The sequence below is a fragment of the Microbacterium sp. BDGP8 genome (assembly GCF_029991045.1).
Taxonomy (GTDB): domain Bacteria; phylum Actinomycetota; class Actinomycetes; order Actinomycetales; family Microbacteriaceae; genus Microbacterium; species Microbacterium plantarum.
The window spans coordinates 3,064,998-3,290,187 of sequence record NZ_CP120712.1 but is presented as its reverse complement, the minus strand read 5'-3'; the positions used below and the strand labels follow the sequence as shown (position 1 = coordinate 3,290,187).

Annotated in this window: 226 protein-coding genes and 1 tRNA gene (2 of these 227 only partly in view); 133 read left to right on the top strand and 94 right to left on the bottom strand. The window is 70.5% G+C overall.

Features of this window, described 5'->3' with window-relative positions; genetic code table 11:
* The 4 genes from rsmG to P6897_RS15855 all read left to right on the top strand — a co-directional run.
* Positions 1-94: the end of a 16S rRNA (guanine(527)-N(7))-methyltransferase RsmG gene (rsmG, locus tag P6897_RS15870; protein WP_274179200.1), read on the top strand. It extends 554 nt beyond the left edge of the window; 94 of the gene's 648 nt are visible here — the last part of the coding sequence; its start codon lies off the left edge, out of view; the stop codon is at positions 92-94.
* Positions 95-225: 131 nt separating this feature from the next.
* A complete protein-coding gene (locus tag P6897_RS15865) occupies positions 226-1,155 on the top strand; it encodes a ParA family protein (protein WP_282501748.1) in 930 nt (309 codons plus the stop codon).
* A complete protein-coding gene (locus P6897_RS15860) occupies positions 1,155-2,138 on the top strand; it encodes a ParB/RepB/Spo0J family partition protein (RefSeq protein ID WP_274179127.1) in 984 nt (327 codons plus the stop codon). Before P6897_RS15865 ends, P6897_RS15860 begins: the two co-directional genes overlap by 1 nt.
* A 34-nt stretch (positions 2,139-2,172) precedes the next feature.
* Positions 2,173-2,511 carry a tryptophan synthase subunit alpha gene (locus P6897_RS15855; protein ID WP_269268412.1) on the top strand — a complete coding sequence of 113 codons (339 nt, stop codon included), beginning with the start codon at positions 2,173-2,175 and terminating at the stop codon, positions 2,509-2,511.
* Positions 2,512-2,591: 80 nt separating this feature from the next.
* Here the strand turns inward: P6897_RS15855 and trxA are convergent, their stop codons facing one another.
* The 4 genes from trxA to P6897_RS15835 all read right to left on the bottom strand — a co-directional run bounded on the left by trxA (position 2,592) and on the right by P6897_RS15835 (position 7,853).
* Positions 2,592-2,915, bottom strand: a complete 324-nt coding sequence (gene trxA, locus P6897_RS15850; protein ID WP_023953450.1) for a thioredoxin — start codon at positions 2,913-2,915, stop codon at positions 2,592-2,594.
* 71 nt (positions 2,916-2,986) lie between these two features.
* Complete coding sequence (gene trxB / locus P6897_RS15845; protein WP_274179128.1) at positions 2,987-4,018, bottom strand: thioredoxin-disulfide reductase; 1,032 nt, start codon at positions 4,016-4,018, stop codon at positions 2,987-2,989.
* A gap of 104 nt (positions 4,019-4,122) precedes the next feature.
* Complete coding sequence (gene murJ / locus P6897_RS15840) at positions 4,123-5,718, bottom strand: murein biosynthesis integral membrane protein MurJ (protein WP_282501747.1); 1,596 nt, start codon at positions 5,716-5,718, stop codon at positions 4,123-4,125.
* A complete protein-coding gene (locus P6897_RS15835) occupies positions 5,715-7,853 on the bottom strand; it encodes a DUF6049 family protein (RefSeq protein ID WP_282501746.1) in 2,139 nt (712 codons plus the stop codon). The genes murJ and P6897_RS15835 overlap by 4 nt, the downstream gene beginning before the upstream one ends.
* A 126-nt stretch (positions 7,854-7,979) precedes the next feature.
* On the opposite strand from P6897_RS15835, the gene P6897_RS15830 reads away from it, so the two are divergent.
* From P6897_RS15830 to P6897_RS15800, 7 genes are all read left to right on the top strand, one after another.
* Positions 7,980-9,497, top strand: coding sequence for a methyltransferase (locus tag P6897_RS15830; RefSeq protein WP_282501745.1), 1,518 nt, complete (start codon positions 7,980-7,982; stop codon positions 9,495-9,497).
* A gap of 45 nt (positions 9,498-9,542) precedes the next feature.
* Positions 9,543-10,976, top strand: coding sequence for a CCA tRNA nucleotidyltransferase (locus P6897_RS15825; protein ID WP_282501744.1), 1,434 nt, complete (start codon positions 9,543-9,545; stop codon positions 10,974-10,976).
* A 79-nt stretch (positions 10,977-11,055) separates the two neighbouring features.
* Positions 11,056-12,384, top strand: a complete 1,329-nt coding sequence (locus tag P6897_RS15820; RefSeq protein ID WP_282501743.1) for a GAF domain-containing protein — start codon at positions 11,056-11,058, stop codon at positions 12,382-12,384.
* Between the two features lie 74 nt (positions 12,385-12,458).
* Complete coding sequence (locus tag P6897_RS15815; RefSeq protein ID WP_282501742.1) at positions 12,459-12,995, top strand: putative glycolipid-binding domain-containing protein; 537 nt, start codon at positions 12,459-12,461, stop codon at positions 12,993-12,995.
* A 25-nt stretch (positions 12,996-13,020) separates the two neighbouring features.
* Positions 13,021-15,174 (top strand): 4-alpha-glucanotransferase, encoded by a 2,154-nt coding sequence (gene malQ, locus P6897_RS15810; RefSeq protein WP_282501741.1) that lies wholly within the window; start codon positions 13,021-13,023, stop codon positions 15,172-15,174.
* 85 nt (positions 15,175-15,259) lie between these two features.
* Entirely contained in the window at positions 15,260-15,769 is a 510-nt protein-coding gene (locus tag P6897_RS15805) for a DUF2231 domain-containing protein (protein ID WP_282501740.1), read from the top strand.
* A gap of 13 nt (positions 15,770-15,782) precedes the next feature.
* Positions 15,783-16,298, top strand: a complete 516-nt coding sequence (locus P6897_RS15800) for a DUF2231 domain-containing protein (RefSeq protein ID WP_114587537.1) — start codon at positions 15,783-15,785, stop codon at positions 16,296-16,298.
* Between the two features lie 68 nt (positions 16,299-16,366).
* Here P6897_RS15800 and P6897_RS15795 read toward each other — a convergent pair whose 3' ends face one another.
* Entirely contained in the window at positions 16,367-20,056 is a 3,690-nt protein-coding gene (locus P6897_RS15795; protein ID WP_282501739.1) for a family 43 glycosylhydrolase, read from the bottom strand.
* Positions 20,057-20,248: 192 nt separating this feature from the next.
* Between P6897_RS15795 and P6897_RS15790 the strand changes: the two genes are divergently transcribed.
* A complete protein-coding gene (locus P6897_RS15790) occupies positions 20,249-21,796 on the top strand; it encodes an aldehyde dehydrogenase family protein (RefSeq protein ID WP_112615445.1) in 1,548 nt (515 codons plus the stop codon).
* Positions 21,797-21,815: 19 nt separating this feature from the next.
* A complete protein-coding gene (locus P6897_RS15785; RefSeq protein WP_274179137.1) occupies positions 21,816-22,280 on the top strand; it encodes a DUF779 domain-containing protein in 465 nt (154 codons plus the stop codon).
* Here P6897_RS15785 and P6897_RS16395 read toward each other — a convergent pair.
* The gene (locus P6897_RS16395; protein WP_323987789.1) at positions 22,240-22,737 is read right to left on the bottom strand and encodes a putative immunity protein; all 498 of its coding nucleotides are present in this window, start codon (positions 22,735-22,737) and stop codon (positions 22,240-22,242) included. The genes P6897_RS15785 and P6897_RS16395 overlap by 41 nt on opposite strands.
* A 111-nt stretch (positions 22,738-22,848) precedes the next feature.
* Between P6897_RS16395 and P6897_RS15780 the strand changes: the two genes are divergently transcribed.
* From P6897_RS15780 to P6897_RS15730, 11 genes are all read left to right on the top strand, one after another.
* Positions 22,849-23,481, top strand: a complete 633-nt coding sequence (locus P6897_RS15780; protein ID WP_282501738.1) for a TMEM175 family protein — start codon at positions 22,849-22,851, stop codon at positions 23,479-23,481.
* Positions 23,482-23,611: 130 nt separating this feature from the next.
* Positions 23,612-24,661 (top strand): LacI family DNA-binding transcriptional regulator, encoded by a 1,050-nt coding sequence (locus P6897_RS15775; protein ID WP_112615439.1) that lies wholly within the window; start codon positions 23,612-23,614, stop codon positions 24,659-24,661.
* The gene (locus P6897_RS15770) at positions 24,658-25,602 is read left to right on the top strand and encodes a sugar ABC transporter permease (RefSeq protein ID WP_112615437.1); all 945 of its coding nucleotides are present in this window, start codon (positions 24,658-24,660) and stop codon (positions 25,600-25,602) included. Before P6897_RS15775 ends, P6897_RS15770 begins: the two co-directional genes overlap by 4 nt.
* Positions 25,599-26,438, top strand: coding sequence for a carbohydrate ABC transporter permease (locus tag P6897_RS15765; protein WP_220118278.1), 840 nt, complete (start codon positions 25,599-25,601; stop codon positions 26,436-26,438). Before P6897_RS15770 ends, P6897_RS15765 begins: the two co-directional genes overlap by 4 nt.
* 43 nt (positions 26,439-26,481) lie before the next feature.
* Entirely contained in the window at positions 26,482-27,771 is a 1,290-nt protein-coding gene (locus P6897_RS15760) for a sugar ABC transporter substrate-binding protein (RefSeq protein ID WP_282501737.1), read from the top strand.
* 88 nt (positions 27,772-27,859) lie between these two features.
* Positions 27,860-29,008: an ADP-ribosylglycohydrolase family protein gene (locus tag P6897_RS15755; protein ID WP_282501736.1), complete on the top strand. Its 1,149-nt coding sequence runs from the start codon at positions 27,860-27,862 to the stop codon at positions 29,006-29,008.
* Positions 29,005-30,372, top strand: a complete 1,368-nt coding sequence (locus tag P6897_RS15750; RefSeq protein WP_282501735.1) for an ADP-ribosylglycohydrolase family protein — start codon at positions 29,005-29,007, stop codon at positions 30,370-30,372. Before P6897_RS15755 ends, P6897_RS15750 begins: the two co-directional genes overlap by 4 nt.
* Positions 30,369-31,304, top strand: a complete 936-nt coding sequence (locus tag P6897_RS15745) for a ribokinase (protein WP_282501734.1) — start codon at positions 30,369-30,371, stop codon at positions 31,302-31,304. The genes P6897_RS15750 and P6897_RS15745 overlap by 4 nt, the downstream gene beginning before the upstream one ends.
* Positions 31,301-33,256, top strand: coding sequence for an SUMF1/EgtB/PvdO family nonheme iron enzyme (locus P6897_RS15740; RefSeq protein WP_282501733.1), 1,956 nt, complete (start codon positions 31,301-31,303; stop codon positions 33,254-33,256). The genes P6897_RS15745 and P6897_RS15740 overlap by 4 nt, the downstream gene beginning before the upstream one ends.
* The gene (locus P6897_RS15735; RefSeq protein ID WP_282501732.1) at positions 33,253-34,440 is read left to right on the top strand and encodes a CoA transferase; all 1,188 of its coding nucleotides are present in this window, start codon (positions 33,253-33,255) and stop codon (positions 34,438-34,440) included. The genes P6897_RS15740 and P6897_RS15735 overlap by 4 nt, the downstream gene beginning before the upstream one ends.
* Positions 34,437-35,279 (top strand): aldolase/citrate lyase family protein, encoded by an 843-nt coding sequence (locus P6897_RS15730; RefSeq protein WP_282501731.1) that lies wholly within the window; start codon positions 34,437-34,439, stop codon positions 35,277-35,279. The genes P6897_RS15735 and P6897_RS15730 overlap by 4 nt, the downstream gene beginning before the upstream one ends.
* A gap of 104 nt (positions 35,280-35,383) precedes the next feature.
* On the opposite strand, the gene P6897_RS15725 is transcribed toward P6897_RS15730, so the two are convergent.
* Entirely contained in the window at positions 35,384-36,376 is a 993-nt protein-coding gene (locus tag P6897_RS15725; RefSeq protein ID WP_282501730.1) for a LacI family DNA-binding transcriptional regulator, read from the bottom strand.
* Between the two features lie 191 nt (positions 36,377-36,567).
* Between P6897_RS15725 and P6897_RS15720 the strand changes: the two genes are divergently transcribed.
* From P6897_RS15720 to P6897_RS15685, 8 genes are all read left to right on the top strand, one after another.
* Positions 36,568-38,394, top strand: a complete 1,827-nt coding sequence (locus P6897_RS15720; protein WP_282501729.1) for a sugar-binding domain-containing protein — start codon at positions 36,568-36,570, stop codon at positions 38,392-38,394.
* 83 nt (positions 38,395-38,477) lie between these two features.
* Positions 38,478-39,788 (top strand): extracellular solute-binding protein, encoded by a 1,311-nt coding sequence (locus P6897_RS15715; RefSeq protein WP_282501728.1) that lies wholly within the window; start codon positions 38,478-38,480, stop codon positions 39,786-39,788.
* Positions 39,789-39,849: 61 nt separating this feature from the next.
* Entirely contained in the window at positions 39,850-40,791 is a 942-nt protein-coding gene (locus tag P6897_RS15710) for a sugar ABC transporter permease (protein ID WP_274179147.1), read from the top strand.
* Positions 40,788-41,711, top strand: a complete 924-nt coding sequence (locus tag P6897_RS15705; protein WP_282501727.1) for a carbohydrate ABC transporter permease — start codon at positions 40,788-40,790, stop codon at positions 41,709-41,711. The genes P6897_RS15710 and P6897_RS15705 overlap by 4 nt, the downstream gene beginning before the upstream one ends.
* A complete protein-coding gene (locus tag P6897_RS15700; RefSeq protein WP_274179149.1) occupies positions 41,708-42,331 on the top strand; it encodes a hypothetical protein in 624 nt (207 codons plus the stop codon). The genes P6897_RS15705 and P6897_RS15700 overlap by 4 nt, the downstream gene beginning before the upstream one ends.
* Before the next feature lie 27 nt (positions 42,332-42,358).
* Positions 42,359-43,153 carry an SDR family NAD(P)-dependent oxidoreductase gene (locus P6897_RS15695; protein WP_282501726.1) on the top strand — a complete coding sequence of 265 codons (795 nt, stop codon included), beginning with the start codon at positions 42,359-42,361 and terminating at the stop codon, positions 43,151-43,153.
* Entirely contained in the window at positions 43,150-43,896 is a 747-nt protein-coding gene (locus P6897_RS15690) for an SDR family NAD(P)-dependent oxidoreductase (RefSeq protein WP_282501725.1), read from the top strand. The genes P6897_RS15695 and P6897_RS15690 overlap by 4 nt, the downstream gene beginning before the upstream one ends.
* Before the next feature lie 100 nt (positions 43,897-43,996).
* Entirely contained in the window at positions 43,997-44,680 is a 684-nt protein-coding gene (locus P6897_RS15685; protein ID WP_282501724.1) for a helix-turn-helix domain-containing protein, read from the top strand.
* On the opposite strand, the gene P6897_RS15680 is transcribed toward P6897_RS15685, so the two are convergent.
* The 3 genes from P6897_RS15680 to P6897_RS15670 all read right to left on the bottom strand — a co-directional run bounded on the left by P6897_RS15680 (position 44,656) and on the right by P6897_RS15670 (position 47,347).
* Positions 44,656-45,054, bottom strand: a complete 399-nt coding sequence (locus tag P6897_RS15680; RefSeq protein WP_282501723.1) for a VOC family protein — start codon at positions 45,052-45,054, stop codon at positions 44,656-44,658. The genes P6897_RS15685 and P6897_RS15680 overlap by 25 nt on opposite strands.
* A gap of 86 nt (positions 45,055-45,140) precedes the next feature.
* A complete protein-coding gene (locus P6897_RS15675) occupies positions 45,141-46,364 on the bottom strand; it encodes a hypothetical protein (RefSeq protein ID WP_282501722.1) in 1,224 nt (407 codons plus the stop codon).
* Positions 46,361-47,347 carry a hypothetical protein gene (locus P6897_RS15670; RefSeq protein WP_282501721.1) on the bottom strand — a complete coding sequence of 329 codons (987 nt, stop codon included), beginning with the start codon at positions 47,345-47,347 and terminating at the stop codon, positions 46,361-46,363. The genes P6897_RS15675 and P6897_RS15670 overlap by 4 nt, the downstream gene beginning before the upstream one ends.
* Positions 47,348-47,522: 175 nt before the next feature.
* Between P6897_RS15670 and rpsF the strand changes: the two genes are divergently transcribed.
* From rpsF to rplI, 4 genes are read left to right on the top strand one after another with little or no spacing between them, the layout of a single operon-like run.
* On the top strand, positions 47,523-47,879 hold the full coding sequence (gene rpsF, locus P6897_RS15665) for a 30S ribosomal protein S6 (RefSeq protein WP_036305492.1): 357 nt from the start codon (positions 47,523-47,525) through the stop codon (positions 47,877-47,879).
* A 5-nt stretch (positions 47,880-47,884) separates the two neighbouring features.
* Positions 47,885-48,415 (top strand): single-stranded DNA-binding protein, encoded by a 531-nt coding sequence (locus P6897_RS15660; protein ID WP_023953543.1) that lies wholly within the window; start codon positions 47,885-47,887, stop codon positions 48,413-48,415.
* Between the two features lie 59 nt (positions 48,416-48,474).
* A complete protein-coding gene (gene rpsR, locus P6897_RS15655) occupies positions 48,475-48,729 on the top strand; it encodes a 30S ribosomal protein S18 (RefSeq protein ID WP_023953545.1) in 255 nt (84 codons plus the stop codon).
* Between the two features lie 11 nt (positions 48,730-48,740).
* Entirely contained in the window at positions 48,741-49,193 is a 453-nt protein-coding gene (rplI, locus tag P6897_RS15650; protein ID WP_023953547.1) for a 50S ribosomal protein L9, read from the top strand.
* Positions 49,194-49,456: 263 nt separating this feature from the next.
* On the opposite strand, the gene P6897_RS15645 is transcribed toward rplI, so the two are convergent.
* Both P6897_RS15645 and P6897_RS15640 read right to left on the bottom strand, forming a co-directional pair.
* Positions 49,457-51,037: a chaplin family protein gene (locus P6897_RS15645; protein ID WP_282501720.1), complete on the bottom strand. Its 1,581-nt coding sequence runs from the start codon at positions 51,035-51,037 to the stop codon at positions 49,457-49,459.
* A gap of 80 nt (positions 51,038-51,117) precedes the next feature.
* On the bottom strand, positions 51,118-52,236 hold the full coding sequence (locus P6897_RS15640; protein WP_282501719.1) for a hypothetical protein: 1,119 nt from the start codon (positions 52,234-52,236) through the stop codon (positions 51,118-51,120).
* Between the two features lie 463 nt (positions 52,237-52,699).
* Between P6897_RS15640 and dnaB the strand changes: the two genes are divergently transcribed.
* The 5 genes from dnaB (at position 52,700) to P6897_RS15615 (ending at position 57,255) form a co-directional block, all read left to right on the top strand.
* Positions 52,700-54,070, top strand: a complete 1,371-nt coding sequence (gene dnaB / locus P6897_RS15635; protein WP_036304736.1) for a replicative DNA helicase — start codon at positions 52,700-52,702, stop codon at positions 54,068-54,070.
* A gap of 73 nt (positions 54,071-54,143) precedes the next feature.
* The gene (locus tag P6897_RS15630; protein ID WP_274179158.1) at positions 54,144-54,491 is read left to right on the top strand and encodes a hypothetical protein; all 348 of its coding nucleotides are present in this window, start codon (positions 54,144-54,146) and stop codon (positions 54,489-54,491) included.
* Positions 54,488-55,390, top strand: coding sequence for an ATP-grasp fold amidoligase family protein (locus tag P6897_RS15625; protein WP_274179159.1), 903 nt, complete (start codon positions 54,488-54,490; stop codon positions 55,388-55,390). The genes P6897_RS15630 and P6897_RS15625 overlap by 4 nt, the downstream gene beginning before the upstream one ends.
* A gap of 93 nt (positions 55,391-55,483) precedes the next feature.
* Entirely contained in the window at positions 55,484-55,750 is a 267-nt protein-coding gene (locus P6897_RS15620) for a hypothetical protein (protein WP_274179160.1), read from the top strand.
* Between the two features lie 182 nt (positions 55,751-55,932).
* The gene (locus P6897_RS15615; protein WP_274179161.1) at positions 55,933-57,255 is read left to right on the top strand and encodes an APC family permease; all 1,323 of its coding nucleotides are present in this window, start codon (positions 55,933-55,935) and stop codon (positions 57,253-57,255) included.
* Between the two features lie 31 nt (positions 57,256-57,286).
* On the opposite strand, the gene P6897_RS15610 is transcribed toward P6897_RS15615, so the two are convergent.
* The 4 genes from P6897_RS15610 to P6897_RS15595 form a co-directional block, all read right to left on the bottom strand.
* Positions 57,287-58,699, bottom strand: a complete 1,413-nt coding sequence (locus P6897_RS15610) for an FAD-dependent oxidoreductase (protein WP_274179162.1) — start codon at positions 58,697-58,699, stop codon at positions 57,287-57,289.
* Entirely contained in the window at positions 58,696-59,586 is an 891-nt protein-coding gene (locus P6897_RS15605) for a UbiA family prenyltransferase (RefSeq protein ID WP_274179163.1), read from the bottom strand. The genes P6897_RS15610 and P6897_RS15605 overlap by 4 nt, the downstream gene beginning before the upstream one ends.
* Before the next feature lie 4 nt (positions 59,587-59,590).
* Positions 59,591-61,153 carry a cryptochrome/photolyase family protein gene (locus P6897_RS15600; RefSeq protein WP_274179164.1) on the bottom strand — a complete coding sequence of 521 codons (1,563 nt, stop codon included), beginning with the start codon at positions 61,151-61,153 and terminating at the stop codon, positions 59,591-59,593.
* 61 nt (positions 61,154-61,214) lie between these two features.
* Positions 61,215-62,165, bottom strand: a complete 951-nt coding sequence (locus P6897_RS15595) for an alpha-L-glutamate ligase (RefSeq protein WP_282501718.1) — start codon at positions 62,163-62,165, stop codon at positions 61,215-61,217.
* Between the two features lie 64 nt (positions 62,166-62,229).
* On the opposite strand from P6897_RS15595, the gene P6897_RS15590 reads away from it, so the two are divergent.
* From P6897_RS15590 to P6897_RS15575, 4 genes are all read left to right on the top strand, one after another.
* Positions 62,230-62,949, top strand: coding sequence for a peptidase E (locus P6897_RS15590; protein ID WP_282501717.1), 720 nt, complete (start codon positions 62,230-62,232; stop codon positions 62,947-62,949).
* A gap of 62 nt (positions 62,950-63,011) precedes the next feature.
* The gene (locus tag P6897_RS15585) at positions 63,012-63,401 is read left to right on the top strand and encodes a DUF2256 and DUF3253 domain-containing protein (RefSeq protein ID WP_282501716.1); all 390 of its coding nucleotides are present in this window, start codon (positions 63,012-63,014) and stop codon (positions 63,399-63,401) included.
* Positions 63,402-63,461: 60 nt separating this feature from the next.
* Positions 63,462-63,854, top strand: a complete 393-nt coding sequence (locus P6897_RS15580; protein ID WP_114587591.1) for a metalloregulator ArsR/SmtB family transcription factor — start codon at positions 63,462-63,464, stop codon at positions 63,852-63,854.
* Complete coding sequence (locus tag P6897_RS15575) at positions 63,854-64,798, top strand: cation diffusion facilitator family transporter (protein ID WP_282501715.1); 945 nt, start codon at positions 63,854-63,856, stop codon at positions 64,796-64,798. The genes P6897_RS15580 and P6897_RS15575 overlap by 1 nt, the downstream gene beginning before the upstream one ends.
* A gap of 17 nt (positions 64,799-64,815) precedes the next feature.
* Here the strand turns inward: P6897_RS15575 and P6897_RS15570 are convergent, their stop codons facing one another.
* Positions 64,816-65,562, bottom strand: coding sequence for an EI24 domain-containing protein (locus tag P6897_RS15570; RefSeq protein ID WP_282501714.1), 747 nt, complete (start codon positions 65,560-65,562; stop codon positions 64,816-64,818).
* Positions 65,563-65,673: 111 nt separating this feature from the next.
* Here P6897_RS15570 and P6897_RS15565 point away from each other — a divergent pair, with 111 nt between their 5' ends.
* The gene (locus P6897_RS15565; protein WP_112615305.1) at positions 65,674-67,020 is read left to right on the top strand and encodes an APC family permease; all 1,347 of its coding nucleotides are present in this window, start codon (positions 65,674-65,676) and stop codon (positions 67,018-67,020) included.
* On the opposite strand, the gene P6897_RS15560 is transcribed toward P6897_RS15565, so the two are convergent.
* Positions 67,005-67,775: an IclR family transcriptional regulator gene (locus tag P6897_RS15560; protein ID WP_274179191.1), complete on the bottom strand. Its 771-nt coding sequence runs from the start codon at positions 67,773-67,775 to the stop codon at positions 67,005-67,007. The two genes, P6897_RS15565 and P6897_RS15560, sit on opposite strands and share 16 nt — an antisense overlap.
* 162 nt (positions 67,776-67,937) lie before the next feature.
* Between P6897_RS15560 and P6897_RS15555 the strand changes: the two genes are divergently transcribed.
* From P6897_RS15555 to P6897_RS15535, 5 genes are all read left to right on the top strand, one after another.
* Positions 67,938-68,873: a sugar ABC transporter permease gene (locus P6897_RS15555; protein ID WP_023953611.1), complete on the top strand. Its 936-nt coding sequence runs from the start codon at positions 67,938-67,940 to the stop codon at positions 68,871-68,873.
* Entirely contained in the window at positions 68,870-69,778 is a 909-nt protein-coding gene (locus P6897_RS15550; protein WP_269268368.1) for a carbohydrate ABC transporter permease, read from the top strand. The genes P6897_RS15555 and P6897_RS15550 overlap by 4 nt, the downstream gene beginning before the upstream one ends.
* 28 nt (positions 69,779-69,806) lie before the next feature.
* Positions 69,807-71,093: an extracellular solute-binding protein gene (locus P6897_RS15545; RefSeq protein WP_282501713.1), complete on the top strand. Its 1,287-nt coding sequence runs from the start codon at positions 69,807-69,809 to the stop codon at positions 71,091-71,093.
* Between the two features lie 90 nt (positions 71,094-71,183).
* Positions 71,184-73,439, top strand: coding sequence for an FAD-dependent oxidoreductase (locus P6897_RS15540; protein ID WP_282501712.1), 2,256 nt, complete (start codon positions 71,184-71,186; stop codon positions 73,437-73,439).
* A gap of 29 nt (positions 73,440-73,468) precedes the next feature.
* Positions 73,469-75,508, top strand: coding sequence for an alginate lyase family protein (locus P6897_RS15535; RefSeq protein ID WP_282501711.1), 2,040 nt, complete (start codon positions 73,469-73,471; stop codon positions 75,506-75,508).
* A gap of 105 nt (positions 75,509-75,613) precedes the next feature.
* On the opposite strand, the gene P6897_RS15530 is transcribed toward P6897_RS15535, so the two are convergent.
* Positions 75,614-76,636 carry a zinc-dependent alcohol dehydrogenase family protein gene (locus P6897_RS15530; RefSeq protein WP_282501710.1) on the bottom strand — a complete coding sequence of 341 codons (1,023 nt, stop codon included), beginning with the start codon at positions 76,634-76,636 and terminating at the stop codon, positions 75,614-75,616.
* Between the two features lie 87 nt (positions 76,637-76,723).
* Between P6897_RS15530 and P6897_RS15525 the strand changes: the two genes are divergently transcribed.
* Entirely contained in the window at positions 76,724-77,713 is a 990-nt protein-coding gene (locus tag P6897_RS15525; protein WP_274179196.1) for a bile acid:sodium symporter, read from the top strand.
* On the opposite strand, the gene P6897_RS15520 is transcribed toward P6897_RS15525, so the two are convergent.
* Both P6897_RS15520 and P6897_RS15515 read right to left on the bottom strand, forming a co-directional pair.
* Positions 77,696-78,670: an intradiol ring-cleavage dioxygenase gene (locus P6897_RS15520; protein ID WP_269268360.1), complete on the bottom strand. Its 975-nt coding sequence runs from the start codon at positions 78,668-78,670 to the stop codon at positions 77,696-77,698. The two genes, P6897_RS15525 and P6897_RS15520, sit on opposite strands and share 18 nt — an antisense overlap.
* A gap of 107 nt (positions 78,671-78,777) precedes the next feature.
* Entirely contained in the window at positions 78,778-80,163 is a 1,386-nt protein-coding gene (locus P6897_RS15515; RefSeq protein ID WP_282501709.1) for an HNH endonuclease signature motif containing protein, read from the bottom strand.
* A 197-nt stretch (positions 80,164-80,360) separates the two neighbouring features.
* Here P6897_RS15515 and P6897_RS15510 point away from each other — a divergent pair, with 197 nt between their 5' ends.
* Both P6897_RS15510 and P6897_RS15505 read left to right on the top strand, forming a co-directional pair.
* Positions 80,361-80,693, top strand: a complete 333-nt coding sequence (locus P6897_RS15510; protein WP_269268357.1) for a DUF3140 domain-containing protein — start codon at positions 80,361-80,363, stop codon at positions 80,691-80,693.
* A gap of 44 nt (positions 80,694-80,737) precedes the next feature.
* Complete coding sequence (locus P6897_RS15505) at positions 80,738-81,544, top strand: alpha/beta fold hydrolase (RefSeq protein ID WP_269268355.1); 807 nt, start codon at positions 80,738-80,740, stop codon at positions 81,542-81,544.
* 19 nt (positions 81,545-81,563) lie between these two features.
* On the opposite strand, the gene P6897_RS15500 is transcribed toward P6897_RS15505, so the two are convergent.
* Both P6897_RS15500 and P6897_RS15495 read right to left on the bottom strand, forming a co-directional pair.
* Positions 81,564-81,956, bottom strand: a complete 393-nt coding sequence (locus P6897_RS15500) for a GIY-YIG nuclease family protein (protein WP_274179518.1) — start codon at positions 81,954-81,956, stop codon at positions 81,564-81,566.
* Between the two features lie 95 nt (positions 81,957-82,051).
* Positions 82,052-82,975: an NADP-dependent oxidoreductase gene (locus tag P6897_RS15495; protein ID WP_282501708.1), complete on the bottom strand. Its 924-nt coding sequence runs from the start codon at positions 82,973-82,975 to the stop codon at positions 82,052-82,054.
* A 119-nt stretch (positions 82,976-83,094) separates the two neighbouring features.
* Between P6897_RS15495 and P6897_RS15490 the strand changes: the two genes are divergently transcribed.
* Together P6897_RS15490 and P6897_RS15485 are read left to right on the top strand one after the other, a co-directional pair.
* Positions 83,095-83,745, top strand: coding sequence for an acyl-CoA synthetase (locus tag P6897_RS15490; protein ID WP_282501707.1), 651 nt, complete (start codon positions 83,095-83,097; stop codon positions 83,743-83,745).
* Positions 83,742-84,071, top strand: coding sequence for an amino acid transporter (locus P6897_RS15485; protein ID WP_112615279.1), 330 nt, complete (start codon positions 83,742-83,744; stop codon positions 84,069-84,071). The genes P6897_RS15490 and P6897_RS15485 overlap by 4 nt, the downstream gene beginning before the upstream one ends.
* An 80-nt stretch (positions 84,072-84,151) precedes the next feature.
* Here the strand turns inward: P6897_RS15485 and purB are convergent, their stop codons facing one another.
* Both purB and P6897_RS15475 read right to left on the bottom strand, forming a co-directional pair.
* A complete protein-coding gene (gene purB, locus P6897_RS15480) occupies positions 84,152-85,534 on the bottom strand; it encodes an adenylosuccinate lyase (RefSeq protein WP_274179515.1) in 1,383 nt (460 codons plus the stop codon).
* Between the two features lie 27 nt (positions 85,535-85,561).
* Complete coding sequence (locus P6897_RS15475; protein ID WP_112616901.1) at positions 85,562-86,038, bottom strand: low molecular weight protein-tyrosine-phosphatase; 477 nt, start codon at positions 86,036-86,038, stop codon at positions 85,562-85,564.
* Between the two features lie 143 nt (positions 86,039-86,181).
* Between P6897_RS15475 and P6897_RS15470 the strand changes: the two genes are divergently transcribed.
* The gene (locus P6897_RS15470) at positions 86,182-86,481 is read left to right on the top strand and encodes a hypothetical protein (protein WP_274179514.1); all 300 of its coding nucleotides are present in this window, start codon (positions 86,182-86,184) and stop codon (positions 86,479-86,481) included.
* Positions 86,478-87,782 carry a hypothetical protein gene (locus P6897_RS15465; protein ID WP_282501706.1) on the top strand — a complete coding sequence of 435 codons (1,305 nt, stop codon included), beginning with the start codon at positions 86,478-86,480 and terminating at the stop codon, positions 87,780-87,782. Before P6897_RS15470 ends, P6897_RS15465 begins: the two co-directional genes overlap by 4 nt.
* 27 nt (positions 87,783-87,809) lie before the next feature.
* Here P6897_RS15465 and P6897_RS15460 read toward each other — a convergent pair whose 3' ends face one another.
* Positions 87,810-88,217, bottom strand: a complete 408-nt coding sequence (locus P6897_RS15460) for a phage holin family protein (RefSeq protein ID WP_274179512.1) — start codon at positions 88,215-88,217, stop codon at positions 87,810-87,812.
* Between the two features lie 72 nt (positions 88,218-88,289).
* On the opposite strand from P6897_RS15460, the gene P6897_RS15455 reads away from it, so the two are divergent.
* Positions 88,290-89,345, top strand: coding sequence for a histidinol-phosphate transaminase (locus tag P6897_RS15455; protein WP_282501705.1), 1,056 nt, complete (start codon positions 88,290-88,292; stop codon positions 89,343-89,345).
* On the opposite strand, the gene P6897_RS15450 is transcribed toward P6897_RS15455, so the two are convergent.
* The 5 genes from P6897_RS15450 to P6897_RS15430 all read right to left on the bottom strand — a co-directional run bounded on the left by P6897_RS15450 (position 89,342) and on the right by P6897_RS15430 (position 93,491).
* Positions 89,342-89,836 (bottom strand): DUF1990 domain-containing protein, encoded by a 495-nt coding sequence (locus P6897_RS15450; RefSeq protein WP_112615267.1) that lies wholly within the window; start codon positions 89,834-89,836, stop codon positions 89,342-89,344. The two genes, P6897_RS15455 and P6897_RS15450, sit on opposite strands and share 4 nt — an antisense overlap.
* 152 nt (positions 89,837-89,988) lie before the next feature.
* Entirely contained in the window at positions 89,989-90,435 is a 447-nt protein-coding gene (locus P6897_RS15445; RefSeq protein WP_274179510.1) for an SRPBCC family protein, read from the bottom strand.
* Positions 90,436-90,574: 139 nt separating this feature from the next.
* A complete protein-coding gene (locus P6897_RS15440) occupies positions 90,575-91,363 on the bottom strand; it encodes a hypothetical protein (protein WP_282501704.1) in 789 nt (262 codons plus the stop codon).
* Positions 91,364-91,470: 107 nt separating this feature from the next.
* Positions 91,471-92,811: a HAMP domain-containing sensor histidine kinase gene (locus P6897_RS15435; protein WP_282501703.1), complete on the bottom strand. Its 1,341-nt coding sequence runs from the start codon at positions 92,809-92,811 to the stop codon at positions 91,471-91,473.
* A 2-nt stretch (positions 92,812-92,813) separates the two neighbouring features.
* Positions 92,814-93,491 (bottom strand): response regulator transcription factor, encoded by a 678-nt coding sequence (locus P6897_RS15430; protein WP_274179506.1) that lies wholly within the window; start codon positions 93,489-93,491, stop codon positions 92,814-92,816.
* 208 nt (positions 93,492-93,699) lie between these two features.
* Here P6897_RS15430 and P6897_RS15425 point away from each other — a divergent pair, with 208 nt between their 5' ends.
* From P6897_RS15425 to P6897_RS15410, 4 genes are read left to right on the top strand one after another with little or no spacing between them, the layout of a single operon-like run.
* Positions 93,700-94,833 (top strand): thiamine pyrophosphate-dependent dehydrogenase E1 component subunit alpha, encoded by a 1,134-nt coding sequence (locus tag P6897_RS15425; RefSeq protein WP_282501702.1) that lies wholly within the window; start codon positions 93,700-93,702, stop codon positions 94,831-94,833.
* Positions 94,830-95,810, top strand: a complete 981-nt coding sequence (locus P6897_RS15420; RefSeq protein ID WP_282501701.1) for an alpha-ketoacid dehydrogenase subunit beta — start codon at positions 94,830-94,832, stop codon at positions 95,808-95,810. Before P6897_RS15425 ends, P6897_RS15420 begins: the two co-directional genes overlap by 4 nt.
* A 31-nt stretch (positions 95,811-95,841) precedes the next feature.
* Positions 95,842-97,182, top strand: coding sequence for a dihydrolipoamide acetyltransferase family protein (locus P6897_RS15415; protein ID WP_282501700.1), 1,341 nt, complete (start codon positions 95,842-95,844; stop codon positions 97,180-97,182).
* A 59-nt stretch (positions 97,183-97,241) separates the two neighbouring features.
* Positions 97,242-97,451, top strand: coding sequence for a DUF4287 domain-containing protein (locus P6897_RS15410; RefSeq protein ID WP_282501699.1), 210 nt, complete (start codon positions 97,242-97,244; stop codon positions 97,449-97,451).
* A 106-nt stretch (positions 97,452-97,557) separates the two neighbouring features.
* Here the strand turns inward: P6897_RS15410 and P6897_RS15405 are convergent, their stop codons facing one another.
* The 9 genes from P6897_RS15405 to P6897_RS15365 form a co-directional block, all read right to left on the bottom strand.
* Positions 97,558-98,124, bottom strand: coding sequence for a manganese efflux pump MntP family protein (locus tag P6897_RS15405; RefSeq protein WP_269268339.1), 567 nt, complete (start codon positions 98,122-98,124; stop codon positions 97,558-97,560).
* 184 nt (positions 98,125-98,308) lie between these two features.
* Complete coding sequence (locus tag P6897_RS15400; RefSeq protein ID WP_282501698.1) at positions 98,309-100,261, bottom strand: SDR family NAD(P)-dependent oxidoreductase; 1,953 nt, start codon at positions 100,259-100,261, stop codon at positions 98,309-98,311.
* Positions 100,258-101,748, bottom strand: a complete 1,491-nt coding sequence (locus tag P6897_RS15395; RefSeq protein WP_282501697.1) for an FGGY-family carbohydrate kinase — start codon at positions 101,746-101,748, stop codon at positions 100,258-100,260. Before P6897_RS15395 ends, P6897_RS15400 begins: the two co-directional genes overlap by 4 nt.
* Positions 101,749-101,765: 17 nt before the next feature.
* Entirely contained in the window at positions 101,766-103,418 is a 1,653-nt protein-coding gene (locus P6897_RS15390) for a glycerol-3-phosphate dehydrogenase/oxidase (RefSeq protein ID WP_282501696.1), read from the bottom strand.
* A 47-nt stretch (positions 103,419-103,465) separates the two neighbouring features.
* Positions 103,466-104,338, bottom strand: a complete 873-nt coding sequence (gene lsrF, locus P6897_RS15385) for a 3-hydroxy-5-phosphonooxypentane-2,4-dione thiolase (RefSeq protein WP_282501695.1) — start codon at positions 104,336-104,338, stop codon at positions 103,466-103,468.
* Positions 104,331-105,401 (bottom strand): ABC transporter permease, encoded by a 1,071-nt coding sequence (locus P6897_RS15380; protein ID WP_282501694.1) that lies wholly within the window; start codon positions 105,399-105,401, stop codon positions 104,331-104,333. Before P6897_RS15380 ends, lsrF begins: the two co-directional genes overlap by 8 nt.
* The gene (locus P6897_RS15375) at positions 105,398-106,369 is read right to left on the bottom strand and encodes an ABC transporter permease (RefSeq protein ID WP_282501693.1); all 972 of its coding nucleotides are present in this window, start codon (positions 106,367-106,369) and stop codon (positions 105,398-105,400) included. Before P6897_RS15375 ends, P6897_RS15380 begins: the two co-directional genes overlap by 4 nt.
* On the bottom strand, positions 106,366-107,859 hold the full coding sequence (locus tag P6897_RS15370) for a sugar ABC transporter ATP-binding protein (protein WP_282501692.1): 1,494 nt from the start codon (positions 107,857-107,859) through the stop codon (positions 106,366-106,368). Before P6897_RS15370 ends, P6897_RS15375 begins: the two co-directional genes overlap by 4 nt.
* A 44-nt stretch (positions 107,860-107,903) precedes the next feature.
* Positions 107,904-108,986, bottom strand: coding sequence for a substrate-binding domain-containing protein (locus P6897_RS15365; protein WP_282501691.1), 1,083 nt, complete (start codon positions 108,984-108,986; stop codon positions 107,904-107,906).
* A gap of 182 nt (positions 108,987-109,168) precedes the next feature.
* Between P6897_RS15365 and P6897_RS15360 the strand changes: the two genes are divergently transcribed.
* Positions 109,169-109,909 carry a GntR family transcriptional regulator gene (locus tag P6897_RS15360; RefSeq protein WP_282501690.1) on the top strand — a complete coding sequence of 247 codons (741 nt, stop codon included), beginning with the start codon at positions 109,169-109,171 and terminating at the stop codon, positions 109,907-109,909.
* A gap of 53 nt (positions 109,910-109,962) precedes the next feature.
* Complete coding sequence (locus P6897_RS15355; RefSeq protein ID WP_274179500.1) at positions 109,963-110,985, top strand: zinc ABC transporter substrate-binding protein; 1,023 nt, start codon at positions 109,963-109,965, stop codon at positions 110,983-110,985.
* 19 nt (positions 110,986-111,004) lie between these two features.
* On the opposite strand, the gene csrA is transcribed toward P6897_RS15355, so the two are convergent.
* From csrA to P6897_RS15295, 12 genes are all read right to left on the bottom strand, one after another.
* Complete coding sequence (csrA, locus tag P6897_RS15350; protein ID WP_323986845.1) at positions 111,005-111,253, bottom strand: carbon storage regulator CsrA; 249 nt, start codon at positions 111,251-111,253, stop codon at positions 111,005-111,007.
* Between the two features lie 60 nt (positions 111,254-111,313).
* Positions 111,314-113,365, bottom strand: coding sequence for a flagellar biosynthesis protein FlhA (locus P6897_RS15345; RefSeq protein ID WP_282501688.1), 2,052 nt, complete (start codon positions 113,363-113,365; stop codon positions 111,314-111,316).
* Positions 113,362-114,453 (bottom strand): EscU/YscU/HrcU family type III secretion system export apparatus switch protein, encoded by a 1,092-nt coding sequence (locus tag P6897_RS15340; RefSeq protein WP_269268335.1) that lies wholly within the window; start codon positions 114,451-114,453, stop codon positions 113,362-113,364. The genes P6897_RS15345 and P6897_RS15340 overlap by 4 nt, the downstream gene beginning before the upstream one ends.
* Positions 114,454-114,466: 13 nt before the next feature.
* The gene (locus P6897_RS15335) at positions 114,467-115,228 is read right to left on the bottom strand and encodes a flagellar biosynthetic protein FliR (RefSeq protein WP_112615241.1); all 762 of its coding nucleotides are present in this window, start codon (positions 115,226-115,228) and stop codon (positions 114,467-114,469) included.
* 1 nt (position 115,229) lies between these two features.
* Complete coding sequence (fliQ, locus tag P6897_RS15330; protein WP_023953659.1) at positions 115,230-115,505, bottom strand: flagellar biosynthesis protein FliQ; 276 nt, start codon at positions 115,503-115,505, stop codon at positions 115,230-115,232.
* A gap of 12 nt (positions 115,506-115,517) precedes the next feature.
* Positions 115,518-116,222: a flagellar type III secretion system pore protein FliP gene (gene fliP, locus P6897_RS15325; RefSeq protein WP_240309773.1), complete on the bottom strand. Its 705-nt coding sequence runs from the start codon at positions 116,220-116,222 to the stop codon at positions 115,518-115,520.
* Positions 116,223-116,248: 26 nt separating this feature from the next.
* Positions 116,249-116,713 carry a flagellar biosynthetic protein FliO gene (locus tag P6897_RS15320; protein ID WP_282501687.1) on the bottom strand — a complete coding sequence of 155 codons (465 nt, stop codon included), beginning with the start codon at positions 116,711-116,713 and terminating at the stop codon, positions 116,249-116,251.
* Between the two features lie 49 nt (positions 116,714-116,762).
* A complete protein-coding gene (fliN, locus tag P6897_RS15315) occupies positions 116,763-117,413 on the bottom strand; it encodes a flagellar motor switch protein FliN (RefSeq protein ID WP_269268333.1) in 651 nt (216 codons plus the stop codon).
* Entirely contained in the window at positions 117,410-118,339 is a 930-nt protein-coding gene (locus P6897_RS15310; protein WP_282501686.1) for a flagellar motor switch protein FliM, read from the bottom strand. The genes fliN and P6897_RS15310 overlap by 4 nt, the downstream gene beginning before the upstream one ends.
* A gap of 305 nt (positions 118,340-118,644) precedes the next feature.
* Positions 118,645-119,454 (bottom strand): flagellar motor protein MotB, encoded by an 810-nt coding sequence (locus tag P6897_RS15305; RefSeq protein WP_274179498.1) that lies wholly within the window; start codon positions 119,452-119,454, stop codon positions 118,645-118,647.
* Positions 119,451-120,254 carry a MotA/TolQ/ExbB proton channel family protein gene (locus P6897_RS15300; protein ID WP_274179497.1) on the bottom strand — a complete coding sequence of 268 codons (804 nt, stop codon included), beginning with the start codon at positions 120,252-120,254 and terminating at the stop codon, positions 119,451-119,453. The genes P6897_RS15305 and P6897_RS15300 overlap by 4 nt, the downstream gene beginning before the upstream one ends.
* Positions 120,254-120,520: a flagellar FlbD family protein gene (locus P6897_RS15295; RefSeq protein WP_282501685.1), complete on the bottom strand. Its 267-nt coding sequence runs from the start codon at positions 120,518-120,520 to the stop codon at positions 120,254-120,256. Before P6897_RS15295 ends, P6897_RS15300 begins: the two co-directional genes overlap by 1 nt.
* Before the next feature lie 104 nt (positions 120,521-120,624).
* Between P6897_RS15295 and P6897_RS15290 the strand changes: the two genes are divergently transcribed.
* Positions 120,625-121,254, top strand: coding sequence for a hypothetical protein (locus P6897_RS15290; protein ID WP_282501684.1), 630 nt, complete (start codon positions 120,625-120,627; stop codon positions 121,252-121,254).
* A 103-nt stretch (positions 121,255-121,357) separates the two neighbouring features.
* Here the strand turns inward: P6897_RS15290 and P6897_RS15285 are convergent, their stop codons facing one another.
* From P6897_RS15285 to P6897_RS15215, 15 genes are all read right to left on the bottom strand, one after another.
* Complete coding sequence (locus P6897_RS15285) at positions 121,358-122,518, bottom strand: flagellar hook protein FlgE (RefSeq protein ID WP_269268330.1); 1,161 nt, start codon at positions 122,516-122,518, stop codon at positions 121,358-121,360.
* A 57-nt stretch (positions 122,519-122,575) separates the two neighbouring features.
* Positions 122,576-123,028, bottom strand: coding sequence for a flagellar hook capping FlgD N-terminal domain-containing protein (locus P6897_RS15280; protein WP_274179494.1), 453 nt, complete (start codon positions 123,026-123,028; stop codon positions 122,576-122,578).
* 14 nt (positions 123,029-123,042) lie between these two features.
* Positions 123,043-124,473, bottom strand: coding sequence for a flagellar hook-length control protein FliK (locus P6897_RS15275; protein ID WP_282501683.1), 1,431 nt, complete (start codon positions 124,471-124,473; stop codon positions 123,043-123,045).
* Positions 124,470-124,928 (bottom strand): hypothetical protein, encoded by a 459-nt coding sequence (locus P6897_RS15270; protein ID WP_269268327.1) that lies wholly within the window; start codon positions 124,926-124,928, stop codon positions 124,470-124,472. The genes P6897_RS15275 and P6897_RS15270 overlap by 4 nt, the downstream gene beginning before the upstream one ends.
* Positions 124,925-126,244 (bottom strand): FliI/YscN family ATPase, encoded by a 1,320-nt coding sequence (locus tag P6897_RS15265; protein WP_282501682.1) that lies wholly within the window; start codon positions 126,242-126,244, stop codon positions 124,925-124,927. Before P6897_RS15265 ends, P6897_RS15270 begins: the two co-directional genes overlap by 4 nt.
* Positions 126,241-126,876, bottom strand: a complete 636-nt coding sequence (locus P6897_RS15260) for a FliH/SctL family protein (protein ID WP_282501681.1) — start codon at positions 126,874-126,876, stop codon at positions 126,241-126,243. The genes P6897_RS15265 and P6897_RS15260 overlap by 4 nt, the downstream gene beginning before the upstream one ends.
* On the bottom strand, positions 126,866-127,867 hold the full coding sequence (gene fliG / locus P6897_RS15255) for a flagellar motor switch protein FliG (RefSeq protein ID WP_274179490.1): 1,002 nt from the start codon (positions 127,865-127,867) through the stop codon (positions 126,866-126,868). Before fliG ends, P6897_RS15260 begins: the two co-directional genes overlap by 11 nt.
* Positions 127,864-129,489 carry a flagellar basal-body MS-ring/collar protein FliF gene (gene fliF, locus P6897_RS15250; RefSeq protein ID WP_282501680.1) on the bottom strand — a complete coding sequence of 542 codons (1,626 nt, stop codon included), beginning with the start codon at positions 129,487-129,489 and terminating at the stop codon, positions 127,864-127,866. Before fliF ends, fliG begins: the two co-directional genes overlap by 4 nt.
* A complete protein-coding gene (gene fliE / locus P6897_RS15245; protein WP_269268323.1) occupies positions 129,489-129,794 on the bottom strand; it encodes a flagellar hook-basal body complex protein FliE in 306 nt (101 codons plus the stop codon). Before fliE ends, fliF begins: the two co-directional genes overlap by 1 nt.
* Positions 129,794-130,186, bottom strand: a complete 393-nt coding sequence (locus P6897_RS15240; protein ID WP_023953675.1) for a flagellar basal body rod C-terminal domain-containing protein — start codon at positions 130,184-130,186, stop codon at positions 129,794-129,796. Before P6897_RS15240 ends, fliE begins: the two co-directional genes overlap by 1 nt.
* Positions 130,183-130,524 (bottom strand): flagellar basal body protein, encoded by a 342-nt coding sequence (locus P6897_RS15235; protein WP_023953676.1) that lies wholly within the window; start codon positions 130,522-130,524, stop codon positions 130,183-130,185. Before P6897_RS15235 ends, P6897_RS15240 begins: the two co-directional genes overlap by 4 nt.
* Positions 130,525-130,650: 126 nt before the next feature.
* Positions 130,651-130,911 (bottom strand): hypothetical protein, encoded by a 261-nt coding sequence (locus P6897_RS15230; RefSeq protein WP_282501679.1) that lies wholly within the window; start codon positions 130,909-130,911, stop codon positions 130,651-130,653.
* The gene (gene fliS / locus P6897_RS15225) at positions 130,908-131,285 is read right to left on the bottom strand and encodes a flagellar export chaperone FliS (protein ID WP_112615207.1); all 378 of its coding nucleotides are present in this window, start codon (positions 131,283-131,285) and stop codon (positions 130,908-130,910) included. The genes P6897_RS15230 and fliS overlap by 4 nt, the downstream gene beginning before the upstream one ends.
* A complete protein-coding gene (fliD, locus tag P6897_RS15220; protein ID WP_282501678.1) occupies positions 131,282-132,661 on the bottom strand; it encodes a flagellar filament capping protein FliD in 1,380 nt (459 codons plus the stop codon). Before fliD ends, fliS begins: the two co-directional genes overlap by 4 nt.
* A 93-nt stretch (positions 132,662-132,754) precedes the next feature.
* Positions 132,755-133,561: a sigma-70 family RNA polymerase sigma factor gene (locus P6897_RS15215; RefSeq protein WP_274179485.1), complete on the bottom strand. Its 807-nt coding sequence runs from the start codon at positions 133,559-133,561 to the stop codon at positions 132,755-132,757.
* 234 nt (positions 133,562-133,795) lie between these two features.
* Between P6897_RS15215 and flgN the strand changes: the two genes are divergently transcribed.
* Genes flgN through P6897_RS15195 form a run of 4 tightly spaced genes read left to right on the top strand, consistent with a single transcriptional unit; the run spans position 133,796 to position 136,950 of the window.
* Positions 133,796-134,278: a flagellar export chaperone FlgN gene (gene flgN / locus P6897_RS15210; protein WP_036304750.1), complete on the top strand. Its 483-nt coding sequence runs from the start codon at positions 133,796-133,798 to the stop codon at positions 134,276-134,278.
* A gap of 8 nt (positions 134,279-134,286) precedes the next feature.
* Positions 134,287-135,690: a flagellar hook-associated protein FlgK gene (gene flgK / locus P6897_RS15205; protein WP_282501677.1), complete on the top strand. Its 1,404-nt coding sequence runs from the start codon at positions 134,287-134,289 to the stop codon at positions 135,688-135,690.
* A 13-nt stretch (positions 135,691-135,703) separates the two neighbouring features.
* Entirely contained in the window at positions 135,704-136,585 is an 882-nt protein-coding gene (locus P6897_RS15200; protein ID WP_112615201.1) for a flagellin, read from the top strand.
* Positions 136,582-136,950: a flagellar assembly protein FliW gene (locus tag P6897_RS15195; protein ID WP_112615199.1), complete on the top strand. Its 369-nt coding sequence runs from the start codon at positions 136,582-136,584 to the stop codon at positions 136,948-136,950. Before P6897_RS15200 ends, P6897_RS15195 begins: the two co-directional genes overlap by 4 nt.
* A 17-nt stretch (positions 136,951-136,967) precedes the next feature.
* Here P6897_RS15195 and P6897_RS15190 read toward each other — a convergent pair whose 3' ends face one another.
* Complete coding sequence (locus tag P6897_RS15190) at positions 136,968-138,044, bottom strand: sugar-transfer associated ATP-grasp domain-containing protein (protein WP_282501676.1); 1,077 nt, start codon at positions 138,042-138,044, stop codon at positions 136,968-136,970.
* A gap of 96 nt (positions 138,045-138,140) precedes the next feature.
* Positions 138,141-139,061, bottom strand: a complete 921-nt coding sequence (locus tag P6897_RS15185) for a flagellin (protein ID WP_282501675.1) — start codon at positions 139,059-139,061, stop codon at positions 138,141-138,143.
* A 72-nt stretch (positions 139,062-139,133) separates the two neighbouring features.
* On the opposite strand from P6897_RS15185, the gene P6897_RS15180 reads away from it, so the two are divergent.
* From P6897_RS15180 to P6897_RS15150, 7 genes are read left to right on the top strand one after another with little or no spacing between them, the layout of a single operon-like run.
* Positions 139,134-139,988 (top strand): metal ABC transporter ATP-binding protein, encoded by an 855-nt coding sequence (locus tag P6897_RS15180; RefSeq protein WP_114588855.1) that lies wholly within the window; start codon positions 139,134-139,136, stop codon positions 139,986-139,988.
* Positions 139,985-140,866, top strand: a complete 882-nt coding sequence (locus P6897_RS15175; protein WP_112615193.1) for a metal ABC transporter permease — start codon at positions 139,985-139,987, stop codon at positions 140,864-140,866. The genes P6897_RS15180 and P6897_RS15175 overlap by 4 nt, the downstream gene beginning before the upstream one ends.
* A 10-nt stretch (positions 140,867-140,876) precedes the next feature.
* Entirely contained in the window at positions 140,877-141,293 is a 417-nt protein-coding gene (locus tag P6897_RS15170) for a transcriptional repressor (RefSeq protein ID WP_112615191.1), read from the top strand.
* Positions 141,271-142,290 (top strand): permease, encoded by a 1,020-nt coding sequence (locus tag P6897_RS15165; RefSeq protein WP_112615189.1) that lies wholly within the window; start codon positions 141,271-141,273, stop codon positions 142,288-142,290. The genes P6897_RS15170 and P6897_RS15165 overlap by 23 nt, the downstream gene beginning before the upstream one ends.
* On the top strand, positions 142,283-143,200 hold the full coding sequence (locus tag P6897_RS15160; protein ID WP_282501674.1) for a DUF1980 domain-containing protein: 918 nt from the start codon (positions 142,283-142,285) through the stop codon (positions 143,198-143,200). Before P6897_RS15165 ends, P6897_RS15160 begins: the two co-directional genes overlap by 8 nt.
* On the top strand, positions 143,190-144,620 hold the full coding sequence (locus tag P6897_RS15155) for a hypothetical protein (RefSeq protein ID WP_282501673.1): 1,431 nt from the start codon (positions 143,190-143,192) through the stop codon (positions 144,618-144,620). Before P6897_RS15160 ends, P6897_RS15155 begins: the two co-directional genes overlap by 11 nt.
* Positions 144,596-145,306, top strand: a complete 711-nt coding sequence (locus P6897_RS15150; protein WP_274179478.1) for a DNA-3-methyladenine glycosylase — start codon at positions 144,596-144,598, stop codon at positions 145,304-145,306. The genes P6897_RS15155 and P6897_RS15150 overlap by 25 nt, the downstream gene beginning before the upstream one ends.
* 207 nt (positions 145,307-145,513) lie before the next feature.
* On the opposite strand, the gene P6897_RS15145 is transcribed toward P6897_RS15150, so the two are convergent.
* Complete coding sequence (locus P6897_RS15145; RefSeq protein WP_274179477.1) at positions 145,514-147,040, bottom strand: HNH endonuclease signature motif containing protein; 1,527 nt, start codon at positions 147,038-147,040, stop codon at positions 145,514-145,516.
* 151 nt (positions 147,041-147,191) lie between these two features.
* Positions 147,192-150,200, bottom strand: a complete 3,009-nt coding sequence (locus P6897_RS15140) for a DEAD/DEAH box helicase family protein (protein ID WP_282501672.1) — start codon at positions 150,198-150,200, stop codon at positions 147,192-147,194.
* A 233-nt stretch (positions 150,201-150,433) separates the two neighbouring features.
* Here P6897_RS15140 and rpmB point away from each other — a divergent pair, with 233 nt between their 5' ends.
* From rpmB to P6897_RS15105, 7 genes are all read left to right on the top strand, one after another.
* Positions 150,434-150,670: a 50S ribosomal protein L28 gene (gene rpmB, locus P6897_RS15135; RefSeq protein WP_005051771.1), complete on the top strand. Its 237-nt coding sequence runs from the start codon at positions 150,434-150,436 to the stop codon at positions 150,668-150,670.
* Complete coding sequence (gene rpmG, locus P6897_RS15130) at positions 150,670-150,840, top strand: 50S ribosomal protein L33 (RefSeq protein ID WP_005051772.1); 171 nt, start codon at positions 150,670-150,672, stop codon at positions 150,838-150,840. Before rpmB ends, rpmG begins: the two co-directional genes overlap by 1 nt.
* 4 nt (positions 150,841-150,844) lie before the next feature.
* Positions 150,845-151,150, top strand: coding sequence for a 30S ribosomal protein S14 (rpsN, locus tag P6897_RS15125; protein WP_112617610.1), 306 nt, complete (start codon positions 150,845-150,847; stop codon positions 151,148-151,150).
* A gap of 171 nt (positions 151,151-151,321) precedes the next feature.
* Entirely contained in the window at positions 151,322-151,450 is a 129-nt protein-coding gene (locus P6897_RS15120) for a hypothetical protein (RefSeq protein WP_258524735.1), read from the top strand.
* 2 nt (positions 151,451-151,452) lie between these two features.
* Entirely contained in the window at positions 151,453-152,571 is a 1,119-nt protein-coding gene (locus tag P6897_RS15115; RefSeq protein WP_282501671.1) for an alpha/beta hydrolase, read from the top strand.
* 211 nt (positions 152,572-152,782) lie between these two features.
* Positions 152,783-153,070: an HU family DNA-binding protein gene (locus P6897_RS15110; RefSeq protein WP_036304753.1), complete on the top strand. Its 288-nt coding sequence runs from the start codon at positions 152,783-152,785 to the stop codon at positions 153,068-153,070.
* 121 nt (positions 153,071-153,191) lie between these two features.
* Positions 153,192-155,168, top strand: a complete 1,977-nt coding sequence (locus tag P6897_RS15105) for a cytochrome c oxidase assembly protein (RefSeq protein ID WP_112617617.1) — start codon at positions 153,192-153,194, stop codon at positions 155,166-155,168.
* A 6-nt stretch (positions 155,169-155,174) separates the two neighbouring features.
* Here P6897_RS15105 and P6897_RS15100 read toward each other — a convergent pair whose 3' ends face one another.
* Positions 155,175-156,302, bottom strand: a complete 1,128-nt coding sequence (locus P6897_RS15100) for a hypothetical protein (protein ID WP_282501670.1) — start codon at positions 156,300-156,302, stop codon at positions 155,175-155,177.
* 42 nt (positions 156,303-156,344) lie between these two features.
* Between P6897_RS15100 and P6897_RS15095 the strand changes: the two genes are divergently transcribed.
* Positions 156,345-157,724 carry an AAA family ATPase gene (locus P6897_RS15095; protein WP_112617618.1) on the top strand — a complete coding sequence of 460 codons (1,380 nt, stop codon included), beginning with the start codon at positions 156,345-156,347 and terminating at the stop codon, positions 157,722-157,724.
* Positions 157,725-157,733: 9 nt separating this feature from the next.
* Here the strand turns inward: P6897_RS15095 and P6897_RS15090 are convergent, their stop codons facing one another.
* Positions 157,734-158,411, bottom strand: coding sequence for a biliverdin-producing heme oxygenase (locus tag P6897_RS15090; RefSeq protein ID WP_112617619.1), 678 nt, complete (start codon positions 158,409-158,411; stop codon positions 157,734-157,736).
* Positions 158,412-158,482: 71 nt separating this feature from the next.
* Positions 158,483-158,791, bottom strand: a complete 309-nt coding sequence (locus tag P6897_RS15085; protein ID WP_282501669.1) for a DUF2470 domain-containing protein — start codon at positions 158,789-158,791, stop codon at positions 158,483-158,485.
* A gap of 180 nt (positions 158,792-158,971) precedes the next feature.
* On the opposite strand from P6897_RS15085, the gene P6897_RS15080 reads away from it, so the two are divergent.
* The 17 genes from P6897_RS15080 (at position 158,972) to P6897_RS15000 (ending at position 179,523) form a co-directional block, all read left to right on the top strand.
* Entirely contained in the window at positions 158,972-160,117 is a 1,146-nt protein-coding gene (locus P6897_RS15080) for a serine hydrolase domain-containing protein (RefSeq protein ID WP_282501668.1), read from the top strand.
* Between the two features lie 297 nt (positions 160,118-160,414).
* Positions 160,415-162,112: an ABC transporter substrate-binding protein gene (locus P6897_RS15075; protein WP_269268297.1), complete on the top strand. Its 1,698-nt coding sequence runs from the start codon at positions 160,415-160,417 to the stop codon at positions 162,110-162,112.
* A 1-nt stretch (position 162,113) separates the two neighbouring features.
* Positions 162,114-163,088 carry an ABC transporter permease gene (locus P6897_RS15070; protein WP_274179472.1) on the top strand — a complete coding sequence of 325 codons (975 nt, stop codon included), beginning with the start codon at positions 162,114-162,116 and terminating at the stop codon, positions 163,086-163,088.
* Entirely contained in the window at positions 163,085-164,083 is a 999-nt protein-coding gene (locus P6897_RS15065) for an ABC transporter permease (RefSeq protein WP_282501667.1), read from the top strand. Before P6897_RS15070 ends, P6897_RS15065 begins: the two co-directional genes overlap by 4 nt.
* A gap of 17 nt (positions 164,084-164,100) precedes the next feature.
* Positions 164,101-164,964, top strand: a complete 864-nt coding sequence (locus P6897_RS15060) for an ABC transporter ATP-binding protein (RefSeq protein WP_282501666.1) — start codon at positions 164,101-164,103, stop codon at positions 164,962-164,964.
* Positions 164,961-165,851: an ATP-binding cassette domain-containing protein gene (locus tag P6897_RS15055; RefSeq protein WP_112617626.1), complete on the top strand. Its 891-nt coding sequence runs from the start codon at positions 164,961-164,963 to the stop codon at positions 165,849-165,851. Before P6897_RS15060 ends, P6897_RS15055 begins: the two co-directional genes overlap by 4 nt.
* Positions 165,848-167,137, top strand: coding sequence for an alpha/beta fold hydrolase (locus P6897_RS15050; RefSeq protein ID WP_274179469.1), 1,290 nt, complete (start codon positions 165,848-165,850; stop codon positions 167,135-167,137). Before P6897_RS15055 ends, P6897_RS15050 begins: the two co-directional genes overlap by 4 nt.
* Positions 167,134-168,576 carry an aminopeptidase P family protein gene (locus P6897_RS15045; protein WP_282501665.1) on the top strand — a complete coding sequence of 481 codons (1,443 nt, stop codon included), beginning with the start codon at positions 167,134-167,136 and terminating at the stop codon, positions 168,574-168,576. The genes P6897_RS15050 and P6897_RS15045 overlap by 4 nt, the downstream gene beginning before the upstream one ends.
* Positions 168,543-171,326, top strand: coding sequence for a beta-L-arabinofuranosidase domain-containing protein (locus tag P6897_RS15040; protein WP_282501664.1), 2,784 nt, complete (start codon positions 168,543-168,545; stop codon positions 171,324-171,326). Before P6897_RS15045 ends, P6897_RS15040 begins: the two co-directional genes overlap by 34 nt.
* Entirely contained in the window at positions 171,323-172,225 is a 903-nt protein-coding gene (locus P6897_RS15035) for a dihydrodipicolinate synthase family protein (protein ID WP_112617629.1), read from the top strand. The genes P6897_RS15040 and P6897_RS15035 overlap by 4 nt, the downstream gene beginning before the upstream one ends.
* A 53-nt stretch (positions 172,226-172,278) precedes the next feature.
* Positions 172,279-173,280 carry a proline racemase family protein gene (locus tag P6897_RS15030; protein WP_274179465.1) on the top strand — a complete coding sequence of 334 codons (1,002 nt, stop codon included), beginning with the start codon at positions 172,279-172,281 and terminating at the stop codon, positions 173,278-173,280.
* The gene (locus P6897_RS15025) at positions 173,277-174,254 is read left to right on the top strand and encodes an ornithine cyclodeaminase family protein (protein WP_282501663.1); all 978 of its coding nucleotides are present in this window, start codon (positions 173,277-173,279) and stop codon (positions 174,252-174,254) included. Before P6897_RS15030 ends, P6897_RS15025 begins: the two co-directional genes overlap by 4 nt.
* Positions 174,251-174,961 carry a GntR family transcriptional regulator gene (locus P6897_RS15020; RefSeq protein ID WP_112617632.1) on the top strand — a complete coding sequence of 237 codons (711 nt, stop codon included), beginning with the start codon at positions 174,251-174,253 and terminating at the stop codon, positions 174,959-174,961. The genes P6897_RS15025 and P6897_RS15020 overlap by 4 nt, the downstream gene beginning before the upstream one ends.
* A complete protein-coding gene (locus P6897_RS15015; RefSeq protein WP_282501662.1) occupies positions 174,958-176,124 on the top strand; it encodes an FAD-dependent oxidoreductase in 1,167 nt (388 codons plus the stop codon). Before P6897_RS15020 ends, P6897_RS15015 begins: the two co-directional genes overlap by 4 nt.
* The gene (locus P6897_RS15010) at positions 176,121-176,429 is read left to right on the top strand and encodes a (2Fe-2S)-binding protein (RefSeq protein WP_282501661.1); all 309 of its coding nucleotides are present in this window, start codon (positions 176,121-176,123) and stop codon (positions 176,427-176,429) included. Before P6897_RS15015 ends, P6897_RS15010 begins: the two co-directional genes overlap by 4 nt.
* The gene (locus P6897_RS15005; RefSeq protein WP_282501660.1) at positions 176,426-178,033 is read left to right on the top strand and encodes an FAD-dependent oxidoreductase; all 1,608 of its coding nucleotides are present in this window, start codon (positions 176,426-176,428) and stop codon (positions 178,031-178,033) included. The genes P6897_RS15010 and P6897_RS15005 overlap by 4 nt, the downstream gene beginning before the upstream one ends.
* Complete coding sequence (locus tag P6897_RS15000; RefSeq protein ID WP_282501659.1) at positions 178,030-179,523, top strand: aldehyde dehydrogenase (NADP(+)); 1,494 nt, start codon at positions 178,030-178,032, stop codon at positions 179,521-179,523. Before P6897_RS15005 ends, P6897_RS15000 begins: the two co-directional genes overlap by 4 nt.
* Before the next feature lie 96 nt (positions 179,524-179,619).
* Here the strand turns inward: P6897_RS15000 and P6897_RS14995 are convergent, their stop codons facing one another.
* Entirely contained in the window at positions 179,620-180,489 is an 870-nt protein-coding gene (locus tag P6897_RS14995) for a MurR/RpiR family transcriptional regulator (protein ID WP_274179459.1), read from the bottom strand.
* A 126-nt stretch (positions 180,490-180,615) separates the two neighbouring features.
* On the opposite strand from P6897_RS14995, the gene murQ reads away from it, so the two are divergent.
* From murQ to P6897_RS14975, 4 genes are all read left to right on the top strand, one after another.
* Positions 180,616-181,521 (top strand): N-acetylmuramic acid 6-phosphate etherase, encoded by a 906-nt coding sequence (murQ, locus tag P6897_RS14990; RefSeq protein WP_274179458.1) that lies wholly within the window; start codon positions 180,616-180,618, stop codon positions 181,519-181,521.
* Positions 181,522-181,590: 69 nt separating this feature from the next.
* The gene (locus tag P6897_RS14985) at positions 181,591-183,126 is read left to right on the top strand and encodes a PTS transporter subunit EIIC (RefSeq protein WP_274179457.1); all 1,536 of its coding nucleotides are present in this window, start codon (positions 181,591-181,593) and stop codon (positions 183,124-183,126) included.
* A gap of 15 nt (positions 183,127-183,141) precedes the next feature.
* A complete protein-coding gene (locus P6897_RS14980) occupies positions 183,142-184,224 on the top strand; it encodes a MupG family TIM beta-alpha barrel fold protein (RefSeq protein WP_282501658.1) in 1,083 nt (360 codons plus the stop codon).
* Between the two features lie 103 nt (positions 184,225-184,327).
* Positions 184,328-185,344, top strand: coding sequence for a LacI family DNA-binding transcriptional regulator (locus tag P6897_RS14975; protein ID WP_282501657.1), 1,017 nt, complete (start codon positions 184,328-184,330; stop codon positions 185,342-185,344).
* 68 nt (positions 185,345-185,412) lie between these two features.
* Here the strand turns inward: P6897_RS14975 and P6897_RS14970 are convergent, their stop codons facing one another.
* The gene (locus P6897_RS14970) at positions 185,413-186,567 is read right to left on the bottom strand and encodes a DUF4232 domain-containing protein (protein ID WP_282501656.1); all 1,155 of its coding nucleotides are present in this window, start codon (positions 186,565-186,567) and stop codon (positions 185,413-185,415) included.
* A complete protein-coding gene (locus P6897_RS14965; protein ID WP_282501655.1) occupies positions 186,564-188,078 on the bottom strand; it encodes an alanine/glycine:cation symporter family protein in 1,515 nt (504 codons plus the stop codon). The genes P6897_RS14970 and P6897_RS14965 overlap by 4 nt, the downstream gene beginning before the upstream one ends.
* A 270-nt stretch (positions 188,079-188,348) precedes the next feature.
* Between P6897_RS14965 and mbhE the strand changes: the two genes are divergently transcribed.
* From mbhE to P6897_RS14930, 7 genes are all read left to right on the top strand, one after another.
* Positions 188,349-191,126 (top strand): hydrogen gas-evolving membrane-bound hydrogenase subunit E, encoded by a 2,778-nt coding sequence (mbhE, locus tag P6897_RS14960; RefSeq protein ID WP_282501654.1) that lies wholly within the window; start codon positions 188,349-188,351, stop codon positions 191,124-191,126.
* Positions 191,123-191,506, top strand: coding sequence for a cation:proton antiporter subunit C (locus P6897_RS14955; RefSeq protein WP_282501653.1), 384 nt, complete (start codon positions 191,123-191,125; stop codon positions 191,504-191,506). The genes mbhE and P6897_RS14955 overlap by 4 nt, the downstream gene beginning before the upstream one ends.
* Positions 191,503-193,023, top strand: coding sequence for a monovalent cation/H+ antiporter subunit D family protein (locus P6897_RS14950; RefSeq protein WP_282501652.1), 1,521 nt, complete (start codon positions 191,503-191,505; stop codon positions 193,021-193,023). Before P6897_RS14955 ends, P6897_RS14950 begins: the two co-directional genes overlap by 4 nt.
* Complete coding sequence (locus P6897_RS14945; RefSeq protein ID WP_282501651.1) at positions 193,020-193,382, top strand: Na+/H+ antiporter subunit E; 363 nt, start codon at positions 193,020-193,022, stop codon at positions 193,380-193,382. The genes P6897_RS14950 and P6897_RS14945 overlap by 4 nt, the downstream gene beginning before the upstream one ends.
* A complete protein-coding gene (locus P6897_RS14940) occupies positions 193,379-193,636 on the top strand; it encodes a monovalent cation/H+ antiporter complex subunit F (protein WP_023953776.1) in 258 nt (85 codons plus the stop codon). The genes P6897_RS14945 and P6897_RS14940 overlap by 4 nt, the downstream gene beginning before the upstream one ends.
* On the top strand, positions 193,633-193,962 hold the full coding sequence (locus tag P6897_RS14935; RefSeq protein ID WP_282501650.1) for a monovalent cation/H(+) antiporter subunit G: 330 nt from the start codon (positions 193,633-193,635) through the stop codon (positions 193,960-193,962). Before P6897_RS14940 ends, P6897_RS14935 begins: the two co-directional genes overlap by 4 nt.
* A gap of 127 nt (positions 193,963-194,089) precedes the next feature.
* Positions 194,090-194,581, top strand: coding sequence for a hypothetical protein (locus P6897_RS14930; RefSeq protein ID WP_282501649.1), 492 nt, complete (start codon positions 194,090-194,092; stop codon positions 194,579-194,581).
* A 92-nt stretch (positions 194,582-194,673) separates the two neighbouring features.
* Here P6897_RS14930 and P6897_RS14925 read toward each other — a convergent pair whose 3' ends face one another.
* Positions 194,674-195,081: a GNAT family N-acetyltransferase gene (locus P6897_RS14925; RefSeq protein WP_282501648.1), complete on the bottom strand. Its 408-nt coding sequence runs from the start codon at positions 195,079-195,081 to the stop codon at positions 194,674-194,676.
* Positions 195,078-195,641: a pyridoxamine 5'-phosphate oxidase family protein gene (locus P6897_RS14920; RefSeq protein WP_282501647.1), complete on the bottom strand. Its 564-nt coding sequence runs from the start codon at positions 195,639-195,641 to the stop codon at positions 195,078-195,080. Before P6897_RS14920 ends, P6897_RS14925 begins: the two co-directional genes overlap by 4 nt.
* A 152-nt stretch (positions 195,642-195,793) precedes the next feature.
* Between P6897_RS14920 and P6897_RS14915 the strand changes: the two genes are divergently transcribed.
* Complete coding sequence (locus P6897_RS14915) at positions 195,794-196,195, top strand: arsenate reductase ArsC (RefSeq protein WP_274179451.1); 402 nt, start codon at positions 195,794-195,796, stop codon at positions 196,193-196,195.
* A gap of 96 nt (positions 196,196-196,291) precedes the next feature.
* Here the strand turns inward: P6897_RS14915 and P6897_RS14910 are convergent, their stop codons facing one another.
* Positions 196,292-196,807, bottom strand: coding sequence for a septum formation family protein (locus P6897_RS14910; RefSeq protein ID WP_282501646.1), 516 nt, complete (start codon positions 196,805-196,807; stop codon positions 196,292-196,294).
* A gap of 86 nt (positions 196,808-196,893) precedes the next feature.
* On the bottom strand, positions 196,894-197,127 hold the full coding sequence (locus P6897_RS14905; protein WP_282501645.1) for a hypothetical protein: 234 nt from the start codon (positions 197,125-197,127) through the stop codon (positions 196,894-196,896).
* A 75-nt stretch (positions 197,128-197,202) separates the two neighbouring features.
* On the opposite strand from P6897_RS14905, the gene P6897_RS14900 reads away from it, so the two are divergent.
* The 3 genes from P6897_RS14900 (at position 197,203) to P6897_RS14890 (ending at position 199,545) form a co-directional block, all read left to right on the top strand.
* On the top strand, positions 197,203-197,946 hold the full coding sequence (locus P6897_RS14900; RefSeq protein ID WP_282502605.1) for a DeoR/GlpR family DNA-binding transcription regulator: 744 nt from the start codon (positions 197,203-197,205) through the stop codon (positions 197,944-197,946).
* Between the two features lie 116 nt (positions 197,947-198,062).
* Positions 198,063-198,947 (top strand): SDR family oxidoreductase, encoded by an 885-nt coding sequence (locus P6897_RS14895; protein ID WP_274179449.1) that lies wholly within the window; start codon positions 198,063-198,065, stop codon positions 198,945-198,947.
* A gap of 103 nt (positions 198,948-199,050) precedes the next feature.
* Positions 199,051-199,545, top strand: a complete 495-nt coding sequence (locus P6897_RS14890) for a DUF1269 domain-containing protein (RefSeq protein WP_282501644.1) — start codon at positions 199,051-199,053, stop codon at positions 199,543-199,545.
* Positions 199,546-199,597: 52 nt separating this feature from the next.
* Here the strand turns inward: P6897_RS14890 and P6897_RS14885 are convergent, their stop codons facing one another.
* Genes P6897_RS14885 through P6897_RS14870 form a run of 4 tightly spaced genes read right to left on the bottom strand, consistent with a single transcriptional unit; the run spans position 199,598 to position 201,850 of the window.
* On the bottom strand, positions 199,598-199,828 hold the full coding sequence (locus tag P6897_RS14885; RefSeq protein ID WP_274179447.1) for a helix-turn-helix transcriptional regulator: 231 nt from the start codon (positions 199,826-199,828) through the stop codon (positions 199,598-199,600).
* Entirely contained in the window at positions 199,825-200,439 is a 615-nt protein-coding gene (locus P6897_RS14880) for a hypothetical protein (RefSeq protein WP_282501643.1), read from the bottom strand. Before P6897_RS14880 ends, P6897_RS14885 begins: the two co-directional genes overlap by 4 nt.
* A complete protein-coding gene (locus P6897_RS14875) occupies positions 200,439-201,089 on the bottom strand; it encodes a hypothetical protein (RefSeq protein ID WP_274179445.1) in 651 nt (216 codons plus the stop codon). Before P6897_RS14875 ends, P6897_RS14880 begins: the two co-directional genes overlap by 1 nt.
* On the bottom strand, positions 201,089-201,850 hold the full coding sequence (locus P6897_RS14870; RefSeq protein WP_282501642.1) for a hypothetical protein: 762 nt from the start codon (positions 201,848-201,850) through the stop codon (positions 201,089-201,091). Before P6897_RS14870 ends, P6897_RS14875 begins: the two co-directional genes overlap by 1 nt.
* Before the next feature lie 174 nt (positions 201,851-202,024).
* Between P6897_RS14870 and P6897_RS14865 the strand changes: the two genes are divergently transcribed.
* Together P6897_RS14865 and P6897_RS14860 are read left to right on the top strand one after the other, a co-directional pair.
* Positions 202,025-204,550 (top strand): ATP-dependent Clp protease ATP-binding subunit, encoded by a 2,526-nt coding sequence (locus P6897_RS14865; protein WP_112617660.1) that lies wholly within the window; start codon positions 202,025-202,027, stop codon positions 204,548-204,550.
* A gap of 168 nt (positions 204,551-204,718) precedes the next feature.
* Positions 204,719-205,468, top strand: coding sequence for a gamma-glutamyl-gamma-aminobutyrate hydrolase family protein (locus P6897_RS14860; RefSeq protein ID WP_282501641.1), 750 nt, complete (start codon positions 204,719-204,721; stop codon positions 205,466-205,468).
* A 149-nt stretch (positions 205,469-205,617) separates the two neighbouring features.
* Here the strand turns inward: P6897_RS14860 and P6897_RS14855 are convergent, their stop codons facing one another.
* Both P6897_RS14855 and P6897_RS14850 read right to left on the bottom strand, forming a co-directional pair.
* On the bottom strand, positions 205,618-206,502 hold the full coding sequence (locus P6897_RS14855) for a transglutaminase family protein (protein ID WP_282501640.1): 885 nt from the start codon (positions 206,500-206,502) through the stop codon (positions 205,618-205,620).
* Positions 206,499-209,018, bottom strand: a complete 2,520-nt coding sequence (locus P6897_RS14850) for a circularly permuted type 2 ATP-grasp protein (RefSeq protein ID WP_282501639.1) — start codon at positions 209,016-209,018, stop codon at positions 206,499-206,501. Before P6897_RS14850 ends, P6897_RS14855 begins: the two co-directional genes overlap by 4 nt.
* Before the next feature lie 137 nt (positions 209,019-209,155).
* Here P6897_RS14850 and P6897_RS14845 point away from each other — a divergent pair, with 137 nt between their 5' ends.
* The 3 genes from P6897_RS14845 (at position 209,156) to P6897_RS14835 (ending at position 210,956) form a co-directional block, all read left to right on the top strand.
* A complete protein-coding gene (locus P6897_RS14845) occupies positions 209,156-209,599 on the top strand; it encodes an amino-acid N-acetyltransferase (RefSeq protein ID WP_282502604.1) in 444 nt (147 codons plus the stop codon).
* A gap of 45 nt (positions 209,600-209,644) precedes the next feature.
* Entirely contained in the window at positions 209,645-210,313 is a 669-nt protein-coding gene (locus P6897_RS14840) for a hypothetical protein (protein WP_282501638.1), read from the top strand.
* A gap of 235 nt (positions 210,314-210,548) precedes the next feature.
* Complete coding sequence (locus P6897_RS14835; protein WP_282501637.1) at positions 210,549-210,956, top strand: dehydrogenase; 408 nt, start codon at positions 210,549-210,551, stop codon at positions 210,954-210,956.
* Between the two features lie 206 nt (positions 210,957-211,162).
* Here P6897_RS14835 and radA read toward each other — a convergent pair whose 3' ends face one another.
* The 3 genes from radA to P6897_RS14820 all read right to left on the bottom strand — a co-directional run bounded on the left by radA (position 211,163) and on the right by P6897_RS14820 (position 214,458).
* Positions 211,163-212,527 (bottom strand): DNA repair protein RadA, encoded by a 1,365-nt coding sequence (gene radA / locus P6897_RS14830; RefSeq protein WP_282501636.1) that lies wholly within the window; start codon positions 212,525-212,527, stop codon positions 211,163-211,165.
* Positions 212,528-212,689: 162 nt separating this feature from the next.
* Positions 212,690-213,646: an L-lactate dehydrogenase gene (locus P6897_RS14825; protein ID WP_114588768.1), complete on the bottom strand. Its 957-nt coding sequence runs from the start codon at positions 213,644-213,646 to the stop codon at positions 212,690-212,692.
* Between the two features lie 32 nt (positions 213,647-213,678).
* A complete protein-coding gene (locus P6897_RS14820) occupies positions 213,679-214,458 on the bottom strand; it encodes an SDR family NAD(P)-dependent oxidoreductase (RefSeq protein WP_282501635.1) in 780 nt (259 codons plus the stop codon).
* 100 nt (positions 214,459-214,558) lie between these two features.
* On the opposite strand from P6897_RS14820, the gene P6897_RS14815 reads away from it, so the two are divergent.
* Entirely contained in the window at positions 214,559-215,410 is an 852-nt protein-coding gene (locus tag P6897_RS14815; RefSeq protein ID WP_282501633.1) for a helix-turn-helix transcriptional regulator, read from the top strand.
* A 3-nt stretch (positions 215,411-215,413) separates the two neighbouring features.
* Here the strand turns inward: P6897_RS14815 and P6897_RS14810 are convergent, their stop codons facing one another.
* Positions 215,414-216,802: an MFS transporter gene (locus tag P6897_RS14810; protein ID WP_282501631.1), complete on the bottom strand. Its 1,389-nt coding sequence runs from the start codon at positions 216,800-216,802 to the stop codon at positions 215,414-215,416.
* 71 nt (positions 216,803-216,873) lie between these two features.
* On the opposite strand from P6897_RS14810, the gene P6897_RS14805 reads away from it, so the two are divergent.
* Positions 216,874-216,964, top strand: a tRNA-Ser gene (locus P6897_RS14805).
* Between the two features lie 82 nt (positions 216,965-217,046).
* Here P6897_RS14805 and P6897_RS14800 read toward each other — a convergent pair.
* Positions 217,047-217,247, bottom strand: a complete 201-nt coding sequence (locus P6897_RS14800) for a hypothetical protein (RefSeq protein WP_282501630.1) — start codon at positions 217,245-217,247, stop codon at positions 217,047-217,049.
* 713 nt (positions 217,248-217,960) lie between these two features.
* On the opposite strand from P6897_RS14800, the gene P6897_RS14795 reads away from it, so the two are divergent.
* The 9 genes from P6897_RS14795 (at position 217,961) to P6897_RS14755 (ending at position 223,553) form a co-directional block, all read left to right on the top strand.
* Positions 217,961-218,230, top strand: coding sequence for a hypothetical protein (locus tag P6897_RS14795; RefSeq protein WP_282501629.1), 270 nt, complete (start codon positions 217,961-217,963; stop codon positions 218,228-218,230).
* A gap of 41 nt (positions 218,231-218,271) precedes the next feature.
* Positions 218,272-219,978, top strand: coding sequence for a hypothetical protein (locus P6897_RS14790; protein ID WP_282501628.1), 1,707 nt, complete (start codon positions 218,272-218,274; stop codon positions 219,976-219,978).
* A gap of 77 nt (positions 219,979-220,055) precedes the next feature.
* Positions 220,056-220,436 carry a hypothetical protein gene (locus P6897_RS14785; protein WP_274179305.1) on the top strand — a complete coding sequence of 127 codons (381 nt, stop codon included), beginning with the start codon at positions 220,056-220,058 and terminating at the stop codon, positions 220,434-220,436.
* 38 nt (positions 220,437-220,474) lie between these two features.
* A complete protein-coding gene (locus tag P6897_RS14780; RefSeq protein WP_282501627.1) occupies positions 220,475-220,939 on the top strand; it encodes a hypothetical protein in 465 nt (154 codons plus the stop codon).
* 122 nt (positions 220,940-221,061) lie between these two features.
* The gene (locus tag P6897_RS14775; RefSeq protein ID WP_274179303.1) at positions 221,062-221,541 is read left to right on the top strand and encodes a hypothetical protein; all 480 of its coding nucleotides are present in this window, start codon (positions 221,062-221,064) and stop codon (positions 221,539-221,541) included.
* 176 nt (positions 221,542-221,717) lie between these two features.
* Positions 221,718-222,062 (top strand): hypothetical protein, encoded by a 345-nt coding sequence (locus P6897_RS14770; protein ID WP_282501625.1) that lies wholly within the window; start codon positions 221,718-221,720, stop codon positions 222,060-222,062.
* Positions 222,063-222,124: 62 nt separating this feature from the next.
* On the top strand, positions 222,125-222,538 hold the full coding sequence (locus P6897_RS14765) for a hypothetical protein (RefSeq protein ID WP_282501624.1): 414 nt from the start codon (positions 222,125-222,127) through the stop codon (positions 222,536-222,538).
* Between the two features lie 29 nt (positions 222,539-222,567).
* Positions 222,568-223,032 carry a hypothetical protein gene (locus P6897_RS14760; protein ID WP_282501622.1) on the top strand — a complete coding sequence of 155 codons (465 nt, stop codon included), beginning with the start codon at positions 222,568-222,570 and terminating at the stop codon, positions 223,030-223,032.
* On the top strand, positions 223,029-223,553 hold the full coding sequence (locus tag P6897_RS14755) for a hypothetical protein (RefSeq protein WP_274179299.1): 525 nt from the start codon (positions 223,029-223,031) through the stop codon (positions 223,551-223,553). Before P6897_RS14760 ends, P6897_RS14755 begins: the two co-directional genes overlap by 4 nt.
* 43 nt (positions 223,554-223,596) lie before the next feature.
* Here the strand turns inward: P6897_RS14755 and P6897_RS14750 are convergent, their stop codons facing one another.
* Both P6897_RS14750 and P6897_RS14745 read right to left on the bottom strand, forming a co-directional pair.
* The gene (locus P6897_RS14750) at positions 223,597-224,523 is read right to left on the bottom strand and encodes an SDR family oxidoreductase (protein ID WP_274179298.1); all 927 of its coding nucleotides are present in this window, start codon (positions 224,521-224,523) and stop codon (positions 223,597-223,599) included.
* A gap of 94 nt (positions 224,524-224,617) precedes the next feature.
* A protein-coding gene (locus P6897_RS14745) for a helix-turn-helix transcriptional regulator (RefSeq protein ID WP_282501619.1) crosses the window boundary here: on the bottom strand, positions 224,618-225,190 show its 3' portion. 270 nt of this gene lie beyond the right edge of the window; the window shows 573 of its 843 coding nt (coding positions 271-843); its start codon lies off the right edge, out of view; its stop codon occupies positions 224,618-224,620.

Here is a 225,190-nt window from a genome sequence, read left to right as displayed (position 1 = left end):
CCGCCGTTTCAAGCTGCGTGATGTGCGCGTGGAGATGGTCGGAGAGTCTGTCCTCGCTGAGCCCACGCGCGTCCTGCGTGCAACGGTGCGGTGATGTTTCACGTGAAACAGCGGGTCCAGCATGTTGCCACCTCATGTTTCACGTGAAACATCGTCGGCGGCCGTTTCACGTGAAACACCAGAGGCCGTCCGTAAAGTGAGAACACGAACCGAGGAGTTGAACGAATGGCAGAACCCGAATCGGGCCGCGTGTCCTTGACGTTCGATTCTCCGCTCGCGCGCGAACTGGCGGATCTTTCGTCCCGCCGCCGGGCCCTGGACGCCGTTTCGGTCGACTTTTCCGGCGATACACGAGTCATCACCGTCTCTAATCAGAAGGGTGGCGTCGGGAAGACGACCACCGCGGTGAACCTCGCTGCTGCATTGGCTTCGCTGGGCGCCCGCGTGCTGGTGATCGACCTCGACCCGCAAGGCAACGCCTCGACCGCCCTGGGCGTGCCGCACAGTGCTGACATCCCGAGCGTGTACGACGTGCTGATCGACCAGTTCCCCCTCTCGGACATCGTGCAGGTGAGTCCCGAGTCTCCGAATCTGCTCTGCGCGCCCAGCACGATCCACTTGGCAGGCGCAGAGATCGAGCTGGTCTCGCAGGTCGCGCGGGAGCACCGGCTGCGTACGGCGGTCGAGGACTACCTCGCTTCTGTGGTTGACCGCATCGACTTCGTCGTGATCGACTGCCCGCCGTCGCTCGGGCTCCTGACGATCAACGCTTTCACGGCCGCGCACGAGCTGCTGATCCCCATCCAGTGCGAGTACTACGCGCTCGAAGGTCTGAGCCAGCTCCTCGGCAGCGTCTCCATGATCCAGAAGCACCTGAACAGCCGTCTTCACCTGTCGACCATCCTGTTGACGATGTACGACGGACGTACCCGTCTGGCCCAGCAGGTGGCCGAGGAAGTGCGGTCGCACTTCCCGAATGAGGTCCTCCGCACGGTGATTCCGCGCTCGGTTCGCGTCTCGGAAGCACCGAGCTTCGGTCAAACGGTCATCGCCTACGATGGGCAATCGGCTGGCGCGGTGGCGTACCGCGAGGCAGCCGTCGAGATCGCGCAGCGTGCATCTGCGGCGGTACAAGGAAACAAGGGAGAAGCCTGATGGCCAAGCGCACCGGATTGGGCCGAGGAATCGGCGCACTCATCCCCACGTCCGAGGCAACCGAGGCCCGGCCCGTCGATGTCTTCTTCCCCGGGGGTAAGACGACGACAGCTGCCACGGAGGTGCCGGCGCCCGCAGAAGTGAAGGCAGAGGAGGGTCCCGAGCTCGTCTCGATTCCCGGAACCGCACTGATCCAGGTCGATCCGAACGAGATCGTGCCCAACCCGCGGCAGCCCCGTACCCACTTCGACAGCGAAGACCTCGCCGAACTGGTGCACAGCGTTCGCGAGTTCGGCGTGCTCCAGCCGGTCGTCGTCCGCACGAACGAGGACGGCAAGTACGAGCTGATCATGGGTGAGCGCCGCACCCGCGCCGCTCGCGAGGCCGGCCTGACGGCGATCCCGGCCGTGCTGCGCGACACGTCGGACGAGAATCTCCTCCGGGACGCGCTCCTCGAGAACCTGCACCGCTCTCAGCTGAATCCGCTCGAGGAGGCATCCGCCTATCAGCAGCTGCTCGAGGACTTCGGGATCACCCAGGAGGAGCTCGCGACCCGTATCGGACGCTCACGCCCGCAGATCAGCAACACCATCCGCCTTCTGCGCCTGCCGGTTCCGGTCCAGCAGCGTGTTGCGGCCGGCGTGCTCAGTGCCGGCCACGCGCGCGCGATCCTCTCTGTCGACGGTGCGGACGGTATGCAGCGCCTCGCCGACAAGATCGTGAACGAAGATCTCTCGGTACGTGCTGCCGAAGCAGCGGCGAAGACGATCGAGGCGGCGGGGACTCGACGCCCCGCGCCGAAGGCCGGGGGAGTCCGCGCGCACCTGGACGAGGTCGCCGGGCGTCTCGGCGACCGCCTCGACACCAAGGTGAAGATCTCGCTCGGCGCGCGCAAGGGGCAGATCGTCGTGGACTTCGCGACCATTCAGGATCTGAACCGCATCCTCGCCGAGCTGGGCGAGGACGCGTACGGCGCACGCTGACCCCCATGTCGGTGGCGCGACGTAGGCTTGTTCGGTGACAGACGAGCGGAATCCCAGGCGTGCCAGCGTCGAGCTGCTGCGGGCTGAAGCAGCAGATGAACTTTCCGTCCTCGTCGAGGAGCGGCTCCGCGCTGGCGAAGACCCATGGGAGTTCATGGAGGAGCTGCCCTCCGTCGACGAGCTCGTCGTTCTCATGCTGCGCGCCGAGAACATCGCCGCTTACGGCGGGGGTCGCCCCAGCTCGTCCCGCAACTATCGCGTCCTTCGTCAGATCGCGATGGATCACCCCGAACTGACCCGAGCCGTATGGCGCCTGCTGGGCAGTGAGCCGCACCGTCGGTGGGACGCAGCGACGCGCGCCGACGCCTCCTGACGAACCGCGACAGCAGCGGACCGAAACGAAAAAGCCCCGGTCAGATCAGTGATCCGACCGGGGCTTCCGTGTGTCTGGGGTCAGCCGATGTAAGAGGCGAGGTCCTGCTCGAGTGCGAACTTCGGCTTCGCGCCGATGATCGTCTTCTCGACCTCGCCCTTGTTGAAGACCTTCATCGCGGGGATGGAGGTGATCTGGTACTGCATGGCGAGGTTGGGGTTCTCATCGACGTTCAGCTTGAGCACCGTGATCTTCTCGGGGTGCTCGGTGGCGATCTCGTCGAGGATGGGTCCGACCATGCGGCACGGACCGCACCAGGCGGCCCAGAAGTCGACGAGGACGGGTCCATCGGCGTCGAGGACGTCCTGCTGCCAGGTGCTCTCGGTCGTGGCCTTGGCGGTCATGGTGATCTCCTTCGAAAGGGTGTCGCCTACGTCAACGACGTGGGCGGGTGAATTGTTCCGCGGTGCGGCCGTCAGGCCGCGTCGCTCTCGTCGTTCGTCTCGGTCTCGGCGACGAGTGACTCGAGGCCCTCGTCAGGGCGACCGCGGAGCGGGGAGCTGTCGGCCGCGGGCTCGGACGCTTCGCCCAGGGCGGCGAGGTAGTGCTCGACATCGAGTGCAGCGACGGTTCCGCTGCCCGCGGCGGTGACCGCCTGGCGGTACGTCGGGTCGATGACGTCGCCGGCCGCGAAGACGCCGGGGACGGAGGTGCGCGAGGAGCGACCGTCGACCCAGACGGTGCCGTGCTCCGTGAGGTCGAGAGATCCGTGCACGAGGTGCGTGCGGGGGTCGTATCCGATCGCCACGAAGATGCCGTCGAGCGCGAGCTCACGCGTCGAGCCGTCGACCGTGTCGCGGAGGACGACACCCGTGACGGCATCCTCGCCCAGGATGTCGGCGACCTCGCTGTTCCAGATGAACTCGATCTTGTCGTTGTTCATGGCGCGGTTCTGCATGATCTTCGAGGCGCGCAGCTCGTCGCGACGGTGGATCACGTAGACCTTCGACGCGAACTTCGTCAGGAACGTCGCCTCCTCCATGGCCGAGTCGCCGCCGCCGACGACGGCGATCGTGCGCTCGCGGAAGAAGAAGCCGTCGCAGGTGGCGCAGTACGACACGCCACGGCCCGACAGGCGGCTCTCGCCCTCGATGCCGATCTTGCGCGGGGCCGAGCCGGTCGCGAAGACCAGGCTGTCAGCCTCGTGGCTGGCGCCACTGCCGAGGGTGACCTTCTTGACCGGTCCGTCGATGTCGAGCTCGACGACATCGTCGTAGAGGACCTCGGTGCCGAACTTCTCGGCCTGCTCCTGCATCTTGGTCATGAGGTCGGGCCCCATGATGCCCTCGGGGAAGCCGGGGAAGTTCTCGACCTCGGTGGTGTTCATCAGCTCGCCGCCCGCTTCGACCGAGCTCGCGATCAGCAGCGGCTTCAGGTTCGCGCGCGCCGCGTAGATCGCGGCCGTGTAACCGGCGGGGCCGGATCCGATGATGATGACCTGTCGCACGTCGACATCCCTTTCTGGGGTCTGGAATCCGCGTCGCGGATACCCCGACACGTCCAACCCATGGTAGCCGCGAGGCATTCCCCGGCGGCCGTGGGGGAGGGGTGTCAGCGGCCGAGGATGCGGCGCACCGTGCGCACGGCTGTGCCGAGCTCCGGGGCACGGAGGAGTGCGAGGAGGATGACGTAGACGACGAGGGTCGCCAGGCCGATGACGGCTCCGCCGAACAGGGCTCCGAGGTAGCCGCCGGCGACCCAGCCCGCGCTGCCGCCGAGAAGAGCGAAGACGAGCCAGCCGACGGCGGCGGCGGGGATGCCGGCGACGACGAAGCGGACGACGGCGCGGACGGCTCCGCCGAGGCCGAGCGGACCGATCTTGCGTCGCAGCAGGATGACGGCGAGAGCGAGCTGGACGACGTTCGCGAGCGACTGCCCGAGGGCGATGCCGACAGCGAGGTGCTCGAGGGGCAGGATCGCGGCAGCGATGAGGGCGGTGACGACCACCAGCACCGCTTGTGCGAGAGTGAAGAAGAAGGGAGTGCGAGTGTCCTGGTGGGCGTAGAACGTCCGCTGCAGCACGAACTGGAACGACAGCGGCAGGAGAGCCACCAGGTACGCCGCGAGGACCCAGGCGAAGGCCTGGGCGGCATCCGGGGTCTTCGTGAAGACGCGGGAGATCGGAACGATCGCCGCCACGATCGCCGCGAGGGCTCCGACCATGAAGATCCCGATGGTGCGGGTCGCCGAATTCAGATCGGCCCGCAGTGCGTCGGGCCGGTTCGCGGAGACGTGTTCGCTGAGGCGCGTGAAGTACGGCGTGCCGATCGACAGCACGATCACCGAGAAGGGGAGCATGAAGACGAGCCAGGCGTATGACAGGACGGCGATCGACGGGCCGCTCGATGACGCCGAGCCGACGATGTTGGTCTGGATGAGCCCGGCGATCTGACCGACGACGACCATGAGGAACGTCCACCCGGCCAGTCGTCCGATGTGGCGGAGCCCGATGCCGCGCCAATGGAAGTCGGGGCGGACGCGCAGCCCGGCACGGCGCCAGAAGAGCAGCAGGACGAGGGCCTGGAACACGATGCCGAGCGTCGCTGTGCCGCCCATGATCGCGACCATCGTCGGGGTCCAGCCCGCGGCATCCTCACGGACGCCGAACATCCAGATGAACACCAGGAAGCCGGCGATCGAGACGACGTTGTTGATGATCGGCGACCACGCGAACGGCCCGAAGACCCGGCGGGCGTTCAGGATCTCGCCGAGCAGCGCGTACAGGCCGTAGAAGAGCAGCTGGGGGAGGCACCAGTATGCGAAAGCCAGCGCCAGCGCCTGCGTCTCGGGCGCGAGTTTGTCGCCGTATGCGATCACGAGCAACGGGGCGGCGATGACGGCCAGCGCCGTCGTCACCGCCAGGGCGATCACCCCGAGGGTCAGCAGCTTGGACACGAAAGCGCTGCCGCCGTCGCGGTGCTTGGCCGCCTGGATGATCTGGGGGACGATCACGCCGGCCAGGAGGCCGGAGGAGATGATCGCGTAGATGTTGTTGGGCAGCTGCGTGGCGAGCGTGAAGGCGTCCGCCGCACCGGCGCCCACGGTCCCCAGCGCCGCGGCGAGCACGATGTTGCGCACGAGGCCCGTGACCCGGGAGACGAGTGTTCCCGCGGCGACGACCGCTCCTGCCCGGCCGATTCCGCTCACTCGGTGTTCTCCTGCTGTTCGGGGATGTCGTTCTGTCCGGAGGGGGTCTCGCTCCGCCGACGTCGCAGCTTCAGAATCGTCCGGATCACGCCGCCTGCGATGAGGACGACGACGACGATGACGATGGCGGTGATGCCGACCGACTCCCACTCGGCGCGCACGGTGAGGCCGATGCGCTCCGACGCGCCGATCGGCACGGCGGCCGTGCTCCGCAGCTGCAGGCTCAGGGTGGTCTCGCCGCTTCCGACGCGTGCCTCGACCGGCACGTCGACGCGGGTGTTCTGCTGCGCGCCCGCTTCGACGATCGTCGTCTTCTGCACGATCAGGCGGGGGTCGCCGGTCTCGGCGAAGAGCACGAGCGAGACCGGCCAGGGCAGGTCGTTACGCACGGTGACAGGGATCGGGGCACTCGTCGCGAGGAAGTTGATCGTGCCGGGGTTGGCGATGCCGACCGCGTCCAGCGTGCTCTCGGTGTTCTCCTCGTGCTGCGCCACGGCCGCTGCCCAGCCGATCGGCTCGGCCAGCCAGGCGTCGCCGATCAGCTGGAGGATGGCGGTGCGTTCCCGCGCTGTCAGCTGCGCGGGTTCGACCAAGGCCGTGGCGAAGGTCGCGAGCCGTTCCTCGTCGGCGAGGAAGCGCTGCAGGGCTGCGACGCGATCGTCATCGGCGGGGATATCGGCAACGGTGACCTGGGCACGGTCGGCGGCGCGGAGATCCTGGAGTGAGGTCGGCGTCGCTCCCGGGCTGCCGGTGACCGCTGTGATGGCCGCTCGGACGCTCGCGCGTGAGGTCGTCGCGGGACGGTCGATCGTCGCCACGATCGGGCGGTCGCCGCTCAGGGCGACCTGCGCGTTCGCCGCAGCGAGCTCGGCGTTGCGAACCGGTGCGTCGTCGGATGCCGCGGCGACGCGCGCCAGCTCGGCCGAGACCACCTGGTCGTACACGAGCAGGTCGGCGTCACCGATAGCGGCGCGAACCCCGCCATCGCCCCCGGAGACGGTGTCGGACGGCACGAGAATCAGCGCGTCGGCATCCGCTCCGGCCTGAGCGTCGACGGTCGTGACGACGTTCGCGCCGGCGGTGCCGCTGGCGGGCCAGAAGACGTCGCGAACAGTGTTCGCCGCGGTTCCGACCGCGAGGAGCTGACGCGTGTCGGGCACGCTGGCGGGAGCGGTGGAACCCGCTGCGGCGCTGAAGTTCGCCGGGTCCGCGTACGGCTCGAGCGTCGTGGGTTCGAGCGGGGCTGTCAGGCCGGCGTGCACCTGGGTCGCGAGGTCGGCGTCGCCGAACTGCAGGGCGAAGCGTTCGTTGGGAAGCGCCATGAGGCTCGTGAGCCAGCCCACGGCATCTGCCGGCGCACCCGAGCCCAGCACGCGGATCGACGCCACGATCGCGGGATCGATCGCGAGAACCGCAGTCGTCCCGGTGACGGCGTCGAGAACCGCGCTGAGCGCCCCGTCTTCGGCGGTGAGCTCCGTGAGCTCGGTCGCCGTGAGCAGGCCTGTGGTGCGGGCCCCTGCGGTGATGGGGACGATGACGGTCGCCGTGCGTGCCGGGGCGTCGGGACGGGGCACGGTGATGACCGTGCGCGCCGAGCCGCCGGGGCCCGACACGGCGATCGGGTACACGCCGGGGGCGAGACCGACGAGGTTCTTCTCGGTCGCCGGGATCGATACGTCGGTGGCGCGCTCGTCACCCGCGGGGAGCTCGGCGACGTCGGCGCGCGCGACCTCTTCGAAGGCCGGCAGGGCTTCGTCAGCGTCAGCGTCGGGCCGCAGCCAGTCGACGACCGCCTGTGGGGAGGTCAGGGCCGAGCGTGACAAGGTCACCGACAGCGCGCCGGCGGGCAGCGCGCGCGGCGATCCGTTGCGCTGGTCGACCGAGATGACGGCGTCCGCGCCGGTTGCGACGATGCCGCCGCTCGCGGGAGCGGCGATGAGCGAGGCGATGCCGGGGGATCCGGGCGTCGCACTGGCCGTCGGGGTCGGCGCCGGGCTCGGCGGGGAATCGGCGAGAGCGGCTGCCGGAGAGGCGAGAGGGGCCAGCGCGATCGCGGCAGCGGCGAGCCAGCCGAGCACGCGGGCACCGCGACGGCCGCGACGGGCGCGTGTGGTGGCAGGGGAAATGTCGGTCATGGCGGCTCTCGACCCGCTGCGATACCCGACCGCAGGGTCGCACAGAGTCTAGGGCGGCCCTGCTGTGCGTCATCCGAGGCGGGCCGGGCCTGCGGCTTTTCGCGCGTCGCAGGGTTGAATGGTCGAGTGACCCTGTACCCCGAGGCCGGCCGCTGCGCGGCTCTCCGTACCGACCTGGATGCCGCGGGATACCGCGCCGACGCCGTGCGAGCCCTCTGGGGAGGGATGGTCGACACCGCGGTGGGTCACGGACTCGTCGAGCCCGCCCGTCGCGTGCTCACGGGGCGCTCCGATGCCCTGGCAGTGCTGGCGGGGCTGCTCTTCCTGGGCGGGCCGGCATCGCGCGCTGCGGTGGATGCCGCACTGCCGTCTCTGGGAGCCACCGGGCTCGCAGAGCTCGGACTCGCGCACCTCGAGGGTGATCTCGTGGTTCCCGACGCCCTGGTGCGCCCGCAGGACATCGCGGATGCCGCGGGCGAGGGCCACTGGTGGATCGCGAGCGATCTCGACGAGGCGGCAGTGGGCGGCCCGCTGCCCACGGGTCATGTTCTCGGCGTCGGCGGTGCGTCATTGACACTCGCGGGACTGCAGCTGACGTCACGGGTCGGGCGCGTGCTCGACATCGGCACGGGGTGCGGCATCCAGGCTCTTCGCGCGCGGCGCGCGGGTGACAGGGTCGTGGCCACGGACGTCTCTGAGCGCGCTCTCGCCTTCACGCGCTTGAACGCACTCCTCAACGACGTCGACGGGATCGAGACGCGGGCCGGCAGCCTGTTCGAGCCGGTCGCCGGCGAGCAGTTCGAGCGGGTCGTCTCCAATCCGCCGTTCGTGATCACGCCGCGCGTGGAGGGCGTCCCCGCGTACGAGTACCGCGATGGCGGGATGTCGGGCGACGACCTCGTGGCGGCTTTCGTGCGCGGCGTCGGTCCGGTGCTCGCTCCTGGCGGTGTCGCGCAGCTGCTCGGCAACTGGGAGTACCGCGCCGGCGAGGACGGCCTCGATCGCGTGCGCTCCTGGGTGTCGGAGTCGCCGGTGGCCCTGGATGCCTGGGTCGTCGAGCGTGAACAGCTCGACCCGCTCGCCTACGCCGAACTCTGGGTCCGCGACGGCGGCACCGCTCCGGGGTCACCGGCGTATGCGCCGCTCGTGCAGGCGTGGCTCGACGATTTCGCCGCGCGGGGGGTCATCGCCGTGGGGTTCGGCTACATCACGCTGCACCGCCCGACCGTCATCCCCACGCTCGCCCGATACGAGCGCATCGCAGGCAACATCCCCGGCGCCCTCGGCCCGCATATCGGAGAGTCGCTCAGCGCGTGGCAGCGACTCTCGAGCATGACGGACGCCGATCTGGATGCGGCGGTGCTGCGGGTCGCGCCAGATGTGACCGAGGCCCGCCATCACGTTCCCGGAGCCGAGGACCCTCAGGTCATCGAACTGCGTCAGGGAGCGGGCTTCGGCCGGGTGCTCGACGTCGATCCCGCGCTCGCCGCCCTCGTCGGGGCCAGCGACGGTGATCTGCCGGTCGGTGTGCTCGTCGCGGCGATCGCCGACCTGCTCGACGTGGACGCCGTCGCCCTGCGTGCCGACCTGTTGCCGCGCGTGCGCGAGCTGCTGTTCACGGGTTTCCTGCGTTTCGCCGATTGATCGCGGACTCGGGAGCTCCGGGGGAGGGCCGGTAGGCTCGGAGGCATGCTGAACATGGCCGAGGGTGTCGCGCGCCTGGGTGCCCTGGCAGCGTCTCCCGTCGTCTCGGCGCTCGCCGACGCGTTCGAGCGCGCGGGCTTCGAGCTGGCCATCGTCGGGGGGCCCGTGCGCGATGCGCTGCTGGGACGCGCGACCAACGATCTCGACTTCACCACGAACGCCCGACCCGACGACATCCTTCGGGTCGTCGAGCCTCTCGCCACCGCGACGTGGGACATCGGACGCGCCTTCGGCACGATCGGTGCGAAGGTGCGCGGCGAGCAGATCGAGATCACGACCTACCGCGCCGACAGCTACGACGGACTGACCCGGAAGCCCACGGTGGAGTTCGGCGACACCCTCGAGCAAGATCTCGCGCGCCGCGATTTCACCGTCAATGCGATGGCCCTGCGCGTTCCGGGACCATCCCTGGTCGACCCGACGGGCGGAGTCGAGGACCTCGTCGCGACGACGCTGCGCACGCCGAGTGATCCCGCGGTGAGCTTCGGCGACGACCCGCTCCGGATGCTGCGCGCCGCGCGCTTCGCCTCCCAGCTCGGCTTCTCGCTCGATCCCGCCACCGAGCAGGCGATGACCGAGCTGCGCGAGACGCTCTCGATCGTGAGCCCCGAGCGGGTGCAGGGCGAGCTGGTGAAGCTGCTCCGCACCGACGACCCCGCGCGCGGCATCCGACTGCTCGTCGACACCGGCCTCATGCAGCTCGTGCTGCCCGAGGTGCCGGCGCTGCGCCTCGAGATCGACGAGCACCATCACCACAAGGACGTCTACGAGCACTCGCTGACGGTGCTGCGCCAGGCGATCGAGCTCGAGCACGAACGGCATCCCGGCGCGGAGCCCGACGTGGTGCTGCGCCTCGCGGCGCTCCTCCACGACATCGGCAAGCCCGCGACGCGCAAGCTCGAGCCCGGTGGGGGAGTGAGTTTCCACCACCACGACCTCAAGGGCGCACGCATGGCACGCAAGCGCCTGCAGGCCCTCCGCTTCGACTCCGACACGATCTCGTCGGTGAGCCGTCTGGTCGAACTGCACCTGCGCTTCTTCGGGTACTCCGAGGGCGCGTGGACCGACTCGGCCGTGCGGCGGTACGTCCGTGACGCGGGCGACGAGCTGGAGCGACTCCACATCCTCACGCGCGCCGATGTCACGACGCGGAACAAGCGGAAGGCCGCCCGCCTGAAGTCGGCGTACGACGACATCGAGCGCCGCATCGACGAGCTGGCCGCGGCCGAGGAGCTCGGCGCCATGCGCCCGGAGCTCGACGGCAACCGCATCCAGGAGATCCTCGGGATCCGTCCGGGGCGTGAGGTGGGTGAGGCGTACCGGTTCCTCCTCGACATCCGCCTCGACGAGGGGATGATCGGCGAGGATGCGGCGGAGCAGCGTCTGCGCGAGTGGTGGGCCGCACGCTCGGACGGCTGACGACCGCGGTCAGCCCTACCGCGACGGGTTCGTCCGGCTTAGGCTGAGGGCGCTCCTTCACCGCCGATCGGAGTCGTCCGTGTCCTCGTCGTGGTCCGCGAAATGGGATGTCGCTCCCGAGTCGTCCCGTCTGCTGATCGAACGCGCGCGCGACGAGCTGCTGGCCGGGGCTGACGCCGAGCGTCGACTGAACGACGTCCGGTCGCTCGTCCGCGAATCGTGGCGCCGTTCGATGGCGAACCTCGTCCGCGCCGAGGCACTGCCACCGCTCGAGTTCGACGAACGAGCGCTGGCCGCATACCGTAGCGCCCACCCGCTCGCCGGGGTCATGGACATGGTCCGTGCGCTGCTCGTGCCGAGCACTGATTCCGGAGTGGTCGTCGCCGTGGGGGATGCCGCCGGCCGTCTGCTGTGGGTCGAAGGCGACACCAGCGTGCGGACCCTCACCGGCGACATGGGCTTCGTGGCGGGGGCGAACTGGTCGGAATCCGCCGTCGGCACCTCGGCGCCCGGGACGGCGCTTCAGCTCGACCGGTCGGTGCAGATCCGCGGGGCGGAGCACTTCAACCGCCTCGTGCAGCCCTGGTCATGCACGGCTGCACCGGTGCACGACCCCGAGACCCGCCGACTTATCGGCGTCATCGACGTGACCGGTCGGGCGGAGGCGGCCACGCCGCAGGCGCGACTCCTCGTCGACGCGACGGCGCGGGCGATCGAGAGTGAACTCCTGGTGGCGCGACTGCGTTCCCGGGCCGACCCGCCACGCGGCTTCGCCCGGCAGCGTCGACGGGATGCCGCAGCACCGACCGCCTCGACCCTGCGTGTGCTCGGTCGCGATCGCGCTCTCCTGGAGACTACTGATGCCTCCGGAGAGCGGATCGTCGAGGTGTCGGCTCGGCACGCCGACATCCTGCTGATGCTCGCCACCTACCGTCAGGGGCTTTCGGCGGAGCGACTCGCCGAGCTCGTCTACGGTCCCGACGCGACGGACACTCTTCGACCCGAGATGGTTCGGCTACGGCGGGTGCTCGAGCAGGCCGCCCCGCACCTCGTGCCGTTGTCGCGGCCCTACCGCCTTCCGGCCGAGCTCGAGACCGACGCGCAACAGGTGGCGTCCCTGCTCGACCGCGGCGCTCACCGCGTCGCCCTCGCGGCGTACGCGGGCCCGGTTCTGCCGGACTCGAGCGCTCCCGGGACGGAGGAGGTTCGTGATCGGCTTCGCGCCTCTCTGCGTGAGGCTCTCCTGGCGGAGGCATCGGTGGACGTGCTGCTGGAGTACGCCGACACAGACGATGGCGCGGACGACGTCGATGTCCTGCGTCTCTGCCTGCAGCTGCTTCCGGCACGGTCGCCGAAACGGGCGGGCATCGTCGCACGACTGACCTCCCTCGGCAACCCCGCGGACTGACCGTTTCGTCGTGGCGCAGCCGCTGGGAGGATGGCCGGACGATGTTGCACGTGAAACATCGGAGGAGGCGACCGATGAGGACGACACGAATCTCATGGACGAGCATCGGATCCGTCGAGACGCTCGACCGGTGTACCGCGGAGTATTCCGATGACGGCATCCGCATCGTCGGAGAGGTCGATGGCGGAGACGGACCCTGTCGTTATGCGGTGCGAATCGATGAGCACGGCCTGTTCCATCACGCGGCGATCGAGTCGGGCGGGCGGACACTTCACGTCGAACTCGTGGACGGCGTGTGGTCGGTCGACGGTGAGGAGCGTCCCGATCTCGCCGGTGCGACCGACATCGACATCACGGCCACGCCGGCCACCAACGCTCTTCCGATCCGACGGCTTCGGCTCGCCGTGGGCGGCCGAGCCGACGTCGAGGTTGCGTGGGTGCAGGTGCCGTCGCTGGATGTCGCTCTGGGGCGCCAGCGCTACACGCGCGTCGGGCCGCGCGCTTACTGCTTCGAGTCGCGGGATCGCGACTTCCGGCGCACGCTCACCGTCGATGATGACGGCTTCGTCCTGAGCTACCCGGGAGTCTTCGAGCGGGTGACGGGATCGTGACCGACGTGGCGAAGAGGAGAAGACGATGACCGATGCGACCCCCGACGACGCCCCGACGCCGGCTCTCGTCTCGCTCGCCCGGGCATACGGCATAGCCACCGAATACTCGTCCTTCTCGGGCGAGCATGTCGATGTGCCCGCCACCACCCTCCGTGCGGTGCTGGCGGCCATGGGTGTGGTCGCGGATGACGACGCGGCAGCCGAGCAGGCGCTCGCCGAGTCGATAGCCGAACCCTGGCGGCGGCTCGTACCCGCCTCGACCGTCGTGCGCCGGGGTGGTGGGACGATCGAGCTGCATGTCGCCGACGGCAATGACGTCGAGGTGGCCATCGTGCTGGAAGACGGCTCGGTGCGTCCCCTTTCGATACCCGCTCAGCAGCCGGTCGCGCGCACGGTCGACGGCCGGACGCGCTGGCGGGTGCGCGTGCCGGTGCCCGAGGATGTCCCGCTGGGATGGCACACGGTCCAGGTGCGCCAGTACGGCGGGGAAGGCGATGTGCACGACAGTGGGGCGCTGATCGTCACGCCGGAACGCCTCACACCGCCACCCGCCGAACCGGGCCAGCGCTCGTGGGGACTCATGGCGCAGCTGTACTCGGTGCGGTCGCGGCGATCGTGGGGGATGGGCGATTTCGCCGACCTCGCCGACCTCGCTGCGATCGCGGGGGAGTCGGGCGCCGACTATCTGCTGATCAACCCGGTGCACGCCGCGGAGGTCACGACGCCTGTCGAGCCGTCGCCCTACCTGCCGTCGTCGCGCCGATTCCTCGCGCCGCTGTACGTCCGCCCGGAGCTCATTCGGGAAGCGGCATACCTCTCCGAGTCCGGTCTCGATCGCTTCCACCGGCTGCAGCGGGACGCAGCCGCCGCCAACACGGACGCGGAGCGCATCGATCGGGATGCGGTCTGGAGCGCGAAACGAGAGGCGCTCGCGCTCGTTCATGACGTCGAGCTCTCTCCCGCCCGACGCGCGCAGCGTGACGCCTTCGCGCGGCGGGAGGGGTCGGCACTCGCCGACTTCGCCCTGTGGTGCGCGCTGCGCGAGCACGAAACGGAAACGGGCGACCGGCTCCCGGACGGAATCGCAATCGATGACCCCGCGGTGGGTGCGCTGCGGGAACAGCTGGCTGAGCGCATCGCGTTCCACGTGTGGCTGCAGTGGATCGTCGACGAGCAGCTCGGCGACGCGGCTGCCGCCGCGGCTGCCGCCGGAATGCGGATCGGCATCATGCACGACCTTGCCGTCGGCGTCTCGACGACCGGGTCGGACGCGTGGTCGCTCCGTGATCTGTACGCGCCGGGCGTCGTGGTGGGCGCACCTCCCGACATGTACAACCAGCAGGGCCAGAACTGGAATCAGCCACCGTGGCTGCCGCGTGCCCTCGCCGAGCATGCCTACGCGCCGCTGCGTGACATGCTCCGGTCGCTGCTGCGGCACGCGGGCGCCCTGCGGATCGATCACATCCTCGGATTCTTCCGCTTGTGGTGGATTCCAGAGGGGCTCGGGCCGGGCGAAGGCACGTACGTTCGCTATGACCACGAGGCCATGATCGGCGTGCTGGCTCTCGAAGCCCAGCGAGCCCGTGCGGTGATCATCGGCGAAGACCTCGGCCTCGTGGAGCCGTGGGTGCGCGATTATCTCGCCGAGCGCGGCATCCTCGGCACCTCGGTCCTGTGGTTCGAGAGCGACGACGACGGGGGACCGCTGCCTCCCGAGCGTTACCGTACCGACCTGCTCGCGACCGTCAACACGCACGACCTGCCGCCGACGGCCGGCTACCTCGACGGCGAGCACGTCGCCCTGCGCGCCCGGCTCGGCCTGCTGACCAGGTCGGTCGACGACGAGCTCGCCGATTTCGAGCGCGAGCGCGACCGGATGCTGGCGGAGCTGCGCTCTCGCGGGCTGATCTCCGACGGCGCGAGCCAGCAGGAGGTCGTCGAGGCTCTGCACGTCTTCCTCGCCGCATCGCCATCGCGCTTGCTGGGCGTCTCGCTCGTCGATGCCGTCGGCGAGAAGCGCGTGCAGAATCAGCCCGGCACCGACGACGAGTACCCGAACTGGCAGGTTCCGCTGGCGGATGCCGACGGCAGAACCGTGCTGCTCGATGATCTCGCCTCGTCACCGAGGTACCGCTCGCTGCTGGATGCTGTCGAGCGGGCCCTGCGCGGCCGCCCGTAGAGGTCGCGCGCCGGGCTTGTCAACCCGGTACGTGTCGTACCCCGGGGAACCCGTACGGTCGGGGCGTCGGACGAGAGGAGACGCCATGGTCGACACCGCACCCCTGACGCGTGCGAAGTATCCGCGGTCGCTGATCGCGGGGCCCTACGGGCACCCCTTCCACGCGATCGCGATCATCCTGCCGATCGGCGCCTGGGTGTCGGCATCCGTCTTCGACGTCATCGCCGTCATGAGTCCGGATGCCGCCGTCTTCGCCCTCGGCGCCCGCATCCTCATCGCGATCGGTCTTCTGGGCGCCGTCGTCGCGTCGGTGCTGGGGCTGATCGACTGGAGCAGCATCCCGAAGGGCACCCCTGCGCGGGCGACGGGGCTGACCCACATGATCCTCAACCTCATCGCGATGTCGGTGTTCGCAGGAAGCCTCGCGCTTCGCGTCGACGAGGAGACCGTGCCGACCCTGGCGATGATCGCGAGTTTCGGTGGACTCGCCCTTCTTTCGGTGTCGGGGTGGCTGGGCGGGAAGCTCGCCCACACCTACGGCGTCCGCGTCGCGACCGAGACGACCCAGGCCGAGGGCCTGGAACCGCTGCCCTGACCGAGGAGAGATCATGACCGACCTGGACACCCGTCCCGACAAGCGGCCCGCGAACCCCCTCGCCGGCCCCTACGGACACCCGTTCCACCCGATCGCCGTCACGATCCCGATCGGGGCGTGGATCGCGAGTTTCGTCTTCGACATCATCGGCCTGATCGTCGCCGACCCGACGCCGTATGCCGTGGGTTCGCGCGTCCTGATCGGGATCGGGCTGGTTGGCAGTGTCGTGGCTATCGTGCTGGGCATCTTCGACTACCTCCGCATCCCCGATCGGACGCGCTCGTCGAGCACCGCCACGATCCACATGGGGCTGAACTTCGTGGTGTGCGGCGCGTACCTGTTCCAGCTCTTCCTGCGGACGTCGACCGACGACATCCCCATCGCGGGCGTCATCTTCAGCGCCGTGAGCCTGCTGACCCTCAGCGCGTCGGGATGGCTCGGGGGCAAGCTCGCCTATCGCTACGGCGTCCGGGTGGCCCACGAATCGAAGCAGGCCGAGGGATTCGTCACGCGACGCAACCGGCACTGAGCGCGATCGAAACGGGCGGCGACCTTCTGGAGAAGGCCGCCGCCCGTTGGCGTCGGTGGGCGCCGGTGTCAGGCGGCGCTTGCCCGGCGTGCGGGCCGAACCGACCACAGCACGCCTCCCGCGACGAGCAGGAGCGCAGCCAGCAGCGCGCCACCGAGCGGCGCCTGAGCGCCGGTGACGGCGAGCTGCCCGGAGGCGACCACGGTGATCGCCGCACTGTCGATCACCTGACCGTCGGCACCGAAGACCACGATCGTGTGGGCGCCCGTGTCCAGATCGGCGGGGATGCGGACGTCGAACGCGACGCGCCCGTTCGCATCGGCGGCCGGGATGCCCGACACCCGGATCGGGTCGCTCCGCAGCTCGGCGGTGACCTGCTCGCGGGCCTCGAGACCGGTGACCGTCACCCGCACGGCCTGTCCGCGCTCGACCGTCGTGGCCGAGACCGACACGATCGGGGCCGCGGTGCCGGGCTCGGTCGGGTTCGGCTCGGTCGGGTTGGGCTCCGTCGGGTTGGGCTCGGTCGTGCCGGGCACCTCGCGCGGGTCGACGCTCGCGAGCGTCGGCGTCACGGTCTGGAACAGCCCGTCCTCACCGATCTCGAGGCGATCGATCGTCGTCTCGCGGTTGGTGCCGTTGCCGCCGGGGATGGCGAACCGGTGGTAGGCGATGTACCACTCGTCCGTTCCCGGGACGTTGATGATCGAGCTGTGGCCGGTGCCGAGGATCCCCTGCGACGGGTCCTTCTGCAACAGGAGGCCCCGGTAGGTCCACGGTCCGTCGATGCTGGTCGACGTCGCGTAACCGACGCGGTAGTTCTCCGAACCGGTGTCGTCGATCGAGTACGTCAGGTGGTACGTCCCGTCGCGGTAGTTCAGGAAGAGTCCCTCACGGAAGTCGACCAGTCCGTCGATCGGTGTGATCGTCCCGTCCTCGACGCTCAGCATGTCGTCTGACAGCTCGCCGTAGACGGGGCGTCCGTTGCCCCAGAAGAGGTACGACTTGCCGGTCCCCGGGTCGGTGAACGCGGCCGGGTCGATCGCCTGACCACTGTTGACGGCCTCGTCGTTGGTGATCATCGGCTCCGCCTGCGCGGTGAACGGTCCTTCGGGACTGTCGGCGACGGCGACGCCGATCATCTTGCGGTTCGCGTTCGGCTCGTGACCGCTGAAGTAGAAGTAGTACTTTCCGCCCTTCTCGATGATCGTCGGAGCCCACGCATTCCCGGTGGCCCACGGAACGTTCCCGTTCGCGCCGTCGAGCGTCAGGATGGGCTCGTCCGACCGTGTCCAGTCGATCAGGTTCTTCGACGTCCAGACGTAGAACGTGTTGCCGCCCCAGCCGGGGGTGCCGTCGGTGGTCGCGTAGATGTAATAGGTGTCACCGAACACGGCGATGTTCGGATCGGCGTACAGCCCCGGCAGCACCGGGCTCTTCATCTCCACGGCCTCGAGCGTCCAGACGACGTCGGGCTGTCCGGGGGTCGTGAGCGTGACGGTGGCGGGCTTGCTCAGGTCGAGGACCGTGCCCGACGGGGGCGTGGCCGTCGTGCCGGATGCCGTGGTGAACACCGGGCGCAGCTGCGTCAGATCCGTGCCGCGGTTCACCGGGAACAGGACCGTGCGGGCGTCGGTGTCGACGATCGGCGCGACTTTGAGTGCATCGGCATCCTGCAGGCTGACGGCACCGAGCGCGCCGGAGTTGCCGGAGTTCTGCACAATCTCTTCGGGGGTCAACGCGCGGTTGTACAGCGCGAACTCGCGCATCTGACCGCGGAACAGGTTGTCGGCGTTGTAGACCGACTTGCCCAGGTAGTTCGCCAGCGTGCTGCCGCCGCCGATGTCACCGGGGCGCACCGTCACGTTCGTGTTCTCGGCGACCTGCTGACCGTCGAGGTACAGCCGTGCCGTGTTCCCGCTCAGGGTGTAGGTGAGGTGCACCCAGCGGTCGCGGGGAAGCGCCGCACCCGAGGTGACGTTCTGCTCGCCGCTCCAGTTGCCGGTGGTCAGTGCCGCGCGGTACTGGTCGCCGGTCGAGAACAGGTAGCCGTTGCCGGCACCGTCAGCGCCGGTGTTGCCGAAACCGTAGAGGAAGTACGGGGTGCGCTGGGCCGGGTCGATCCGCAGCTCGGCCTCGACCGTGATGTCGTCGACGCCGACGAGGACGTTGTCGGGCAGGTCGACGTAGTCGTCGGTGCCGTCGAAGGTGAGCGCGCCGTCGGTGAACGTCGCACCGCCGCGTACCTGGGCGTCACGCCCGGCGCCGGAACGGTCGTGAAGCACCGCGCCCGCGGCATCCGTGAAGTCGTAGCGCAGCAGCTCGCCCTTCTCGTTCGCCGCGAGGGGCTGCGGCAGGTTGGCGCGCAGCGCTTCGAGTTCGGCCGCGGTCACCGGCATCACTGTGCCATGGCGCGGGCTCGCGGGCAGGCGGTAGCTCGCGGGCACCTGCCAGTCCGGCGCGTCGAGGTCATCCGTTCCCAGGGGGATGTAGCCGCGTCCGCCGTATTCGTCGACGAAGAGGTAGTAGTTCGACCCGGAGGTGTCGCCGGGGTTGGCCGCGAAGATGGTGGGGCCTTCGACGGCGCCGAGTCCGGCATCGCGACCGATGCAGCTGTCGATCAGCTTCCAGGCGGGGTCGGCTGCGTTCCAGCTGGGATCGCTTCGGTCATCGACGGCGGTCAGGCTGGTCGAGGACTCCTGGATGATGTCGCGGCATCCGGTCGTGCTGGCTTCATCCTTCGTGAATCGGTAGTAGGTGCCGTTGTCCTTGAGGACCGTGGAGTCGATGCGCGATGCTCCGAAGTCCTGCCAGACCTTCGGCTCGCTGAACGTCGTGAAGTCGCGGGTCGTCGCGTACATCATGGTCTGGTAGAAGCTGCCCGTATGGTTCGGGTCGTCCTCGCCGAAGAGCGACGATGCCCAGAACACCACGTACTCGCCGAGTGCCTCGTCGTAATAGGCCTCGGGCGCCCATGTGTTGCCCGCGTTGTCGGGGGCGACGCGGACGTGGCGCTGCTCGCTCCAGGTGACGAGGTCATGCGACTCCCACACCTCGAGGTACTTCGAACCCTGCGTCTGTGCTCGACCCCAGTCGCCGTTGCGGCCGATGGAGAGGTCGGTGGCGATGAGGTAGAACGTGTCGCCCTCGGGCGAGCGGATGAGGAACGGGTCGCGCAGACCCCTCTCGCCTTCCGTGGAGGTGAGCGTCGGCTCGCCGCCGTTGAGCTCGGTCCACGACAGTGCGTCGTTGCCGTTGCTGGCGGCGAAGTAGATGTTCTCGCCCGCGACGGAGTTTCCCGTGAAGTAGGCGAACGTGTAGCCCTCGAAGGCTCCGATGTTCGCGGCCTTGCGCACTGCGGCCGGAAAGGAGCGGGTGAGCGTCGTCGCGCCCTTCGTGACGGATGCCGTGAGCGCGACGGTGGTGTCTTCCTCGGAACGCGTGACGATGCCGTCAGCGGTGATGACACTCGTGTCGGCCGACGACCAGGTCACGTCGAGTCCCTGCGAGGTCGTCGGCAGCGTGAGGTTGCCGCGCACGTCGTCGATGTTCGTGACGGTTAGCGCGTCGAGCGCCGCCTGCGCGGCCTGACCGTCGGGGGTGTCGACGAACGCGACCTGCCCGGAATGCTGGAGTGGGCCAACTGCCTGAGCTGCGGCGGGGACGATGAGCGGCGCGGCGACGAGTGCGGCGACGATCGGGACGGCGAGCGTCCAGGGATGGTGTCGGCGCCAGGGCGCCGGGCGAGCGGATGCGGGCACGGGGGAACCTCTCGTATGCGTCGTTGCATGGCCGTCAGCACTGACGACGCTCGAATGTTAGCGCTCACAATTCGCGTAGCGCTAGTGCGCGGCATCCTCCCCGCCGAGCCGTGCAACGCGTTGCAACGTAGCGGGGCGTAGCGTGCCCGGCACCACCGCAGCATCGGCGCTGCGGGGAGTCGAGGAGATGACATGACCATCGTCGAAGAGGGCGTCTCGAGCGTCTACGCCGCTCCCGGTCAGCGCGGAGCCGTTGCAGAGTACCGCGCCCGCTACGGGCACTACATCGGCGGCGAGTTCGTCGAACCCGTCAAGGGGCAGTACTTCGAGAACATCACGCCCGTCACCGGAAAGCCGTTCTGCGAGGTGGGTCGAGGCACCGTCGAAGACATCGACCGCGCCGTCGACGTCGCCTGGCAGGCGTTCGCGTCGTGGAAGAAGACCACGCCGGCCGAGCGCGCTGTGATCCTCAACAGAATCGCCGACCGCATGGAACAGCACCTCGAGAAGATCGCGGTGGCCGAGACGTGGGAGAACGGCAAGCCCGTGCGCGAGACGCTCGCCGCCGACATCCCGCTCGCGATCGACCACTTCCGCTACTTCGCCGGCGTCCTGCGCGCCCAGGAGGGCTCGCTCAGCCAGATCGACGAAGACACCGTCGCGTACCACTTCCACGAGCCGCTCGGTGTCGTCGGGCAGATCATCCCGTGGAACTTCCCGATCCTCATGGCGACGTGGAAGCTCGCGCCCGCGCTCGCCGCCGGCAACTGCGTCGTGCTGAAGCCCGCCGAGCAGACACCCGCGTCGATCCTGTTTCTGTTCGAGCTGATCGGCGACCTGCTGCCCGCCGGCGTCGTGAACATCGTCAACGGATTCGGTATCGAGGCGGGCGCGCCGCTCGCGCAGCACCGCCGCATCCGCAAGGTCGCGTTCACGGGCGAGACGACGACGGGGCGCCTGATCATGCAGTACGCCTCGCAGAACCTCATCCCCGTCACGCTCGAGCTGGGTGGCAAGAGCGCCAACGTGTTCTTCGAGGATGTCGCGCGCGAGCGCGACGACTACTACGACAAGGCCCTCGAGGGCTTCACGTTCTTCGCCCTCAACCAGGGCGAGGTGTGCACGTGCCCGTCGCGGGCGCTCATCCAGCGGTCGGTGTACGACTCGTTCCTCGGCGACGGCCTCGACCGCGTCGGCAAGATCGTCCAGGGCAACCCGCTCGATCCGGCGACGATGATCGGTGCGCAGGCATCCAACGACCAGCTCGAGAAGATCCTGTCGTACATCGACATCGGCAAGGCCGGGGGAGCGAAGCTGCTCGCCGGTGGCGAGCGGGTCGACCTCGGCGGCGAACTGAGCGGCGGGTACTACGTGGCCCCTACGGTCTTCGAGGGCACGAACGACATGCGCATCTTCCAGGAGGAGATCTTCGGGCCGGTCGTCTCGGTGACGAGCTTCGACGACTTCGACGACGCGATCGGCATCGCGAACGACACCCTGTACGGACTCGGCGCCGGCGTCTGGAGCCGCTCGGGTGACACCGCCTACCGGGCCGGCCGTGCGATCGAGGCCGGGCGCGTGTGGACGAACACGTATCACCAGTACCCCGCGCACGCCGCTTTCGGCGGATACAAGCAGTCGGGCATCGGTCGCGAGAACCACCTCAAGATGCTCGACCACTACCAGCAGACGAAGAACCTCCTCGTGTCGTACGCCGAAGGCGCGATGGGCTTCTTCTGAGCCGCATCCACTCATCACCATGTCGAACGACACGTACAGCAGGGTCGCGGTGACCGACGCCGCCGCGGCCCTGCTGCGCGACCTCACCGCCCAGCACGGGCCGTTGATGTTCCACCAGTCGGGCGGATGCTGCGACGGCTCCGCCCCCATGTGCTACCCGGTCGGGATGTTTCTGACCGGCCCCGCCGACGTGAAGCTCGGGGATCTCGACGTCGGCCTCGACGACGCGATCGAGGTGTTCATCTCGCTCGCGCAGTTCGAGTACTGGAAGTACACGCACATCACGATCGACGCCGTGCCGGGTCGCGGCGCCGGCTTCAGCGTCGAGGGACCGACCGGGATGCGGTTCATCATCCGGTCGCGCATGCTCGACGACGCCGAGCTGGCGGCGTTCGGGCTGGTGCCGGTCACCGCAGTTGATGACATCGTTGCGGCACCCCGGACTAGTCCCGCGCTCGGATCGCCGAGTCCAGATCAATCATGAGCTGCGAGATCCGGGAGGTGCCCGGAGACGCGACCGGATACCGACGAAGTATCTCGGGCAGGGGCGGATTCGCCCGATGGGCGAGAACGCGAACCGTGGCGCCGTCCGCAGTTCCTGTTCTCAGCTCGGTGACCAGCGCGACGCATGCGGCCGCGCGGAGGATGTGACCGACTTGCGAGGCCTTGGCGATCGGGTGAAGGTAGGCGGCCGCGGCAGCGTCGCCGCATGCGAGCGCCGCAAGTCGAGCGGTCTCCTCCGAGGCGTCCTTGGCTGCGCGATGCGAGGCGAACGCGGCCGTTCGTTGCAGGTTCGACCGTGGCGCGCCATCCGTGAACATGCGCGCCGCACGGATCGCTTCGCGCGGCCGTGAATCCTGGGGGTTGACCGCTTCGAACTCGGGAAGCAGATCCTGTGCGCAATCGGAGGCGAATCGGACGACCGCCCGTAGCTCACCCATCGTCAGTTCGAAGTCTCCCGCTCCCATGCGCCCATTGTTTCGCGTGGCCGTAGGTGCTCTCGACGACCAGGGATCGCTGAACCACGGAACCCGGGCGCTAGCATCCTCGGCATGAGCGATGACGTCGCGCCGGAGCCCGGCATCCGGGGACTCAGCGCCGAGCGCACGAAGGCGTTCGTCGATGCGGTCGTCGCGATCGCGATGACGTTGCTGATCCTGCCGCTCATGGAGAGCGTCGGCGAGAGCGCGGGGCACGACCACACGACGTGGGAGTGGCTCGTCGATCAGCGCGATCAGCTGCAGAGCTTCCTCATCAGCTTCGTGCTCATCGCGATGTTCTGGATGCTGCACCACCGGCTCTTCGTGTCGGTGCACCGCATCACCCCGGGGCTCATGTGGATCACGGTCGCGTGGATGCTCACGATCGTCTGGATGCCGGTCGTCACCGCCCTCACCGACCAGGTCGCCGACGACGCGCTGCAGAAGGTGCTCTACATCGGAACGCTCGTCGTCACGAGCGGGATGCTGCTCGTGACGCGGATCTACCTGGTGCGGCATCCGGACCTGCACAGCGCGTCACGGGATGATCTGCGCCTGGGGATGTCGATCGATCTCTCGATGATCCTGCTGTTCCTGGTGGCGCTGGCGATCGCGCTCGTCTTCCCGGCTGTCGGCTACCTCGGGCTGTTCATCATGTTCCTCACCGGCACGGTGCAGAAGCTGATGGCCCGCACTCTGCGCTGACCCAGCCTCCCGGTCGCGGCGCGAGGTGAACGGGCGAAGCGGAGAACTGGGGTTGACAGGGGCGGGGGCGGGGTGAGAACGTTTACAACGTCCAGCGTTGGAAACGTTTACAACCGCTCGAGGGAGAGCCATGGTCCGCGTCACGATCACGCAGGTCGCCGCCCGCGCCGGCGTCTCCGTCGCGAGCGCGTCTCGAGCGCTGAACGGACTCGTCGCGAGTCCGGAGACCGCGGCGAAGGTGCGCGATGCGGCGCGCGAGCTCGGCTACGTGGCCGATGCCACGGCGCAATCGCTCAAGCGGGGCCGCACGTTGCAGCTGGGCTTCGCCGTCGCCGACATCGGCAACCCGGTATACGTCGAGATGATGGCGGCGGTCGAACAGGTGGTCTCGGCATCCGGATACCGCCTGCTGCTGTCGTCGACCGGCACATCGTCGTCTTCCGTGGATGTCGTCCGCGACCTCGGTCGGGGCTATGTCGACGGGCTGATCCTGTCGCCGCTGCGCGTCACCGACGAGCTGCTCACCGCGCTCGCCGCGGCTCCGATCCCGTTCGTCGTCCTCGGTCGGCTGCCCGCTTCGGCCGACTTCGACACCGTGCGCGCCGACTCTCCGACGGCGATGCGGCTCGTCGTCGACCACCTCGTCGACGAGGGACGCCGCGACATCGCGTTCATCAACGGCCCGACCGACACCACCCCCGGTGTCATGCGACGTGACGGTTTCATCGCGGCGGTGGGCCAGTACGACGACCTGCGGACGCGGCACGTCGACGCCGCCGACTTCACGATCGCCGCGGGCTACGACGCGGCGCTCCCGCTTCTCGAGCGGTCCGACCGGCCGGCGGCGGTGGTCGCGGCGAACGACCTGATCGGCGTCGGTGTCTTGCGTGCCGCCGAAGACCTCGGTCTGCGGGTCCCCGCCGACCTCGCTGTGACCGGCCTCGACAACACCGAGCTCGCCGAGGTCGTCCGCCCCGGGCTCACGAGCGTCGACCTCGGAGCGAAGGAGCGCGGTCGCGCCGCCGCCGAGATGCTCCTCGCCCGGATCGCCGACGACACGCGGCCGGCCCGCACCGTCACGGTTCCTCCCGCGCTGGTCGTGCGCGGCTCGACGTCGGCATCCGTCCCCGCGGCCCTCCGCCGCCCCGAGCCCATCGACGAAGAGAAGGCACACGGATGACCACGCTCGCTGAGACGAAGACGTCCTCGCGCCCACCCCGCGTCCGGCAGATCGGGCCGCGCGCCCGCGCTCAGCGCAAAGAGGCGATCGCCCTTGTCGCCCCCGCGCTTCTGCCGATCATCATCTTCTCTGTCATCCCGCTCGTCAGCGGCGTGCTCCTCGGATTCACGGATGCCACCCTCGCGCGCAACGCGGAGATCTCGTTCATCGGGCTCGACAACTTCATCGAGCTCGCCGGTGATCGCCGGTTCTGGCAGTCGTTCGGGATCGGCATCGTCTGGGCGGGGTCGGTCGCCCTCCTCACCCTGGTGAGCGCGATGGGTCTTGCTCTGCTGCTCAACAGCAACCTGCGGCTGAAGGGCCTGACCCGCGTTCTCGCACTCATCCCCTGGGCGATGCCGCCGGTGGTCATCGCGATCGTCTGGCGCATGATCTACAACCCCAACTCGGGCCCGCTCAACGGCGTGCTCGGCTGGCTCGGCATCCCGGGTGTGAACTGGCTCGGCGACTTCTCGACCGCGCTGCCCGCCGTCATCGTCGTCGGCGTCTGGGCCGGTATTCCGCAGACGACCGTGCTGCTTCTCGCGGGCATGCAGTCGATCGCCCCCGAGCAGCACGAGGCCGCGGCCGTCGATGGCGCGGGAGCCGCCCGCCGGTTCTGGCACGTCACGCTGCCCGCCCTGCGGCCCGTGATCATCGCGGTCACCGCGCTCGACTTCATCTGGCAGTTCAACTCGTTCGGCCTCATCTACGTGCTGACCGAGGGCGGCCCGGGCGGCCGCACGATGATCCCGCCGCTGTTCACCTACCTCGAGGCGTTCCGCAACCGCGAGATCGGGTACGCGTCGGCGATGGGCAACGTCCTCGTCGTGGCGATCCTGGTGATCCTTTCGCTGTACCTGATCAACCAGTTCCGGCAGAACAAGGGGGCCCGCAAGTGACCACCAAGCGCCCCCTGTACGCGACCGTCCTGATGTACCTGGCGCTCGCGGGCTACCTGATCTTCCTGGGCTTTCCGCTGCTCTGGCTGCTGTCGGCGTCGTTCAAGTCGACCCGAGAGCTCAACTCGCTCGCTGTGAACCTCATCCCGCAGCAGTGGGACTTCGGCAACTACATCGCCGCACTCGAGCGGCAGAATCTGATCACCGCGGCCGGCAACTCGGTGCTCGTCTCGATCGTCACGATGATCGTCGCGGTGCTGCTGTCGATGCCGATGGCCTACGCCCTCGCCCGGCTGAAGGGCCGGCTGCGCGCGGCCGGCACGGTGTGGATCCTCGTCAGCCAGGTGTTCCCGACGATCCTCATCATCATCCCGCTGTTCCTCGTGCTGCGGAGCCTGCAGCTGAACGACACCCTGTTCGGCCTCATCCTCGTCTACGTCACCTTCACGATGCCGTTCACGCTCTGGATGCTGCAGGGGTACGTCGCGGCGATCCCGCCGGAGCTCGAGGAAGCCGCCGAGATGGACGGTGCCGGCCGGTTCACCATCCTCCGCACCGTGATCCTGCCGCTGCTGGTGCCGGGACTGGTCGCCACGGCGATGTTCACCTTCGTCTCGGCCTGGAACGAGTTCTTCCTCGCGCTCGTGCTCATCCAGAGCCCGGAGCTGTACACGCTGCCCATCGCGTTGCGCTCGTTCCTCGGTGCCGAGGGGCAGACCCAGCTGGGGCCGCTGGCCGCCGGCGCCATCCTCGCCACGATCCCGTCGCTCATCATCTTCGGGATCCTGCAGAAGAAGCTCACCGGCGGCATGCTCGCCGGTGCCGTCAAGGGCTGACCTCCCCGTGACGACGAAACCCGAAAACCAGAAAGGCCACACCATGAGAAGAATCCGCGGCATCGGCGCCGTCGCATTCGTGGGCATCGCAGCCATCACGCTCGCAGGATGCCAGCAGGGCAGCGCGAACAGCAGCGGGGGAGACGGCGACGTCGTGACCCTCCAGTTCCAGTCGCTGTCGGACCAGCCCGCGACCCAGGCAGCCATCAGCGAGATCGTCGACGCCTGGAACGCCGAGCACGACGACGTCCAGGTCAAGACCATCCAGGCCGGCTGGGATGGCACCTACGACAAGCTGATCACCCAGTTCTCGGGCGGCACCGCGCCCGACATCGTCCACTTCGAGGCGAGCTCGATCGTGTCGTTCGCGGCAGACGGCTACCTCGCCGACCTGACCGACCTCATCGACCCCGAGCTGAAGTCGGACATCTCCGACGGCATCTGGGAGTCGGTGACCCACGACGGGCAGATCGTCGCGTACCCCTCGACCCTCCAGTCGTACATGGCGTTCGCGAACGCCGACCTGCTGGCCGAAGCGGGCGTCGAGGTGCCCACGGGCGACACGATGACGTGGGATCAGCTCCAGGAGATCGCGAGAGCGACGACCACGGCAGACCACTACGGCCTCGGCTGGGGTCTCGGTTCGCCCACCGCGACGATGATGAGCCTGTCGATGGGCTTCGACGGCGGCTACTTCGACGGTGAGGGCGACGATGTGACGATCGAGGTGGGCGACGACGAGCTCGCCGTGCCCGAGCGCATCCACGAGATGGCCTACACCGACCGGTCGATCGACCCGACCTCGCTCACGCAGTCGGGCTCGGACGTGCTGCCGTCGTTCTACGGCGGCAAGGTCGCGCTGACGGTGCAGGGCTCGTTCCAGGCGACGAACATCGCCGCGGATGCTCCCGAGGGCCTCAACTGGGTCGCGCTTCCGCCGCTCGAAGGATCGGCTGGCGCCATTCAGGCCGCGAACCCGCAGACGTACTCGGTGAACATCGACTCGGAGCACGTGGAGGAGTCGGCGGAGTTCCTGAACTTCTTCATGGACGGCGAGAACCTCGCGAAGATCGCCTACGCCGACGCGCTCATCCCCTCGTCGGGTGCCGCCCGCACGCAGGTCGCCGAGCTCGCCGGCGACGACGCCGCGTGGAAGCAGGTGCTCGCGTCGGGCGAGGGCCTGGAAGGTCCGCCGTTCCTGAAGGTGTCGAAGTACACCGAGTGGAAGGACACGATCGCGACGCCGGCGTTCCAGCAGTACCTGGCGAACCAGATCGACCGCGACCAGCTCGCCGCGCAGCTCAGCGACGGCTGGGCCGACGTCGCCGGATGACGATCCGCGGGGGCGGGTCGATCCGATCCGCCCCCGCCTCACACGCTCGAACGAAGAGAGGGACGTAATGGACGTGTTGCACGATCGGGTGGCAGCAGTACTGGCGGGAGCCGCCGTGGGCGATGCGCTCGGCGGTGCGACGGAGGGCTGGACCCCTGAGCAGATCGAGGAGCGCCACGGCGGACGTGTCGACGGGATCGTCGGTCCCTTCCTGCCCGACTGGCGCACGGCTCGCCCCATCGCGCCGTACCACAAGGGCGACGGGCACGTCACGGACGACACCCTCATGACCCACGCGCTCATCGAGGTGTACGCCAAGCAGCGTCGGCACCTCGACGCCTACGACGTCGCGAGCGACCTCGTGCCGCTCATGATGGGTGAGCGCCGCTGGATCCCCGAGCTCGAAGACGAAGCGCTCATCCTGCAGCGCGTCTTCCTCGCCGAGAAGTGGCTCGTCATGAAGCTGCACTACGGCCACGCCGACCCCCGTGAGGCGGGCGTCGGAAACGTCGTCAACTGCGGCGCGACGATGTACATGGCGCCCGTCGGCCTCGTGCACATCGGCGACCCGCGCGGCGCCTACGCCGAAGCAATCGACATCGCCGGCGCCCACCAGTGGTCGTACGGTCGCGAGGCCGCCGGCGTGTTCGCCGCCGCGGTCGCGGCATCCGCCACTCCCGGAGCGACGGTCGACGACGTTCGACGGGCGGTGCTGGATGTCGCGCACGACGGCACCGCCGCCGCCATCCGCGCCGTGTTCGAGGCCGTCGATGCCTTCCGTGCCGCTGGCGGGTCGGACGATCCGCGCGAGCTCGGTCGCGTCGTCCGCGAAGCGGTGCGGCCCTTCGACACCGTGGGCGAGGCCTACCGGTCGCCGGCCATGGACGCGCGTCTTCCCTCGCGGACGAAGGCCATCGAAGAGCTTCCCGTCGCGCTCGGCTTCGTCGTCGCTCACGACGGCGACCTGCGTGCTGCCGTGCTGGACGCGGTGAACTACGGCCGAGACGCCGACTCGATCGCCACGATGGCGGGCGCGATCTGCGGTGGGCTCCACGGCAGCGCCGCCGTTCCCGAGGAGTGGCTCCACGAGGTCGTGACCGCGAGCCGCCTCGACCTCGATGGCGTCGTCACGACGATGGTCGAGGTCGTGCGCGACGTCGCCCGCGCCGATGCCGAGCGCGCCGCCGCCCGCGCGGAATCGCTGTCGTCGCTGCTGTCGGTGGGGGCCGGGGCGTGAGACTGACCTGGGCTCAGCCCGAAGACCTCGTCCCCGCCGAGCTCGTCGCCCTGCGCGAGCAGGGGGCGCCCGACGACGAACTGTCGGCGATCGAACGGGTGTGGACGCAGGCAGGCGGAGCGACGGTCCTGGCGCCTTCCGGGGCCAGCGCGACGCCGGCTTCGCCCGAACTGCGCGCGGAGGCGCGTCGCGTGCTCGATGAGCTGCAGGGGCTGCAGCGCCCGAGCGCGGACGAGCCCGACGAGTGGGATGCGATCGCGGCGCTGCTTCCCGCGCAGCCCGAGCCGAGCGTCGGCGACGCAGCTTTCGACCGCGTGCACGGCGCGTGGCTGGGGCGGTCGGCCGGGTGCCTGCTCGGCAAGCCGGTCGAGAAGATCCCGCGCGAAGGCATCGAGCAGATCGCCCGCGCCACCGGAAACTGGCCGATCCGCGGCTACTTCACCGCGCGCGGTCTGCCCACGGACGTGGCCGAGCGCTGGCCGTGGAACCGCCGCTCCGCGCCGACCTCGCTCGTGGAGAACATCGCCGGGATGCCGGAGGACGACGACCTGAACTTCCCGATCCTCGCCCTCGATCTGCTCGAGCAGCACGGCTTCGAGCTGACGACCGACCACGTCGCCGAGGCCTGGCTCGCGGCCCTGCCGGCGGGTCGGGTGTTCACCGCGGAACGCGCCGCGTACCGCAACATCCTCGACGCGCGGCCGGTGCCCGAGACCGCGACCCACCGCAACCCGTTCCGCGAGTGGATCGGTGCCCTCATCCGCGCCGACGTGCACGGGTGGGCGAACCCCGGCGATGTCCGGGCCGCGGCGCACTCGGCGTGGATCGACGCGCGGCTCAGCCACACCCGCAACGGCCTGTACGGCGCCATGTGGGCGGCCGCCCTCTGCGCGGCATCCCTCGTCGCCGACTCGATGGATGCCGTGCTGGATGCCGCCGACACCGTCGTGCCGCCCGTATCCCGCCTGGCCGCGGCCGTGCGGTTCGGCCGTGAGACCGGTCGGGCGCTTGCCGCGGGCGAGCTCACGACGGCGGGTGCGCTCGACGCCCTGCACGCTGAGTTCGCCGGGATGCACTGGGTGCACACGCTGAACAACGCCGCGCTCACCGCGTGCGCGCTGCAGGCCCACGGTCGCGACTTCGGCGCCGCCGTCGCGCTCGCCGTCGCCGGTGGCTGGGACACCGACTCGGTCGGTGCCACGGTCGGCTCGGTGGTCGGCGGCCTCGTCGGTGCCGACGGCATCGGGTCCGCGTGGACCGCGCCCCTGAACGACCGCATCGCGACCTCGATGCCCGGCGGTCCGCAGCGGTCGATCCGCGAGCTCGCCGAGCGGACGGTCGCCCTCGCGGAGGGAAGCTCGTGAGCGTCGTCGTCGTCGTCGGCAGCATCAACCAGGACGTCGTCGCCCGGGTCGCCCGCATCCCCGCTCCCGGCGAGACGCTGCTCGCGTCGTCGCTCGTCCGCACCGGCGGGGGGAAGGGGGCCAATCAGGCCGTTGCCGCCCGGCGTGCCGGGGGAGCGGAGGTCGCCTTCGTGGGCGCGGTGGGAACGGATGCCGCGGGCGCGGCGTTGCGCGCGGCGCTCGAGGCCGACGGCATCGACGTCTCGGGTGTGGTGCAGGTCGACGAGGTGACCGGAACAGCGCTCATCTCGGTCGACGCGTCGGGTGAGAACGCGATCGTCGTCGCCGCCGGGGCCAATGCCGCGCGCGACTCCCTCACTGACGCGCAGCGGGCGGTGGTCGCATCGGCGTCGGTTCTGCTCACTCAGCTCGAGATCCCCGTGGCCCTGGTGCGGGACGCCGCCGCGGCCCGGGGTGAGGGCGCGTGGCACGTGCTGAACGCGGCGCCGTCCGCACCCTTCGCCTCCGCCCGCGACGCGCTGCTCGCGGCGACCGACGTGCTGATCGTGAACGAGCACGAGGCACTCGAAGCGGCGGGCGTCGAAGCCCTCGACGAGGCCGTCGCCGAGCTCGCCCGTACGGTGCGCGGACTCGTCGTCACACTCGGTTCTCGCGGATGCCTGGTCGTCTGCGGTGACGAGCGCACCGAGGTGCCCGCCCATGTCGTGACGCCGGTCGACACGACGGGCGCCGGCGATACCTTCTGCGGTGTGCTGGCCGCGGCGCTCGCCGCCTCCGGACGCCGCCCCGACGCCGTCGGTCTCGATCTGCTCGCGGATGCCGCGCGCGCCGGTGCTGCGGCATCCGCTCTTGCCGTCACGCGCCCCGGTGCGCAGGACGCGGTGCCCACGAGCGATGAGGTCGCCGCCTTCCGGAAGGAGAACCGACCGTGAGCGGTGGATTCGATCCCCTGGTCCCGCGCGAGATCGATCGCCCGACGCCGGTGCCGCTCGACGCCGACGTGCGCTCGGGCGACGCCGCGACGGTGCTCGATGACGCGAAGATCTTCGTCGCGCCGACGGATCCGGCCGACCTCGGTGCGTGGCGTGCCCAGCTGGCGGCGTGGCGCGAGGGCGCGCGCGAACGGCACGGCGTGCCGACCCGGTACGACCAGCCGGAGTCGGCGTGGGCGAGCCGATGTTTCACCGTCGCCCAGGTCTGGCTCTGGGACGAGCTGTTCTTCGACTTCGACGAGCAGCGCTTCACGCCGGAACGCTTCATCGCCGACGCGCAGCGACGGTTCGGCGGCCTCGACGGGCTCGTGCTGTGGCACGCCTACCCCGTCATCGGCATCGACGACCGCAACCAGTGGGACTTCTACGCGGTTCCGGGGCTCGTCGAAGCCGCCGAAGCGCTGAGTGCCGCCGGTGTCGCCGTGTTCGTCGACTACAACCCGTGGGATGTCGGCACGCGGCGCTCGGGAGACGACGCCGACGAGCTCGCCGCCACGGTGCGGCGCCTCGGTGCAGACGGCGTGTTCCTCGACACGCTGCGGAAGGCCGATCCCGATCTCGTCGCGGCCCTGGATGCCGCACGCCCGGGCATCGGACTCGAGGGCGAGTCGAAGCTCGCGACCGAGCGCATCGCCGACCACACCCTGTCGTGGGCCCAGTGGTTCGCCGACTCGGAGGTGCCCGGCGTGCTGCGCGCCCGGTGGTTCGAGCGCCGACACATGCAGCACCACATCCGCCGGTGGCACCGCGACCACGCAGAAGAGCTGCGCTCGGCATGGCTCAACGGCGTCGGGGTGATGGTGTGGGAGGTCGTCTTCGGCGTCTGGGTCGGCTGGAACGACCGCGACGCCGCGACCCTGCGGCGGATGCTGCCCGTGCAGCGCGGCATGCACCGCTGGCTGGTCGAGGGGGAGTGGACGCCTCTCGCCGTGCACGACGCACCGGTCTTCGGGTCGGCGTTCGAACTCGACGGCGTGACCCTGCTGTGCCTCGTCAACACGTCGGGGTCCGATGTCGAGTTCGAGCTCGAGTCCGGCGGTCGGTACGTTCCGCTGCATGAGCCCGGCGATGAGGTGTCGTCGGTGACGGTGCCGGCCGGTGGGGTCGCCGCCGTCGTGCGGCTCACCGCGGATGCCGCGGGTACCCCTGTGCCGCCGGTCGTCGCCGAGGTGAAAGCCGCGCTGCGCGATGAGCCGCCGGTGGCGGACGTGTCGTTCCCGCACCGCCGAGCGCGGCGCCTCACCGCTCCGGCATGGACCGGGCCCGTGCGAGACGCTGCGGCGGATGAGGAGGAACCGACCGTCGCGGTGCCGCCCGGCACACATGCGCTGACCGTGCGCTTCCGCGCCCGCGAGACCGGGATGTACGAGGGCGCACCCTACGTCGACGAGTGGAAGCCGCTGCCGCCTCGCCTGCACGACCAGCGCACACTCGAACGCGTCGTCGAGGTGCGGCATCCGGTGCGCGTCGGCGCGGCCGAGGTGACCGAGGCCGAGTACGCGCGGTTCCTCGATGCGATCGGTGAAGACGCGGATGCCCGTGACCCCGAGCGCCCGGCGACCGATGTGACCTTCGCGCGGGCTCGGGAGTACGCCGCGTGGGTGGGCGGGCGGCTCCCCACCGAGGACGAGTGGCAGCTCGCGGCATCCCTTCCGTCGTTCCGCCGACGCGCGCCGGAGGTGTGGAACTGGACGGAGTCGGAGCACTCCGACGGCCGCACCCGGTTCGTGATGCTGAAGGGCGGCAGCGCCCACCGCAGCGAGGGGTCGGACTGGTACTTCGACGGCGGTGTGCGGTCGCCGGAGTTCACGGCCAAACTGCTGCTGCCGGGGCTCGGACAGGACGCGTCGCCCTCGATCGGATTCCGCGTCTGCTGGGAGGAGCGCTCGTGACCCCGCTCGACGGACTGCGCGTCATCGACGCCTCGACGCTGTTCGCCGGTCCCATGGCCGCGATGCACCTCGGCGACATGGGAGCCGAGGTCGTCAAGGTCGAGCACCCGACCCGGCCCGACCCCGCGCGCGGCCACGGTCCGAGCAAGGACGGGCAGAACCTGTGGTGGAAGACGCTCGGCCGCAACAAGCGAACCGTGGCGATCGACCTGCACACCGCCGACGGGCGCGAGGCGTTCCTGCGCCTCGCCCGTACCGCGGATGTCGTCGTCGAGAACTTCCGCCCCGGAACCCTCGAGCGCTGGGGACTCGGGTACGACGAGCTGTCTGCGGAGAACCCCGGTCTCGTTCTCGCCCGCGTGACCGGATTCGGTCAGATCGGTCCGTACCGCAGTCGCCCCGGCTTCGGCACGCTCGCCGAGGCGATGAGCGGGTTCGCGGCCGCGACGGGCGAGCCCGACGGTCCGCCGACCCTTCCCCCGTTCGGCCTCGCCGATGGCATCGCCTCGCTCGCCACCGCCTACGCGATCATGACTGCGCTGCACGCCCGCGCGCGCGACGGGCGCGGGCAGGTGGTGGATGTCGCGATCATCGAGCCGATCCTCGCGATGCTCGGCCCGCAGATCACGCGCTGGGATCAGCTTGCGACCGTGCAGCCCCGCACCGGAAATCGATCGGCGAACAACGCGCCGCGCAACACCTATCGCACGGCCGACGGTTCGTGGGTCGCCGTGTCGACGAGCGCTCAGTCGATCGCCGAGCGGGTGATGGCTCTCGTCGGCCGCCCCGACCTCGCGGCCGAGCCGTGGTTCGCGAGCGGATCGAGCCGGGCGCAGCACGCCGACGAGCTCGACGAGGCCGTCGGCAGCTGGATCGCGCAGCGCACGCGCGAAGAGGTGATCGAGGCGTTCGAAGCCGCGCAGGCCGCGGTCGCCCCGGTGTACGACCCCTCTGACATCGTCGCGGACCCGCAGTTCCAGGCGCTGGGCACGGTCCACCGCATCCACGACCCCGATCTCGGCGAGATGGCGATGCAGGGACCGCTGTTCCGGATGTCGCGCGACGAGTCGACGATCGCCTTCACCGGGCGGGCTCACGGCGCCGACACCGCAGAGGTGCTGGCCTCTCTCGGCTACGCCGACGACGACATCGCTCGCATGCGTGCGGAGGGATCGGTCGCATGACCCGCCCGATCCTGGTCGCGCTGTACGCGCCCGCCGACCGCCCCGAGCGCTTCGAGAAGGCGCTGGATGCGGGAGCGGATGCCGTCATCGTCGACCTCGAGGACGCCGTGGCACTCTCGCGCAAGGCGCAGGCGCGGGCGGCGCTCGCCGAGTTCGCCGCGGTTCGGGCGTCGCGAGGGGCTGCCGCACCGGCGGTGCAGGTCCGGGTGAACGCGCGCGGGGCGGACGCGCACGCCGCGGATATCGCCGCTGTCGCGGATCTGCCCGCCGCCTTCGGCATCCGGCTTCCCAAGACGCGGTCGGCGGATGACGTCGCGGCGGTCCGCGCCGCCGCGCCCGGGCGCGAGGTGCATGCCCTGCTCGAGTCGGCGCTGGCGATCGAGCGCGCGTTCGAGATCGCGCAGGCCGGGGTCGCGTCGATCGCGGTGGGCGAGGCCGACCTGCGCGCGGAGATCGGCGTGCCCGCGGGGCGTGCCGGGGAACCCGGGCTCGCATGGTCGCGCGCGCGGGTCGTGAACGCGGCGGCTGCGGCCGGGCTGCCCCTGCCGCTCATGGCGGTCTGGGCCGATGTCGCCGACCTCGAGGGCCTGGAGCAGAGCTGCCGGGCCGGGCGCGCGCTCGGCTATGCAGGCCGCACCGCCATTCATCCGCGGCAGATCGAGGTGATCCGGCGGGCCTTCACCCCCGGCCCGGAAGAGGTCGAGCGAGCGCAGCGCATCGTCGAGCGGGTGCGCACCGCGGCGGCGGACGGGACGGGCGCGTTCGTGCTCGATGACGGCACCTTCATCGACATCGCGATGGTCAAGGCCGCCGAGCGCATCCTCGCCGCCGCGCCCTGACCCCGCTGCATCCACCGGGCCCGCTGCATCCGTCGCATGCGAGGTCCCGGTTGAGCCGGTTACCGAGCCGGGATTCCCGGCCGAAGTGGGACCTCGGTGGGGGATCAGCGGGTGATGAGGCGGTACGGCACCTGGTGGTGCACGCCGGTCTGCCTCGTCGCGTCGCTCAGGATGTCGAGGATCGACGCCGCCGCCTTCTCGACACCGTGGTCGACGGTCGAGAACGCGGGGATGTGGAAGCGTCCCTCTTCGATGTCGTCGAAGCCCATGACCTGCACGCGGTCCGGCACGGAGATGCCGTGCGTGCCGAGGGTGTACAGCGCGCCGAGGGCGAGGCTGTCGCTGAAGCAGAACAGGGCATCGAAGTCGGTTCCGCTCGCGATGAGACGCGCGACGGCGGTCGATCCTTCGGCGCGGTTGAACTGGTCGACCGAGGCGTAGAGCGCGGGGTCGTCGGCGATCCCGGCCGCGGCTAGCGCTCGCCGGTATCCGTCGAACCGCAGTCGCGAGGTGGCGGTAGGCCCGGATTCCTGAACCCCCACCGCAGCGATGCGCCGCCGACCCTGCTGGATGAGATGCGTGGTGGCGGCCGCAGCCGCTGAGATGTTGTCGATCCCGACGTGGTGCACGGACGGAGTGAGGAGCTCTTCGGCCTGCTCGCCGATCAGCACGAGCGGGGGGCCGTTCGGCCGGTCCCGTACGTCGTCGAGAGTAAGGGCGAGCGGGCTCATCACGATCCCGTCGAGCGCGGGGAAGCCCTCGCCGGCCATCATCGCCAGTTCCGCGGGACGGGCGCCGCCCGTCTGCGCAATGAGAACGGTCAGCGCGCGGGTCTGCGCGCTGGTGACGAACTGCGAGGCGAATTCGGCGAAGTAGGGCTCGCGCAGGTCGGGGAGCACGAGCGCGATCAGTCCGCTGCGACCGTTGCGCAGCTGTCGCGCGGCGAGATTGGGCCGGTACCCCAGCTCATCGATCGCCTCGAGGATGCGTCGCCGCATCTCGTCTCCGACCCATCCCGTCCCGTTCACAACGTTGGAGACGGATTTCGCGCTCACGCCGACGCGGGCGGCGACGTCGGCGAGTGTGACGCGGGTCATGGGTCTCCTGTCGAGCGGGTCTCGGGTTCGATGTTGACTCTAGTTCAGCGTGGAACTATCGTGTAGTTCAACGTGGAACGGAAAGCGGTTTCCATGTTCGCCTGCGGGCGGGACAGATGACGAGGTCGGCATCGAAGCCGACAGAGGGAGCTATTGCAGTGGAGCAGGATGCCGGTCGAGAGCCCGACGCGATGCGTGCGAGCGCGCTGGAACCGGCGCGGCCGCGCCCGCAGCTCGTGCGGGACTCGTTCCTTCTCCTCGACGGCGAATGGGGGTTCGCCTACGACGACGACGATCGCGGTGTCGCCGCACGGTGGTTCGACGGTCGCGAGCTGGGCAGCAGCATCCTCGTGCCGTTCCCGCCGGAGTCGCCGGCCTCGGGCATCGGCGAGACGGGGTTCCACCCGATCGTCTGGTACCGCCGGACGCTGACCGACGCAGATCTCGCCGCCGCCGGACATGGGGCGGAGAAGCGCGCGATCGTGCGCTTCGGTGCCGTCGACTACCGGGCCACCGTCTGGGTGGACGGGCAGATGGTCGGCAGCCACGAGGGCGGCCACACCCCCTTCGCCGTCGACATCACCGACGCGCTCGACGGTGAAGCTCGCGAGCATGTCATCGTCGTGCGCGCCGAGGACGACCCGCACGACCTCGCGCAGCCTCGGGGGAAGCAGGACTGGGAGGAACAGCCTCACTCGATCTGGTACCACCGCACGACGGGGATCTGGCAGTCGGTGTGGCTCGAGTCCATCGCGCCGCAGCACATCACCGCGCTCAACTGGACCAGCGACCTCACCGACGGCACGGTGACCCTCGAGCTCCGACTGAGCCGGCCCGGCCGCGCACGCGCGAGCATCCGGATCGCGCACGAGGGGCGGGAGCTCGCCGCTGCGACGATGCGCACGAGCGGCACGCGAGCGACGTTGACGATCGCCCTGGACGGACAGCGAAACGGTCAGAACTACGAACGTCTGCTCTGGAGCCCCGACCGGCCCACGCTGCTCGACGCCTGGATCGAACTGACGGATGACGATGGCCGAACGGATGCCGTTGCGAGCTACCTCGGTCTGCGCAGCGTCTCATGGAGCGACGGCGCGCTGCTGCTCAACGACCGGCCGGTGACGCTGCGGTCGGTTCTCAGCCAGGGGTACTGGCCCGAGTCCCACCTCGCGGCCCCCTCGCCCGACGCGCTGCGACGCGAGGCCGAATTGATCGCCGAACTCGGCTTCAACTCGGTGCGCGTGCACCAGAAGGTCGAGGACGACCGGTTCCTGTATTGGGCGGATCGGCTCGGGCTCCTGGTGTGGGGCGAGATGGCCGCGACGTACACCTTCGACGAGCGAGCCGTGCAGCGCACGACCGCGGAGTGGACCGAAGCCGTGCTTCGCGACCGGGCGCATCCCAGCATCATCACGTGGGTGCCGCTCAACGAGAGCTGGGGCGTGCAGCACATCGCCTCGCGCTCGGATCAGCGAGCCTTCGCGGAAGCGTTGTTCCACCTGACCAAAGCCCTCGACCCCACCCGGCCGGTCATCTCCAACGACGGATGGGAGCTCGGGACCTCCGACCTGTGGACCCTGCATGACTACGAGGCCGACGGCGACGTCCTCGCCCGGCGCTACGACGTCGACGCGGTCGAGCTGGGCACGCTCGTCTCCGGCATCGGCCCGGCCGGTCGCCGCGTGCGTCTGCCCGGAACGGCGGACGGTGGACAGCCGGTCATGCTCACCGAGTTCGGCGGAGTGAAGTGGGCAGTCGACGCGAGCCCGGACGATTCGTGGGGCTACTCCGAAGCGGGCGGCGCAGAGGAGTACGGCCGGATGGTCGAGGCGATCCTCCGGGCCGTGCAGTCGGGCACGAGAGGCTTCCACGGGCGACCCGACGGGCTCGCCGGCTGGTGCTGGACGCAGCTCACCGACACCATGCAGGAGCGGAACGGCCTGCTCACCGAAGGCCGGGAACCCAAGCTGCCCATCGAGACCATCCGGTCTCTCGTCCGAGGAACCGGCACCGACTGAACCTCCGCCGGTTCTCGGCCGGCCACCGCCATCGCCACCGCCATCGACACCCCGGGCTCATGCCCGCTCAATGAGGAGAAATCATGATGAAGAGACTGCCCGCATCGCTCGCCCTCGTCGGAGCCGCAGCACTTCTGCTCGCGGGTTGCGGCGCTGGAGGAGGATCCGATGCCGCTCCCGAGGAGATCACGTTCGACGAGGACACATCGGCCAAGATCAGCTTCTCGTGGTGGGGAAACGAAGACCGCGCCGCTCGCTTCGAAGAGGTCGTGGCGCTCTTCAACGAGCAGTACCCGAACGTCGAGGTGGTGCGGAACTTCAACGCCTGGGGCGACTACTGGACCGCCCGCAACACCGAGGCAGCGGGCAAGTCGCTTCCCGACGTGGTGATGATGGATGCCGGCTACCTCGGCGAGTACGCCAGCAAGGGTCTGCTCGCCGATCTCTCGCCCTACCGCGACTCACTGCTGCCGCTCGACGGCGTCGACGACCAGGTGCTCGGATCTGGAACGGTCGATGACGAACTCGTCGGCGTCCCGCTGGGCACGAACGCCTGGTCGATGATGTACAACAAGGACATCCTCGACTCGTTCGGTATCGACTATCCGACCGACGACATGACCTGGGACGAGTTCAACGGCTTCGTCCTCGAGGTCAACGCGGCCGGGGCGTCATCCGAACCCCGGATCTACGGGGCGGAGGACTACACGGGCGGCCTTCCGAACTTCATCTACCACCTCATGCAGGACGGCAGTCCGGTCTTCGAGGAGAACGGTGCGCCCGCGTTCGACGAGAACGATGTGATCGAGTACCTCGACGGTGCCGCCGATCTCCGCGAGGACGGCGACTTCTACCCTGTCGAGCGCAGCGTCGCGCTTTCGCCTAGCGGGGGCTTCCTCGCCGGTGAGACGGCGATCTGGTTCAACTTCTCGACGACGGTGCTGCAGGGCATGACGGATGCCGGCACCGAGAACATCGGCATGGTGCAGCCGCCGCTCGAGAAGGGCCAGGACGAGCACGTGCTCGCACCCAAGCCGAGCATGCTCCTGAGCGTGGCGAAGAACTCCGACCAGCAGCAGGCCGCGGCCGCCTTCGTGAACTTCCTCACCACCTCGCCCGAGGTCGCGAAGATCTTCGGCACCTCGCTCGGCACCCCGCCCACGGAAGCCGGACGCGACGCGATCGATCAGACCGCCGCCGACACCGTCAACCTCGACTATCTCGCGTCCATCGACGACGAGCTGACCGCGAGCTACCCGATCCTGCCCGCGGGCTACGGCACCATCGAGGCCAAATGGGGCGAGCTGCACGAGCAGCTGCGGTACGGCGATCTGACGACGAAGCAGTTCGCACAGGAGTTGTTCTCCGAGATCTCCCTGGTGCTGGCCTCCTGACCGCTCCGCACGACCCTGCCGCACGGCTGAGCCGCCGGACCGCAGGAGAAAGGAACATCCCATGACTGCTCCTGCAGCCGTCGTCCCGGTTCGTGCGCGCTCGACCGTGCGGGCCCGGCGCGAGACGCGTGCCGGCTACCTCTTCCTGAGCCCGTGGCTCATCGGGTTCTTCGCCCTGACCGCAGGTCCGATGGTCGCTTCGCTGGTGCTGTCGTTCACCGACTACAACCTGTTCAACGATCCCGAGTTCATCGGGGTGGACAACTACACGCGCATGTTCGCCGACCCCAACTTCCTGCAGGCGGTCAAAGTCACCGGCATCTATGTCCTGGTCGGAACGCCGTTGAAGCTCGCTGCGGCGCTCGGGGTCGCGCTGCTGCTGAACGCGCCACGCCGGGGCCAGGGGTTCTACCGGTCCGCGTTCTACCTGCCCTCGTTGATCGGCGGCAGCGTCTCGATCGCGATCGTGTGGAAGGCGATGTTCATCGACGACGGCATCGTCGCGCAGATCGGCTCGTTCTTCGGGGGGCCGCCGGCCTCGGAGGGCGGATGGGTGGGAGACCCGGCGCGCACGCTGCCGCTGCTCATCCTGTTGACCGTGTGGCAGTTCGGAGCACCGATGGTGATCTTCCTCGCGGGACTGAAGCAGGTGCCGCCGGAGCTGTACGAGGCGGCATCCGTCGACGGCGCGGGTCCGGTGCGACGGTTCCTCTCGATCACGATCCCGATGCTGTCGCCGGTGCTGTTCTTCAACCTGCTGCTCGAGACGATCCACGCCTTCCAGGTGTTCAACTCGGCCTACATCATCTCCAACGGCAGCGGCGGACCCGCGGGTTCGACGCTTTTCTACACGCTCTACCTCTATCTGCGCGGATTCCGTGACTTCCAGATGGGTTACGCCTCGGCGATGGCCTGGGTGCTGGTGGTCGCCGTCGGCTTGGTCACGCTCATGCTGTTCCGCACATCGCGGGCGTGGGTTCACTATGCGGGGGACGAACGATGACCAACACGATCACTCAGACGGAGCTCATCACGACCGACCCGTCGTCGCGGCGACGCGGTCGCGGCGACGCGGGAGGGCGGGGTTGGCGCACGCGAGGGAGCGCAACGGTCTTCCACGTGCTCGCGATCGCCGTGCTCGTCGTCATCCTCTACCCGGCGGCGTGGATGGTGATGTCGTCGTTCAAGCCGGGCAACGAGATCATCGGCTCGGTGAGTCTCGTGCCGGAGACCTTCTCGCTCGACAACTACGCCACGGCGTTCGCCGGGATCGGGGGAGTCTCGTTCTGGACGTTCGTCGTGAACTCGCTCATCCTCGCGGTCGCCTCGGTCGTCGGGGTGGTGCTCTCCTGTTCAGTCACGGCGTACGCGTTCGCCCGCATCCGTTTCCGCGGCAGCAAGGTGTTCTTCCTGTGCATGATCGCGACGATGCTCCTGCCGTTCCACGTCGTGATCATTCCGCAGTACATCGTGTTCAACCAGCTCGACATGATCAACACCTACTGGCCGCTGCTGCTGGGGAAGTTCCTCGCGGCCGACGCCTTCTTCGTGTTCCTCATGATCCAGTTCATCCGCGGTCTGCCCCGCGATCTGGACGAGGCCGCGCGCATCGACGGCGCCGGCCATGCGCGCACCTTCACCGCCGTCATCCTGCCCCTCATGCGACCCGCGCTCGTCACGAGCTCGATCTTCGCGTTCATCTGGTCGTGGAACGACTTCTTCGGGCCGCTGCTGTACCTGAAGGATCCGGGCATGTACACGATGCCGCTGGCCCTGCGCCTCTACGTCGACCAGACGTCGACGAGCGACTACGGCGCGCAGATGGCCATGGCGATCCTCGCCCTGGTGCCCGTGGTCCTCTTCTTCCTCGCCTTCCAGCGATACCTGGTGGCGGGCGTCGCGACGGAGGGGCTCAAGGGATGACCTCGGCGCGCAAGGCGGACGGATCGCCCGAGAGCCGCGCGGTCTTCGGCGGCTCGGGCGTCGCCGGGTTCGGCGAGATGTTCGTGGTCGGCATCGGGGTCGCTCTGCTTTCGCTGCCGCTCGTGACACTCGCCCCGGCGTTCGGTGCGGGGGTGCGGCACTTCCGCGCGCACCTCGACGACGAGCCCGACTCGATCGGTCTTCTCGCCACCCGGGGGCTCCAGGCGGTGCGTTCGGGCTGGTGGTTCGGCACGGCAAGCGTCGTGGTCATCGCGCTCCTCGTCCTGAACGCGATCGGGGCGGCCCAGGGGGTGCTTCCCGGCGGGGCGGTCTTCGCGATCATCAGCGGCGGCCTGGCGGTGGTCGTGGCCGTCGCGATGCTGCGGACCGCGGCGCTCTGGACGCCGGGCGCACGGTGGATAGACCTCTGGCGAGAGGGACGCGCGGTCGTGATCGACGACCCGATCGGAACGTCGCTGGTGCTGGTCGGGCTCGGGGTGAGCGCGACCGTCGTGTGGATGCTGCCGCCCCTCATCGTGATCGCGCCCGGGCTCGTCGTCGTGTCGCTCGTCGCTGCCGAACGCCGCCGCGCTGCGACATCATCGAGGAGGGCCGCGTAGGCGCGGCCCCGATCGGAGGAGAGCACGATGCAGTGGGATCTCGACGGCAAGGTCGTCGTCGTCACCGGAGCGGGCCGCGGCATCGGCCGCGCCATCGCCGAGACGTTCATGCGCGAGCGCGCCATCGTCGTCGCGACGGACATCGCCGAAGATGCGGTGGCTTGGGCCGACGACGCACGCCGCGACGCGGAACTCGACGGCGCCTCACTGGCGTGCGACGTGCGTTCGTCCGCTTCGGTGCAGCAGGCCGTGGATGCCGCGCTGAGCCGGTTCGGACGCATCGACGTGCTGGTCAACAACGCCGGCATCCTGGGCGACGGTCTCATCGAGGACGCCGATGCCGAGACCTGGAATCGCGTCTTCGACGTCAACGTCACCGGCACCTTCCGCACCTGCCAGGCGGTCATCCCCGCGATGAAGCGGCAGGGTGGAGGCCGCATCGTCAACGCGGCCTCGTTCGCGGCCATCATCCCCAGCGTCGGCGGGGCGGCCTATGCGGCATCCAAGGCCGCTGTCGTCCAGTTCACCAGAACACTCGCGGGAGAACTGGGTCCCTGGGGGATCACCGCGAACGCGTACGCTCCGGGGATGATCCCCACCGACATGAACGGCTTCGCCGACAAGCCGCACGATGAGCAGCGTCGCCTGCTCGACACGCTCACGCTACGGCGGTGGGGTGACCCGCGCGAAGTGGCGGACGCTGTCTGCTTCCTCGCGAGCGATGCCTCGCGCTACGTCACGGGCACCCTGCTCGATGTGAGCGGCGGCAAGTTCGCGACCCAGTTCCCGCAGCGGGCGTACGAGATGGCGGCCCGGGCATGACCGGGGCCCCTGCCTCCAGCGCCGCCGAGCGGCGCGTCACGTGGATCACCGGCGCCGGCAGCGGAATGGGCCGGGCGGCCGCGCTGGCCCTGGCCCCCGACCGGCGTCTCGCGCTCAGCGGACGGCGTCAGGACGTGCTCGCGCAGACGGCGCGCGATGTGTCCGACGCCGGCGGCGAGGCCATCGTCCTGCCGTTCGACGCCCGTGACGCAGGTGCGGTGAGCGCGGCGCGCGACGAACTCCTCGGCCGCTGGGGGCGTATCGACGAGCTCGTCCTTGCCGCGGGCCTGAACTCGCCACGGCGGACGTGGGCGACGCAGTCGGTCGACGAGGTCGACCAGGTCATCGGTACGAACCTCCACGGGGTCATCCACGTGCTCGACGCAGCTTTGCCGGCGCTCCGTGCCTCCGGCTCGGCCTGTGTGGTCGTGGTGTCGTCGATCGCGGCCTGGCGCTTCTCGCCCGTCGCCGGTGTCGCGTACAGCGCCAGCAAGCGCGCGCTCGCGGCTGTCTGCGAGACCCTGAACGCGCAGGAGTCCGCCGCCGGCATCCGGGTGTGCCACCTGTGCCCGGGCGACGTCGACACGGAGTTCCTGAGCCTGCGTCCTGAGGTGCCCGACGACGAAGCCCGCAAGCGGATGCTGACTCCCGACGACATCGGCCGCACGGTGCGCTTCGTGGTCGATGCGCCCCCGCACGTGCGCATCGACGAGCTGGTGATCAGCCCGGTCACGCGCGGTTGAGGGTGCGCGGCTGAGCCGAGGTCCCAGTTCGGCCGGGTATCCAGGGCGGATTCTGGGCCCAAGTGGGACTTCGACCGGTTCGAGGCGCGAGACTGAGCCCATGTACTCGGAGGTGCGGTTGTCGGGCGCGGCGGCGCTGTGGCGTTCGGACCACAGCGCCGGGCATGCCGTCATCCCCGCGGACGGATGCGTCGACCTCATCCTCCGCGACGGCCGGGTCGACGTCGCGGGACCCTCGACACGCTGGCTCGAGACCGCGCCCGACGGCGCGGATGGGTCGACTGGTCTCCGGCTGGCGCCGGGCCACGCCGCCGGTGTGCTGCGGATCGACCTCGCCACGGTCGCAGATCAGCTCGTCCCGCTCCAAGATCTCGCCACCGCCGGGCAGGCGCGCCATCTGCGCGAGACGATGCTGCGAGCGGCGAGTCGGTCGAGGCGACAGGACGCGGTCTCGCGGATCGCCGCTCTCGGCGACGAGATCGCACCCTGGATCGACGGCGCTCGCCGCTTCGCCTTCCATGCCGTCCCGGCCCGGGATGCCGCCGCGTCGCTCGGGATGTCGGAACGCACGTTCCGCCGGCGGATGCTTGCGACTTTCGGCTACGGCTACGGCACCCTGGTGCGCCTCGAGCGGGCCCGCCGCGCACAACGGATGCTGCGGTCCGGCTCTTCGATCGCGGATGCTGCAGCCGTGGCCGGCTTCGCCGACCAGCCGCACCTCTCACGCGAGTTCCAGCGCCTGGTCGGTCGCAGCCCCGCTCAGTTCGCGCTCAGCGCGGCGTAGAGGTCGACGGAGTTTCCGTCGGGATCGAGCAGGGTCGCGTAGCGCTGGCCCCAGACGGCATCCCACGGCGCCACGTGCCCAGCGAATCCAGAGGTGATCATCGTCGCGTACGCTGCGTCGACCTCGGCTGGCGTGCCCTTATCGAAGGCGAGCGCGATGCGGTGACCGCCCGACGCGGGCGTGTAGGCCGGATCGAACGAGCGGATCGTGTCGATGGTGTCCCACGCCAGCGCCGTTCCGTCGTCGAGCGTGGCGTCGACGTGAGGGCGGTCGTCCTGGCCCGCATCGATGTGAACGCCGAGGGCTCGATAGAAGGCCAGGGACGCCGCCATGTCCTTGGTCACAATTCCGATGAATCCGAGTGCGAGTGTCATGGGCCTCACCGTAGGGCCGGCCGGGCAGCCTCGTCGTGAACAAAACGGCCACCCTGTGCTCAGCCTGTTCGCGTCACGCCGGCCGGTCAGCGCATGGCGGCGAAGAGTCCGCCGATGAAGGCGATGACCGGACCGATGGCGCCGACCGTGACGATCAGCAGGACTACGACCACCGCCATCCACGGCACGCTCTTCTTCAAGCGCTGGCCGGACGCGGCGACACCGGGCGGCGGGCGCAGCAGTCCCGGCGGCGGCGTGACGGGCAGCGCGGATGCGGCGCCGGCGGCCGCACCCGGTCCCGCCGTAGCCGGCCCCGCGGGACTCGGTTGCGCCGGTACGGCCGGCACCGCCCCCACACCGGACGCCGCGGGCGGCGCGAGCCGGTCGTCGCGCCAGCGCTCCCATTGCGCGAACTTGTCGATCATGGCGCCGACCGCACCGAACAGCCACGACCAGGTCGCAGGGTCGAGCGTCGAGAAGTCGCGCTTGCCGTAGAAGAAGAGCCAGTCGTCGACGATCTCGACATCCAGTGCCGCGGCGTTGTCGACGAAGCGCGCCATGATGTCGGGCGTGAACAGGTACAGCGCGTCGCGCTCGTATCCGCGCGGGCAGTAGAGGCGGAAGTACCGGTCGAAGTCGCCCTCGAGGCTCAGGTGCTGGTCGCGGTCGAACGCGACGGGGAGGTTCGAGCCGAACAGTCCGTTGTTGCCGAGGGCGTCGAGCACGATGTGCGGCAGCGGCGTCGACAGGTGCACCGCGACGTAGCCCCACGTGTGCGTCTGCTGGTTCTTGCCCGACCCGGTCGTGTAACGGTAGTTCGCGAACTCGACGAAGCGCGGCTGGTCGCCGCGGACGAGATTGGATGCCATCCGCCCCGACCCCTGCGAGAAGATCATCCCCGGCAGCGGGGGCTGGGGCCGCTGCGGCTCGAAGCTCATGCCGTTGGCCCGCGCGAACCGGTCGAGCCGGTACCAGACCGCGGCTTGCGCAGCGCGCTGCCGGCGGACGAAGAACGGGATGAGCGCCGCGAGGGCGATGATGATGACGAGGGGGATGACGGGCGCCAGCGAGACCACCGCACCGGAACCCGACTGCGTCCCGACGGCGAACACCAGGCCGCCGATGATGGCGGACAGGACGCCGCCGAACACGAGCACCACGAAGACGATGACGACGATGGCGATGATCACACCGGCGGTGCCCGACCCGCCGGGGAGCCGGCCGCTGGCGGCCAGGTGCTTCCGGAATGCACGCGCGGTGGCGGGCGACACCGGCTCGAGGAGGGGTCGGGGATCGAACGGAACGCTCATCGATTGACCTCGTCTGCGCCCCAGGACAGGGATGCGTCTGCCGGAAGGGGCAGGGCTTCGAGCTCAGGGGACCGGCAGATCGCGTTCACGAGCTCCCGCGAGCCCCCGACGATCGTCGAGTCGAAGTCGACTTCCGAGACCATGACCCAGGCGCGGTCCGCGGGCCAGAGCAGGCTCGGGCTCTGCGACGTCGGCACGGCTCCCATCGCCTCGGCGGCGAGGTCGCGCCACGGCGGCCTCAGCTCCCAGTCGTCGTCGGCGAACTCGTCGACAGCGCCGCGGAACAGGACGAAGGCCCGCTCCGGCAGCCTCAGCCGTGGTCCTTCCGAGATCTCGCGCGAGAGGATGCCCTCCTGCCACGTGGGCTTGCGGAAGACGCTGTTGAAGCGGTCGCCGATCGACGACCCGAGCATGCGGTTGTGGCGGGCGAGGGTCGCGTCGTCGGGGTCGCCGGGCTGGAAGACCGTGCGCGACGGCGCGCGTCCGAGGTGCCCGAGCAGGCCGCCCCGGCCTTCCCAGAGGCCCGCGGTCACGTCATCCGGTGTCGACGTGTGCCTGATCAGCTCACGCGCGAGAACCGCCATGCGGTGCGGGTCGAGCTCGCCTATTCCGGGTGCGGCGAACCAGCGGCCGTCGGGCGCGCTGCGCTGGTTCGAGCCGAACTCGGGCGAGCGCACGATCGAATCCCACTGCGCCAGCGGATGCAGCGTCGTCCCGAAGGCGGCGGCGGTCTCGGCCCACGTGGCGGGATCGGTCACGAGGTCTGCCGTCACCTGCTGCGACTGCTGCCACGGCATCTCGACCCACGCGTCGAACGGGGGGAGGCGTTCGCCGCTCTCGCGTGACTGGACGGATGCCGGATGCAGGATGCGCGCGTACGCCTCGAAGCCCCGCGGCACGACGTCGTGGAACGTCCCCCGCCACGGATCGTCGACGCGTTCGCGCAGCCATTCGCCGGTCGAGACGTCCGCGGTCCACTCCATGCGCCCACGCTACCGGTGACCGGTCGGCGGGATCACGCGCGATCAGGTAAGCTGTTGTGGTTGTCCGACCTCGGTCGGGCACGTGCTACACACCCTCCTGCTTCCGGGAAACGCCCGGGAGCCGTTCTAGTCCGAAGGAGGTGGGTCAGTGACGCACACGTACCAGTACGAGCTCATGGTGATTCTCCAGCCCGAGATCGATGAGCGTCAGGTTGCTCCCAACCTTGACAAGTTCCTCAAGGTCATCACGAATGACGGCGGAACCATCGAGAACATCGACATCTGGGGCCGTCGCCGCCTGGCGTACGAGATCCAGAAGAAGAACGAGGGCATCTACGCCGTCGTCAACTTCACCGCGACGAGCGAGACCACGCAGGAGCTCGACCGCCAGCTGAAGCTGAGCGAGTCGATCATGCGCACCAAGGTCCTGCGCGCCGAGGAGGCCATCGCACAGGTCGCCGCCGAGAAGGCGCGCTCCGAGGCGAAGGCCGCTCGCAAGGCTGCCGCCCCCGCTAAGGCTGCGAAGGCGTAAGGCTCATGGCCGGCGAGACCGTCATCACCGTCGTGGGCAACCTCACGGCAGACCCCGAGCTGCGTTACACGCAGAACGGCCTGCCGGTGGCGAACTTCACGATCGCCTCGACTCCTCGCACCTTCGACCGTCAGGCGAACGAGTGGAAGGACGGCGAAGCGCTGTTCCTCCGCGCGTCCGTGTGGCGTGACTTCGCCGAGCACGTGGCGGGTTCGCTGACCAAGGGCATGCGGGTCGTCGCGACCGGCCGCCTGCGTCAGCGCTCCTACCAGGACCGTGAGGGCCAGAACCGCACCGCGATCGAGCTGGAGGTCGACGAGATCGGCCCCTCGCTGCGCTACGCGACCGCACAGGTCACGCGCGCCGCATCCGGCTCCGGTGGTGGTGGCGGCGGAAGCTTCGGCGGCGGTCAGCAGTCGCGCCCGCAGCAGCAGGTGCAGGAGGAGCCGTGGGCGACCCCGGGTTCTTCGGCTCCCGACGCGTGGAGCGCACCGGGTACCAGCGGCGCCTCCTACGGCGACGACACCCCGTTCTGAATCGGATTCCGGGTGCTGCGTGCAGCGGCATCCGATCATCACTCTCGTAAGGAAAAACAATGGCTGGAAAGGCAACCGGCGACCGCCGCAAGCCGCGGAAGGGCGCGAAGAACGCGGCCCCCGCGAAGGCGATCCGCGTCGGCGTCATCGACTACAAGGACGTTTCGACGCTCCGCAAGTTCATCTCGGAGCGTGGGAAGATCCGCGCCCGTCGTATCACCGGTGTCTCGGTGCAGGAGCAGCGTCTGATCGCCAAGGCGATCAAGAACGCGCGCGAAATGGCGCTCCTGCCTTACGCCGGCGCTGGCCGGTAAGGAGCACCGACATGGCAAAGCTGATTCTCACGAACGAGGTCGCCGGGCTCGGAAGCGCCGGTGACGTCATCGAGGTCAAGAACGGGTACGCCCGCAACTACCTCATCCCCCAGGGCTTCGCTGTGGCCTGGACCCGCGGTGGCGAGAAGCAGGTGGCGTCGATTCGCGCCGCTCGCGACGCCCGCGCGATCCACGACCACGAAGAGGCCGTGGCTCTCAAGAACAACCTCGAGTCGAACAAGGTCAAGCTGTCGGTCAAGGCCGGCGCCGAAGGCCGTCTGTTCGGTGCGGTCAAGCCCGCCGACGTGGCTGACGCCGTCAAGACCGCTGGTCTGGGCGACCTCGACAAGCGCAAGATCCACATCACCTCGCCGATCAAGGCCGTGGGCGAGCACGAGGCGACCATTCGCCTGCGTGACGATCTCACCGCCGTGATCACCCTGCAGGTGGTCGCCGCCAAGTAATCCCTGGCGCACCGTACGGATGCCGCGGACCTTCGGGTTCGCGGCATCCGTCGTTTTCGGGCGCGTGCCGCGGGCCGGGATGCAAGGTTTCCGGGCCGACACCCCGCGAGCGGATGCCGAGCCCCGGGGTGTCGGTGCAGATCCCTTGCATCCCGGTGCGGTGGCGTGCGCGTCGGCGAGGTGCCCCGCGGGCAGGCCGGAGCGGATGCCGCAGGCCGAGGGCCCGCGGCATCCGCTTTGTCCGAGACTGACTCCTGTCGGGATCAGACCGTGGCGCGACGGCGCAGAGCGACGAGGACGAGCCCCATCAGCGTCAGCGCCAGGGCGCCGATGCCGAGAGCCACCGGGGTCTCACCGCCCGTCTTGGCGAGCATCAGCGGGCGAGCCGACGCTGCCGAAGCCGACGTGCCGACCACAGCGGTGTCCGTCATGCTCGACGTGGTCGGAACCGCGGGGGCTTCGCCGTTGCCATCCGTGCCGGGCGTGGTGCCGGGGTCGGTTCCGGGGTCGGTTCCCGGGTCGGTTCCGGGGTCCGTGCCGGGGTCGGTTCCGGGGTCCGTGCCGGGGTCGGTGCCCGGGTCAGTGCCGGGGTCGGTGCCGGGGTCGGTTCCCGGGCCGGCCGGGGTGACGACCTCGGTGGTCGAGTCGCCGATCACCGAGATCGCGTTTCCGGTCAGCGAGATCGGGGCAGTGATCGGGAGCACCAGCTGGGTGCCGCCGAGGATGCTGTCCGAGCCGCTGGTCGACGCGCTGGGCGTGGTGCCCGTCGTGCCGCCGTTGCTGCCGGTGGTGGCGTCTCCGATGACGGAGATGGCGGTGCCGGTCAGGTCGATCGGTGCCGTCACGGGTGCGACGACCTGGGTGCCGCCGAGGATTCCGTCGGTGCCGTCGGTGGTTGCCTCGGGCGTGGTGCCCGTGGTGCCGCCGCCGTTGCCAGCGGTGTTGCTGCCGGTGGTGGTGTCGGTGGTGGCGTCTCCGATGACGGAGATGGCGGTGCCGGTGAGGTCGATCGGTGCCGTCACGGGTGCGACGACCTGGGTGCCGCCGAGGATGCCGTCGGTGCCGTCGGTGGTTGCCTCGGGCGTGGTGCCCGTGGTGCCGCCGCCGTTGCCAGCGGTGTTGTTGCCGGTGGTGGTGTCGGTGGTGGCGTCTCCGATGACGGAGATGGCGGTGCCGGTCAGGTCGATCGGTGCCGTGACCGGTGCGAGCACCTGGGTGCCGCCGAGGACGCTGTCCGAGCCGCCGGTCGACGCGTCAGCCGTCGAACCGCCGTTGCCGGCCGTGTTGCTGCCGGTGGTGGTGTCGCTGGTGGCGTCTCCGATGACCGAGACGGCGGTGCCGCTGACCTCGATCGGCGCCGTCACCGGAGCGACGACCTGGGTGCCGGAGGCGACGCCATCCGACCCGTCCGTCTCGGCAGCGGGTGCCGGAGCGGGCTGCGCCGGAGCAGGAGCCGGCTCGGCGGGTGCGCTGCCGCTGTCCGTCGACGACGTGCTGTCGCCGACGACGGCGACGGAGGTGCCCTCGACGGTCACGGGCACGGAGACGCTGATGAGCGCCTGCGACCCCGAGCCGACGCCGTCCGAGCCGCTCGTCGAGCCGCTGGGCGCCGGTGCCGACTCCGGTGCGCTCGAGCCTGACGTCGAGCTGTCCGCGTCACCGAGGACGGCGACGGACGTCCCGCTGACCGTGATCGGAGCGTCGACTGAGACGATGCCTTGGGTGCCCGAAAGCAACCCGTCCTCTCCCGTGGTGTCGGCCGCGTGGGCGACCGATGCGCCGAGGATCGTGATCCCCCCGGCGACGAGCGTGCCCCAGATGGCACGCGAGACGATGGTGTTCATGATTGTTCTCTCCTTGAGAATGACGAATGGATGGCGCTGCGCGCCGATGGTCGTGCCGCTCGAGCGCGGCCGGCCGTTCGTCAGTCAGGAGAGACGTCGGTGGGGTAGACGGGCGAGATCGGGCCCGTCGAGTTCGTGAGGCGTCCGCGGCGTCCGGGGAGCAGGAACGCTGCTCCGGCGAATGCGAACAGGGCTGCGGCGATACCGCCTCCGGCAGCGGCGGCGCCGGCCGAGGCCGCGCCCGGAGCGCTGACGGCGAGGCCACCCGACGCCGGTGCGCCCAGAGCGAGCGCATGACCCGCGACGGCGGGTGCCGCGCTGGCCGCCGCGGCGAACAGTTCGGATGAGGGCGCGAGAACCTCGGCCGACGTCGCCAGGACGCCGAAAATGCCGAATGGGCCGTCGGTCGACGTGGACGTAGCCAGGTCGCGTGCCAGACCGAGCGCGACGGCGGAGAGCGCGTCCAGCGGCGAGCTGGTGGCGATTCCGGGCTCCGGCGTCTCGCCGGGAAGCAGGGGAACGAGCGGCTGCGAGCCGCCGGGTACAACGGCATCCGTGATCGGGACGATGACGGGAGTCAGCGCGTCCGTGACGGGCGCGAGGGCATCGGTCACCGGAGTGAGCACCGCCACGACGGGTGCCAGGGCGCCGTCGAGGATGCCGAGCACGGGAGTCACGGGGGCGCCGACGGCATCGGTCACCGGAGACAGTGAGCCGACGATCGGTGCGACGACAGGCGCGAGGTTCTCCGTGACGGGCGCCGCGACATCCGAAACGGGCTCGATGACGGGAGCCACGGTGTCGGCGACCGGCTCGACCACGTCTGCGACCGGCTGCACAGCCGGTGCGACGACGTTCTGCGCGACGGGCTCGACCACCTCGCGGACGACCGGTTCGACGACCGGCGCGACGGCGGGAGGGGCCGACTGCACGACGGGGGCGACAGCCTGCACGACGGGATCTGCGACGCGGGCCACAGGCTGGACGACAGTGTCGAGCACCGGAGCGACGACGTCTTCGACGGCACGGTCGACCGGGTCGGTGACGGCGGAGACGATGCCCTGGAGGGGCCCAGTCTCTTCGTCGGCCGCGTAGCTCGCGGGCGCGAGTGCGAGGGAGAGCGCCGTCCAGGCGAAGGCGAGACCGACGCCGGTGCCGAGGATCGGCACCCAGCGAGGCGCACGGCGGTGCTGGGCCATGACGAGCGATCACCTCCCCCGAGAGCGTCGACATCGTTCGCACGGGAGACCCCGTGCCGTCGGGTACTGCTTGGCGAAGAAAGATACTCCTGTCTCGGGCAACTGTCTAGGGTTCCGCTGAGTTCGTCATGAGCCCGTCCTGAGGATGCCGCGCCGGGGGCGCCGAGTCGACTTGACAAGGCGGGCGTTTTACACAAGTGAGTCCCCAGATGAACAACCTTCAAGTGAGACTTCAACCACGATCTTCATCCACAGGTTGGGGAAACTTAAACCCCTGATCAACGGCTAATTACTCGTAGACTTTCCACGTATCCCCGGGCGTTTTCCACAGGACTTCTTCACAACCGTCGCGGCGTTTCCCGCATCCTCTCCACAGAGTTATCCACAGGCCGGTTTGCGGGTGTCGGATGCCCTCCATACCGTGTACTCCGGCTCGGTCACAGGCCAGGATGCGGGGGTGCGGATGTCGATCGCGGACATCTCTGACGACAGGCTCGGCGGACGGCGCGAACCCGATCGCACCCCGCCGCACGACATGCTCGCCGAGCAGAGCACGCTTGGCGGAATGCTGCTGTCGAAGGATGCCGTCGCCGACGTCATCGAGACGCTCCGGGGCACCGACTTCTACGTGCCGAAGCACGAGCTCATCTACGAGGCGCTGCTCTCGCTGTACTCCCATGGTGAGCCGACCGATGTTGTGGCCGTCACCGACGAGCTCATCAAGAACGGCGAGCTGCAGCGCGCTGGCGGGGCCGACTACCTGCACACGCTCACCTCGATCGTGCCGACCGCGGCGAACGCCGGCTACTACGCGACGATCGTCAACGAGCGCGCCCTGCTGCGCCGCCTCGTCGAGGCCGGAACCCGCATCGTCCAGATGGGCTACAACGGCCAGGGCGACGCGGTCGACCTCGTCAACAACGCACAGGCCGAGATCTACTCGGTCACCGGTGCCGAGAAGGCCGAGGACTACGTCCCCCTCGAGGTCGCCGTCACCGCTGCCATCGACGACATCGAAGCCGCACGTGGTCGCGATGGCCAGATGACCGGCATCCCGACCGGCTTCTCCGGGCTCGACCAGCTGACCAACGGCTTGCATCCCGGTCAGATGATCGTCGTCGCGGCGCGTCCCGCCATGGGTAAGTCGACGCTCGCGCTCGACTTCGCCCGCGCCGCCGCGATCAAGAACAACTCGCCCACGATCTTCTTCTCGCTCGAGATGGGGCGCAGCGAGATCGCGATGCGCCTCATGAGCGCCGAGGGCGCCGTGCCGCTGCAGTCGATGCGCAAGGGAACCCTCGACTCACGCGACTGGACCACCGTCGCCGCGACGCGTGGCCGCATCAACGACGCTCCGCTCTACATCGACGACAGCCCCAATATGACGCTCGTCGAGATCCGCGCGAAGTGCCGCCGCCTCAAGCAGCGCGTGGGCCTCAAGATGGTCGTGATCGACTACCTGCAGCTGATGACCAGCGGTAAGCGCGTCGAGTCGCGTCAGCAGGAGGTCTCGGAGTTCTCGCGTGCGCTCAAGCTGCTCGCGAAGGAGCTGCAGGTTCCCGTCATCGCGCTGTCGCAGCTGAACCGTGGTGCCGAGCAGCGTGCCGACAAGAAGCCGGCGATCAGCGACCTGCGTGAGTCGGGCTCGATCGAGCAGGATGCCGACATCGTCATCCTGCTGCACCGCGAGGCGGCCTACGAGAAGGACAGCCCCCGTGCCGGCGAGGCCGACCTCATCGTCGCGAAGCACCGCAACGGTCCGACCGACACGGTGACGGTGGCGTTCCAGGGTCACTTCTCGCGGTTCACCGACATGGCCGTGGGGATGGACTGAACGGTCAGCCGACGACCGTTATAGTCCAGTGCGCGGAATCACGCGCATCCGCCCTCGGCCCGTTGGGAGCCTGATGCCGTTCCGCAGTAAAGAGACGCTCGAGCGCTGGCTCGGCGAGTTCCACGAGCAGCGGGGAGCGGGTGAGCTCATCCGCGTCCTCGTGCAGGACGGTTCGGAGGGATCGGACACGGGGCTCGTCGTCGTGCCCCTCGCGAACTCCTCCGTGTCGGTGTTCATGGAGCCCATCGAGATCGGCGATGCCCGCTGGCGGATCACCATCGAACCGCAGCCCGACTTCACCATTCTCAGCAGCTTCCAGATGCACTCGCTCGCGGCCGAGTTCACCGTCGCCGCCGAGCTCTGCACGTTCCTCGAGGCGAAGTCGATCGGTCACGACGAAGGCGACCTCGACGAGTCGTGACACCTCGCCATCATGGCGTCCGCTGGCGCGAGCGCAGCCGGCTGGTTCGGATGCTGCGCCTGTGGCGCACCCGCAATCCGATGACGTTCCGTGAGAAGGTGCGGTACAAGATGCTGCGCGACCGCCGCAGCCTCATCGTCACCTTCGCGGACAAGGCCGCTGTGCGCGACCACGTCGCCGCGGTCATCGGCGAGCAGTACCTGCCCCGCGCCTACGCGATCATCGAAGATCCGCAGAGCCTGCTGGACCTCGACTGGCCCGATGCCTACGTCGTGAAGCCGACGCACGGGAGCGGCGCTGCGATCGTCGTGTCCGCCGCCGCCTCCGCGGATGCCCGGCTTCCGGAAGCGCGCTGGGGCTGGGTCTATCGGCACGTGCGTCCGGAGTTCGCGAACCCGCACGACCTCGCGGCGATCGCCGCGGGCTGGCTCGCCAAGCTCTACGGTCAGGGCCCGAATCGCGAGTGGGTCTACGGACAGGTGCCGCGCCGAGTCATCGTCGAGGAGTTCCTGGTCGGTGCCGACGGCGGCATCCCGGACGACTACAAGTTCTTCGTCTTCCATGGGCGATGCCACTTCATCCAGGTCGACGGCGGACGCTTCGGCGGTCGCACGCAGGACTTCTTCCGACCCGACTGGAGCCGCATCCCGATGAGTGGCGGCCCGCCCTGGGCTGATCCCGAGCGCTCGCGGCCGGCGCATCTCGACGAGATGATCAGCATCGCCGAGCGGCTCGGCGAGGGCACCGACTTCGTGCGCGTCGATCTGTACGACGTCGACGGTCGCGTGGTCTTCGGCGAGCTCACGAGCTTCCCCGCCGGCGGCGACAGCCCGTTCGATCCGGAGTCGTACAACACCGAGTTCGGCCGCCCCTGGACAGTGCCGCGGCGCTACCGCTGACGTCGTGCCTCACCCGTGCGCCGGATGCTCGCGCGCGAGGGTTCCGCCGTACGGCGGAGGCGCGGCCCACTCAGCCCGCATAGCGTCGTATCCATGAGCACTGCCCTCGCCAACCAGCCCGCCGACCGTGCGACGCGAGAGGCGTCCCGCCTGCAAACGGCGAGGACCTGGCTGCCGGTCGGATCGGCCATCGCGCTGCTGGCTCTCATCGCCTGGGCCATCGTGGCCGGCATGAGCGGGTCGCCCGCCGGGATCATCGCGTCGACGTCGGGTGCCGTGGCCGTCACGGTCGCGTGGAGCACGGGCCTCGTCGGCATCACCGCGCGCCTGCGTCAACTCGACGAAGCGCGGGCTTCGTAGCCGACGAGTGAGAGCAGGCTGCGCAGCCCGGCCTCCGTTTCCGACGCTCGTGTGCGTCTGGGCACGGAGGTGAGGCTACCGCCTCGCCCGCGGTCGGCCGCGCGGTCGGGGTCTGGGCTCATCCGCGGGTCTGCTGTCAACCCGCTACGGGTTTCGGGATTCCGCGATCTAACGTTCGCGGAATGAGCAAGACCGATACCCCCGTGCCCACTCGCCTTCGGCGAGGAATCGGCGGACCGCTGCTGTTCGCTTTCATTCTCGGTGACGTTCTGGGTGCAGGTGTCTATGCACTGATGGGGGTGCTGGCCGAGCGTGTCGGCGGAATGCTGTGGGCGCCCCTCCTCGCCGCCCTCGTGCTCGCGCTGCTTACCGCCGGGTCGTACGCCGAGCTGGTGACGAAGTACCCGCGGGCCGGCGGCGCGGCCGTCTTCGCCGAGCGCGCGTTCAAGAACAGGCTCGTGTCGTTCCTCGTCGGCTTCTGCATGCTGGCCGCGGGTGTCGTGAGCGCGGCGGGGCTGTCGATCGCCTTCGCCGGTCAGTACTTGCAGACGTTCGTCGAGGTTCCCGTGGTGCCGGTCGCCATCGTGTTCCTCGCCGTGCTCGCGGCTCTCAATGCCCGCGGCATCCGGGAGTCGATGGGCGCGAACTTCGTCATGACCGCCATCGAGGTCTCCGGGCTGGTGATCGTCGTGGTCGTGGTCGGGTTCCTCCTCGCCGGCGGTGGCGGGGATGTGTCGCGCGTCACGCAGGTGCCCGAGGGCACCGGCGTCGCGTCGGCCGTGCTCGCCGGAGCGATCATCGCGTATTACTCCTTCGTGGGCTTCGAGACGTCGGCGAACATGATCGAAGAGGTCAAGGAACCCTCGAAGATGTACCCGCGAGCGCTGTTCGCCGCTCTCGGTGCAGCCGGGCTGGTCTACGTGCTGGTCGGCCTCGCGAGCAGCATCGCTCTGCCGCCCGAAGAATTGTCGAGCTCGAGCGGCCCCCTCCTCGCGGTCGTCGAGGCGAGCGGCGTCGCCATCCCCTCGTGGCTGTTCAGCCTCATCGCGCTCATCGCCGTCGCCAACGGTGCGCTGCTGACGATGATCATGGCGAGCCGTCTCACGTACGGCATGGCAGAGCAGGGGCTGCTGCCGCGCGCTCTGTCGCGGGTGCTGCCCGGGCGGCAGACGCCGTGGGTGGCGATCCTCGCCACGACGCTCGTCGCGATGCTGCTGACGCTCGTGGGCGACCTGGCGCTGCTCGCCGAGACGGTCGTCCTGCTGCTGCTCTTCGTCTTCCTGAGCGCGAACATCTCGGTGCTCGTCCTGCGCCGCGACCGCGTCGATCACGATCACTTCCGCGTCTGGACGTTCGTTCCCGTGCTCGGCGTCGCGTCGTGCCTGTTGCTGCTGAGCCAGCAGACCCTCCGGGTATGGATCTTCGGCGCCATCCTCATCGTGGTCGGCGTCGGGCTGTACTTCCTGGCCCGGTGGGCGCGTGGTCGCGGGGAGCTTCCGTCGTGACCGCAGCAGATCTCCTCGGCTGTAAGCCGGCTCAGGCCGGATGCCGCTTGAGCAGCTTCGCCGCGACGATCATCGCGCCGCCGAGCACGGCGGGGATGCCGCCGCCCGGGTGGACCGAGGCGCCGACCCGCCAGAGCCAGGGTGCGCGGAGGTCGTGCTGCGCGGGCTGGTGCAGCGGGCCGCTCATCCACAGCGGTCGCGATGCGCCGTAGAGGGCGCCGTGGGGCTCGCCGAACGAGCCGAAGTAGCGGGGGTCGAGCACGGTCGTCTCGGTCATCGCATCGGTGAGGAGTCCGTCGAGGCCCATGGCGCCCGAGATGCGCTCGATCTCGCGCGTCACGAACGGGTGGTCGAGCGAGTAGCCCTGGCCATCGGCGGGGCTGGTCAGCAGGACGGCGAGGGTGCTGCGCTCGTTCGGGTAGATCTCGCCGGCACGGTAGTGGTTGACGAACGCCATCGTGTCGGCGGGCTCGTCGCCCGCGGCGAGACTGCGGTGCAGGGCAGCGGGCTTCGTGGGCAGGATGACGCTGTGCGCGGCGATCCGCTCGGGGAGAGGCTTCTCGAGCACACCGTAGACCGCGACGGCCGAGCACGACAGCGACGGCGAACCGGGAATGAGGCGCCGCCGCCCCAGCAGCCCGTCGAGTCGTGACGCGTCGAGACCGCTGACGACGACATCCGCCTCGTGCACATCGCGCTCGGTCGTGACCCGCCCGCGTTCGATGCGCGTGACGCGCTCGCCGGTGCGGATCTCGACGCCCGCGGCATCCGCCAGCCGCTGCAGGGCGACGACGATCTCGAACACCCCGCCACGGGGCACCCAGACCCCGTCGGCGGCCATGACGGCGGGCATGCTCGCGTACAACGCCGGGGTGCGGGAGGGGGAGACGCCGGCGTTGAGGGTGTGGATCGCGATGATCTCGCGCAGTCCCTCGGGCATCCAGGTGAGGCTGTCGAGGTAGGCGCGGGTGCTGAGGCGTCGACCGTACACGGCGAGCAACCGCTGCAGCGCGGGCAGCGACGCGCGATCGAGCGGGTCGGCGACGAGCAGCGCGGCGACGTCGCCCGCGAGGGGTGCGTGCTCGTCGCTGAATCGCTTCCATGCCGGGTACCAGGGGTGCCCTTCCGGCACGGGCAGCGACACCTCTTCGCCCCGGTAGTAGTAGCGGCCGACCTCATCGAGACGGACGAGGTCGAGCCCACCGGCATCCGTGCCCGTTCGCGGCCCGGCGCCCAACCGGCGCAGCAGCTCATCCCAGACGGACGGGAAGGTGACGAGGGATGGTCCCGTGTCGATGCGCTCGCCGTCGAGCTCGATGCGCCGGCTCTTGCCGCCGACGGTCTCGGCCGCTTCGAGCAGCGTCACGCGGTGGCCGGCGTGGGCGAGCAGGGCGGATGCCGCGAGCCCGCCGAGGCCCGCGCCGACGACGACGATGCGGCTCATGGATAGATTCCCAGGAACATGGCGGCGAGCAGCAGCCCGCTCGCGACCGATCCCGCGATGTACGGGAAGGCGACGGACAGCGGATACAGCCTGCGGCCGGTCGCGGGTGTCGGGCGCAGCAGCATCCAGGCGACGAGGGTCCCGGCGAGGGAGAGGTTGACGAGCGCGACGGGCACGCTGACGAGCGCGAAGAGCACGGTCGAGATGAGCCACCAGGCGCCACTCCACAGGGCGGTGCCGCGCGGGCCGAGCAGTACCGCGGTGGTGGTGATGCCCGCCTCGCGGTCTTCCTCGATGTCCTGCACGGCGTCGTAGGCGTGCTTCGCGACGCTCCAGGCGAGCAGCCCCCCGACGGCGGGCCAGACCGGCGGTGCCTCGAGGGCGACCGGCAGGATCAGCAGCGGCAGGCCGTAGGCGGCGTTGCTCAGCGAATCGAGGAACGGTCGCGCCTTGAACCGCAGCGGTGGGGCGGAGTAGAAGACGAACACGCCCGCGTAGAGCAGGATCAGCCCGACGGCGGCGAGCGGAAGCGCGATGACGAAATAGATCAGGAACGGAATGTTGGTGACCGCCACCGCCCATGCGATGAGCTTCACCTCGCGCGGCTCGATGCGCGCGCCCTCGATCGAACCCTTGCGCGGGTTCAGCGCATCCGTGTCCTGGTCGAAGATGTCGTTCACGCCGTAGATCAGCAGGTTGAACGGCAGCGTCAGCCAGATCAGCAGCGGGATCGCGGCGACGTCGATGAGCTGACCGGTCAGCCACATGCCGAGCGCGCCGGTGCCGATCGTGTTGATCCACAGAACGGGCCGTGAGATGTGGACGAGGCGCGCGAGCGTCGATGTCGGACGGGTGATGGCGTCGCTCCTGGGTTCGGGTGTCGTCACTATCTCACCATCGGCCGGATGGTCGTGAATCGGTGACGTCGCCGCGCCGGATGGCGTCGGCGCGGGCGCGGATCGCGGTGATCTCGTCGTCGTCGAGGCGGCCCAGGTTCTTCACCTGCAGCGCCATGCGGTGGTTCTCGGCGAGGGGCGCCTCGTGCCGGATGAGGTAGTCCCAGTAGAGAGTGGTGAAGGGGCAGGCATCCTCGCCGATCCGCTTCGCGGGGTCGAACGGGCACGTCTTGCAGTACGGGCTCATGCGATCGATGTACTTGCCGGTCGCGGCGTACGGCTTGCTGCCCATGAGCCCGCCGTCGGCGTACTGGCTCATCCCGAGCGTGTTCGGAAGCTCGGCCCACTCGACCGCATCGACGTACACCGCGAGGTACCAAGCGTGCACCTCGCGCGGGTCGACGCCGAGCAGCATCGCGTAGAGCCCGGTGACCATGAGGCGCTGGATATGGTGCGCGTACCCGTTCTCGAGCGTCGTGCCGATGGCATCCCTCAGGCAGGCCATGGGTGTGTCGCCCGTCCAGTACCAGTCAGGCAGCGGTTCGAACGCCTCGAAAGCGTTCCGCTGGATGTAGCCGGGCATCTGCGTCCAGTAGATCCCGCGCACATACTCGCGCCACCCGAGGATCTGCCGGATGAATCCCTCGACCGCCGCAAGAGGCGCACGCTGCGACCGGTACGCCTCCTCGGCGGCCGCGACCACCTCGCGCGGATGCAGCAGCTTCAGGTTCATCGACGATGACAGGTGCGCGTGCCAGAGCCAGGGCTCGCCCGGCCACATCGCGTCCTGAGCGTCACCGAAGCCCGGGAGCCGCTCGTCGATGAACAGGTCGAGCGCTTCGAGCGCCTGCGGGCGAGTGACCGGCCACGCGAACGTGTCGAGCGAACCGGGGTGCTCGGCGAACTCCGTGTCGACGAGCGCGATCACCTCGCGCGTGATCTCATCGGGCGCGAAGGTCGCGCGGGGCGGCACGAGACCGGGACCCTGCTTCGGGAACGCCTTGCGGTTGTCGGCGTCGTAGTTCCATTCGCCGCCGACGGGCTGCCCGCGCCCGGTCATGAGGATGCCGTGCCGCTTGCGCATCTCGCGGTAGAAGTACTCCATCCGCAGGGTCGCCCGGCCCTCGGCGTGCTCGGCGAACTCGGCGATGGTCGAGAAGAAGTGCCGGTCGATGCGGATGTCGAGCGGGATGCCGGCGGCATCCGCCGTCTGCTGCAGCGCTTCGCGCACGCGCCACTCGCCGGGCTCGGTCATCACGAGCGCCTCGGGCTTCAGCTTCTCCAGGTCGGCGGCGAGCTGGCCGGCGAATGTGCCTGAGTTCCCCCGTGCGTCGAGCTCCGCGTAGTGCAGGGTGTGCCCGGCGTCGCGCTGGTCCTCGGCGAAGTGGCGCATCGCGGCGAGGAACACCGCGGTGCGCGGCTTCGAGCTCCAGACGTGGGTGGACTCTTCGGCGACCTCCGCCATCCAGACGGCATCCTGCGCCGGGTCGAAGTCGTCGAAGGCGCTCGCGTCGGGGTCGAGCTGGTCGCCCAGGACGATCACGAGGTTTCGGAGCACGGTGTCAGCGTAGGAAGAGCCTCGGATGCGGCCTATCGGTTGTGCGTGAGGCGGGGCTGCGCTAGTTGCGTGCTTCGCCGAGCAGTCCGCCGAGGAATCGGGCGATCTCGCCCGGCCCGGATGCGTGAGCCGAGGCCTCGACGTCGGGGTTGTAGTTCGTGTTCGTGTTGAGGTCGTAGGTGACGAGTCGCCCCTCGATCGTCTCGACGAACTCGATTCCGGCGATGCGGATGTCGACGGCGCGGAGGAAGTCGCGGTGCTGCACGACCAGGGGATGGTCGGCGGTGATCTCGTCGCGCAGCGCGAAGGGCGGATAGGCCGGCGTGGCGCCCGTGCCCGCGGCGGGGTCGACGACGCACGCATCGGCGGGGCAGAGCTCGAAGCTGCCGGCGCTCGTGTCGACGCGCACGGCGTAGACGAACTCGCCGCCGACGTACTCGGCGCGGGTGACGAACGGCTCACGGGCGAACAGGAACTCCTGGATGAGTGTGATGCCGTCGGGGGATGCCTCGAACTCGGGGCCGTCGACCCAGGCGTCGAACTCGTCGTGGGAGTCCCAGCGGCGGACGCCGAGACCCTTGCCGCCCTGGTTGTGCTTGCTGATGAACGGCACCGGGAACTCGCGTGCGCGCTCCTTCAGGTCACCGGTGCCGAAGACGGCGACGGTGTGCGGGACGTCGATGCCGCTCGTCCGCAGGGCGGCATGCTGGGCGACCTTGCTGACCTCGAACTCGAGGACGTGGCTGCCGCCGATCACCGTGCGGCCCCACGACTCGAGCCAGCGGAGCACCGCGCGGCCGTACTCCTTCGACTGCGCGTGATCGCGCGTGTGCGCCGATGCCGACAGCCGCGACCAGAAGACCCCCTGCGGCGGCTTGGCGGACAGATCGATGGATCCGTCGGTGAGCAGCCACTGCTCGGCGGGGACGTCCTCGGCGGCGAACGCGGCCGCGAAGGGCGCCCACCACTCGGGGTTCTCGTGGATCACGTACACCTTCGGCGAAGTCGACATCCCGCCAGGCTAAGACGATCACCACGCGTGTGCGAGCCTGGAACGCACCGGAGGTGATGCTCTCATGAGCAAGAGTCGGACGATCCTGGCCACGTGCGGCGGGTGGAGCCCCGCGCAGTGGGGCGATGTCGAGTTCAGCCCGCTGCAGCGGTACGCCCTCGACCTGACCGGTGTGACGGGACGGCGGCCCCGGGTCGCGTTCGTGAACACCGCCGCGGGGGACCAGCGCGTCGACGAGGGCCGCGAGCTGGCGGCCGCGCAGCAGCTCGGAGTGGACGCCGTCCACATCCGGTTGTTCGGGCGGAACCAGCCGGACCTCCGCGAGGCCGTGCTGGCGAGCGATCTCGTCTGGGTCGCCGGTGGTAGCGTCGCGAACCTCCTCGCCGTGTGGCGGGTGCACGGATTGCCCGAGGTGCTCGCCGAGGCGGCGGATCAGGGGACCGTGCTGGCGGGCACCTCGGCCGGCGCGATCTGCTGGCACGTCGGCGGCCCCACCACGACGTTCGGGCCGGTCGCCGTGATCGACGACGCGCTCGGTTTCGTCGACCGATCGGTCGGGGTGCATTACGACTCGCAGCCCGACCGGCGCCCCGCTCTGCAACGCGCGATCGCCGACGGGACACTGCCGAACGGGTTCGGCCTCGACGAGGGTGCCGCCGTGCTCTATGTCGACGGCGAGCCGGTCGAGATGCTCACCGAGTCGCGGGACGGCGCGGTGTGGGGCGTCGAACGCGACGGCGACGGTGTCGCCGAGACTCGCTGCGAGACGCGCCTGCTCACCTGAACGTGTCCGGGGCGCTTGTCAACGGCCCGACCCGAGGCCCGGAACGCGCGCAGACTGGACGCATGCCCCGAGCCGCCGCCGCCGCGACCCCGCCGCCGAAGACGTGTGCGTCGTGCGGGCGCGAGATGCAGTGGCGTGCGAAGTGGGCGAAGAGCTGGGACGAGGTCCGCTACTGCTCGGATGCCTGCCGCCGTCGCGGCATCCGTCCCGTCGACGCGCAGCTGAGCGAGACGATCCTCGAGCTGCTGAGCGCTCGCGCCGCAGGGGCGACGATCTGCCCCTCCGAGGCGGCGCGCGCCGTCGGCGGCGAGGAGTGGCGCGACCTGATGGAACCCGCGCGCCGTGCCGCGCGGCGGCTCGTCGCCGACGGCGAGGTCGAGATCACGCAGCGCGGTGCCGTCGTCGACCCGTCGACGGCGAAGGGGCCGATCCGCATCCGCCGCGCCCGCTGACGCCGCCGCGCCGAACCCCTTTCTCATATCGGTTCTGCGCGATATCATCGCTTCGTGGCGATGAATGGATCTCTCGATGCTGGTGTCCCGGTGGAGCTGGACGCGCGCGCGACCGAGGTCTACGCACATCTCTTCCAGGCGCTCGCCGACCCGACCCGGCTCGCCGTGCTGCAGCATCTGTCGTACGGCGAGCACCGTGTTCGCGATCTCGTCGAGCATGTCGGGCTCGCGCAGTCGACCGTGAGCAAGCATGTCGCCTTCCTGCTCGAGTGCGGGCTCGTCTCGGTGCGACCCGACGGGCGATCGTCCTGGTACGCCCTCGCCGAGCCGGAGGCGACCGCGCGACTCATCAATGCGGCCGAGGCGTTGCTGGGCGCGACGGGGACGAGCGCGACGCTGTGCGGGCACCTCCGGCGGCCCCGCGCGATCGCCGGCGAGGCCGAGGCCAGCTGATGGGCGCCGGACACGACCATGGCCCCGTGAACGCGGCGCAGGCGGGACAGCCCGCCGACTTCCGGGTGAGGCTTTGGATCGCCTTCGGGATCACTGCGGCGATCGTCGCGACCCAGGCGGTGGGTTCGATCGTCACAGGCAGCCTCGCGCTGCTCACCGACACCGCCCATGCCCTCACCGATGCCTCGGGTCTGCTCGTCGCGCTCGTGGCCGCGAACCTCATGATGCGGCCGGCCAACGCCCGCCGGACGTGGGGCTTCCGCCGGATCGAGGTGATCGCCGCTTTCGCCCAGGCAGCGCTGCTGCTCGTGGTGGGCGTGTACGCCGCGATCGAGGGCATCCGTCGCCTGTTCGAGCCGCCCGAGGTTCCCGCCCTGGAGCTGCTGGTGTTCGGCGTCGTCGGCCTCGTCGCGAACATCGTCGCGATCGCGGTGCTGTCCTCGAGTCGCGGCGCGAACTTCAACATGCGCGCGGCGTTCCTCGAGGTGCTCAACGACGCGCTCGGGTCCGTCGGCGTCATCGTCGCGGCGATCGTCATCGCGACGACCGGATTCGCGCAGGCGGATGCGGTCGCCGGGCTGTTCATCGCCGCCCTCATCGTGCCCCGCGCCGTGAAGCTCATGCGCGAGACGGCGTCGGTGCTGATGGAGTTCACGCCGCAGGGGCTCGATCTCGACGACGTCCGCGCGCACATCCTGCGCCTGGACCACGTAACCGACGTGCATGATCTGCATGCGTCCACGGTCGCGTCGGGGCTTCCGACCATCACGGCGCACGTCGTCGTCGAGGACCGGTGCTTCACCGACGGCCATGCGGCCGAGGTGCTGCAGGAGGTGCGCTCGTGCGTCGCGGAGCATTTCGAGGTATCGGTGCTGCACTCGACGTTCCAGATCGAGAACGAGCGCATCCGCGACGAGGAGCCCGATTCGGTCCGGCACGACTGACGTCGGGCGTGGGGACCTCAGTCGTGCGCGTCCAGCACCGTCCGCGCCAGCCGGGTCGAGCCGGCGACGGCGGCCGGCATCGCGACGACGGCCCCGAGCGGAACGAGGAAGCACAGCTGCGTAGCCACGCCGAAGCCCAGGAACCGGGCGCGGTGCGTACGGCGGAGACGGCGCCGGTCGGCGGCCAGGATGCCGCGTGCGGACAGGGCGCGCGAGGTCAGCTCATCCGCGAGCAGCCAGCCGGTGAGCGACACCGCCGTGACCGACCCCAGCACGCCGCCGACGACGGGGATGAGGCCCACGAGGGCTGCGATGACCGCCGCGAGCAGACCGCGGGCGATGAGTCCGACCGCGTCGCCGACCGAGCGCCAGAATCCGCTCTCGCTGTCGGGAACGGGACCGCCGAGGTCGGCTTCGGCGGCTCGCCAGATGCGGTCGTAGAACGGCTCACCCACCATGAGGGCGAGCGCCGTGAACGACACCGCGACGAGCACGATCGCGCCGCCGAGCACCGCGGTGCCCGCGGCGACGCGCACGAGCGTCGCCCACAGCTCGGGCCACGCGTCGGCGAACGGGGTGAGGGCGTCGACGATCTGAGGCAGAAAGGCGCCGAGCGCGATGAGGCCGCCGAGCAGCACGAGCCCGACGATCGCGGCGGGGATCAGGCCGAGCGCCATGACCCCCGGCCGGCGCGACCAGAAGCCGAAGCCGCGCGCGAGGTCGGCGGCGCCGCGGAGGAACGAGCGAGCGGGGGCATCGGACATGTCTCACATCCTGCCTGTATCGGGCGCCGCCCCGTGGCAGGTGGACAATCACAGATCACGCGCCGACGCCAGGGGTTGTCGGAATTCGGGGTGAGGCGCTGAAGTGATGCGATGACCAACGACACCAGTGCGCCGATCGCCGACGATCGGCCTGGACTGAAGCGGGCCATCGGAACCCCCCTCCTGTTCGCCTTCATCGTGGGCGACACCCTCGGCGCCGGCATCTACACGCTCGTCGGAACGATGGCGACGGACGTCGGCGGTGTGATCTGGCTGCCGCTGCTGATCGCGCTCGTCGTCGCGCTGCTCACCGCCGGCACCTACGCGGAGCTGATCACGAAATACCCGCACGCGGGCGGCGCCGCCCGTTACGTCGACAAGGCGTTCGGCATCCCGTTCCTGTCGTTCCTCGTGGGCTTCCTCATGATGGCGTCGGGCATCACGACGGCGGCGGCGCTCGCGAACGCGTTCGCGGGCGACTACTTCGCCGCGCTCTTCGACATCCCGCCGATCCCCGTGGCGATCGCCTTCATCGCGGTACTCACCCTCATCAATCTGCGGGGGGTGCGCGAGTCGCTCGCCACGAACTTCGTGGCGTCGATCATCGAGGTCTCGGGCCTGGTCATCGTCATCTTCGTCGCGGCGATGGTCTTCGCCGGGGGCGGTGGCGAGCCGGCGCGCATCTTCGAGTTCGCCCCGGATGTGCCTCCGCTGCAGGGGGCGTTCGCGGCATCCATCGTCGCCTTCTTCTCGTTCCTCGGCTTCGAGGCGGCGGCCAATATGGCGGAAGAGGTGAAGAACCCGTCGAAGTCGTACCCGCGAGCCCTCTTCGGCGCCATCATCACCGCGGCGGTCGTCTACCTGCTCATCGCGATCGGCGCCGTCATCGTCGTGCCGCCGGCCGAGCTCGCCGAGTCGACCGGCCCGTTGTTGGATGTCGTGACCGCGAGCGGCGTCGCCATCCCGCCGTGGCTGTTCAGCCTCATCGCCCTTGTGGCCATCGCCAACGGTGCCCTGCTGTTCATGGTCATGGCCAGCCGCGTGGGCTACGGTCTCGCCGAGTCGGGTCTGCTGCCGCACGCCTTCGGCCGCGTGCTGTCGAAGCGCCGCACGCCGTGGGTCTCGATCCTCGTCGTCGCCGGCGCCACGATGCTGCTCACGGTCCTCGGCGACATCGGAACGCTCGCCGAGACGACGGTGCTGCTGCTCCTGCTGGTCTTCCTGTCGGCGAACATCAGCGTCCTGGTGCTGAAGAAGGACAAGGTCGAGCACAAGCACTTCTCGGTGCCCCGGGTCGTGCCCGTGCTCGCGATCATCGCCAGCGTCGTGCTGCTCACCCAGCAGACGGGGCCGGTGTGGCTGGGCACCGCCGGTTACATCGTGGTCGGGACGATCCTGTTCTTCATCGCGCGGGCGGGGCGTCGCCGCTCGGACCGCAAGGCTCAGGCCGGGCCCTGATAGCCGAGGCCCGAGCTGATGCGGTCGGCGGTTTCGACGACCGTGCGGCCCAGCTCCGCGCCGCGGGCCTCGAGATCGATCGCTGTTAGCGGACCAGAGACGGATACGGCCGCGACGATCTTCCCGCTGCGGTCCAGGATCGGCGCGGCGGTCGAGGCCCGTCCGAGCACGAACTCCTCGACCTCGATCGCGTAGCCGCGTCTCGCGGTCAACGCGACCTCGCGGTCGAGCGCTTCGTGCGTCGTGATGGTCGCCTCGGTGAAGCCGGGCAGCTCCGGCAGCAGTCGCAGGCGCTTCTCGCGATTCGTGCCGATGAGCGTGGCCTTGCCGATGCTGGTCGCATGCAGCGGCACGCGCTGCCCCATCAGCGTGTGCGACTTCGGTGACAGCGGCCCTTCGAAGTTGCAGAGGTAGACCAGCTCCGCGCCGCGGAGGAGGGCGATGTTGACGCCGAGACCGATCTCTCCGGCGAGGCTCTGCGCGATCTGACGGCCGACTCGGTGCACCCGGTTCTGATTGATCGCGATGCCCGCGAGGGTCATGAGCTCGGCGCCGAGGAAGTACAGCGACGTCTGCGGATCGCGCTCGACCAGCCCGCCGGCCTCGAGAGTCGCGAGCAGGCGGGACGCGGTCGACTGACCGATCCCGGCTTCGCGCGCGACATCGCTCACGCGCATGGGTTCACCCCCCGAGAAGGTCTCGAGAACCGTGATCGCCTTCTCGACGCTCTGATTGGCGCCCTTCTCCGCAGCCATGCTTCCTCGCTTTCGCCGCCGATGTCCGTCACCCCATTATGCACATAGTGCATGACAGTTGCGCACTATGCGCACGTCGTGCACTCTGAGTTCGGCGACGCGGATAGTCGCCACCCCCGGGAGTCGCAGACGACGGCCCGGACGACGAAACGAAGGACGACGATGACCTCTTCGAGCGTGACCGCTCACGAGAGCCCCGGGCGGGGCCGACTCGGCTCGCGGCTGAGCGAGCGCACCTTCCTGGTCTTCCTGCTGCTGCCCGGGTTCGTGCTGCTCTGCGCGATCGTGCTCTACCCGCTGCTGCGGTCGCTCGTCTCGGCGTTCTTCGACGAGAATCTGCTCTATCCGGGCATGGAGTTCGTCGGGCTCGAGAACCTGTCCGCCGTCCTCGCAGATGACTTCGGTCGGCTCGTCTGGCAGACCCTCATCTTCACCGTGGGCGCGACCATCGCGCCGTTCCTGATCGGGCTCGCGCTCGCGCTCGTGCTGAACCAGCGCTTCCCGGGCCAGCGCATCCTGCGGGGCGCCTTCCTCATCCCGTGGCTGATTCCCGGGGTCGTCGTCTCGTTCCTCTGGATGTGGATCTTCGACGCCAACTACGGTGTGCTCAACGGCATCCTCATGAGCCTCGGCGCCATCGACAGTCCGGTCGCCTGGCTCTTCCAGACCGACACTGCTCGTGGCGCGCTCATCATCGCGAAGACGTGGAACACCTTCCCCTGGGTGATGGTCATGCTGCTGGCCGCACTGCAGACGGTCCCCGGCGAACTGCACGAGGCGGCCTCGATGGACGGAGCCGGAGTCGTCCGCCGATTTTTCGCCGTGACGTGGCCGCACATCCGCGGCGTCGCCGCTCTGGTCGTGCTGCTCGAGTTCATCTGGAACTTCCAGCACTTCGACACGATCTTCGTGCTGACCGGCGGCGGTCCCGCGGGCACCACCAGCACTTTCGCCACCGAAGTGTACGACACCGCTTTCCGCGGTTACGACCTGGGTCACGCCGGCGCGCTCGGCATCGTCTGGATGGCGCTGCTGACGGTGCTCGTCGTGGTGTACGTCTGGCTCTCCGAGCGCGGCGAGAAGGAAGGCTCACGATGAGCACCATCACCCCCGTTCCCACGCCCGCACCCGCGGCATCTCACTCGGCCGCCCCGGCGCAGCCGGCTCCGACCCGCCGCCGACGCGGTCGCATCCGCTGGGGCATGTGGACCGCGCTCGCGGTGATCGTCCTCTTCGGCTTCGCCCCCGTGTACTGGCTCCTCGTGACTTCGCTCACCCCGAGCGACCGCGTGTTCGCCTTCCCGCCGTCCCTCTTCCCCACACAGGTGACGTTCGAGCACTACGCGACGGTCTTCGGCAACGAGCAGATCTTCGGCTACCTCCGCAACAGCGTGATCGTGTCGGTCGTGACCGCCGTGCTGTCGGTCGTGGTGTCGATGTACATGGGATACGCCTTTTCGAAGTATCGCTTCGCGGGCCGCAAGTCGCTGATGTACTTCGTGCTGTCGAGTCAGATGTTCCCGCAGGCGCTGCTGCTCGTCACGCTCTACCTCGTCTTCGCGCAGTTCGGTCTCCTGAACACCTACCTCGCGCTCATCCTGTCGTTCACGACCTTCACCCTGCCGCTGTGCGTCTGGATGCTGAAGGGCTTCTTCGACGCGCTTCCCGACGACCTCATCGAGGCGGCGCGCATCGACGGCGCCGGTCCGTGGCGCATCTTCCACTCGGTCGTGTTCCCGCTGGCGGCGCCGGGGTTGGTCGCGGCCGGCCTGTTCGCCTTCGTCCGCGGGTGGAACGACTTCATCTTCGCGCTCACCCTCGCCGGGCCCGATCGGCAGACGCTGCCGCCCGGCCTCGTGAACACCTTCATCTCCGAGGCCAGCACCTCGTGGCCCGCGCTCATGGCGGCATCCCTCGTGGTGTCGGTGCCCGTGTGCGTCGCGTTCATCCTGCTCCAGCGCTTCCTCGTCGGCGGCATCACCGCCGGCGCGGTCAAGGGCTGATCCACCCACCCGATTCGAAGGAGAATTCATGGTCCAGGACATCTCGCGGCGCACGCTGCTGCGGTACTCGGTGTTCGGCATCGGCGGCGCCGCCGTGCTCGGGCTCGCCGGCTGCGCCCCGGGAGATTCCGGTGCGCCTGCCGCGACACCCGGCGGCGGCACCGCCACCGACTTCACATTCTCGTCGTGGAGCCTGTCGGAGGAAGCGGCGAAGCCGGCGATCGAATCCGCCCTGTCGAGCTTCCGACAGGCGGAGGGCATCGAGATCGACACGGTCGCCTATCCGTACAACGATTACCTCAATCAGCTGACGCTGCAGGTGCGAGGCGGTCAGTTCGCCGGTGCCGCGCAGCTCGACGTCGCCTGGCTGTCGGCGCTCGCCGCACTCGGGAAGCTCACCGACCTGTCCGCGTTCACGCAGGGCAAGGGGTACACCGACGCCGCACTGGGGGCGGGCAAGTCGGACGGCAAGCAGCTCGGACTGCCCTGGACGATCGGCGCCGTCGGCCTCATCGGCAACGCCGAGCTGTTCGACCGTGCCGGGGCGTCGCTCACCCCCGCCACGATCGAGGAGTTCGAGGAGGGCCTGCGTGCGCTCAAGGGGATCGGGGTGATCCCCTACGCGGCGAGCACGAAGGCCGCGCAGCTCAAGGACATCGTCGTGTGGATGCAGACCTTCGGATCGCCGATCGTCGACGGCGACGAGTCTGCGATCGGAGACGAGGCGTCGATCAAGGCCGTCGAGTGGTATAAGAAGCTCTACGACGAGGGGCTCATCGCCCCCGACGTCGACCGTGCCGCGGCGCGAACCCTCTTCGCCCAGGGATCTACCGCGATTTACGACGATGCCCCCGTGGGCAAATCCGCCGTGCTCTCGCAGTCGCCCGATGCTTCGCTCGGCGACAAGATGACCCCGATCGCCCGGCCGGTGCTGAAGGCGGGCCAGACTCCGCAGCACGTCCTCTGGGGCCACCTGGTGGTCGTCGTCGACGGTGACGGATCGCAGACCGCCGCCGACTTCGCGTCGTGGCTCACCAGCGACACCGCGCAGAGCGAGACGTACTTCACGGCGCTCGGTCTGCCGCCGACGACGGATGCCGCTCTTTCGTCGGACGCGGTCACCTCGAACGCCTTCGTCGAGGCGTTCACGTCATCGATCACCGCGACGGCGAAGCCCAGCCCGCTGTGGAAGTACCCGGCGTACGGACAGATGGAGACCGCGATCGCCGAACAGGTGCAGGCGGTCCTCATCGGCCAGGCCCAGCCTGGGGCGGCGATGAAGAGCGCGGGGGAGGCGATCTCCCGCCTGCTCTGAGTCCGTCCGTCCCACCGCTCGACCAGACCGTCATCCGACCGGCGGGAGCCGTCTCGCTCCCGCCGGTGATCCCCCTGCCCTGAAGGAACCATGCGCACTCAGAACATCGAATCCGACATCACCGTCGTCGGCGGCGGCCTCGCCGGCGTCTGCGCGGCGATCAGCGCCGCGCGGCTGGGGAAGCGGGTGGCGCTCATCGGCAACCGGCCGGTGCTGGGCGGCAACTCGTCGTCGGAGGTGCGGGTCTGGGTCGTCGGCGCGACGTCGCACGGCATTCAGCGGTTCGCCCGCGAGAGCGGCGTGATCGGCGAGCTCTACGTCGAGAACCAGTACCGCAACCCGGAGGGGAACCCCATCATCTGGGACGAGGTCGTGCTCGACGCGGTGCGGGCCGAGCCCAACATCCGGTTGTTCCTCAACACGGATGTGCGCGAGATCGACATCGACGACGTCGACGGCGAGCGGGTCGTGACGGCTGTGCACGGGTGGACGATGGGCTCGGAGATCGCCACGACGTTCCGGAGCCCGTACGTCCTCGACTGCACCGGCGACGGTCTCATCGGGTACCTGGCCGGCGCCGACTTCCGGATCGGTCGCGAGGCCCGCGGCGAGTTCGGCGAGGCGTGGGCGCCCGAGACGGCCGATGACGAGCTCCTCGGCTCGACGATCCTCTTCTACACGAAGGATGTGGGACGACCGGTCGACTTCGTCGCGCCGGACTCGGCGAAGGACATCACGGCCACCCCGATCCCGACGTCGCGGATCCTGCGGTCCGGCGACTCGGGCGCGCACTACTGGTGGATCGAGTGGGGCGGCCACCTCGACACCGTGCACGACAACGAGGCGATCCGCGACGAACTGCGCTCCGTCATCTTCGGCATCTGGGACTACATCAAGAACTCGGGCCGCTTCGACGCCGACACCCTCGATCTCGAATGGGTCGGCACGATCCCGGGCAAGCGCGAGTACCGCCGATTCCTGGGGGACCATGTGCTGACCCAGAACGACATCCTCGATCAGGTCGACCACCACGACGCGGTCGCGTTCGGCGGCTGGTCGATCGACCTGCACCCGGTCGAGGGCATGTACGCCACCGAGGCCGGGGCTCACCAGCGGTACTCGAACGGCATCTACGGCATCCCGTTCCGCAGCTACTACTCGCGCAACGTCGCGAACTTGCTGGTGGCGGGGCGCGACATCTCGGCGAGCCATGTCGCGTTCGGCTCGACCCGTGTCATGGCCACATGCGGCGCGGGCGGCGAGGCGGCGGGAACCGGAGCCGCGCTCGCGCTCGACCTCGGGGTGCGTCCGCGCGCGCTGGCTGCCGACCACGCCGACGAGCTGCGTCAGGTGCTCCTGCGCCAGGATGCCTCGGTGTTCGGCGTGCGCAACACCGATCCGGCCGACCTGGCGCGGCAGGCCCGCGTATCGGCGTCATCGGTGGCGACCACGCTCGACCCCGTCGAACTCGTGCCGGATGCCGCTGTCGCCGAGCACCCGCTCGACTCCGACCTCGGCGTGCTCGTCCCGGTGGACCCGCAGCTCGACGGCGTCGACGTTCTGCTGAAGGTGGCCCGCGCTGCCACCCTCACCGCCGGGCTGTGGACCACCGGGCGGCGGCAGAACGCGGTTCCCATCGACGAACGGATGCGGGTCTCGGTCGACGTGAGGGCAGCCGCCGACCCGCAGTGGGTGCGGTTGCCGCTCGTGTGGACTCCGGATGAGCCCGAGAACGTCGTCGTGGTCCTGGGCGCCGATCCCGATGTGAGCGTCGTCCTCGCCGAGGCGCAGGTGCCGGGAGTGCTGACCCTGCCGCACCGACCTCAGGCCGACGGTGATCAGAACGTCGCCGTCGACGAGTCCGAGAGCGTCATCGCGTGGCCGGCGATCCCGATGCGAGGACGCACGCCGCGCGTGCGCCTGCATCCCCAGACGTCGGCCTTCGCGGCCCAGCAGGCGGTCGGCGGCTATCAGCGGTTCTTCGGCGGTCCGAACCTGTGGATGTCGCGTCCCGACGACGCGGCGCCGCACCTCGCCCTCGCCTGGGATGACGAGCAGTCGATCACGGCCGTGCGACTGGTGTTCGATGACGACACCGACGTCGAGCTCAACACGCTGCATCACCACCGCACGCCCGACCGCGTGTTCCCCGAGCTGGTTCGCGACTACGTCGTGGAGACCTGCGGCGCCGACGGCGTCTGGGTCGAACGGGTCAGCGTGACGGCGAACCGCCGACGACAGCGTGTTCACGACGTCGAGGTCGACGGGGTCAGGGGCCTGCGGGTGCGGGTGACGGCCACGAACGGTGCCGCGCAGGCGCGGATCGTGTCGCTGCGCGTGATGTGAACACCGAAGACCCCGACGAAAGGTACGACATGAAGAATCGATGGAGATTCTCGCTCGCTGTGATCGGAGTCGTCGCGCTCGCGATACCGGCTCTGCCCGCGGTCGCCGCTGCGGCCCCGTCCGCGACGATCGAGGACGGGTTCGACGAGCTGACTCCCGACTGGCTGCCCGCAGCCGGAACATGGGAGGCGGCGGACGGCGTCGCCAGAGTCGTGCAGCCGGGGGCGTCACGCGGGTCGATCCTGGCGCTGAGCGGCCGCGGCCTCGACGGGGAGGCGACGGCGACGGTGACCTTCGCCTCTGCGGGCGGGGGAGCCAGCGCGTGGGCGGGCTTCACGGTGCGGCGCACCGGCACGGCCGATGACTACACGCAGTCCGGTTACACCGTTTTCGTCCGCAACAGCGGCGAGCTGGCGGTCATCCGCGCCGCCGGCGACGGGCAGGTCGCCGTGCTCGGCACAGCGCAGACCGATGCCCGCCCCGGGTCCGGCCCGGTCACGGTCACGGCGTCGCTCGACGGCGAGCGGATTCGGGTCGGCCTCGGCGACGTCGGCGAGGCGACGACGCTGATCGATGTCACTGACGCCGCCTTCTCGGGCAGCGGGTTCGCGCTCGCGGCGCATCGCGACGTCCGGATGTCGGTCGACTCCGTGCAGCTGTCGGGCGTCATCGACCGCGCTGAGCCAGTGCCGACCGACTGCGTCGGCTGGTCGGGTGCACCGGCGACGGATGCGGGTCGCGGCGAGGTGCTCGTCAGCGACGCACGCATCGAGGCGGTGTCGGCGCGCATCGCGGCGGGGGAGCAGCCGCAGACGTCTGCGTACGCGCGTCTGCTCACGGCCGCCGACGCGGGTCTCGAGCGAGCACCTGCTCCTCCGACGACCTTCTTCGTGCCGTTCTTCTACAACGATCCGACCGCGCACCGTGCGGCGCGGGACGGGCTGCAGAACGACGCGAACACCGCCTACGAGCTCGCATTGGCGTATCGCCTGTCGGGTGATGCCCGCTACGGCGCGCACGCCGCGCAGTTCATCGATTCCTGGACCACGACGGTCGAATGCGTTCGCACCCGTGAGGACTCCGCGCTCGCCTTCAGCTACCACTTCCCGGCCTTCGTTCACGCCGCGGAGCTGCTGCGCGGCACGTCGGTGTGGAGCGCGGCGTCCGAGGCCGTGTTCGCCGGCTTCCTGCGTGAGACGGCGACGCCGGTCGCGGCGTCGATCCTGCATCGGACGAACAACTGGGGCAGCTGGGCCCTCGAGACGACGACCGCCGTCGCGGCCTACCTTGACGACGAGGCGGAGCTCGCCGCTGCGAACGCGCGCGCCGTCGAGCTGCTCGAGCACCAGATCGACGAGAACGGGCACCTTCCGGAGGAGGTCGACCGGAACAACGGCGTCGGCGATTACGGCATCTGGTACACGCACTTCTCCCTGCTGCCGCTCTTCCTCGTCGCCGAGACGCTGTCGGCGCACGGTCTGGACGTGCTCGATCACGTCAATGCGAACGGGCGCGGGCTCGCGGATGCCGCGGACGCCGCGACGGGATGGGTCGCCGACCCGGCATCCTTCCCCTACTACACGGGCGACCCAGCGAAGCTCGCGAACGTGCGCACGATCGATTACCTGCGTGACGCGGGGTTCACGGCGCACAGCATGAGCTACTTCGAGCTCGCGCAGAACCACTTCCCGACCGACGAGCGCGCAGCGCTGCTGGCCGAGGAGGGGCCCATGACGACGATCCACTCGGCGCCGTACCTGAGCCTCACCCACGGTGGACTCGCCGACGTCACGGCGGCTCCCGGCGAGGGTGAGCCGGGTGCGGGAGAACCAGGAGGGGGAACCCCCGGCGACACGGGTTCGCCGGGAGGCTCGTCGGGAGGGTCGTCGGGCACCGGTCCGGCCGGGGCGCCGGGCGGTAGCTCGGATGCCCGGGCGGCCGGCTCGCTCGCGGCATCCGGTGGTGAGGTCTCGCCCGCGCCGCTGGCGCTCGCGGCAGGGCTGAGCCTCGTCGGCCTGCTCCTCATCGTCGCCCGGGTGCGCCGGCGAGCGGTCACGACGCGGCGCTGAGCCAGGTCTGCCGCGGTCCCGCATGCAACGGATCGCGGCAGACGCGCCGTGCCAGCGGCATCCTCGACGGCGTGTCGGATCGGATGCCGTGCATCCCGGTACCGGTCAGAGCGTGAGCAGCACCTTCGTCGCGCGGCGCTCGTCCATGGCCCGGTAGCCTTCGGCGGCGTCGTCGAGGGGCAGGGTCAGGTCGAACACGGCACCCGGGTCGATCGTCCCCGACATGATGAGGTCGATCAGTTCGGGCAGGTACTGCCGCACCGGGGCGGGGCCGCCGTGCAGGTGCACGCCCGATCCGAAGAGCTCGGCGCCGGGCAGCTCGACGTCGTGCGAGACGCCGACGTAGCCGACGTGACCGCCGGCGCGGGTGGAGCGGATCGCCTGCATCATCGATTCCTGGGTGCCGACCGCCTCGATGACGGAGTGCGCGCCGAGGCCGTCGGTGAGCTCCTTGACTCGCGCGACGCCGTCGGCGCCCCGCTCTTCGACGATGTCGGTGGCGCCGAAGCGGCGGGCGAGGGCCTGGCGGTCGGCGTGACGCGACATCGCGATGATGCGCTCGGCCCCGAGCTGCTTGGCCGACAGGATGCCGAGAAGTCCGACGGCGCCATCGCCGACGACCGCGACGGTCTTGCCGGGGCCGGCCTGAGCGGCGACGGCGGCGAACCAGCCGGTGCCGAGCACGTCGGATGCCGCCAGCAGCCCGCGGATCTGGTCGTCGGTGGGCTCGCCCGGGACGACGACGAGGGTGCCGTCGGCGAGGGGCACGCGCAGGCGCTCGGCCTGCGAGCCGAGGCGGCCCATGGGAACGCGGTCGACGCAGTGCGACTGGTAGCCGTCGCGGCAGATCTCGCACGTGTTGTCCGAGGCGATGAACGAGCCGACGACGAAGTCGCCGACCGAGAGCCCGCTGACGTCGTCCCCGATCTGCTCGACGACGCCGACGTACTCGTGCCCCATCGGGATGGGACGCTCGATGGGGTCCTCGCCGCGATAGGGCCACAGGTCGGAGCCGCAGATGCAGGCCGCGGCCACCCGGATGACGGCATCCGTGGGCTTCTCGATCGTCGGGTCGTCGCGTTCCTCGACGCGGACGTCGCCGGGGGCGTGCATGATGACTCCGCGCATGGTGGCTGTCCTTCCGTAGCGGTTCTCCCATTCCACCTCATGCGACGGCTGCCGGGGTGCTTCTGGCCTCCGGTGCGGCATGCTGGCATGATGCGGGCGCTCGCGGTGATCGAACGGCACCAAGCGGCGATGTTCCTGGTGGCGCTAGTCGTGGGCGGGGTCGTGGGGCTCGCGATGCCGCGCTTCGCTGAGGCGATCGAACCGGCGCTCACCCCCGTGCTGGGCGTCCTGCTGTTCCTCACGTTCCTCTCGATCCCGCTCGTCGGGCTGCGGGAGGCCGTCCGTGACGCACGGTTCATCGGGGCCGTGATGGTCGCGAACTTCGTCGCGGTCCCGGTGGTCGTGTGGCTGCTGTCGCGGTTCGTCGCCCATGACGCGGCGCTTCTGCTGGGCGTGCTGCTGGTGCTGTTGACACCCTGCGTGGACTACGTCGTCGTCTTCGCGGGCCTCGCTGGAGGATCGCGTGAGCGGCTGCTGGCGGCGACGCCGCTGCTCATGATCACGCAGCTGCTGCTTCTGCCCGCGTACGTGTGGGCGATGGCCGGGGGCGAGGCTGTCGCAGTCATCGATCCGCGCCCGTTCGCCGAAGCGTTCGTTCTGCTCATCGTCGTTCCGCTTGCGCTCGCCGCCGTCGCGCAGGCGGCAACGCGCCGTTCGCCGCGCGTCGGGTCGGTGTCGTCCGGGCTGCTGCGTGCCATGGTGCCGGTGATGATGCTGACGCTATTCGTCGCGGTCGCCTCGCAGACGGCCGCGGTCGGGGATGCGATGGTGTCGCTGGCGCCCGTCGTGCCGATCTTCGTCGCGTTCGTGCCGTGCGCAGTGATGGTGGGGATTGTCGCGGGCCGTCTGGCCGGACTCGATGTCTCGCGCCGGCGGGCGGTGGTCTTCAGCACTGTGACGCGCAACTCTCTCGTCGTCCTGCCGCTCGCACTCGCCCTGCCTGCGTCATTCGCGTTGACTCCGCTCGTAGTGGTCACGCAGACGCTCGTCGAGCTCGTCGCGATGGTCGTGCTGGTCGCGGTCGTGCCCCGGCTCATGCGCGGCCGCGGCGCGCAACGGTCAGGGTCGGCGGGGTGAGACCCCGCCCGGAGCGGCGCCCGCCGCGGGGGTCGTCGTCGTGTCGACTCGAGCGGTGAGCGAGACGACGTATCCGGATGTCGTGTCGCCGGTGACGGTGGCCAGCTGGAGGGCGCCTGCATCGTCGCCGAACACGTTGTCGGAGGCGAGCGAGACCTGCGCAAGATTGCGCGCGGAACCGCTGTAGGCGGGGAGCGCGTAGACGGTGCTGCAGACGTCCCCGGGGAGGGCGACCTGTGACGTCGCGATGGCATTCGCGGCGTCGGTCATCGCCGCCGCGTCCGGGTAGACCTCGAAGTGGATGTGCGGCCACCGGCCCGTGTAGCAGGCGGGAATGATCGAGGTGAAGGTGACGACGCCGGACGCGTCGGAGACCTGCACCCCTCGCAGGTAGGTCTCGTTCTCGATCCCGTTCGAGTACATCGAGTACCCGCCGTCGGCGTCGCAATGCCACACGTAGACGGCGGCCCCGGCGAACGGCACATCACCTCGGGCGGTGTCGAGGATCGTGAGCCGGAGGGTCATCGGCACGCCGTCCGCGGTCGCGCCGCCCTCCAGGGACGATCGGATGTCGCTGCGGACGATGCCGGAGCGCTCGAGGACGTCAGGCCCGTTCGAGCCGTCGCCGGGGTAGGGGCCGGCGGTCTCGTCAGGGATCTCGCCGGCGGGCAGGCCCGAGTTCGCGACGGCTGTCGCGGACGGTGTTGCGGTGGGTGTCGCGGTCGGTGTCGCCGTGGGTGATGCGGCGGGCGAGGCCGTCGCCGTGGGAGTGCAGGCCGCGAGAGCCGCGGCGCCCAAGCCGAGGCCGGCGAGGCTCAGCATGGAACGCCGGGTCATCAGCGTGCGGATGTCGAACGGGGCGCCCTGATCGACGACCTCGTCGTCGGCGCGGTCGAGCAGGCGGCCCTCGTAGGCCGGTCCCGCAGGCGTGTGATCGGGTTCGGGGATGCGGCTCACGTCTGACTCCTCGGTCGGTTGTGCACCGAGCATCGCCCGCCAGCCCATCCGTATCGTTGGATAGACCTATGCGCCGGATATGAGACCCACGCGAGACGGCCGCGCTGTCAGAAGGGTGGTCTCTCCGGTGGTCCACCCGTGTCGATGGTGAAGCAGACGGCCGGTATGGGAACGTCTTCGCGATACACCCGGCCGAGGGGTGAGGTCCATTCGAGAACGCCTCCGCCGAGCTGTCGGACTTCCCATTTCGTGAATTGCTTCATGGAGTGGTGTCGTTGGCAGAGGTGGGCGAGGTTGAAGATGTGGGTGTGCCCACCCAGGGCGTAGTCGATCGTGTGGTCGAGCTCGCAGCGGATCGCGGCCCGGCGGCATCCCGGGAACCGGCAGTGCTGATCCCGCGCCATCAGGAGCTTCTTCATCGCCGCGGTGGGTCGGTAGGTGTCGATCTCGACCGGGGTGCGGGTGACCGGGTCGATGAACAACCGGTCCCACTCGCTGACCTGCCCGGCGAGCTCGCGCGCCGTATCAGCATCGATCAGCGCACCCCCGACGGCTTCGGCGGGGTTCTCGTCCTTGCCTATCAACGTCTCCGCGGTGACGGCGACCTGCACACGTGCTCGGATCGCGCCGAGCCCACCAGCTCGGTCGGCCCCGTAGGTCGGGTCGACCACCGGCGCCCCGCCGAGCACGAGGTCGCCCAGGATGTCGGCCCGCAGCTGATCCATGGTCCGCGTATCGGCAGGCTCGCCGGCCCCCGCGGCATCCGCCGCCGAGCTCTCCGCGGCATCCGCCCCGCCCGCCCCGGCGCCCTCCGCCCCGGCGCCCTCAACCCGCGCGTCCTTCACCGACTGTCCCATCTGCGTGAGCCGGTCGAGCATCCCCGCGGCGATGACGGTCGGAAGGTTGGCGACGAGGTTCGACATCCCGTCTGTTCCGTGGAACACCCGCACGCACCGTTCCGCGACCGCGGTCTTGTGTCGCTCGGTGAAGTTCTGCGGGTGCAGCCGGGCCGCCAAAGCCTCCAACGCACCCCGTACCCGCGACGGCACATCCCGCTCACAAACCGCGATCGCCGCTTCCGCGAACGAATCCCGCACCTCATCCGGAAGCCTCGCGCCGACGCGCACGACGACATCGACGTGTCCGCGTTCGATCCGCCGCTGGGCCCACGCCTCGAACACGGCCGGGTAGTCGTCGATGACCGTCATCGCGTGGTCGATCTCACCCTGCAACCTGCGGTCGGTGAGTCGCGCCATCCCGGCGGCCTCGGCCGCGACCGACCGCAGCTCCATGTCCGACGCCATCCCACGAACTCCGTCACGGTGCGCCTCACGCAACGCCGACCGGCCCAGCTCCGCCAACGCACGAACCCGCGAAACATCAGCCGCATGGAACTGGTCGAGCGCTTCCGCGAACACGGAGAACGCCTCGGCGTGCGGCGACGCAACTGCGGTGCCATCACCCGCGAGCCCCCGACCGCCGTTCGATGTCATGTTCCCATGATGTCAGCACCTTCCGACATCCTCGATGAACATTTGTTCGATTGTGGATAAGTCGCTGAGGACGCGGACTGTGCAGGAAACGCCCAACCTGCCGACGACAAAAACCACGAAAAGGCGGCATAAACGCGCTGACTCATCGTGCTGTCAAGAGGATGCGGCCGGGCAGACGCCGCGGGCACCATCGCACCATGAGCGACGACGACGACCAGACGCGGCACGACTTCCGCGACGCCGTGAACATGAGCCCCGCCGAGCTCGAGAAATGGCTCGACACCGACGAGTCGAAGGAGGTCGGTCAGAAGGACGGCGGCGGTGAATCGACGGGCCACCAGTCGGGCCGGCGCATCGTCGACCTCCTGCGCACCAAAAAGGACGACCTCACCGAATCTGACCTGAAGCACATGCGCAAAGTCGTCGGCTACGTCAACCGACACCTCGCACAGCGCCCCTCGGGCGACATCACCGAGACCGCCTGGCGCTACTCGCTCATGAACTGGGGCCACGACCCCGCGAAGAAGTGACCGCCTCCGCCGAGCAGGCCTCCGCTGAGCAGGAGAATGGAACCGTGAGCATCCCCGCGTCCTCCGGTCTGACCGAGCTGCCCGAACCGCGATTCGTCCTCGTGGGCGAGGACGGCCACCGCATCGCCACCTACTCGTGGGGAGAGGACGACCTTCCGACGGTGGTCGTCGTGCACGGCTTCGCGTCGAACACGAAGGACAACTGGGTCTCGACCGGTTGGGTGCGCGACTTGCAGCGCGCCGGCTTCCGCGTCCTCGGCCTCGATCAGCGAGGACACGGTGCAAGCGACAAGCCGCATCGTGCCGCCGACTACGACCTGCACCAGCTCGCCTCCGACGTCGAGGCGGTGCTCGACACCTACCTCGTCGACACGGCGATGTACGTCGGGTACTCCCTGGGAGCGCGCGTGGGCTGGGAGGTGCTGCAGGACTTCTCCGCGCGCATCACCCGCGGCGTGCTGGGCGGCGTGCCCGACGGCATCCCGCTCGCCCGCCTCGACATCGATCAGGTGCGAGCGCTCGTCGAGAACGGTACCGAGGTGACCGATCCGGTCACGCAGAACTACGTGCGGCTCACCGAGCGCGTTCCCGGCAACGACCTGCGCGCGCTGCTCGCGATCGCCGGCGGGATGCGCGCCTCGGGCACGGTGGACCCCGACCCCGCCAACGCGCCGGAGCAGCCCGTGCTGTTCGCCACAGGTTCTCGTGACGCGATCATCGAGGGATCGAAGGCCCTCGCCGCCGCCACCCCGCAGGGACGCTTCGTCGAGATCCCCGATCGGCATCACTTCAATGCGCCCGGCTCGCGGGTGTTCCGTCAGACCGCGATCGAGTTCCTCACCGGAGGATGACGCGGCGGCGGACGTCGCCTCACGACGACGCCCGTCGGTAGGCGTCGCCGAGCCAGCGGTCGTAGGCCAGCCACGGCTCGGATGCCGCTGCCCGCAGCGTCTCGATGTGCGCGGTCAACGGACCGGTGAGCGTGAACCACTCGCCGCCCTCTCGCAGTGCCGCGAACTCGCGGTGTCGCTGCTGTTCGAGGGGCCGACCGCCGCGCTCGAATGCGAGGAGCTCGTCATGTCGGATGGCGGCGAGCCGCTGCCGTGGCCGCTCGCTCGTACCGATCTTCACGCGGGCGCCGAATCGCAGGTAGTAGACGACGGCCACGACCGGGCGGGGCAGGTCGGCATCGAAAGCGTCGCCGAGTCGCCACCCGCAGCGCCCGCAGATCCAGTGGTCCGTCGCGGTGCTGATCTCGCCCACGCGCCCGCCGCAGACGCGGCACGGAAACGGCATCTCGGATATCGAGGAGGCGGGCACGACTCCAGGATCGCGCCCGCCTCCGACATCCACGCCCGTCAGACCGTGACGACGATCTTGCCGCGGGTGTGCCCCTCTTCCAGACGCGCGTACGCCGCCGCGGCGTCGTCGAGCGGGAAGGTCTCGGCGACCTCGACCCGCAGCGAGCCGTCGGCCGCAAGACGCGCGAGCTCGGCGAGCTGGGAGGCATCCGGGCGCACCCAGATGTAGTTGCCGCCGAACTCGGATGCCGCGCGCGGGTCGGCGATCGAGGTGACGACGCCGCCCTCGCGCAGCAGGTCGTTCGTGGAGTCGAGCGAGCTTCCGCCGGCGAAATCGAGCACGACGTCGACGCCCTCGGGAGCGATCTCGCGCACCCGGTCGGCGAGGCCGTCGCCGTAGACCACGGGCTCGGCGCCGAGCTCGCGGAGGTAGTCGTGGTTGCGCTCCGACGCGGTGCCGATCACGCGCGCGCCGCGCAGGCGCGCGAGCTGCACGCCGAACGAGCCCACGCCGCCGGCCGCGCCGTGGATGAGCACGGTCGACCCCTCGCCGACGGCCGACCGCTCGATCGCCTGCAGCGCGGTCAGGCCGGTGAGGGGGATCGCGGCGGCCGCGGTGAACTCGAGACCCTCCGGCTTGCGCGTGGCGGTGCGCACGGGAACAGCCATGTATTCGGCGACCGATCCGCCGCTCACGACATCGGCGCGCGCGTAGGCCAGCACCGGGTCGCCGACCTGGAACTCGGGAGTGTCCAGTCCCACCTTCTCCACGACGCCCGCGACATCCCAGCCCGGCACCGCCGGCAGCTGAACGTCGAGCAGGCCCTGGAGGTATCCCTCACGCACCTTGTAGTCGACGGGGTTCAGGCCCGCGGCCACCACGCGCACCACGAGGGTGTCGGGTCCGATGTGGGGCATCTCCCGATCGGTGATCTCGAAGCGGTCGTTGCCGCCGAACTCGTTGTACGTCAGTGCCTTCATGCGCAGGACAAACGCCGGGGCGGCCGGCAGGATTCCCGACGGGATGCCGCTGACGGGCGCTCTCTCGGGGCGGACGCGTAGAATCGGGGGCATCCCGTTCTGAAACGCGAGAGTCCGCCGTGTCTGCAGCATCCGCCGCCCGCACCTTCGAGGTGCGGCATGTCCAGCTCGCGCGCGCCCTTTTCGCGGCCGTCGCCGCCGTCATGATCACGTTCTCGCCCGATCACTCCGCCGCCGTGGGCATGTCGGTGTTCGGCGGGTTCGCCACCGCGACGGCGATCGTCTTCTTCGTCGGAGCGTGGCTGACGCGCCACGCGGGCCGCCGTGCGCTGCCGATCGCCCTCGGGGCGGTCACCCTCGTCGCCGCGATCGTCGCCGGCATCCCGCCGTTGCGGACGACGACCGGCTTCTTCGTCATCGTCATCTCGTGGGCCGCGATCACGGGGGCCATAGAGCTGATCGGCGGCATCCGCGGTCGCCGCTCCGGAGCTCCGGCCGCGCGCGACGAGGTGCTCATCGGCGCGATCACCCTCCTGCTGGTGGTCGGCCTGCTGCTGGTCAACCCGGCCTACCGCCTCGATTACGTCATCGAGGAGGCCGGCGCCTTCACGCTCACCGGCATCACCATCGGCGTCGGGCTGTTCGGCGGCTACGCCGCGATCGTGGCGGTCTTCCTCGGAATCGCCGGCTTCTCGCCGCGGCGCGAGGAGCTCGCGCCCGCGGCATCCGTCCCGTCATCCCCCTCGTCCGATCCGGAGGTCGCATCGTGAGCGGCGAACACCCCACCCGCCGCGAGATCATGCGTCCGGTCCAGCTGCTGGGCCTCGCGTTCGTCGCGGCGATCTTCTCGGGTGTCATCACCCTCGTGTCGATGGGCGCGTTCCAGGCGCTCCCGCGCGAGTCCGTCGAGCGTGCCGTGGTCGTCGCCCTGATCGTGGCGGGGATCGCCTTCATCGCGACGCTCGTGATCATCGCGCTGCTGATGCTCGCCGTCGATCCTGCTCAGGTGAGCAAGCGCGTCGACCGCCCCGTGCTGTACCCCGACGAGTCGGAGACCCCCGACGACTCGGCGTCCGGCTCGTCGCCCCGGCGCTGATTCAGCCGCCGAGCGCGTACCGTTCACACGAAAACGCACCGCCCCCCGAGCGTTCTCGGCGGGGCGGTGCGTTTTCGGCGTCAACCGAGGCGTGAGACCAGGTCGTCGGCGAGGCCGGCGTAGCCGGCGGGGGTCAGGGCGAGCAGGCGCTCCTTGGCGGCATCGCCGATGTCGAGGCCGCGCACGAACTCGGCGAGCTCCGGTCCGCCGACGCGGCGACCGCGGGTCAGGTCCTTGAGGAGCGCGTACGGGTCGGTGATCCGCGAGCGACCGGCGGCGATCTCGGCGCGGACGACGGTCTGGATCGCCTCGGCCAGCACCTCCCAGTTGGCGTCGAGATCGGCGAGCAGCACGTCGCGCGACAGCGAGATCTCGGTGAGCCCGCGCTGCAGGTTGTCGAGGGCGAGCAGCGAGTGGCCGAAGGCGACGCCGATGTTGCGCTGCGTCGTCGAGTCGGTCAGGTCGCGCTGCATCCGGCTCGTGACGAGCGTCTGCGCGAGCGTCGAGAACAGACCGCCGGAGATCTCGAGGTTCGCCTCGGCGTTCTCGAACCGGATGGGGTTGATCTTGTGCGGCATCGTCGACGACCCGGTCGCGCCGGCGACGGGGATCTGCGCGAAGAAGCCGAGCGAGATGTAGGTCCAGACGTCCGTGGCGAGGTTGTGCAGGATGCCGCCGGCGTGCCGCACCCGGTCGTAGAGCTCGACCTGCCAGTCGTGCGACTCGATCTGGGTGGTCAGGACGTTGAAGTCGATGCCCAGTCCCTCGATGAACGAGCGCGAGAGCTCGGGCCAGTCGACGTCGGGCTCGGCCGCGAGGTGCGCGGACCAGGTGCCGGTCGCGCCCGAGAACTTCGCGAGGTACTCGCCGCCCTCGATCTGCTTCGCGACGCGGGCGAGGCGCCACGCGAACACGGCGATCTCCTTGCCCATCGTCGAGGGGGTGGCGGGCTGGCCGTGCGTACGCGAGAGCATCGGGGCGTCGCGGTGCTCGCGGGCGAGGTCGCCCAGTGCGTCGATGACGGCATGCAGCTTCGGCAGCCAGACGTTCTCGACGGCGCGCTTGACGGTGAGGGCGTAGGAGGCCGAGTTGATGTCCTCGCTCGTGCACGCGAAGTGCGTCAGCTCGGCGATCGCGTCGAGGCCGAGCGTCGACAGCCGGTCGCGGACGAGGTACTCGACGGCCTTCACGTCATGGCGGGTGACGGCCTCCTTGGCGGCGAGCCAGTCGATCTCGGCCTGACCGAAGTCGCGGTAGAGCCCACGGAGCTGGGTTTTCTGCTCATCAGAGAGCGGTGAGCTGCCGAACAGGCTCCGGTCGGTGAGGGCGATGATCCACTCGACCTCCACCTCGACGCGGGCGCGGTTGAGACCGGCTTCCGAGAGGTAGTCGGCGAGGGATCCGACGGCGGCGGCATACCGGCCGTCGAGCGGGCTCAGGGGCTGCGGGGGCAGAGAGGTCACGAGGCTCCATTCAGTGTGAACGGGCGCTCAGGACGTGGTGCGGATCGCGGGTTCGAGCTGCCGGAAGAGCGCCCGGCTCGCGCTCTCGATCATAGCGAGCACCTCGTCGAACATTCCGGCGTCGCCGTAGTAGGGGTCGGGGACGTCCAGATCGCCTCCCGCTTGCGCGTCGAACGACATCAGCAACCCGAGCTTGTCGGTGTCGGCCGTCGTGCGCGCCCAGTTCGACAGCACGCGCTCGTGCGACCGGTCGAGCGCGACGATCAGGTCGGAGCGATCGAAATCCGTCAGCGTGAAGCGACGGGCCCGATGCCCCCGCCCGTCGTAGCCGCGGCGTTCGAGCGCCTCGAGCGTGCGTCCGTCGGCGGGCTCGCCGACGTGCCAGTCGCCCGTTCCCGAGCTCGCCGACACGACGCGGTCGCCGAGCCCGGACTGGTCGATGAACCAGCGGAAGACCACGTCGGCCATGGGGGAGCGGCAGATGTTCCCCGTGCAGACGAACATGACGCGGAAGGGCTCGGCGCGTCGGGTCACCGTCCCATTCTGGAGGATCGAGCCTTTCCTGCACAGACGTATCGGCGCACGCGCTCGTCCCCGGTGGCGTCGAATGAGGATGCCGCGTCCGCGCGGGCGGGCATCGTGGCGGGATGACCTCGCCTCTCGTCCTCTCCTCCGGTCTCGGACGCGAGTCCGCCGCAGCGCGGACCCTCGAGATGATCGCGTCGTTGCGGGCACGGCTTCCCGCTCTGCGCGACGAGCTCGACGTGATCCGTCGCGGCGCGGCGGATCTCGACCACGACACCGCCTGGCGCGCCCGCGCGGCCCGCGGCTACCGTGACCGCCTCGCCGACTGGCGCGCGCGAACGGATGACGCCTCCGCTCGAATCGAACGCCTCGACGACGAACTGCGCCATGTGCAGGCTCGCCTCGTGATGGGTGGCCCGTGAGCGATGACTCCCTCGACATCCGCGATGGCGGGGTCATCGCGGTCGACACGGAGCGGCTCCGGATGGCGGCCGCCGTGCTCGTGAGTCTGTCGACGGGCTGCGGTGGACTGTGCCGCGCCTTCGAGTCCACGACACGCGAGCTCACCGCGCACGAGGCGACCGCGTGGCCCGCGGCGGCGCTCGGCGCCGACCTCGCACGACTCCTCGACGAGCTCTCGGCCGAGGCATCCGCCCTCGCCGGAAAACTGCGGGATGCCGCAGACGTCTATGACATCGTCGAGCTCGAGGCGGCGCGTCGGGCCGCTGCCGGCGGTGACCGGCGGGTGACGGATTCGCTCGACCGGCGCATCGACGAGGCGCGCGAGCGTTCGTCCGGGGCGGCCGCACGCGCCGACCTGCTACTGGCGACGTGGCCGCTGCTGCGGCACGGTGAGCTCCAGCGCCAGATCGGCGGCGCTGTCGTGCCGCTCGGGCTGCTGGGCGGGGCCGCCGTCGCGGGCAGCGGCCTCGCGTTGACGGCGCTCGGCGCCCTGGGCCTGGGGCGTGCGACGCCCGACCGGGGCGGGAACGCGTCGCCGCCGCTCGTCGAGGTCACGCGATCAGCGGCGCCCGTGGCGGGGGCGGCTCCGACCACGCTCGCTGCTCTCGCTGCTCGCATGCCCCGAGAAGGCGACCAGATCCGTGTCGAGCGCTACGGAGGTGACGGAAGTGAGCGCCGCTTCGCCGTCTACGTCGCGGGGACCCGATCGCCGCTCGGGTTCGGCGGCCGCGAGCCCTTCGACATGTCATCGAACGTGCAGCTCTACGCGGGCCGCAGCTCGGCGTCGTATGAATCGGTCGTCAGCGCCCTCCGCGCAGCCGGCGCACGGCCGGGAGACGCCGTGCTCGCCGTCGGGTACTCGCAGGGCGGCGCGATCACGTCACGGCTCAGCGTCGGCGGACCTTTCCGCGTCGTCGGCAACGTGACCTTCGGCTCTCCCGTGCAGGCGGATCCCGGCGACGCCACGCTGCAGGTCACGGTGCGGCACACCGACGATCTCGTCCCGGCCCTGCAGTCGGGCGGCCACCCCGATCGTGCCGGCGCGGCGGGCAGCATCGTCGTCGAACGGGTCGCCGATCCGCCGCCCGGCATGGCGGACGTCGCGCTCGGCGCTCACTCGATCGACGCCTACGGCGACACCGCCGCCCTCGCCGACGCCTCGGGCGATCCCCGCGTCGATGACGTCCAGGAGCGCATCGCGGCCTTCGGGGGCGACGAGTCCGCCGAGGTCACGACCTACCGCGTGCGGAGGCCCGACTGATGGCGCGTGCGTGCGCTCGTGCGGGCGTCAGCGGCGGTCGCGGTCGCGGTCGCGACGAGGACGGAACAGGATGCCGGCGACCCAGTTGATCAGCGCGATGACGATGGCCGCGAGCACCGCGAGCCAGAAGCCGCCGATGCGCAGGCCCCAGTCCCAGCCCGAGGTGACCCAGCCGGTGAGCCACAGCAGGAAGCCGTTGATGATGAACGAGATCAACCCGAGGGTGAGGATGTACAGCGGGAACGCCAGCACCTTCAACACGGTGCCGACGATCGCGTTGACGAGTCCGAAGATGAGCGCGATCAGCAGCAGCGTGAGGACGAGCTGCAGGTCGCCGCCCGGCGGGAACGCCACGACCGACACCTCCAGCGCCGGGATCAGCGTCACGATCCAGACCGCGAAGGCGTTGACGATCAGGCGGATGATGAGGCTCATAGTGCCGACAGTCTCCCACGGGGCCTCCGATCCGTCATCCGGCGGAGGTGGCGGCATCCGTAGACTCGCATCGTGACCGACCTGCCCGTGCGCATCCGACCCGAGATCGCGGCGCTGCCCGCATACCGCCAGGGCCGTCAGGCCTCCGCCGACGCCTTCAAGCTGTCGAGCAACGAGAACCCGTTCGACCCGCTGCCCGGCGTCGTCGAGGCCGTGCGCGCGGCGACGACCTTCAACCGCTACCCCGACGCCTCGGCGGGCCGGTTGCGCGCGCGGCTCGCGGATCGCTACGCGGTCGCGCCCGACGGCGTGCACGTCGCCGCCGGTTCGGTGTCGATCCTCTACCAGCTCGCTTCGGCGACGAGCGGCCCGGGCGACGAGATCATGTTCGCCTGGCGATCGTTCGAGGCCTATCCCGGGCTCGCCGCCGTCGCCGGGGCAACCGCCGTCGCGGTGCCGCTGACCGCCGACGCCGGGCACGATCTCGACGCGATGGCGGATGCCGTCACCGACCGCACGCGGATGATCATCGTCTGCAGCCCCAACAACCCCACCGGTCCCGTCGTGAGCCAGGCGGCGTTCGATGCGTTCGTGGCGCGCGTCCGCTCCGACGTCCTCATCGTCCTCGACGAGGCCTACGCCGAGTTCGTGACCGATCCGGATGCCGTGACCGGCGCTGCCGTGCTCGCCGCGGGCCACGCCAACGTGGTGGTCCTGCGCACGTTCTCGAAGGCATACGGTCTTGCCGGACTGCGCGTCGGGTACGCCATCGGCGACCACCGCATCCTCGATGCGGCGCGCAGCACCGGCATCCCGCTCTCGGTCACGGCCCAGGCTGAGGAAGCCGCGCTCGCGAGCCTCGACGCCGAGGACGAGCTGCTCGAGCGGGTGCGCCACATCGCCGTGCGACGCGATGCGCTCGCCGACCGGTTGCGCGAGGCGGGGTGGGACATCCCGGTCGCGCAGGGCAACTTCGTGTGGCTGCCCGTGGGCGAGCGAGCCCTCGAGATCGCCGAGGCTTTCGATGCGGCCGGACTGATCGTGCGAGCGTTCGCCGGCGACGGAGTGCGCATCTCGATCGGCGAGGAGGAGTCGATCGAGCGGATCGTCGCGGCCGCGGCTCGCTAACGCCCGGTACGGCCGCCTCGGCTCAAGGCGCTGAGGTAGCGCGTTCGCACGATCACCTGCACGACGCGGACCGCCGGATAAGCGAGCCGCCAGAACCAGGTCGGCGCCGGCCGCGAGAGTGATCGCAGCGTGAAGAGCACCTCGTCGCCGCGCCGGGTGATGAGGAACGTCTCCTCGCCTTCGAGCGGGTGGCCGGGCAGCGCGAGGTAGACGTACCCGACTCGATCCGGCTCGTCGACGAATGCGACGACCTCGACCGGCTCGCGGAGTGTGAGAGGCCCGTATCCGACCTCGAGCCAGTGCCGCCCGCCGACCACGGCAGGAACGTCGGGCACCACCCGGAATCCGCTGCGGGTCTTGACGCGCCAAGCCAGGAGGTCGGCCCGGGCCTGCCGCCACGCGGCATCCCCCGATCCCACGCGCACGGTTCTCTCGAATCGACGGAAGCCTCGCGGGCCGGCGTTCCACTCATCGCGGTGCGACAGGCTCATGCGACCAGCATCCCACCCCACGCCCCCGGCGCCTGTGCGCGGATGCAAGACCCCGCCGGCGACACCCGGATCCGGATGCCGTGGCGGCGGGGTGTCGGTCAGGATCCCTTGCGACGGGGCACGCGCGCGACGCGGGTGCGCAGAGCCCCGGGTCAGCCGGACAGCGTCGTCGCGAGATGCTCGGCCCGCCGGGTGAGGAGCCGGCGCAGATAGGGCACCAGCACGAGGCGTTCGGCGAGTCGGCCGAGGACGGGCGACGCGAGGGTGACCCGGTCGGTCATGACCGTCATCCCGTCGCGCTCGACGTAGAGGTGCTCGTGCCGGAAGAGGCGGAACGGGCCGGCGATCTGCTCGTCGACGAAGCGGTGCGGACGGTCGAGCGCGGTGACCCGCGACGTCATCCGGAACGGGATGCCGAAGTGCCACGCGCGCCACGTCACCGTCTCGCCCAGGCCGATCAGGCCGCTCGTCACCCCATCGACCGCGCGCTCGCCGGTGCCGCGCATCGAGGCGACGTGGGCCCCGATGTCACGCGATGCGTCGAACAGCGCCTCCGCGGGCACCGCGGCGCGGGTCACGATCTCGAACGACGACGTCATCCGCCGATCCTCCCACCCGTGCCCGGATGCTCTGAATCTGGCGTGACACCCCGGTGCGGATGCCGCCGCCTCGAGGTGTCGTTCACGATCCCTTGCATCCCGGCACGGCAGTCGGACCGAGCGGAGACGGCGTCCGGGGTCAGTCGTCGAGCTCGGTGCGGAGGACCGAGCCGTCGGTGCCGACGGTGACGTCGACGACGCCGCGGTCGGCGGTGAGCACCGAGACGTCGAAGGGTGAGCGGGGGTCGTCGTCCGCGTCGACGTCGATGATGCGGCCGTCGGCCTCGCTCAGTGCCGCTTCGATCACGGTGCGCAGCGTCGCGACGTCGAGGACGTTCTCCGCCGCGGTGTCGTCGGCCTCGGCTGACTCGGTCGCCGTGACCGTCACGATGCCGTCGACGTCGACGCGGACGTCCGTTTCGGAGCCGTCTGCTGCGACGAGCTGCACGTCCCACGTGCCGTCGCGGTCCGCATCGAGTGACACGACGTCGCCGTCGGCGGCCGCGCGCGCCGCGTCGGCGATGGCGGTGAGCTCGTCCGCGGATGCCGCACCGTAGGCCTCGGTCGAGATGGACCCGGCCTCGCCGCCCGTCGGCGCGTCGTCGCGGTCACCGTCCGCGCGAGCGCCGGCGAGGCCGTCCGACGATGACAGGCTGGCCGCTCGGTCCTCGTCGTCATCGTCGTCGGCGATCGCCGCCCCCACGGCCGCACCGCCTCCGACGAGCAGCGCTGCCGCGACGACGGCTCCGCCGGCGAGCAGCGCTGTGCGGCGACCGCGCCGACGCGGCTCGGCAGGCACCGCGGCAGGCCCAGCGGCAGGCGCAGCGGAGGGCGCGTCAGCGGGCGCGGCGTCGGACGGCGAGAGGGGGAGGGTCGGTGCGTCGGCGGGGATCGGCTGGTCCTGGGGGGTGCGCTCGTTGTCGTTCATGCCTCGATGGTGTCGGCCGACCGCTGAAGCACGGCTGAAGCGACCTGAAGCCGCGTTCAGGGAACCTCGTGCTCCGCGCTCCGCGCTCCGCGCTCCTCGCTCCGCGCTCAGTCGCCCGCGCGCAGGATCACAGTGAACCGCGCGCCTCCGAGCGGTGATGCGGAGACCGTTACGGAACCGCCCGAGGCCTCCGCGATGCCGCGGACGATCGCGAGCCCGAGGCCGCTGCCGCCGGCATCCCGCGCGCGGGCCTCGTCCAGACGGACGAAGCGTTCGAACACCCGCTCGCGTTCCTCCGGCGCGATACCGGCGCCGTCGTCGTCGACGTGCAGCACGGCGTGACCGGCGTCGACATCGACGACCGTGGTCAGCGCGATCCGCGAGCGTGCGTGTCGCACGGCGTTGTCGGCGAGATTGCGCACCAGGCGCGCCAGCAGGCGGGGGTCGCCCATCGCGCGCGCTGCGCCGATCCCCGACGTGTCGACCGAGATCGCGTCCGCCCGGTCCCTCGCGGATGCCGCGCGGAGGCGCGCAGCCTCCGACAGGGCGAGGTCGTCGAGGTCGATGCCCTCGCGACGGGTCGGTGCGTGCTCGTCCAACCTCGCGAGCAGCAGCAGGCCGTCGACGAGATCCTGCATGCGGAGGCCTTCGGCCGAGACGACTTCCGCGAGATCGTCGAGTGACGTGGCCGCGGGGTGCGCTCGCGCGAGTTCGGCATGCTGGCGCATCGTCGCGAGTGGTGACCTGAGCTCGTGCGAGGCGTCGGAGACGAAGCGACGCTGCGCGGCAGCCGCGTCGTCGAGGCGCGCCAGCATCCGGTTCATCGTGCCCGCCAGGGCCGCGATCTCGTCGCCCGATGCCGGCTCGGCGATGCGCCGGTCGAGCCGGTCGGCGGTGATCTCGTCGACCTCGGCGCGGATGCGCGCGACGGGACGGAGCGCCCGACCGACGACCCACCACGTGACGCCGGCGACCAGGGCGATGACGAGGACGGTCGACGCCGCTAGCAGCGCGGCGACCGTCGCGAGGGTCTCGGCCGCGTCATCCGCGGGAACCGCCAACACGAGCCGGCGTCCGTCGTCGAGCTCCTCGGTCGCGATCAGCACCCGGTCGCCGTCGTACCTCGCTTCCTCCCCGTCGCGGTCTGCGGCGGGGAGCGGCCCGTCGTCGGCGTCGCTCGAGGCTACGACGACGCCCTCGGCATCCTGCAGCTGCACGATCTCGTCGTCGAGGGAGCGGACGGCTGCGGGTCCCTCGGCCTCGACACGTGCGGCAATCTCCTCGACGCGCACCTCCGCCGCACGATCCGCGGCGGCGTGGATGCTGGCGTTCAGCACGGCGTGGAAGGCGATCGAGCCGAGCACCATCACGAGCGCGACCGTCGCCGTCGCGAGCAGTGTGATGCGTCCCCGCAGTCCGCGAGGCCGGCGCCGCCCTGCGTCGGACACCGTCAGCCCCCGTCCGCCGCGAGTCGGTAGCCGGCGCCGCGGACGGTCTCGATCGCCTCGCGCCCGAACGGTCGGTCGAGTTTGCGCCGCAGGTGTGCGACGTAGACCTCGACGATGTTGGGGTCGCCCGCGAAGTCGTCATCCCACACACCCGCGATCAGGTCGCGCTTGGAGATCACCTGACCGCGGTGCCGGATGAGGTGATGCAGCACGGCGAACTCGCGAGAAGTCAACTCGACCTCCGTCTCTCCCCTCCAGACGCGGCGCGACGCGGGGTCGAGGCGCAGGTCGCCCGCCTCGAGTGCCACAGGCCGCGCTACCCCGCCCCGGCGGATGAGGGCACGCAGCCGGGCGACCAGCACGGGATACGAGAACGGCTTCGTGACGTAGTCGTCGGCGCCGGCCTCGAGCGCCTCGACCTGATCCCACTCGCCGTCCTTCGCGGTGAGCATGAGCACGGGCGTCCAGTTCTCCTCGGCCCGCAGCGTCTCGCACACCTTCCAACCGCTCATCCCCGGCATCATCAGGTCGAGGACGACCGCGTCGTACCGCGTCTCTCGCGCGCGCCAGAGTCCATCGACCCCGTTATGGGCGACGTCGACGGCGAAGCCCTCGGCCTCGAGACCCCGACGGATCCCGTCGGCGAGGCGGACTTCGTCATCGACCACCAGCACGCGCATCGCTCCCAGTGTGCCGCGTCTCTGCTGAAGCGGGCCTGAAGCGAGCTCGAAGCGGGATCGAAGCGGGATGAAACGGTTTCGAAGCCGACCGGCAGCGCCGCGACGTCCCTGATGGGCCGCCTGGCTTGTGCCGCGCCCACCGCGAATCGCGGCATCCGTTGTCGACCGCATGCAGATGGGGCCATACCGGGGGCGTTAGCGTGGGAGGGTGACCGACGCAGAACTCGATCCCGCTCTCGTCCGCGTCCTCGCGGCCGACGGCTCACTCGACCCGTCGCCCGAAGCCGAACGCTACCTGCCGGTGATCGAGGCGCTCTCCGAGGCCGAGCTCGAGACGTTCTACCGCGACATGGTGACGGTGCGGGCCTTCGACCGCCAGGCGACGAACCTGCAGCGCCAGGGGCAGCTCGCCCTCTGGCCGCCGTCCTTCGGGCAGGAGGCCGCTCAGGTCGGCTCCGCGCGTGCGGCCCGACCCCAGGACCACCTCTTCCCGTCGTACCGCGAGCACGTCGTGTGCACGATCCGCGGCGTCGATCCGATCGACATCATCCGGCTCATGCGCGGCCTCACGCACGGCGGGTGGGACCCGACAGACCCCAAGAACGGCAACACCCACATCTACACGCTGGTGCTCGGCTCGCAGACGCTGCACGCATCCGGCTACGGCATGGGCATGGTCTTCGACGGACGCACCGGCACGGGCGACCCCGAGCGCGACGAAGCGGTCATCGTCTACTACGGCGACGGCGCGTCGAGCCAGGGCGACGTGCACGAGGCGATGGTCTTCGCCACGAGCTACAACACCCCGCAGGTCTTCTTCCTGCAGAACAACCACTGGGCGATCTCGGTGCCCGTCTCGACGCAGTCCAAGGTCCCGCTGGTGCGGCGCGGCGCCGGATACGGGATGCCGTCGATCCGCGTCGATGGCAACGACGTGCTCGCCAGCTACGCCGTCACCAAGCTCGCCCTCGACGAGGCCCGCTCCGGCGAGGGGCCGCGCGCGATCGAAGCGCTGACCTATCGCATGGGCGCGCACACGACGAGCGACGACCCGACGAAGTACCGCACGAGCGACGAAGAGGCCTTCTGGGCGCAGCGCGACCCCATCGCCCGCATGCGCGCCTATCTCGAGGGCCGCGGCGCGTCGGCATCCTTCTTCGACGACGTGGATGCCGCGGCCGCGGCCTACGCCGACGATGTCCGGGTCCGCACGAACCAGCTCACCGCTCCCGAGGCCGACAGCATGTTCGCGCACGTCTACAGCGAGCAGCATCCGCTCGTCGACCGGCAGCGGAAGTGGCTCGCCGACTACGAGGCATCCTTCGAGGAGGGACGCGCATGAGCGTCGAGACGCTGCCGTTCAGCAAGGCGCTCAATGCGGGCATGCGCGCCGCGATGCAGCAGGACGACCACGTCCTCATGATGGGCGAGGACATCGGCCGCCTCGGCGGCGTGTTCCGCGTCACGGAGGGGCTGCAGGCCGAGTTCGGCGACCGCCGCGTGCTCGACACGCCCCTCGCCGAGTCGGGCATCGTCGGCACCGCGATCGGCCTCGCGATGGCCGGCTTCCGCCCGGTGTGCGAGATCCAGTTCGACGGGTTCGTCTTCCCCGCGTTCGACCAGATCACGACGCAGCTCGCGAAGCTCACCAACCGGCACGACGGACGGATGTCGTTCCCCGTCGTCATCCGCATTCCCTACGGCGGTCACATCGGCGCCGTCGAGCACCATCAGGAGAGCCCGGAGGCGTACTTCACGCACACCGCGGGCCTGCGGGTCGTGTCGCCGTCGACGCCGAACGATGCCTACTGGATGATCCAGGACGCCATCGCCTCGAACGACCCGATCGTGTTCCTCGAGCCCAAGTCGCGCTACTGGTCCAAGGGCGAGGTCGACCTCACCGCACGCGCAGTGCCGCTGCACGCCTCGCGCGTGGTCCGGCGGGGCACCGACGTCACGCTCGTCGGGCACGGCGCGATGGTGAACGTGCTGCTGCAGGCCGCCGCGCTCGCCGAGGGCGAGGGCGTGTCGTGCGAGGTCGTCGACCTGCGGTCGCTGTCGCCGGTCGACTACGGCCCGATCGTCGAGTCGGTGCGCCGCACGGGGCGGATGGTCTACGGGCAGGAGGCCCCCGGCTTCACCTCGCTGGGGTCCGAGATCGCCGCGACCGTCACGGAGCAGGCGTTCTTCTCGCTCGAGGCTCCCGTGCTGCGGGTGTCGGGCTTCGACGTCCCGTTCCCGGCGGCGAAACTCGAGGGCGCCTACCTGCCCGATGCCGACCGCATCCTCGAGGCCGTCGACCGCGCCCTCGCCTACTGACCATCCGACGCGCCTGCGAGAGGATTCCCTCATGAGCACCCAGACCTTCCACCTGCCGGACGTCGGCGAAGGCCTCACCGAGGCCGAGATCGTGCAGTGGCGCGTGGCCCCGGGCGACGAGGTCGCGGTCAACGACGTCCTCGTCGAGATCGAGACCGCGAAGTCGCTCGTCGAGCTGCCGTCGCCGTTCTCGGGAACCGTCGGCGAGCTGCTCGTCGACGAGGGGACGACCGTCGAGGTCGGGGCCGCGATCATCACGATCGCCCCGGGGGGTGGGTCTGGAGGAGCGGATGCCGCGAGCAGCCCGGCCGTCCCTGCCGAGAAGCCTGCGGCAGCCGGCGACGCCTCGGAGGAGAACGGGTCGGTGCTCGTCGGATACGGCGGAGCCGGACAGGTGCAGTCGCGCCGCCGCAAGCCCGCCGAGCCCCCCGTGCGCGCGGCCGTGGGCGTCGTGGCGAAGCCCCCGATCCGCAAGCTGGCACGCGACCTCGGCGTCGATCTCGCCTCGGTCACGCCGTCGGGTGCCGCGGGCGAGGTGACGCGCGAGGACGTCGTGAACCACGCGTCGCAGGCATCCGTCTTCCGGAACCTCCAGACGCCCGCCCGACCCGAGGTGCGCGAGCAGACGATCCCCGTCCCGCCGGCCGTCATCTCGGCCGAGCCGGCCGACGACCGCGAGGAGACGATCCCCGTCAAGGGTGTCCGGAAGGTCACGGCCAAGCACATGGTCGACTCCGCGCACACCGCACCGCACGTGTCGGTGTGGACCGACGTCGACGCGACCCGCACGATGGAGGTCGTCAAGCGGATGAAGGCGTCGCCCGACTTCGCCGACATCAAGGTCTCGCCGCTGCTGATCATGGCGCGCGCGGTCGTGTGGGCGGTGCGCCGGACGCCGATGGTGAACGCCGCGTGGGTCGAGACCGAGAACGGCGCCGAGATCCGGGTACGCCACTACGTCAACCTAGGCATCGCCGCCGCGACCCCGCGCGGCCTTCTCGTGCCGAACATCAAGGACGCGCAGGACCTCAACATGCGCGGCCTGGCCCGCGCTCTCGAGAAGCTGACCCTCACTGCCCGTGAGGGCAAGACCGCGCCCGCCGAGCAGCAGGGCGGCACGATCACGATCACGAACATCGGCGTGTTCGGCATGGATGCCGGTACCCCGATCATCAACCCCGGCGAGTCGGGCATCGTCGCGATGGGCACGATCCGGCAGAAGCCGTGGGTCGTTGACGGCGAGGTGCGTCCCCGCTACGTGACGACCGTGTCGGGCTCGTTCGACCACCGCGTCGTGGACGGCGACGGCATGAGCCGGTTCATCGCCGACGTGGCATCCGTCCTGGAGGAGCCCGCGCTGCTGCTCGACTGAGCTGGATGCGCTCGAGAACGGTATGTTCTCGGCGGTGGGCGGGGGAGTAGCCTCGGCGCATGAGTGAGAAGGGGCCGGCGTCGTACTTCCCGAGCATCGAGAAGAACTACGGACTGCCGATTCAGCACTGGCTCGACATCGCGGCCGACCAGCTCTCGGCGGGGACGCCGCACATGCAGGTCGTCAAGTCGCTCAAGACCGAGCACGGACTCGGCCACGGACACGCGAACGCGGTCGTCGCGTACGCGAAGGCGAAGCTCGCCGGCTGAGCCGCGGCATCCCTCCTTCGGAGAATGTCGCGAAGCTCGGACTGCTCGCGCGTACGGATCCGAGGTACGCGCGATTCTCCGAGGCCCGCGAGCGCGAGCCGCGAGACTAGCCGGCGACCAGGTGCTCGATGAGGATCTGGGTGCCGATGCCGATGAGGACGATGCCGCCGATGATCTCGGCGGGCTTGCGCCACCGCGTGCCGATGCGGTGGCCGATCAGCACGGCGACGAACGACAGGGCGAACGTGACGAGGCCGATCGAGACGACCGCGATCCACAGCGGCACGTCGAGGAAGGCGAAGGACAGCCCGACGGCGAGGGCGTCGATGCTCGTCGCGAGAGCGAGCAGGATGATCTCGCGCGCCGACAGGCCGGATGCCGCGTCCGCGTCGTCATCGTCGGGGCGGAACGCCTCCCACAGCATCTTCGCGCCGATGGCGGCGAGCAGGACGAAGGCGATCCAGTGGTCGAACGGGGCGATGGCCTCCGCGAAGGTGCTGCCGAGCAGCCAGCCGATCAGCGGCATCACCGCCTGCGCGAGGCCGAAGGCGCCGGCGATGAGGAGTGCGCCGCGCACGACGTGAGCCCGCAGCTGCAGGCCTTTCCCGAGAGCCACGGCGAAGGCGTCGGCCGAGACGCCGACGGCCAGGATGAAGAGCGCCCAGGGCGACATGGCTCCTCCTCGAAGCGGGATGACGGGATGGCGGGCGATCGTCCCGGGCACCGTCGAACGGAGATCGGCCGCTCTCGAGCTTGCCAGCCGCAGGCCGTCGAAAATGACGAAAAGCCCTGATTGACAGCATTTCGGGCGAGCGAATCCTTCGGTCGCCCGAAATCACGCGCGCCTCCTCCGGCCGTCAGATCACCCGGTCGTTGCCTCCGTCGACGCTCAGGTGCGCGCCGGTCGTCGCCGGCAGCCGCTCGCAGAAGACGGCGACGGCCCCGGCCACCATGGCGCTCGTGACCTCGACGCGCAGGAGGTTCCGCGTGCGGTACTCCTCGACGGTCAGCCCGTAGCTGGCGGCGCGTTCCGCGAGCAGCTCGGGCGTCCAGATCGCCGTGTCGAAGACCGCATCCGGCTCGACCTGGTTCACGCGGATGCCGTCGGCGGCCCACTCGAGGGCGGCGACCCGGGCGAGCTGTGCCGCCGCCGTCTTGCTCGCCGAATACGAGGCGACGCCCGGCCCGGGCGCCGCGACGTTCTTCGTCGACACGAGGACGACTCGGCCGCCCCGCGGCGAAACCGCGAGGTGGGGATGGGCCGCCCGCATCAGGCGCAGCGGCGCGGTGGCGTTGACGCGCAGGGCGCGCTCCCACGTCGCGTCGTCGACGTCGGCGATGGCCTCACTGCGCGGGAAGATCCCCGCGGCGACGACGAGCATGTCGACACCGCCGTAGGTGCGGACCGCCTCGTCGAGGATGCGCTCGATGACCGCCGGGTCGGCGACGTCGCCGACGACACCGCGCCAGGCGTCACCGGCGAAGGTGCGCCGCACGCCCGGGTCGAGGTCGACCCCGACGACGGCGGCGCCGTCGGCGAGCAGTCGTTCGGCGGTGGCCCGGCCGATGCCCGAGGCGGCGCCCGTGACGATGGCGACCTCGCCCGCGAGCGGCGCACGCCGGCGGCCCGCGAGCTTGGCCTGCTCGAGCGACCAGTACTCGATGTCGAACGTCTGCGCCTCGTCCAGCGACCGGTAGCCGCCCATCGCGTCGGCCGCTTCGATGACGGCCATCGTGTGCTCCGCGATATCGGCCGCGATCCCGACATCCCGCACGGTGTCGCCCGCCGTCAGCATCCCGAGCCCCGGGTCGAGCACGACGCGGGGAGCGGGGTCGAGGGGAGTCACCGGCCCGTCCTGGCGGTGACGGTTGCGCTCGACGTAGGCCCGGTAGGCGCTCGCGTAGGCGGCGACATCGCGCCCGACGAGCGGATGACGCTTGGTGTAGATGACGTGCTCGGGGGTCGCGGTTCCACGAGTCGTCACTGCCTCGAGGTCGGGGCGCGCAGCGAACGCTGCGGCGCGCTGCGATCGGCTCTGCCGCAGCAGCATGGGCCGGCCGGCGGCCCGCGCGATATCGGCGCGCAGGCCCGCGATGGTCGTGAGGGCGCCCCGAAGCGGGATGCCGCCCTCGCCGGCATCCGGTTGCTCGGCATCCGCCCGGCCGGGGGCGACGATCCTCGAGAGCTCGACCGCCCGGGCGACGAGCCCCCGGTGGCGGGCGAGCACGGCGTCGGCGTCGTCGCCGAAGGTGAACAGGCCGTGGTTGCGCAGGACGAGCGCATCCGCGTCGCCCAGGTCGGTGTCGGCCACGAGGCGCGCCAGCGGGAACCCGGGCATGACGTAGGGCAGCACGGCGACCCGCGGGCCGAGCGCCGCGGCGATCTCGTCGTCGGGCACGTCGCGATCGGTCACGGCGACGATCGCGTCGGCGTGAGAGTGGAGCGCGACGCGACCGGGGAGGTGCGCGTGCAGCAACGCCTCGATCGAGGCCGTCGGAGCCGATGCGTCGAGGGAGGCCTGGCGCAGCTCGTTCACCATCGTCGGGTCGTCGAGGTGCGGCAGGCGCAGCAGGCGCTCGAGCCGGTCGCGACGCAGTGGCGCGAATCCCGCGGGCTCGATCGTGGCGAGGTCCCACCCGCTGCCCTTGACGAGGACGAGGTCGACGGGCTCGCCCGTGACGTCCTCGCCCCGCGCGGTGATCGACGTGTTCCCGCCGCCGTGGAGGACGAAGGAGGGATCGCCGCCGAGCGCCCGGCTGACGCGCACGATGTCGTCGAGCGCAGCCGACGCCTCCGCTGACGGGGTCATGCGTAGGCCTCCCAGACGCTCGTCATCGACGAGACGACGCGGTCGAAGCGGGCGGCCTGCTGCTGGTACGCCGTGCGGCAGATGCCCGGCTGAACGACCAGCGCGGGGTCGGGCTCGACGCCCCACGGGGTCATGTCGATCCCGACGCCCCGTGCCGCGAGCGAGGCCACGCCGCGGGCGCCCAGCTCGGTGCCGAGCTGCCGGCGCATCGCGTGCCCGATGACGTCGGCGAACATCTGGGCCCACTGCGGGTTCTTCGCCCCTCCGCCGGCGAGGGTCCACGGCGCGTCGGTGACGACAGCGCCCGTCGCGACGACCTTCTCGAGCTGCACGCGGTGGTACTGCGTGATGCCTTCGGCGACCGCGCGGGCGACGTGCGGGTAGCCGTGGCTGCCCTTGATCCCGACGAACGTTCCGGAGGCGCCAAGGTGCTCGGGTGCGCCGTGGATGAACGGCAGGAAGAGCAGCCCGTCCGCCAGCGGCGGTGCGCCGTGCGCGGCCTCGAGCAGATCGCGCGGTGTCAGCGGAAGAGTGGCGCGCGCGCCGAGCAGTCCCGACGCCCACTCGATGCTCGCCGCGGACGTCGGTGCGACCTCCATGGCCAGCATGAGGCGGGGATCGGGGAGCAGCGCGTTGATCGTGACGCGCGGGGGGACGGCATCCGTCGGCACCACCACCGCGTTGATCGCCCACGTGCCCACGATCACCGTGACATCGCCGAGGTCGGTGGAGCCTGCCCCGAGCGGGCTCGCGACGCAGTCCATGCACCCGGCGACGACGGGCGTGCCTTCGGCCAGGCCGGAGCGTGCGGCGGCGTCGGCGCTGATCGTCCCGACGACCTCGTCGCTCGCGTGCAGCGGCGGCAGGATGCGCTGGAGGTCGCGCGGCAGACCGAGCATGTCGAAGACCTCGGGCTCGTACTCCCGCTCGCGAAGGTTGACCAGGCCGCACCCCGACGAGTCCGACGTGTCGGCGCTCGCGACGCTGGTCAGGCACGCGGTGATCCAGTCTTTGCAGGTCAGCGCCCAGCGGGCCCGGCCGAGCGATTCCGGTTCGTTGTCGAGCAGCCACCGCAGCAGCACGCCCGGCTGCGCTGCCCACGGGAGCGATCCGGTGAGCAGCCGCATGCGCTCGACCGCCGCGGGGTCGAGCGCGGCGACGACGTGCTCGGCCCGGCTGTCGGTCGAGGCGATGGCGGGCCGCACCGGCCGCAGCTGCTCGTCGACGAGGTACAGGCCGTTGCCGTGACCCGTCGCGCCGACGGCCGAGACGGTCCATCCGTCGGCCGCGAGCCACGCGGTCAGGTCGCCCAGGACGTCGGCCACGACGTCCCACAGCGTGTCCATCGCGATCTCCTGCCGCTCGCGCGAGACCGCGACGCGGGGGTTCGGCGCCGAGACCGTGCGGATCTCCCGCCCGGCGTCGTCGAACGCCGCTGCTTTGGCAGACGTGAGGCCCACGTCGATGCCGATGACGCAGATCTTCATCGATCCTCGTTTCTCGCTCAGGCGGCCGTCGGCTGAGCTGATGCCGGGCGCAGGGTTCGGGGTGCGAAGCGCCGAGCGGCTTCACGGTATCGCGCCAGCTCGGCTTCCGCGCGCTCGGCGCTCCAGTCGCCGTGCGCGACGAGCACGTCCGCCGCACGGGGCGCGCAGCCGAGGCCGACGTCGCTGTTCAGCGCGATCGCGGTGCGGCGGATGAGGACGTCCTCGAGCGTGTGGGCGCCTTCCTCGCGGACGGCGTACACGACTTCCGCCGCGATCGCGCCGCTGTCGTCGTCGATGACCTCCGCCAGCGACGGATCGGATGCTGCGAGCATCTCGATCGGGCGGCTGAGGGTGCCGTACAGGTCGGCGAGACGGCGGGCGCTGCGCTCGGGGAGGGCGCTGCGGGCGACGGTGTCGGCGATGAAGCGTCCGTGATCGCCGGCCGGCGCGCCGGGGAACCGGGCGGTGCGGGTCGCGGAGCGCCGGTGACCTAGCCCGAGCGCGGTCTCGATCCGGCGCAGCGCCTGCTCGCCTAGGGCGCGGTGGGTCGTGTACTTCCCGCCGATGACGGTGAGGAGCCCCGCGGTCTCGCCCGTGTGCACGACGATCTCGCTGTCGCGGCTGACCGAGGCGGGGTCGCTGAGATCGGCGACGTAGGGGAGGGGACGCACCCCCGAGAACGACCAGAGCACGGCGTCGCGGCGCAGCCCGGCTGCGGGGATGAGGCCGTTGACGGCCCGGAGCAGATAGTCGACCTCGTCGTCGTCGACGACGATCTCGTCGATCGACCCGTCGTAGGGCAGGTCGGTGGTGCCGATCATGTACTTGCCGTCCCACCAGGGCAGCACGAACATGGGCCGACCGTCGTCGGGCGACTCGAAGAAGATGCACGTGTCGGGTGCGCCGGGGAACGCGTCGACGACGAGGTGGCTTCCCTTCGTCGGCCCGATGCGGCGGGGGTGCTCGCCCTGCAGGTCGAGCACCGCATCGACCCAGGGGCCGGCGCAGTTGACGACGACCGGGGCGCGGAGCGCCCGCTCGCGCCCGTCCTCGCGGTCGAGGTAGCGGACGCCCGCGATGCGTCCGTTCTCGCGGACCAGGTCGGTGACAGGGGTGTGGGTGAGCACCGTGGCGCCGTGGTTCGCCGCATCGATGGCGAGCTCGATGCCGAAGCGCTCGGTCACCGGAACGTGCGCGTCCTGGAAGAGCCCGCCCCACTTCACGCCGCCCGCGGCCACCGACGGCCACTCGCGAGACAGGCGGCCCGAGAAGACGATGCGGTTGCGGGGCAGCTTCTTGCCGAACGAGAGGATGTCGTGCAGCAGCAGGCCGCAGGAGAGTAGCCATCCCGGCCGCGAGGCGCCCCTCGAGAAGGGGATGAGCATGGGGTAGGGGCGCACGAGATGCGGGGCCGCGCGCAGCAGGATGTTGCGCTCACGGATCGACTCGAGCACGAGCGGGATCTCCACACGCTCGAGGTACTTCAGACCGCCGTGGATCAGGCGAGTCGAGATCGCCGACGTGCGCGCGGCGATGTCGTCCCGGTCGATGACGACGACGTGGAGGCCGCGGCTGGCAGCCTCACGGGCGATGGCGAGGCCGTTGATCCCGGCGCCGATGACGACGACGTCGGCCGAGGTCGGCTCGGCATGGGTACGAAGCGAGGGCATGCTGCATCCTTCTGGTCTCGGGGCGCCCGGGGGCGCCCCGAGAGGGTTCAGTGGGAGAGGGTCTGGAAGAGGTCGAAGGCGTCGTCCGCGCTGAGGCCGTCGTGGACGACCCCGCGGACGGCCGCGAGCATGGCGGCCGGGTGCTCCGACTGGAAGACGTTGCGTCCCATGTCGACGCCCGCCGCGCCTTCCGCCATGGCGCGTGACGCCACGCGCAGGGCTTCGCGCTCCTCGACCTTCTTGCCACCGGCGATGACGATCGGGACGGGGCATGCGCTCGTGATCGTCTCGAAGCCCTCCTCGACGTAGTAGGTCTTCACGAATGCGGCGCCGAGCTCGGCGCTGATGCGGGTGGCGAGCCGGAAGTAGCGGGCGTCGCGCACCATGTCGCGGCCGACCGCGGTGACGGCCAGGACCGGGATGCCGGTGGCCTGGCCCGCGTCGACGAGGGTGGTCATGTTGCGAACGGACTTCGTCTCGTTGTCGCCGCCGATGAAGACCTGCACCGCGAGGGCGGCGGCATCCAGTCGCACGGCGTCGTCGATCGAGACGGCGACCTCCTCGTTGGAGAGCTCCTTGAGCACGCTCGGTCCGCCCGAGGCGCGCAGGACGATGCCCTTCGCGGAGTGCGGCGGGATGGTCGTGCGCAGGGCGCCGCGCGTGCACATCAGTGCATCGGCCTGGGGGACCAGCGGGAGGATCGAGCGATCAAGCCGCTCGAGACCCGAGGTCGGCCCCTGGAAGTAGCCGTGATCGAACGCGAGCATCACGGTCTTGCCGTCGCGGGGGTCGAACACGCGCGACATCCGCGCGCGCATCCCCCAGTCCTGGCCTGCTTGGCCCTTGATGGGGTAGCCGGTGCCGGCCGCCGCGGGGCCGGAGTAGTCGGTTCCCTCACGCAGGTCGTCGAGGTCAGCCATGGATGTTCTCCTTGTTCTTCGGGGTGGGGTCGGTGTCGGCTCGTCGGGCCGAGGGAGCGGGGGCGGGGCGCTGCAGGCTCGCCCGGAGCCGGTGCAGAGAGCTGCGGCCGGTTCCGGTGGCGGCCGATGCGATCACGACGACGAGGACGACGAGCACACCCTTGAGGACGTTCTGGGCGCCGACCGACCACCCCACGAGGTTGAGCAGTCCCGACAGCAGCACGAAGAAGAGGGCGCCGGTCCAGGCGCCGGCCGGTACGGGGCGGCCGCCCGAGATGAGGGTGCCGCCGATCACGACGACGGCGATCGAGTCGAGCATGTACGAGCTGCCGAGCACGGTGCTGGGAGAGATGAAGGCGGCGAGCAGGCCGCCGACGAGTCCCGCGAGTCCCGCCGACACGAGGTAGGCGGTGACGGTCACGCCCGCCACCGGAAGGCCCGCCCGCTCGGCCGCGCGAGCGCTCTGACCGACGGCGATGACGGCCACGCCGACACGGGTCCGCGTGAGGGCGAGCCACACGATCACGGTCATGGCCGCGACGACGAGCGCGATGACGGGGATGCCGAACGCCTTGGCCGTGACGAAGGCTCGCAGGCCCGCGTCGGCGCCACCGCGCGCGGCATCCGCCAGCAGGAGCGTCGCGGAGGTGACGATGAGGCTCGTCGCCAGCGTCGCGATGATTGGCGGCACCCGCAGGAGGAGGATCGCGGCGACGCTGACCGCGCCGGCGGCGAGCCCGGAGCCGACGCCGGCCGCGAGCCCGATCACCGGCCCCGCCGTCGCGCCCACGCCGACCGAGACGTACGAGGCCATCGAGATGACGGTGCCGACCGAGACGTCGATGTTGCCGGGGCCGAGGGTGATGACGAGCATCTGCCCGAGGGCGACCAGCACGAGGAACGGAGCGAGCGAGAGCGCCTGGGCCATCGGGTCGAGGGGTGATCCGGGCCGCACGGCGATGATGACGGCCCACACGGCGAGTACGCCGAGGAGCGACCAGCCCCAGGCCGGCCAGGCGGGGCCGCGGCGGACGGCGGGGAGCGGGATGGAGGCGGAGGTCATCGCGCGATCCTCTCGGTGATCATGCGGCCCGCGAGCACGGCGATGACGATGACGCCTTGTGCGGCCGATTGCAGGGCGGACGGGAGGTTGATGAGGCTGAGCAGGACGGTGATGAGGCCGAGGGTGATCGCGCCGAGCGTCGTCCCGATCGGCAGCGCCCGGCCACCCGAGAACGTGCCGCCGCCGAGGATCACCGCGGCGATCGTCATGAGGGTGTACTCGCCGGCGGCGTTGATGTCGCCCGACCAGGTCTGCGAAGCGAGCAGCAGGCCCGAGACGACGAGCAGCGCGGCTGCGGCGACGTACGCGGTCGCGCGGGTCGCCACGAGCGAGGCGCCCGTCTTCTCGAGGGTCGCGGCCTGCGAGCCCAGCGCCCGCATGCGGGCGCCGGCGAGCGAGCGCCGTGTGATCCACCAGCCCAGCGCCGTCGCCGCGGCGATGAAGATGAGCGGTGCCGGGAACCACGTCGGCCGCCAGGTCGACAGCGCCGAGAGCCAGTCGGGGGTCTGTCCGCCGGGGGTCGGCCGGATCTGCAGGCCGATCCCCAGCCACACGAACGACATGCCCAGCGTCAGGATGATCGAGGGCACCCCGCGGCGCTGCACCACCCAGGCGAGCAGGGCGTAGACGGCGAGGACGCCGGCGATCATGGCGACCGCGAGGGCCGGGGTCTCCCGCAGCAGCGTCGCGGCGATCACCGTGATGAGCCCGACGAGGTAGCCGACGCTCAGGTCGATGTCACCGACGGCCATCATGATCATCTGCGCCTGGGCGGCCAGCACGAGCGGGACCGACGACATCAGCATGAGGGTGAGGCCGGGAACGCTCAGGATGCCGGGCTGCAGCACCGCGGTCAGCGCGAAGATGGCGATGAGCGCGACGAGGGCGAGGAGCGCGGGCGACCCGTTGACAGCAGAGGCGCGCAGGCGCTGCGGCGCGGTGGGCGGGGCGAGCACGTCGGTGGTCATCGGTCCTCCTGGACTGTCTCGGCGTCGACTCCGAAGGAGTCGGCGATGATGCGCTCGTCGGTGATGTCGTCGCCGGAGAGTTCGCTCACGACGCGTCCCGAGCGGAAGACGTAGACGCGGTCGCAGTGGGCCATCTCGCCGTTCTCGGTGGAGTACCAGACGATGGAGCGGCCGCGTGCCGCCTCGACGCGCATGAGGGCGTAGAGCTCGTTCTTCGTGGTGACGTCCACGCCGCGGAAGGGGTCGTCGAGCAGCACGAGGGGCGCATCGGTCGCGAACGCCCGCGCCACGATCACCTTCTGCTGGTTCCCGCCCGACAGCGACGTGATCGGGGCCCGAGCGCCGCCCTTGACGTTCAGCCGTTGCACCCATTCCTCGGCGAGCCGTCGCCGTCGCGACGGCGGAACGATTCCCGCCGTCGTGAGATGGCGCGTGGCGGAGACGGTGAGGTTGTCGGCGACATTCCAGAGCGAGAAGATCCCGCTGGTCTGCCGGTCGCCGGGAACGTAGGCGCGCCCCCGGACGACTCGGACGCCGCGCGCGTTCGACCAGAGCCGGCGCAGCAGCTCGTCCTGACCGTGTCCGGCGAGGCCCGCGAGGCCCACGATCTCACCCGGCGAGACCGAGAACGGCACGTCGCCCCCGTCGATCCGGGCGACGGTGCCGGGGGCGTCGATCTCCGGCGGAGCGCCCGCGGCGCTGACCCGGCGCACCGTCGCGGTGTCGGCGTGGACTTCGCCGCCCATGGCCGCGAGCAGCGCGTCCTCGTCGGTCTGACTCGCCGAGACCACCTCGACCACGCGCCCGTCCTTCATGACGGCGATCCGGTCGGTGTGGGCCAGCACCTCCTGCATCCGGTGGGAGATGAGGACCATTCCGACGCCCTCGGCGGCGAGGTCGCGAAGGGCGGCGTAGAGCTGGCGAGTCGCGTTGATGCTGAGCGATTCGGTCGGCTCGTCGAGGATGAGCAGCGACAGCGACGGCGTGCACAGGGCGCGCACGATCTCGACCATCTGCCGCTGCGCCATCGTGAGGTCGCCGGCCCGCCGCAGTACCGAGACGCCGTGTCCGGGGAAGACCTCGTCGAGTCTCCGTGACACGCGTCGCTCGGCGCGACGGTTCCAGCCCGCTCCGCGAGTGCTGGCGTCGGAGAGGGCGATGTTCTCCGCGACCGTGAGATCGGGGCAGAGGGCGAGCTCCTGGTAGATCATCCGGACACCGGGCTGCTCGGTGCCGGGCTTCGCGGTGGCGGCGCCGGTCTGCCAGCGGATGCTGCCGGCGTCGGGCTGCTCGCGACCGGCGAGCACCCGCATGAGGGTGCTCTTGCCGGCGCCGTTGTGGCCGACCAGGCCAAGGATCTCGCCCGCGGCGACCGAGATGTCGATCCCGGCCAGAGCCGTCGTGTTTCCGTACCGTTTGGCGACGGCCTCGGCCGTGACGAGCGCCACGTCCGAGGGGTTGGTCGCGGGGGTGTGCGACAGGGTTGTCATCGGGTCTCCTGGTTCGAGCTGGTCGGCCACGGTGTCACCGGGCGTCAGGGCAGCGCGGGCACGGCGACGTCGTCGCCGGCGAGCAGAGCCGCGATCGCGGCGTCGGTGGTCTCCTCGTCCCAGGCGTTCGCGGCGTATTCATCGGTGCCGAGGGCGTCGACCCAGTAGTCGAGGTTCTCCTGCGTGACCTGCACGAGCGGCAGGACCACCTCGTCCGGAACCTCGTCGCCGCGCAGCTTCGCGATGGCGGCGTAGAGGGCGGCGACGATCTGTCCGGGGTCGGTCAGCGCGGCGAACGAGCCGTTGTCGATGCCGCTCTCCTTCCAGAACGACAGCGACTTGCCGTCGGTGTCGAAGACGACGACCGGGATGTCGCGCCCGGCCGACTGGAACGCCTGCACGACGCCCATACCGCCGATGCATCCGGGGACCGCGGCGATCGTCGGCATGGAGCCGAGGATCGCGACGATCTCCTTCTGCGCCGTCGCCGCGTCGCAGAATCCGTTCACCTCGGCAGCGACCTTCACATCGGGGTAGTCGGCGAGGATCTCCTGCTGGCGGGCGTAGAACGCCTCGTCGGGCTGCGAACCGATGACTCCGCGGTTGAGAATGATGTCGCCCTTCCCGTCGATCGCGTCGAGTGCGGGCTGAAGCGAGTCGGCGCCCCACTGCCCGTAGTCGTTGCGCACGACGATGCCGCAGCTGGTGTCCATGTCGGCGTCGACGATCACGACCGTGATGCCGGCGGCGCAGGCCTCCTCGACGACGGGGACGAGCGCGCTCGAGGACGCCGGGATGACCATCAGCACATCGGGGTTCTGCAGCATGAGGCTGCGGATCTGAGATGCCTGCTCGGTCGCGCTGTTCTCCCCCGGAGCGTTGACGACGCTGTAGTCCGAGACGACACCGTTTTCCTTGAGCTTCGCGGCCTCCGTCTCGAATTTGTCGATCAGGGTCAGGCGCCAACCGTTGACGAACCCGTTCGACAGGGCGACCTTCAGGCCCTGGGGTTCACCCCCGGCAGCGGTGTTGTCGGTCGGGCTGCCGGCGCAGCCGGCGAGCACGAGAGCGGAGATCGCTGTCGCGGCCGCTGCGGCGAGCATGCGGCGGGTGGTCGAGAACGTCATCGTTGTGCCTCCTGGTGTCGCATCGTTGCGAGGTGCCGATGTCACGAGGGCGTGCGGGCTGCCAAACTCGTAACAACCAACCTGTCATGACAAGTTGGTGATGACTAAGATAGGGAGCGGGCCGCCGGGTGTCAACACGGCGCCGATACGCTCGCCGTGACGGCCCGATCGAGGAGGCTCCCATGACCGCAGCGACGACGCTCGACCGCTCGTCCGATCTCCCGCTGTGGCAGCAGCTGTCGCTCGCGCTGCGCGGGGAGATCGAGTCGGGGCGCCTCCGGCCGGACCAGGCGCTCCCCTCCGAGTCGGAGCTGATCGATCGGTTCGGGGTCTCGCGCACCGTCGTCCGCGAGGCACTGGCCGACATGGTGCGCGCCGGTCTGATCTACAAGGTGCGTGCCCGCGGGTCGTTCGTCTCGCCGCAGCGCCCGGATCTCAGGTTCGTGGGCTCGATGGCCGGCTCGTCGGACGACCTGGCCGGAACCGGCCGGGTGGTCACGACGCGCGTGCTCGACTTCGCCGTCGGAACCGCGGATGCCGCGGACGCCGAGGCTCTCCGCATCCCGGTCGGGGCGCCCGTGGTGCGGCTGCGTCGCCTGCGGCGGGTCGACGAGACGCCCTGGCTGCTCGTCGACACGGTGCTGCCCCACGACCGGTTCCCCACGCTCGCGCGCGCCAACCTCGAGAACCGGTCGCTCTACGAGCACCTCCGGCGCAACTTCGGGGTTCAGCCCAGCGGCGCCGATCGCTGGCTCAGCGCGGTCGTCCCCGGGCCGGCGGACGCCGAGCTCCTCGAGCTCGCCCCGGGGCAGCCGGTGCTGTCGATCGAGTCGATCGCGTGGGATGCCGAGGGGCAGCCGTTCGAGCGTTACCTGGCCCTTCACCGCAGTGACGAATCGCGCTTCTACGTGGGAATCCGTTGATCTCCCGCTCCGGCGGTCGAGAGAACGATTATCAGTAACGTACAATCGACGGCATGACCCGTCGACTCCTCCCTGCCGCCGCGCTCGTGGCAGCGGCATCCCTCGCTCTCGCCGGCTGCGCCGGCACCTCGTCGCCGGCCGCGAGCGGTTCGGACGACGGCAAGATCAGCGTCGTCGCCTCGACCAACGTGTACGGCTCACTGGCCGCCGAGGTGGGCGGCGACGCCGTCGAGGTGACCTCGATCGTGACCTCACTCGCGCAGGACCCGCACTCGTACGAGGCGTCGGCGCGCGACCAGCTGACGGTGTCGCAGGCCGACCTCATCATCGAGAACGGCGGGGGCTACGACTCGTTCCTCGACGGGCTCGTCGAGTCGAGCGGCAGCACGGCTCCGGTGCTCACGGCGGTCGAGTTCTCGCACGACTTCCCCGGCGCCGAGGGCCACGACGACCACGCCGACGAGCACGCCGCGGATGAGCACGCCGCGGACGAGAGCGCCGAGGCCGAGCACGACCACGAGCACGACCATGAGGGTCACGACCACATCGAGGGCTTCAACGAGCACGTCTGGTACGACCCGCACACGATCGCTCACCTCGTCGAAGACATCGCGCACGAGCTCGGTGAGCTCGACGCGGCCCAGGCCGACACGTTCGAGGCGAACGCGAAGGCGCTCATCGAGCGGATCGACGGCCTCGAGACATCCCTCGACACCATCTCGGCGGCGCACCAGGGCGAGAAGATCTTCGTGACCGAGCCGGTGCCGCTGTATCTCGCCGCTGCGGCGGGTCTGGAGAACGCGACTCCGGAGGCGTTCAGCGAAGCCGTCGAAGAGGGGCAGGACGTGCCTCCCGCGACCCTCCTCGAGGCGCAGCAGATCCTGCGTTCGGGCGAGGTGCGCATCGTGATCGTCAACGCGCAGACGGGCGGCGCTGAGACCACGGAGATCACGAAGGTCGCCGGAGAGCTGAACATCCCCGTGCTCGAGTTCACCGAGCTCATGCCCGACGGCGTCGACTACGTCGGCTGGATGCAGCAGAACATCGACGAGATCTCGGGCGCCCTCGCGGGCTGACCCGCCGCCGTCATCCCTCTCAGTCCGCCGTCGGGGCCCCGCCCTGGCGGCGGACGAGTGCGTTCAGGAGCGCCGCCTGGTCGTCTGCGGACGTGCGGGCGGCCGAGACGTTCTCGGTCTCGACGGCCGCCACGATCTCGGCGCGCTGGATGCGGGTCGACCGCGGCGCTTCGATGCCGAGCCGGATGCTGTCGCCCTTGACCTCGAGCACCGTGAGCTCGATGTCGTCGCCGATGAGCACCTTCTCACCGACTCGTCTCGTCAACACCAGCACTCGATCACCCTACTTTCCGGAAGCCGTGCCCGCCCCGCGCGCTCGACGCGAGTCTCACGCGGGCGTGATGGCATGCGCGTCGCCGATCGTGTCTCGGACGACGCCCACCGTGTCGATCGCCAGGCCCCCGGCCGTCGCCTCGGTGTACGACAGCACCGGCAGCCCGTCGGTCTGCGACGAGATGAGGCGCCGCACGGCGGAACGCAGCGACGGCGCACACACGAGCACGGGCTCGGGGCCCGGGCCGGCCGCTTCGAGGGCGGCGCGAGCCGAGGCCACGACCGCCTCGAGCCGGTGCGGGTCCAGGGCGATGTGCGGACCGTCCTCGCTCGGTCGCATCGCCTCGAGCATCGACTGCTCGAGCAGCGGGTCGATCATGACGATGCGTAGCCGCCCCTGTTCGGCGAAGCGCGTCGCCACGGCGGGACCGAGCGCGAGACGTGCCGCCTCGATCAGGGCGTCGGGGTCGGTCGTCGTCTTGGCGCGCAGCGCGAGCGCCTCGTAGATCCGTGTGAGGTCGTTGATCGGGATGCGCTCGGCGAGCAGGCCCTGCAGCACGCGCTGCACCTCCGCCAGCGAGAGCAGCGCCGGCGTGAGCTCCTCGACCGCTGCCGGGCTGGACTGGCGCAGCGTCTCGGTGAGCTGACGCACGTCCTCTCGGCTGAGCAGCCGGGCGGCGTGGGCCTGGATGACCGCGGACAGGTGGGTGATGATGACGCTCGCGCGGTCGACGACGGTCGCTCCGGCGAGCTCGGCGCTGTGCCGCATCTCGAGGGGAACCCACTTCCCGTCGATGCCGAACACGGGGTCGGGCGACGCCCGCCCGGGCAGGGTCTCGAGGCCCGAGCCGAGCGCGAGGAGCGAGGCGCGGGGCGCGACGCCGCGACCCGCCTCGATCCCCGCGACCCGGATGACGTAGGTCGAGGGCGGCAGCTCGATGCTGTCGCGCGTGCGCACGGGCGGAACGATGAGTCCGAGCTCGAGCGCGGTCTTGCGCCGCAGCGACCGCACGCGTCCGAGCAGGTCGTCGGGACCGCCGGTGACGAGGTCGACGATGTCTGGAGCGAGCAGGATCTCGAGCGCGTGGACCCGCATCCGCTCGGCCAGCTCCTCGGGGGTGTCGACGGCGCCGCGCGGGTCGACAGCGGGGGCGTCCTCGGCCGCCTGCGTCTGCTCGCGCCGGCCGACCCGCTGCGCGATGAGCAGCAGGGTCGCGCCGATGACGAGGAAGGGCAGCATCGGCATCCCGGGGATGAACGACATCACGATCGCCGCGCCACCCGCGATCGACAGGGCGTTGCGCGACTGCGTCAGCTGCGCCGCGGCGGCCGAGCCCATGTCGGACTCCGCCCCCGACCGGGTGACGATCATGCCCGTCGCGACCGCCATCAGCAGCGCGGGGATCTGCGTGACGAGGCCGTCGCCGATCGTCAGGAGGGCGTAGGTGTTGAGGGCCTCGCCCGCCTCCATGCCCTTCGAGAGCATGCCGATCGCGACGCCGCCGACGAGGTTGATGATGATGATGACGAGTCCGGCGATCGCGTCGCCCTTGACGAACTTCGAGGCGCCGTCCATCGCGCCGTAGAAGTCGGCCTCCGCCGCGATCTCGGCGCGCCGGCGCCGCGCTTCGGCGTCGCTGATGAGGCCGGCGTTGAGGTCGGCGTCGATCGCCATCTGCTTGCCGGGCATGGCGTCGAGGGTGAACCGGGCGCCCACCTCGGCGACGCGCTCGGCGCCCTTCGTCACGACGACGAACTGGATGACGATGAGGATCAGGAACACCACGATGCCGATGACGAGCGATCCGCCCACGGCGATCGCGGCGAACGCGTCGATGACCTGCCCCGCGTGCGCCTCGCCCAGCACGAGCTTCGTCGAGGCGACGTTCAGGCCGAGCCGGAACAGCGTCGCCACCAGCAGCAGCGAGGGGAAGACCGCGAAATCGAGCGGCCGCTTCACGAACATCGCCGTCAGCAGGATGAGCAGGGCGAACAGGATGTTGGTGATGATCAGGACGTCGAGGATCGGCGGCGGCACCGGCACGATCAGCAGCATGATGATGCCGACGACCCCGATCGGCACGAGCGACCTTCTCAGGATGTTCATCGGGGTGCCTTCCTCTCGGGAACGGTGTGGACGCCGCGCGCCGCGCCGCGGCGCTTGAGCCCGTCGACGAAGACGAGCACGCGGGCGACGGCGGTGTAGAGATCGCCGGGGATCTCCTGGCCGAGCTCGCACGCGCCGTGCAGGGCGCGTGCGAGCGGGATGTCGCGGACGAGCGGGACGCCGGCCTCGTGCGCCCGCTCGCGGATGCGCTCGGCGATGAGGCCCTGCCCCTTCGCGACGACGCGCGGCGCCGACTTGCCCGGCTCGTAGCGCAGGGCGACGGCGATGTGCGTGGGGTTCACGAGCACGACATCCGCATCTCCGACGGCGGCGATCATGCGGTTGCGGCTCATCGCCATCTGCCGGGCGCGGCGCTGGCTGCGGATGAGCGGGTCGCCCTCGGAGTTCTTGTGCTCGTCGCGCGCTTCCTTCTTGGTGACGCGGGTGTGCTTGCGGTTGCGCCGCATGACGACGAGGACGTCGATCGCGGCCAGCAGCACGCCGACGGCGACCGCGGTGATGAGCAGCGCGGTCACGACGTTCGAGGCGATCTCGAGCAGCCGGGTGATCGGGTGGGCGCCGCTCATCGTCAGCACGGGCATGAGCCCGGCGACGACGAACCACAGGGCGAGGCCGATCGCGGCGGTCTTGAGCAGCGCTTTCGCGCCCTCCCACAGTGCCTGCACGCCGAACAGCCGTTTGACGCCGTTCAGCACGTTGAACTGCTCGAAGCGCGCCGGCACCCCGCGCAGATGGATGCCGCCCTGGGCGACCGACCCGACGATCGCGACGATCGCGACGGCGAGCAGCGCCGTGCCCAGGATGGCCGGGATGCTGCCGAGCGCCGACGACAGGACGGCGACGGCGTGCTCGGGGTCGGGGTGGCGGATGACGGCGGCGATCTCGACGAACTGCGCGGCCCCGGCATCCGCACCCGCTCCGATCATGGCGGGGAGGACCAGCGCGACCGTGCCGATCGCGAGCCAGGCGGACAGGTCCTGGCTGCGCGACAGCTTGCCCTTGCGGTGTGCCTCGCGCAGCTGCCGGCGGCTGGCCTGCTCGGTGCGTTCCCCGCTGTCGCTGCTCATGACGCGCCGCCGTTCATCGGGTTCCGCCGATCAGCAGCCCGGTCGCCTGGTCGGTGAGCGCCCCGACGACGGCGGGCAGGGCGAGGATGACGCTTCCCGCGAGGAGGAAGGTCAGGATGATCTTCAGGGGGAAGCCGAGCGCGAACGCGTTGAGGGCGGGGGCGACGCGGCTGACGAGCCCGAGCGCGATGTCGGCGAGGAAGAGGACGAGCAGCAGGGGACCGGCGATCTGCAGCGCGGCGACGAGCAGCTGCGACGCGGTGTCGACCAGCAACTCGGCCGGGCGGGCGAGGTCGAGGACCCCATCGACGGGGATCGCCGTGAAGCTCCGGGCGAGCCCCGCGAGGATGAGCTGGTAGCCGTTGCTCGCGAAGAGCAGGGCGAGGGCGATCATCTGGAACAGGCGCGTGAACTGGGCGCCGTTGACGTTCATCTGCGGATCGAAGGCCTGCGCGAGCTGAAAGCCGCCGAAGACGTCGATCAGCCCGCCGGCCGACTGCACGACGGCGAAGCACGTCATCACGAGGAATCCGAGCAGCGCCCCCGTGACGACCTGAGCGGTCAGGGCGAGGAAGAACGGGCCGGTGCCAAGGCTCTGGTAGCCCGGCGCCACCGTGCCGCTGAGAGCGAGGGCGACGCCGATCGCGACCATCGCCTTGATGCGCGCGGGGAAGGCGCCGTACGAGAAGGGTGGGGCGGTGAAGACGAAGGCGGTCGTGCGGACCGCGGCGAGTCCGGTGGCCTCGATCCAGGCGAAGTCGAGCAGCAGCTGCATCTCAACCGCCCGAGAGCAGGTGCGGGATGCGGTCGAACATGGTGTGGGTGAAGGCGATCGCCTCGGCGATCATCCAGTGCCCGCACACGACGAGTGCGATCGCGACGGCGACGGCCTTCGGCACGAACGAGAGCGTGACCTCCTGGATCTGCGTGATCGACTGCAGGAGCGAGATGGCGAAGCCGACCACGAGTGCCGTGATGAGCAGCGGAGCGGCGAGCTTCGCGGCGAGCACGACGCCCTCCATGCCGATGTCGAGGACGGCCTCAGGGTTCACGCGTACCCCCGGTCATCCGCCCGCTCCGTAGCTCTCCATCAGGGTGCGGAGGATGAGTCCCCACCCGTCGACGAGCACGAACAGCAGGATCTTGAAGGGAAGCGAGATCATCACCGGCGGGAGCATCATCATGCCCATCGACATCAGCGCTGCGGCGACGACGAGGTCGATGACGAGGAACGGCACGAAGATGACGAAGCCGATGATGAAGGCCGCGCGCAGCTCCGAGATCATGAACGCCGGGATGAGGGTGATCATCGGGACGCTCGCCGGGTCCTCGGGGTTCTCGGCGCCCGCGAACCGGGTCATGAGCGCGAGATCCTCCTCGCGCGTGAACGACAGCATCCAGGTGCGCAGTGGGTCGGCGCCGACGCCCACGGCATCGGTGAACGTGATCGAGCCGTCGACGTAGGGCTGGACGGCGACCGTGTTGATCTCGGTCAGCACCGGCCACATCACGAAGAGGGTGAGGAACAGGGCGAGGCCGGCGAGCACCTGGTTGGGCGGGATCGTGGGCAGCGAGAGGGCGTTCCGGGTCATCGCCAGCACCACGAAGATCTTCGTGAACGACGACATCATGAGCAGCAGTGCCGGGGCCACCGACAGCAGCGTGATGCCGATGAGGGTCAGGACCGACGACGAGGGTGTGCCGTCGATGCCGTTGATGTCGACGGAGATGCCGCCGTTCGGCGGGGGCGTCGAGGCGGCGACGAGCACGAGCGCGCCGAGCGCGCCGCCGGAGATCACGCGCCCAGGGCCCGGCGCAGCACCTGTGCGGCATCACGCGCGGTCATGGTCGCCGGGCGGGTGGTGCGGGCAGTGCGTTCGGCGCGGGCCTGCGCACGGAGCAGGGGCACGGGCGGTGCGAGGGGCGCGTCGTCCGCGACATCCCGCAGGACCGGGCGCGCCGTGTCGTCGCCGTGCGCGGCATCCGCTGTCGCGTGGGGCCCCGTCGTGGTGCCCGGCGTCGAGTCGATGCGGTCGAGCATCGACACCCCGCCCTCGGTGATGCCGAGCACGTAACGGGCCCCATCGATCTCGACCACGGCGACCTGGGCCTTCGGCCCGATGCCGCGCTTGGCGACGACGGTGATGTCGGCGACGGCATCCGTACGTGTCGACTTGAGGCCTCGCGGGCGGTTCGCGCGTGCTCCGTTAGCGCTGCCGCGAGAGAAGCGACGCTGCAGCACCCACACGATCGCGAGCACGACGCCGAGGGAGACGACGACGCGCAGCGCGAGCAGCAGATCGTCGATCTCAGGCCTCCGCGTTCTCGATGATGCGCGTGATGCGCACCGCGTAGTCCTGGTCGACGACGACGATCTCGCCATGGGCGATCAGCCGCCCGTTGAGCTTGACGTCGGCGGGGGCGCCGGCCGAGCGGTCGAGCTCGATGATGCGCCCGGGCTCGAGATCGAGCACGTCGCGGACGGTCATGCGGGTGCGACCGACCTCGACGGTCAGCTCCATCTCGACGCCGGCGATGCGCTGCAGGCGGCGCGGCGAGGCCGCCGCGGGGTGCGACACGCGCACGGCGAGGCGTCCGATCACGCGGGCATCCTCGTCGACGAGGTCGAACACCTGCGCGGCGGGGTGCGCGAAGAGCGCCGAGGCGTCTCCGATCGTCGCCTCGCCGAGCACGCTCGGGCCGAAGGCGGTCGCCGCGGCGTCGAGCGCGTCGCGGAGTCGTTCGGGCAGCGGCAGGGCGGCGTCCGCGCCGAGGAGCGCCGACTCATCGAGGACCACGACCGCGAGCGCGGCGCTCGTGTCGCCGACCGACGAGACGATGACCGCGTCGCCGGTCTCGCCCGCGCTCGTCCCGGGGCGGGCGGTGATGCGCGAGGCGGTGGGCAGCCGGTCGGCGAACGCGGCTGCGGCTGCGGCCTCGTGGGTGGTGGTGCTGGTCATGGCGACTCCTCGGACAGTGCGGGGGAGAGATCGGATGCCGTCACGACGCACGCGAGCCGCGCGCCATGAGATCCCACGGCGGCGGAAGCGACGACCTGCTCGTCGACGGTGAGATCGAGGGGGCGGTCGGCGGCGTGCGCGAGCGAGATGACATCGCCGACGGCGAGGTCGAGCACCTCGGCGGGGCGGACGGCACGCGGCGCGAGCCGCAGCGTCACTTCGACGGGCGTCTGCTCGACGTGCCGGCGGACGAGGCCCGGGTCGTTCGTCGCCCGCGGCGCCGAGGCGCTGTCGGACAGGCGCTCGAGCAGCGTCGCGGCGGGGAGGGCGATCGTCGCGGTCTCGGTGCGGTCGGCCAGACGCATCGAGAAGCGGGCCACGACCACGAGGTCCTGACCGCCGACGACCTGAGCGAAGGCCGCGTTGTACTGCACCGCGCCGACGCTCAGCTCGCGAGGCAGGAGGGAGCCGAGGGCTGTGCGCAGGTGGCCGAGGGTCTCGTCCATCAGCGACCGGATGAGCGCCTGCTCGATCGCCGTGAGGGCGCGGGCCTCGGGGCGCTGCGAGCCGTCGCCGCCGAGCATCTTCACGATCCACGACAGGGCCGACGGCAGCGGGAACTCGATGACCGCACGATCGTCCGAGGTCGCATCCGAGCACAGCACGAGCGTCGTGGTCGGCGGGATCGTCGCGACGTACTCGTCGTAGGTCTCGAGGCTCACCCGTTCGAGGGCGATGTGCGCGCGCACGCGGGCCTTCGCGGCGAGGAGCATCGCCCACTGGCGCGCGAACGCGTCGAAGGCCCCCGCCAGAGCGCGCGTGTGCTCACGGGACAGTGCCGCGGGTCGCCCAAAGTCGTAGCGTTCCGGGGCCGCGGTCGCGGCATCCTCGGTTCGCACGCTCGGGGCGATCGGCACGGTCTGCACGCCACGGACTATCGGTCGCGTGTCGCCCGCGGTTAGGCCCGGGCCTCGCGGGTGGGTGTGGGCTCAGGTTGGGTTGGCAGTTTGTGCCCACTCAGGGCTGGGGATGGGGCGGGAACTGCCAGGTGGGTCCTGGCGGTGACGTGAGCTCAGGTTGGGTTGGCAGTTTGTGCCCACTCAGGGCTGGGGATGGGGCGAGTTCCGCCAGGTGAGACCCCGGGTGGGCGCGGGCTCAGGCTGGGTTGGCAGGTTGTGCCCACTCAGCGCACGGGATGGGGCGGGGGCTGCCAGGTGGGCCGAGCCCGGAGTCAGCCGTCGGCGGCGGCGAGAGCGGGGAGCTCGCCACGCACCTGGGCGTCGGCGTCCGAGAGCACGACGATGTCGACGCGACGGTTCTGCGCGAGGGCCTCGGCGCTCGAGCCCTCCGCGAGCGGTCGCGACGACCCGAACCCGACGGAGCTGATGCGCTCCCTCGCGACCCCGCGTGCCTCGACGAGGTAGCCGAGCACACCGTTGGCCCGCGCGGTCGAGAGCTCCCAGTTGTCGGCGAACGGCGCGATGGCGGGGCGGGCGTCGGCGTGGCCCTCGACCGAGATGAGGTGCGCGTCGGCGGCGAGGACGGACCCGGCGGCGTCGAGCACGGCCCGGGCACGGTCGCTCAGGTCGGTGCTGTTGGTGTCGAAGAACGTCTCGGCGCTCACGAGACCGATGGTGAGGCCCCGGTCGTCGATCGTGAAGGTCGCGGCGTCACCGAGGCCCTGCTCGGCGAGAGCGCCCTCGAGGCGTGAGCGCAGGTCGTCGAGCGAGCTGTACTCTTGCTCGGCCGGGGTCGGGGCGGTCGGGGTCTCGACGAATCCCTCGCCCTCCTCCTCGACCAGCTCGGGCGGCACGACGACGCCCTCCGAGACGTCGCGGGTCTCGGAGATCTCCGAACCGAACCCGGTCGCGAGCGAAGCGCGCAGCTGCTCGAACTTCTCCTGGTCGACGTTGGACATCGCGAACATGACGATGAACATGCACATCATCACGGTGATCATGTCGAGGTACGACGCCATCCAGCGCTCGTCGGGGCCCTCGTGCGAGGACTCCATGACCCGGCGGCGACGAGGCGCGCTCATACTCCGGCGTCCGCGGGCTCGTCGGCCGCCGCCTTCGCGCGGCCGCGCCCGGGCTTGGTCTCGGGGGCGAGCGCCCGCAGACGCTCGGCGACGAGCATCGGCGGGTTGCCCGCCTGGACGGCGAGCATCCCCTCGGTCACGAGCGTCATGCGGTCGACCTCGATCTCGGCGAGGCGCTGCAGCCGCGTGCCGATCGGCAGCCAGATGAAGTTCGCCGACAGGAGGCCCCACAGGGTCGCGACGAAGGCGGCGGCGATGAGGGGCCCGAGCTGGTCGGGCTTGTCGAGGTACTCGAGCACGTGGGTGAGCGAGACGACCGTGCCGACGATGCCGACCGTCGGGGCGTACCCGCCGAGGGCCGAGTAGAAGCGCGAGGCCGTGCGGCGCTCCGCGGCGACGGTGGCGACGCGGTCTTCGAGGACGACGCGCAGGTCTTCGGCATCCGTTCCATCGGCGATGCTCTGCAGGGCATGGCGCAGCAGCGGGTCCTTCTCGTCTGCCACGGCGCTCTCGAGCGCGAGCAGCCCCTGGGCGCGCGCCTTCTCGGCGTATCCCACGACGGTGTCGATGAGCGCCTCGGTCGATCCCTTGATACCGACGAAGGCCCGCGGCAGCGCGCGCACGGCGCCCGCGGCATCCCGCAGCGTGCCGCCGGCGATGCCGATCGCGATCGTCGCGCCGAAGACCAGCACCATCGGCGCGGGCAGGAGCAGGGCGTTGAGGCTGGCGCCCTCCAGCTGGATCATCGCCCACAGGCCGCCGAAGGCCAGCAGGATGCCGATGAGGAGTGACGGATCCATCAGCGCTCACCCTCCGGCGCGGCGGCGGCGGCCGTGGAGGCCGACTGGGATGCGGACCCGGATGCCGCGGCATGGCCGAGCGCCGTCGCCAGCACGCGGGCGCGGAACTCGACGATGCTCTGGATGACGACATCCATCGTCTCGGCGACGACGAACGTCGCCCCGTCGACCAGGGTGAGCGTCGTGTCAGGGCTCGCCTGGATGCGTTCGACGAGGTCGGGGTTCACGGCGAACCGGTGACGGTTCAATCGTGTGAGAACGATCATGTCGCCCTTCTCGTCGGTCAGCGCGCGGGGGAACGGGTCGTCGCGGGTACGGCGGCTCCGAGGAGACTGTCGGCAGCGGGCGGCGGTCGGTTAGCGTTGCGCTCGTGTCAGCGTCGTCATCGGAGCCGTCGTTCTTCCGCCCCGTCGAGCCGCGGGAGATCCCCGGCGACGACCATCCGCCGCTCGACATGCCGGCGTGGATGGGGCCGCCCTGGCATGTCGCTCCGGCGATCGTGGCGCTCGACCGCGAGGTGGGTCGCTCGTCCGACACGGTCGTGTCGCTGGAGCTCGCGCGCGTGTACCGCGAGGGCGTCGTGCTGCGGTTGGCGGTGCGCGTGGCCGAGACCGGCCGGGTCGCGCGGCAACGGATCTGGGGATACCTCGATCGTGCGCACGGCCGGGGGCAGCTCGATGACCGGTTCGATCCGACGGGCCTGCGCTGGGGCGTCCGCTTCGCCGATGGGCGGACGATCACGACGCAGGACGATTCGCCGTGGGCACGGGGAGACGTGACCGACGCGCAGGTCGAGGGGCCGGTGATCGAGGGGCTCGGCCGCCCGCAGGGTTATGCCGACAGCTGGGCGCGCGAGTTCTGGGTCTGGCCGACACCCCCGCTTCCGACGTTCGAGGTCGGGGTGGAGTGGAGCGCCCGCGGTATCCCCGAGACGGTGACCGAGTTCGACGCGGCTGCGCTCGGGGCGGCGTCTGCCCGAGCGCTCCCGCTGTGGCCCTGACCGGCCGCGCACAACTCCTCAGAAACCGTCGTGACCGGCGCCGCGCGCGGGCCGCGAGGCCGAACCAGCGGGGATTCTGAGGAGTTGCGGGCCGCGCCCGCGATCAGCGCTTGAGGTTGGTCAGCTCTTGCAGCACCTCGTCGCTCGTGGTGATGATGCGGGCGTTCGCCTGGAAGCCCCGCTGAGCGACGATCAGGTTCGTGAACTCCTGCGAGAGGTCGACGTTCGACATCTCCAGAGCCCCGCTGACGAGCCCGCCGCGGTCGTCGGTGCCCGCGGTGCCGACGGCGGCCGCGCCCGAGTTGGCGCCGGCGCGGTACTGCGACGACCCGGCCTTCTCGAGCCCCTCGGGGTTGTCGAACGATGCGAGGGCGATCTGCGCGAGCACCGATGTCGCTCCGTTGCTGAAGGCGCCGACGAGGCTGCCGTCGGCCGACAGCGTGTACGACACGAGGCTTCCGGGCGCGCGGCCGTCCTGACCGCCGAGCTTGACGGTGCTGAGGTCGGCGTAGCCGGTGATGGCCGAAAGGTCGACCGCGACACCGCCCGAGGCGATCGTCGCGGGCGTCGTCGTCAGGCGTCCGTCGGCGAAGGCGAGCTGCGTCGTCGTGGCGCCGTCGGTGACGTCCCAGCCGCCCGCGGTGCGGGTGAAGGTGAGTGCGAGCTGGCGGGACTCGCCCTGCGCGTCGTAGACGGTGACGTCGCGGACGAGCTTCTCGCCGACCGCGGCGCCCGAGGGCAGGTTGCCGGTCACCGCGGCGGACGTCGTCGCGCGCCCGGGCGAGGTCGCGCCCACCGGGAGCGCGATGTTGCCGACCGGCCCGCCCGTCGGCACGACACCGTCGACGGCGGTCCAGCCCTGCACGAGCGCGCCGTCCTTGGTGGTCAGGCGACCCGCGGAGTCGAAGCCGAACGAGCCGTTGCGCGTGTAGAGCGTCTCGGCGCCGTTGCGGACGACGAAGAAGCCGTCGCCCGCGATCATGAGGTCGGTGGGCACGCCGGTGGCCTGCTGCGATCCCTGCGTGAAGTTCGTGCGGACCGCCGCGACCTGGGTGCCCAGACCCACCTGCGCGGCGTTCGTGCCTCCGGCGTCCGCCTGAGCGGCGCGGGAGTTCTGGACGATCTGCGAGAGCGTGTCCTGGAACTGCACCGAGCCCGCCTTGAACCCGACGGTGTTGACGTTGGCGATGTTGTTGCCCGTGACGTCGAGCATGGTCTGGTGTGAGCGGAGACCGGAGATTCCGGCGTAGAGCGAACGAAGCATGGGGTGTCCTTCGGTGAGGGGCTGACGTGGTCGTGGGGTAGCCGGAGTGGCCGTGGCTCAGGATGCGGATGCCGCGGGCGGCGCCGTCGCGGCATCCGACACCGCGATGCCCGAGACGACGTCGAGGGGGACCGCGGTGCCGCCGATCGTCACGAGCGGCACGCCCTTCTCGAACGACACCTGGGTCACGCGACCGCTGCGGGTCGCGCCGTCGGCGTCGACGTACGAGGCCTGCTGGCCGACGAGCGCGGCGGCGGTCTGGCGCATCGTGAGGGCGAAGTGCTCCGACGAGGTGGTGGTGAGCGCGACGAGCTGCTCCATCATGGCGAGCTGCGTCGTCTGCGCCATCATCTCGTTGGTGTCGAGCGGCGAGCTCGGGTCCTGGTTCTTCATCTGCGCGACGAGCAGCTGCAGGAAGACCTCGGAATCGAGGGTCTGCTTCGGCGCGGGCGGCGGGGCGGCTGCGGTGGGCGTGGCACCCACGACGCCGACGGGCGGAATGCTGCTCATGGTGGTTCTCCGATTCAGGCGTAGAGGTCGATGCGACCGGCCTCGAGAGGCGCGGGATGGGCTGGGTCGTCCGTGCGGTCCGCGGGAGCGGCAGGCCAGGCGGGCCCGTGACCGGGGCGCCCGCCGCGGCCCGGATCGTCGGCGGTCTGCTGCGGCGTCCGGCCGGATGCGCCGCCGTCCGATGGGTGGCCGCCCGACCCGCCTGCTCCGCCCGCCGCGGCGTGCTGTGCCAGGGCGGGGAGCTGCGACGACGCCCGTGACGGATCGTCGCCCGGGGTCAGGCTCACGGACGAGAAGGGCGCGAGCGCGGCGAGCTCGCGGCGCAGGTCGCCGAGGACCGCCCGGACCGCGTCGTGCGCCGCCGCCGTGCCCGAGCTCAGCTCGACGGTGATGGAGGACCCGGAGATGTGCGCCGTGACGGTGATCGGTCCGAGGCTCTCGGGCGAGACCCGCAGCACCATGGTGTGGCGGCCGGGCTCGGCCGCGACGAGGGAGAGGACGGGGCCGCGCAGCTGAGGCGCGAGGGCCGGCGCGGATTGCGCATGAGCGCCTTGCGTGGGCGTGGGCGTGGGCGTGGGCGCAGGCGCGGACTGAGCCGGGCCGGGCTGAGCGGGCGCGGGCTGCGAACCGGGCGTCGGCGTCACGGATGCCGCTGCGGACACGTCCGCGGATCCCGGCACGGGCTCCGGTGCGGTCCGCGCCGTCGGCGCGGCCACGGCGGGGATCGTGCTCGCTGCGTCCGGCGGTGACGCGCTCATGGCTGCGGGTGTCGCCCCGGCGGACGTCGTCTCTCGTGCTGTCGTCTTCTCGGGCGCCGTCGTCGGGGCTGCGTCGGTCGCCGTCGCGGCTGCTGTTTCCGTCGCGGTTGCCGTCTCCGCCGTCGCTGCCGTCTCCGGCGCTGTCGGCGCCTCTGCCGTCGCCCCTGCCGCCGGCGCGCCCCTCGTTCCTACCAGCGCTCCTCCTGCCAGCGCTCCTCCGGCCATCGGTGTCGCGCGATCGGCGCCGACCGGCACAGTCCCGGTCGACGGCAGCGTCTCGGCGCCGAGTTCTCTGCTCGTCATCCCCGCAAGCGGACCCGCATCATCCGAGATCCCGATGCCCGACATTCCGCCCGTGGGCCCGGCGCCTGTGCCCGCACCCATGACGGCGAGCAGCGCTGCCGCATCGCCCGTTGCCGCGTCCGCGTCGTCGTCGAGAGCTGCCGCCTCCGCCGCGTCCGACGAGTCGATGCCGAATGCCCCGCCGAATGCCCCGCCGCCCGCTCCGACGCCGGCCCCGGCAGCGTCCACTCCGCCCACGGGCACCGCGACCGCGGCCTGCCCGGCGAGCACGAGCGCGAAGGCATCCGATGCCGTCGCGCCGTCGCCCCCGTCGTTCGAGGCTCCGCCGCCCCGCGGACGCACCGCAGCGCTCGTCGTTCCGAGTGCGAGACCCCACAGACTCATGACGCCCCCTCTGTCCGGTCCGGCGCGTCCGGTGCGCCCGACGTCCCGCTCGCCGAGCGCAGCGCGATCTCGTCGAGAACGGCCTGCTCGGCGGCATCCCGTCTCGCGCGTTCCCGTTCGTGGAAGGCATCGGCCAGCCGCTCGATGCCTCGCTCGGCCCGGCGGGCGTCGTCGAGGCCCGCGCGAGCCGCGTCGACTTCCGCGCGCTGCGCTCGCCGGAGCGTGTCGAGGTCGGTCAGCAGGCTGCGCGCGGCCACACGGCTGGCGGCGAGGGCCGCGAGCGTGCGGATGTCGCCGGGCGTCTCGGCCGACGTCGTCAGGGCCGCGCGCAGCTGCCGATCGCGCGCCTCGGTGCGCTGCTCCTCCATCGCGGCGCGCGAGAGGTGCGCTGCCGCGGCACGCTGCTGGATGCCGCGGATGCGCAGCAGCCCGGCCAGGGGGAAGCCCCGCTTCATGAGACGTCCCCGAACGATGCGACGAGCTCCCCGAGGCGGCGCCACGACTCGGCTGCGGGGGAGCGGTCGTCGAGGTCTTGCCGGAGGAAGGCGTCGATCGCCCGTGCCGAGGCGACCGCGGCGTCGACCCGCGGGTTCGCTCCCGCCTGGTAGGCGCCGACGCCGATGAGGTCCTGCGCCTCCTGGCGTGCCGCGAGCACCGAGCGCAGCGTCGTCGCGAGGCGTCGCTGATCACCGGTCGCGACCTTGCCCGCGAGCCGGGACACCGATCCGAGTACGTCGATCGCGGGGTGGTGCCCGGTGACGGCGAGCGTCCGGTCGAGCACGAGGTGTCCGTCGAGGATCGAGCGCACGGTGTCGGCGACGGGCTCGTTGTGGTCGTCTCCCTCGACGAGCACCGTGTAGATCCCCGTGATCGAGCCGTGCCGGTCGGTGCCGGCGCGCTCGAGCAGCCGCGCGAGCACGGGGAAGGTCGAGGGCGGGTAGCCGCGGGTCGCGGGCGGTTCGCCGGCGGCCAGTCCGATCTCGCGCTGCGCCATGGCAACGCGGGTCAGCGAGTCCATCATGAGCACGACGTGCTGACCGTCGTCGCGGAACGACTCGGCGATGCGCGTCGCGGTCGAGGCCGCCCGCAGGCGCGCCATGGCGGGCTGATCGGAAGTCGAGACGACGACGACCGAGCGTGCGAGCCCCTCCGGCCCGAGATCGTCCTCGAGGAACTCGCGCACCTCGCGGCCGCGCTCGCCGACGAGCGCGATGACGTTGGCCGAGGCCGACGACCCCCGCGCGATCATCGACAGCAGGGAGGACTTGCCGACGCCAGATCCGGCGAACAGCCCCACGCGCTGGCCGCGGCCGAGCGGCGTGAGGGTGTCGATCGCGCGCACGCCCGTGACGAGCGGCTCGGTGATGCGCTCGCGTCCCATCGCCGAGGGAGGCGCATGGTCGAGGTCGACGCGAGGCGCGACGAGAGGGCCGCGACCGTCGATGGGTCGGCCGAGCCCGTCGACCACGCGCCCGAGCACGGCGGCGCCGACCGGCACGCGGGCGCGGCCGGAAAGAGCGCGGGCCGTGTCGCCGACGCGCAGTCCGTCGGTGACGCCGAGCGGCATGCAGCGCAGGATGCCGCGGTCCGCGGCGACGACTTCCGCGGGGATGCCGGCGGCCCCGCGATCGGCCGTCCCGCCGAGTTCGACCAGGTCGCCGACGGCCCCGTGCACGCCGCGGATGTCGACACCGAGCCCGACGATGCGCGAGACCGTGCCGGTCCGCAGCGGACGCGCCGCCTCGATGACCGCCGGCCAGCCCCCGCTCACGCGCTCTCCTCGAGAGCCCGGCGGGCCCGCGCGAACGCGGCGGCGATCCGCAGGTCGATCGCGCCATCGGCGAGACGGATCGTCGCGTCGCCGGGCGCGAGTCCCGGGTCGACCTCGACCTCGACCGATCGCGGCAGCGTGGCGGTCCCGCTCTCGGCGGCATTCGCGGCGCCGGTGAGGATCGCCGCGTCCGCGGGGGAGAGCCGGACCACGGGCGCCTCCGCAGCCTCGAGATCCGAAACGGCGTTCCCCACGCGTGCCGCGGTCGTGAGCGCCGCGCGCACGGGGTCGGACAGCTCGCGCTCGACGATAGCCTGCGCCAGCTCGATCGCCATCGCGTGGAGCTCGGCGACGACGGGTGCCGTCAGTTCGGTTGCGCGGGCGTCGAACCTGGCGGACGCGCGCTCGAGCGCCGCGAGGGCGGCAGACGCGCGCGCCCGGGCGGCTGCGTCCGCCGCCTGCTCCCGTTCGGCACGTTCCGCTGCCTCGCGTTCGGCGTGGGCCGCGGCCTGTCGCATCCCCTCGGCGTACCCGGCGGCGTGACCGCGGGCGCGGGCCCGATCGCGTTCCTCGGTGAGAGCCGGGCCCGACAGTCGGGGGATCTCGAGGCGGGTGAAGGCGTCAGACGACATACTCCTCCTCGACCCGTTGCACCCGGATGTCGCCGGCGGCCTCGAGCTCGCGGATCGTCCGGACGATCGCCGCGCGCGCCTCCTCGACCTGCGAGACGCGCACGGTGCCGAGCAGACGCGACTCCTCCTGCAGCGCCTCGCGGTTGCGCTCGGTCATATTGCGGAGGATCACGTCGGCCACCGGGCCCGACGAGCCCTTCAGCGCCAGAGCGAGCACACGGACGTCGATGCCGCGCAGCACGCGCTGGGCGTCGCGATCGTCGAGCACGACGATGTCGGCGAAGGTGAACATGCGCGAGCGGATGTCTTCGGCCAGGGCGCTGTCGCGCGCCTCGATGCTCGCGAGCAGGGCCTTCTCGACGGTCGCATCCGACCGGTTGATGATGTCGACGAGGGGCTGCACGCCGCCGAGGGTCTCGCGGGCGTCGCGAGTGGTCAGCGCCCCCGAGCGAGCGCGCAGCGCGGTGGCGACGACGGCGACGGCATCCTGTGTCGCGGTTCCCATCGTCGCGATCGCCTGCGCGACATCGGTGCGGGCGGGGTCCGCGATCTCGGCCAGGACGGCCGCGGCGCGCTCCACCGGCAGGTGCGCGATGACGAGCGCGACGGTCTGGGGCAGCTCGCCGTCGAGGATGCTCGCCACCTGGGCCGGCTCGACGGCGGTGAGGAACTCGAACGACGAGCTCGTCATCGACGACGACACCTTCGTCAGCACACCGGCGGCGCGCTCGGGGCCGAGCGAAGCCTCCAGCAGTCCCGTCGCGAGGTCTCGCCCGCCGCGGACGGGCGGCAGGTGTCCCCGCACGACCCGCTGGAAGTCGGTCAGGGCATCGCGCGTGGTCTCGAGGTCGAGGTCGCGCAGCCGGATGATCTCCGCCGCGATCGCCTCGGCCTCGTCGTCGGAGAGGTGCTTGAGGACTTCGACGGCCTGCGCCCGGTCGAGGTTCATGATGACGACGGCAGCCGTCTGTGTCCCGGTGAGCTCGCTCATGCGTCGGTCGAGTCCCGGACGAGCCGGCGCAGCAGGTCGGCGGTGCGGGCGGGGTCGCGGCGGGCGAAGTCGCCGATCTCGGCGCGACGGCGGTCGAGGGCGACCTGCACGGGCTCCGGGTCGGGCTCCGGCTCGGGATCGACCGACATCGCGGGCAGGGGGACCGTCGGCGCCTCGTCGAGGAGCGGGGTCGCGAGGCCCCGGGTGAGCGCGTCGAAACGGTCGAGCGGCTCGTCGACCGGCGTGAGCGTCATGACCGGCTCTTCCGCCGCGGCGGCGCGTCGGCGGCGGACGATCACGACGCCCGCGATCGTCGCTCCGATGAGCCCGAGCACCACCACGACGGCGATGATCGCGGTGCGGAGCGTCTCGGCGGCGCGCTCGGCTTCCTCCGTCTCGCGCGCGGCGTCGAGTGCCGCCTGGGCGGCCGCGGCGCCCTGATCGCTGAAGGCGACGAGCTCGACGGTCACCTGGTCGCCGCGGGCGCGGTCGATGCCGGCGGCCGAGGTCACGAGGGCCTCGAGCTGCGCGACGTCGACGACATCGGTGCCGTCGGCGTTGACCGCGACGGCGACGGTCTGCCGCGCGACGGCCCCCGCCGGCGTCGAGGTGCTCTCGACGGTCTTGTTCACGACGTTCGAGCGGTTCGTCTGGGTCGATTCGTAGGTGCCCGCACCGCCGACGCCAGCCGGAAGCTCGGTGCCCAGCACGCCGGTCTGTCCGCCGGTGCCCGTGTAGGTCTCGGTGCTCGACTCCTCGGTGGCCGGCAGGGCACCTTCGACCGGCGTGTAGGTCTCGTCGACGCGCTCGGTCGCGGCCTGCTGCATCTCGGCGGCGACCGACACGGTCGCATTGCCGGTGCCGAGCACGGTGTCGAGCATCTGCTGCACGCTCGCCGTCATGCGAGTCTCGTACGCCCCCGCCTGCTGGTCGGCGTTGCGCGTGCCATCGCCGCCGATCGCCGACAGGGTGCGGCCTGCGGCATCCACGACCGCGACGTTCTCGGGCTTCATCCCGCTGACGGCCGCCGAGGTGAGGTGCACGATCGCCTCGACCTGCTCGGGCGGCAGCGCGACTCCGCGGGAGGTCTCGATGAAGACGGATGCCGTGGGCTCGACCTTCTGCGAGACGAACACGCTCTCCTCGGGCAGCGCGAGCTGCACCGAGGCCGTCGTCACGTTCTCGAGGGCGCCGATCGTGCGGGCGAGCTCGCCCTCGATCGCGCGCTTGTAGGTGACCGACTGCTGGAACTCCGAGCTGGTCACGCCCATCTTGTCGAAGAGCGAGTACCCCGACGACTCGGCGCTGGGAAGTCCGGCCGCGGCCGCGGCGAGGCGCTGCTCGTACACCGCGGTCTCGGGCACGAGCACGGTCGAGCCGCCGTCGGTCAGCTCGTAGGGGATCGAGCCCGAGCGCAGCTGCTCGACCACGGCGCTGGCGTCCGAGGCCGACAGACCCGAGAACAGCGGGGTGAGGGTCGGACGCGACATCCAGCTCGCCAGGGCGAACACGCCCATCGCGAGCACCGCGATGCCGATGATCGCGATCGTGCGCTGAGCCAGGGTGAACCCGGCGATGGTCGTGCGCAGGCGCGTCCAGAGCGACGTGACGGCGGCGGGCATCAGGCCTGCATCCGCATGATGTCGTTGAACGCCTCGATGCCCTTGTTGCGTACGGCGGCGACGAGCTCGAGGGTCACCGACGCGCGCGACGACGCGATCATCGCGGAGTGGATGTCGTCGAGGTCACCGGTGACGGCCGCGACGGCCAGCTCGTTCGACGTCGACTGCATCGCGCGGAGCTCGTCGACGGCGCCGGTGATGCTCGCGCCGAAGTCGGCGCCGTCGGTCTGCTGGGGCGGGCGGGTGCTCGACGTGAGGGCGGATGCGGCCGCGCCCAGGGCGTCGATGCCCGACAGCGGCGGCATCAGCGGCGTCCGATCTGGAGGGCGGCTTCGTAGGTGGTCTTCGCACGGTCGACGACCGCCGCGTTGGCCTGATAGCCGCGCTGCGCGAGGATCAGGTGGCTCATCTGCTCGCCGAGATCGATGTCGGGGTAGCGCACGTAGCCGTCGGCGTCGGCGAGCGGATTGTTGGGCTCGTGCACGAGCCGGCCCTCTGTGCCGCCCCAGACGGCGCCCGCGACGCGCACGCCGCCCGGGTCGCCGGCCGACTCGACCGCGATGTAGCGCTGGCGGAACGCGTCGTCGCCGGGCGCGACGGCGGTGTTGATGTTGGCGATGTTGTCGCTGAGCGCGTCGAGCCAGGTGCGGTGGGCCGTCAGGCCCGACCCGGCGATGCCGATGGCGTCGAAGGTCATGAGGTCCTCATCGCGGTCTGGAGCGAGCTGAAGGTGCCGCCCACGGCCTGCGCTGCGAACTGGTACCGCAGCACCGCCTCGATGTTGGCGAGCGTCTCGGTGTCGAGGTTGACGTTGTTGCCGTTGAGCCGGGTGGGGGCGGTCGACTCGCGGACGGTCGCCGTCACGGCGCCGTCGCCGCGCTCGACCGAGCGCGCCAGAGCGCTCTCGAAGCTGACGACCTTGGCCCGGTAGCCGGAGGTGTTGACGTTCGCGATGTTGTCCGCGATGGCGCGCTGGCGCTCGGCGAGGCCCGAGAGGGCGCTCGTGAGCGCGGTGGTGGTCACAGATTCGAGCACGAAGGCGTCTTCCGTCGAACGATGTGGCCGATCCCTGGCCGATGGATGAGCGATCCGTGCTCAGCATCCCCTATCGGCCGCCGCAGCGACGCCGTTAGACGGGCATCCGGCGATCCGCGCGCCCGGTCAGCCGTCGACGTCGAGGTAGACGGCGTCCGACTGTGACTGCGGGATGCGATCGAGAGCGTCGAGGTGTCGGCGCAGGGCGTCCCGTTCGGCGCGCAACGCCCGCGCGCGATCGGCCTGCGCGCGCAGGATCGCCCGGGCCCGGTCTTCGAGGTGCGCCGGGATCGGGCCGAGATTCGCGGGCGCATGCCACGGCTGAGCCGGGGAGGTGTCTGCAGCGAGCTCCGCCTCGAGCCCGTCGAGCAGGTCGGACCAGGTCACGCGGGCGCCGCTTCCGCCGCGCCGTGCCACGCCTCGCGCAGGGGAGCGATGAGATCGCGGCATTCGCGGGTGCGCTCGGGATCGCGGCCGATGTTGGCCCCGATGAGCGTGCGGGTGATGTAGTCGTAGACGGCCCGGAGCGCCGCCGATCCGCTCCAGCTGTCGTCGAGCGAGCCGGTCAGCTCGACGAGGATCCGCTGCGCGTGCTGCAGCTGCTCGTTGGCCGTCTGCCAGTCTCCCGACCGCTGCGCCGCCTCTCCGCGTTCGACGTCGAGGAGCAGCCGGTCGAACAGGAGCGTGACGAGGCGCGACGGGCTCGCCGAGAGGATCGTCTCTTCGCGGTAGCGCTGCTGCGCGCGGAGGGCGGCGTTCACTTCTTCGCCGTTCCCGACAGGGCCGACAGCTGCGACTCGAGGTACGACGACTGGGTCTGCAGCCGCGAGAGCATCGTCTCCATTGCGGCGTACGTGCGTTCGAGTGTCGCTCGCCGCTGCTCGAGCCGCAGGTCCCAGCGCGCCAGCTGCTCGCCGAGCATCTTCACCTCGGACTCCTGCCCCGTGATGCGGGCCGTGAGCAGGCCCTCGTACTTGTCGGAGTAGCGCTCGGCGACATCCTGAACCCGCGCCGCGACCCCCGCGAAGACCTGCTGCACGCCGGCGGGGTCGTCGGCGAGGGCTTTCGTGAACGCGTCCTGGTCGAAGGTCAGCGCGCCCCACCGGTCGACGCTCAGGCCCATCGTCGAGGGGGCGACCCCGTCGAGCGGCAGCTGCACGGCGCCGGTGAGCGCCTGGTGGAGCGCGCGCACGGTGCTGTCACCCGTGAACACGCCGAGGGTCGTCTGCTGGCCCGGGGTCGTGGCGGCCGTGGCGGTGGACCCGCGGGCGATGCCAGCCAGCAGCGTGCCGATCTGGGTGACGAACGCCTTCGCGGCGGCCGCGCTGCCATCGGCGTCCGCGGCCACGGTGACCGAGACCGGCGTGGCCGCGGCCCGGGTCACCGTCACGTCGACGCCGGCGAACAGGGACCTGAAGGTGTTGCTCGCCGAGGTCACGGTCTGCTCGGCGGCGGTTCCCGCCCACAGACGCACCTGCGCATCCGCGCCCACCGTCACGATCGCCGATCCGGGTTCCGTGGCGAGGTCGCTCGCCGTGCCTGCCGCGACCGCTGCCGCGTCGCCGCGGAACACCTGGAACGTGTTCTCGGCGCCCGTCTCGGTCGCGGTGATCTGCAGGCGCCACAGGGCCTGGCCGTCAGCATCGACGCCCGCCGACACCGCCGACGCGGTGATGCCGGTGCCGGTCGCGCTCAGCGCGTGGGCGATGTCGGCTGCGGCGCCCGACGTCGGGCGGACCTCGACGGGCTTGCCGTCGGCGCCGAGCACCGTGAAGACGAGCGGATCGTCCGTTGCCGAGCCGAAGGCCCCCGTGACGACGCTGTGGGCGGTGGCGACGCGGTCGACGACGACGTCGGCGCGCAGGACCGGGGCCCCCGCGGATGCCGTCACCGTGAGGCTGTCGTCGGAGCTGGTCGCCGTCCGCTGCAGGAGCGCCGTCGGGCCGGCGGCATCCTTCGCCTTCGCCGCCAACGACTGCAGCGACGCGTTGAGCGCCTGCAGCTGGGCGATGACGGCTTTGCGGTCGTCGGACTTGGCGCTGAGGATCGTCCGCGGCAGGCGCTCGACGTTCATGAGCGCGTCGATGATCGCCTTGGTGTCGAGTTTCGAGGCGAGGCCGTCGATCGAGATCGCCATGTGCCCGTCCTGTCGTTCGTCGGTGCGGCCGCGTGCGCGCCGTCCGTTGGCTCTATCGACCGTGCGGGCGGGATCGTTAGCCGGCGCGACGCGTCAGAGCGCGACGGATGCCGCCGGCGCCACGCCGCGGCCGCTGCGGGGCACCATCGCGGTGATGCGGGCGAAGTACGCCTCGCGCGTCTCGACCGAGACCCGTGAGATGGGTTCGGCCTGCTCCTCGGCCGCGAACCGCTCCAGGGCGTCGCGGAGCAGCCGGATGGCTTCGGCACGCTGCTGCGAGACGGCGGAGTGCGAGACGCCCAGCTCGGCCGCGATCTCCTTGACGGGGCGCTCGTCGATGTAGACAGCCTGGACGATGGTCCTCATGCGCTCGGGGAGAGCCGCCACGGCGCGCTCGAGCACGTCGCGCCGTTCGCGGAGCACGGCGGCCTCGTCGGGCAGGACCATCGGGCTCGGCACCTCGAGCGCAGTCGCGTCGTCGATGCTCGTGACCGTGCGCGCCGCGTCGTCGAGGGCTTCGACGACCGCGGCACGCGGCAGGCCCATCGTGGCCGCGATCTCGTCGACGCCGGCGACACGGCCGAGGCGAGCGGTCAGGGTGTCGCGGACGGCCGTGGTCTCCTTGATGCGCTTGCGGATGCCGCGCGAGGCCCAGTCCATCGATCGCATCTCATCGGCGAACGCGCCGAGGATGCGGCGCCGTGCGTACGCGCCGAAGGGGACACCGAGGGCGGGGTCGAACGCGTCGGCGGCCGTCACGAGGGCGAGGGCGCCGACCGACGCCAGCTCCTCCAGCGGCACGTGCGTGGCCCGCGAGTGCAGATCCCGCGCCAGATAGCCCACGAGGGGCAGGTTCTCTTCGATGAGTCGATTGCGTTCCGCGTGACCGAGGATGTGCAAGGGGGGCCTCTTTCGTGGCGTGCACCCGCTTCCGCGGCCCGAATTCGCGGAAGCCGTCACGCCGGCTGAGGCCATCATAAGCAAAATGAGAAACATCTCATACGGAATCCTGAGGAGATGTAACGGGATCGACTCATCGGCCGATAGACGAGGATGATCGCTTCAGAACGGTTCGTCGGAAGAGCGAGTCGTTCGATGCGGTCCATGGGGGGCTGCTCAGGTAAGGGGGACACCTTGGGAGCTAATGAACTGTCGATGCAGCTGTGGCGCGAACGCGAGCTGCTCGAGATGCTGATCTTCAAACTCGAGGAGCAGCGCCTGCTGCTCGAGGCCGGGAACACGCGCTGGATCCATCTCGCGTCGCGCGAGATCGAGCGCGTCCTGGAGGAGCTGCGCGAGTCGGGCCTCGGCCGCGACGTCGAGGTGGCCGCCGTCGCGCGCGAGTGGGGCGTGCCCGAAGCCGCCACGCTGTCGGAGCTGCTCGATTCGGCCCCGACCGGCACGTGGCGGGATGTCTTCGCCGAGCACCGCGCCGCGCTCACCGAACGCATGGCGGAGGTCTCGCAGCTGAAAGAGGCGAACGAGACGCACCTGCGCGCAGCCAGTCGCGCAGTGGACGAGACGCTCGCCGGACTCGAGTCCGGCACGGGCGAGTACACCACGGGCGGTGGGCGAGTCCGCGAGGACACCGCGCGCATCGTCGACCGGGAGATGTGAGGACGCAGATGTCGACATTCAGCGGGTTGGGGACGGCCGCGAGTGCGCTCGCCGCGGCGCGGCGCGGCATGGACCTCGCGGGACAGAACGTCGCCAACCAGCTGACGCCCGGATACACGCGGCAGCGGCTGGAGACGTCCGCGGTCGCGCCGCCGGCGGGCGCGACGCGCTTCGGACCGGTCGCCGGCCAGGGCGTCTCCGTCGACGGGATCGCGCGGCTGGGGGATGCGGTGCTCGATGCGCGGGTCCGCGACACCCTCGCGGCATCCGGCTACTGGTCCGCGCGTGCGCAGGCCGCGGTGCGCGCCGAGGCCTCGCTCGCCGAGCCGGGCAAGAACGGCCTGGCCGACCAGCTCTCGCAGCTGTGGACCGCATGGCAGGACCTGTCGAACGCTCCCGACTCCACGGCGGCTGCCGCCGCCGTCGTGACCCGGGGTGAGACGCTCGTCGCACGGATCGCCGACGGATACCGCTCCGTCGCCGAGCAGTGGTCGTCGGCGCGCGACGCCGCCGAGCTGACGGTCGATCAGATCAACGCCGCCGCGGCCGAGATCGCCGAGCTCAACGCTGGGATCCGCGAGGTCGGCGTGGCGGGCGGCTCCGCGAACGAGCTCATCGACCGGCGGAACCTGCTCGCGCAGACCGTCTCGCGGCTCTCGGGCGCCGTCGGCACGGTGGAGTCCGACGGCACCCTCACCCTGAGGGTCGACGGGAACGCCCTCGTCTCGGGCACGCGAGCCCGCGAGCTCGAGGTCATCGGTCCCCGCTCCATCGGCGCGGACGAGCCGGTCGTGCTCGCCTGGCGCGAGCCCGGTGCTCCGCCCGTCGGGGTCTCCAGCGGCGAGCTGGCCGGCACCCTGTCGGTGCTCGCCCCCGCCGAGTCCGGCGGAGTGCTGGCGGGGCTCGCGGCGTCGTACAACGACCTCGCGGCATCCCTCGCCACGACGGTGAACGCGCAGCACCGGCTCGGGTCGACCGCGTCGGGCGTGCCGGGCGGTGACTTCTTCGCCGTCGCGGCGGACACGCCCGCTGCGCTCGCGCTCAGCGTCGTACCCCGCGGCCGCGACGACTTGGCAATCGCCGCTCCCGGTGCGGGCGCTCTCGACGGCGGGAACGCCGACGCGCTGTCGGGCATCGGGAAGCGGTCCGACGGACCCGACGCGCGGTGGAGCGATGTCGTCTCGCGTCTCGCGGTCGCCACCGCCGCCGAATCGGGACGGGCCGCGCGCGCCGAGACGACGGCGGTGGCCGCGGCGGCCGCGCAGCAGTCGGTCGCCGGCGTCGACAACGACGAGGAGACCATGAGTCTGCTGACGTACCAGACCGCCTACCAGGCGGCGGCGCGTGTGCTCACTGCCGTCGACGAAGCCCTCGACATCCTCATCAACCGCACCGGCCTCGTCGGCCGCTGACACCCGGAGCGCCATGATCAGCCGAGTCACATCGCAGACGCTCGCGCAGTCCGCCCTGCGGAACCTGCAGTCGGGCCTGAACGACCTGTCCCGCCTCCAGAACCAGGCGACCTCGCAGCGGGCGTTCGCCGCCCCGTCCGACGACCCCGCCGCCGCGTCGGCCGCTCTCGACCTCCACGCGGCCCAGCACCGGAACGCCCAGTACGCGCGCAACATCGGCGACGGCCTCACCTGGGTGACGACCGTCGACAACGCCATCTCGGCCTCGACGTCACTGCTCGGGCGTGCGCGCGACCTCACCCTGCGCGGCGCGAACTCGGGGGCACTCGACGCCAACGCGCGCGAGGCGATCGCGCTCGAGCTCGAGACCATCGCCGATGAGCTCTTCGCCCAGGCGAACACGACGCTGCTCGGACGCTCCGTCTTCGCCGGCACCACCGAGGGCAGCGCCTTCGCAGCCGACTTCACGTTCGCGGGCGTGCCGGGCAGCGAGGTGCGCCGACGCGTCGCCGACGGCGAGACGGTGCGCGTCGACGCGAGCGGCGCGGAGGTGTTCGGCTCGGGCGAGGACTCGGTCTTCGCCCTGATCGGATCGATCGTCGCCGATCTGCGCGGCGGAGCCGACATGCGCGGCCGCATCGACCAGATCGACGACCGCATGAACGCGATGCTGGGGGTGCAGGGCACGGTGGGGGCGAGGCAGAATCAGATCATGCGAGCCAAAGACGCGGCGGCCGACGCGACGGTGTCCCTCGAGGCGCAGCGCGCGGCGGTCGAGGACATAGACACCGTCGAGGTGCTCGTCGCCCTGAAGTCGCAGGAGCTCGTCTACCAGTCCGCACTCGCCGTCACCGCGCGGGTGATGCAGCCGACGCTGATGGACTTCCTCCGATGACCGCGCTCCAGTTCGTGACACCGCCCCCCGGGCTGTCGCCGCACACGTCGTTCTCCCTCGACGAGGTCGACAGCGCTGGAGGCCTCTACGCGCTGACGGCCGCCGACGACCCGGGGGTGCGGCTGTTCGCCGTCGATCCGGGGGCCGTCATCGACGACTACGCGCCGACGCTCTCCGACGCGAACGTCGCCGACCTGGGACTGTCCGAGCCGGCGGATGCCCGGGTGCTCGTGGTGGCGCGGATGACGGACGAGGGCATCGGCGTGAATCTCCTCGCCCCCGTCGTGATCAACCGGCGCACCGGCGTCGCGGCGCAGGTCATCCTCGAGGGGCAGGACCTGCCCGTTCGGGCCCTGCTGGCCTGACCCCGGCCCGGCCCGTCTCAGGCCGCGGCGCGCGCCGCGGCCGTCCGCGGAAGCGATGACGCCGACCCGGCGGCATCCGCATCGATCGCCGCGAGATAGCGCGGCTTGTGTCCCGTGCGGATCCCGGTCGCGCTCGGCTTGTTCTCGTAGACGCCCGCCGCCCAGTTGCCCTCGACGAGCACGGGGCCGGTCGGGGAGACCGCGATGTCCCAGCCGACGTAGCGCACCTGGGGCACGACGCGCGCGAGTCGGTCGACGAAATCGAGCACCTCGTCGAACATCGGCAGGCGGAAATCGGCGATGCGGATGCCGCTGTCGGGATGTGTCGGGTACACGCGGTCGTTCGAGTCGTAGCCGTCTCCCGTGGCGCGGCCGGTCTCGTCGAGCATTGCGTAGAAGCCGCCGAAGGCGTTCTGGTCGCTCACCGCGCCGCGGCCGAACTTCTGGGCCATGGCGAGCACGTGCGTCCGCTCGCCGTCGAAGTAGGTCGTCACGCGCGTCGTGTTGACGGTGCCGGGGCAGAGGGCCGCGAGCTCGTCGTGCTGGCGGATGACCTCTTCGACGAGTGTCTCGCCCCGCTCCAGCAGTCCGCGGTGGAACAGCGTCCAGTCGGTGACGTCGTGGGCGACGTAGCGATGCACGCCGAGGCCTGCGCGTCCCATCGGCTCCTTCGTGACGATCGTGCCGTGCCGCAGTGCGAAGGCGCGCACGTCGTCGACATTGTCGGCAGTCACGACCAGCCACTCGCGCTGCAGGTGCGGGGCGAAGGTGTCGTTGAAGGCGATCTTGTCGTGGAAGAGGTGCCGGTAGGCCGGATCGTCGAACCGCACTGCGAGGCGGTGCGAGACGGGGCTCGTCATGTAGGTCGCGCGCTCAGCACGGGTGAGCATGGCGAAGTCGTAGTCGATGTAGTCCTGGAACCCGACGCCCCGCGCCCCGGCCTGCCAGAGCATGTCGAGGACGACGCCGAGCGTGCTGCGGCCGTGCCGCTGTCCGGCCCGCCGCGCGCGGGCGACGAGGCTGCTCGGGTTGACGCGTCGAGCCCGCTCCCACAGGAAGGGGAGACCGGGCGTCAGGGTTCGGGGGGATGTCATCGGGTTCCTCGTGTGGTTCTCAGGCGCGTTCCCGCGGTGCGCCCGCGACGGCGATGGGTCCTGCGTCGGGCGGCGCAGGACCCACCGTCGCGAGGCTTACCGGAGCAGCTGGAGCACGCCCTGGTTGGCCTGGTTCGCCTGCGCGAGCATGGCGGTGCCCGCCTGCGACAGGATGTTCGCCGCGGTGTACTTGACCATCTCGGCCGCCATGTCGGTGTCGCGGATGCGGCTGTTGGCCGCCGACAGGTTCTCCGCCGACACGTTCAGGCTGTTGATGGCCGACTCGAAGCGGTTCTGCGCAGCACCCAGACCGGCACGCTGCGACGACACCGCCGTGATCGCCTTGTCGATGGCGGTGATCGCCGACGCCGCGTTCTCGGCGGAATCGAACTTCACCTCGATGGCGGCAGCCGCGGCCACAGCGGCGACATCGTCGCCGCCACCGGCGACACCGTCGGGACCGTTGCTGGCGGTAACGCCGTAGGTGAGGTCGACCACGCCGGCCAGGGCCGACTTGAGGTCGCCGAGCGTCACGCTGATCTGCGACGACGAGTCTCCGTCGGCACCGATCTGGAACGACAACGCCTTGGTGCCGTCGCCCTTCAGCAGGCTGATGCCGTTGAAGTTCGTCGACTCCGCGATGCGGCCGAGCTCGGCGGTCAGCTTGGTCGCCTCGTCGGTGATCGCGTTGCGCGAGGCCGGGTTGTTCGAGTCGTTTCCGGCCTGAACAGCCAGGTCGCGCACTCGCTGGAGGATCGAGTGGACCTCCGTCAGGGCGCCTTCCGCGGTCTGGATGACCGAGATGCCGTCCTGAGCGTTGCGCGCGGCCACGTTGAGCCCGTTGACCTGAGACTTCAGGCCCTCCGAGATCGCGAGGCCGGCGGCGTCGTCCGCGGCGCGGTTGATGCGCAGACCGCTCGAGAGCTTCTCGAGCGACTTCGACACATCGTTCTGCGTGTTGGACAGGTTGCGGTAGGCGTTGAGCGCGCCCACGTTGGTGGCGATCTGCATTCCCATGGTTCATTCCTCCGTGATTGGGATGAGCGGGAGCCCGTCCTGGGCTCCCGGAGTCCGTCCGTGGACTCCTGGATGCCTCTATCGACCGCTCATCGTCATCGGTTAGGCGGGTACGCTGACCCGGTGAGCCTGCTCGATATCCGTGGTGCCGCGCTGCGGCGTTCGGGCCGCGAGCTGTGGAGCGGTCTCGACCTCACCGTCGAGCCGGGCGAGCTCATCGCGGTCCTCGGTCCGAGCGGTTCGGGCAAGACGACGCTGCTGCGCGCGATCCTCGGTCTCGAGCGTCTGAGCGAAGGGTCGATCACGGCGCTCGGCCGGCCCGTCAAGCACAAGGGCAACCGATCGATCGGCTACCTGCCGCAGGCGCGGCCCCTGCCGCGCGACACCGCGCTGCGCGCCCGCGACCTCGTCGCCCTCGGCGTCGACGGTCACCGCTTCGGTCTGCCGCTCCCGCGGAAGCGCGACCGCGAGCGCGTCGATCGCCTGCTCGACGGCGTCGGAGCGGCGTCCTTCGCCGATCGCCCCGTGGGGGTGCTGTCGGGCGGCGAGCAGCAGCGCCTGCGCGTCGGCCAGGCTCTCGCCGACGACCCGCAGCTCCTGCTGTGCGACGAGCCGCTGACGAGCCTCGATCTGGCGAACCAGCAGGCCGTCGTCGGGCTCATCGACCAGCATCGGCGCTCGGGCGCCGGGGTGCTGCTCGTGACCCACGACATCAACCCGGTGCTCGGCAAGGTCGACCGGATCCTCTACATCGCGAACGGCCGCTTCACGCTCGGCACCCCGAAGGAGGTGCTGACCTCGCCCGTGCTCACCGACCTGTACGGCGCGCCGGTCTTCGTGCTGCGGGCGGGCGACCGGCTGGTCGTCGTCGGGGCCCCCGACGCCGACGCGTCGCACCACCACCACGACCACGGAGACCACGCATGAACTGGGCCGACGTCTGGGACGCGATGTTCGGCGGCCTCCCCGTCTACGGCGACATCCTCGCGCTCGTGCAGAACTCGGTGTGGGCCGGAGCCGTCCTCGGGCTCGTCGGCGGGCTCATCGGGGTCTTCGTGCTGCAGCGCGACATGGCCTTCGCCGTCCACGGCATCAGCGAGCTCTCTTTCGCGGGAGCCGCCGCCGCGCTCCTCATCGGCGTCGATGTGGTGACGGGATCGATCGTCGGGTCGATGATCGCCGCCGCCCTCATCGGGTGGCTCGGGTCGCGCGCCCGCGATCGCAACTCGATCATCGGCGTGCTCATGCCGTTCGGTCTGGGGCTCGGCATCCTGTTCCTCTCGCTCTACGACGGCCGCAGCGCCAACCGGTTCAGCCTGCTGACCGGACAGATCGTGTCGGTGCAGTCCGGTCAGCTGGGGTGGCTCATCGGCATCGGCGCGTTCGTGCTCATCGCCCTGCTGCTGATCTGGCGTCCGCTGCGCTTCGACTCGCTCGACCCGCAGTCGGCCGCGGCGCGCGGTGTTCCGACGGTCGCCGTCTCGCTCGGGTTCATGCTGCTGCTCGGCCTCATCGTCGCCGTCGCGGTGCACATCATCGGCGCGCTCCTCGTGATGGCGCTGCTCGTCACGCCCGCCGCCGCGGCCGTGCGGGTCGCGACGGGGTCCCTCGCCGTTCCGCTGCTCGCCGCCCTGTTCGGCGTCGTCTCCGCCGTCGGCGGCATCCTGCTGGCGGTCGCGGGAACGCTGCCGGTCAGCCCCTACATCACGACCATCTCGTTCACGATCTACGTGGTGTGCCGCATCGTCGGCGCGCGCCGCGGGCGGGTGCTGCGCACCCAGCCGACCCTGAGGCGCGCCGAGTAGACTCGCCGCCATGGCTCAGCGGAACACCTGGCAGCGCGAGCGCGTGCGCACGGCGCTGTCCGACGCCCGCGGGTTCGTCTCGGCCCAGGATCTCCACGCGTCGCTGCGCGACGACAACACCGGCATCGGGTTGGCGACGGTCTACCGTGCCCTCGCGACCCTGGCCGCCTCGGGTGAGGCCGATCAGCTCCAGAGCCCCGATGGCGAGGCCATCTACCGCGCCTGCTCGAGCGACGGTCACCACCACCACCTCATCTGCCGGTCCTGCGGTCTGACCGTCGAGATCCAGGCGACGGATGTCGAGGAGTGGGCGCACCGCACCGCCGCCGCCAACGGTTTCACGCAGGCCGAGCACATCGTCGACATCTTCGGAGTCTGCGCCGCGTGCTCCGCGGCCCGAGCCGATGAGAAGCGTGGCGGGGCCTAAGACCGCACGGCTCGCGCCCTCTCCCGCGACGCGTTCCGCCGTCGCGCTCGGGATCGGTGCGGCCGTCGTCGTCGCCCTCGTCGCCCTGGCCGCGCTCACCCCCGGGCCCGCGCTGCCCACGCGTGCGCAAGACGGGGTCACCCTCGGGCTCAGCGTGCTCATCGAGTCGCTGCCGTTCGTCCTGCTCGGTGTCGCGCTATCGATCATCGTGCAGGTGTGGGTGCCGCCGGGAGTCATCGAGCGCTGGATGCCGCGCCGGGCGTGGGCTCGCCGCGCCGTGCTCTCGCTGCTGGGAATGCTCATCCCCGTCTGCGAGTGCGGCAACCTGCCGTTCGCGCGCGGCCTCATGATCCGCGGTTTCTCGGTGCCCGAGACGATGACCTTCCTCATCGCGGCGCCGATCGTGAACCCCATCGTCATCATCACGACCCACCAGGCGTTCGGATTCGACGACGGCATCCTCATCGCCCGGCTTCTCGGCGGGTACGCCGTCGCGAACCTCATCGGGTGGCTGTACTCGCGGCATCCCGATCCCGACGGCCTGCTGACCGATCGGTTCCTCGCGGCCTGCGAGCTCGCGGCCGAGGACCCGGGCGGGAAGGGCCGCCGGAGCCTCGCCCAGTTCGTGGTCGAACTGCGGGCCGTGATGCCGGCGCTGATCCTCGGCTCGGCGATCGCGGGCGCCGTCCAGGTGCTGGTGCCGCGCGACACGCTGCTCGCGATCGGGTCGAACCCGGCCCTGTCGATCCTCGCGATGATCCTGCTCGCGATGATCGTGTCGATCTGCTCGAACGTCGACTCGTTCTTCGCCCTGTCGTTCGCCTCGACCTTCACGCCCGGCTCGATCGTGGCGTTCCTCCTCGTCGGCCCGCTCGTCGACGTGAAGATGCTCGCGCTCATGCGCACGACGTTCCGCTCGCGGGTGCTCGTCGCGCTCGTCGTGATCGTCGTCCTCTTCGCGATCGCCGTCGGAGGGATGGTGAACCTCCTTGCCTAAGTCATCGGCCCTGCTGACCCGGCTCTTCGGCGTCGGGCTCGCCGCCGCGCTCGCCGCGATCACCGTCGCTCTCGCTGCCACGGGCCGTATCGGGCTCTACATCAACCCCGAGTCGGCCTGGTTCGCCGTCGGCATGTCGGTGCTCGGCCTCATCGGAGCCGTCGTGAGCTTCGCGCTGCCGCTCGGCGCCGAGGCCGATCACGGGCACGACCACGGCGAGCTGCACGGGCACGGACGCGAGCACTCGCACGAACACTCGCACGAGCACGAACACATGCCGTCGGATGCGGTGCCGACCTCCCGTCGCGCCGCCCGTGCCGCGTCGCTCGCCGACGCCGCTGCTCTCGCCGGTGACACCAGCGCGCCCGGCGCCGCGGTCGCACCGGTGCGTCCGCGCCCCGACTGGCGGCTCGTGCTGGGGTCCGCGGCTGCGGGAACCGGTGGGCTGTTCGCGACCGGCATCGTCGCGGTCGTCCTCGTGACGCCGCCGGCGACCCTGTCGGCCGAGCTCGCGATATCGCGCGACACGGGGACGCCGCCGCTGTTCCAGGGCGCCGACACGGTCGCGCTCGCAACGACCGGTGACACCTCGTCGTTCGGCGTCGGCGAGTGGGCGAGCGTCTTCGCGACGGCGACGAACCCGGAGGCCTTCGAAGGCGACGAGATCAGCCTGACCGGCTTCGTGACTCCGTCGAGCGCGGGAGGCTTCGGGCTGACGCGGCTCGTGATCACCCACTGCGTCATCGACGCGCAGCCCGCCAGCATCCCCGTCGGCGAGACAGCCGACATCCCCGCGACGGGGGAGTGGGTCACCGTCACCGGCGTGATCCGCGACCGTGACGGCGCGCTCGTCGTCGAGGCCACGGGCGTGCAGTCCGTCGGCGAGCCCGAGGACCCCTATGAGTACTGATCGACGGGCCGGGGTCTCGCGCCGCGCGCGCACGCAGGAGCGCCGATCGCGGCGCTTCGTCGTCGCGATGGCGGCGGTGATCGGCGCGCTCGCGCTCGTCGGCGGAGCGAGCGGCGTGCTGACGACCGTTCAGGGGCCGCGGGCGACGGCGACGAGCGTCGACCCCCGGGCCGGGATCGAATCGGCGGGGTCGCGGCTGATCGTCACGACGACTCAGTCGCTCGAGGAGATCGATCCGGCGCAGGTGCACATCGAGCCGGCCGCGGACTTCACCGTCGACACATCGGGCCGGCAGATCGGCATCCGATTCACCCTGCCGCTACGGGACGAGACCGACTACACCGTGCGGATCGACGGCGTGCAGGGCCTCGGCGGAGGGCCGGCGGCGACGATCGAGGAGTCGTTCTCGACGCCGGCGCTCGAGACCTACATCCTGCAGCGCGGCGGCGACGAAGACACCATCTTCCGCACCGGGATCGACGGTGAGAACGCGGTGCCGGTGTTCGCGGATCCGCATATCGAGGACTTCCGCGCCACGTCGACGCATCTCGCGATCGTGACCGCCGATGACGAGGGCGTCTCGACGCTGATCGTCACGGACCGCGACGGCGAGGGGGCGCGCGAGCTCGGCCTGCCGGGTCGCGGGTTCGTGACCAACCTGCAGACCGCCGACCGCGGCGACCTCATCGGTTACACCTACACCGACGCGGGCATCGGGTCGGCGGGCGGTCTCGAGAGCGCCCTGTTCACCGCGTCTCTCGCCGACGGCAGCGCCGACGATGAGCCCACGCAGCTGCAGTTCGCCGGCGGTGACGCGCGCGTCGACGACTGGCGCTTCGTGCCGGGGACGGATGCCGTGCTGCTGCTCGGCTTCGACGGGGCCCTGACGCTCGTTTCAGCTGCCGGAGGCGAGCCTGTCTCGCTCGGCAATGCGATCACGATCGACGGCATCGCCCGCGGCTCGACGGAAGCCATCGTGCAGCGGGCGACCGGCCTCGTCGCGATCGATCTCGCGACGGCGGAGGAGCGGCCGTTGAGCGCCGCGGATGCGGCAGCCGGCGAGACCCAGTCGGTCACGGCGTTGCCCGGCAACGCGGATGAGACGCTGCGCGTGCTCTCGCGGCTCGACGGGTTCACGGTGCTGTCGACGACGGCTGCCGTCGTCGGAGCCGACGGTGCGACCCGCGACGTGTTCACGGTCGCGCCGGATGACCTGCTGCTGCACACGTGCGTGTCGCCGAGCAGCCGGTACGCCGCGTTCCTCATCGCGCCCGACGCCGTCTCGAACTCGTATGACGCGTATGCGCTACCGCTGCCCGAGCGGGTTCAGACGCACATCGTCGACCTCGGCACCGGCGAGGAGGTGTCGGCGCTCACCGGTTTCGACATCTCGTGGTGCCAGAGCGCACCGCGGCCGTGAGCGCCGGGTTCCATCCCGCGACCCGTGAGGAGCTCGCAGCGCTGCCCGTGCAGGTCGCGCCGCGCCTGCTCGGCGGGCTGCTCGAGGTCGCGGTCGACGGCGCGCGCGTCGTCGCGCGGCTGACGGAGGTCGAGGCGTATCACGGTCGCGATACGGGAGACCTGCCCGACCCCGGGTCGCACGCGCGCATGGGTCAGACCGCGCGCAACGCCACGATGTGGGGCGAACCCGGCCACCTGTACGTCTATCTCAGTCACGGCATCCATTCGTGCGTCAACGTCGTCTGCGGGCCGGCCGGGGTTGCCGGCGGTGTGCTGCTGCGCGCCGCGGAGATCGTGGAGGGCGCGGATGTCGCCCAGCTGCGGCGGGCTGCGGCTCGGACCCACCGGGATCTCGCTCGGGGGCCCGGGAGGCTCGGCGAGGCGGTCGGTCTGCGGCATCCTGCGCACGACGGCATCGACGCTGTTTCCGGGCTCGAGCGCGCCGGCGCAGTCGCCCGGCTGCTGCTTCGGGACGAGCCGGAGCGCGACGTTCTGACGGGCCCGCGCGTCGGGGTGGCCGGTGTCGCGGGAACTGAGGCGTTCCCGTGGCGATTCTGGATCGCCGGTGACCCGACGGTCTCGCCGTTCCGCTGGGGTCGCGGCGCCGCCGAAGCAGCCGCAGAGGCCGGATCGTCCGCCCGCTGATCCCCGCGCTCTGGTGGCTCTCGTGGCTCCCGTGGCTCGCGTGGCTTTCGTGGCTCGCGTGGCTTTCGTGGCTCTCGTGGCGCGCTCGCGACTGATCGCGGACCACTGACGACCGCAGACGTAAGGGCAACGTGGGAACGCGGCTCGCGGTCGAGGCGTGACCTCGAGGGGTGCGTCGCTGCAGCACGGGGTGAGGGGCGAACCTCGTCAGAACGGCGGCGCAGATCCCGGAGGCGTATCGAGGCGACCCGGTGATCGCGGTGGTGGGGAGGGCGCGCCGGGCGGTTGTTGATCGTCCCGTCCATCGGGTGGACTCGCCGCGGTGAAGGCGACCGTGAATGCGACGAGGGGTGGTGGTGCGTCTTCGCGATAGATCCGTCCGGTGGGTGATGTCCAGATCAGCCTTCCGCCCGCGAGTTGTTGGACTCGCCATCGGGTGTGGTGTTTGACGTCGTGATGGCGTTTGCAGAGGTTGGCGAGGTTGCACACGTGCGTCGCGCCGCCGTCGGATGCGGCGATGGTGTGGTCGAGTTCGCAGCGGATGGCGGGTTGCCGGCATCCGGGGAACCGGCAGTGCCGGTCTCGGGCTCGCAGCAGCCGCACCATGGCCGCGGTGGGCCGGTAGCTGTCGCACTCGAGCACCGTCCCGGTGACCGGGTGGGTGAGAAGCCGGTCCCAGGAGGTCGCGTTGCCGGCGAGCTCGCGGGCGGTCGCGGCATCGATGGGGGAGCGCCCCGCGAGGTCGGCCGGCCCGTCGTCCTGTCCCATGAGCGTCAGTGCCGACACCGCGACCTGCACGTGCGCGCGGATCGCCCCGAGCGTTCCGTCGCCGTCACCGGTGCCAGTCGGGTCGAGCGCCGGCGTCCCCGCGAGGAGGAGGTCACTGAACACGTCGGCGCGGACTTGGTCGATGGTGCGGGCATCGTCGACGAACGACGACCCGTCGCGAATCGTCGTGTCGGCGCCGGGCGCGCCGCCGTTGGTGTCGGCTCGAACGCCAGGCGCCTCGGCTTGAGCGTCAGGGGCGTCGGCTCGAGCGTCAGCGCCGCCACCTGCCGCGTCAGCCTGGGCCCGCGCGTTGATGATCTCCCGCGCCTGCCGCGTCAGCCGGTCCACGATTCCGTCGGCGATCACGGTCGGCAGCGTCGCGATCAGGTCCGACATCCCATCCGCCCCGGCCTGCACCCACACACACCGCCCCGCCGCGGCCTCTTCATGGCGTTCGGTGAACGTCCGCGGATGCATCCGCTCGGCCAGCATCCGCAGCCCGTCCCGCACCCGATTCGGTGTTTCGCCCGCGCACCGCTCAATCGCGACCCGCTCGAACTCCGCCCGTCCCTCCGCGGGCACGATGCATCCGACCTCCTGGATCACCCGCACATGCCCGCGGACGATGCGCCCGTCCTCCCACGCGGCCATCGTCACGGGGTAGTTCTCGACGAGATCACGGGCTTCATCGATGCGTCGCTGCAACGTCCGGTCGGTCGCGATGAACACCCCGGCCAGCTCCGCGGCGATCCCGCGCAGCGCCATCTCGCGCGCCTTGACCTTCTCCGACGCACCCGCGGCCTGCCTCTCAGCCAGCACCCCGGCCGCGGCAAGCACCCGAACCTCACGGATCTGCGCCAACCGCGCAGCATCCGCCGCGCCCTCGGCATCCGCGACCAGCACCGCCAGGGCATCGACATCGCTGTCGCTGCCCATCCCGCTGCCGAGTTCGTCATTCGAATGCATGTTCTAATGTTGCCACGGGCCCCCGACATCGCGCCCCGACTCTCCACAGACGCGCGCGGGGCCCCGAACCCGCACGGTCAGCCCGACAATGCACCGTGCCCGAGCCCGCCACCGCGCCAAAACGTGCACCGCGTCAGAGTGCTCCACCGCGTCAGTCCCAGCGTTCGATGACGGCGAGATCGCCCGCCACCGCGCCCCCGCGACGAGCCTCTGCCAGGAGGGCGAGTGCTTCCGGGCTGTCGACGAAATGGAGCGTGCACGGACCGACGGTCCGCTGCCAATCCTCCGCGAAGGAGCGCAGACGCCCGCCGGCCATGCCGAACGACGCGGGCACGGCCAAGAACTGCGACCGGCCCTGCCCGCCACCCCCGCCGCGCGCACCGCTCCCAACACGGGCGCGCTTCAGCAGCCACCGTACGAGTGGCGACCGGCCGCCGGCATCCACCTGCAGCAGGAATCGCGGCGTGCGTATCGGTCCGAGCAGCTCCGACATCGCGCCGGCGAAGACGTGCTGCTCGGCGAGGGTGGCATGGGTCAGGCGCAGTTCGAGGTGCTGGAAGCCGCCGGCATCCGTCGGTCGCTCGACGTTCACCTCCGGCGTCGCCCGGTCGCCGATGCATCCCGCGCGCTGCAATGCGGCCACGACGGTGCGCGCGATGCGGCGATACAGCTCCGGCGCCTCAGCGTGGGCTCGACGGGAGCACCACCAGGCGCGAGCGACCGGCGCACCGGCGACCACGGCGCCGGTCAGCGCCACCGCCCCGGCCGCGACCCCGGCCACGCCGACCGCGCCGACCACGCCGGCGACCATGAGCGCGAGCGCCGCCGCGGCGACGATGCCCGCCGTTGCCGTGCCGGCCCCGAGCACGGCATCCGCTCGGCGCCGCGTTCGGAAGGTGGGGTCGGCGGCGCGCCGGACGATCACGGTCTCCGTCGACTCCCGGTCCAGGTAGTCCGTTCCGATCTGCCATGACGCCCGCGAGAGTTCTCGCGGCTCGACGACCGTCAGGGAATCGAGCTCGTCCGCCGACGGGAGAGAACCCGGCGCGAGCAGGCGTCGCTGCTCGGCCGTCAGTGCGCCGGCGAGGCCGCGGACGATGCGGCGGGGATCGTCGCGGTGCACGCCCCACAGGCGCGCCTGCTTGCGCCGCAGTCGCGAGAGATCGGGGGCCGCGTCGATCGGCGAGGACGGCGGGAGCAACGCGGTGACCGTCCAGATATGCGCGACCTTCTCGGACCAGTCCGGGTCGAGGCGCAACGCGCGTCCGCGCAGCTGCTGCGTCGCGGGGGCTGTCGCCACCGATGACAGATCGATGAGCGTGTTCACCGCGGGACAGTCCCACCCCTCGCCGAAGAGGCCGCGGGTGCCGACGACGACGTCGAGCTGGCCGCGGCTCAGCAGGGTCGCGGCGGCATGGACGAAGCCCGCGGCACCGACGCCGGGAGCGGAGATCTCGGTCACCGCCGGATTCTCGGCGACGGCCGCGGTCGCCACCTCGACCCCCAGGGCCGCCGTCCACGCTTCAGCCAACGAACCGGCGTGACGCGTCGCGATGCGCGTCGTCGATCCGGTGACCAGGGCACCGCGCAGGTCGGCGGTCGCGGCATCCGTCGCCAGGACGTCGAAGGTCCGCAACGCGCCCGCGCGGCTGACGAGTCCACCGTGGCGGTTGCCGTGCTCGCTGAAATCGGACACGACCAGTGCGCGCAAGCGCGTGCCCGTCCGGTCGCGTTCGAGGCGGAGGATGTCGCACACCGCGCGGTCCTTCGACAGCGATGACGCCAGCATCGTGTCGATGGGGTCGCGCGTGCGGCGCAGGCCACGGTCGGTCAGCGAGAAGCCGAAGTCGGCGAGTGCCGACCGGATCCGATCCCACCGGTCTCGGGCGGCCGGGTCGGGCAGCACGCGGTCGAGCGCGAAACGGCCCAGCAGTCGCAGCGACTCCTCCGTCGTCGGCTTTCGTCGCGCTGCGGTCGGCAGGCGTGCGACGAGTGGATGGTCAGGATGGACGGTCGCGAGCATCGCCGCCGCAGCCTCGGCGCCCGCGAAATCGTCGGCGAAGGCTCGTGCGAGGCGGATGTCGGCGTCGTTCGGCGCCGCGCGTGCCGATGAGGCCGGCGGCGGGGGAGCGAGCGCCGGCCCCGGCGTCTCGGCGTCGCCGTCCGCACCCGCGCCGGCCTTGCCCTCGACCGGAGGCTGGAGCATCCCGATGAGATGTGCGGCCCCGTCGCCGTGGGCGAAGGTCGAGCGGATGAGCACGGCGAGGCCGGTGGCGGCGCCCGACAGAAACGCGAGCTCGTCCGTCGTCGGCTCGACGAACCGCACGTACTCGCGGTACGGGGCGAGATTGCCCTCGCGGACGACCGCAGGGATCGGCACCTCGTAGTCGACCTCGCCGAGGAGCGAGGTGTAGTTGTCGTACGCGTTGCCGTCGTCGGGCGAGGGGAGCGTCGCGGTCAGGCCGACCACGAGCGGAGACCTGCCCGCGTCGCGCAGCCGTGCCACCAGAGCCGCGACGACGAGCGCCCAGTGGTCGAGCAGGTGATGGCACTCGTCGAGGACGACGGTGTCGACGCCGTGGTCGACGAGGCTCTCGATCAGCGCGCGAGCATTGGGGTGCAGTGCGCGCGACAGGGCGCCCGGGTCCTCCTGGGCGATGCGGCGTCGCAGCGTGCGCGAGCGCCGGGCTATCCCGGCGGCGTACGCGCGGTGGTTGCCCGAGCGCAGAGCGCCGAGCCAGGCGGATGCCGCATCCGTCGACCGCCCGTCCGCCTCGAGTTCGCGCAGCCAGCGCTCGTGGGCGAGCGCTGCGAGGGGATTCTCGCCGTCGAGCACGCTCAGCGACTGGTATGTCAGCGCCGTCAGTTCGCCCGGGGCTTCGCTCGTGGTCGAGACGGCGCCGGCCTCGGGGGCCAGCCGCCGCGCCTCGGCGGCCCACTGGTCGCGAATGGTGATCGTCGGGGCGAGGACGAGGGTCCGCGTCCCGCGCCGCATCGCGAGCAGGAGCCCGAGCAGGGTCTTGCCCGAACCGGGCGGAGCGACGATGTGCAGCGGACCGGGGCCGGAGGCGTCGACCCGTTCGAGCGCGTCGGCCTGATAGTGCCGCAACCGTCCGTCGAAGAGCCAGCGCCGAAGGGGAGCCTCGACCTCCGGCGACATAGCGGCAGTATGGCAGACCGTGCCGACGCGGCATCGGCGGGTCTCCTCCGGCCGCCCGCCCGGTCAAGGCGACACGCCGCCGCGTGCTAGACTGACTGTTTGTCTGCGCGCACTCCAGCACGCAGTACGTACCCACTCCCCATCACAGGCCCGAAACGGCCGGATGAGGCGCGGGTGCAGACAAGGGATCTTGGGTGGCACCGTCCGGTGTCACGGTACTAAGGAGAATCACTATGGCAGCAGTGTGCCAGGTGACCGGAGCAGTTCCCGGCTTCGGTCACAACATCTCGCACTCGCACCGCCGGACGAAGCGTCGCTTCGACCCGAACGTGCAGAAGAAGACCTACTACGTTCCTTCGCTCGGTCGCAAGATCACGCTGAACGTGTCGGCTAAGGGCATCAAGGTCATCGACGCCCGCGGCATCGAGTCGGTCGTCAAGGACCTCATCGCGAAGGGTGTGAAGCTCTAATGGCGAAGAAGGCTCAGGACGTACGTCCGATCATCAAGCTCCGTTCGACCGCCGGTACGGGGTACACCTACGTGACGCGTAAGAACCGTCGCAACAACCCCGACCGCATCGTGCTCAAGAAGTACGACCCGGTGATCCGCAAGCACGTCGAATTCCGAGAGGAGCGCTGATCTCATGGCTAAGAAGAGCAAGATCGCGCGCAACAACCAGCGTGAAGAGGTCGTCGCCCGCTACGCCGAGAAGCGTGCCGAGCTGAAGAAGACCCTCGTCGACCCGAACGCGACCGACGAGGCCCGCGAGGCTGCCCGCGTCGGCCTGCAGAAGCTCCCGCGCAACGCGTCGCCGGTCCGCATCCGCAAGCGTGACGCCATCGACGGTCGCCCCCGTGGCCACCTCTCGAAGTTCGGCATCTCGCGCGTTCGCTTCCGCGACATGGCGCACAAGGGCGAGCTGCCCGGTGTGACCAAGTCGAGCTGGTAAGCCAGCCCGCGTAAAGCACCTCGAGCTGGTAAGCCAACCCGCGTAGAGCACCGAAGCCCCCGTACCGATTCGTCGGGACGGGGGCTTCGTCGTTCCCGCGCGACGCCTCCTCGGGGAAGAGCCGTGCCGTCCACGGGAACGGGCGTCCGTGACAGCGGCTACGGTCGGAGGATGGACGTCAGCTCGATGATCATGGGTGGCGCGATCGCGTCGGTGATGTGGATCGTCTTCGTGCCGTGGTCGAAGCTCCGGCGGCTGCGCGAGCTCGACGAGCGCACCGGGCGAACGGACGGAGACTGACCATGCCGCTCGATCCGTTCTTCGCCGAGCGGCTGCGCACGCACCGGCGGTACCTCCTGCGTCAGGCCTGGCGGTCGGTCACGTCGGCGGTGGCCGAGCGGATGCCGCGGATGCCGCGGTCTCCCGCCGCCGAGGGCGTGCCGGGCACCGCGCCCGCGGCGACGTCCGCGCCCGCGCCGAGCCCGGCCCCCGCCAAGCCCCCCGCCAAGCCCGGCGGCAAGCGCCCGCTCACCCCGCGCGAGCGTCACCGCAAGGCGGCGCTCGCCTGGGACCGCCAGGAGCTCCGCACGGTCGGTACACCGGGACCCGGGATCGCCACGTCCGAGCACGTCGTCCCCGTGGCCGGATACCCCGACGTGCGCGTCCGGGTCTACCGTCCGAGCACCCTGGCCGAGGGAGAGCCTGCGCCGGCGTGCCTGGTCTTCGGCGGCGGGGCGTTCCGTATCGGCGGCATCGACTACCCGACGGCGGATGCCGCGTGCCGACGCCGTGCCGACGCATCCGGGGTCGTGCTGATCGCGGTCGACTACTCGCTCGCGCCCGAGCATCGCTATCCGACCCAGATCGAGCAGGCGTACGCCGCGTGGGAGTGGCTGCACGACGAGGCGGCGACGCTCGGCATCGACCCGGACCGCGTCGGCATCTCGGGGTCGTCCGCGGGCGGGAACATCGCCGCCGTAGTGACGCTCATGAACCGCGACCGTGCGCGGCTGCCGGTCGCCGTGCAGATCCTCGAGGTGCCGGTGACCGACCTCACCGGGCGGTTCATCGATCTGCGCGCGACCTACGCGCTCGGCATCCCGGCCTTCATCGCGCTGCGCGAGCTCGTCTCGGTCGCCCGCACGTACCTCGGCGACCGCTCGCGCGCGCGCGAGTCGTACGCGTCGCCGATGCGCGCCGATTCGCTCGCCGACCTGCCGCCGGCGGTCATCCTCACGGCCGAGTACGACCCGTTGCGCGGCGACGGTGCGGCCTATGCCGCGAAGCTTCGCCGCGCCGGCGTGGCGGCGAGTGCGACCCGGTACCTGGGCGTCACGCACGACACCCCGATCTTCGTCGGAGCACTTCCCGCCGCGCGTCGCTGGGAGGCGGAGGTCGTCGCCGCCCTCCGGCGGATCTGACCCCCGCGAACGTCACATCCGTCCCACGCGCCCCGAAAACGGGCGACACGCCGGGTGAAAGCGGCCCCCGAAGCCGGTAAATCCGCGAAATTCCGCGGAATCCGCGTATATTCGGGACCGGTCGAACGACCAACCGTGGGACGCGAGTCCCCCGGGAACCACCCACGCTGTCGGCGGCGCGTCCGTCGTCCGCCGTCTGGAGGACAACCCTATGGCTGACAAGTCCATCACCAAGACCGAGCTCGTCGCGAGCATCGCCAGCGCCACCGGTCAGAGCCAGGCCGCCGTCTCGGGCGTGCTCGACTCGCTCTTCACGACCGTCTCCGAGGCCGTCGCCAAGGGCAGCAAGGTCTCGATCCCGGGCTGGATCGCCTTCGAGCAGGTCGACACCGCCGCTCGCACCGGCCGCAACCCGCAGACCGGCGAGGAGATCAAGATCGCCGCGGGCAAGCGCGTCAAGGTGACCGCCGGCTCGAAGCTGAAGGCCGCCGTCAAGTAATCGACGACGATTCACCGGAGGGGGATGCCGACACGGCGTCCCCCTCCGTCGTTCCCGCCCCGCCCGCCGGGGACCTCGCGCCTGCGAGGCTCAGACCTCCCGGCCGCCGTAGGCTGGTGGGGTGGAATCCCGAGCGCAGCGTCTCGCCGGACCGGCGATCCTCGCTGTGTCGGCCCTCATCGTCGTCCTCATCGGCCTCGCGGCCGGCGGCGGCGCCGCACCGCTGCAGCTGCTCGACCCGGGACCGGTCGTGCGCTGGGGCCTGCCGATCATCAAGCTCGTCGTCAATCTGGCGGCAGCCGGCATGGTCGGTTCCCTCGTCGTGGCGCTGTTCGCCCTGCGCGCGGGCGAGCGCCCGTTCGACACGGCCCTCGACACCGCGTCGATCTCGGCGGCGGTCTTCACCGTCGCGAGCGCCGGCACCGCGTTCTTCACCTTCCTGAACCTCCTGGGCGCAGCTCCGAGCGCGAGCGCGGAGTTCGGCCAGCAGCTCGGCCGGTTCCTCGTCGACACCGAGGCCGGGCGCGCCTGGCTGCTGACGACGATCGCGGGCGCGGTGCTGACGGTGCTGACGTTCGCCGTCCGCGGCTGGACCTCGACGCTGATCGTCGGCATCCTCGCCGCCGCATCCCTCATCCCGATGGCGACGCAGGGGCACTCGGGCGAAGAGGCGAACCACAACATCGCGGTCACCGCGCTCGCCCTGCACATCGTCGCCGCCGCCGTCTGGCTCGGCGGTCTGCTGCTGCTCGTGATCATCCGGCCCGTCGTCGACCGTGCCGACATGGTCGCCGTCGTGTCCCGGTACTCCAGCATCGCCCTCGCGGCCTTCATCGTGGTCGCGGTCTCGGGAACGGTCCGCGCCGCCGTCGCGATCCTCTCGCCCGCCAACCTGTTCTCTCCCTACGGGGCGCTGCTGCTGCTCAAGGTCGTCGCGCTCATCGCCATGGGCGTGCTGGGCGCCTCGTACCGCGGGCGGCTCATCACCAAGCTCGCCTCGTCGGGCGCCGCCCGGGTGTTCTGGCTGCTCGTGACCGTCGAGATCGTCTTCATGGGCATCGCGAGCGGCGCGGCCGCGGCCCTCGCCCGCACCCCTCCGCCCGTCGACACGACCCTGCCCGAGCAGCAGACGCCCGCCCAGATCCTGACCGGCACCGTCCTGCCTCCCGAGCTGACGATCGACCGCTGGTTCACGATGTGGGATGTCGACCTGCTCTGGGTCTTCGCTGTCGGGTTCGGTCTCTTCTTCTACCTGGCCGGAGTGTGGCGCCTGCGCAAGCGCGGCGACCGCTGGCCGCTGTACCGCACCGTGCTGTGGGTGTTCGGATTGCTCCTGCTGGCATGGGTCACGAGCGGACCCATCAACGCCTACCAGGACTACCTGTTCAGCCTGCACATGATCGGGCACATGCTGCTCTCGATGGCCATCCCGCTGTGCCTCGTCGCGGGCGCTCCCGTGACCTTGGCCGCACGCGCGATCCGCAAGCGGGACGACGGGTCGCGCGGCGGTCGCGAGTGGATCCTCTGGGCCGTTCACACCCCGTTCTCGCGCGTCGTCACCCACCCGGCGTTCGCCGCGGTCATGTTCGTCGGCTCGCTCTGGGTCTTCTACTACACCGACCTGTTCCGCTGGACGCTGTACGACCACATCGGGCACGAGTGGATGGTCGCCCACTTCCTGATCTCGGGCTACCTGTTCGTGCTGTCGCTCATCGGCATCGACCCCGTGCCCTACCGTCTGCCGTACCCCTTCCGCCTCCTCACGCTCATCGCGGTCATGGCGACCCACGCCTTCTTCGGCATGGCGATCATGATGTCGTCCGGCCTGTTCGCCGCGGAGTGGTTCGGCTCGATGGGCCGCATGTGGGGGCCGACACCGCTCGAGGACCAGTACATCGGCGGTGGTGTCGCCTGGTCGGTCGGTGAGATCCCGACGCTGATCCTCGCGATCACGGTCGCGATCCAGTGGAGCCGCTCGGACGACCGGATGCAGCGCCGCCGTGACCGGCAGGTCGAGCGAGCCGGCGACACCGAGCTCGACGAGTACAACGAGCGCCTCGCCGAGCTGGCCCGCCGAGACGCCGCGCGCAGCCGCTGACGCCGATCAGCCCTGGTCGGCCGACACCTGGATGGATGCCGTGCCGTCGGGGAGGATCGTGATCTTGCCGGTCAGGAAGAACTCGACGTCCTCCGAGACCTCGTTGAGTCGTCCGTCGTAGATCGAGCGGATGTCGACGTCGATGTGGGCGACCGCGCGGGTGCTCGGGATCGCCCACTGCGCGCCGTCGGGCACGACCTCGATCTCGGGGTTCTGTGCGATCGACCACTGCGGGGCGCCCTCGACACGGTTGCGGACGAAGTAGCCGAACGGGCATCCCGTCGGCTGCAGCACCTGCTGGGTCGCGCAGGAGGCGAGGAACTCGTCGACGCGGTCTTGCACGACCTCGATGAACTCCGGCGTGGGCTCGGTCTGCAGATCGACCGGCACGGCTTTCTGCGGGGCATCCGAGAGCACGGCCACTCCGGGCGTCTGTGCCGTCGGGGTGTCGACCGAGATGGAGTAGGCGCCGGGAGAGAACACGAGCATCGACACGGGCACGAGCGGGTCGGCATCCACGCCCTCGGGCGCGACCTGCCGGGTATCGAGCTCGAAGCCGTTGACGGAGAACCGCGTGGCTCCTCGCACCGTGAGGTCGATCGCCGAGAGCGGGCTGTGCGCGAAGCGCCACGCCGGGGCGACGCCGATCCAGCCGTCCTGCTCGACGTCGAACTGGGTGCGGCCGCGATGACCGTTCGCGAGGTAGGTGACGGTGATCTCGGTCACGTCGCCGCGGACGCGCTCACCGATGACCGAGACCTCGGACAGCGGTGCGAGGGCAGCGCGGCGCAGCAGCACCTCGGATGTCGTCGACGGCAGGTCCGCCGCGGCGAGCTCGGCGGAGTCCATGGCGACGCCGGGCAGTCGCAGCGCATCGGCGGCGCTGCCGCTGCTCAGCAGCGACAGGTAGCGCTCGACGAAGGCCGCAGGGCTGTAGAGCGTGCGGTACACCGCGACACCGCCGACGCCGAGCGCGCCGAGGGCGAGCACCGAGAGGAGCCCGATCGCGGTGAGGTCGAAAGCAAGGCGTCGCCGGCCCCGTCGCCGGCCCTGTCCGGTTCGTCGCACGCTTTCGGGCGCGCTCGACTCATCGTCGCCGATCGCGGCGTCCGGAGTCGTCTGCCCCTCGTGCACAGCACAAGTCTAGGAAGGCTCACCTGTGGCTACCATGAATCGGTGACCTTGCCGCCTCTCTCCGCTGAGCAGGAGGCGCTGTTCCGACGCATCGAGACGACCCGAGACCACGTCTTCGTCACCGGACGCGCGGGCACCGGCAAGTCGACGCTGCTGCAGCACCTGGCGTGGAACACCGACAAGCAGATCGCGATCTGCGCGCCGACGGGGGTCGCCGCACTCAACGTCGAGGGTCAGACGATCCACTCCCTCTTCCGGCTGCCGATCGGTCTCGTCGCTGACAGCGAGCTGGAGCAGTCCGAGCCGACCCGCCGCATCCTGAACGCGATCGACACGCTCGTCATCGACGAGATCTCGATGGTCAACGCCGACGTGATGGATGCGATCGACCGGTCGCTCCGGCAGGCGCGCCGACGGCGCTCCGAGGCGTTCGGCGGTGTGCAGATCGTCATGTTCGGTGATCCGTATCAGCTGTCGCCGGTGCCGCCCCGCGGCGACGAGCTGAAATACATCCGCGACCACTACCGGTCGTTCTGGTTCTTCGACGCGCAGGTGTGGGCGGGGCCCAAGGCGGAGGCCGGCGCCATCCGCTCGGACGGACTGCTCGATCTCGGACGGGTCGGCGCCCCGCTGCACATCGCGGAGCTGGGGGAGATCCACCGTCAGGCCGACCCGGGCTTCAAGGAGATGCTGAACGCCGTGCGGTACGGCGTCGTCACGGCCGACATCGCCGCGGCGCTCAATGCGGCGGGAGCCCGCACGCCGCCGCCGCCCACCGGCGACGAGCCTCCCGTGATCACGCTCGCCACGCGCAACGACGCCGTCAACCGCATCAACCAGCGTCACCTCGACGCGCTCACCGGCCCGGTGCAGACGGCGAAGGCCGACGTGAGCGGCGACTTCGGCCGCGGCGAGACGTCGTACCCGGCCGACCCCGAGCTGCAGCTGAAGGTCGGTGCGCAGGTGATGTTCCTCCGCAACGACGTCGCGGGGTACGCCGGCGACGGCCCCCGCTGGGTGAACGGCTCGATCGGCACCGTCACCCGCATCGCGGGGTCGTCGGTGCGCGTCGAGCTCGACGGCGAGGAGCACGACGTCGAGCCCGCGGTGTGGGAGAGGTTCCGCTACGCCTACGATCCCGGCTCGCGCAAGCTGACGCGCGAGATCGTCGCGGAGTTCACGCAGTTCCCGCTGCGGCTGGCGTGGGCTGTGACGATCCACAAGTCTCAGGGCAAGACCTACGACCGCGCGATCGTCGACCTCGGATCGGGTGCCTTCGCGCCGGGGCAGACCTACGTGGCGCTCTCACGCCTGACCTCGCTCGACGGGCTCTACCTGTCGCGGCCGCTCCGGCCCAGCGACATCCTGGTCGATCACGACGTACGGCGGTTCATGGCCGCCGTCCGCGCGGCCGGCATGTGACCGGCAGGGTCACGCCACGACGGAGGCCCCGGATGCCGCTGCGGCCGCGTCCTTCGCCCGCGCGAGGTCGGTGAACAGGTCGGTGTTGAACTGGTAGGCGACGAGCACCTCGTCGATCACCCGCTGCTGCTCGGCCTCGTCCCACGGCGCGGCGTCGAGCTGCTCGCGATAGCGCTCTTTGAACGCGGCCGGATCGGCGATGTCGCCGAAGATGTAGAACCCGATGCCGTTGGTCTCGAACCCGAACTGGCGGGCCATGAGCTTGCCGATGAACAGCCCGCCCGACAGGTCGCCCAGGTACCGGGTGTAGTGATGCGCGACGAAGCCGCCGGCCCAGGTGGCCCCGACCTCGTCGATGCGGGCGACATACCGCTCGGTGGTCGGCAGCGGAGTGATCCGCTCGCGCCAGTCCGGGCCGATGAGGAACTCGAGGTCGGCCTCGAGGGCGGGAAGCCGGGTGAGCTTCTCGCTGATGAACGGAGCGGCGACCGGGTCGGCCGCCATGCGGGATGCCGCGCCCTCGAGCGCTGCGTAGATGAACCAGTGCTGCGCGACCAGGGCGACATAGTCGTCGCGCGTGCCCTTGCCGCGCATGAGGTCGGACATGAAGCCGGCGCCTTCGCTGCCGGAGTGCGCAGAGCTCGACCGCTCGCGCAGAGCGGTCGAGAACGGGATCGGTTCGAGCATGGCCCGACGATAGCACTTAGGTACAGCTAACCTGAAGGTTTTTCGTCGAGCTCTTAACGACTTCGTAACGCTCAGTCGTGCGGGCGCGGCTCCACACCGAGGCGCTCGCAGGCGGCGTCGTAGAGCGCGACGATCTCCCGGCGCACCTCGCGACGCTCCGTGATCGGGCCACCGGGCCAGGCCACTCGGAGCTCCCGGGGGCCGCCGTCGGCCCGAATCGCCTGCCAATCCCCGCCATCGCCGTCGAAGAACGTCATCGTCGCCGCCGCGGCATCCGGTTCGCCGAACGCGCGCACGATGAGGAGATTGTCGGCGCGGTGATCGTCGTTCATGTGACCGAGCACACCCGAGATGGCGTCGGCGTCGAAAGCGTGTGTCATGCGTCCACCCTAGGTTCGCGGGTTCCACAGGAGCGGTGTGCTTCACTGGAGGCATACATCTCGGGGGGTGGCTCAGGAATGCGTGCGACTCGACGCCGTCGAAGCGCAGGGATCGCCGTTGCGGTCGCGCTCGCGCTCGGTCTTTCGGCGTGCGCTCCGGCGAGCGTCAGCAGTGTCGAGATGCCCCCGCAGGTCGACGGCGAGATCGGTGGCGACACGCGGGCGCAGCTCACCGCCGCGGTCGAGCGCGCGATGGCGATGACCGGCTCGGCCGGCGCGATCGCCGGCGTCTGGGTGCCGTGGTCGGGCGAGTGGGTGGCCGGCTTCGGCACCAACCCCGACGGAACCGAGGTCACCGCAGACGACTCCTTCAAAGCCGGCCCGGTCACGCGCGCGATGACGTGCGACGTGCTCTACGGCATGGCCGCAGACGGCACCGTCGAGCTCGATGACCCCGTGACGGAGTGGATCGTCGGATTCCCCGCCACCCCGGTCGTGACCCTCGAGCAGCTCTGCGACAGCACATCGGGACTCGGGTCGTACCAGCCGCGTCTGCAGGCCCGGTGGGAAGCGAATCCCGCGCGTCCGTGGGCTCCGCATGAACTCCTCGCCTACGGGCTGGCCGCCTCGGGCCCGACGGGCGGCACGTCGTTCGCCAACTCGGACGCCGGATATGTCCTCCTCGGCATGGCTCTCGAGCGGGCCGCGAACAGCACCGCCGCGGAGCTGTTCCAGCGCTACGTCTTCGAGCCCCTCGGCATGGGCGGATCGTCGCTGCCGGATCGGCAGGCCGACGTCGGCCTGCACGGCACGCAGTCGGTGCTGACCCCCGAGGGTGCGCCCGATTGCGCGACGGCTGCCGACCTCACCGCGTGGTCTCCCTCGGCTGGATTCACGTCGTCGGGCGTCGTCACGACGGCCGCGGACCTGGGGCGGTACGCGCGCGCACTCGCAACCGGCCTGCGCTCGTTCGACGACGACCAGCGGTTCGGCTCGCCCATCCCGGTCGGAGAGGGCGTTCCGACCTGGTACACCGTCGACGGCGGCGCGTACCAGGCGGGCACCCTCATCGGCCAGTACGGCTCGATCCCCGGGTATCAGACCGCGGCTTTCGCCGACCGTGAGACGGGCCTGACCGTCGTCGCCGTGCTGAACAACTCCCGCGCCTCGGCCGAGGCGATCCGCGTGCTCGGATGGGAGCTCGCCGCGATCGCGTCGAAGGCGCCCGCCGCCTCGGGAGAGACCGCCCCACCGGCGGGTCTGCCTTGGACGCCCGAGCAGATGGACGGCGACCTCGCCTCGGTCGCGATCTGCCCGCTTCCCTGACCGCGGCCGCGCTGCCTCGCGAACGTCGGAGGATGTCGCCGGCGTCGGAGTGATGCCGCGAAGGCATCCGATATCGCCGTGATTCTCCGAGTCTCGCGCGCCGCGACCGACGCCCGTCGTGTTTCGGGCGTGTGAAAAGACGGCCGGATCTCGTGACGATCGTGTCACACCGCCCTCCCCGACCCGCTCGACTCGGTAGAACGGATGCAGCGTGATCGTGCAATTGCACATTACACCGTGATGTTGTTTTATGGACAGCACTCGACGCAATGGAGCAGAGAAAGGGAAGGTCCACCGATGACCACCACCAGGAGATTCGCCGGCATCCTCGCCGCGGGAACGGCCATGGCACTCGCCCTCACGGCGTGCGGCGCCGGCGGCGGCGGTTCGCCGCAGCAGACCGGCACCGACGGCACGCCGCAGGCCGGCGGAACCGTCCACATGCTCCAGAACGCCGACTTCTCGTACCTCGACCCGGCCCGCGGCTGGGACGGCGGCGTCAACGCGTTCTACCGTCTGCTCTACCGCGGCCTCACGATGCAGGCCGCCGGCGACTCGGATGACCCGAACGCCATCGTGCCCGACCTCGCGACAGGTCTCGGCGAGGTCTCCGACGACGGACTCACCTGGACCTACACGCTGAAGGACGACCTCTTCTTCGACAACGGCGACCCGATCACGTCCGCCGAGATGGAGTTCGGCATCTCTCGCGCGTGGGACCCGCAGATCGGCATCGGCTCGCCCTACCTGAAGTCCGTGATCGACGCGCCCGCGGACTACCAGGGCCCGTACGTCTCGGGCGACCTCCCGACGATCGAGACCCCGGATGAGAAGACGATCGTCTTCCACCTCAAGGCCCCGTTCCCCGAGTTCGACAACGTGCTCGCCCAGCCCAATGCCGTGCCCTTCCCGATCGGTTCCGGCGGCGGCGACGAGTTCATCAACGACGTCATCGCCTCGGGCCCCTACACGCTCGACGCTTACACCCCCGGCAGCACCATCAAGCTGGTGCGCAACGAGCACTGGGAGCCCGAGACCGACGACGTCCGCAAGGCGTACCCCGACCAGTGGCAGTTCGACATCGGCATCGACGGCGCGACGATCGACGAGCGCATGATCGCCGGTCAGGGCGCCGACCAGAACGCGATCGCGGGCAAGATCGCGGGCGCCACGCTGCCCCGCATCCAGACGCCGCAGCTGCAGGAGCGTGCCATCACCGCCCCCGCGTACTGCACGACCTACATGTCGCTCAACACGTCGAAGCCGCCGTTCGACGACGTCCGCGTGCGCCAGGCCGTGAACTGGGCGCTCGACCGTGCCAGCATCCAGAACGCCTCGGGCGGGAATCAGCTGGCGGATGTCGCGACGACGATCATTCCGCCCGCCGTCAGCGGTCACCTGGACTACGACCTGTACCCCTCCGACGACAACACCGGCGACGTCGACGAGGCCATGGCGCTGTTGGAGGAGGCCGGGCTCGGCGACGGGTTCGAGTTCACGCTCGACATCCGCTCGAACCCCGTCGCGCAGGCGCAGGCCGAGGCGGTGCAGCAGGGCCTCGAGCGCATCGGGGCGAACGTGAAGCTCAACGTCATCGACACCTCGATCTACTACGAGACGATCGCGACGCCGTCGCAGCAGAACAACGCTGCGATCACCGGGTGGTGCCCGGACTGGGCCTCGAGCGCCAGCACCTTCATCCCGCCGCTGTTCGACGGCGCGGGCATCACCGAGAAGGGCAACCAGAACCTCGCCCAGCTCAACGATGCGGCCGTCAACGACCGGATCGCCGAGATCCGCGCGATGACCGACGTGGACGCCGCCAACGAGGCGTGGGGCGAGCTCGACAAGCAGATCATGGAGCTCGCGCCGATCGCCCCGATGGTGTTCGAGAACGGCATCTTCCTGCCGGGGTCGAACATCGCCGGCTACATCCCCAACACCAACATGACCGACCTCACGATCGTCGGTCTGAAGGACCCCTCGAAGGGCTGACATGACCTTCAGTTCGGCCCCCCTCGAGGTCGAGGCCACGCCGGGCGGTGATCCCACTCTCGATGAGTCGGTGGAATCCCGTCCGGCGTCCGGCCGGAAACTCCTCCGAGGCTTCCTCACCGATGTGCCCGCGATGCTGTCGCTGGCCTACATCGTGCTCGTGCTGCTCATGGCGGTGTTCGCTCCCCTCATCGTCCAGATCAGCGGCTGGTCGCCCTACCAGTTCGACCAGAGCGCGATCGATCCCAACATGGGCGCGATCCCGATCGGGCCGCTCGGCGGCATCAGCGCCGAGCACTGGTTCGGCGTCGAGCCCGGCAACGGCCGCGACATCTTCGCCCGCATCGTCTACGGCGCCCAGGTCTCGATGACGGTCGCCCTCTCGGCGACGCTGCTGACGACGGTGCTCGGAGTCGTGTTCGGGATGCTGGCGGGTTACCTCGGCGGCTGGGTCGACACGGTCATCTCGCGGGTCATGGAGTTCCTCATGGCCTTCCCGGCGCTCATCTTCATGATCGCGATCCTCTCGGCGCTCCCCGCCGACAATCGCGTGCTGCTGCTCGTCGTCGTGATCTCGCTGTTCGGCTGGCCCTACCTCGCCCGCATCGTGCGCTCGCAGACGCTCTCGCTCAAGGAGCGCGAGTTCGTCGAGTCGGCTCGTGCGTCGGGTGCGTCGAGCGTGCAGATCATCTTCCGCGAGATCCTGCCGAACCTCTCGTCGACGATCATCGTCATGGCGACCCTCGCGGTGCCGGGCTACGTCGGCACCGAGGCGGGGCTCTCGTTCCTCGGCGTGGGCGTCGTGCCGCCGACCCCCAGCTGGGGTCAGATGATCGCTTCGGCGGCGCCCTGGTACGCCGTCGATCCCATGTACTTCCTCATCCCGGGCGCCTTCCTCTTCCTCCTGGTGCTCTCGTTCACGACCCTGGGCGACCGCATCCGCGCGCTCGTCGGCAGCGCGGAGGTGCGCGCGTGACCCGCTTCGTCCTCTCGCGCGCGACCGGCATGGTCGTGGTGCTGTTCCTCGTGACGCTGTTCACGTTCGTGATCTTCTTCGTGCTCTCGCCCGACCCGGCGGTGCAGATCTGCGGCAAGAACTGCACGCCCGAGCGCATCGACCAGATCCGGGCGAACCTCGGGCTCGACCAGCCCTTCCTCACGCAGTTCTTCACGTACCTCTCGGGCCTGTTCGTCGGCCGTGCGTACGAGATCGCGGGCGCGACGGTCGCGTGCGGCGCCCCGTGCCTCGGGTACTCGTTCCAGACCGGGCAGCTCGTGGGCGACATGATCGTGCAGCGCCTGCCGATCTCGGCGACGATCGCGATCGGGGCGGCGGTGCTCTGGCTCGTCGGCGGCGTCGTCGGGGGCGTCCTCAGCGCGGTGCGCGAGGGGAAGTTCACCGATCGGTTCATCGCCGGGCTGACGCTCGGGTCGATGTCGATCCCGAACTACGTGCTCGCTCTCGCGCTGCAGTTCGTCCTCGTCGTCTCGCTCGCCTGGCTGCCGTTTCCGCAGGCCGTTCCCTTCGCCGACGATCCGGTGCAGTGGTTCCTGAACTTCCTCATGCCGTGGATCGTGCTCGCGGTCGGATATGCCGCCGTCTACACGCGGCTCACGCGAGCGAACGTGATCGACACCCTGCAGGAGAACTTCGTGCGCACGGCGCACGCGAAGGGGCTGCGGCCGAGCCTGGTGTGGCGTCGCCACGCGCTGCGCCCGGCACTGACCCCCATCGTGACGATCTTCGGGATGGACGTCGCGGGCCTTCTCGGCGGCGCGGTGATCACCGAGACCGTGTTCGGCATCAACGGCGTGGGAAAGCTCACCGCCGACTCGATCTCGTCGAACGACCAGCCGGTCATCATGGCGGTGACGCTGCTCTCGGCGTTCTTCGTCATCGTCGGCAACCTCGTCGTCGACCTGCTCTACGCGGCGATCGATCCTCGCGTGCGAACGGCGGCGAAAGCATGAGCCGCGAAAGGATGCCGATGACGGATGACCTCCTGCGCGTCGATGACCTGACGGTGCAGTTCCGCACCGCCGGGGGCACCGCCCGCGTCGTCGACGGCCTGAGCTTCGCGATCCCGCGCGGCGGGGCGCTCGGCATCGTCGGCGAGTCGGGCTCGGGCAAGTCGATGACGAGCCTCGCGATCATGGGGCTGCTCCCGAAGGGAGGCAGCGCCACGGGCTCGGTCACCTTCGACGGACGCGATCTGCTCACCCTTCCCGGCCGGGAGATGCGTCAGGTCCGCGGTGACCGGATCGCGATGATCTTCCAGGACCCCCTGTCGTCGCTGAACCCCTATTACACCGTCGGCACGCAGATCGCCGAGGCGTACCGCTCGCACCGGTCGGGCGTCTCGCGTCGCGAGGCCCGGCGGGTCGCGATCGAGGCGATGGAGCGGGTGCACATCCGGGATGCCGCGAAGCGTGTCGACCACTACCCGCACCAGTTCTCGGGCGGGATGCGGCAGCGCATCATGATCGCGATGGCTCTCAGCATGGAGCCCGAGCTGATCATCGCCGACGAGCCGACCACGGCCCTCGACGTGACGGTGCAGGCGCAGATCCTCGACCTACTCGCGGAGATCCGTCGCGACACGGGCGCCGGTCTCATCCTCATCACCCACGACCTCGCGGTCGTCAGCGAGGTGACGGAGCAGATCGTCGTCATGCGAGCCGGTCGCATGGTCGAGAGGGGCAGCGTCGAAGAGGTCTTCAGCGACCCGCAGGAGGAGTACACGCGGCGACTGCTCGACGCCGTGCCGCGCATCGACGACGCGATCGGCGAGCTGCGCACGACCGACATCGCGATCGTGCCGGACAACGAGATCGAGGAGGAGACGGCATGACCGACCAGACCGCGCCGCTGTGCCGCGCGACGGGCCTCGTCAAGGAGTTCGCGAGCCCCGGCGCGACGATGTTCTCGCGCAGCAGTCGCTTCCGCGCTGTGGACGGCGTCGACCTCGACATCCGGCGGGGCGAGACCCTCGCGCTCGTCGGCGAGTCGGGCTCGGGCAAGTCGACCGCCGCGCGACTGATCGCCCGTCTCATGGACACCACGGCGGGGACGATCGAGTTCGAGGGACGGGATGTCACGCACCTGCAGGGGCGCGATCTTCTGGCGTTCCGCAGCGACGTGCAGGTGATCTTCCAGGACCCGTATTCGTCGCTCAACCCCAAGCACACCGTCGAGCGACTCGTGACGGCGCCGCTGCGGTATCAGAACCGGAAGATCCCGGGTGGGGCGCGCGCCTTCACGCGATCGCTCATGGACCGGGTGGGGCTCAATCCCGACCATTCCGACCGCTATCCGGCGCAGTTCTCGGGAGGTCAGGCGCAGCGCATCGGAATCGCCCGGGCGCTCGCGGTCGGCCCGAAGATGGTGATCTGCGATGAGGCCGTGTCGGCGCTCGACGTCTCGGTGCAGGCGCAGGTCATCAACCTGCTGACCGCGTTGCAGCGCGACGAGGGCTTCGCGTACCTCTTCATCGCGCACGACCTCGCCGTCGTGCGCCAGATCGCTACGCGCATCGCCGTGATGAGCCGCGGTTCCATCGTGGAGACGGGGGAGCGCGACCGCGTCTTCGAGAGCCCTCAGCACGAGTACACCCGTACGCTGCTCGCGGCGGTGCCCCGCATCAACCCCGAGTGGGACCGCCGCCGGCGCGCCGCCGAGAAGGCCCGCCGGGCCCGCGCGGCAGCCGCGGCATCCGATACCCAGACGGAGGCGTCATGACGAACGAGTACCACCTGCCCGGCATCCGCGTCGCGGAGCGTCGCATCGACGTCCCGCTCGACTGGAGCGGCGGCACAGCAGCGGCCGGCACGATCGAGCTGCTCGTCCGCGAGCTCGTCGATCCCGACCGCGCGCGCGACGACCTCCCGCTGCTCGCGTTCCTGCAGGGCGGGCCCGGCGGGGCGAACCCGCGGCCGCTGCGCCGAGACGGATGGATCGACGAGGCGCTGCGGGACTATCGCGTGGTGCTCGTCGACCAGCGCGGCACCGGGGGCAGCACGCCCCTCGAAGCCGTCGACGTGGCGGGGCTCGACGCCGCGGCCGGCGCTGACCTCCTCGCCCTCCACCGGGCCGACTCGATCGTCCGCGACCTCGAGCACGTGCGCGAGACGCTCTTCGGCGGTCGGCGATGGGCCACTCTCGGACAGAGCTACGGCGGCTTCCTGACCCTCACCTATCTGTCGCTCGCGCCCCAGGCGCTGACGGCCTGTTACGTCTGCGGCGGCATCCCCGGCACCCCGCCGCGCGCGGCCGAGGTCTATGCCCGCACTTTCGACCGCGTCGCGGCGAAGACGGCTGAGCTGTACCGGCGATTCCCCGAGGACGCCACGGCGATCGCGCGCATCGCCGACCGGCTCGCCGAGGGCGACGTGAGGCTCCCGGACGGTGACGTGCTGACCGTGCGCCGCTTCCAGTCGCTCGGGATCGACCTCGGGATGAAGCCCGGCCACGAGCGCCTGCACTGGCTCGTCGAGAAGGCGTTCGCCCGGCCGGGGCGGCTGTCGGAGGCGTTCCTCGCCGACGTGCAGTCGCTCAGCTCCAGCGCCGGCAACCCGCTGTTCTGGACCCTGCAGGAATCGATTTACGGCGACCCGGCCAGCGGGCCGACCGCGTGGGCGGCGCAGGCCGAGCGCGACCGTCGTCCCGAGTTCGACGAGGACCGGCGGCCGCTGCTGTTCACGGGCGAGATGGCCTTCCCCTGGATGTTCGACGAGGTGCGTCTGCTGCGCGGATTCCGGGATGCTGTCCACGCGCTGGCCGGCCGTGCCTCCTGGACGCCGCTGTACGACCTCGACCGGCTCGCCGCGAACGACGTGCCGCTCGCGGCGGCGGTGTACTTCGACGACATGTACGTCGATGCCGGGCTGCAGCTCGACACGCTGTCGCGCATCGGCAACGCCCAGTCGTGGGTGACGAACGAGTTCGAGCACGACGGCATCGGCTCCGGTCGCACGTTCACGCGACTGCGCGAGCTGGTCCGAGACCGCGGAGGAGAGAAGCGATGACCGCTGCCGACACCACCCGTCCCCCCTACGCCGGCACACGGTACCCGCGCCTCGCGCAGGTACCGGCGTTCACCGAGTTCGTCTCGCGCGACTGGGCCGACGTGCCGACCAGACCGCACCTGCCCGCGGGCGCCGCGGCCGCGGCATCCGCTCATCGCGATCGCCTCAGCGCCGCCCTTCCCGGGCACGTGATCGTCGCTGCGGCGGGGCACGCGCCTGTCCGCAACGACGACGCGCACTACGGCTTCCGCGCCGACAGCGGCTTCGTCTGGCTGACGGCGTGCCAGGTCGAGGGCGCCGTGATCGTGCTGTGGCCCGCCGCCGGCGGACACGACGCCGTGCTGTACCTGCCGCCGCCGTTCCGCCCCGGCGATGCCGGGTTCTTCTCGGATGCGAACCACGGCGAACTCTGGGTCGGCCCGTCTGCCGGTCTGCCGGAGTGGGCCGACGCGCTGGGGATGACCGTCGAGCCTCTCGCTGCGCTGGAGCGCCGCCACTCCGAGCTGCGGGGCGCCTCGGCCGCGCGTTCGGCCGCCGCGCTCGCCGCCGAGGTCGGCGCGGAGGTGTCGGCCGAGCTCGAACGTGCGCTCGCCCGCCTGCGCATGGTGAAGGACGAGTGGGAGATCGGGCAGCTCCGCGCGGCCGTCGACGCCACGGTCGCCGGGTTCGGTGCTGTCGTGGCCGAGGTGCCGCGAGCCATCGCCGACGGCCTCGGCGAGCGGTGGCTGCAGGGGACGTTCGACCGGCACGCCCGCACGTTCGGGAACGGGCCCGGCTACTCCACGATCGTCGGGTCGGGAGCGCACGCGCCGATCCTGCACTGGGTGCGATGCGACGGCGACGTCGTGCCGGATGCCGCGCTGCTGCTCGACATGGGCGTCGAGGCCCGGTCGCTCTACACCGCCGACGTGACCCGCACGGTTCCCGCGAGCGGTACGTTCTCGGAGACCCAGCGTGCGGTGCACGACCTGGTCGAGAAGGCGCACCGCGCGGGACTCGACCGCATCCGCCCGGGCGTGGCGTATCTCGATTTCCACTTCGCCGCGATGGAGGTCGTCGCGCAGGGCCTGCACGACTGGGGGCTGCTGCCGGTCTCGGTCGACGAGGCCCTGTCGCCCGAGGGCCAGCAGCACCGGCGATACTTCGCCTGCGGGATCGGCCATCACCTCGGTCTCGACGTGCACGACTGCAGTCAGGCGCACTACGAGGACTACATGGGCGCGGCGCTCGAGCCGGGCGTCGTCATGACCGTCGAGCCGGGCCTGTACTTCCACGCGCATGACCTCACGCTGCCGCCCGAGCTGCGCGGCATCGGCGTGCGCCTCGAAGACGACGTGCTCGTGACCGACTCGGGCTCGGAGGTGCTGTCGGCGGCGCTCCCGATCTCCGCCGCCGAGGTCGAGGCGTGGACGCGCGCGCAGTGGACGGGCGAGCGATGACGGATGCCGCACCCCGCGCGCTGCCGTTTCCCTACGGGGCGGTGCGACTGCAGCCGACGAGCGCGTTCGCGCCGGCCCGTGACCGCATGCTGCACCTCGCCCGGGTCTACCCGATCGACCGGCTCCTCGCGGTGTTCCGGGCGGGTGCCGGGCTCGACACCCGCGGCGCGGAGCCCCCGGGCGCGTGGGAGGGTTTCGGCCATCCGGCGGAGGAGCCGTGGGGCGAGTACGACTATCCCGGTCGTGAGACCGCGCAGACGGCGAACCTGCTGCGCGGCCATTACGCGGGCCATTTCCTCTCGATGCTCGCGCTGGCCGCCGCGGGCGAGGACGACGACGAGCTGCGCTCGCGGGTCGACGAGCTCGTGGGCGGTCTCGCCGAGGTGCAGCAGGCGCTCGCCGCCACCGGGCGATATTCGCACCCGGGGCTGCTCTTCGCCTCGGGGGAGTGGCAGTTCGCGCGGCTGGAGCACTTCGCCCCCTACGGCGAGATCTGGGCGCCGTACTACACCTGTCACAAGCTCATGGCGGGGCTGCTCGACGCGTACGAGCTCGCGGGCAACAAGCAGGCGCTCGAGGTCGTCACGGGCATGGCGCACTGGATCTCGGGGCGACTCGAGAAGCTCGATCACGACCACCGCCAGCGCATGTGGTCGCTCTACATCGCGGGCGAGTTCGGCGGCATGAACGAGACCCTCGCGCGGCTCAGCGCCATCGTCGACGAGCCGCGCTTCCTCGCGGCGGCGCGAGCGTTCGATCAGGGAGACCTGCTCGAGGCGGGGTCGTCGGGCCACGACATCCTCGACGGCATGCACGCCAACCAGCACCTGCCTCAGCTCGTCGGCTACGTGCGCGAGTACGAACTGACCGGCGAACGCCGATATCTCGCCGCCGCGATCGGCGTCTTCGACCAGGTCGTGCCGGGGCGGATGTACGCGCACGGCGGCACCGGGGAGAACGAGCTCTGGGGCCCGCCGCGCACGGTCGCCGGCGACATCGGCCGGCGCAACGCGGAGACGTGCGCGACCTACAACCTCGTCAAGCTCGCCGAGGCGCTGTTCACTCATACGCTCGCGCCGCGCTTCCTCGACTACGCCGAGCGGGCGCGGCAGAACCACATCCTCGGCTCGCGGCGCGCGGTCGACTCCGACGACAGCCCCGAGGTGACGTACATGTTCCCGGTGCACGCCGGGGCGCTGCCCGAGTACGACAACGTCGGCACGTGCTGCGGCGGAACCGGGCTCGAGAACCACGTGGGTCACCAGACCGGGATCTTCTTCCGCGACACCGGCGCGGAGCCCGCGCTGTGGGTCGCCCGTTACACGCCCGCCGAGCTTCGCTGGGACGAGCGCGGCGTGAGCGTCGAGGTCGACCAGGAGCATCCCTTCGCTGATCGCGTCACCCTCCGGGTGCAGACGACGGCCGGCCGTCCCGTGCGGCTCGCGGTGCATCTTCGTGTCCCGGACTGGGTGGCCGGCGGGGCCGAGGTCGCCGTCGACGGACATCGGGTCGACGTCGATGCCGCGCCGGGCGGCTTCGTCACCATCGACCGGACCTGGCGGGGCGATGAGCGCATCGAGCTGACCCTGCCCGCCGTGCTTCGGTCCGAGCCGGCGATCGACGACCCGGGGCTGCGCAGCCTGAGGTACGGGCCGCATGCGCTCGTCGCCCGCGACGAGTCGACGACCCCGATCGAGCGAGCGTGGGATGCGCGTCGGATGCCGGGAGGCGCGACCCGAGCCGACCTCGACGATGTCTCCGCGGCGCTCGCCGCGACCGGCGCGGTATCGATCGCCGGGCTTCGCCACGAACCGGTCTGGAACGGCTCCGACGAGCGGTACCACCTGTACTCGCGAGCCGACGACCGCACGATCGGATTCGCCGGCGTCGAGACGGGGGTCCCTGCTCGGCGGCGCGCCGACGGGACCACACTGATCGACGCCCTGTGGGCCGAGCCCGCGCCGCAGGACGACGCCGAGCTGCTCGACCGCCTCGTCGCGGTGTGCCGCATCGGGATGGCGGACTCGCTCGTGAGTGCTTCCGAGGCGCGGGCCGTCATCGGCGCGGGGCTCGACGCCGGCCTCGGGATCGGCGGCGCGTCGGCCGCGACCGCGGATGCCGCGCGCCGCGCCCGGGACTTCGTCGGGGCGCTCACCACGACGCCGGATGCCGTCATGCCGCCGACCGTCGACATCGTGGTCTCACCCGCGCCGGCGGCCTCGGGCTGGTTCACCGCCCCGCCGACCGTCGAGGTGCGGGCCGCCGGCGTGACCAGCGACCGGTTGCGCCTCGAACTGCGCATCGACGACGGCCCCTGGCGCGCGGTCGACGGTCCCGTCGTCGTCGATCGCGAGGGTGTGGTGCGCCTCGCGGCGCGCGCGGTCGATGCCGACGGGCGGTCGAGTGCCGTACGACGCGAACTCGCGATCGACACCGAGCCGCCGCGGAGCGAGGCTCGGGTGAAGCAGCTCGGCGCCGCCGTCGAGATCACCCTCATCGCGGCCGACGACGTCTCCGGCGTCGATGCCATCCGCTGGGAAGGCGAGGGCACCTTCTGGGCGACGTTCCAGGAGGCCTTCGTGCGAGCGCTCACCGACCACGAGCAGGTGATCGAGTTCGCCGCGACCGACCGCGCCGGGAATGAGGAGGCCCGTCGCCGGATCACGCTTCCGCCCGCCTCGAAAATGGATACCATTGCAATTGCACTGAAATCGGCGCCTGATATCGCCAGATCGGAGAACGACTCATGACCGACCGCAAGCCCTGGCACGGCGTCAACCTCGCGACCACGCTGCCGTTCCACGACGACCTGTCCGTCGATTACGACGCCTACGCCGAGCTCGTGCGCTTCACGACGCAGAACGGCGTGACCGGCATCATCCCCAACGGCTCGCTCGGCGAGTATCAGACGCTCACTGAGGAGGAGCGCAAGCGCGTCTTCCTCACCGCCGTCGAGGCCGCGCCCGACGCCGCCGTCATCCCGGGCGTCGGAGCCTACGGCGCGCTCGAGAGCGTGCGCTTCGCCGAGCACGCCGCCGAGAACGGCGCGCCGGCCGTCATGCTGCTGCCGCCCAACGCCTACCGGGCGAGCGACGACGAGGTTGTCGACCACTATCGCCGGGTCGCCGCGGTCGGCCTGCCGATCCTCGCGTACAACAACCCGATCGACACGAAGGTCGACCTGCGTCCCGACCTGCTCGCGCGGCTGTTCGCCGAGGGGCTCATCGTCTCGGTCAAGGAGTTCTCGGGCGACGTCCGTCACGCCTACGAGATCCGCGAGCTCGCGCCCGGCCTCGACATCTCGATCGGGTCGGATGACGTCGTGTTCGAGCTGGGCCTCAACGGCGCCGTGGGCTGGGTCGCCGGTTACCCCAACGCGATCCCCGCGTCGACGGTCGAGCTCTACACGCTCTCCACCTCCGACGATCCGCAGGACTGGGTGCGGGCGCGCGAGATCTACCGCGACCTGCACCCGCTACTGCGCTGGGACTCGAAGACCTGGTTCGTCCAGGCGATCAAGCTCTCGCAGCAGGTCGCCGGCGTGCTGACGAGCACGACGACGCGTCCGCCGCGGCTGGCTCTGCCCGACGAGGTGGCCGCGCGTATCATCGCCGACACCGAGGCCGTGCTGAGCAAGGGCTACCGCTGACCCGCGGCATCCGCGCCCGCTGAACCCGCCGCCGACGATCGAAAGGCTCCTTCATGCGCACGAAGCGCGTCTTCCACGCCGTGGACTCCCATACCGAGGGGATGCCGACACGGGTGATCGTCGGCGGCGTCGGCACCCTGCCCGGCGCCACGATGGAGGAGCGGCGGCAGCGGTTCATGGCCGAGAACGACGGGCTGCGACGCCTGCTCATGAACGAGCCGCGGGGCCACAGCGCGATGAGCGGTGCGATCCTGCAGCCGCCCACCCGGCCGGATGCCGACTTCGGCGTGCTCTACATCGAGGTGTCGGGATGCCTGCCGATGTGCGGCCACGGCACGATCGGGGTCGCCACCGTGCTGGTGGAGACCGGCATGGTGCCCGTCGTCGAGCCCGTCACGACGATCCGGCTCGACACCCCCGCGGGACTCGTCGTCGCCGAGGTGGCGGTGTCGGACGGCCATGCCGAGCGGGTCACCATCCGCAACGTGCCCTCGTTCGCCGTCGGGCTCGGCCGCACGGTCGACGTCCCGGGGTTCGGTGCGGTGACCTATGACCTCGCGTTCGGCGGCAACTTCTACGCGATCGTGCGCCTCGACGACCTCGGTCTGCCGTTCGACCGGTCGCGCAAGGACGACCTGCTGCGCGCGGGGCTGGCGATCATGGCGGCGGTCGACGAGGCCGACAGCCCCGTTCATCCGGTCGACGGCACCATCCGCGGCTGCCATCACGTCTATCTCGAAGCGCCCGGATCGACCGCGCGGCACTCGCGGCACGCGATGGCCATCCACCCGGGCTGGTTCGACCGGTCGCCCTGCGGAACCGGCACCAGCGCGCGCATGGCGCAGCTCCACGCCCGCGGCGAGCTTCCGCTGCACACCGACTTCGTCAACGAGTCGTACATCGGCACCGCCTTCACGGGTCGCCTCGTCGAGCAGACCGAGGTCGCCGGCATCCCGGCGGTGATCCCGACGATCACCGGCCGCGCGTGGGTCACCGGCACGGCGCAGTACATGCTCGACCCGAGCGATCCGTTCCCCGAGGGGTTCGTCCTGTGAGCGCGGGATCGGTCGGCGTGCCCGTCGTCTCGGCGGCCGACATCGAGCGCGCGATGACGCCGGCCGCGGCCGTCGAGGCGATCGATGCGGCGCTGCGATCGGGGCTCGACGTCGAGGCCGACCACGAACGGATCTTCGCGCCGCTGACGGCGGGCGACTTCCTGCTGATGCCGTCGGAGTCACCGGATGCCGTCGGCATCAAGGTGGCGACGATCGCGCCCGGCAACACCCGGCTCGGGCTGCCGAAGATCAGTGCCTGGTACCTGGTGTTCGATCGCGAGACCTTGCAGCCTGCGGCGATCGTCGACGGCACGCGGCTGACGACGCTGCGGACGCCCGCGGTCACCGCCGTCGCCGTCCGCGACCTGCTCGCCGCCGACCCGCGCGGTGCCCGGCGGCGGATCGACCGTCTCGCGGTGCTGGGGTCGGGTCCCCAGGCGATCGAGCACGCGACGACGCTCGCGGCGATCCTGCCGGTCGGCGACGTGACGATCATCGGGCGGACGCCCGAACGGGTGGAGGATGCCGTCGTGACCCTTCGCGAGCGGGGTATCGATGCCCACGCCGGGACGCTCGCGGCTGCACGGGACGCGGATGTCGTCGTCACCGCGACCTCCTCGAGCACGCCGGTCGTCGATCTGGGAGACATCGCGCCGAGCGCCGTCGTCGCCGCCGTCGGGGCGCACGGGCTCGATCACCGTGAGCTCGGCGCCGACCTCGTGCGGGCCGCCGATGTCGTCGTCGAGGCCCGTGCCTCGGCCCGGCGCGAGAGCGGCAACCTCGCGGGCGCGGCTGGCGGCGCGCCGCTCGCCGAGCCCGCCAACCTCGCCGAGCTGGTCTCGGGCCGCGTCTCACGCCGGCCCGGAGCGCCCGCCGTGTACACCGGCGTCGGCATGGCCTGGGAAGACCTCGCCGTCGTGCAGGGGATCATGGAGGTCATGCGGCGGGGGTCCGCATCGGAGGAGACGACATGAGCACGCCCGAGTTCCGCAACGTGGTCCGGCTGGACAAGCAGCCCAGCATCCGCTCGACCGTCACGCGTGCGCTCCGCGCCGCTGTCATCAGCGGCGAGCTGCAGCCCGGCCGGGTGTACTCGGCGCCGAGCCTCGGTGAGCAGTTCGGCGTCTCGGCCACGCCCATCCGCGAGGCGATGCTCGACCTCGCCCGCGAGGGTCTCGTCGTCACGATCCCCAATCGCGGCTTCCAGATCACCGAGGTGTCCGAGCGCGACCTCCGCGAGGTGACCGAACTGCGCCTCATGCTCGAGCCGCCCGCCATGGAGCGCGCGACCCCGCTCATCCCGGCCTCGGCGCTGCCGGACCTCCGGCGCAAGGCCGCCGACATCGTCGCGGGCGCCCAATCGGGTGACCTGGTGGAATACCTCGCCGCCGACAGCGACTTCCACCTCGCGCTGCTGCAGTACGCCGGTAATGCCCGGCTCGTCGACCTCGTCGCGGGGCTCCGCTCGCAGACGCGCCTGTTCGGTCTGGCGAACCTGCACGAGCAGGGGCGGCTCGTCGCCTCGGCCCACGAGCACGACCTGATGCTCGACGCGATCGAGGCGGGCGATGCCGCGGGCGCTCGCGACCTCGTCCACCGCCACATCGAGCACGTGCTGACCGACTGGTCGGGCGAAGCCCCCGCACGCTCGGATGTCGCGGACGGCGGTGTCGGCACGTGACGGAACGTCCCGGGAATCCCGACGTCCTCGTCATCGGCGCGGGCATCGTCGGCGCGGCGGTCGCCCGTGCGGCGGCGGAGGCCGGGTTCTCGGTGACCGTCGTCGAGCGAGGAACGATCGCGGCCGGCACGACGAGCCGGTGCGAGGGCAACCTCCTCGTCTCGGACAAGGAGGTCGGACCCGAGCTCGAACTCGCTCTCCACTCGCAGCGCATCTGGCGCGGTGAGCTCGCCGAACACGCGGCGCGGTGGGAGTTCGAGGCCAAAGGCGGACTCGTCGTCGCGGCGAGCGAGGGCGGCAAGACGGCCCTCGACGCGCTCGCCGAACATCAGCGCTCGCTCGGCATCCGGGCCGAAGACGTCCCCGACATCGCGGCACTGCACGACATCGAGCCGTACCTGAACCCCGCGATGGCCGGTGGCGTCTACTACCCCGACGACGCCCAGGTGCAGCCCGTGCTCGCCGCGCATCATCTGCTGCGGCTCGCCCGCGACCGCGGCGCCCGATTGCTGACCGGCGTCACGGTCACCGGCATCCGCACCCGCGCCGGACGTGCGATCGGCATCGATTCCTCCGCGGGCGCGATGGACGCGGGCGTCGTCGTCAACTGCGCCGGGCCATGGGCGGGCGAGATCGCCACGCTCGCCGGGCTCGAGCTGCCCGTCCTGCCCCGGCGCGGCTTCGTGCTCGTGACCGAGCCCGTCCCGGTGACCGTGCGGCACAAGGTGTACGCGGCCGAGTACGTGCAGAACGTCGCGTCGTCGGATGCGGGGCTCCAGGTCTCTTCGGTCGTCGAGGGGACGCCGAGCGGCACGATCCTCATGGGGGCGAGCCGCGAACGCGTCGGCTTCGACACGTCGTTCTCGGCCGAAGCCGTCGGACGCGTCGCGCGCGCGGGCGCCGAGCTGTTCCCGGTGCTCGCCGACGTGCAGATCCTTCGCACCTACTCGGGTTTCCGGCCGTACTGCCCCGACCACCTGCCGGTCATCGGTCCCGACGCCCGGCTTCCGGGTCTCTGGCACGCCGCGGGGCACGAGGGCGCGGGCATCGGACTCTCCGTTGGCACGGCCGCCCTCATCGTGCAGGCGCTCCGCGGCGAGCCGACCGACCTGCCGCTCGACGCCTTCCGGCCCGAGCGCTTCGCGGAGCGGGTCGCGGCATGAGCGCGGACATCACGAGCGGCGAGACCTTCCGCTTCGACGGGGCGCCGGTGCCGTTCCGCCCCGGCCAGACCGTGGGTGGCGCGCTCGCGGCATCCGGCGTCGTCTCGTGGCGGGCCACGCGGGGGAGCGGCGAGCCCCGCGGGCTCTTCTGCGGCATCGGCGTCTGCTACGACTGCCTGCTGAGCGTCGATGGACAGCGCTCGCAGCGCGCCTGCGTCACGCCCGCACGGGCCGGGCAGGACGTCCGCAGCGACAATCCGGACGCGCCCCTGCCGCTGCCCGCGCCGGAGGGGGCTGAGCCGTGAGCGTCGAGAATCGCGCCGACCTCGCCGTCGTCGGGGCCGGACCGGCGGGCCTGTCGGCGGCCGTCACTGCGGCCGAGGCCGGGTTGCGGGTCGTCCTCGTCGACGCGGGCACGCAAACGGGCGGCCAGTACTGGCGGCATCCCGACGAACGGCACCTCGGTGCTTTCGCCGATCCCGAGCACACGGGGCACCACCACTGGCAGCACTATCGCGGACTGCGCGATCGGCTGCGGCGTCAGATCGAGGCCGGAGGCGTCGTCCACCGCGCCGGCCGGCAGGTGTGGCGGATCGACCGCGAGGCGGCCGGCGGGTTCCTGCTGCGGACGACCGCCGTGACCGGGATGGATGCCGCGGCAGCGGTCGATCGCGCGATCCGCGCCGAGCGCGTGGTGCTCGCGCCCGGAGCCTACGACCGGCAGCTGCCCGTGCCGGGCTGGACGCTGCCCGGCGTCATGGCCGCCGGCGGCGTGCAGGCGATGCTGAAGGCGAACCAGGTCGCGGCCGGCCGTCGCGCCGTCGTCGCGGGAACCGGGCCGTTCCTCCTGTCGGTGGCGGCGGGACTCGCGCGAGCGGGCGTCGAGGTCGTGGCCGTCTGCGAGGCGAACGCGCTGTCGCGCTGGGCCGCGACGCCGCTGCGGGCGCTGCAGGAGCCGGGCAAGCTCATCGAAGGGGTCGGCTATGCGACGACCTTCGTCCGAGAACGCATCCCGCTCCGCACCCGCACGATCGTGACGTCCGTCGCGGGGGAGGGGCGAGTGACCGGCGCGACGATCGCCCGGGTGGATGCCGCCGGGCGCGTGCGTCCGGGGACGGAGCGCACCCTCGACATCGATCTCGTCGCCTTCGGCTGGGGCTTCACCCCGCAGATCGAGCTCGTGGTCGGTGCCGGGGCGGAGACCCGGATCGACGTCGACGGGTCGCTCGTCGCGGTCGTCGACGGCGACCAGCGCACGAGTGTTCCCGGTCTTTACGCAGCCGGCGAGGCGACCGGCATCGGCGGCGCCGTGCAGTCGTGCGCCGAGGGTGAGCTGGCAGCCCTCGCGGCGGCCGTCGACGCGGGTCTCGCGGTGCCGATGGCATCGGCCCGGCGTCTGCGGCGGCGGATCGCGCGCGGTCGGAGCTTCGCGGTCGGGATGCATCGGGCGAGCCCCGTGCCCGAGCAGTGGGCGACCTGGCTCCGCGACGACACCCTCGTCTGCCGGTGTGAGGAGGTGCCGGTCTCGGCCGTCCGCGACACGGTGACCGACCTCGCCGCCGACGACGCCCGGGATGTGCGCGTGACCGCGCGCCCCGGAATGGGGATGTGCCAGGGGCGCGTGTGCGGCTTCGCGCTCTCGTGCCTCGTCGGCCAGGAGACCGGACGTCCCCGGCGGGCCGCCGATGTCGAGCCCCTCGTGCGCCGGCCGATCGGTACGCCCCTCCGCGTCGCAGATCTCGCCGAGCTGGCCGAGCCCGCGGCGCAGGCCGAGCCCCCGGGTTCCGCCGACCTCGCGGGCTTCGCCGGTCCCGCCGGGTTCACCGCCGCCGCCGACCCCGCAGACGTCACCGACCCCGCAGACCTCCCCGACTCCGCAGACCTCTCTCCCCGGAAGGAACGCTCATGACCACCGCAGCATCCCCCGCCACGGCGACGCCCGTCGCCGACACCCCGATCGCCGAGGTCGACGCGTTCGTCGGGCTCGCCGCCGAGGCGTCATCGGCCTGGCGAGCGGCGTCGATCGCCGTCCGGGGCGAGGCGCTGCGCGCGGTGGCCGACGGGCTCGACGCGCGTGCCGACGACCTCGTGCTCCTCGCCGGCCGTGAGACGCATCTCGCCGAGGCGCGGCTGCGCGGCGAGCTGAAGCGCACGACGTTCCAGCTGCGCCTGTTCGCCGAGGTGCTCGCCGAGGGCTCCTGGCTCGATGCGCGCATCGACCACGCGGTCGCCGACTATCCGATGGGGGCACCGCGCCCCGACATCCGGCGTCAGCTCGAGGGCATCGGCACGGTGCTGGTGTTCGCGGCGAGCAACTTCCCCTTCGCGTTCTCCGTCGCCGGCGGCGACACCGCCAGCGCGCTCGCGGCGGGGAACGCCGTCGTGCTCAAGGCTCACCCGGGCCACCCGCACGTGTCGCAGCTGACCGGCGAGATCGTCACGGCGGCCCTCTCGGCGGCGGGCGCGCCCGCGGGTATCTTCACGGTCATCCACGGGACGGATGCCGGGGTGCACGCGCTGCGGCATCCCGAGGTCCGTGCCGCCGCCTTCACCGGGTCGATCGCCGGCGGCCGCGCGCTGTTCGACATCGCGATGTCGCGGCCCGAGCCGATCCCGTTCTACGGCGAGCTCGGCAGCGTGAACCCCGCGTTCGTCACGCGCGGTGCCGCCGAGTCGCGGCCGGCGGAGATCGCCGAGCAGTTCGTCGCCTCGGTCGTCGGCAGCGCGGGGCAGCTGTGTACGAAGCCCGGCCTGCTGCTCGTGCCCGCGGGGTCGGGAGTCGTCGACGCGCTCGCCTCGATCGTGCTGCCGGGGCCTGCGCCGCTGCTCAACGATTCGATCGCGTCGGGCTTCCGCCGGGCGTTCGACGGCGCCGCGCAGCACGACGGGGTCGACGTGCTCGTCGGGGCTCCCTCGTCGGACAGCGACACGCCGCCCGCGCCCGCCCTGCTGCGGACGACCGCCGCAGCGGTGATCGCCGACCCCGACGCCCTCGTGTCGGAGATGTTCGGGCCGGCGGCCCTCGTCGCCGAGTACGACGACGATGCCCAGCTCGTTGCGGTCGCGAAGCTGCTCGAGGGTCAGTTGACCGCGACGATCGTCGCCGAGGAGGGCGACGCGGTGGCGGCCGAGCTGCTGCCGGTGCTCGCGACGAAGGCCGGCCGCGTGCTGTGGAACCAGTGGCCGACCGGTGTCTCCGTGACGTGGGCGCAGCAGCACGGCGGCCCGTACCCCGCCACGACAGCGGTCGGGACGACGTCGGTCGGAACCGCCGCGATCACCCGCTTCCTGCGGCCGGTCGCGTATCAGAACGTGCCCGAGGCGCTGCTGCCCGCCGCCTTGCAGGAGGCCAACCCGCTCGGCATCCCCCGCCGCGTCGACGGCATCCTGCAGCCCTGAACCGCCCCTGCTCTTCCACGTCGAGTCGCCAGGGAATGCGGATGCTGGCATCCTCGCATCCGCACTCTTTGGCGACTCGACGGGGATGGGCCCGGGTCACCGGGTCAGGTGCTGGGTGCCGACGGCGGCGCGGGTGGCACTGAGGGCGGCGTCGAGGTCGGGGTAGCGCAGCTGGGCGACCCGGATGAAGACGAAGTCCGCGACGGCGAGCTGCGCCATCCGGCTCGCGAGCGCTGCAGCGCGCAGGGTCGCCTCTCGAGCGGGGGTGCGCAGGGTGGCGGATGCCGCAGCGGCGAGGGGCGAGTCGGTGTCGTTGGTGATCGCGACCGTGAACGCTCCGGCGTTCGAGGCGATCTCGACGGCGCGCAGTACATCGATCGTGCCGCCGCTGAACGAGAACGCGATCGCGGTGGTGCGTTCGTCGGCGAGCGCGGCGTGCACGAGCTGAACGTGCGTGTCGTGGGAGCTCAGGCACATGATGCCGATGCGCTGCAGCTTCTGCGCGAGGTCGGCCGCGGCGAGGCCCGACGCGCCGACGCCGAAGGTGACGACCCGCTCGCTGTCGGCGATCGCTCGGGCGATGCGTTCGAGGGCGTCGAGATCGAGCATCCGGCCGGTCTGCTCGATCGTCCGCGCCTCGTGGAACGCGACCTTCGCGACCATCTCGGCGGGGGAGTCCGACGGGTTCAGCTCGCCCTCAGCGATATTCGAGCGCTCGAGCTCGATCGCTCGCCGTGAGACCTCCTGGGCGAGCTCGACGCGGAACGAGGGGTACCCCGCGAATCCGAGGCTCTTCGCGAAGCGGACGACCGACGCCTGCGAGACCGACGCGCGCTCGGCGAGTGTCGTGACGGTCGCGGTCACGGCGAAAGCGGGGTCGTCGAGCACCGCGCGAGCCACCTGCACCTCGGCCGGGCGCAGACGGGGGATGATCGCGCGGGTCGCTTCGAGGACGTCGCCGTCCATGTGCCTCCTCGGGAAGTCGGTTCAGTCTTCCACAGATCTTGACAAAAGTTGCCGCCAAGAGCACTCTGTGTGAAACAAAGTGCCACGCGCCCATCGGCGTGCGCCGCACCCCGACGAGGAGCATCCGTGACCACCCCGCACCCGACCCCCGCCACCGAGACGCCCAACCCGCTGACGGGCGAGCTCGACGCGATGTCCGTCGATGAGATCCTCCGCGTCATGAACGACGAGGATGCCGGGGTGGCCGGGGCCGTCGCGGCCGCGATCCCCGCGATCGCCCGATCCGTCGATCTCGCCGTCACCGCGCTCTCGTCCGGCGGGCGCCTCGTCTACCAGGGGGCGGGCACGAGCGGCCGTCTCGGCGTCCTCGACGCGGCGGAGTGTCCGCCGACGTTCGGCACCGACCCCGCCCAGGTCGTCGGCCTGCTCGCCGGCGGTAACGAGGCGATGTTCCGCGCGATCGAAGGTGCGGAGGACTCCCGCGAGCTCGGCGCTGACGACCTGACCGGCATCGGACTCACCGAGCGCGACGTCGTCGTCGGCATCGCGGCATCCGGTCGCACGCCCTACGTCATCGGCGGACTCGACGAAGCCCGTCGAGTCGGCGCCGCGACCGTGGCGATCTCGTGCAGCCCGAACGCCGAGATCAGCGCACACGCCGACGTCGCGATCGAGGTCGACAACGGTCCCGAGGTGCTCACCGGCTCGACCCGGCTCAAGGCGGGCACGAGTCAGAAGCTCGTCCTCAACATGATCTCGACGGCGACGATGGTGCGTCTCGGCAAGGTCTACGGCAACCTCATGGTCGACGTGCGCCCGAGCAACGAGAAGCTTGTCGCCCGCGCCGTCCGCATCGTCCAGGCCGCGACCGATTGCGATACCGCCACCGCCCGCCGCGCGCTCGACGAGGCCGATGGTCACGCCAAGACGGCGATCGTCGCGATCCTCTGCGACGTCGACGCGGCGACCGCCCGTGAGCGGCTCAGCGCGGGCGCGGGCTTCGTCCGCGAAGCCGTGCGCGACCGCGCCTGACGCGCCGCCCGCCCGTACCCCCGAACCCAGCACCCGACACCCGAACCCCGTCCGCCGGAAGGAATCACCGTGGATTACCCCGAACTCAGCGAGGAGATCCTGCCGCTCGTCGGCGGCTCGCAGAACATCGCCTCGTACACGAACTGCATGACGCGCCTGCGGCTCAATCTTCATGACCCGTCGAAGGCGGATGTCGCGGCGCTCCGGCGCCTCGATGGCGTCATGGGCGTCGTCGACGGCCCGCAGCTGCAGGTCGTCGTCGGTCCCGGTCACGCGCAGCGCCTGCGCGACGCCTTCGCCGAGGTCGTCGACGCTCCCGCCGAGGCTCCTGTCGACGATCCCGAGGACGAGGTCGCCGACATCGCGGCGGCCGCGGCGGGGAGCCGGGCCGCGGGCGCGCGAGCAGCCGGCGGCGGCGAGCCCGTCGACGCGGCGACCGACCTGCGCACGCTGCAGCAGCAGAACACGCAGAAGGTGAAGTCGCGGCACACCTCGCGGGTGCACGGGCTGTTCCGCCACATCGCGAACATCTTCGTGCCGATAATCCCCGGGTTCATCGCCTGCGGACTCGTCGTGGCGATCGGCAACATCTGGAAGCTCATCGACCCGAGCGTCACCGCCAACCCGTGGTTCCTGGTGTTCGCGGCCCTCGGCACGATCGTCGTCACCTCGCTCAACCTCATCGTGGGGCTCAACACGGCGAAGGAGTTCGGCGGCACCCCCGTGCTCGGCCTCATCGCCGGCGCCATCTCATACCTCCCCGCGCTCGCCGGCGTCGCCGCGACGACGGCCGCCGACGGCACGGTCACTCCGGCGCAGCCGCTCGTGCTCCCGCTGTTCGGCGAGCTCAAGCCCGCGCTCGGCGGCATCATCGGCGTCATGGTCACGGCGTGGCTGTTCACGGTCATCGAGAAGTGGATCCGCAAGCGCGTTCCCGCCTGGGCCGACCTCTTCGTCGTGCCGGTCGTGACGCTTCTCATCGGTGCCGTCATCTGCATCTTCGTGATCATGCCGATCTCGGGTCTGCTCATGCAGGGCATCAACTGGTTGCTCATCGACTTCGCCCTCGAGCGCGGCGGCGTCATCGGCGGATACCTGCTGTCATCGCTGTTCCTCCCGCTCGTCATGCTCGGCATCCACCAGGGCCTGACGCCGATCCACGCGCAGCTCATCACCGACCACGGCTTCACGGAGCTGCTGCCGGTTCTGGCGATGGCGGGGGCGGGCGAGGTCGGCATGGCGATCGCGATCTTCCTGAAGACCAAGAGCACCCGGCTTAAGAACATCATCCGTGCGGCGCTGCCCATCGGCGTGCTCGGTGTCGGGGAACCGCTCATCTACGGCGTCTCGCTGCCCCTCTTCTACCCCCTCATCACGGCCTGCCTCGGCGGTGGCTTCGGCGGCGCGTTCGTGGCCTTCGGCATTCAGGCCAGCGGCGGGTTCGGCGCCGGTGCCCTCGGGCTCTCGGGCGTGCTCATGACCGCCGTCATCACCAACGGCGCGTGGCTCTGGTACGTCGGCGGCCTCGTGATCTCGTACATCATGGGCTTCGTGCTGACCTGGTTCTTCGGCTTCAAGGAGCACATGGTCGAGCGGCTCGGCTGAGACAGGAGCGCCCCGATGCTGTTCTCCATCTACCCCACGGATGCCGCCGAGACGCGGCGGACCGTCATCGATCAGGTGCTCGCGACGGCGCCGTCGTCCTCGCCGGCGCCCGGCGCGTCCGGCGACTCCGGCGATGAGCGGATGCTGTTCACCTCGCTGCACATGGTCGACACCGGCGAGCTCGCCGCGTTCGGCGAGGTGCTGCGCGCGGCGCACGACGATGACGGCGTGACCTTCTGCGCCGACGTCTCGCCCGTCGCGCTCGAGTACGTCGTGGCCGGCGACGAGGGGTGGGGCTGGCTCGCGCGCCGCGGCATCACGATGCTGCGACTCGACTACGGCTTCGACGCCGATGAGATCGGCCGGGTCGCCGAGGCGTCGGGATGCCGCATCGCCGTCAACGCCAGCACGGTCGACGTGGCGTTCCTCGACGAGCTGGCGGGGCTGCCCGTCGTGGGCTGGCACAACTTCTACCCGCGGCCCGAGACGGGCCTGACGGCGTCGTTCCTCGTGGCGCAGTCGCGGCTGTTCCTCGACCGGGGGATGCCGGTGCTCGCGTTCATCCCCGGCGAACGGGAGCTGCGTGCGCCGCTGCACCTCGGCCTGCCGACGCTCGAGGTGCAGCGGCACCACAACGCCTGGCGTTCGTACCTTCAGCTGCGGCGGCTCGTTCCCGAGGCGGTCGTCGTCTGCGCCGAGGGCGCTGTGGCCGATGACCACGCCGCCTGGATCGCGGAGTTCGAGGCGACCGGCACGGTCACGCTGCCGGTCGTGGGACTGGATGCCGCGGCATCCGTGCTGCTGGAGCGGCCCTGGCGGCTGCGGGTCGAGGAGGCGGCGGCATCCTTCCGGCTGGACGAGACGCGCGGCGGCATCCGCCCCTCCCGCATCCGCAACGCCGATGCGCGTGAGCGCGGCAGCCTGCAGGTCGACCTCGACGCCTACGGGCGGTATCGGGGCGAGGTGCACCTCATGCCGGCCGATCGCCCGCTCGATGCAGGCCAGGCGCGCATCGGCGAGGTCGCCGCGCCGTACCGCGGCATCGTCGACGACCTCCGCCCCGGGCAGACCGTCCGCCTGATCCCGCTGCCTTCCTGACCCCTGCGACGGGGGCGGCGAGAGGGACCGATTCTTGCTACGTACTACTAATACGTAGTATCAATCGCAGGAGGCCGTCCGTGGGGAAGGTCGGTAAAGTCACATGCCAAGAAAGGCAGTCATGGGGAAACGGCCCACGAGCCGCGACGTCGCCGCCCGCGCGGGGGTCTCGCAATCGACGGTCTCGCAGGTGTTCACGGGGCGCGCGGGTATCTCCGCGGCCACCCGGGAACGGGTCTTGGAGGCCGCGCGCGAGATCGATTACCGGCCGAACCTGGCCGCCCGCTCGATGCGCACGACGCGAACGGGCCGTCTCGCCGCGGTGCTGCCGATCACCGCGTTCCACTCGGCTCCGCTGATCGCCGGCACGATCGAACGGGCCCGTGCCGCCGGGTACGAGGTCGAGGTTCAGAGCATTCCCAACGCGCCGGACCAGCGTCGACCGCGACTGCTCGAGATGATCGATTCCCGTCAGTTCGAGGGAATCCTCTGTTACGCCCCCGTCCCCGGTGACGACCTCGCGCGGGTCGACCCGAACGTGCCGGTGCTGACGCTCGAGGAGTTCGACGACGACATGCGCGTCTCGGGCGAGATGCTCGACGTCCATCCGCTCGAGAGCATGGTGGAGCGGCTCGCCGAGCTCGGGCACCGGAGGTTCCTGCACATCACCGGCGCGCGCAGCTACCCATCGGCGGATGCGCGACGTCGTGCCTATGAAGCGACGGTCGCTCGCTTGGGCGTGCAGTCCGTCGGCGTCGTCGAGGGCGATTGGAGCGCGCAGTCGGGCCTCGACGCCATCCGTTCGCTCGATGGCGACTCACTGCCGCTCGCCGTCATCGCGGCGAACGACTTCATCGCGACGGGCGTCGTCCGGGGCGCGCTCGAGCGAGGCTGGACCGTGCCGGGGGATGTCAGCGTGACCGGGTGGGACGATTCGCCGACGAGTGCGTTCCAGGTGCCGTCGCTCACGAGCGTGTCGATGGACTACGTCGAGCTCGGCCGCCGCACCGCCGACCGGCTCATCGCCCTCATGCGGGGCGAGCAGGCGCCGTCTCCCACCGAGCCGCTGCAGCACGTGGTCTGGCGGGAGTCGACCGCCGCTCCCGCCTCCGCCTCCTGACGTCGAGTCGCCACGATCTGCGGGTCCCGGGCCCCGGCATCCGCGTTCCCTGGCGAGTCGACCGCCGGCTACTCCTGGCCGGTCGGGGTGGTATCCAGCTCCCAGGCGGTGACGGCCACGGTGGAGCCCTCGACGATGTCGAGGTCGATCGGCCACGAGCCGCGCGTCATGCCCGGGCTTGCAGCGGCGTAGACCCGCTTCGTGACGAGCGCTCCGTGAGTCGAGGCGCCGTCCCAGCCGAGGAACGCCACGGCGTACCCGCCCGCCGGCACCTCGATGCGTTCTGGCCCCGGATCCTGCGCCATGAAGGAACTGCCAGGGGTGAGCTCGACCGTCAGCAGATGCTCGTTCTGGTCGCCGAACGCGACGTCGGGGTATCCCTCGATCACGCACGATTCCTCTGAGAAGTTCATCAGCCGGATGGGCATCCCGCGGTGACCGGTGGCGGCATCCGGTTCGCCCTTCAGGACCATGGCCCGGTCTTCCGTGCACCATCGCGGATCGGTCGGCGCGGAGGTCCCGGATGTCTCGGGTACCGGCACCCCAGGCGCGGCGGGATCGGGCATCGCCCCGAACGTCACGGCGGCCTCCGCCTCTTGCTGAGCGGCGACGTCGTCGTTGACGGCGGCGGTTCGTGCAGCATCGCTTCCCGCGCCGAGGCCGGCCGCCGCAATGGTGGCGACCGCGGCGGCGGAGCCGATCCACAGCAGGGGCCGCGATCGCGGTGTTGCGACGTCTGCCGGCATGCGAGCGTCCCATGTGCGGACGCCCCGCGTGCGGGCGACGAGGCCGGGCAGCCACCCGACCGCGAGCCCCCACAGAGCGCCGGATGCCGCGGCCGCGCCGAACTCGCCCACGACGAGCCCCCGTGGGCCGAACATCGCGAGCGAGCTCCACGTGGCACCGAGGTCGAGCGCGAGTCCGACCAGCGCCCCTGCCGTGACCGCCGCGAACCACGCCGCGAGGAGCAGGCTGCTGCGCGTGTGCATGAGGGTCGTGACCCAGAGGAACACGAGCCCGACGGCGACCGCGCCGATGGCGACGCTCAGGACCAGCCACGGACCGCTGTCGCCCCACATCAGACCCGCGGGCACGACGGGGGGCACGAGGTTCGCGAGTTGCGCGGCTCCGCTCGGGATTCGCGAGAAGCCCCAGCGGGTCAGCGCGACGGCCGCCCAGAGCGCCGCGGCGAGCCCGCCGGCGGCGACGAGTCGCCGGGTCATCGGCGGTCGTGCAGGTGGTCGCGGTGCTTGGCGGCCTGGCGTGCACGCACGGGCAGGTCGATGGGGCCGGTGACGGTGAGCTCGTCTTCCCAGCACTCGATGCCGCGGACACCGGGCAGTCGCTCGCGCGTGAACACGGGGTCGAGACCGGCGCGCCGCTGCTCGGTGTAGTCCTTGAGCAGGCGGAAAGCGATGCCCGACAGCAACGCGATCGCGATGAGGTTCGTCAGCGCCATCAGCCCCATCACGCCGTCGGCGAAGTTCCACACGAGGTCGGCTCCGACGACCGATCCGCCGAGGACGGCGGCGACGACGAGCACGCGGTACCCCGTCAGCACGGCGCGGTTGGTCGAGATGAACTCGATGTTCGATTCGCCGTAGTAGTAGTTCCCGAGGATCGACGAGAACGCGAGCATGAAGATGATGATGCTCAGGGCGATGTTCGACCACTCACCGAGGGTGTCGACGAGGGCTCCCTGGGTCAGGTCGATTCCCCGTGTAGCTCCGGCCAGATCGGGGACGGAGACCAGGATGATGAACGCGGTCACCGAGCACACGAGGAATGTGTCGAAGTAGACGCCGAGGGTCTGCACGAGGCCCTGCTTCACCGGATGAGTCACGGCGGCGCTCGCGCCGGCGTTCGGAGCCGAGCCGAGCCCCGCCTCGTTCGAGAACATGCCGCGCTTGACGCCGGTGAGGACGATGTATCCGAACGCGGCCCCGACGACCTCGTTGAAGCCCCAGGCCGACGTGAAGATCTCGGCGAACACCGGCCCCATCCGATCGAGGTGCAGCGCGACGACGATCACGCCGAGCACGAGATAGGCGAGCGCCATGATCGGCACGAGCACCTGCGTCACCGAGGCGATGCGGCGCACCCCGCCGAACACGACGAGCCCGGTGAGGAGGGCGACTCCCGCGCCGATGACCCACGGCAGCCAGGGCAGGTCGCCGCCGACGCTCGAGCTGATGGTGGCCGAGATCGTGTTGGCCTGCAACGAGCTGAACGCGAAGGGGAAGCAGACGATCAGGATGACGGCGAAGAGGATGCCGAGCCAACGCGCACCCAGCCCGCGCTGCATGTAGTACGCCGGGCCACCGCGGAAACTGCCGCGGTCGCGCGTCTTGAACAGCTGCGCCAGCGACGACTCGATGAAGCTCGACGCTCCGCCGACGAACGCCATGACCCACATCCAGAACACCGCGCCCGGGCCGCCCACCGCGATGGCGGTGCCGACGCCGGCGATGTTCCCGACTCCCACGCGGGAGGCCGCGGAGATCGTGAAGGCCTGGAAGGCGGAGACCGACTGCGGCTTGCCGTCCGCGGTCTGCGGCGTCTTGTCGGTCAGCGTGCGGAACATCTCGGGGATCAGACGGAACTGCACGACGCCCGACCGAACGGTGAAGTAGAGCCCGAGGAGGACCACGACCGGGAGGACGATCCAGGTCCAGAGGTGGTCGCCCCACGTGAGCAGCCAGTCGTTCACGGCATCCATGCCCGTCGAATCCATGCTCGCCAGTATGACGACTCGACGACCCCGTGCGAGGCGGACGCGTCTGATCAGCTCGGAATGGCCGGTGAGAAATGACTCATGACCGCGTTGTCAAGCATCCGCGCGCACCTGATTTCCCCAGGTGGCCCCCGGTACGCTGTCAGCTGGTGAGCCGGGAAGTCTGGTCGGCACGTAGTCGTCGATCGAACCCGGAGAATCCGTGCTCACTGTCCTGCCTGCCCTCTATTGCCGCGCGCCCGCGAACGCCCTGACCGGGCGGCGGCGCGCGTGACCCTCCTCGTCGCGGTCGCCGCAGCCTGGTTGCTCGTGGCGCTCGCCCCCGCGTTCGTGCGGCTGACCGGACGGCACGCGGGGTGGCCTCTGGCCGCCGGCATGCTCGCGGTGCTCGGGCTCGTCATCTCGGCGTGGAATCCGCAGCAGGTCGTCCGCGAATCACTGCCGTGGATCCCGGCACTCGATGTCGCGCTACGCCTGCGGCTGAACGGGCTCGCGCTGCTGTTCGCCGTGGTGGTGCTCGCGATCGGCGCGGTGGTGCTCGTCTACTCGTCCTCGTACCTGCGTCAGCCTCGCTCGCCGGGCTTCTACGGCCTGATGACGGCGTTCGCGGCGGCGATGCTCACCCTCGTCCTCGCCGACGACCTCGTCGTGCTCTTCGTGGCGTGGGAGCTGACGACCCTGTGCTCGTACCTGCTGATCCTCCGTTCGGGCCCCGCGGCGAAAGAGCCCGCGACGCGCACGCTGCTCGTCACCGCCGCCGGCGGTCTCGCCCTGCTCGCCGCCGTCGTGACCCTGATCGCGCGCACCGGCACGACCGAGCTCACCGCCGCCCTCGCCCACCCGCTGTGGCGCGAGGACCCGGGATTCGCGACCGTCGTCGCGGTGCTCGTCGCCCTCGCGGCCATGACGAAATCGGCGCAGTTCCCGTTCCACTCCTGGCTTCCGGATGCCATGGTGGCGCCCGCCCCGGTGAGCGCTTATCTGCACGCGGCGGCGATGGTGAAGGCCGGGATCTTCCTGCTCATGCTCTTCGCGCCAGCCGCGTCCGCGGCGGCGATCTGGTCGCCGCTCCTCGTGGGCGTCGGGCTCTGGACAGCTCTCATGGGGGCGTTCTTCGCGGTTCGCCGCGCCGACATGAAGGAGCTGCTGGCGTACTCGACAGTCAGTCAGCTCGGCCTCCTGGTCGCGGTGATCGGCGTCGGCACGCCGACGGCGATGCTCGCGGCGAGCGCGCATGTGGTCGCTCACGCGCTGTTCAAGTCCGCCGGCTTCATGGGCGTAGGACTGGTCGAGAAGCGCACCGGGACCCGGATCCTGACCGAGCTCCGCGGATCGTGGGGGATGCTGCGCTGGGATGCCGCGATGCTGATCCTCGCGGCGGTCAGTATGGCCGGCATCCCTCCGATGCTCGGTTTCATCAGCAAGGAGCTGCTTCTCGACTCGTTCCTCACGGCGGCTTCGCCTGCGCTGTCATGGACGCTCGCGATCGTGGCCACCGCTGGAGCCGTGCTGACGGTGGCGTACAGCCTGCGACTGGTGCTTCCCCTGCTGCCCGGTCGCCTCGGTGCCGCTCAGCCCGGTGAGCACGGGCCGCAGGCACGCGCCTGGCGCGACACGCGAACGATGTCGGTCGCGGTATCCGTCCCGGCGATCCTGGGGTTGGCTCTCGGTGCGGGCGCACCGCTGCTCGACCCCCTCGTGCGACCCGCGGCAGCGGGGGCGGCGCGCGTCGACGCGGTATCCGTCTCGGGCATCTACCTCTGGCACGGTGTGAACGCGGCTCTGCTGCTGTCGGTGACGGCGATCGTGCTCGGAACGCTGGTCGGCCTCCGGCTGCGCGGTACGCCCGTGCCGCCGACACCGCAGCGGTGGTCAGGCGTCCTCGCCGTCCAGTATGCGCAGCGGGGCATCATCGCGCTCGGCCGTCGTGTCGGCGACCTGACGCGCTCCGACGCCCCCGCCGCGAACCTCGTGGTGCCGATCGTGCTGATCGGTGCCGCCGCCGCAGCGCTTCCCGCGATGTGGCGCGGCTGGCCGCGCTACGACGAGCCGTTCCTCGTGCTCGATCTGCTCCTGCTCCTCCTCGTCGCGGCCGGGGTGATCGCGGTCTCGGTCGCCACCCGCCGCCTGACCGCGATCATCAGCGTGGGTGTGGCCGGGTTCGCCGTCGTGCTGTGGTTCCTGGTTCTGGGGGCCTCGGATGTCGCGGTGACGCAGCTCCTCGTCGAGATCCTGACCGTCGTCGTGATGGTGCTTGTGCTGCGCCGGATGCCGCGCCGCCTGCGCCCGTCGCGCCCGCGGCGACGCGTGCTCGCGGTCATCGCCGCGCTCGCCGCCGGGGCGACCGCGACGCTCGCCGCGCTCGTGTTCACCGGACACCGCGAGATCTCGGATGTCGCCGCCTTCTTCCTCCGCGAGGCGAAGGAACTGACCGGCGGCACCAACATCGTGAACACGATCCTGGTCGACTTCCGAGCGCTCGACACGCTCGGCGAGCTCGTCGTCCTGGGGATCGCAGCGGTATCGATCACCGCGCTTCTCGAGGCACGTCGAGCCGTTGACCGCCCGGTGCGGGAGGGAACCTCCGCCGCGCTCTCCAACGCCCGCGCCAACGCGGTCTTCCTCACCACTGTGGGACGCATCGTCGCCCCGGTGATGGTGGTCGGGTCGGCCTACGCGCTGCTGCGCGGTCACAACGACCCGGGCGGCGGCTTCATCGCGGCGCTCATCGGCGCCGCGGCCATCGCGCTGATCTACCTCGCCGCCCCGAGCGACGAGATCCCGCGGATCGAGCGTTCGTACCTGGCGATCGCCGGAGCGGGCGTCGTCATCGCGGTCGGCACCGGTCTGCTGGGGCTTCTCGACGGCTCGTTCCTCCGGCCGCTGCACTTCGACATCGGCAGCCTGCACCTCACCACGGCCCTCGTCTTCGACCTGGGTGTGTATCTCGCGGTCTTCGGGGTCATCCTCGCCGCCATCAATCGCCTCGGTCTGTCTCCCGCCGAAGCGGTCCGAACCGACCGTTCGTCAGAAAGGAGCGTCCGGTGATCCTCGCCCTCACCATCGGTGTGCTCGTCGCCGGAGCGGTCTACCTGCTGCTGCAGGAAGACCGGCTGCGCGTCATCCTCGGCTTCGTGCTGCTCTCGCACGCGGCCAATCTGCTGCTGTTCAGCGCCGGCGGCATCGACTCGCGCGAGGAGCCGCTCGGCGAGGCGCTGGATCCGGCGACCACGGCCGATCCGCTGCCGCAGGCGTTCGTCCTGACCGCGATCGTCATCGCCTTCGCGATCACCATCTACCTGCTCGTCCTCGCCGTGACGGGCAACCCGTCCGAAGACGCCGGGCTCGAGGATGCGGGCGTCGACGATGCAGGGCCCGACGATGCGAAGGCCGCGGCCCCGGCCCCGACCCGAGGAGGACGCCGATGAACGACGCTCTGCTTCCGCTCATCGTCGCGGTGCCGCTCCTCGCGAGCGGTGTCGCCGCGTTCGCGCGCCGTCGTCATCGATGGGCGATCGTCCTGCTCCTGATCGTGCTGACGGCGAACCTCATCGCGGCGGCTGCGCTCGTGTGGGCGACAGCCGACGGATCAGTCGTCGCCCACGGGATCGGCGGATGGCCCAACGGCATCGCCATCCCGTTCGTCGCCGACGCCTTCTCCGCCCTCATGCTCACGGTCGCTGGGCTGCTCACCCTCGTCTGCGTGGTCTTCGCGATCGTCGCGGACACCGGTCGCAACCGGCTCTTCCCCGCACTCGTCCTCGTGCTGACGGCGGGAGTGAACGGTGCGCTCCTGACGGCCGACCTGTTCAACCTCTTCGTCTTCATCGAGGTCATGCTGCTGCCCTCGTACGGGCTTCTGGTGCTCTCGCGTCGTGGTCGCGGCACGGACGAGTCGGTGACCGGCTCGAGGCTCTACGTCACCTTCAACCTGTTCGTCTCCACGGTCTTCCTGGCCGGGGTGGCGCTCGTCTACGGCGTGGCGGGCACGGTGAACCTCGCCGAGCTCGCCGGTGCCGCTCAGGAGTCGCCTCTGGTGGCGGCAGCGCTCGGGGTCTGCCTCTTCGCGCTCGCGATGAAGGCCGCCGTGGTGCCCGTGCACGGGTGGCTCGCCCGTGCGTACCCGTCGACGTCGCCGGCCATCACCGCGATGTTCTCGGGTCTGCACACGAAGGTCGCGATCTACGCCATCTACCGCATCTACGCCGTCGGCTTCGAGGGTGACCAGACCTACCTCTGGATCGGCGTCGCCGTCTTCAGCGCCACGATGCTGATCGGTGTGCTCGGCGCGGTGGGGGAAGACCGGATGCGGTCGATCCTCGCCTTCCACATGGTCAGCCAGATCGGCTACATCCTGCTCGGCGTCGCGCTGTTCACGCCCCTGGGACTGGCCGCCGGCATCTTCTACCTGCTTCACCACATGATCGTGAAGGCATCGCTGTTCCTGTCTGCGGGCGCCATCGAGACCCGATTCGGGACGGATCGCCTCGACGACCTGCGCGGTCGTGTCGGCCGGGAACCCGTGCTGATGGTCGCCTTCGGTGTTGCGGCGCTGTCGCTCGCCGGCATCCCGCCGTTCTCGGGCTTCTTCGCGAAGCTCATGCTGCTCGTCGCGGCGATCGAGGACGGACAGGTCGCGGCGGCAGTGATCGCGATCGTGGTGAGCCTGATCACCCTGCTGTCGATGCTGAAGATCTTCAACGCCGTCTTCGCGCGCACGGTCACCGGTGGTGAGCCGGGTGAGCCGGGCGATCCGGTCGGGCGCGGGGGGCTCGCGGTGGCGCAGCGAACCACGACCCGCGCAGCGCTCGCGGCGCCTGCTGTCGTGCTCGCCGCGGCGACCCTGGCCCTCGGGCTCGGTGCGCAGGGGCTGTTCGCCCTCGCGGAGGTCGCCGCCGCCGGCCTGCTCGATACGACCGCCTACGTCGGGGCGGTGCTGCCGTGATCCTCAGCATCCTCACTCTGCCCTTCCGGTTCGCGGCCTTCGTCTGCTGGTTCGCCGCGCAGCTGACGCTGACATCGGTGAGGGTGCTCGGCGACATCCTCAGCCCGGGGCTGGCCGCAACGCCACGCGTCGTGCGGCTTCCGCTGGGGCCTGCGGGTGACCTGCACGTCACCGCGATCAGCGTCCTCATCACGCTGACTCCCGGCACGCTGGCCCTCGGCGCGGCACGCGATGAATCCGGCGCGCGCTTCGTCATCGTGCATTCGCTGTACCACCGCGACCCCGATTCGGCGCTGGCCGACTTCGCCGACATGGACCGCCGGATGACGCGCGCGGTCGCACTGGGAGGACCGAGATGAACCTGCTGGACCTCGCCGCGGCGGGATGCGCGATCGCGATGATCGCGTCCGTCGTGCACATCCTGCGCGGCCCGACCCCCGCCGACCGCGTCATCGCCGCCGACCTGCTCACCTTCAGCCTGGTCGGGCTCGTGGCGCTCGTCGGCGTACGCCTGGCGCGTGAGGGCACGTTCGACCTCGTGCTGGTCGCGACCCTCGTCGCCTTCCTCGCCGCGGTCTCGCTCGCGCGCGCGCTGACGGGAGGACGTCGATGACGATCCTCGAGCTCATCGGTCAGATCATCGCCCTGCTGGGCGCGCTCATCTTCGTCGTCGCCGCCGTCGGCCTGCGGCGCTTCCCCGACCCCTACGCGCGCATCTCGGCCGTCGCCACCGCCGCCGGCTTGGGCGTCGCGTTCATCACGGTCGGCGCGGTGCTGCAGGTTCCGACCGTGGACAACGTCGTCAAAGTCGTGCTCGCCGTGCTCCTGCAGCTGATCACCTCGGCGGTGGCGGCCATCGTCATCGCCCGCGCCGCGGTCAGCTCAGGGCATCGGTTCACCGAAGGCACCGATACCGCGGCTCTCGATGAGGACGGATGACACGCGCGGTGCGGCGGCCCGGGGTGCGGGCGCCGTGGCATATGGTGAGGGAGTTCGGCCGCGAGGCCGAGCAGGTGCGCCGGGAAGTCTGGTCGGCAAGACGATGACCGCTACCCGAAGGGCCCCCGTGAACCCCCGCATCGCTGTCGCCGGTGACCGACCAGAACCGATGGCGGCAGCTATCGCGTCCCTCGCCACGGAGGGGGAGCCCACCTGCCTGGTGTGGACGGTGGATCTGGAGGCGGAGCCGACGGTCCGCCGCTCGCGCGCTGAGCTCAAGCAGCGCTACGAATCCCTCCTCGCTCACGCGTCGGGTCTCGTCGCCCTGCGCAACCTGGTCGTCCTGCTGCGGCACGCCGACCGCATCCCCGAACGCAAGATGCATGCCGCTGCTGCCGCGCTCGCCACCCGGCTGCACGCCGACCTCGAACGGGCGCGCGGCCGCTACGTGGATGTCGCGGTCGTCGACATCAGCTTGTGCACCGACACCCGGCGTCTGCTCGACCGCGTCGAAGAGGTCGCGGGAACGGCGGCCGGCCCGGTCGGGAACGTCGCGCTCACCTGGCACGAGATCCGCGACCGCAGCATTCACGCCGCCGCTGCCGCGTCGCAGTTCTGAGCGCCGCCACCGTCCGTCGAGTCGCCACGATGTGCGGATCCGGCACCCCGCGCATCCGCAGCTTTTGGCGAGTCGACCGCTCGGCGGAGGGGTCAGCCGTCGGCGACGACGTCCATGCCCGGGCCGTCTGCCGGGCGCGGCGCGAAGCCGTGGCGCTCGTAGAACCCCGCGCGGCCGCGAGCGGCGAAGAGCTGGATGTCGTCGACGCCGCGCCGCCGTGATTCGTCGACCAGCATGCGCAGGATCTCGCTCCCGATGCCGCCGCCCCGCGCCGATTCCGCGACGATCATCTCGGTGACGAACGCGTGCAGCGCACCGTCGCTGATGAGGCGCCCGATGCCGACGAGCCTGCCGTCGTCGTCACGCGCCGAGCACACGACCCAGCTGCCCGCGAGGGCCCGTTCGAAGGTCTCGGGTGACCACTCGGCCCAGCCCGTCTCGGCGTAGAGCGCGGCGAACTCGGCGGCCGTGGGCGGCGTGAGCGAGTAGTGGAGGGTCACGCTGCACCTCCGAGGAGCGTGTGCCGCCAGGTCGTCCCGTCGGGTTCGTAGACGACGCGGGTGTGGCGACGGTCGAGCGATCCCTGCCAGAACTCCACGCGGGTCGCCTCGATGCGCCAGAGCGCCCAGTCGCCTTCCGCGACGTCCCGGCGTGCCGCCTCCGACCGTGCCGCGAGGTCGGCTGCGGTGTCGTCCGCGCTCGCCTCACAGACCGACCCGCGCACGCGCACCGCCCGCATGACCGGCTGCCACCAGAACGCGAGGGCTGCTGCGGGCTGCGCTGCGAGCTGCCCGCCCTTCGCGGACGATCGTGTGCTCGCGAACGCCCAGCCGCGGTCGTCGACGTCTTTGACGATCAGCGTCCGGGCATCGGGGATGCCGTCGGCGTCGACCGTCGCGAGGGTCGCGGAGTGGGGCTCGGCGACACCCGCGGCCGCCGCCTGGTGGATCCACTCCTCGAACAGCGTCACCGGCGATGCGGGGAGCCGGTCGGTGTCGAACACCGGAGGTGTGCCCGTCAGCGAGGGCTGCGAGCGTAGCCACTCCCGCAACGCGCTCATGCCGCGAGCCACGCGACGTCGGCGAAGAGCTCGCGCAGGTCGAAATGCCGCCGGCGCGGCCAGGTGTCGAGGTCGATGGGGATGGCGTCGTCCATGACCTCATCCTCCCAAAGTGGCCTGTCGCGGCGCAGATGCGGGAGAGTAGAGGCATCATGACCGACGCCACGCCCTCCGTCCTCTTCGTCTGCGTGCACAACGCGGGACGCTCGCAGATGGCCGCGGGGTTCCTCCGCGACATCGCGGGTGATCGCATCGAGGTCCGCTCGGCCGGGTCCATGCCCGCCGATCGGATCAACCCGGTCGCGGTCGAGGCGATGGCCGAGCTCGGCATCGACATCACCGCCGAGCAGCCGAAGGTCCTCACGACAGAAGCCGTGCAGGCGTCCGACGTCGTCATCACGATGGGATGCGGGGATGCCTGCCCGTTCTTCCCCGGCAAGCGCTACGAGGACTGGAAGCTCGACGACCCCGCGGGGCAGGGGATCGATGCCGTCCGCCCGATCCGAGACGACATCCGCGAGCGCATCCGCCAGCTGGTCGACGAGCTCATCTGACGGCGCCCTCCCGCCGGAAACGACGATCGCCCGCCGGGGACGGATGTCCACAGCGGGCGATCGCGCCGGCCGCTTCGAGGGCGGTGGCGGAAAGCGTCAGCGCGCGGCGCCGGCGAGGGTGTCGGTCACCTGGCCCTGCGGGTCGCCGATGAGGCAGAGGATCTCGCGGTCGCCGGCGTCCCAGCTGCCCTGGGTGGGGACGTAGTAGTTGTACCCGAGGACCGACTCCTCGTACGAGATGCCGACGAACGGCGCGAACGCGTCGTAGCAGACCTGCTCGGCTTCGGTCTGCGCCGCCTCGATGCCGGGGAACTCGTCGGCCTCGATGTCCTGCGCGTGGTAGGCCTCGAGGTCGTGGGCCTCGCCGCAGGGGACGGTCGGGGTCTCGGTGACCTCGGTGTCGGCCGTGCCCGAGTCGAGCATGCAGTCGCCCACGCGGATCGCGAAGACATCGGTGCTCTCGTTCGACTCGGCGATCGCGCCCGACTCGTCGCGGACGGGGGCGGCGGCTCCGCCACCGGTGAAGGCGTTGAGCGTGGAGCAACCGGTCGCGAGCAGAGCGACGGTCAGTGCGGCGGCGGGCAGGACGAGGAGTCGACGAGTAGCGTTCACGTCGAACGACTCTAGCCAGTTTCGGCTGTTTCTGGGAAACCCTGATGATTTTCCTGAGTGTTCATCCGGGGGATGCATGAAACGCTTCACGCCACGCCGGGCACATCGCGGAGGGCCGTGTAGACCGGGATGCCGCGCTCTCGGGCGATCGCGACATCCTGATCCGCGCCGCGCGACTCTCCGGGCAGGCGGAGAACCGCGTCGCAACGCTGCAGCAGGCGATGGGCGACCGGGTACATCACCTTCTCGGCGAGCGGGTCGGTGGGGCCCGAGGCTCCCGCGCTCGCGAGGACGGGCAGCGCGACCCACTCACCGATCATCGGGATGTGTCCGGCCTCGAAGAGCGGCCATGCCGCCTCTTCCAGGCGGTCGAGGTTGCGCCGCATCAGGGCGGGATCGCCGCCGGTGCCCGAGGCATAGGGTCCGGCGATGACGGCCGCATCGTCGCGAAGGAACTGGCAGCCGAACTAGGGGTGTCCGAAGACAGCATCCGCCGCGACCTTCGGGAGCTGGATGCTGCCGGCCTCGCCGTGCGCGTCTACGGGGGCGCAGTTCCGGCGTCGCCGGCCGTCGCCGACTACGCGTCTCGCCAGGCGGTCGCTACCGAGAGCAAGCAGCGCATCGCCCGCTTCGCCGCGAGCCTCATCGAACCGGGCAGCACGGTGATCGTCGATGGCGGCACGACCGCACTCGCCACGGTGCGGGCGGTCGACCCGGCGCTGGCCTGCACCATCGTCACCCACAGTCCGACCGTGGCAGCGGCGCTCCTCGATCACGCAGCCGACGTCATCATCATCGGCGGGCGGCTGTTCAAGCACTCCGCGGTCGCGAGCGGCGCCGCGGCTGTCGAGGCCGCACGCATGGTGCGGGCCGACCGCTTCCTCCTCGGTGTTACCGGCATCCACGCCGACGCGGGCCTGACGACCGGCGACGCGGACGAAGCGGCGATGAAGCGCGTGCTCGCCGAACGCGCTGCCGAGACCTACGTCCTCGGCAGCGAGGAGAAGATCGGTGCGGTGTCGCCGTTCGCGGTGCTGCCGTTCGACGAGGTCACGGGGGTCATCGTCGATCTCGCGGCTCCGGCCACCAGCCTGGAGGCCCTCGACCGCCGCGGCGTTCCGTTGCTCCGCGCCGGGTGACACGCGCCGAGTGACGCCGTCGCGGCTGCTCGCTAGGCTGAGCCGCATGCAATGCCGGTGAACCGCTTCCGATCCCCATCCACGCGTCGAGGACGACGCGATCGAAAGGTTCACCCATGCACGCTTCTTCTTCTGCACGCGCTCTTCCACTGAGCGGTAAGACCGCCCTGGTCACGGGCGTCTCTCGCCGTCGGGGCATCGGCTTCGCCGTCGCCACGACTCTCGCCGGGCTCGGCGCGAACGTGATCGCGCACCATCACCGGCCTCACGACCTCGACCTGCCGTGGGGTGGCGACGACCTCGACGCCGTGTGCGCCGGCATCCGTTCCCACCTCGTGGGCGATGCTCGCTTCGCCGACGTCGCCGCGGATCTGAGCGTCGCGACGGCGGCGACCGACCTGATCGATGAGGCCGCCGCCGTGACGGGCGCGCTCGACATCCTCGTCTGCAACCACGCCAAGAGCGGCGACGACGGCAGCATCCTCGATATGACGCCGGAGCGTCTCGACGCGTTCTGGGACGTCAACGCCCGCGCCACCCTCCTCCTCACCGCGGCATTCGCGCGCCGCTTCGCGGAGACGCCCGCGACGCCGCGCCGGCCGGGTGACCGGATCACGGGCGCGAAGCCCTACGACGCGCCGCAGGGGCACGTCGTGTGGATGACGTCCGGCCAGATCCACGGGCCGATGATCGGAGAGGTGGCGTACGCCACGAGCAAGGCAGCCCTCGCCGGCGTCACGAGAACGGTGGCCGCAGAGCTGCTCGAGCTCGGCATCATCCTGAACACCGTGAACCCCGGACCGGTGAATACCGGCTACCTCGATCCCGACACCACCGACCGCTCGCTCGGCGACTTCGACGCCTGGCTGAGCACGACGGCGTTCGGGCGCGTGGGCCGTCCGCAGGACCCCGCGGAGCTCATCGGGTGGCTGTGCAGCCCCGCAGGCGCGTGGATGGTCGGTCAGGTGCTCACGAGCGACGGCGGCTTCAGCCTGAGCTGACCGGCCACGGACGGCGGCGGTGTCCGCGGCCCCCTTTGTTGCTCCTCACGCGCCGGGATACCGTCGGCCTCGAGGGGACAGGCAACACGAAACGAGGGATTTCATGGCCGATTTGATCGTGATTGCATTCGACAGCGAAGCGGACGCCGAAGCCGCGTACAACGAAATCCAGGTGCTCCAGAATGACCTCGTGGTCGAGCTCGCCGGGCTGGCTCTGGTGAAGGTCGACGACGAGGGAAAGACGAAGGTCGAATACCCCGGCGTCGTCGGCAAGGTTGGCGCGGGCGCGGCGGGCGGAGCGCTGTTCGGCCCTCTGATCGGCATCCTCTTCTTCGTCCCGATCGCGGGGCTCGTCTTCGGCGGGTTGTTCGGGGCCCTGTTCGCCGGCCTCGACAAGACGAACCTGGATGCCGAATTCCGCGACCGCGTGAAATCGGCGGTGTCCGCCGGAAAATCGGCGGTCGTGCTCTATGCCACCAAGATCACGACGGACAAGTTCGCATCGGCGCTCGCCGGTTACCACGGCACCGTCGTGCAGACCTCGCTCTCGGAGAAGGACGAGCGGGAGCTGATCCACGACCTCAGCGGCACGCGGTAGTCCGTGGCGCGTCCGGGTCGGGGTGTCATTCGCCGCACCCCGACCCGGTTCGTCAGTCCGCGCGGACCAGCAGGTCGCCGATCTCGCAGTCGAGCGCCCGGCAGATCGCGGCGAGCGTCGAATAGCGGATGGCGCGGGCTCGGTCGTTCTTGAGCACCGAGAGGTTCACCACCGAGACTCCGACGATCTCGGAGAGGCGGGTCAGCGTCATCCCGCGCTCGGCGAGCAGCTCGTCGAGGCGGCAATGGACCCCGCTCGGTCCGTCATCGTCGGCCGCGCTCATACGAGTCCCTCGGTGTCGCGCTGCAGTCGTACGCCGCGGCGGAACGCGATCGCGATCAGGCCGACGGCCACGCCGATCGCCCAGGCCGGCGCGTAGGCCCAGAAGTCGAGGAAGTGCAGCGGCTCGACGTCATCGACCCCGAGAGCGGTGAGGATGCCGTTGCGCCCGATGTTCTCGAGGACCAGGATGACCAGCGCGCCCGAGACGATCGACCACCCGATGACGTCGAAGGCCCGTGCCGTGGCGGGAACGAAGAGCCGCCCGCGCAGGAAGCTCCGCGCGACGTACATCACCGCGGCGATCACGACGAGCGATGCGACGCCCCACGCGATGATCGAGCCGGCGAGCGCGACTGCCGTGCCGCCGTCGACCTCCGGTGCGATGACGAGCGCGTTCTCGACGATGCCGTCGACGTATCCCGCGCCCGACCCGACGGAGGCGGAGAACGGCTTGTCGTCGATGTCGATCCTCCAGGCGACGCCCGCTTCGCGGAAGACGTTCATAAAGCGCGCGATGACCGTGAGCACGACGGTGATCGCGGCGCCGAGGCCGAGCATCAGGACGGCGATGGCGTCGGCGGCATCCGAGCGGGGTCCGCGGGTGAGGGGCATCAGACCAGTCCTTCCGTGTCGCGCTCGAGACGTTCCATCCGTCGCAGCAGAAATCCCAGGCAGATCACGCTGACTCCCACGATGGGCAGCGCCATTCCCCAGGTCGAGGCGCTGAATCCCGGGAGGAGGAGGTCGTCGAAGGCCGGACCGAACTGGAACGCCGCCTCCATGGATGCGAAGCCGGCGAGCGACGTGCTCACGGCGGGGCCCAACAGCAGCGCGCACCCGGCGATCGTGCAGAAGCGGCGGAGGGCCGGGCGCAGTGGACGCTCGGCGCTGATCGAGAGGAGGAACCAGGAGAGCGCCGCCGCGACGAGGACCGCGGTGATCCCGAGGGCGATCGAACCCGCGGCGAAGAGGGCTCGCGTCGACGATGCGAGTTCGCTTGCCTGGAGTGTGACGCTTGTGATGTTCGCCGTCGCGACGCCTCGGCCGGCGACCACCGGGAGCTCCTGCTGGGCGAGGAGGGTCAGCGTGACGTCGGGCGACCAGGCGTACGTCACGGCCGCACCGATCTGACCCGCCGCGAGTGCGACACCCATCAATCCGGCCAGCACCGCCATCGTCCGCGTCGCCCACCGATCGCCGCGCGGCATGTCGTACATCGACGTGGTCGGCGGCATGTTCCTCTTCCCGATGGTGCCTGCCATCAGACCAGTCCCTCCGTGTCGCGCTGCAGTCGTGAGCCGTATCGGAACACCGCGGCCAGCGCGGCGAGGCCGAGGCCGGCAGCGATCGGCCAGAACGGCAGAGTGACGTTGAGCGTCGCTTCCGGCCACCAGGCGAACGGATCGTCGACTCCGGGGATCTCGGTCCACCGCGCGCTTTCCCGGGCGAAGAGCTCCTGCGAGGCCATGCTCCCGGCCATGTCCGAGAGCAGCTGTGCGGCCGTCCCGCCGGCAGCGACGATGACGGCGGTCGCCATCGTCATGCGAACGATGATCCGATCGAAGGTGCGCCCGGCGAGCAGCTGGAAGCAAGCCACGGCGATGAGCGCCGCGGTCGCCGCGGGGATCAACGACCACAGCGCCTGCCCGGTCGTCCACAGCGCTCGCGCCAGCGGACTGACCCCCGCCACGTCCACCTCGGCGAACATGAAGCCGCCGCCGACGACCTCGGCCGTCGGGCCGGTGTCGATCGTGACACCCGGAAGCAGGTCAGGCCAGAATGGCGCGACGGGAACGCTCATGCGCGGCGCGTCTGCGGCGAGATTCTGAATCACCGAGATGACGGCGCCGAGCAGGCTGAATGCAGCCCAGGCGGCAGACAGCGAGAGCGCGAGGCTCACGACCGGCGACGCGTCCCCGCGACTACGCGCGCGGCGCGTCGCCCTGATGAAGAGCACGGCGGCGACGACGAGCGCCACCGCAGCGATGATCACGATCTGACCGACCGCCCACGTGTTCGACATCCGCATCCTCTACTTATCGATAGTCGTTGTTATCGACAAACGTTATGGTCTGGCGTGGCAGGGCGCAACCCCGTGGAACGCTATGCCGACGGCGAACACGGGCATACCCGTATCCACGCCTGGTTACTCTCTTTCGTAAGCGCCCGGAGTCCCGGCGCTCAAAGGAGGCTGACGATGTTCGAGAGATTCACGGATCGTGCCCGTCGCGTGGTCGTGCTCGCCCAAGAAGAGGCGAAGATGCTCAACCACAACTACATCGGGACCGAGCACATCCTCCTGGGTCTGATCCACGAGGGTGAAGGCGTCGCGGCCAAGGCCCTCGAGAGCCTGGGCATCTCGCTCGACGCGGTGCGCGAGCAGGTGCAGGACATCATCGGTCAGGGGCAGCAGCAGCCGACCGGTCACATCCCGTTCACGCCGCGCGCGAAGAAGGTCCTCGAGCTGTCGCTGCGCGAAGCGCTGCAGCTCGGACACAACTACATCGGCACCGAGCACATCCTCCTCGGCCTCATCCGCGAGGGCGAGGGTGTGGCGGCTCAGGTGCTCGTCAAGCTCGGCGCCGACCTGAACAAGGTCCGCCAGCAGGTCATCCAGCTGCTCAGCGGCTACCAGGGCAAGGAGCCCGCCGGCGCGACCGTCGGCGCGGGCGAGCAGGCCCAGGCGCCGCAGGGCGGTTCGGCCGTGCTCGACCAGTTCGGGCGCAACCTCACGCAGGCCGCGCGCGACAACAAGCTCGACCCGGTGATCGGCCGCGAAAAGGAGATCGAGCGGGTCATGCAGATCCTCTCGCGTCGCTCCAAGAACAACCCGGTCCTGATCGGCGAGCCCGGCGTCGGCAAGACCGCCGTCGTCGAGGGTCTCGCCCAGGCGATCGTCAAGGGCGATGTGCCCGAGACGCTCAAGGACAAGCAGGTCTACTCGCTCGACCTCGGATCGCTCATCGCCGGTTCCCGCTACCGCGGTGACTTCGAGGAGCGCCTGAAGAAGGTCACGAAGGAGATCCGCACCCGCGGCGACATCATCGTCTTCATCGACGAGATCCACTCGCTCGTCGGTGCCGGTGCGGCCGAAGGCGCGATCGACGCGGCGTCGATCCTGAAGCCGCTGCTCGCCCGCGGCGAGCTCCAGACGATCGGTGCCACGACGCTCGACGAGTACCGCAAGCACTTCGAGAAGGATGCCGCCCTCGAGCGCCGGTTCCAGCCGATCCAGGTCGGCGAGCCCAGCATCCCTCACGCGATCAACATCCTGAAGGGTCTGCGCGACCGGTACGAGGCGCACCACAAGGTGCAGATCACCGACGGCGCGCTCGTCGCCGCGGCGAACCTCGCCGACCGGTACGTCAGCGACCGCTTCCTGCCCGACAAGGCCATCGACCTGATCGACGAGGCCGGCGCCCGCCTGCGCCTGTCGATCCTGTCGTCGCCGCCGGAGCTGCGCGAGTTCGACGAGAAGATCGCCAAGGTCCGCGAGGACAAGGAGCGCGCGAGCGAGGAGCAGGACTTCGAGAAGGCCGCGTCGCTCCGCGACGAGGAGAAGTCGCTGCTCGCCGAGCGCCTGCGTCTCGAGAAGCAGTGGCGCTCGGGCGACGTCGCGTCGCACGCGGTGGTCGACGAAGGCCTCATCGCCGAAGTGCTCGCCCAGGCCACCGGCATTCCGGTGTTCAAGCTCACCGAGGAGGAGACCAGCCGTCTCGTCTTCATGGAGAAGGCGCTGCACCAGCGCGTCGTCGGACAGGAAGAGGCCATCGCGGCGCTCTCTCGCACGATCCGTCGTCAGCGTGCCGGTCTGAAGGACCCCAAGCGCCCCTCGGGCTCGTTCATCTTCGCCGGGCCCACCGGTGTCGGAAAGACCGAGCTGGCCAAGGCGCTCGCCGAGTTCCTGTTCGACGACGAGGGCGCGCTGATCTCCCTCGACATGTCGGAGTTCGGTGAGAAGCACACCGTCTCGCGTCTGTTCGGTGCCCCTCCCGGATTCGTCGGATTCGAAGAGGGCGGCCAGCTCACCGAGAAGGTGCGCCGCAAGCCGTTCTCGGTCGTGCTCTTCGACGAGATCGAGAAGGCCCACCCCGACATCTTCAACTCGCTGCTGCAGATCCTCGAAGAGGGTCGCCTGACCGACGGTCAGGGCCGCATCGTCGACTTCAAGAACACCGTGATCATCATGACGACGAACCTCGGTTCGTCGGCGATCGCCGGTGGTCCGGTCGGCTTCCAGGTCGAGGGCAACGCGCAGACGAGCTACGAGCGGATGAAGGGCAAGGTCGACGAGGAGCTCAAGCGGCACTTCAAGCCCGAGTTCCTCAACCGCGTCGACGACGTCATCGTCTTCCCGCAGCTGAACAAGGCCGAGCTTCGCCAGATCGTCGACCTGTTCACGAAGCGGCTGAGCGACCGGCTGCTTGACCGCGACATGACGGTGGAGCTGTCGGATGCCGCCAAGGACCGCCTCATCGAGATCGGGTTCGACCCGACGCTCGGTGCCCGGCCACTGCGCCGTGCGATGCAGCGCGAGGTCGAGGACCAGCTCAGCGAGAAGATCCTGCATGGCGAGCTCAACGCGGGAGACCACGTGAAGGTCGACACCGAGGGCACGAAGTTCGTCTTCGAGACCGCTCCGCGTGAGGGCAAGGTCGCGGTCGGCGTCGGCGCTGCCGGCGAGATCGCCGCGACCCCCGACATCGCTGCGAGCGGCGACTGACCGGGATCGCGCGAGCGACGAGTCGTACGGAGGGGCGGATGCTGCGGCATCCGCCCCTCCGGCGTTTCCGGGGCCTGTCGGCGGGACACGCCGCACGACGCAGCCGGAGGGCTGTGGGCTGCTGCGGCGTGTGATCGGCGCGAAACACGACGGCTCTACGATCGGCGCGTGAGCAGCGAAGACGCGACGACGGCGCCCCGACCCGTCATCGGCTTGACGACCTACCTCGAGCGCGCGCAGCAGGGGGTGTGGGACGTGCGGGCGAGCTTCCTACCGCAGCAGTACTTCGACCGGGTCGCGTCCTCGGGCGGCGCGGCGGTGCTGCTGCCGCCGCAGCCCTCGCCCGGGCCCGCCGCCGACGTCGTGCTCGACCGGCTCGACGGGCTCGTGCTCACGGGCGGCCTCGACGTGCAGCCCGAGCTGTATGGGGCCGCGCGGCATCCTCTGACGGATCCGGCGCGGCCTGACCGCGACGACTGGGAGCTCGCTCTGCTGCGGGGTGCCCGCGAGCGCGGCATCCCGGTCCTCGGCATCTGCCGCGGATTGCAGCTCATCAACGTCGCCGCGGGGGGCACGCTCCATCAACACCTTCCGGACGTGCTGGGCACCGACCGGTACCAGCTCGGCGGCGGTGTCTTCGCGCGGAACGGGGTCTCGGTGTCGGCCGGCACGATGCTGTCCGAGCTCGTCGGCACGGGTTCGCTCACCGTGAGCAGCTACCACCACCAGGGCATCGACCGACTCGGCGAGGACCTCGTGGTCTCGGCACGCAGCGGCGAGGGGCTGCCGCAGGCGATCGAGTCGCCGGGTTCGGACTTCCTCGTCGCCGTGCAGTGGCATCCCGAGGAGGAAGCCGCCGACCGACGGCTCTTCCTCAGCCTCGTCGCCGCCGCGACGGAGTACGCCGCACGCCGCTGATCCCGCCGGCATCCGTGGTCGGTCGGCGTCCGCCGGCGTGCCGGGATGCAAGCGATCGTGGCCGACACCCCGGAGATGGATGCCTCGACCCGGGGTGTCGCCGCTGATCCCTCGCATCCGCGCACGGCGCGCGCAGCTCACCCGGCGGGTCAGGGCTCGAGCGGGGCGACGTCGACCGAGACGCGGAGGGTCGAGGTCTTCGCCTCGGTGAAGATGATGCCCTTGACGGGCGAGACGTCGCCGTAGTCGCGGCCCCACGCGACCGTGACGTAGCGGTCGTTGGCCCACTGGTCGTTCGTCGGATCGATCGCGAGCCACTGGTCGGTGCCCGGGAGCCAGACCGCGAGCCACGCGTGCGAGGCGTCGGCGCCGAAGACCCGCTCCTTGCCGGGCGGTGGCTGCGTCGCGAGGTAGCCCGAGACGTAACGGGCCGCGACGCCGTGCGAGCGCAGGCACGCGAGGGCGACGTGGGCGAAGTCCTGGCAGACGCCGGCCCGCTTCTCGAGCGCATCGGCGACGGTGCTGGTGACGGTGGTCGCGGTGCTGTCGTAGTCGAAGTCGGTGTAGATGCGGTGCATCAGGTCGGTCGCGGCTTCGCCGATCGGGCGCCCCGGGGTGAGCGAGATCGCGCCGTAGGCGGCGGTGGCCTCCGACTGCGCGACGCGGGGCGAGGGCATCGCGAACTCCGCCGCGCGCCACGCTCCCTCCTGGTCGGGATGCCGCAGCGGCCGCGCCGTCTCCCAGGGAAGCGCGAGCGCAGCGGCGTCGTACTCGGGAGCGGTGACCGCGACCTCGCTCGACGCCTCGATCGACAGCGCCTCATGCGCGTCGGTGACGTGGAAGTACGTCGACCAGTTGCCGAAGTAGTCGGAGTCGCGACGCATGTCACCCGGGGCGGGGGAGACGACGACCTCCGCCTCGCGCACCCGCTGCCCGGGCAGCTCGCGTGGGATCAGGTGGAACTGCCCGACGCTGTCTTCGACGGGATCGCTGTAGGTGTAGGCGGTGCGATGCCAGACGCGGTACTGCTTCATGCGCGAGCCTCCATCAGTTCCTCGATGAGGGCGAGCGACGACAGCGCGACCGGGGGCGGTCCGCTCTCGAAGTGCAGCTCGTCGATCGCGTCGCCCAGCTGTTCGAGCTGCGCCGTGAGGTCGTCGAGCAGCTCGGCGAGGGACGATCGGATGCCGTCGACGGCATCCCCCAGCGCGTCCGTGTCGATCGCATCGACGAGATTCTCGAGGTCGTCGACCAAGCGCTCGGGGCGTGTCGACCCCGTCGACGCGGGGGCTGCGGCGAGATGCGTGCGCAGCTCGGCGAGGCAGAACGCGAGCGAGCGGGGGTTGTCGGGGTCGCGCAGCAGCAGGTCGAGCACGTCGCCGAGGCGCACCGCGCCACGGAACCGGCGGCGGTGGGTGACGATGCTCTCCGACGCGGTGAGCAGCGCCTCGAGCACGGCCCGCTCGGTGCGTGCGTCGCGGCGGTCGACGACGACTCGCAGGATGTGGCACACCTGAAGCGCGCGCTCGAGGAAGCGTCCCGCCTCGATGAAGTGCCAGCCGGTGTCGCGCATCATGTTGGCGGTCACGCCCTGCAGCGACAGCACGACCGTGAGCATGCGTCCCGCCGACTCGGCCGTGCGGTGGGCGTGCGGCGACGCCCGCAGGGCGCGGGAGGCGCGTTCGATGCCGGCGAAGACGCGCCACGTGTCGCCGGACAGCTGGTCGCGGACACCGTCGAGCGCGTCGCGCAGTCGGCTGAGCGCGTGGGCGGTCGACCCGACCCGAGCCGCGTCGAGCAGCAGCGACCGGAAGTCGGCGTCAGCGGCATCCGGTCCGGGACCGGCGAGCCGGTGGATGGCGTCGCGCAGGACGCGGGCGCTCGTGTGGCTGGCGCGGCCGGCGCCGGCGAGGTCGAGCTGCTGCTGCGCCGTGAGCACGAGCCGCAGCAGGTCTTCGGCCCGTTCGGCGTATCGCCCCGACCAGAACATGTCGTCCAGGGCACGCGGTGCGATGCTCGGAGCACTGCGGCCGCCCGGGAGCGGACCGATCTCGACGAGGCCCTGGTCCGCGTCGCCCTCGGCGGCCTTCAGCACCCAGACGTCCTTCGTGGTCGGGGCTGCGTCGGGGCTCTCTCGCACCGTCGCGAGGCCGCCGAGAAGCGGGCGATAGGCCGAGCCGTGGCGCAGGGTGAACGCGCGGAAGATCAGAGCCCGGGCACGCGCGCCCTCGCCGGTCCAGACCGGGGCCTGCGAGAGGGGCAGCAGCTCCTGACCGACGTATCGGTGCGGGTTCGCCTCGATGCGGTCGGCGATGGCCGCGGCATCCAGCCCCGTGAGATCCCGGCGTGACCCGTCGAGCGTACGCACGAGCACGGAGTCATCGCCGGCGCGGACGCGTTCGAGCACGACGGAGCGCGCCGCCTCGTCGCCGCACCACCACGTCGGGACCGCCGAGAGGCGGAGCTGTTCCCCGAGCAGGGCTTCGCACGCGGCCGGGAGGTAGGGCAGGAGCGCCGGGTTCTCGAGGACGCCCGCCCCGAGCCCGTTGACCAGTCGCACGGTTCCGCGGCGCACCGCCTCGGTGAGGCCCGCGACACCCAGGCGCGAGTCGGACCGCAGCTCGAGGGGGTCGCACCATTCCGCGTCGACGCGGCGCAGGATGACATCGACCTGCTCGGTCGGTTCGCGGCGGGGCCAGCCGGTGGGCTTCATCCACACCCGCCCCCCGCGCACGACGAGGTCGCTGCCCTGCACGAGCGACAGGCCCAGGCCCCGGGCGAGGAAGGCCTGGTCGAAGGCGGTCTCGGAGTGTGGCCCCGGCGTCAGGACGACCACGCGCGGCTCGGTGACGCCCTCGGGCGCCGACGCGGCGAGCGTCGCGTGCAGCGCCGAGAAGTAGGGCTCCATGCGGTGCGGATCGCTCTGCTGGTATAGGTCGGGCAGCACCTGCGAGATGACGCGGCGGTTCTCCATCGCGAACCCGAGCCCAGACGGGGCCTGCACGCGGTCGGCGAGCACCCGCCATTCGCCGTCGGCGTCGCGTCCGAGGTCGGTGCCCGACAGCAGCAGCGGATGCCGGTCGGCCGCGGTCGCTCGCGCGAGGGGGCGGAGGAATCCCGCGTGACCGAGCACCGCGGCGGCGGGGACGATCCCCGACGAGAGCAGGGTCTGCGGTCCGTACAGGTCGGCGAGGACGGCGTTCAGCAGCTCGGCGCGCTGCGCGAGGCCCGTCTCGAGCGGGGCCCAGCTGGCCGCGTCGACGACGAGCGGAACGGGGTCGAGCTGCCAGGGCTGGGCGCCGCTGTCGGGCCGGACGTAGGTCACACCGTCGTCGGCGAGGAAGCGGGTGATCTCTCCCTCGACGCGCGAAAGTTCGGACGGCGTCAGGGCCAGCGCGAGGCCGGCGAGCGACTGCCACGCGGGGCGGAGGCCGCCGTCGGCATCGACCACCTCGTCGTACCGCGAGAGGTCGGCCGGGCCGTGGGGAAGCGACGACAGAGGCAGTGTCGGCTGGGACACTGCGGCGGCGTAATCACGGAGCACGCTCACGTCGGCACTCCAAGGCGGGAGGGATCTCGGGCTGAGGCAACCTTACCGGCGCGGACTATCGTTGAGGCGTGAGCTCAGACGACCCGGCCTTCGTCGTCCGCCCCGCGAAGGCAAGCGACGTCCGCGGCATCCGCGAGATGCTGGACCCCTGGGTGCAGCGACGAATCCTGCTCGGCAAAGACCTCGTGGTGCTCTACGAGTCGGTGCAGGAGTTCGTCGTCGCCGAGGCCGACGGGCAGCTGATCGGATGCGGCGCCCTTCACGTCATGTGGGAGGACCTCGGCGAGGTGCGCACCCTCATCGTCGTGGACGAGTGGCTGCACCGTGGGGTGGGCGGCGCCATCGTCGACCGGCTCGAGCAGGGCGCTCGCGAGCTCGGTCTCTCGCGCCTGTTCTGCCTCACCTTCGAGGTCGACTTCTTCGCGCGGCGCGGGTTCGAGGCGATCGGCGAGCAGATCGTCGACGCCGATGTGTACTCGCAGCTGCTGCGAAGCCCCGATGAGGGCATCGCCGAGTTCCTCGACCTCGCGCACGTCAAGCCGAACACCCTGGGCAACACCCGGATGCTCAAGCACCTGTAGGCGTGCCGCCCGGGCGGCATCCGACCTGCGGCCTACCCTGGCTTCATGACCGACACGCCGCCCCGACGCCGTCATTCGCCCGCGGTCTACCGCCGGCGACGTCTCGTGCTGCTGCTCGTCGTGCTGGTGCTCATCGCCGCTGTCGTGCTCGCGTTCTGGCGACCGTGGGAGGGATCGGCAGCGGACAGCACTCCCGCTCCGGCTGGGTCGTCGGATGCCGGTGAGGCACCGGCGTCACCGCCCGCGGATCAGCCCACGCCCGCGGCATCCCCCAGTGCGCCGCAGCCGTCGTCGGACGCGACGCCGGCCGAGGTCGAGGCGTGCTCCGCTCGTTCGGTCCAGGTCTCGGCGGTCACCGACAAGGAGTCCTACGGAGCCGGCGAACTGCCGCAGCTGTCCATCTCGCTCACGAACTCCGGCTCGGCTCCCTGCCTGCTCAATGTGGGCACGGCGACGCAGAAGCTCACGGTCGCGAGCGGACCCGACGTATGGTGGCGTTCGACGGACTGCCAGAGCGAGTCGAGCGATCAGGTCGTGCAGATCGACCCCGGCCAGACGGTGTCGAGCGTGACTCCGATCACCTGGGACCGCACCCGCTCGTCGGTCGACACGTGCGACGCGGAGCGTCCGGCAGCGCCCGCGGGCTACTTCAACCTGGCAGTTGAGATCGGCGGGCTGGCTGCGCAACAGGAACGTCAGTTCGTGCTGCGCTGACGCGTTCACCGACGTGAGACTTTTCTCACCGGAGAGAGGGCGACAGGCGGCGAGCCCGGCCGTAACCTGGATGCAGTTCCCCGAGGACCCCCGCTGTCCCCAGCAGCGAGTAGTCGCGAAACCCCCCAGAATCGCGACGACGGATCCCCACCTCGGGTGAGCGATGGGCCCTCTCGATTTCCTCAGTCCCCAATGAAGAGTTCGAGAGGGCCCCTTCTCTCTCTAGGCTGAGGTGATGGCTGGAAAGAAGCGCGGCGCGAAGAAGCCGCTGCCCGAGTTCCGCAACCCGCAGCTCGCAGACGCCCTGCAGACGCAAGACATGGCTGCCCTCGCATTCGCGTTGCGGCACGGTCCGACGGTGGTGCCGCTCATGCGACCCGGGAACCGTGACGATCCGCGCGACGTCGGTGAGATCTGGACGTATCGCGATCCGAACACCGGCGATGTCGCGCTGCTGCTGTTCAGCGATGCGGCGCACAAGCCGGCGGCGCTTCCCGCCCACGTGGCGTTGCAGTCGCCCGGGGGCCTGCGCGCCTTCCTCGGCGTGCACGAGGCCGAGATCAGCACCGTGTTCTTCGACATCGCCGGCCCGCACCCGATGCAGGCTGCCCTCCAGGACGTGATCGCCGCCCTCGACGCCTAACCTCGGGCTCGTGGTTTGGGCTGGGGCTGGGGCTGGGGCTGGGGCTCCGAGTTTGGGTTGGCAGTTGGTGCCCCCTCGGCGCGTGGGTGGGGGCGTGAGCTGCCAGGTGAGTCGGGGTGGGTTGGGGCTCCGAGTTTGGGTTGGCAGTTGGTGCCCCCTCGATGCGTGGGTGGGGGCGTGAGCTGCCAGGTGAGTCGGGGGGCCGGTCAGAAGCCGGCGTCGGCGGCGGATGCTACGGGCTGGCGCACCTGCAGGTCGCGCATCGCACCGCCGATCGTGCGGGATGAGGCATCCACCACGGCGGTGTAGCCCATGCGCTTCGCTTCGGACTGTCGCTGGCTCGACTGCGTGACCGGCCGGATCTCCCCGGCGAGGCTGAGCTCGCCGAAGGCCGCCACCTGTCGCGACACGGCCCTGCCGCCGACGGCGCCCGCGATGGCGATGGCGATGGCGAGGTCTGCGGCAGGCTCGACGAGGCGTACACCTCCCACGGTGGAGACGTAGACGTCCTGGTCGCTCGTGACGGCGACGCCGCGCTTCTCGAGCACGGCGAGGATCATCGCGACGCGGGCGCTGTCGACACCGCTGACGACACGGCGGGGGTTGGGTGCCCCGGTCTTGAGCGTCAGCGCCTGAACTTCTACCGGCAGGGCGCGACGCCCCTCGAGCGCGATCGTGACGCACGTGCCCGGCACGGGGTCGCCGTGCCCGAGGAACAGGGCACTCGGATCGGGCACCTCCGCGATGCCGTCGCCCGTCATGTCGAAGCATCCGACCTCATCCGTCGGCCCGAAGCGGTTCTTCAGCGCTCGGACGAACCGGAGCGAGGTCTGGCGGTCGCCTTCGAACTGGCAGACGACGTCGACGAGGTGCTCGAGCACCCGGGGGCCGGCGATCGACCCGTCCTTCGTGACGTGTCCGACGATGAGGACGGGGAGGTCACGCTCCTTCGCGACGCGGATGAGCGTCGACGCGACCTCTCGCACCTGGCTCGGCTGGCCCGCGACCCCGTCGGACAGCGACGACGACACCGTCTGCACCGAGTCGACGATGAGGAGGTCGGGGCGCACCTCGTCGACGTGACCCAGCACCGTGGCGAGGTCGGTCTCGCTCGCGAGGTAGAGGGCGTCGTGCAGCGCGCCGGTGCGCTCGGCCCGCAGGCGGACCTGGCCGAGCGATTCCTCCGCGCTGACGTACAGCACTCGCCGACCCGAGCGGGCGGACTGTGCGGCGACCTCGAGGAGCAGGGTCGACTTGCCGACGCCGGGCTCGCCCGACAGCAGGATCGCCGCGCCGGGGACGACGCCACCGCCGAGCACGCGGTCGAACTCGCCGACGCCGCTCGAACGTCGAGGCGCCTCGGTCGTGTCGATCTCGGTGATCGGACGAGCAGCGCGGGCAGCGCCGGGGCTCACCGCCGTCACGGTCGACGTGATGCCGGTCTGCGTCGCCGCCTCGACGACCGTGCCCCATTGCTGGCATTCACCGCAGCGGCCGACCCATTTGGCCGTCGTCCACCCGCATTCTGTGCACTTGAAGGCCGAGGTGGCGGCGGGACGTCGAGAGGCCATGCGTCCAGGGTAGGCGCGACCTCCGACATCCCTCGGTCACCGGCCCCTCGCGAGCCTCGCCCCGATACAACTGTCGGACCGGCGGTGCGGATGTCGTCTTCCCGGGGCTCCGGGACGACACCAGCACCGCCGGTCCGACGGATGTATCGGCGTACCGACTGATCAGCCGCGCAGGGAGGTCGCGACCTCGCTGAGCGCCGCTGCCGAGTGCTGGAACAGCTCGAGCTCGCGCTCGGAGAACTCGATCTCCCGCACGGGGAACGCGCCCCGGCGGTTGACGACCGACGGCACGGACAGCGCCATGCCGTCGACTCCGTGGAAGTCGCGCAGCACTGTGGAGACGGGCAGCACGGCATCCTCGTCACGCAGGATCGCCTCGACGATGCGCGCGCTCGAGAGGCCGATGGCGTAGTTCGTCGCGCCCTTGCCCTGGATCACCTTGTAAGCGGCGTCGCGGACGTCGATGGCGATCTGGTCGAGCTCCTCCTTCGTGAACTTGGGCTGACCGTCGAGCGGCACCCAGTCGAGGATCGGCACCGTGCCGATGGTGGCGTGCGACCACAGCGGGAACTCGGTGTCGCCGTGCTCGCCGACGATGTACGCGTGCACGCTCGAGATCGAGACGCCGGCGCGACGCGCGATCTTCCAGCGCAGGCGCGAGGTGTCGAGCACGGTGCCCGAGGCGAAGATGCGCTCGGGCGGCAGGTCGGTGGCCTCGTGCGCCAGGACGGTGAGCACGTCGCAGGGGTTGGTCACGATGACGAAGGTCGCGTTGGGGGCGACGTCGAGCAGCTGCGGCATCATCGAGGCGATGATGCCCGCGTTCACGCCCGCCAGCTCGGTGCGCGTCTGCCCGGGCTTCTGCTTCGCGCCCGCGGTGATGACGACGACGTGCGAGCCCTCGGCGACCGAGATGTCGGACCCGCCGATGATGTCGCTCGAACCCGTGAACTGTGCCCCGTGCGCGAGGTCGAGCACCTCTGCCTCGGTCTTCTCGGTCGCGATGTCGTAGAGGGCCACGTGACGGGCCGATCCCCGGATGAGGGCCGCGTAGGCCACGCTGGATCCGACGGCGCCCGCGCCGACGACGGTGAGTTTGGAGTTCTCGATCGCGCTCATGATCTCAGTCTGGCAGGGGCGAATGAGAGTCGCTACCGGCCCCCTCGCTGCCCCGCGTGCGGGTCGCTCGCGTTGAGTGCGCGCACGACGTCGGCGTAGTCGCCGCGTGCTTCGCCGTGGCGCAGGAACTCGACGCGCTCGACGAGCACCTCGCGCACGTCGGCATCCCGCTCGAGGATCGACATCACCTCGTCGACGAACTCGTCGAGCGGCTGCGCCTGCGGGTTCTCGGCGTGACCGGGCATGAGGTCGGTCTGCACGGCCGGCGGCACGAGCTCCACGATCGACACCGGCGATCCTGCGTACTGCAGGCGCAGTGATTCGCTCAGCATGTGGATCCCGGCCTTCGTCGCGTTGTAGCTGGGGGTGGCGGCGAGCGGAGCGAAGGCCAGGCCCGACGAGACGGTCATGATCGTGGCGGCGGGGCGTGTCAGCAGGTGCTCGATGAACGCGCCGATGAGCCGGATCGGTCCCAGCAGGTTCGTGGTGACGGTGCGTTCGGCGCTGTCGACGAAGCCCGCGGGAGAGGTCCAGTCCTCGGCGTTCATGATGCCCGCCATCGTGACGAGCACGTCGAGATCGGGATGCCGTTCCAGAACCTCGGCGGCGGCGCGTTCGATGGATGCGGCATCCGATGTGTCGATCTCGAGGCCGTCGATGCCCGGGTGCGACGAGCGTAGGTCGTTGATGAGCTCGCGACGGCGCCCGCCGACGATGACCGTGTTGCCGCGCTCGGCGAGGGCGATGGCGAGCGCCCGGCCGATGCCGCTCGTCGCGCCGGGGATGAAGATGGTGCGTCCGGTGATGTCCATGCCCCGACTCTCGTCGCGGCATCCTGATGCATCCAGGCACGCCCGAACGGGGGAGCGGCGGTCCCTGGCTCGGGCGGGTCGCCGCGTTCACAATGGATGCGTGGACCGTGCCGCTCTCGCCCGATTCCTCCGCGCGCGCCGCGAGCGACTGCGTCCGGAGGATGTCGGGCTGCCGTCCGGAGAGCGCCGCCGTGTGGCGGGGCTCCGACGCGAGGAGGTGGCGCAGCTCGCCCTGATGAGCGCCGACTACTACACGCGCCTCGAGCAGGAGCGCGGGCCGCAGCCGAGCCTGCAGATGCTCGCCTCGCTCACGCGGGCGCTGCGGCTTTCGCGTTCCGAGCGCGACCACCTGCACCGCCTCGCTGGGCACACGCCGCCCGAGCGTTCCGGAGCCGCCGATCACGTCGCGCCGGCGCTGCAGCGGGTGCTCGATCGGCTCGACGACATCCCGGCGCTCGTGATCACCGAGCTCGACGAGACTCTCGCGCAGAACGATCTCGCGCGGGCTCTGTTCGGCGCGCGTGAACGGCGCATCGGACCCGAACGCAGCGGTGCCTGGTGCTGGTTCGTGCATCCCATCAGCGAGCGGGCGGTGTACCCGGCATCCGATCACGACCGGCAGAGCCGGGCCATCGTGGCGAACCTGCGCGCCGTCGCGGGCCGGGGTGGCGCAGGGTCGCGGGCCGCGCGTCTGGTCGATGACCTGCGCGAGCGGAGCGCCGAGTTCGCGCGGCTCTGGGACCTCGAGGAGGTCGCCGAGCGCTTCGCCGATCACAAGGTCGTCGTGCATCCGGCCGTCGGCGAGATCGAGGTCGACTGCCAGGTGCTGTTCACGGAGGACCGCTCACAAGCCCTCCTCACCCTCACCCCGGAGCCCGGGTCGGAAGCGGCGGAGAAGCTGCGGATGCTGTCGGTGCTCGGGCCGCTCGCGGCGGAGCGCTCGCCGGCCTGAGCGTCAGTCAGCCGCGGACGGGGTTGCTGCAGCTGAGGGTGCGCTGTTCCGGATGCCGGTGAAGGCGATGAGTCCGCCCGCGGCCATGAGCGCGGCGGTGACGATCGCTGCTCGGTGGAATCCGTCGAGGTCGAGCGCGCCGCCCACGATGGGTGCGAGGAAGGCGATGACCACGAGGCCCGCGACCCGCGCGACGGCGTTGTTGACCGCCGAGGCGATGCCCGAGCGCTCGGAGTCGATCGCGCCGAGGATCGTCGAGGTCAGCGGCGAGACGGTCACGCCGAGCCCGAGCCCGAACACGACGAGGCCGGGCAGCACCTGCCACCAGTAGTCGAAGCGCTCGCCGACGAGCAGCAGCATCAGTGCGCCGCCGGCCATGACGAGCGGGCCGACGGTCATGAACAGGCGTCCGCCGAGGCGTTCCGCGAGCGAGCCGGCCCACGGGCTCAGAACGATGAGCAGCACCGTCGTCGGCAGGCTCGCGAGGCCGGCCAGCGTCGCGCTGAGGCCGGCGCCCTCTTGCAGGTAAACGCCGACGACGAAGCCGTTGAGCGAAAGGGCGGCGTAGACGAACAGCGTCGCGAGGTTGCCGGTCCAGTAGTTGCGCGCCCGGAAGAGCCCGAGGGGCAGGATCGGATGCCGCGACGTGCGCTGCCGCAGCAGGAAGGCCGCGAACATCACGGCGCCGCCGGCCAGCGGCATCCAGATCGCGGGGGAGGCCCAGCCGAGGTTCGGCTGCTCGATCAGTGCGAAGACCATGCCGCCCAAGCCCGCCGTGCACAGGACCGCGCCGAACCAGTCGATGCCCGCATCGGCTCGGCGTTCGTCGTGCACGGGGAGTCGTGCGACGAGCCACAGCGTGACGGCCACCGGCAGGACGTTGATGAGGAACGCGTAGCGCCAGGACAGCAGGTCGACGAAGAGACCGCCGAGCAGCGGCCCGACGAGCGAGGCACCGGTCGTGAAGGCCGTCCACAGGCCGATGGCGCGAGAGCGCTCGTGGCCCTGGAGGAGCGATGTGATGAGGGCGAGCGAGCTCGGCACGAGGAAGGCGCCCGCCGCGCCCTGGACGGCGCGCGCGGCGATCAGGAAGACCGGATCCTGCGCGAGTCCCACCGCGACCGAGGCGACACCGAAGCCGACCAGCCCGATGCGCAGCACGAGGAGGCGCCCGTAGGCGTCGCTCACGGAGCCCGCGAGCAGGATCAGCGACGACAGCGTCAGCAGGTACGCGTCGACCGCCCACTGCTGCGTCGCGAGACCGCCGCCGAGCTCGCGTTCGATCGCGGGGAGCGCGACGTTCACGATCGTGCTGTCGAGGAACGCGACGGATGACGCGAGCGACGCGATCGCGACGATGAGAGCTGTCTGCGGGGCCGATGATCGCGTCACAGACACACGCTACGCCCGGCCGGGGACGCCGTGGTTCGCAGCATCGCCTCGGATGTCGTAAGCTGGTCGGCGGTGACGTGTCCGAGCGGCCGAAGGTGCAACTCTCGAAAAGTTGTGTAGGGTAACCCCCTACCGTGGGTTCAAATCCCACCGTCACCGCCATGAAAACCCCCGGTTACCCGGGGGTTTTCTGCATGTGTGGGGCGTGTGTGGTGCGGTCTTGGTGCGGATCTGGGTCGTGCTGTCAGCCGCGGTTCTGCGGCGAGCCCGGCCATGGCTGCGGCGGGTATCGCTTGTAGTAACGCTTCCAGGCGAACACGTTCGCAGCACCTGCGAGAGCTACCCACAGCCCCAGGAGTACCCAGGGCAACGGGGCGCCGGGCTCGCCGAGCGCATGTAGCAGCAACAGTCCCGCCACGGGGTAGCAGAGAACGCCCGCGATCATGAGCTGGTGGTTTCGCCGACGAGCTGCAGGATCCGTCGGTGGCTGAGGTGTTTCCATAGTTCGATGCGCCTCCGAACCCATCATCGGGGTAGGGCCGCGACCGTGCATAGGCTCGGCGGCCAGCGCGGCACTGACTGTCGGAATGCTCGTCTCGTGGGCGTTCGCTGCCTTCGGGTCGCTGACGAGATCGACGACGAGCTCCGGCAGCGCGCTCGAGAGGGCCTGCTGTTGCAGCATCCCACTGTGGAGGCGCTCAACACGCTGGGAACCCTGGAGCTAGAGGATGAGGCGCGACGACTGCGACGCCTGAACTCGTCTGGCGGAGTCGATCCGTGCGGGCACGCGCGTCGAAACTGGGCAGGCGATTCCAACTCCTGATTGCGGCATTCCTGCTGGTCGTGGTCCTCGGACTTGTTCGTATGATCTGGGCGATTGCTCTGGGGCAGGAGTTCTGGTCAGGGCTGATCGGCGGCGTCGGTGGAGGGGCGGTTCTCTTCGTCATCCTTTCCTCCCTGCACCGACGCCAAACTCGCGACGAGCCGCCTGCGGGAGGCTGAACCGATCCGGCTAGGGTCAGGTACACCCGCAGCACCAGCTGCGACCGGGGCTTCTGCGTTCGCGCTGGCGAGCCTTGGCCGAGGAATTCTCATCCGTTTGGGCGATTCGCTTCTTCGACTGCGCTCATAGGCTGGCCATGCCTTGAGGAGGGTGGCATGACCGACGTTTCCGTGCATTTCGACACGCTTCGCTCGTCGGCAACCACGATCGGTGCGGCGGGCCGCGCTGTGAGGAACTCCGGCGAGCTCGGATACGTCAGCGAGAGCGTGATCGGGTCGAACGAGGTCGCGTCTGTTCTGCAGGATGTCGCTACCGAGCACAGCATTCGCGCGGCGGTCGCGAGCGAGACGTTGGTGACCGTTGGTCGGCGCCCGGAGGCATCGGCGAACGAGTTCACTCAGCTCGACGGAGTCATGGCGTACTGATGGTCGACCGGAATGACCCTGGCGCCGGCGACCCTTCCGCGATGGCTGCCATGGCCGACGACTGGGGAGAGCGGGCAGAGAGCATCCGTTCGTCGCAGACGAGCGTTCGTTCCGCAGCGGAGGCGGCATCCGGTTCGTGGTCGGGCGAAGCTCACGATGCTTTCCAGCGCCAGGTGGCGGCGGTGGAGCCCGATCTGCTGGTGCTGGCGACGGGCATGAGCGCCGCGGCCGGTGCGCTGAGGGGATATGCGGAGGTGGTTCGCGCGATCAAGGACGAGCAGGACTCGCTCGCCGGGCGCCGCGCTGTTGTCGCGGATGAGCGCGAGGAGCTCCGTGGCCAGCTGCGGGTTGCGCGGGCGGAGTCGTCGAACAATTACGTCTCGTTTCCCGAGCCTGTTGCTCGCGCTCGTGCGTTGGAGATCGAGCTCGGCGACGCCCGGGATGCTCTCGACGCCGTGGAGGCGGAATGGGATGCGCTGTGCGAGAGGCGTGCCGCGGCCGACGACGCGCTGATGTCCGCGCTGTCATCCCGAGACGTTCGAGGCGCGCTGGGAGTGTTCGCTCGCGGGGGTGCTGCGGCTATCCCACGCGGCGGGCTGCTGACGCTGGTCGCGTCGCTGTCGGAGGCGGACCTTCGGGCGCTCGTCGCCGTGCACCCGGAAGTCCTCGACCTGATCCGCAGTGTCCCTCCGGCGGAGGTCGCGACCTGGTGGGGCGCGCTCGTCGACGGAACCCGGACCCTGCTGGTGAACGGTATCCCCGAGTTGATCGGAACCCTCGGTGGCATCCCGGCTGTCGTTCGCGAAGCGGCGAATCGTCTCGTGGCCGCGGCGAATCTGGAGGGCCTCCTGCGGGAGCGAACCCTGCTCACCGGTGAGGGGCCGCCGATCCTTAGCCCTCTCTCCAGGCTGGCCGACCCGTGGTTGTTGAGGCAGATCATCCACCAGTTCAACGAGCAGCAGTACGTTGATCGCCTTGCCGCTCTTGACTCCGAGATCGCCTACCTCGAGCGCGTGGTGGCAGGAGACGTGTCGCTCTACCACTACGACCGGGACCGGCAGCAGATCATCGAGATGTTCGGTGACGTCGGGAAAGCGGATGTCATCATGAGTTTCATGCCCGGGACCAACACGACGATGGAGAGCTTCTACTCCTCCACTGGTGAGGAAGGGATCACCGCGCTCACCGAGCTGGTTGTTGACGAGGGGCCCATCGGGGTTGATGTCGCCGGATTCGTTCTGAAGCAGGGATTCTTCCCCCACCTCGCGCCCGAGACAATTGTCACGCAGGGACCACAGGTGAACTTCTGGGCGCTTCCTCTCGGCAGTCGGTACGCAGCTTTCGAGAACGAGCTCGACGTCGTCGTGGGCGACACGCCGTTGATGTCGCTAGAGCACTCCTTCGGGACCGCCATCGGCGGTGCGGCGGAATCTGCGGGCGCCGATTTTCAGGCACGCGTGCTGCTAGGTGGGATCGGGATGCTGGAGGGTTGGGAAGCCCGCGACGGCACTGAGTACTACGCCATTCAAGGCCCCCATGACGTCAACCGTTATCTCGACGGCGTGCAAGTCGGCCCGCTGGGGTATGCCATCGCCCCATCGCATGAGAATGGCATCACTGAGCTCGATTCCGGGATAACCGCGGGGGATCCCATCGAACAACATAACTGGCTATTGTCAACAGACGCGCAGCTCAATCCGCGCACGCGCCGTGAGGTCAACCGAATCTTGTACGAGCTAACACGATGAGCCGCCGTCGGGCCGTCGGAGTTGCCCTCGGGATCCTGACAGCGCTGCTCATAACGGGCTGTACATCAGGAGAGCAGATGACACTCGACGAGGCACGCGCAATGACCGAGACGGTGATGCAAACGATCGCTGATGAAGTTCCAGGCGGCACTATCGAGGATTTCTCCGCAGAATCGCCCTACCTGGCCTGCGGAGAAGGCGCATACATCTACAGCGCCCGGTGGGGGGTGACGCCAGACCGGCCCTTCGATGGTGCGGATTTCGTTCGCGACCTCCCCGACCGTCTGGGCGAAGATTTCGTCGTCGACGAGAAGGTCGTCGACATTTCGTTCCCGGCGGTCGCTCTGAACCATGCGAGCGGGATCATCCTGGATGTCATCGTCGCCGGCGTCGATGGGGCCGAGGTCGTTGACGTCTACGCGATCGCTCCATGTGCAAGAGGTGAGCTGCCGGGGTGAACCGCGGGCTTCCCGGTCCTCGCGGAAGCGGCGGGGCGTTGAGAGGGCTCAAGAATGTCGCGGCCACGGCGATCCTCATTTTGGCTGCAACGACGATGACGGGGTGCGTGATGGCAAGTGGGCCGACGATCGATGAGGTGCGTGCTGATACGGACGCGATGATGCAGCGCGTCGCGGATGAGGTTCCCGGCGGGGTTCCGGAGGTTCGGCCGTCCGACTCGCCCTATTGGAAGTGCGCCGAGAGCTCTTTCTACTACTCAACGCGCTGGACAGTTGCCCCCGAAGAAGGGTTCAACGGTCCGGCCTTTATCGAAGCGCTCCCGGCTCGTCTGGGCGACGGGTTCCGCAAGTTCGAGACGGTCGAGGTATCGGTGCCCGCCATCGCATTGAAGCACTCCAGCGGTATGCTCCTCGACGTCCAAGTGATCGATCTGGATGGCCGCACGGTCGTCTCCCTGCTGGGCGTCTCTGCGTGTGGTGAAGGGAAACCGCCGGCGGAGTAGCCGAAACCGCCTGTCGCGGCGGTTGTCCAGGTGGGACGCAATGCCTCGCATGGCTCCGACCGACAGATGACCCAGTGGGTATTGACCGGCATAACGATGGGGGGTGTGAGGGGATGCCGCCGATGAGCCTTCGCGCGACCTCACCTAGACGCGTCTTCTCGGCCATTGTTGTTCTGGTGCTGGCCGCTATGACGATGGTGGGGTGCGCGATGGCGGATCAACTGACGCTCGAGCAGGCGAAGGCTGAAACCGAGGTTGTCATGCAGCAGATCGCGGACGAGGTCCCGGGCGGCGTTGTGGAGGTCGCCACCCCTGACCCGACCCACCTCGCATGCGGCGACGAGACGTACTACGCCACTCTTCGTTGGGGCGTGACGCCGGGGCCTGAGTTTGACGGGGAGGCGTTTGTCGATGCCCTCCCCGGTCGCGTCGGCAAAGACTTCGTGGTCGCTGAGACCGTGGACATCACATCACCTGCTGTCGCTCTCGATCACGCCAGCGGCGCCCTGCTCGACGTGAAAGTTCTCGAGGTCGACGGAGGCATTGTCGTCGATCTGCTCGGTCTGACTCCCTGTGGGGTGGGGGAGCCTCCGGCGAGATGATCTCGACCTTTGCGACACGACCGGGCGGCGCAGACGCCGCTTCCGCGATGCCTCACTGGAGGCGGGCGAGAGGCGTCGCGCTTTCGGCACTCCTCACGTTGGCGGCGACGACGATGGCGGGGTGTGCGATGGCAGGACGACCGACGCTCGAGCGGGCGAAGGCTAAGACTCAGGCCGTGTTGCAGCAGATTGCGGACGAGGTTCCCGATGGTGTTGTCGAGGTTCGTACCCCTGATTCGGCTTACCTGGCCTGCGACGGTGGCGGGTATTACTCGATCAACCATTGGGTTGTCACGCCAGGGCCCGAGTTCGACGGTGAAGCGTTCGTCGACGCGTTGCCCGCGCGATTGGGTGATGGCTTCGTTGTTGCCGAGGTGGTGGACATCAAGTCCCCGGCCGTGGCCCTCAACCACGTCAGCGGCGCGGTCCTCGACGTCGTGGTTCTCGAGTCGGACGGCGGTGTTGTTGTCGACCTTCTTGGACTCACGCCATGCGGCGATGGCGAGCCGCCGACCGAATGAGCAGCGAATCGATGAGGCGGTCCCGTGCAGTGTCGGTCACTGCAGTTCTGACGCTGGCGGGCATGACGATGGTGGGGTGCGCGATGGCAGGAAGACCGACGCTCGAACAGGCGCGAGCGGATACTGAGGCAGCGATGCAACGAATCGCGGACGAGATCCCCGGAGGTGTCGTCGAGGTGCGAACTCCCGACTCGGCTTACCTGGCTTGCGATGGCGGCGGGTATTACTCCATCAACCGTTGGGCGGTCACTCCACAGCCTGGTTTCGACGGCGAAGCATTCGTTGATGCGCTGCCCGGCCGCCTTGGCTCTGATTTCGTGGTCGCCGAGACGGTGGACATCAGGTCCCCAGCCGTGGCCTTTGATCACGCCAGCGGGGCTGTCCTCGACGTCAAGGTACTGGGAGTTGAAGGAGACATTGTCGTGGATCTTCTCGGTCTCGCGCCATGCGGTGATGGCGATCCTGAGGGAGTGTGATGGGGTGTCACCTGCGAACGGATTTTCTTATGACAGCCACGCGCACCTCGTCGGCCGCCCTCATCGGCGCGCTGGCAGCCGTGGCCCTGTCGGGGTGTGCAGTGGCGGAGCGACCGACGCTCGAAGACGTGCGGGCTGAGACCGAGGCTGTCATGCAGCAGATCGCGGACGAGGTTCCGGGTGGGGTTGTGGAGGTCGCCACCCCTGACCCGTCTTACGTTGCGTGCGGCGACGACACGTACTGGGCCACTCTTCATTGGGGGGTCACGCCGGGCCCCGGGTTTGACGGGGAGGCGTTCGTGGAGGCTCTTCTTAGTCGCTTAGGCGAGGACTTCGTGGTCGCTGAGACGGTGGACATCACGTCGCCCGCCGTCGCTCTGGATCACGTCAGCGGTGCCCTGCTCGACGTGATAGTTCTCGACGTCGATGGAGGCCTCGTTGTCGACCTGCTCGGTCTGACTCCCTGCGGGGTAGGACAGCCTCCGGCGAGATGATCCCCACCCTGGAAAGACCACCGTACGGCGCAAACGCCGCTTCCGAGATGCCGCCCTCGAGGCGCGCGAAAGGCGTCGCGCTTTCAGCGATACTCGCGTTGGCAGCGACGACGATCACTGGTTGTGTCATGACAGGTCGGCCGACGATCGATGAGGTGCGTGCTGATACGGACGCGATGATGCAGCGCGTCGCGGATGAGGTTCCCGGCGGGGTCCCGGAGGTCCTGCCGTCCAACTCGCCCTACCTGGAGTGCGCCGAAAACTCCTTCTACTACTCGACGCGCTGGACCGTTGCCCCCGAAGCGGGGTTCAACGGATCGGCCTTCATCGAAGCGCTCCCGGATCGTCTGGGTGACGGGTTCCGCGAGTTCGAGACGGTCGAGGTATCGGTGCCTGCCATCGCATTGAAGCACTCCAGCGGCATGATCCTCGATGTCCAGGTGATCGATCTGGACGGCCGCACGGTCGTCTCCCTGCTGGGCGTCTCTGCGTGCGGTGAAGGGGAACCGCCGGCGGAGTAGCCGAGACCGCCCGTCGCCCATGGCCACCCCGCGCCCGTCCCGCTCAGATCGCGAACCGCTCGCCGATCATCTCGAGCGAGGCATCCCACAGACGCGGTCCGTCGGTGAGGTCGCGGAACGGCGCCCAGAACTCCTGGCGACGCGGTGCACCCGCGATGACGCGACGTGGGCCGTAGAACTCGTCGCCGCGGGAATCGGGGCCGGCTGCCGCGACCAGCGCGGGCTCCGCCGCGCCCGGCACGGTGCCGGCGAGCCCCACGCGCGAGAGCGCGACGATCAGCGCCCGGCCCGGAGACGCCTTCGCCCGGCCCATCCCGGGCTGCGCCGCGAGCAGATTCGTCGGGCTGACGCCGGGGTGTGCGATGTTGCTCGACACGCCCCATCCGCCGGCGCGGCTGCGCGCGTCGAGCTCGCGGGCGAAGAGGGCGACGGCGATCTTCGACTGCCGGTACGCGGCCATGTCGTCGTAGCCGCGCCGCCAGTCGAGGTCGTCCCAGTTCAGCCCGCCCGAGCGGGCCGCGACGCTCGTCTGGTGCGTCACGCGCGCTCCGCCGGCGCGCAGCAATGGCAGCAGTCCGAGGGTGAGCGCCACGTGGCCGAGGTGGTTCACGCCCCATTGCAGCTCGAAGCCTTCCGCGGTGGGTCGCCGTGAGCCGGGGTGCATCACACCGGCGTTGTTGACGAGCAGATCGACGGGTCGGCCCGCCGCCACGAGGTCGCGCGTGAACGCGGCGACCGAGTCGAGCGAGGCGAGATCGAGCGGACGCGTCGTGACCTCGGCGCCCGGCACGGCACGGCGGATGCCGTCGAGGGCTGCCTCGGCTTTGGCGGGGGACCGTGCCGGCAGGACGACGGTCGCTCCGGCGGCCGCCAGCCGTGTCGCGATCACCCGGCCGATGCCGTCGGTCGCGCCGGTGACGACGGCGAACCGTCCATGCAGGTCGGAGAGGGGAGCGGTGCCGCGGGTCATGGTTCCTCCATCGTTCGCGCGGACCGGGCGGTCCGCTCGTCCCATGCTGATCGCGGCGCGCGGCGGCATCCAGAGCCGGCTCATCCACTGATCGTCAGGTCGCCCCTGCGCCGGCGCCGATGACGGCCAGCAGCTGCAGCTTGTCGTGACTCTCGCTCCCGGGCGCCGCGGTGTAGACGAGCAGGCGGTGCGACTGATCGGGGTCGAGGAGGGTCTGACACTGCAGCTCGAGCGCGCCGACCTCCGGATGCCGGAACCGCTTGACCTCGGGCGGAGCGATGCCGACCTGCTGGGCATCCCAGAGAGAGCGGAACTCCGCGCTGCGTTCTCTGAGCGACGCCGCCAGCGCGGCCGCGCGCGACGACGGGCCGCGCCGTGCCACGATCTCGCGCAGACCTCCCGCGTACACCCGGGAGAGGACCTGATACTCCGCCGCGTCGTACGACTCTCGCGCCGACGGGTCGGTGAACCAGCGGTAGCCGAGGCTGCGGGCATCTCCCGTGTGCCGGGTCGCATCGCCGACGAGAGCGATGCTCAGCGGCGTCTGGCGCAGGGTCTCGCCGAGCTCTGTCACGATCTCCGCCGGAGTGTCGTGCAGCCGATCGAGGATGCGCAGCAGACCCGGGCTGACGTGATCGCTCGCGGGCCCGCGAGGGGGCGGCGCGTG

Excerpts from the sequence above, each read along its gene's own strand:
- P6897_RS14825 (WP_114588768.1), bottom strand. The coding sequence starts at position 213,646 with ATGAGCGCGATCGAGAACTCCAAACTCACCGTCGTCGGCGCGGGCGCC.
- P6897_RS14890 (WP_282501644.1), top strand. The coding sequence starts at position 199,051 with ATGGCCGATTTGATCGTGATTGCATTCGACAGCGAAGCGGACGCCGAA.
- P6897_RS15865 (WP_282501748.1), top strand. The coding sequence starts at position 226 with ATGGCAGAACCCGAATCGGGCCGCGTGTCCTTGACGTTCGATTCTCCG.
- P6897_RS15510 (WP_269268357.1), top strand. The coding sequence starts at position 80,361 with ATGAGCGACGACGACGACCAGACGCGGCACGACTTCCGCGACGCCGTG.
- P6897_RS14905 (WP_282501645.1), bottom strand. The coding sequence starts at position 197,127 with ATGATCGGTGAGTGGGTCGCGCTGCCCGTCCTCGCGAGCGCGGGAGCC.
- P6897_RS15030 (WP_274179465.1), top strand. The coding sequence starts at position 172,279 with ATGCGCACGAAGCGCGTCTTCCACGCCGTGGACTCCCATACCGAGGGG.
- dnaB (WP_036304736.1), top strand. The coding sequence starts at position 52,700 with ATGTCGATCGCGGACATCTCTGACGACAGGCTCGGCGGACGGCGCGAA.
- P6897_RS14760 (WP_282501622.1), top strand. The coding sequence starts at position 222,568 with ATGACAGCCACGCGCACCTCGTCGGCCGCCCTCATCGGCGCGCTGGCA.
- P6897_RS15430 (WP_274179506.1), bottom strand. The coding sequence starts at position 93,491 with ATGCGCGTGCTGGTGGTCGATGACGAAGTCCGCCTCGCCGACGGGATC.
- fliF (WP_282501680.1), bottom strand. The coding sequence starts at position 129,489 with ATGCCCGCCGCCGTCACGTCGCTCTGGACGCGCCTGCGCACGACCATC.
- P6897_RS15345 (WP_282501688.1), bottom strand. The coding sequence starts at position 113,365 with ATGAACATCCTGAGAAGGTCGCTCGTGCCGATCGGGGTCGTCGGCATC.
- P6897_RS15540 (WP_282501712.1), top strand. The coding sequence starts at position 71,184 with ATGCGCACTCAGAACATCGAATCCGACATCACCGTCGTCGGCGGCGGC.
- P6897_RS15410 (WP_282501699.1), top strand. The coding sequence starts at position 97,242 with ATGAGTGAGAAGGGGCCGGCGTCGTACTTCCCGAGCATCGAGAAGAAC.
- P6897_RS15365 (WP_282501691.1), bottom strand. The coding sequence starts at position 108,986 with ATGACGTTCTCGACCACCCGCCGCATGCTCGCCGCAGCGGCCGCGACA.
- P6897_RS15550 (WP_269268368.1), top strand. The coding sequence starts at position 68,870 with ATGAGCACCATCACCCCCGTTCCCACGCCCGCACCCGCGGCATCTCAC.
- fliE (WP_269268323.1), bottom strand. The coding sequence starts at position 129,794 with ATGCCGCCGCTGTCGGGCATCGACGCCCTGGGCGCGGCCGCATCCGCC.
- P6897_RS14840 (WP_282501638.1), top strand. The coding sequence starts at position 209,645 with ATGACCGACACGCCGCCCCGACGCCGTCATTCGCCCGCGGTCTACCGC.
- P6897_RS15710 (WP_274179147.1), top strand. The coding sequence starts at position 39,850 with ATGACTGCTCCTGCAGCCGTCGTCCCGGTTCGTGCGCGCTCGACCGTG.
- P6897_RS15420 (WP_282501701.1), top strand. The coding sequence starts at position 94,830 with ATGAGCGTCGAGACGCTGCCGTTCAGCAAGGCGCTCAATGCGGGCATG.
- P6897_RS15835 (WP_282501746.1), bottom strand. The coding sequence starts at position 7,853 with ATGACCGACATTTCCCCTGCCACCACACGCGCCCGTCGCGGCCGTCGC.
- P6897_RS15380 (WP_282501694.1), bottom strand. The coding sequence starts at position 105,401 with ATGACCTCCGCCTCCATCCCGCTCCCCGCCGTCCGCCGCGGCCCCGCC.
- fliN (WP_269268333.1), bottom strand. The coding sequence starts at position 117,413 with ATGACCAGCACCACCACCCACGAGGCCGCAGCCGCAGCCGCGTTCGCC.
- P6897_RS15000 (WP_282501659.1), top strand. The coding sequence starts at position 178,030 with ATGACCACCGCAGCATCCCCCGCCACGGCGACGCCCGTCGCCGACACC.
- P6897_RS15405 (WP_269268339.1), bottom strand. The coding sequence starts at position 98,124 with ATGTCGCCCTGGGCGCTCTTCATCCTGGCCGTCGGCGTCTCGGCCGAC.
- rpmG (WP_005051772.1), top strand. The coding sequence starts at position 150,670 with ATGGCGAAGAAGGCTCAGGACGTACGTCCGATCATCAAGCTCCGTTCG.
- P6897_RS15195 (WP_112615199.1), top strand. The coding sequence starts at position 136,582 with ATGACCGCGCTCCAGTTCGTGACACCGCCCCCCGGGCTGTCGCCGCAC.
- rpsN (WP_112617610.1), top strand. The coding sequence starts at position 150,845 with ATGGCTAAGAAGAGCAAGATCGCGCGCAACAACCAGCGTGAAGAGGTC.
- P6897_RS14995 (WP_274179459.1), bottom strand. The coding sequence starts at position 180,489 with ATGGACGGCGACGTCCTCGAAGCGACCCGCGCGATCATCCCCCGTCTG.
- P6897_RS15715 (WP_282501728.1), top strand. The coding sequence starts at position 38,478 with ATGATGAAGAGACTGCCCGCATCGCTCGCCCTCGTCGGAGCCGCAGCA.
- P6897_RS15800 (WP_114587537.1), top strand. The coding sequence starts at position 15,783 with ATGACCGACCTGGACACCCGTCCCGACAAGCGGCCCGCGAACCCCCTC.
- P6897_RS15200 (WP_112615201.1), top strand. The coding sequence starts at position 135,704 with ATGATCAGCCGAGTCACATCGCAGACGCTCGCGCAGTCCGCCCTGCGG.
- P6897_RS15050 (WP_274179469.1), top strand. The coding sequence starts at position 165,848 with ATGACGAACGAGTACCACCTGCCCGGCATCCGCGTCGCGGAGCGTCGC.
- P6897_RS15475 (WP_112616901.1), bottom strand. The coding sequence starts at position 86,038 with ATGTTCGTCTGCACGGGGAACATCTGCCGCTCCCCCATGGCCGACGTG.
- P6897_RS15495 (WP_282501708.1), bottom strand. The coding sequence starts at position 82,975 with ATGAAGGCACTGACGTACAACGAGTTCGGCGGCAACGACCGCTTCGAG.
- P6897_RS15805 (WP_282501740.1), top strand. The coding sequence starts at position 15,260 with ATGGTCGACACCGCACCCCTGACGCGTGCGAAGTATCCGCGGTCGCTG.
- P6897_RS15775 (WP_112615439.1), top strand. The coding sequence starts at position 23,612 with ATGGTCCGCGTCACGATCACGCAGGTCGCCGCCCGCGCCGGCGTCTCC.
- P6897_RS15340 (WP_269268335.1), bottom strand. The coding sequence starts at position 114,453 with ATGAGCAGCGACAGCGGGGAACGCACCGAGCAGGCCAGCCGCCGGCAG.
- P6897_RS15670 (WP_282501721.1), bottom strand. The coding sequence starts at position 47,347 with ATGGAGTGGACCGCGGACGTCTCGACCGGCGAATGGCTGCGCGAACGC.
- P6897_RS14975 (WP_282501657.1), top strand. The coding sequence starts at position 184,328 with ATGCCAAGAAAGGCAGTCATGGGGAAACGGCCCACGAGCCGCGACGTC.
- P6897_RS15685 (WP_282501724.1), top strand. The coding sequence starts at position 43,997 with ATGTACTCGGAGGTGCGGTTGTCGGGCGCGGCGGCGCTGTGGCGTTCG.
- P6897_RS15590 (WP_282501717.1), top strand. The coding sequence starts at position 62,230 with ATGAGCAAGAGTCGGACGATCCTGGCCACGTGCGGCGGGTGGAGCCCC.
- P6897_RS15240 (WP_023953675.1), bottom strand. The coding sequence starts at position 130,186 with ATGACCTTCGACGCCATCGGCATCGCCGGGTCGGGCCTGACGGCCCAC.
- P6897_RS15525 (WP_274179196.1), top strand. The coding sequence starts at position 76,724 with ATGATGCGGGCGCTCGCGGTGATCGAACGGCACCAAGCGGCGATGTTC.
- trxA (WP_023953450.1), bottom strand. The coding sequence starts at position 2,915 with ATGACCGCCAAGGCCACGACCGAGAGCACCTGGCAGCAGGACGTCCTC.
- P6897_RS15565 (WP_112615305.1), top strand. The coding sequence starts at position 65,674 with ATGACCAACGACACCAGTGCGCCGATCGCCGACGATCGGCCTGGACTG.
- P6897_RS14895 (WP_274179449.1), top strand. The coding sequence starts at position 198,063 with ATGCACGCTTCTTCTTCTGCACGCGCTCTTCCACTGAGCGGTAAGACC.
- P6897_RS15580 (WP_114587591.1), top strand. The coding sequence starts at position 63,462 with ATGAATGGATCTCTCGATGCTGGTGTCCCGGTGGAGCTGGACGCGCGC.
- P6897_RS14865 (WP_112617660.1), top strand. The coding sequence starts at position 202,025 with ATGTTCGAGAGATTCACGGATCGTGCCCGTCGCGTGGTCGTGCTCGCC.
- P6897_RS15645 (WP_282501720.1), bottom strand. The coding sequence starts at position 51,037 with ATGAACACCATCGTCTCGCGTGCCATCTGGGGCACGCTCGTCGCCGGG.
- P6897_RS15355 (WP_274179500.1), top strand. The coding sequence starts at position 109,963 with ATGACCCGTCGACTCCTCCCTGCCGCCGCGCTCGTGGCAGCGGCATCC.
- P6897_RS15010 (WP_282501661.1), top strand. The coding sequence starts at position 176,121 with ATGAGCGCGGACATCACGAGCGGCGAGACCTTCCGCTTCGACGGGGCG.
- P6897_RS15560 (WP_274179191.1), bottom strand. The coding sequence starts at position 67,775 with ATGGCTGCGGAGAAGGGCGCCAATCAGAGCGTCGAGAAGGCGATCACG.
- P6897_RS15640 (WP_282501719.1), bottom strand. The coding sequence starts at position 52,236 with ATGGCCCAGCACCGCCGTGCGCCTCGCTGGGTGCCGATCCTCGGCACC.
- P6897_RS14915 (WP_274179451.1), top strand. The coding sequence starts at position 195,794 with ATGACCGACGCCACGCCCTCCGTCCTCTTCGTCTGCGTGCACAACGCG.
- P6897_RS15815 (WP_282501742.1), top strand. The coding sequence starts at position 12,459 with ATGAGGACGACACGAATCTCATGGACGAGCATCGGATCCGTCGAGACG.
- P6897_RS15275 (WP_282501683.1), bottom strand. The coding sequence starts at position 124,473 with ATGAGTCTGTGGGGTCTCGCACTCGGAACGACGAGCGCTGCGGTGCGT.
- P6897_RS14875 (WP_274179445.1), bottom strand. The coding sequence starts at position 201,089 with ATGGCAGGCACCATCGGGAAGAGGAACATGCCGCCGACCACGTCGATG.
- P6897_RS15035 (WP_112617629.1), top strand. The coding sequence starts at position 171,323 with ATGACCGACCGCAAGCCCTGGCACGGCGTCAACCTCGCGACCACGCTG.
- P6897_RS15660 (WP_023953543.1), top strand. The coding sequence starts at position 47,885 with ATGGCCGGCGAGACCGTCATCACCGTCGTGGGCAACCTCACGGCAGAC.
- P6897_RS15610 (WP_274179162.1), bottom strand. The coding sequence starts at position 58,699 with ATGAGCCGCATCGTCGTCGTCGGCGCGGGCCTCGGCGGGCTCGCGGCA.
- flgK (WP_282501677.1), top strand. The coding sequence starts at position 134,287 with ATGTCGACATTCAGCGGGTTGGGGACGGCCGCGAGTGCGCTCGCCGCG.
- P6897_RS15155 (WP_282501673.1), top strand. The coding sequence starts at position 143,190 with ATGAGTACTGATCGACGGGCCGGGGTCTCGCGCCGCGCGCGCACGCAG.
- P6897_RS15700 (WP_274179149.1), top strand. The coding sequence starts at position 41,708 with ATGACCTCGGCGCGCAAGGCGGACGGATCGCCCGAGAGCCGCGCGGTC.
- P6897_RS15045 (WP_282501665.1), top strand. The coding sequence starts at position 167,134 with ATGACCGCTGCCGACACCACCCGTCCCCCCTACGCCGGCACACGGTAC.
- P6897_RS15055 (WP_112617626.1), top strand. The coding sequence starts at position 164,961 with ATGACCGACCAGACCGCGCCGCTGTGCCGCGCGACGGGCCTCGTCAAG.
- P6897_RS15535 (WP_282501711.1), top strand. The coding sequence starts at position 73,469 with ATGAAGAATCGATGGAGATTCTCGCTCGCTGTGATCGGAGTCGTCGCG.
- P6897_RS15575 (WP_282501715.1), top strand. The coding sequence starts at position 63,854 with ATGGGCGCCGGACACGACCATGGCCCCGTGAACGCGGCGCAGGCGGGA.
- P6897_RS15390 (WP_282501696.1), bottom strand. The coding sequence starts at position 103,418 with ATGCCCTCGCTTCGTACCCATGCCGAGCCGACCTCGGCCGACGTCGTC.
- P6897_RS15180 (WP_114588855.1), top strand. The coding sequence starts at position 139,134 with ATGCCTCTATCGACCGCTCATCGTCATCGGTTAGGCGGGTACGCTGAC.
- P6897_RS15720 (WP_282501729.1), top strand. The coding sequence starts at position 36,568 with ATGCGTGCGAGCGCGCTGGAACCGGCGCGGCCGCGCCCGCAGCTCGTG.
- fliG (WP_274179490.1), bottom strand. The coding sequence starts at position 127,867 with ATGAGCGAGCTCACCGGGACACAGACGGCTGCCGTCGTCATCATGAAC.
- P6897_RS15295 (WP_282501685.1), bottom strand. The coding sequence starts at position 120,520 with ATGATCGTTCTCACACGATTGAACCGTCACCGGTTCGCCGTGAACCCC.
- P6897_RS15690 (WP_282501725.1), top strand. The coding sequence starts at position 43,150 with ATGACCGGGGCCCCTGCCTCCAGCGCCGCCGAGCGGCGCGTCACGTGG.
- fliD (WP_282501678.1), bottom strand. The coding sequence starts at position 132,661 with ATGGCGATCTCGATCGACGGCCTCGCCTCGAAACTCGACACCAAGGCG.
- P6897_RS15085 (WP_282501669.1), bottom strand. The coding sequence starts at position 158,791 with ATGACACACGCTTTCGACGCCGACGCCATCTCGGGTGTGCTCGGTCAC.
- P6897_RS15070 (WP_274179472.1), top strand. The coding sequence starts at position 162,114 with ATGACCTTCAGTTCGGCCCCCCTCGAGGTCGAGGCCACGCCGGGCGGT.
- P6897_RS15555 (WP_023953611.1), top strand. The coding sequence starts at position 67,938 with ATGACCTCTTCGAGCGTGACCGCTCACGAGAGCCCCGGGCGGGGCCGA.
- P6897_RS15760 (WP_282501737.1), top strand. The coding sequence starts at position 26,482 with ATGAGAAGAATCCGCGGCATCGGCGCCGTCGCATTCGTGGGCATCGCA.
- P6897_RS14885 (WP_274179447.1), bottom strand. The coding sequence starts at position 199,828 with ATGAGCGCGGCCGACGATGACGGACCGAGCGGGGTCCATTGCCGCCTC.
- P6897_RS14970 (WP_282501656.1), bottom strand. The coding sequence starts at position 186,567 with ATGACCCGGCGACTCGTCGCCGCCGGCGGGCTCGCCGCGGCGCTCTGG.
- P6897_RS15170 (WP_112615191.1), top strand. The coding sequence starts at position 140,877 with ATGGCTCAGCGGAACACCTGGCAGCGCGAGCGCGTGCGCACGGCGCTG.
- P6897_RS15785 (WP_274179137.1), top strand. The coding sequence starts at position 21,816 with ATGTCGAACGACACGTACAGCAGGGTCGCGGTGACCGACGCCGCCGCG.
- P6897_RS15140 (WP_282501672.1), bottom strand. The coding sequence starts at position 150,200 with ATGTCGCCGGAGGTCGAGGCTCCCCTTCGGCGCTGGCTCTTCGACGGA.
- P6897_RS15695 (WP_282501726.1), top strand. The coding sequence starts at position 42,359 with ATGCAGTGGGATCTCGACGGCAAGGTCGTCGTCGTCACCGGAGCGGGC.
- P6897_RS15190 (WP_282501676.1), bottom strand. The coding sequence starts at position 138,044 with ATGACATCCCCCCGAACCCTGACGCCCGGTCTCCCCTTCCTGTGGGAG.
- P6897_RS16395 (WP_323987789.1), bottom strand. The coding sequence starts at position 22,737 with ATGGGTGAGCTACGGGCGGTCGTCCGATTCGCCTCCGATTGCGCACAG.
- lsrF (WP_282501695.1), bottom strand. The coding sequence starts at position 104,338 with ATGGCTGACCTCGACGACCTGCGTGAGGGAACCGACTACTCCGGCCCC.
- P6897_RS15780 (WP_282501738.1), top strand. The coding sequence starts at position 22,849 with ATGAGCGATGACGTCGCGCCGGAGCCCGGCATCCGGGGACTCAGCGCC.
- P6897_RS15570 (WP_282501714.1), bottom strand. The coding sequence starts at position 65,562 with ATGTCCGATGCCCCCGCTCGCTCGTTCCTCCGCGGCGCCGCCGACCTC.
- P6897_RS15185 (WP_282501675.1), bottom strand. The coding sequence starts at position 139,061 with ATGGGAATGCAGATCGCCACCAACGTGGGCGCGCTCAACGCCTACCGC.
- P6897_RS15360 (WP_282501690.1), top strand. The coding sequence starts at position 109,169 with ATGACCGCAGCGACGACGCTCGACCGCTCGTCCGATCTCCCGCTGTGG.
- P6897_RS14870 (WP_282501642.1), bottom strand. The coding sequence starts at position 201,850 with ATGTCGAACACGTGGGCGGTCGGTCAGATCGTGATCATCGCTGCGGTG.
- P6897_RS14965 (WP_282501655.1), bottom strand. The coding sequence starts at position 188,078 with ATGGATTCGACGGGCATGGATGCCGTGAACGACTGGCTGCTCACGTGG.
- P6897_RS15280 (WP_274179494.1), bottom strand. The coding sequence starts at position 123,028 with ATGAGCAGCATTCCGCCCGTCGGCGTCGTGGGTGCCACGCCCACCGCA.
- P6897_RS15305 (WP_274179498.1), bottom strand. The coding sequence starts at position 119,454 with ATGAGCGCGCCTCGTCGCCGCCGGGTCATGGAGTCCTCGCACGAGGGC.
- P6897_RS15790 (WP_112615445.1), top strand. The coding sequence starts at position 20,249 with ATGACCATCGTCGAAGAGGGCGTCTCGAGCGTCTACGCCGCTCCCGGT.
- P6897_RS14785 (WP_274179305.1), top strand. The coding sequence starts at position 220,056 with ATGACACTCGACGAGGCACGCGCAATGACCGAGACGGTGATGCAAACG.
- P6897_RS14790 (WP_282501628.1), top strand. The coding sequence starts at position 218,272 with ATGGCTGCCATGGCCGACGACTGGGGAGAGCGGGCAGAGAGCATCCGT.
- P6897_RS15260 (WP_282501681.1), bottom strand. The coding sequence starts at position 126,876 with ATGTCGTCTGACGCCTTCACCCGCCTCGAGATCCCCCGACTGTCGGGC.
- radA (WP_282501636.1), bottom strand. The coding sequence starts at position 212,527 with ATGGCCTCTCGACGTCCCGCCGCCACCTCGGCCTTCAAGTGCACAGAA.
- P6897_RS15060 (WP_282501666.1), top strand. The coding sequence starts at position 164,101 with ATGACGGATGACCTCCTGCGCGTCGATGACCTGACGGTGCAGTTCCGC.
- P6897_RS15630 (WP_274179158.1), top strand. The coding sequence starts at position 54,144 with ATGCCGTTCCGCAGTAAAGAGACGCTCGAGCGCTGGCTCGGCGAGTTC.
- P6897_RS14750 (WP_274179298.1), bottom strand. The coding sequence starts at position 224,523 with ATGACCCGCGGCACCGCTCCCCTCTCCGACCTGCATGGACGGTTCGCC.
- rplI (WP_023953547.1), top strand. The coding sequence starts at position 48,741 with ATGGCAAAGCTGATTCTCACGAACGAGGTCGCCGGGCTCGGAAGCGCC.
- P6897_RS15400 (WP_282501698.1), bottom strand. The coding sequence starts at position 100,261 with ATGACCCCGTCAGCGGAGGCGTCGGCTGCGCTCGACGACATCGTGCGC.
- P6897_RS15545 (WP_282501713.1), top strand. The coding sequence starts at position 69,807 with ATGGTCCAGGACATCTCGCGGCGCACGCTGCTGCGGTACTCGGTGTTC.
- rpmB (WP_005051771.1), top strand. The coding sequence starts at position 150,434 with ATGGCAGCAGTGTGCCAGGTGACCGGAGCAGTTCCCGGCTTCGGTCAC.
- P6897_RS15075 (WP_269268297.1), top strand. The coding sequence starts at position 160,415 with ATGACCACCACCAGGAGATTCGCCGGCATCCTCGCCGCGGGAACGGCC.
- P6897_RS15460 (WP_274179512.1), bottom strand. The coding sequence starts at position 88,217 with ATGAGCCTCATCATCCGCCTGATCGTCAACGCCTTCGCGGTCTGGATC.
- P6897_RS15515 (WP_282501709.1), bottom strand. The coding sequence starts at position 80,163 with ATGACATCGAACGGCGGTCGGGGGCTCGCGGGTGATGGCACCGCAGTT.
- P6897_RS14940 (WP_023953776.1), top strand. The coding sequence starts at position 193,379 with ATGAACCTGCTGGACCTCGCCGCGGCGGGATGCGCGATCGCGATGATC.
- P6897_RS15585 (WP_282501716.1), top strand. The coding sequence starts at position 63,012 with ATGCCCCGAGCCGCCGCCGCCGCGACCCCGCCGCCGAAGACGTGTGCG.
- P6897_RS14775 (WP_274179303.1), top strand. The coding sequence starts at position 221,062 with ATGAGCCTTCGCGCGACCTCACCTAGACGCGTCTTCTCGGCCATTGTT.
- P6897_RS15470 (WP_274179514.1), top strand. The coding sequence starts at position 86,182 with ATGACCTCGCCTCTCGTCCTCTCCTCCGGTCTCGGACGCGAGTCCGCC.
- P6897_RS15620 (WP_274179160.1), top strand. The coding sequence starts at position 55,484 with ATGAGCACTGCCCTCGCCAACCAGCCCGCCGACCGTGCGACGCGAGAG.
- P6897_RS15860 (WP_274179127.1), top strand. The coding sequence starts at position 1,155 with ATGGCCAAGCGCACCGGATTGGGCCGAGGAATCGGCGCACTCATCCCC.
- P6897_RS15395 (WP_282501697.1), bottom strand. The coding sequence starts at position 101,748 with ATGAAGATCTGCGTCATCGGCATCGACGTGGGCCTCACGTCTGCCAAA.
- malQ (WP_282501741.1), top strand. The coding sequence starts at position 13,021 with ATGACCGATGCGACCCCCGACGACGCCCCGACGCCGGCTCTCGTCTCG.
- P6897_RS14820 (WP_282501635.1), bottom strand. The coding sequence starts at position 214,458 with ATGGACATCACCGGACGCACCATCTTCATCCCCGGCGCGACGAGCGGC.
- P6897_RS15120 (WP_258524735.1), top strand. The coding sequence starts at position 151,322 with ATGGACGTCAGCTCGATGATCATGGGTGGCGCGATCGCGTCGGTGATG.
- P6897_RS15825 (WP_282501744.1), top strand. The coding sequence starts at position 9,543 with ATGCTGAACATGGCCGAGGGTGTCGCGCGCCTGGGTGCCCTGGCAGCG.
- P6897_RS14835 (WP_282501637.1), top strand. The coding sequence starts at position 210,549 with ATGGCTGGAAAGAAGCGCGGCGCGAAGAAGCCGCTGCCCGAGTTCCGC.
- P6897_RS14980 (WP_282501658.1), top strand. The coding sequence starts at position 183,142 with ATGCTGTTCTCCATCTACCCCACGGATGCCGCCGAGACGCGGCGGACC.
- P6897_RS15300 (WP_274179497.1), bottom strand. The coding sequence starts at position 120,254 with ATGGATCCGTCACTCCTCATCGGCATCCTGCTGGCCTTCGGCGGCCTG.
- P6897_RS15615 (WP_274179161.1), top strand. The coding sequence starts at position 55,933 with ATGAGCAAGACCGATACCCCCGTGCCCACTCGCCTTCGGCGAGGAATC.
- P6897_RS15165 (WP_112615189.1), top strand. The coding sequence starts at position 141,271 with ATGAGAAGCGTGGCGGGGCCTAAGACCGCACGGCTCGCGCCCTCTCCC.
- P6897_RS15375 (WP_282501693.1), bottom strand. The coding sequence starts at position 106,369 with ATGACCACCGACGTGCTCGCCCCGCCCACCGCGCCGCAGCGCCTGCGC.
- P6897_RS15285 (WP_269268330.1), bottom strand. The coding sequence starts at position 122,518 with ATGCTTCGTTCGCTCTACGCCGGAATCTCCGGTCTCCGCTCACACCAG.
- P6897_RS14755 (WP_274179299.1), top strand. The coding sequence starts at position 223,029 with ATGATCCCCACCCTGGAAAGACCACCGTACGGCGCAAACGCCGCTTCC.
- rpsF (WP_036305492.1), top strand. The coding sequence starts at position 47,523 with ATGGTGATTCTCCAGCCCGAGATCGATGAGCGTCAGGTTGCTCCCAAC.
- P6897_RS15725 (WP_282501730.1), bottom strand. The coding sequence starts at position 36,376 with ATGACCCGCGTCACACTCGCCGACGTCGCCGCCCGCGTCGGCGTGAGC.
- P6897_RS15270 (WP_269268327.1), bottom strand. The coding sequence starts at position 124,928 with ATGAAGCGGGGCTTCCCCCTGGCCGGGCTGCTGCGCATCCGCGGCATC.
- P6897_RS14765 (WP_282501624.1), top strand. The coding sequence starts at position 222,125 with ATGACGATGGTGGGGTGCGCGATGGCAGGAAGACCGACGCTCGAACAG.
- P6897_RS15705 (WP_282501727.1), top strand. The coding sequence starts at position 40,788 with ATGACCAACACGATCACTCAGACGGAGCTCATCACGACCGACCCGTCG.
- P6897_RS15730 (WP_282501731.1), top strand. The coding sequence starts at position 34,437 with ATGACCCGCCCGATCCTGGTCGCGCTGTACGCGCCCGCCGACCGCCCC.
- P6897_RS14795 (WP_282501629.1), top strand. The coding sequence starts at position 217,961 with ATGACCGACGTTTCCGTGCATTTCGACACGCTTCGCTCGTCGGCAACC.
- P6897_RS15680 (WP_282501723.1), bottom strand. The coding sequence starts at position 45,054 with ATGACACTCGCACTCGGATTCATCGGAATTGTGACCAAGGACATGGCG.
- P6897_RS15415 (WP_282501700.1), top strand. The coding sequence starts at position 95,842 with ATGAGCACCCAGACCTTCCACCTGCCGGACGTCGGCGAAGGCCTCACC.
- P6897_RS15175 (WP_112615193.1), top strand. The coding sequence starts at position 139,985 with ATGAACTGGGCCGACGTCTGGGACGCGATGTTCGGCGGCCTCCCCGTC.
- P6897_RS15675 (WP_282501722.1), bottom strand. The coding sequence starts at position 46,364 with ATGAGCGTTCCGTTCGATCCCCGACCCCTCCTCGAGCCGGTGTCGCCC.
- P6897_RS15115 (WP_282501671.1), top strand. The coding sequence starts at position 151,453 with ATGCCGCTCGATCCGTTCTTCGCCGAGCGGCTGCGCACGCACCGGCGG.
- P6897_RS15450 (WP_112615267.1), bottom strand. The coding sequence starts at position 89,836 with ATGAGCCTGTCGCACCGCGATGAGTGGAACGCCGGCCCGCGAGGCTTC.
- P6897_RS14845 (WP_282502604.1), top strand. The coding sequence starts at position 209,156 with ATGCTGGACCCCTGGGTGCAGCGACGAATCCTGCTCGGCAAAGACCTC.
- rpsR (WP_023953545.1), top strand. The coding sequence starts at position 48,475 with ATGGCTGGAAAGGCAACCGGCGACCGCCGCAAGCCGCGGAAGGGCGCG.
- P6897_RS15020 (WP_112617632.1), top strand. The coding sequence starts at position 174,251 with ATGAGCACGCCCGAGTTCCGCAACGTGGTCCGGCTGGACAAGCAGCCC.
- P6897_RS15770 (WP_112615437.1), top strand. The coding sequence starts at position 24,658 with ATGACCACGCTCGCTGAGACGAAGACGTCCTCGCGCCCACCCCGCGTC.
- P6897_RS14935 (WP_282501650.1), top strand. The coding sequence starts at position 193,633 with ATGACGATCCTCGAGCTCATCGGTCAGATCATCGCCCTGCTGGGCGCG.
- P6897_RS14880 (WP_282501643.1), bottom strand. The coding sequence starts at position 200,439 with ATGCCCCTCACCCGCGGACCCCGCTCGGATGCCGCCGACGCCATCGCC.
- P6897_RS15080 (WP_282501668.1), top strand. The coding sequence starts at position 158,972 with ATGCCCCCGCAGGTCGACGGCGAGATCGGTGGCGACACGCGGGCGCAG.
- P6897_RS15335 (WP_112615241.1), bottom strand. The coding sequence starts at position 115,228 with ATGCAGCTGCTGCTCGACTTCGCCTGGATCGAGGCCACCGGACTCGCC.
- P6897_RS15090 (WP_112617619.1), bottom strand. The coding sequence starts at position 158,411 with ATGCTCGAACCGATCCCGTTCTCGACCGCTCTGCGCGAGCGGTCGAGC.
- P6897_RS14800 (WP_282501630.1), bottom strand. The coding sequence starts at position 217,247 with ATGATCGCGGGCGTTCTCTGCTACCCCGTGGCGGGACTGTTGCTGCTA.
- P6897_RS15440 (WP_282501704.1), bottom strand. The coding sequence starts at position 91,363 with ATGAACGACAACGAGCGCACCCCCCAGGACCAGCCGATCCCCGCCGAC.
- P6897_RS14950 (WP_282501652.1), top strand. The coding sequence starts at position 191,503 with ATGAACGACGCTCTGCTTCCGCTCATCGTCGCGGTGCCGCTCCTCGCG.
- P6897_RS15595 (WP_282501718.1), bottom strand. The coding sequence starts at position 62,165 with ATGTCGACTTCGCCGAAGGTGTACGTGATCCACGAGAACCCCGAGTGG.
- P6897_RS14920 (WP_282501647.1), bottom strand. The coding sequence starts at position 195,641 with ATGAGCGCGTTGCGGGAGTGGCTACGCTCGCAGCCCTCGCTGACGGGC.
- P6897_RS15145 (WP_274179477.1), bottom strand. The coding sequence starts at position 147,040 with ATGCATTCGAATGACGAACTCGGCAGCGGGATGGGCAGCGACAGCGAT.
- P6897_RS15370 (WP_282501692.1), bottom strand. The coding sequence starts at position 107,859 with ATGACAACCCTGTCGCACACCCCCGCGACCAACCCCTCGGACGTGGCG.
- P6897_RS15530 (WP_282501710.1), bottom strand. The coding sequence starts at position 76,636 with ATGCGCGGAGTCATCATGCACGCCCCCGGCGACGTCCGCGTCGAGGAA.
- P6897_RS14855 (WP_282501640.1), bottom strand. The coding sequence starts at position 206,502 with ATGAAGCAGTACCGCGTCTGGCATCGCACCGCCTACACCTACAGCGAT.
- P6897_RS15110 (WP_036304753.1), top strand. The coding sequence starts at position 152,783 with ATGGCTGACAAGTCCATCACCAAGACCGAGCTCGTCGCGAGCATCGCC.
- P6897_RS15445 (WP_274179510.1), bottom strand. The coding sequence starts at position 90,435 with ATGACGTCGTCGTTCGAGATCGTGACCCGCGCCGCGGTGCCCGCGGAG.